We start from the raw sequence: 230,686 nt of genomic DNA, 5'->3' as shown, positions 1-230,686 counted from the left end.
GGTTATATTACTCACAGGATATCCTGAGTTTGAATACGCCCAACAAGCATTAAGAAACGGTGCCCTTGATTACATTTTAAAACCTACGAAAGCTGAGGACATTATAAAAGTGTTAAAGAAGGCAGAATCTCTTTTGATAGAACAGAAGCAAGAAAAACAAGAGAAACAAGATTTACATGATTCATTGAATCATTATAATAAATGGATTACAGAAAAGGCCTTTCGAAATTTATTGTATGGGGGACATATCGGAAATATAGATATTTCACATAAAGATGAGTGGGGTTCAGAGACCGATATTGTTGTGATTACGATCGTTCAAAATAAACCACTATCATTGGGGCAACGTGTGAAAATTTTAGAGGAGTTGACCAAAAACCTTTTCTCGAAGGAGTTAGAAATCATCGTTCTTCCGGATGCGCAAGATGAGATACTATTATTAGTAGTAGGTGAAAAAGAGGAATTCTTGGATTGGGATAGTTTAAAAGAAAAACTCCATGCATTAAGGATTAAATGTGCACAAAATCATCAATTCTTTTGGAAAGCGGGAGTTGGTGGGCAGCTTTCGTTAATGGCAGAGGCCTCTTTATCTTATCATCAAAGTAAAAAGGCCGTTCATTATTCGAAGCCTGATCAATTAATTATTCATTATCATGATATTCTTGATTTTGACAAAGACCCTTCCATTATCCCGTTTGAATTAGAGTTATCCCTGGTGAGTGCGATAAAGTTAGGCCGAAAGGGAGAAGTAAAGAAGTCATTTGATCAGCTCACTGTCTATTTTGAGCATATGATGTTTAAGGAATTAAATAATTATGTTAATAGTTTATTAGTGAAGATTACCAACAGTTTATTAATTAAATATGAGTCAAACTCATTATCTTTTCCAAATCCAAGCGCTGTGCAGGAATGGTTTTATCAACAAGTGATGCAATGCTTTGTAAAAGTGAATGAACGAGAAATAAAAGAGAAAAATTATATCATTGAAAGAGCAAAAAAGATGATTGCAGAGAGATATGATTGTGATCTTACGCTAAAAAATGTAGCGGTCGATTTAAGTATTAATCCAAGCTACCTGAGTGTCCTTTTCAAACAGGAAACAGGTGAAACTTTCAGTGAGTATTTAGTGAGTTATCGATATCAAGTGGCAAAAGAATTATTAGAAAATCCTCGATTAAAAATATATGAAATTGCTGAGCAAGTTGGATATGTAAATGGGAGATACTTCAGTCAAATGTTTAAACGAAATAGTGGATTAACCCCCAAACAATACCGCAATCAGTTGGAAATTACGATAAGTGATTAAAAACCTCTAAAGTGTTTGGAGGTTTTTAATATGAACAAACAAAACCTAATCATCGCTACATTGTCGATATCTCAAAAGTACATTACACTAACCTTGTGATCACAATTTTAACAAAAAGGAGGTTAGCACATGTTTCATTTTAGCAGAAGGGCACGCGAAAATATGTGGGCATATCTTTTTATAGGGCCACAAATGATAGGGCTTACATTATTTATTATCGGTCCTATTATCTTTGCATTCGCTATTAGTTTTACGGATTGGGACATTGGTTCAACACCTACATGGTTAGGTTTAGAAAATTATACAAAGCAGTTATCGGACTCTGTCTTTTGGAAAGTAGTAAGGAATACCTCGGTTTTTGCGTTGATTAATATCCCTTTAACGATGATCGGTTCTCTAATCATAGCTCTGATGCTTAATCAAAACATCAAGGGAAAAGTCATCTTACGAACGGCGTATTTTATGCCTGTTGTCACTTCATCTGTCGCAGTAGCACTAGTTTGGACATGGATGTATAATCCTGATTTTGGTTTGATTAATTCAAGCTTAGGGTTCATTGGGATTGAAGGACCAGGTTGGTTATCTAGTTTAAAATGGGCTCTACCGTCTATTGCTTTCATGACGATATGGCAAGGGATAGGGTATAATATGATCTTATTTCTAGCAGGTTTGCAAGGCATATCCAAGCAACTTTATGAAGCCGCTATCATCGATGGGGCAAATGCTTGGCAAAAATTCTGGAAAATAACCTTTCCGTTATTGTCCCCAACGATATTCTTTGTCCTTGTTATGTTACTGATTAACTCGTTTCAAATATTTAACGAACCTTATATGATGACAAAAGGAGGTCCAGCAGACGCAAGCAATGTCTTTGTATTGCACATCTATGACAAGGCATTTCAATTTTTTCAAATGGGAGAAGCTTCTGCGATAGCCTTTATCCTATTTGTTATCATCTTAGTTTTCACACTGTTACAATTTAAATTTTCAAAGTGGGTGAATTATGATGCCTAGTATGACATTTAATCGTTCCAAAAGGTCTGACACACAAGAAAATGGGAAAAGTATGGGACAATATATGATGAATAGTTTTATCTATATTGTTTTAATTGCAGGTGCACTAGTTATGCTTGTTCCTTTTCTATGGATGATTTCTACCTCATTAAAGGGACAAGGTGCTGTATTTGAATATCCGCCTCGTCTCATTCCAAATCCTTTTGAGTTTGATAATTACAGCAGGGCTTGGTCCGCTTTACCCTTTGGCTTGGCTTACTGGAATAGCTTGAAAATTACGGGATTAGTGACAGCAGGCACTTTAATAAGCTGTTCCATGGCGGGTTATGCATTTGCCAAAATGAATTTCGTTGGGAAGAACTTTCTATTTGTGGTGTTGTTAGCAACGATGATGATACCTGGACAAATAACCCTGATTCCTATGTTTATGTTATTCAAAGAAATTGGCTGGGTGAATACACATCTCCCGCTTATTATACCACCGATTCTAACCAATGCCTTTGGCGTATTTCTGCTTCGGCAATTTATGAGTACATTTCCAACAGAACTAGAAGATGCGGCTAGAATTGATGGATTGAATACATGGAAGATTTATTGGAAGATAGTTCTGCCAAATTGTAAACCAGCCCTTGCTGCTTTAGGTATTTTTACTTTTATGGCAAATTGGAATAATTTCTTGGCACCACTTATTTATTTGGATGATGAGTCGAAGTTTACTATTCCGTTAATTATTGCTTCTTTCCAAGGGCTTTACACCACAGATTGGACAGTATTGATGGCAGCCTCTGCTATATCCCTTATTCCTGTATTAATTATTTATTTATTTGCACAAAGATACTTTATTGAGGGGATTACATTAAGCGGAGTAAAAGGGTAGTTTATTGTAAGTATTCAGAAGTCCGCATGAATAAATAGAAATTTGAAAATGAATAGAAGGAGGGTTAAAATGAAAAGGATTACATTTTTGAATATGTTGATAGTGTCTATTGTTTTGCTAATAGCTGGGTGCTCCAACGATGCCAATTCAGAGGGAGATAATGGGGGTGGCGATAAAGTAGAGTTACGAATGTCCATTGTAGCAGGTACTGAGGAGATGCCAGGGTGGCAAGGGATTGTGGATGCCTTTAATGAATCGCAATCAGATATCCATGTAAAATTAGAACGATTACCAGGGAGCTGGGATGAGTATAATCAAAAAATGACAGCTCAAATAGCTGCTGGAGATCCGCCTGATATTGGAAGAATTGGAGTAGCCTATATGCCAATGTATTCTTCTAAGGGACAATTAGAAGACTTATCACCATTTGTAGAATCGTTAAATAAAGATGATTATTTTGATTCTATTTTTACGAAGTATACAGATGGCAATATATATGGTGCGCCGATTGGTATCTACACTTTGGCTATGTATTATAATAAAACTCTATTTGATGAAGCAGGAATTGATTATCCGCCTGCAAATTGGGAAGAGGCTTGGACATGGGAGGAGTTTAGAGAAGCGGCAGAGCAGATGACTGAAGGGTCCGGGGGGAATAAACAGTATGGTGCTTATGTCGACTTTTTTCCTGAACGCTCTATTCCATATTTATGGTCAAATAATGGAGGGTTGATTAATGAGGACATGACAGACCCCATTGTAGATTCGAATGAATCAAAAGAAGCTTTAACATTCTTACAAAGCTTTATTCAATCAGGTATTTCCCCTACACCGGCAGAAACAGAAACCATGCCAATCGATCAATTATTTAAAACAGGGAGATTGGGTATGATTGTGGATGGTCAATGGACGGTACCTTCTTTTGCAGAGATTGATTCATTTGAATGGGGAGTTGCGCCGATTCCAAGGAGTACAAATGGAGAAGCTGTTACACCTAATTTTATCGACAAATATGTGGTTTATAAAGGTTCTGACCATGTAGAAGAGGCATGGCAAGCTATTGAATTCTTTATGAGCGAAGAAGCTGAAAATATCCTGGTGGATCATGGTCTAGGTGGCATACCAATATTAAAATCAGTAGCTGAGGAACGAGAAAGTGATATGTTTAATCCATTAAATGCAGAAGAAAAAGAAGTATTGTATCAATCCGTAGAGTATTCAAGGGAAGTTCCTTTTACGAATAACTGGCAAGAAGTAATGAATGAATCGATGAAGAAGTTTGATTTAGTGGGGTTAGATGAATTAGAAGCAGATAAGGCAGCTGATGAATTGTCTCCAATATTAGAGGAATTGTTGCAGGAAGCGAATCAATAATGATTGGAGTGTACAGGGCATGCAAATCTCTGTGCACTCTATTGCTAGAGTGCTGAAGGACAAAAGGTGGGATAACAAAATGAAGACAAAACCGATTGCAGAACTAACGTTTCAACCGTTAACGACCAACGAGATAAAACCCAAGGGCTGGCTATTACGCCAGCTTCAGATTCAAGCAGAAGGACTCAGTGGTAATCTTGATAAGTTTTGGCCAGATATTAAAGACAGTAAATGGATTGGTGGAGATAAAGAGGGATGGGAGCGGGTGCCTTATTGGTTAGATGGTTTTATCCCTCTAGCTTATTTATTAGATGATGAAGATATGAAAGCGCGTGCCAAAAAGTATATGGATGCTATTATAGACGGACAAGAAGAAGATGGCTGGATTTGCCCATGTCCTAAAGAAAAGAGAGGCCAATATGATATGTGGGCCTTATTTCTACTATTAAAAGTGTTGGTAGTTTACCATGATTGTAGTAAGGATGAAAGAGTAGAAGAGGTTGTTCATCGAGCGATGGTGAATTTCGACAAGCATATTGATCAATTTACTATCTTTGATTGGGCTTCTACCAGGTGGTTCGAAATGCTAATCCCTCTATATTGGCTCTATGAAAGGAAACAAGAAGAATGGTTGCTTCAGCTAGCCGTTAAATTAAAGGCACAGGGGTTTGACTATGCCTCTTTATATGAAGACTGGCCTTATGAAAAGCCCAATTCCTCTGGACATTGGAGCCAAATGAGTCATGTAGTAAATCAAGCAATGGCAGTGAAATCATTAGCTTTGTTTAGCAGAATAAGTAAACAAGAGACTGATCAGCAATTTGCAGATAAAATGCTTGAGCAATTATTAACTTTCCATGGCACGGCCACGGGTATATTTACAGGAGATGAGTGTCTGTCGGGAAACAGTCCTACCCAAGGAACCGAACTATGTGCAGTAGCAGAGTTTATGTATTCGCTAGAGAATCTTATTCAAGTAACTGGTGATGTAAAGTGGTCAGACCAACTAGAGTATATCGCTTATAATGCTTTGCCTGCAGCAATTAGCCCAGATATGTGGTCTCATCAGTATGATCAGATGGTCAATCAGGTGGAGTGTAGCAGAATTGAAGAAGGAAAACAGCCATTTCGAACGAATAATGGAGAGGCTCATATATTTGGGTTAGAACCTCATTTTGGGTGTTGCACTGCTAATTTTAACCAAGCCTGGCCTAAGTTTGCCTTATCCACTTTTATGAAAACAAAAAAAGGGATCGCTTGTACTGCATTTGCACCTGCAGAGGTAGAAACCACTATCAATGATCAAAAGGTAAAGATCGACCTTGAAACAGACTATCCTTTTCGTAACACTATGCAGTTCACCGTTCAGGTGGAGCGGCCTTGTGCCTTTGATATAGATATTAGGGTCCCGGCCTTTTGTTCAAGTGCAACGATAAATGGAAAGCAGGCAAAGAGTGGGGAATACTATCATATATCTAAGGTATGGACAGATGGAGAAACGATCGATGTGATCTTATACTATGAGTCGGAATTTATAAATAGGCCAGAGGAGATGATCGCAGTTAGAAGAGGGCCACTCTTATTATCGATAGCCATTGAAGAAGAGTGGAACAAAATAGACTATGGTGAGAACGAGACATTACGCGTTTATCCACATTGCGATTATGAAGTGACTCCTGTTTCACCATGGAATTATGCTTATGTGGATAAGGAGATAGACTTTCAATTCCATCAGGTGGCGGATATGCCTTTTAATCCTGCTGAACCACCACTTGAAGCTTCGGCAAAGGTAGTAGAAATTGATTGGCCCCAAAAAGATGGGGTAGTTACTAGAACCCCAGCAGGTAGAAAGCCAATGAGTGAAGTGAAGCAAGTTAAGCTTTTACCTTATGGATGTACCAATTTAAGAATGACGGAGATGCCATTTATTAAGCTTTGAAAAATAGATAAGTTTATTATAGAAGTGACTGGGTTATGTTTGTGAGGCTAACCCAGTTTTTCGTTGACTAGTGAAGGCAGTGCGCCGGTACCAAGACAAATTTCAATCCACGCACCCATAAAGGATGCGACGCAGGCAAGCACACCGACACCATGTGATACCAGTATTTCAATCCACGCACCCATAAAGGATGCGACAGCACACATCAGAAAGCCTTCCCAACCAAGGCAATAGACTACCAAAAGTGCTAACCTAAATATTTCTATTAATAAAATAGTAAAACCAATTGCTAACCTTCGATAAAACCACTATTGTAACAAGGTGCTAACCCCTTGGGTATTACATGTTTGCATAGGGTTAGCACCGCGTTGAAAAATCAGTAGTTGTTTCAAATTGAATGTTTCTCTTGCTCCCAAATATCCCTTTTTGATTTATGCTTAGCAATAAAACGAATTGTAAATCAATTGGGTGTAATACGCAATGTTTGAATATCGATATCTTGCGTATTATTAAGGTGTATTCGCGAACATGAAATTTCATACTCCATCATTCGCCTCACAAACAAAAGATATTAATCCTATCTTAAAGGTTATCATCAAAAAATACAAAGATCTGATCATCGAATGCAGTGGTAAGCTAGAAGATCTGATTTAAATTTCATGGAGCTTCCATTATCGTAAATAGACGATAGCTTCTTTCTCATCATTAAGATTGCCAATAAGCGTTTTAACTAGAATTGAAGAAGCTCATCCATACTATTTTTAATAAAATTAGCTGCTACTATATGTGGAAGAAATATAAGGTTTTTTCTTTAAGGTCTTTACTCTTTCTCCGCATCAATAATAAAACTTAACCTATATATACGACGAGGCCGTCCCTTATGCGTTACCTTTTCTTCTCCTACAATGTCAACCAGTTCGCCGTCCATCCATTTAAGTAGGATACGATGGGCGCTCCGAATAGTTATATCCAGTGTGGAAGCTAATTCCTGGGCGGTGTAATCATATTTATTGTATTTGGCAACGCGTGCCATCAACTTGGTCATATAGGTTGCGGACATACCGGATTTTTCTGCTTTTTCGAGCAGCTCTGCGTCTGTTATGGATAGATCATAGCGTTCGTAGTGCGTATCGGTGGTAATGTCAACAGGGCCAAGCACACTGCGATCCTCACGTACAATGTAACAAACATTTCCACCAAGCTCCTTTGATTGGCGCATGGCAAAGCGAGCATGACTGCCAGCTTCTGCGGCCGTACTGCCAAAACCGACTCCGATGCTTAGGGTGATGCCGATTTCACTTTTGGTTTCGTTCAGCAATGGAATAAACTTATATCCCCTCGTTTCCCGTTCGAAAATACCTCGAGTGGTAATAAAAGAGTACTCTTCACTGCCAATATTAATTAAATGACCGTCGAGCTGTTTGGTGTAATTCAGCAGCATTTGCTGTATTTGTAATTTCAATAATTGCACATCATGCTCGGAAGGGTATCTTTCAATTATTTTTTTAAAGTTATCAATGTCAATTAATCCGAAAACGATTTGTGATTCCTTGTTCCTTCGCGTGGTTGTAGCCAGAAGTGCCCGTTCTAAAGAGACGATCATATCCTGTTGTGTCGGAGTGACCCATTCGTTTGGTATATTCAGTTCTGTCAACCGGATGGAAACTTCTTGGATGCCAGTAATAGCCACGGTGCCGTTCTCTTGATGATTTGTTCTGTGAAAGTCAATGATATCGGTAATTAGCATACTCTTGGAATGGTCATGGAATACCGTTAGCTGATAATCTGTCTCTTCTAATTCAAATAGTATTTGTTCCACATATTTTTTTTCAACCGTATCGACGGACAATTTTTTCAATCCATGGCTGTTTTTTATAAGAAATAATGATCGGTAAAGCCCGGTTCCCATCAGTGGCACAAGGTGTACCGGAATGGAGAAGTCCGTCAATTGTTTGGCTAAGTGATATTGGTGGTATTCCATAAACATCAATACATCTGCGTCTTGTTCTAAATCATTCATTGCCTCAGCCAGAACGGTATCAGGATTAATAATATAAAAAATAGGCTTGAAGTTTGGGAAAGCTTTCAAAGTTTCCTTGATTTGTTCGACAAGGGCATCGGGTGTAATAACTCCAATCGTAATCTCTGGATCCATGGTAACCGCTTTCAAATTCATTGAATTACCCTCCTTAGGTCTTTATCGACACAAGTATGGACATGTCTGTTTTCTTTATTGTCATTATCATACGTTGTAAACATCCATTTGTCAAAACGATTAGGTTACAGAATAATTGATGGTGAATGCACAGCTTCGAGTCATCGTAAATGGCATACTTAAAGACTGTTTAAAGACTTGTCTTTTAAAAGTGGTCTCCATACAATAAAAATATACAGGCATCTGAATTTTATCTCGAAAATCATAATAAGACTTGAAAATAGGAAAAGGAGTGGTCAAATGAAAACGATTGCTGAATTGGATGATTTTCTGACAATACCATCACAGGCACTAATGGATGATTTACGATCTTTGGATGGGGATATTTTAATTCTGGGAGTTGGTGGGAAAATGGGACCGACTTTAGCAAGAATGACCAAAAGGGCTATAGATCACGGCGGATTGAATAAAAGAGTTATCGGTGTGTCGCGATTTTCATCAGGAAACTTAAGGGAAGAGCTAGAGGCACTGGGTGTGGAAACCATTGCGGCCGATTTATTAGATGACATGGAGCTTGCCGCACTTCCCAATGTCAAAAATGTGATTTATATGGCTGGTAATAAGTTTGGAACCGTGGGAAATGAACATTTTACTTGGGCTATGAATACCTATCTTCCAGGAAGAGTAGCAGAGAAATTTAAACATTCACGAATAGTAGCATTTTCTACAGGAAATGTCTATCCGTTTACCAATGTACTGAGTAGTAATTGCTCAGAGGATACCCCGGTGAATCCAGTTGGCGAATATGCTCAATCCTGTTTGGGAAGAGAGCGTGTGCTCACGTATTTTTCACATAAACATCAGACACCTTTGCTCATTTTTCGACTGAATTATGCGATTGATTTGCGTTATGGTGTATTACTGGAGATAGCGAAACAAGTGTATGAAGGCAGAGAGATTGATTTAACGATGGGTAATGTGAATGTTATTTGGCAAGGGGATGCGAATGAGTATGCTATTCGTTCCTTGTTACATACCGATTCCCCGCCAAAGATTTTAAATATTACAGGACCTGAGACATTATCGATCCGCTGGTTAGCCAATGAATTTGGCAAACGGTTTGATAAAGAACCTCAATTCATCCATGTCGAAGATTCAAAAGCGTTATTGAATAATGCTTCCAAAGCCCATGAATTATTTGGCTATCCTAAAGTTTCTATTCAACAAATGATCACGATGATTGCTGACTGGTTAAGCCACGATGGTGTTACACATAATAAACCTACACATTTTCAAGAACGGGAAGGGGCATTTTAAATGCTTGATCATGCCGTGAAACAGCATATTCATGAAGGAACGGTTATTCCTGCCCATCCGCTTGCCTTGACTAGTGATAGAAGGCTGGATGAGAGAAGTCAGCGTGCACTTACCAGATATTATATCGATGCAGGGGCAGGAGGCTTGGCGGTAGGGGTTCATACGACACAATTTGAAATTAGGGATCCAGCTTTTCAATTATTTGAAAAGGTATTAGTGATGGCAATGGAAGAGATGGAGCGAGCCTCCAAGAATTTCATTAAAATCGCGGGTATTTGTGGGCCGGTTGAGCAGGCTGTCCGTGAAGCGGAGTTTAGTAAACATATTGGCTATGATTTAGGTTTATTGAGCATGGGAAGCTTGCAAGATCTTTCAGAAGATGAACTTCTTTATCGAGCGGAAAAGGTTGCAGAAATCATACCGGTCTTCGGATTTTATTTGCAGCCATCGGTCGGAGGCAGGGTCTTTTCCTATGATTTCTGGAAACGCTTTGCTGACATAGACAATGTGCATGCGATTAAAATTGCTCCATTTAATCGATATCAATCCTTTGACGTCGTTCGAGCTGTGTGCAATTCTGCGCGAAATAAAGAGATTGCTTTATATACGGGAAATGATGATAACATCGTGAATGACTTGTTAACTACGTATCAAATAAGGGTGGGGGATAGGCAAGTCACCAAGAAAATCGTCGGTGGGTTACTTGGTCATTGGTCGGTGTGGACCAAGCGTGTGGTGGAAATGTTTGCGGAAATGAAACATGCGCAAAGTAAAGACCATATTCCTAGTGAGCTTTTAACATTGGGGCAGGAGATTACGGATGCGAATGCGGCCTTCTTTGATGCAAGCAATCAATTTAAAGGCTGTATTGCGGGGATAAATGAAGTGTTAACCAGACAAGGGCTGCTTAAGGGCAATTGGTGTTTGCTTGAAAAGGAACAGTTAAGTCCTCACCAGGCAGACGAAATCGATCGTGTGTACCGAAGTTATCCCCATTTGAATGATGATGCCTTTATCCAAGCAAATCTATCGAAATGGCTCGACTAGGGTTTTGGCACTTATTTTCATTACAGAAATAAAAAAGAAAGAGTCTTTCTAGTCCATTGCGGCGTTTTACAATGTCTGCAGTGGACATTTTGTGGTCAAAAGTGAAAGAGCCCTTTCCGAAAGAAAAGAGCTCTGCTTCATGTTATTTAGTACTGAATGTTTCTATTTGAAAGGTGTGTTCTCCGTCCCATGTCTTAAATGGATAGAAGTCCATTTCTGAGGATCCATCACTATGGATGCTGAAACCTGGGTCCATTCCATTGGTTTGAATGATCGTTTGATCGTTTTCTTTCATAATCTCTTTGATTTCGTAACCATGTGTTTTACCGTCTGGGTGTGTGATAACTATATGACTGCCTCGTGTATCCTCTGGTATATTGGTGTCTGTTACAAAGGCGTCATAGCTGTCTTGATTGGCTTGACGCATTACATTGGTCAGCGTCCCCTTGATTGTTTCATTGCCAGTCAATTGTTCGGTACCTTTTTCTAACAGACTGCCGCCAATCAGGTACATGTCGGTAACTTCCCCATTTTGTAAACGAATCATTCCCATCTTTCCTGTCATGGTGGTATCATCCACAACCAGTGGTTCTTCTGGGTGGTGAGGGGAACTGAGAATAATATCGGTTGTCTCCCTGTGAGTAACCGCAACGGCAATATCACCCGGATGAGCATCCTTTATTTCTAATTTCTCTATATGGTCAATTCGTGGTTCCTCGTCATGTTGGTAAGGCTCCATTAACGTAATAAATTGACTGCTTAGGTTTTCTCCGTCTCTTCTTAAAACGAATTTAGGCATATGGTATTTTACTGCTTCATCATTGGTATCCATACTTGTGCCATGTAATCGAGTGGAACGGAGGGACGGTGATTCAGCTAAATACAATTCATTTTCTCCAGATTCCAAGAGACCGGTAATTTTCATTTTTGCTTGTTCTTCTTCATTCTCTTCGGTTGTTAATGTTAATTGATATTGCTCATCTTCCAGTGCGGCTTCCATGACGTTTTGAAGATAAATATAGCCATAATAATGTCCTTCTGCATAACCTGTGTCGTATGCCGTTTCGGGAAGAGTGACTTCTGTTCCTTCAGGCAGGAGGTAATCGCCATATTCGGTTAGTTCCATGTCGGTATCAAAGTGAGCATCGCGGTTGGCATCTCCTTGTAAGGTATATTCGTGACGATTTCCGCCGGAGACACGGAACAAATCCAATACATAGCCATCCTCTCCATCAGGGAATCCGATAAACCAAGGTTCTCTGCTGTATTCATCCGTTCCTGGATACGCCTTTTCCTGATGGGCACGCATCACTTGTAGCTGGTCGCTGATAGGGGCGAAGAGCTCGATATTTCCTCCGTGCTCAGCCTCGCCAGAAGTGGTCATGTCTTTGCTGTCTACCACTACTGTGTTGTGTCCCATGGTTGATGTCGCCCAGCGGCGGTAAAAGGTATAACTATAGCCAATATCCGGCAATAGTTCTTGCCCTTTTGCATAAAGATTTAAATTAAGTGGGTCAAAATGATTATGTCCATACTTTGGATCAAAATTCATGTATAGCTGGGATGGTTGAGCAGGATTGCCTTCTTCGCCGTCATCCTCTTGCTGGGCTTCTTCATTCAAAAGAACTAGCTCTATGACACCCATTTTATAATTGGTTGCTTCATCAGATTTGCCAATCGTTTTAAAGGTAATTTCATGTGTACCTTTCTCTAGCTCTAGTGTTGCCAATGTTTCCATATCACCTGGTCCGGATCCTGTATTAAAGAAATCCAGTTCTGTGATAGTTTTATTGTTCATCAAGATTTCATATAACCCATAACTTGCCGCCTTAAAGGGTTTCAGATCTACACGGTACGTATCCGTTTCGGGGACTTCAAAGACAAAGGTAATCTGATTTCCTTCGCTTTCCGCTTCAAACTGTACGGTTCCGCTATCTGCAAATAATCGATCCTCTGTCGTCTGATCGACAATGTCCAACCCAGGAAATAAATAAGTAATGCCGGTACTTTCTTCCTCTTCATCTGGGGTCCCCCTTTGGAGTCGAGCATATCCAGACGCTGGCAGTAAAAAGGAGCCATCGGTTAAATTAGGATTTCCGGACACCTCGTTTGCCCATGTATCTTGAGTAGGAAGGTATTTCCCGTCTGGATAAATCAGCATCTGTGGAATTTCCTGCGATTTACCCAAGGCAGGGAATGCCTCTCGCATATCTAAATCGTCAAATCGCGTCCCTGAACGAGGTGAAGTATATCCTTGTGGGTCGCTCCATCCCTGAAAGGCATCGATGGCTCGATTGATGCCATTGGTGGACTGGTTATGGTAAGACAAGGTCGTTTCTTTATAAAAGCCATCAAATAAATATTCGTTGGTTGTATAGTCTTCTAATAATTCTACTCCCTCGTGAATATAGGAAGGATCATTAATGGCTTTTGACATGTCACCCAGACCGACCCATTTGGTATAATCCATATTATGATTAATAATCGGGAACGTCCGAGCAAACTCTACGGATGGTTTAAACATCGCTTCTACAATCTTTTGATCAACATCTTCTCCTGCTTCGTCACTTAATAACTCCAATGCATTAGTCTGTTTGACGGTGGCGTAAGCATTGAATAAATTGCGTAGATCCCACAGTTCAGAGGCTGACCAGCGGTTCCATACACCACCCCACCAAGGATAGGGAGGTCCAGATGAGACTTCTACCGGAAAGTTTTGCCATACATGATCACTGACTGGTATATAACCCTCATATACTTCTGCAAAGCGTTGCAATAGTCTTGCGGCTCCCAGCGGATCTTCGGAAGCAATTTTCGACATCTGTCCTAGGGCATAGTTTCGTTGCAGCCACCATTTGTGGGCGCTTAAGAAATATTTCCTGCCATTTTCATCTTCATAATAGGGATATTCAACGGTTTCTCCTTTTTTATTGGTTACGGTAAAGGCTTGATCTTCTGGATATTCTTCATTTGGATACGTCTTATCACTGTGATTGGAGCTGATGATATCTGGTTGATCGATATCCCAGCTGAAATTTCTATCTGGATGCAGTTGTGGCTGATCCGGTAATCCAGTAAATCGAAAACCAACTCGTTCGGGAATGATATCCAAGAGCTGCTGGACTTCTTCTGTCGCAGGTTCCCATTCTACCATGGTCTTTTCCCCATCATATGGGACGTGATCGTATAATGCTTCTCCTGCATCCATCATCTGGTTTCGATCAAAAGCTAGCATGGTGAACATGGCTTCAGGTTTATTGCGCTTCTGATCCAGACTAACAGATAAGTGGTACAATCCATTTTCATGTGGTTCTGGGTGCTCAAAGGATACAACCATGCGGTCTTTTACCTTTTCCATATTCACATCGTCTAGCTCCACTTGTTCGCCAGATGGAGAGCGCCAAGTTAGCGCAATATCATCATGAATAGGGTTGATCCCTGCCCCTTTAAAGGACAATTCTTTCTCGGTAAAGGCTTTATATTCTAGTTTCAACTCCTGTGGATTCCAAATAGAGTTATAGGATTTCGGTGCCCATTGTTCTGGCAATTGATTAAAAAAGATACTGCCCAGCCGTCCTTCTTCGGAAACATCGATGGTGTAGCTAGTGGAAGTGCTTGTATCTGTTTGGTTATAACTGGATGTCCGGATGGGAATCCAGGAACTCATGGGTTCCGTATTGATCTCATGCTGATGGATGATATTGAGTTGCCATTCATCTCCAACGTGCAGCTCGTCCACATTAAGAGAGGAGATGGGGATAGCAACCTCTGCCGTCATGGATCCCTCTTCCGTAATGACCTCGTAATCATAATCAGCTGCCTCTTCACCGCCTGGCCCCCAATCATTTGTAATAGGTAAATTAGGTTCATGGACCGGAATGGTTATCGTGAAAAAGGTTTCTTGATCTGGAGAAGGTCGAATCAAAATCTCGACATTAGCTAATGACTCACTTGCCTCCTCATCTGTGTAGGTCAAACCAACGTAAAGGTTGTCGGAATCATAGCCAAGCAGGGCTTCTGTGTCTTTTTCGACCTTTTCATTATCGAATACGGTGACAAATCCCTCTAACTCGACTGCTTTCTCCCAGATATCCTCTGTTAAATCACCGTCAATAGCGATCTCTGTTTCTACTTCTGGAACGACGGCCCAACGGTTATGGTTATGATCAATAACAGGTTCGGTAGCTGGAGCAGTCTCGGCAGCAGTTATCTGATGATTTGAGACACCAGGCGAGGTTAGTTCAGGCAAAAAGTTAAGTAGTACAAACAATCCGAAACACAAGATCCACGTTTTTCTCCACATGTTATTTTCTCCTCCTTATGGTAATGTTGCTAAAAACATATGCGCTCTAACTGGAAAGTACGACAGCCATAGTAACCGTAATCTTTTCGATCGTTTCGCTGTAGTTGCTAACAATGTCTTGAAATCGGAGTCTATAAAAAGTCTAAAAATAGATTTACTTATATATTAGTAATGGAGATTTCTGTGAAAGGGGGAGGATATTTCTCTTTTCATTTGGAACAAAAAAAGATAATAAGGAGGTCACTATTAACGTCTGATGGCATGTATTGCAAAACAGTCCTTGTTAATAATCGTTTCCTCCTGTAAGTTTTCGGTGCAATGAAGTCATGGTGTTATCTCATCCATTTGAAACTAGTTTGATAAAGTAATCACTTTTCCTTCCTTTGCCCAATCTAGTTGATATTCACTTGGCATACGCGATTCTTCAAAACATTTCATGAGTGTTTCAGATAATCCCTCCACCCAAGTAAGATCTTTTTGCTGGTCATGTTGAATAAGTGTATCAGGGAAATGAATAATCTCAGGCATAGAATGGTGCATGCTATTAATACATAATGTATGGGCGTAGGCGGCCTCTGGACCACAATAAATAACTTGCTTTCCTGATTTAGCGGCTTCGATACATATCGATAATTTGTGCAAGGGGTCTTCGGTTCTTGGATCTTTATAGGTTTTTTTGTTTCCATCATGAAAGTGAGCAACAACGCTATTGGAGCCTTCTTCTTGTGTATAGCTTATGGTGGCATGCTCAAATTCAAATGTGAAATGGGGGCCAAATGTCTCCGGAACAGCGTGTGTCGCATAATACAGTACTTCCACACCCTCATCTATTATTGTCTTGACTGCACACGTATCGAAGTTTTCAATTGGATTCGCTCGATAAAGTTCGGCAGTGACTTGCTGCAAATGTGCACTCTCTTCGGTTGTGGCACCTAAGAGGTAGAACATGTGATGAAGATAATGTGCACAGGCATTGCTGGCTACACTATCTATGATCAGCTCTCCATTATTACCATATTTTCGACCGGCCCATGGTGCGCGCTCAAAATAACTGCCTGTTCGCGGCCAAAGCGCGATCGTTTTCAGTCTTTTGGGTTTTCCGTAAAGACCATTTTGAATATCGTGCTTTAATGCTTGAATCGATGGCTGAAATGACCAATTAAAACCAATCGCTAAAAATTTGTTACTCGCATTTCGGGTAGCAATCATTCTTTCAGCATCTTCCACCGTTGTACACATTGGTTTTTCACAAAGCACATGGCTGCCATGTGTCAACGCATAGCACGTCTGATCGGCATGAAGATGAATCGGTGTAGAGATAATGGCAAGGTCAGCACTCCAATTTTCATAGAATGTCTCTATGGATGAAAAAACAGGAATCTGCCGTTCGATGATCGTTTGGTAGTTCTTGCTTTTTTGCGGGTTTATATCCACTACTCCCACAATAGACGCTTCTGAGGAATCCAGCAGATGGCTGACATAGAGGTCGCCATATCCTCCGATTCCAATTAAAACAATGGATACGTTTGATTTAATGATGCTCTCCTCCTTCATTTTTGTGATGTATCTGGAAAATATATGAACAGTATAATGGGAGGTGCCGGTGATGACAAGTCTTTAAATAGACTATAAGTTCAGTTTAATGTTTTTGATTGGGCGTTAAAAGGGGTTGTTGTATAGAGTTGTTACTTGTTATAAGTTTCGAGTAAATGAAGTGATTGTATGGCTAGTGCTCTCGGTTTCCAAAAAAATAAAATCGCTATCTCCATTAATGGACACTTTAAAGACTTGTCATTTATATAGGATTCGAGTAAATTTATAGTTACCAAATATAGAAATCTGAAATTTGGAAATATATTGGTATTCGAAAGGGGGAGATAACTAGTGTACATAAGGAGCTATTTGAATCAAGTGGCAGGAGAAATCACAGAGCGTCCGTTACCTTCTTTTTCTTCAGACAGCGAATACTTCTTATGGAAAAAAAGTAAACAAAGACAATTTAAGCAAATGCTTGGGATCGATACGTTTTTTAATAAACCGAGGACACCATTAAATGTAACAATAACTGGCACACTGCAAAGTGATACACATCGAATTGAAAAAATATATTATGAAAGTTTACCTGGCTTGTATGTAACGGCTCATTTATATGTGCCCAATGATGTAGAAGTTCCTGCCCCAGCCCTTATATACCTTTGTGGTCACAGTCTTTCACAAAAAATAAATTACCAAGATCATCCGAGGAAATTCGCTCAACTTGGGTTTGTTACGTTGATTATTGATACAATCCAGTTCGGAGAGGTGCAAGGAATGCACCATGGGACCTATGCACACGGTCAATTTCAATGGATTAGCAAAGGTTATACACCTGCGGCAACCGAGGTTTGGAATGCAGTAAGGGGTATCGATTTAATGACAGAACGACAGGAAGTAGACCCGGATAAAATCGGCATCACTGGACATTCTGGTGGGGGAGCTATTAGCTGGTGGACTGCTTGTTGTGATGATCGAATTAAGGCAGCAGCCGCATCGAGTGGTACTGGTACGATTGCTTCACAGGTAAGAGAAAGAACGATAGATACACATTGTGATTGTATTTTTCCAAATAATCCATATGGCTGGTCACTTATTGAATCTTATGCCTTGATGGCTCCGCGTCCGATGTTAATTATATCTCCGGATCGAGACAGAAATTATACCATAGACTCGGTTCAGTTCGTTTATGAAAAATTGAAAGCGCTATATTGTGATTTGGGTTGCAAGGAGAAAATTCAGTTATTTGACTTTCATGCACACCATTCTTATAGTTCCGCCTCTCGAAAGGCCGCTTTCTCATGGTTCCTTCAACATTTAAAAGGGGAGGGACATCATCCAGTTAGTGATATTGATGGGAAAAGGGAGGGCGAGGAAGAGTTGCTTGTCTATCAAGGCAAGCAACCAGCAAATGATGAATCAACATCGGTTCAAGAGTGGTTGATTGCATTAAGCCAACAGCCATCGATTACAACGCCTCAAGAGCTTACAGCGGTTAAAGAAAACGTCATTCAGAAACTAAAGCAAGAGAGTTTTGCTGCATTTCCTAACTATTCTATTCCGCTGGCTATGGAAACTAAGCAAAAATATTTTACGAACGAAGATAGTTGGCACCACACGTTTTCCATTATTTCTGAGTATAGCTGGAGGATTACGGGGTTTTTGCAAGGAGAGGATATGCAGGTTTCTCATTCACCGACTGCTATCTATTTACAGTCACCTGGAGGGGGAGATGGGTTTAAGTTTCATCACATACCGATGATTCATGATTTACCGTCTTCGTGGCTGCAGGCAATGTTGGAGGTAAGAGGAGTTGGTGAAAGTGCCTGGGGCCCCGAAATCAATTGGCATGTACGTAGATCTTTAGCTCTGACAGGAAGAACCGTCGCCTCTTTACGAGTTTGGGATGTATTACGAGGGGTCCAAGCTCTAAGGTCCATGCCTGAAGTGCATCCCGATAAGATTGTTATTGCAGCCGAAAAGGATATGACGGTTCCAGCCCTTTATGCCGCATTGCTTGATCAAAGGATATATGCCGTTATTTTAAAAGATCCTCCCGCTTCACAAGATATACCAAGTAATCCAAATGGCAATGATCACTTAATTGAAATGATTAATGCACTACGACACACAGATTTACCTCAGGTGGCAGGACTTATTTGGCCGACCAAATTAATTTTTCTTGGGAATCGGCCGAAAAGTTATCGTTGGTCGGAAGCGGTTCATAAAAAACTTGGCGAACCAGGTGGGGCATGGCGAGTCCAAGAGTTAGCAGGTTTTAACATCTTATAGATTTCATAAAAAGGAGGATGACGATGGAATTAACCGTAAAATACCAAGAAGAAATCAACCAATTTTTATCAGAAATCCTAAGAACGGAAAAGGAAAATATCTTGAACTCAGCTCAGTGGGTCACAGAACAAATCAAGCAGGATAAGATATTTTATGTGTTTGGCCCAGGCGGACATTCTAATCTTGCCTCACAGGAAATTTTCTATCGAGCAGGAGGGTTAATGCATGCTAACGCGATTCTCGATGAGGGAACATTGCTCAGTAATGGTGCGTTACGGTCATCGGCGATGGAACGAATGCCTGGATATGGAAGAATGGTCATTAATGATAACCATTTAGACGAAGGTGACCTGTTGATTATTATTAATGCTTATGGAATCAACTCCGCAGCAATAGGTGCTGCACTTGAAGCAAAGGAGCGGGGAGTGCGAACTATTGGGATTTGTTCTGTTCAGCACGCGGAACATACACCTGTTGATCATCCTGCAAGACACCCATCTAAATACAACCTATTTGAGCTAACGGATCTCACCATTGATTCCAAAGTAAAGGAAGGAGATGCTGTTATACAAATTGAAGGTCTAGAGCAAAAAGTGGGGGCTATTTCCACATTTGTAAACGCATTCATTATGAATGCGATTTGTATGGAGGCTACCCAGATGTTAGTCCGTGACAATCTACAACCGCCAATCTGGAAAAGCAGTAATATTCCAGGAGGAGATGAATGGAATCAGAAGTATATTCACAAATTTAAAGGAATCATTAAGAAGTTGTAGTGGGAGAGGATAGATATCGACAAATTGATTAAGAAATAGAAATCGATTACTAAAAGGTGAGGAAATAGTGAAAAAACATCCGACAATATATGATATAGCAAAAAAAGCAGATACATCTACCGCAACCGTTTCTCGTGTCTTAAGCAACAATGGTTATCCTGTTAGACCAGAGTTAAGGGACAAAATCAGAAAAGTTGCGGAAGAAGTAAATTATATTCCCAATGTGATTGGCAGACAACTAAAGACTAATAATAGCATGACGATTGGTGTCATTATTCCATCGATAACAAATCCTTTCTACTCCTCTATTATGCTAGGGATTGAGGATGTTGCCAGGAGTAGGGGATATCATGTTTTTCTATGTAACTCTCATCGCAGTCCGCAATTGGAAGAGGAATATTTAAAAACGTTATTTGAAAAACAAGTAAAAGGATTAATTGTTTCATCTATTTCTCCTGATAAGAAACTGCTTGGAGCTTTAATAGATAAGGGTTTAAATATTGTAGCCTTTGATCAAACAATAGATGGTTTGGATAGTAGTCAAATTCACTTTGACTATCAAAAAGGTGGATTTATGGCGACAGAACATTTAATAAAGAGCGGCCATCAAAAAATTGCTTTAATAAGTGCTCCATTGACCCGTCCAAGTCGGAAAAGTGTCTATGAGGGCTATCTCCATGCATTAAATCAGTATGGTCTTGGGGTGGATAAATCATGGATCCAAATTGCTTCAAGAGAATATGAGGAATTTGAAAGAAATTATGAATTTAAAAATGGCATCGAGTTAACACAAAATTTATTAAAAGGGACGGATTTACCAACTGCAATTTTCGTTTGTAATGATATGACAGCATTTGGTGTGATGAATGAATTGATCAAACAAGGCATAAAGATCCCTGAGCAAATTTCTGTTATGGGGTTTGATAACATTGAGTTTTCAGAAATGATTACACCACCGTTAACTACCATTCAACAGCCAGATTACGAAATGGGTAAATTAGCATGTAATATGCTGCTAGATCAATTAGATGAAAAAACAGTGGAAAATGTAGATATTATGTTACAACCGAGAATAGTCGATCGCAGCTCTGTACTCCACTTAGAAGATTCATTATTAAATCGTTGAATGGTCATGGTAATCGGTTACTGCTGCCAATTAATGAAAAAAGGAGGTACCATTGAATGGAGAATTTAGAGCCGTTAGAACAAGAGGGAACGAAAATGGGAACCAAACCAAAAAAGAAGTCTTCCGGTAATAAAACAAACAAAAAGAGTAAAACGTTCCGTAAAAGATTGAACGAAAGCAAATATCTCTTAATATTATTTGCGCCTGTATTAATTTATTACTTGATATTCCATTACGTACCAATGTTTGGGGTTGTTATTGCCTTTAAGGATTACAATTTATTTACAGGTGTGTTAGAAAGCGATTGGGTGGGGTTAAAATATTTTCAAACGTTTTTCAACAATCCAGATTTCTATAATTTATTGCGAAACACATTTTTACTAGGTTTATATAGCTTCCTTTTTGGATTTCCCATTCCTATCATATTTGCGCTTTTATTAAATGAAGTGAAAAATATGTTTTTCAAGCGATTTGTTCAAACGCTCAGTTATTTACCACATTTTATATCAAATGTTGTGGTAGCGAGTATGGTTGTCGTCTTTCTTTCTCCTTCTGGCATTATCAATCGGTTGATTTCGTATATAGGGGTCGAGCCACTTAATTGGATGATTATGCCAGAGATGTTTCGTTCGATATTTATAACATCGGAGATATGGCAGCACATGGGGTGGGATGCCATTATCTATTTAGCCGCTTTAACGTCCATTAGCCCGCAATTGTATGAAGCAGCAGATATTGATGGTGCCGGGCGTTTTAGGAAATTATGGCATATCACGTTACCAGGAATAAGACCAGCCATCTTTATAGTAGGGATTTTAAATATTGGCAAGGTGTTAGAAATTGGCTTTGAAAAGGTGTTCTTGTTATACAATCCAGTAACGTATGAAACGGCCGATATCATCTCTACCTATGTGTATCGAGTTGGACTTGTTCAAGGGAATTACAGTTATGCAACAGCTATTGGGCTATTCTTAGGTGTGATCAGCTTTATCTTCTTATTCGGTGTGAATTATCTTTCTAAACGATTTGGACAAGAAAGTCTATGGTAAGGGGGCGTTGGTTTTGGGAAAAGCAAAAATTACTCCGTTTATAGTGATAAACTCTATTCTTTTGCTAGGTGTTGCATTTGTGACGATTTATCCGTTTCTGCATATGATTGCTGTCTCGTTAAGCGGTGATGTGCATGTGATGAGAGGAGATGTCAATTTAATACCAAAGGAATGGACGTTAAAGAATTATGAACATGTATTGGGGGATCCTCGAATTGGCTCAGGATACCTTAATACGATTATATATGTCAGCTTAGGAACTGCCATTTCGCTTATTGTGACAGCGATGGGAGCCTATGCACTATCTAAGAAAACGTTGATTTTTCGTAAAGGTTTTATGCTGATGATTGTGTTCACGATCTTATTTGGCGGAGGAATGATCCCAACATTCTTAGTTGTTAGATATTTGGGATTATTGGATACCGTTTGGGCTATGGTACTGCCTCAGGCGGTAATTACTTGGAACTTAATTATTATGAGGACCTTTTTTTCCGCGACGATACCAGAAGAATTAGAGGAATCTGCTAAAATCGATGGTTTAAATGATCTGGGTATATTCCTTCGTATTGTTTTACCATTATCGAAACCGGTAATGGCAACGATTGGATTATTCTATGCTGTAGGGATCTGGAACAACTTTATGCTTCCCTTGTTGTATCTAAGGGATGACGCACTGTATCCTTTACAGGTTATTCTGAGAAATCTAGTCCTTGTTGAACAAATGGCTGAGGTATCCGGTGGGGATGCTGTAGTAGTTCAGGAATCGATTCAATATGCAACTATTCTAGTCTCTACACTCCCCATCCTGTTACTTTATCCATTCCTTCAAAAATATTTTGTCAAAGGAGTGATGATCGGGTCCTTAAAAGAATAAAGAAAGCGTTTTAAGAGAGGTTGAAGATTTGACGATAGGAAAGGGCAGGCGTTGAGTATGCAGAAAGTTAGTTCAAAAGTTAAAGGAGCTTAACTGATGAAAAAAGCAATTTCTTTCATGATTATAATGGGTTTTGTATTAGGGTTCATGGCAGCTTGTTCTTCAGATTCTTCTACTACCGATTCAGAGGAAGATTGGCCAACGATCGAATTTTATACCAATGAACACCCGAGTTGGCCGACAAATGAAGAATGGCTGGTATGGGAGTTGATGGAAGAAGGCGGCAAAATGGAGATGGATATTACGATTGCTGCAGATCCTTACGATGAATCATTGAATCTTGTCATTGCTTCTGGAGAGTTACCTGATTTAATTGGGATGCCTAATTATACAATAGGTAATAGATATGGTGCACAGGGAGCTTTAGTCAATCTATTGGATCATATCGATGAAATGCCCCATTTGCAGGAATGGATGGATCAATTTCCAGAGGCAGCTAGAGCCGCGCTTTCTCATGATGGAAAAATGTATGTTTCGCCTAATCATGGTATTGGCGAAACGAATCGAATGCTTTGGTTGTACCGGCAGGATATTTTTGAAGAACATGGTTTAGAGGTGCCTGGTAATTGGGAGGAGCTTCATAGCGTGTTACAAGAGCTAAAAGAAATCTATCCAGAAAGCTATCCACTTGGGTTCCGTAATGGGATAGATAAGATTCGAAATTTCGCTGCAAACTTCGGAACCGATTGGGAGTACTATTATGACGAGCAAAATGAAGAATGGCGCTACGGACCTATCGAAGACAACTACCGCGAACTGGTGGAGTATCTTCATACGTTTTATCAGGAAGATTTAATACCTTCTGATTTCTTATCAACTGACACGGCTCAATGGCAGGAATTAATGTCTACCGACACATCATTTATTACACAAGATTATATTTCCAGGATCGATACGTTTAATGTCGCGAATCGCGAAGAAAATCCAGATTTTACAATAGTTAATATGCCGCCACCAGCTGGTTTACCTGGAGGCGAACAACGAGACTACTCATCACACACGCAACAGAGGGGATATTCTATCGCAGTAGATTCAGATCATATAGATACGACTGTTCAGTTCATTGACTGGACCTTTTCGGAAGAAGGAAGGGATGCATTGAGCTGGGGGATTGAAGGGGAAACCTACACGGAAGAAAATGGGGAGAAGGCTTGGATAGAAGATTATTCTAGTCCGTCGGAGCTTCGTTCAGAAACAGGTCTATCGTTATATGCTACCTATTCTTGGTTTGATTACGATTCCCATATGAGTCTATTCAGTGAAGAGGTAAAAACGGCCTATGAAGAAGATCCTCAATACGATGCACCGATTGTTCCAGTTTTAGCCTTTTCAGAGGATGAACAAGAAGCACTGGCCATTCAAGGAGAAGCGATATCGAAGCACCGAGATGAACAAATCTCTAAATTTATTGTTGGTGATCGAGATTTAAGTGAATGGGACGCTTATGTGGAAGAGATACAAGAGCTTGGTTTGCAAGAAATGCTAGATATACATGAAGCAGCATACCTCAGAATGCAAGAAGCAGAGTTGGAATGAAAATCTACTTGTTTCATGGTTGAAAGGAAATGATTTTCTAATTATTGGAAGGGGAATAACTAATGAAAAAGATGATGTCTCGTTTTACGATGATTGTGTTCGTTTTAATTATTGTGGCGGCATGTTCTAATGAATCGTCAGAATCGTCTTCCTCGGATGGCAATTCCAGTGAGGAAAGGCAAACGATTGAATTCTATACAAACGAACATCCGAGTTGGCCAACGGATGCAGACTGGATGGTATTTGACTTAATGGAGGAAGGGGGCAATATGGATATCGATTTAACGATTGCCGCAGATCCTTATGATGAGTCATTAAATCTTGTTGTTGCCTCTGGAGATCTACCGGATTTAATACGTACAACTTCATCAACAGCCAACAGTTATGGAGAAGATGGGGCTCTAGTCGATCTGCTTGAATATATTGATGATATGCCTCATTTACAAGCATGGATGGAAGAATTTCCTGAAGAGGCAAGGGCTGTTCTTTCTCATGATGGGAAAATGTTCATGACACCAAATGAAGGCATGGGAGAAACGAACCGTATGCTGTATATGTACCGGCAAGACATTTTTGAAGAGAATGGTTTAGAAGTACCGCAGAATTGGGATGAATTATATACGGTTTTACAAGAGCTAAAGTCGATTTATCCTGATAGCTATCCGCTAGGCTTTCGTAATGGTGCAGATAAATTAGAAAGCTTTGCTCCTAATTTTGGCACCAGCTACAGCTATTATTACGATGAAGTGCAAGACGAATGGCGTTATGGTCCTATCGAAGATAATTTCCGCGCATTAGTGGAATATTTTAATAAGTTTTATAGTGAAGGATTAATCCCTTCTGACTTTTTATCAACCGATACCGCTCAGTGGCAGGAATTAATGTCCACGGATACATCCTTTATTACTCACGACTATATCGGGAGGATAGATGAGTTTAACCTGGCTAATCGGGAAACCAATCCAGATTACACATTAATCAATATGCCGCCGCCTGCTGGTTTTCCTGGAGAGGACCAAATAGCGTTCTCTGCACATGAAAACGACTCTGGTTACTCGGTGGCCGTCACTTCTGAACATATTAACACTATTATTCAATACCTTGACTGGACTTTTTCTGAAGAAGGTCGAGATGCATTAAGCTGGGGTGCCGAAGGGGAAACCTATACGGAAGAGAATGGAGAGAAAAACTGGATAGAAGACTATGGAAGTGTTGCAGATCTCCGTAATGACACAGGATTATCTACGTATGCAACTTACTCCTGGTTCGATTACGACGCACATATGGAGTTGTTTAGTGATGAAGTGAAGCAAGCATACGAAGAAAGCCCGCAATATGATGCACCAATCGTTCCTAAACCAGCTTTTACTTCGGAAGAGCAGGAAACCATCGCTATTCAAGGAGAATCCATTATGAAGCATAGAGATGAAGAAATCGCAAAATTTATTATTGGGGACCGTGATTTAGCGGAGTGGGATGATTATGTACAAGAGATGGAAAACTTAGGTGTTCAAGATCTAGTTGACATCCACGCAGAGGCATATCAACGCATGCAGGAAGTAGAGTTGAACTAGAACGTAATTATTTATAAGAAGAGGTGGACCATATGTTTAATAAAAAAAAGATAGCAATTGTAGGGGCTGGAGTGATTTCAGCCTCTCATGCAAAAGCGATAACCGCACATCCAGAGGCAGATCTAGTGGCTATCTGTGATATTGAACAGGAAAAGGCGGAAAAATTAGCTAATGACTTTGATGTAAAAAAAATATATACCGATTATGATAAGATGTTTAAACAAGAAGCGATTGATATCGTATCCATTTGTGTACCGAGCGGCTATCATGCAGATGCAACCATAGCGGCTGCTCAGCATGGCATTCATGTATTGTGTGAGAAACCGTTAGACATTACGAGCAAAAACATGTCGAAAATGATTGAGGCATGCCGGTCTCATCGTGTTAAATTAGGTGCTGTTTATCAGCGGAGGACATTAGATGCAGCTATTAAAACGAAAAAAGCTATCCAAGAAGGGAAGCTTGGGAAAATGGTGCTTGGGGATGCGTATTTAAAATACTACCGTAGTCCAGAATATTATGAGAGTGCTGGCTGGAGAGGCACTTGGGAAATAGACGGCGGTGGAGCGTTAATGAATCAAGGCATCCATGGCGTCGATCTGATTCAATGGATGATGGGCGAGGTGGAATCAGTTTTTGCCTATACTGCTCCTTTAGTTCGAAATATCGAAGTAGAGGATACCGCTGTGATTGCCGTCAAATATAAAAATGGCGCATTTGGTGTTATCCAGGGAACCACTTCGGTGTATCCAGGTCAAGAAACCAGATTTGAACTTCATGGTGAAAATGGTTCGATTATTTTTGCAGATTCCGGTTTTAAACAATGGAAATTTAGTGGAAAAGAGGAAGAAATGCCTCAAGCGAGTAATACAGAAGGGGGAAGCAATGACCCGAAAGCTATCTCGAATAAGGGGCACTATATTTTTGTCGATGACATGATTCAGGCAATCAAAGAAGACCGTGAACCATTAGTATCTGGCGAAGAAGCACGCAAAGCCGTGGACTTGCTTTTGGCGATCTATGAATCGGCTCGAACAGGTAAAGAGGTTCAGCTAAGTACTGTCAATCAATTTCAGCTTTAATTACAGGAGGAATAAATACATGGATTTTATTAGAATTGGCATGGTCGGTTTAGATACATCCCATGTGGTTGCTTTTACCAAATTACTAAATGATACAGCGAATGAATATCATGTGCCGGGAGGAAAGGTCGTCGTTGCCTTTCCTGGAGGCTCACCAGATATGGAATTGAGCTCCTCGCGTGTAGAAAAATTTACGAACGAACTTCGAGACGATTACCATGTTGAAATCGTAAGTTCTCCGGAGCAAGTCGCGGAAAAGTGTGATGCGATCTTCTTGGAATCAGTAGATGGTCGGGTACATCTGCAGCAATTCCGACAAATTGTTTCTTATCAAAAACCTGTATTTATTGATAAGCCGTTTACGACCTCTTTCAAGGAAGCTAAGGAAATTATTCAGTTAGCCGATCAGCATCAGACACCTATTATGAGTTGCTCTGCTGTCCGATTTGCAGAGGATTTATCTGCTGCGCTCGAAAAGTTAGAAGGAAAAACCATCATAGGCATGGACTGTTATGGGCCACTGGCTATTGAACCTAATCATGGTTTGTTCTGGTATGGCATTCATACGGCTGAAATGCTTTATCGTACATTTGGTACAGGGTGTGAAAGAGTTACTGTGACCAAAAATGAAGATCATGATGTGATACTGGGAGAATGGGGAGATGGTCGTATTGGTAGCTTACGTGGGAATCGAAAGGGAAATAATACTTTTGGCGCGGCGATCCATAGTGAGGAAGGAACAGCATTTGTCAACGCCTCATCAGGTGGTAAGCCCTACTATGCCTCTCTTTTAGAGAAAATCATACCATTTGTATTAACCGGGAAATCAGCAATTGATAGCGAAGAAACGCTGGAAATTACTAGATTTCTAGAAGCAGCAAATGAAAGCCGTGCAACAGGTAAAACAGTAGAATTGTAAAGCGAGACTTATCAAGATGACTAACGCAGTGATAGAAACAGGAGGGGAAATCATTGATTTTGGATAGATTGGGTGTCATTACAGATGAAGTATCATCTGATATCACAAAGGCCTTAAATTGGTCGCAAGAAAAAGGACTCAAACATGTAGAAGCACGACGGGTAAATGGTAAAAATATCATTGATTTTTCGGATGATGAAGTCAAACGGCTACTTCAAGAAGTAGAACAGCGAGGATTATTTGTTTCCTGTATATCATCCCCCGTATTCAAGTGTGCGCTTGATCCTTCTAGAACAGTTGCTACAGGGGATACATTTGGGCAAGATGAAGAAAGTGTGGAAGCCCATTTTCAGAAACTAAATCGCGCCTTTGAAATAGCTAAACAGTTAAAAACAGATAAAATTCGCATCTTCTCATTCTGGAGAGAACAAGATCCTGACAAATATGAAGAAGAAATCGTTGGTCATTTAAAACGAGCAGCTAATCTAGCTGAAAAAGAGAACATAATATTATTATTGGAAAATGAAGGGGCCTGCAATGGCGGTTATGCTTCTGAAGTAAGCAGCATGGTACAAAAGGTAAATTCGGTTAACCTCCAAGCTCTTTGGGATCCAGGAAATGAAGAACATGGGGGCAAACCTGCATTTCCCCAGGGATATGAAGCGGTGAAAGGATTAATTGGTCATATCCATTTAAAAGACGCTTACATGAAAACTGATAACGAGCCGAGGTGTGTTCCCATTGGTGAGGGTAATGTCTCTTATGTCGAACAGTTACAAGCTCTTGAAAGAGATGGTTATCAAGGCTTATTCACGATAGAGACGCATTATGTTCCAGAAAACGGAACAAAAATGGATGGCACCCAATTAACGTTAGATGGCTTACATCAGCTACTACAGACTGCAGAAAAGTAAACATCTTCTTAATGATGACTAACAAAACTTGAAGAAGGGAGTATTCTTAAAAATTGAAACTAAAAATACAGCCAAGTAAAGAAGAAAAGGTGGAAAGTTTAACCGTAAGAGTATATGAAAAGCGGAAAGACATGGGATTGGCAGCAGCGGCAGATGTTATCGAAAAAATGAAATCTTTATTAAGAGGGAAGGAAACGATTCGGATGATATTTGCTTCTGCCCCGTCTCAAAATGAATTTTTGGAGACATTAAGGAATGCTTCCGGAATAGATTGGCAGCGGGTGACTGTATTTCATATGGATGAATATATTGGTTTACAGCCTAGGGAAGAACAATCATTCAGTGCGTTTTTGTGTGATCGATTGTTTGACAGCGTCAAGCCGGGAGCGGTTCATTTGATCAATGGCGTCAATGATATAAACAAGGAATGTCGCATTTATAGTGAGCGATTACGAGAAGCTCCCATTGACATCGTCTGTTTAGGGATTGGCGAGAATGGTCACATTGCATTTAACGATCCTCCCGTAGCCGATTTTCATGATCCTGCATTCATAAAAAAGGTGCAGCTGGATGAAGTATCCCGACAACAACAGGTCAATGACAGTTGTTTTCCCAAATTAGAGGATGTCCCCACTCATGCATTGACCTTGACGATTCCAGCGTTGATGTCTGGCTGTCATTTATATTGCATTGTTCCGGGAGCGACGAAGAAGAATGCCGTCCAACAAACATTAAAAGGGCCTATTTCAGAGAAAAACCCGGCTTCCATCTTACGTCGTCATCCTGCTTGTACTCTTTATGTAGATAAGGATGCTTATGATGAATGAATCGCTAGAAGGAATTCATTATGCTACAGGAGAGCAAATTTCCGTAACCATTGAAGGAAGTAAGATTAGAGATATTCAGCCATTATCGAGTCAGAAGGTGAATTTGCCCTATATCGCACCAGGTCTCGTTGATTTACAGATTAATGGTTATCAAGGCTATGATTTTAATACATTGCCAATCACCGAAGAAACCATCAAGCAGGTTACGAACTTACTGTGGAAAGAGGGGGTTACTTCCTTCTTTCCTACCATCATCACCAATCATGATGAAGCTATTGAACATGCCGTGCAGGTGATTGCCAAAGCCTGTGAAAACGATCGTTTCGTCGCAGAATGTGTGGCCGGCATCCATGTAGAAGGACCCTTTATTTCTCCTGAAGATGGTCCCAGGGGTGCTCATAGTACGGCTTATGTAAAGGCTCCTGACTGGTCGCTTTTCCAACGATGGCAAGAAGCGGCACAGGGCAGAATTAAAATCATCACCATTTCGCCTGAATGGCTGGAGTCTGTTTCCTTCATCACGAAATGTGTTGAAAATAATGTTACCGTATCGCTTGGTCATACTGCGGCAACGCCAAAGCAAATACAAGAAGCAGTAGAAGCAGGAGCGACCATGTCCACGCATTTGGGAAATGGAGCACACCTTATGCTGCCGCGTCATCCAAACTATATTTGGGAGCAATTGGCTAATGATCATCTATCAGTCTGTTTGATTGGGGATGGATTCCATCTCCCGGAATCTTTTCTAAGCGTCGCCATACGTGCCAAAAAATCTTCAAGCATGTTAGTCAGCGATGCTGTATATCTCAGTGGCTTAGAGCCAGGCGAGTATGATACCCATATTGGTGGCAAGGTTGTGCTGTCACCCGAAGGTAAACTGCATATGAAAGAAAATCCGAAATTATTGGCTGGTTCTGTAAAAATGTTAAAAGACGGCATCGCGCATCTTGTAAATAGTGAGTTATGTTCGATAGAAGAAGCTTGGGAGATGGCTTCCACGCGTCCTGCTTCGTTTATGAAATTTCCAACGAAGGCCGGCCTTGAGGCAGGAGCGCCTGCCGATCTAGTTACTTTCAAGCGGGAGAATAGTGCAGTCAACATCGTACAAACATATAAATTGGGAAAACAAGTGTATACTGCTTATTAAAATTAGCACGCTGTCTGTTCATGGGAATGTTGAGCAGACAGCTTTTTTTGTAGGATGTCACTTATTCTGTGGTTTGTTGCAGGGCACTTTGCTCATGCAACTTGCTGTTCTTTGTAAAAACGATATGACAAATAGAAAAATTAACAAAGGCTGCAAAGCTGAAAAGAATTAATGACGTTATCGGATAATAATATAATGCAGCAGCTATTAGAGCTAAAAGAATAAGATTTAATATGGTCATAGGGAAGTAAGTCATGGAGATAAAAAAGGAACTTTTAATAATCGTTTTGGTTGAAATATTGTAGTGTGAGATGATCGGAAATACATAGATCGATGTAAAAGCAAATAATAAACCAATAATAAGTAAGGGAATGAATAGAAACGAGCTGAATTCTGATTGTCTCATGAATAGAAAGTCGACATAAAGAATGATGGTAATAACAAACCAAATTATCCCAATCGAAAAACTTTGTTTAAAATTCTCCTTGAAATACTTGATAAATAAGACAAAAACGCCAGTATCATCTTTTAATTTCCAGCATCTAATAACGCTATACATCGCAGAGGTGGCAGGGAAAAAGGTTATAATGGGTAAGCATGCCAATACCCAAAGTATATTAAGAAGAAAATAGTTAGCGAAAATTTCTAAATATCCATAAAATTTGTTATCTATTAGTTTCATAAATTTTCACCCGATTTTTAGTTTTATATCTATAATGTAACATAAAAACGGGGGGATTTATAGAAGGAGTTGCATAGGTACATCGTAAAAAAACACTCCCTAACTTGTTAGATCCATCGTACCAAGCTAAAAAGTGTTTTTCTTTCCGCATTTCTTGCAACATTCTTATGAAAGAGTTGGAAGATAGATGTCAAATACCACTTGATCATCTGAGCTTGACACAGAAATAGTTCCCTGATGGAGTTCCACAATTTCTTTTGCAATAGCAAGTCCCAGGCCAGCTCCACCTGTATTGGTGCCACGTGAGGAATCTAAGCGGTAAAATTGCTCGAAAATTCGGTTTACTTTTTCTTCTGGGATGGTATATCCTTCATTTTCAAAGCGAATGCGAACGCCCTCGCCTTCCTCCTTGATTTCGATGGTGATCGCACTGTCAGGGAAGCTATAGCTAACGGCATTTCGGATAATATTATCAAACACGCGCTCCATTTTGCCCACATCACATTTGATATCAAGCTTATCAGGTGAGATGAGCTGAAAGGATAGGTTTTTTTCAGAAAGCAGCGGTTGGAATTCAAAGGTTATTTGCTCCAACATTCGAATGATATCCACTTGACTTAACTCAAGGCTTTGTTTGCTTAAGTTAAAACGAGTAATTTCGAAAAATTCATTAATTAAATCTTCTAAACGAATAGCTTTATCTAATGAAATGGACGTATATTTTTGGCGTAACTTGTTTGATATCTCTTGTTCATCATGAAGCAAGGTTAAATAACCAATGACGGAAGTAAGTGGTGTTTTTAGATCATGGGCAAGATAGACGATTAGGTCGTTCTTTCTTTGTTCCGCTTCCTTTGCTAATCTGTCATTGCGAATGGCGCTTTGTTTAATTTGGTTCATTTGATCTTCCACCTGCTTCAATTCCCGCGGTAATGTAATGAGGTCCTCATTCGAGGAAGCCAATTGATTACTTGCTGCTATAATGGTATCAAAATAATAAATAATCTTTTTCCAACTGATGAAAACAATGATGATAAATCCGATCATCCAACAAAAAGAAAGGACCAAAATAGGATTATTTTTCGGAAAAAGAAGCAAACGATATAAAGCATTGTCCGCTTGCCAAGTGAACATGGATAGAACAAAGTCCGCAAATAAAAAAGTGAGCACTAAGACGACAGTGAACAAAAGCACCATTAAAAGGAATTTATAAATGATGGCTCTTTTCAAGTCATTTCCTGAATAGCTTGAATATTGATTACTCAATGGTGTAGCCAACTCCCCACACTGTTTTAATAAATTTTGGATTTCTGGCTTTCTCGTTCATTTTTTCTCGTAAACGGCCAATATGAGCCATTACCGTGTTATTGTTATCCAAGTATTTTTCTCCCCAAACGGCTTCGAATAGCTCTTCAGATGAAACAACCTTCCCTTTATTTTCACACAAGTACCATAGGATGGAAAACTCAAGAGGTGTGAGGGACAGTTCTTTACCATACAGGAAACATTTATGATTGTCTTTATTGATATACAATCCGGCGAAATCGTAAAACTCTGGATTAGTTGACTCTATATTTTCATTTTCTTCGGTATGGTTATATCGCTTGTACCTTCTTAATTGAGCTTTTACCCGGGCGGTCAGCTCCAAGGGGTTAAAGGGTTTCGTCATGTAATCGTCCGCACCAAGTGTTAGCCCGGTAATTTTATCGATATCTTCTATTTTTGCAGTAAGCATGATAACAGGGTAATGATAGTTTTCTCTGATGCGTTGGCAGAGCGTAAAACCATCTATTTCTGGCAGCATAATATCCAGTAAAGCTAAATCAAAAGCAGTCGTTTGGATACTTTTTAATGCCTCTTTTCCGTTAGAATACCGATGAACGTTTAAGCCTTCATTCGTCAGGTATACTTCAATTAAATTTGCAATTTCCATTTCATCCTCTACAACTAAAACGTTTGTTGTCATTTTCTCACCCCTTCATTGTTCAATGCAAAACACTTCTCATAGTAGTGTGTGATTTGACATGGGGCCTCGATATCAACCCATACTCTTTCACATTAGCAGTGGAAAAATATCTTTTCAAGCATTTTACATGTTTTGATTTTGTGTTACGCAATTATTATATGTACTTCTTAGAATATCTCCTATAGGATAAACCATACAACTAGTATCGCTTGTGGTATGAAAACAGTGGAGACCTGGGTAAACGAAGCTATTAAATAAATCACCATATTACCAAGTGCTTCGTAGGAATTTCGTAAGAATTTATTCATAAAATCTTATGAGTTTCTTGAAGGAAAACAAATAAACCAAATGCTTTCTTTTAGTATGATGAAAGTACAAGGTTTGATAGCAGCTAGCGATTCAGAACTCATTGGAGATGTGTTGATGGATTAGAAGTGGGATTGCATTCAAGGTCTGGTATGGCCCCATACAAATAATGAAGTGAAGAGGTTAATGAAAGGAAGCGTCGGTAGTATGAGAAAGTTTTTAACGATGATAAAAATAGTGCTGGTCATTACGGTTGTAGTGGTCATCGCATTTAATGTGGGAGCTAAAACAAACTTAGATTTCAAAAAAGATTTTCCTTATTTTAGTAACCAAGAATACGCAAGTCAATATATGTATGTGATCGATAGAGAGACAGGAGATGTGATTCATGAAAAGAATGCTCAGTCTAAGGCATACCCTGCCTCGCTCACAAAAATCATGACAGTGATTCTAGCACTTGAGAATATTAATGATTTATCTGCTCCTGCCCCTATAGACACAGAAACGCAAAGTGAAATGTTTACAAATAATGCTTCGATGGCAGGTTTTTCTGCTGGGGAATCCGTCACCTATCGGGATCTATTATATGGAACTATCTTACCTTCAGGTGCTGAAGCAGCAAACTCTTTAGCTATTCATGTGGCAGGAAGTGTGGATGACTTTGTTCAAATGATGAATGCTAAAGCGGATGAATTAGGATTGAATAACACACATTTTACTAATCCAGAGGGGCTCGATCATAAAGAGCAATATACGACAACTGCTGACATGGCCAAGCTTTTGGATTATGCACTAGATAATGAAGATTTTAAGGCGATTTTTACAAAAGAGACGTATCAGACAACATCGACGACAGCCCATCCTGATGGAATCATGTTAGAATCGACTGTTCTTTCATCCCTTGATAAAGGTGAACAAAACGGTTTTGAAATTATTGGTGGAAAGTCAGGAACAACAGAAGAAGCTGGACAAAACTGGGCAACACTTGGGGTGGTAGATAATCGTGAATATATCATTGTCGTCATGGGAGCTCCCTTCAAAGACATTAGTCATCCAAATAATGATCAAATAGCGGATACGCTGAAGTTGTATAATGAAATTAAATCTAGTGAGTAGTGAAAATAAACATGCGTAACTTTTTATTGGAATTATTAAATATATAAGGTATATAACGGTCCATCACTCATCTGTGAATGATGGACCGTTTTTGCATGTGGAATCGTGATTTTATCGATTTACCAAGCACGAGAATGCGAGGTGTGATTGCCTAACTTAGTAAAAGAAGCTACAACGTTTCATTCGCACATAGGAAGAAAGCGAGATTAGCACACAACAAAATAGAACAAATCTTAGATTTCATCACACATATCTGTAATAATCAAAAGAAAGCGTTCTCATTATGTGTGATATCTTATATAATGATAGCTATATAGGAATTAACTATTTACTTAAGGGGGAGCTGAAATTAACATGAGAAAATTCGTTCCCGCGACTTTGAAAAATAAATTGATTGTATCTTTTTTAGTGTTTATTCTGCTGCCCTTTGTATTATTGAATGTATATAATTTTTGGAACTTTGAAAAGGTTTTAAAGGAAAATGTGATTCAGCAGTCTAATAATCAGGTACATGCGATGAATCAGACACTGGAAGATTTGATGGGGATGACTTTTCGATCACTCACGTTACTAAGACAGGATTCGACGATTACCAATATTTTAAAGAATCCCGAAGAATACTCGATTATTGATCGACATCAAATGATCAATACGAAATTTGAGAGTATCAGCAATAGCTTTTTTCTATCCAGTCCTTCGATTTATTATACCATTTTAGATAATAAAGAAAATGTCTATACTTCCTTTGCACCAAGAATATCGAACAAATTTAATGATTTAGTCAAGGAACCATGGTATAACGAGTTAATGCAACAAGAGGCGAGCTATTACTGGAGTATAACAGATGACAACTATGTGCATAGTGATATATCCAAGAGTGAATATTTCTTAACTTTATTTGCTGAAATATCAGGCAATCAGAGAGAGACTATTGGAGTTGTTCGAATCAGTATTGACTTTTCCGAATGGTTTAATACTTTATTGTCAGGTCTGCCAGAGGATCAAGCGTATTTTATTATGGAAGGTGATGGAGAGATTATTTTGCAATCAGAAGATAATATAGACATCCTGATGGATACCGTTGATACCGTTTTATCCAGATCAAACAAGGAAGATTATTATTTTACAGAGAATGCCCCTTATTTTGTGAGCTATAATTATTTAGACAATATGGATTGGTATATGGTTAGCCTACAACCGTTAGATGTTATGTATAATAATATTCACTCTGTGGAAAGAAATTATTATGTACCATTTACCATTTTTATGGTGATCTTTATCTCCATTACACTCTTGATTTCCACCAAATTTACAGCACCACTAAAACACTTGCAATCAAAAATGGCGACTGTAACGCAGGGAGATTTGTCTACTGAACTAGCAGAAGCGGATTATTCCGGAGAGCTAAAAGAATTAGTGCAGCATTTTAACAAGATGATGAGAGATTTAGAGACATCGACAGAAGAATTAAAAATAGAAGAGAGACAAAAGGAAGCAATGAAGTACAAAATGTTATTATCTCAGGTTAATCCTCATTTTTTGAACAATACATTAAATACCATTAAATGGATTGCATTGAAGGAAGACAGTAAAGACATCGAGGAAATCTGTGTTAGTTTAGGCAAAATATTAGAGAAGAGCCTAGCTAATGAGATTGAATTGATTAAATTATATGAAGAAATAGATTTATTGAACTCTTATATCTATATACAAAATTATCGATATAAAGGAAAATATAAAGTTCACTATTATATAGAAGAAGATGTCCAACATGCGTTAGTGCTAAAATTTAGTTTGCAGCCAATTGTGGAGAATACGATCTATCATGCTTTTCCAGAGGTGAATAAAGGGAATATTTCTATTAATATTTATACATTAGCTAAGCATTTGTTCATAGAAATCAGCGATGATGGTATTGGATTTGAAGAAGCCAAAAAGAATAATTCAAGAGGAACTGGCGTAGGATTGAAGAATTTAGAAGAGCGACTGCGCTTACTGTTTAAAGAGGAAGCAGATCTTACGATAGATTCATCTTCAAAAGGTACGAAAGTGACATTATGTATACCGTTATTAATGACCAAACCTTATCAAGAAGGGAAGGATCACTAATGTGGACCGTTATTTTGGTAGAGGATGAAGTTTTTGTGAGAGAGACATTTAGGGAGCTTATTAAGTGGGAAGATTTAGGATTTACTATTATTGGGGAAGCGAGTAATGGTAAAGAAGCACTCGCATTGATGGAGCAGCAGGAACCAGACTTGGTCATATCTGATATTTTAATGCCAATGATGAATGGCGTGGATTTGCTGCAAGAATCCAGAGAAAGGGGTTTTACTAGTTTATTTGTTATGCTGACCTGCTTGAATGATTTTGAGCATGTGCAAAAGGCAATCGAGCTTGGGGCAGCCAATTATATCCTTAAATTATCCATGAATGTCCCATCGTTAAAAGAGACACTGGGAAAGATAGAAAAAGAGCTGATTCATCAGCATTTAAAAAACAATAAAAAAATGGAAGAAAACCTTGTGAGTTTATGGAATCAAGTCAGAAATTATCAAGTACCATTATCTTTAATCGATACTTTCTCATTATTGGATAGGTTTTATTTGCAGATCATTACCATACATCATGGTGAAGAAAAATTAGAAGATGAGGCATATTTGAAATCCTTATTCCTGCATTCACGACAGCAGGTGCTAACGTATCTAGTTCATGATATTGGCATGACAACGATTTTTTATTGGTCAAGTGATGATAGTAAGTTGGCATTAGGTCATTTGCAAGAGTATATTATATGGAAGTCAGCTGTTGTACGAAATAGTGAAATAGTGCTTGCCTGTAAAGATATGTTGCAACAAATAAACCGACATTGGACCCAGTCCTTTTCTGCCTTGACTACAACAAAAGAGTTGGAACAGTCAGAAAAAGCAGCGATAGAACATGAGGTGATGCATGGTTTTGTGAATTTAAACAGAGATAACTTGGAACAAAGAGTAGAACAGGCTGCTTGTAAAAGGATAAAAGCGGGGATGAGTATGCCTGTAGCGAAAGGTTTAGTGATCAATCTTGATAGCATGGTGGCTAGATTAGCAGGAGAATCAGATCATCGTGAAAGTTATATAAGGTGCAACACACAGGATGAACTATTAGACATTTTCAAGCAGAATATATTAGCTTTTTGGGATAAGCAAGCACAGGATGGATATGCACTATATTCCAATCATCCCATCGTTCAAATGATTCTACAGTATATCCATGATCATTATGCGGAAGAGTTATCTGTACGTTCGTTGGCTGTGAAGGTTTCCATAGATGAGAATTATCTGAGTGCGTTGTTTAAAAAAGAGACAGGGGATTCATTGATACAGTATATTCATACGGTGCGAATTGAGCAAGCAAAGAAATTATTAAAAGAAACAACCATGAGTATTTCAGAGATTGCAGAGCAAGTAGGCTTTTTGAATGACAATTATTTTATTAAAATCTTTAAAAGGATTACAGAGTCTACCCCAAAGAATTTCCGAAAACAAATTCCTTGTCAAAAGACTATAGCTGTAAAGTAAGAAAGCCCAGTGTTCTCAGGTACTGTGGCTTTCTTTTTACGCAATGAAAGCTATTCATAATAAGCGGGGGTTAGCAGTCACTAGAAGAAGTTACTTGATCAGGATCGCCTCGATGAATCCAAAGATATGATTCATTTTTGAACAGATTTGTTCATTAAGAAAATAAATAAGGCGTGCTAAGATAAAGGTGTCATTTATATTAGGGAGGGGTTCAAATGAAGGGGAAAAGCAAGGGGCGTCTGTATGCGAAAGGCATGTATGTATTATTGTTTAGTTTGTGTGTCTTTTTAGTTGGTTGTAATTCTAGTGAGACTGAAAATGGAAGCGCTTCAGAGGATGGAGAGATTGTGCTGCATTTTTGGGGAGGGGTACCGGCTGATGCTGGACCGCAAGCGGTAGTTGATCAGTGGAATGAAGAAAATGAAGATGTCAAAGTGGAGTATACGAGGTTTGTCAATGATGATGATGGAAACTTAAAGTTGAATACAGCATTACAGACAGGGGATAGTGTCGATCTGTTTATGTCTTATGTTCCAAACTATTTACAAGATCGGGTCGAATCAGAGTTTGTCTTAGATCTAAGTCAATTTGATGATTACGATATTGAGGAGAAAATGGGAGAAGAGGCACAACGCTGGCTGGTGAATGATTCTTATTATGCGGTACCAACCAAGCAAAATGCCAATTTCATCTTCCTTAATAAAACGGCGTTAGATGAAGCGGGATTACCAATACCGGAAGAGTGGAGTTGGGAAGAATTAAGGGAATATGCGGCAGAATTAACAACGGATACACGATTAGGATACAGTCAGTTTGATCCGAGTACTCACACGTATGTTGCGAGTGCCTTAATTGATGAAGGATATGTCAATGCCAACGGTCAATCGAATTTTGATCAAGTCAATGTAGCAGAAGGATTAAACATCATGCATGAGATGATGCATAATGATCAATCGATGATGCCGCTAGGGGAACAAATTGCAACGGGAGCCGCCGCTGATCAAATGTTTTTAAATGGAGAAGTGGCTATATTGAGCGCTTTTGAAGGAATTTTGAGAATGTCAAATGATTTAGAGGAGTATCCACGAGACTTTGAAATTGCCTTTGCGCCATTTCCGAATTTTGAAGGTGGTAGTCAAATCGCTCATGGATTGGGAGATGCGATATCGATTGCTTCCCATACAGATTATCCAGAAGAGGCATGGGAATTTATTAAATGGTATGCCGATGAAGGGATGATTCATCAAGCAAGTGGGGGAAGAATACCATCTTCTAAGGACGCACCGATAGATCAGGCTATTGCCGATATGGTGGAAGGGGTAGAAGACACCTATGATATTGCTTCTTTAGAAAGAATGTTTGATCAACCTGGGGTTATAGCAGAGGTATTGCCATTGCAAGTAGATGACTTACTCAATCAAGAATTGGAACGATATTTTATTGATGAACAAGATTTGGATCAGACGATTGAGAATCTAGTGGATCGACATAACCAATATCTAGAGGAATAATTTTCGACTGATCACTAATCAACACAACAAACAAGGAGTGCGTGGTTATGGGATGGATGAAGAGGCAAAGGCTGATTGGTTATCTCTTTATATTACCTAGTGTCATAGGTGTGACGATATTTTTTGCATTTCCTTTGCTATTTTCTGTGGTATTAGCATTTACCAACTGGAGTGGTCCAAGCGGAATCAATACAGAATTTATCGGCATATCTAATTTTATGGACATGCTGGAGGATAGTTTGTTTTTCACTACAATTAAGAATACCGGAATTTATCTGTTGCATGTACCTGTTTCGGTTGGGTTGGCATTTATCGTGGCAGTTATATTAAATCGGATGGTATATATGCGCAATACATTAAGGGCTATGTTCTTTCTACCGTATATTACAAGTAGTATTGCGATAGCTTTTGTCTGGATGTTGCTTATGAATCCTAGCAATGGCCCGATTAATGAAACATTAAGGGCGATAGGAATAAGTAATCCACCAAGTTGGTTAGCGGCTGGAGATACAGCCATGCATGCGATTAATTTAATGTCGGTTTGGTTTATCCTAGGCTTCAATGTGATTATATTTTTGGCAGCGTTACAGAATGTGCCGGCAGAATTAGAGGAAGCGGCCAGAGTGGATGGAGCTAAGTTTTGGCATATCAATTTGTTTATTACCTTTCCATTGGTTAGCCCTATCACTTTCTTTCTATTGATTATTGGTTTTATCAATACCTTTAAGAACTTCGGGCTAATTCATGCCTTAACAGGTGGAGGCCCTGGTGATAGTACGAATGTACTTGCCTTATATGTATATCAGAATGCCTTTCGGTATTATGAACTAGGGTATGCTTCCGCAATTGCCGTTGTATTATTTATCATTATCCTGATTGTGACATTAATTCAATGGTATATCCAAAAGAAATGGGTGTACTATCAGTAAAGGAGTCAAGGAATATGTCGATATCTCGAGCAAAAGCATTAGACCGAACGGAAGTAAGAAGTGGGTTATCTAAAATGAATATCAAAAAAATTGTAACCACTATTATTATGGCTATCTTGGCTATCTTTATGATATTACCCTTTATTTGGATGTTAAGTACATCGTTAAAATCACCATCAGAGGTATTTGTTTTTCCGATTCAATGGATACCAGACAGTCCAAGTTTTGAGCATCATATCAAAGTATGGGTAGATAATAATTTTGCTCACTACTATTTTAATTCGCTTAAGGTAGCTGTAATAGGCACGGGTGGTGCCATTATTATTGGGTCACTAGCTGCTTATGGATTTGCGCGTATTTCCTTTAAAGGAAGAGACCTGTTGTTTTTCTTATATTTATCGATGATGATGGTGCCGCCACAAGTCTTGTTCGTACCAAAGTTTATCATGTTTGACTGGGCAGGGATTTATAATACACATTGGGCTTTAATCTTGCCATCTTTTGTCACGATTTTTGGTGTTTTTTACCTAAGGCAGTTTTTCTTAGGAGTTCCTAAGGAAATATCAGAGTCAGCTTTTATCGATGGGGCAGGTCATTTTCGAATCTTTTTTCAAATATTTCTACCTCTGGCTAAGCCTGCGATTGTGACGTTTGCGATTATTGATTTTTCATGGAACTGGAATAATTATGAGGATGCATTGGTGTTCTTGATCAGTGAGCAGTTATTTACCGTTCCACTCGGCTTACAAAACTTTGTCCATGAATTTTCTATTGACTATAACGGTATGATGGCAGCAGCTTCAGCAGCGATCATACCAATGATTATTATCTTTTTCATTGGGCAGAAGTATATCATTCAAAGTGTAGCTAGTTCTGCAGTGAAAGGATAAAGAGAATAGAGGTGCAAATAAATGAAATACGAAATCGTAAAAAAGGATATTACGGTAGTTGGCGGAGGACTTGCAGGTGTATGTGCAGCCGTGGCAGCAGCTAGACTAGGGAAAAAGGTAGCTCTGATACAGAATCGGCCTGTCTTAGGCGGGAATTCCAGCAGTGAAGTAAGGGTTTGGGTAGTTGGTGCAACAAAGCACGGCGTGAATCGCTATGCCAGAGAAACGGGAATTATGGGGGAGATGTTTGTCGAAAATCAATACCGTAATCCCGATGGTAATCCCTATATGTGGGATCTAATTATTTTAGAAAAGGTGAAAGCAGAATCCAATATTGAATTGTTTCTGAATACCGATGTGCGAGAGATTGAATCAAGTGGAAGAGAAGATAGCCGGACGATTCATTCTGTAACGGGCTGGATGATGGGATCGGAAAGACACATTCGATTTGAAAGTCCGGTTTATCTCGATTGTACAGGGGATGGTTTAATAGGGTTCTTAGCGAGAGCCGCCTATCGTATTGGCAGGGAAGGCAAATCTGAATACAATGAATCATGGGCACCTGATCAAAGTGATGAGATCACGTTGGGGAGTACTATTCTCTTTTACACAAGAGATGAAGGGCATCCCGTGAAATATGTGGCTCCTAGTTTTGCGAAGGACATTACTACCACATCGATCCCAGAGCGAAGAATCATCAGGAGTGGCGATTCTGGCTGTCATTATTGGTGGATTGAATGGGGGGGTGAGTTAGATACGGTTCACGAAGATGCTAGAATTAGAGATGAACTGTGGTCGGTTATTTATGGAATTTGGGATTATATTAAGAATTCCGGTAAATTTGAGGCGGAAAATATGACATTAGAGTGGGTTGGAGCAATCCCTGGTAAACGGGAATACCGGCGTTTCATAGGAGATTATACCCTGACGCAAAATGACATTGTGGAGCAAGTTGAATTTGCTGATCGAGTCGCGTTTGGCGGGTGGTCTATTGATCTGCATCCCCCAGGTGGCATGTATGCAGAAGCTAGCGGTTCCAAGCATTTACAAGCAGATGGTATCTATCATATTCCCTTTCGGTCGCTTTATTCGAAAAATGTGGATAATTTATTATTTGCTGGTCGAAATATTAGCGCCTCTCACGTTGCTTTTGGATCGACGAGAGTAATGGCAACATGTGCGGTAATAGGAGAAGCCGCTGGTACGGGAGCCGCTTATGCAGTGGAGAAGAGGATGACACCTCGTGAAATACACACGCACCATATCAAAGAGCTGCAACAAACGCTATTAAAACAAGATGCTTCTGTAATCGGGATAAAAAATGAGCAAACAGAAGATTTGGCTAGACAAGCAGAAATTACGGCTTCTAGCACGTGTGAGACGATACAGGTAACCCATGCTGCGGAAACATATCAACTAGAGAAAGATGTTGCATTTTTATTTCCTGTTGAATTGCAAATGGAAGGCATCGAACTGAAAGTTACTGCTAAGAAGTCAACTGAATTAACGATTGAGTTATGGGATACTGGTAAGCCGCAAAATTATATCCCACATCATATGATCGACAAGAAGACGATCGAAGTAAAGCCAGGGGAGGCTGAGTGGGTGGCAGTGGATATTCCTTGGCATCCGTCTGAGCGACAAAATGCATTTGTGATTGTAAAAGAAAATCCAGATGTAGCGTTGCATCGTTCAGATCAACCTGTTACAGGAGTATTATCTTTTGAGGATGTTGGTGACGCAAAAACAACGGGACTCTTTGAAAATGAGAAAAGCTCTATTACCAAGTGGTCCATGAAAAATTGTGTGAGGAAGCCATTTTGTTTCCGAGTCCAAGGGAAAACAGCTGCTTATGCGCCTGCTAAAGTAACAAATGGATTGCAACGGCCTTATCGTGGACCAAACCTTTGGAAGTCAGATGTGATGAACAAAACAGAGGAATGGCTGACATTGAAGTGGGATCGTGAGGTATCGATACGTGGAATTCACCTCACTTGGAATGATGATGTAAACGAGGATCTTATTAACTTGCACCATCATCGTACGCCATTCGATATTATCCCTGAACTAGTGAAAAACTATGAGGTTCAAGTGCTGGTAGATCAGAAATGGAGAACGGTAGTTGAGGTAGATCATAATCGTAAACGGAAACAGGTACATTATCTGAATCACACTGATAAGACGTCTCAATGCAGGCTTGTTATTCATGAAACCAATGGAAGTCCGCATGCAGAGGTTGTAGAGGTTCGAGTGTACGGCTAAGTGAGGAGGAGTAACTTGTTATTGGGGTTACTCCTTTTTTTCACAAAGAAAAATAACGGCTTTTGAAAAAAGGAATCAAATTATAATCCAGAACGGGTAGGGGATGATTGGGAAGCTGTGCGTCAGCGTTTGAGAGGAATTGGTTTTCAAGAGATGGTGTTTTTTCGTAATCGGAAGAGGATAGAGGTTTCCATTTAAGTATCTTAATCCAGCATAGAGAACAGACAATCACTATCATGTTTAGTAGCGATTGTCTGTTTGCTTTGCTTTTTAAGGTCTCGCCGGACTTCCATCAAACAACCGGGCTAAAGTCCAATCCGGTATCTTACTATCACAAGGATATTTCTTTGCAAGTTCTTCATTAATATCAATTCCAAGACCCGGCAAATCGTTAGGGTAAACATAACCATTTTTCTCCACAGGGCTACCTGGGAACATTTCATGAATCAAATCATCAAATCCTTGCCATTCCTGAATACCGAAGGCCATGGAACTGACGTCGAGATGAATGTTTGCTGCATGACCAACCGGCGATACGTCATGTGGACCATGCCAAGCTGTACGAACACCAAATGCCTCACTTATAATAGACAGTTTTTTTGCAGGTGTTATCCCTCCAATTTGACTAACATGTACTCTAATAAAATCAATCATACGATTAGAAATAAGGGAGAGCCATTCGTTAGGGTTATTAAATAATTCTCCCATCGCTATTGGAGTGGAGGAGTGTTGCCTGATTTGTTCAAACCAACTAATCTGTTCAGGAGGAAGAGCATCCTCTAAATAGTAAAGTTGATAAGGTTCTAGTCTCTTGGCGAATTGCATGGCTTCAGTCGGTGATAGACGTTCATGAACATCATGGATAAAATCAATATCCCAGCCGAATTTGTTACGTAAGTATTCAAACATATCGACTACATTTCTCATATATGTCTTCGGTTCAAAGTAGGCACCTGGGAGGGCGTTGATTGGCGTATTAATTTTAGATTTCCCGCCACCATATCCTCCTACTTGGCAACGTATGTACTGGTAACCTTGATCCATAAATCGCTGTACATTTTCGGCTACTTCTTCTTTTGAATCACCCTCAGCATGTTTATATACGATGGCAGCTTCCCTACATTTTCCGCCAAGCAGCTGATATACAGGGAGACCTGCTATCTTTCCTTTAATATCCCATAATGCCATATCAACTCCTGACACGGCATTGTTAAATTCAGGCCCATTTCTCCAATAACCGCTAACCATTGCTGTTTGCCATATATCTTCTATTCGTTGTACATCTTTCCCTATTAAAAATGGTTTAAGGTATTTTTCAACTGCTAAGGCAACGGTTAGGTGTCTTTGCGTAAATGTTGCACATCCTAGTCCATATATTTCTGGTTCTGAAGTATAGATTTTCACTACAACGAGATTCACTCCTTGTGGTGCTGTGAGTATTGTTTTGACGTCTTTTATTGTAATATCCATATCTGTAGCTCCTATTCTAATTTTATTGTTTAACGGATCCAGCTGTTAAACTACTGATAAAATATTTTTGCATAAAGATAAACAAGATGAGTAATGGAATACTTGATAGAAAAGAAGCTGCCATTAACTCATTCCACATAATTTTATAGAATCCATTTAATTCAGCTATTCCGACAGGTAGTGTTCGCATAGCGTCAGAATTTGTTAAAATCAAAGCAAACATATATTCATTCCATCCTAATAAAAATGAATAAATAGCTGTAGAAGCTAGTCCTGGTAGGGATAGTGGTAGTATGATTTGTACAAAAGTACGAATGCGTCCACATCCATCAATTCTGGCAGCTTCATCCAATTCTTTCGGAATACTTTGGAAGAATCCCACCATCATCCAGGTACAGAATGGTATACTGAATGAAACATACACAAGAATCAACCCCATATGCGTATCAATCAAATTCAGTGAATTCAATACCTGATAGAAAGGGATTAAAAGCATAATAGAAGGAAACATTTGCGTGATCAATAAAAAAGTAAGAAATGATCCCCTGCCACGAAAACGGAATCTTGAAGCACCATATCCAGCTAATGAAGAAAAAAGTAAAGAGACGAAAGTAGAGACTCCAACAATAATGATGCTATTATAAAAATATTGTGCAAAAGGGTAGTTTTTCCATACATTGATAAAAGCTGATATTGTAATATTATCGGGAATCCACTGAGGAGGAGAGACCATTACTTCTCCTTCAGGTTTTAGAGCCGTTGACAGCATCCACAACGTTGGAATTAATACAGTTAACGAGGCTAGGATAAGCAATAAGTACATACAACTATTAAATAATGTTTTTTTTCTATTAATTGTCATCATCGCCTAAAATCCTCCTATAGGTTAATCCAATAAAGAGACATATAAAAAACACAATGACAGCCATGGCTGATGCCCTTCCAAAATTAAAGAACTCAAAAGCCTGTTTGAAAATATCGATACTAATGATATTGGTTGCAGCCCCCGGTCCGCCTTGAGTAAGAATCCAGATCATGGTGAAGTGCTTGAACCACCAAACAGTATCCAAAATCAGTGATACAAGCAATACGGGCATAAGCCCAGGAATCGTAATATATCGAAAGCTTTGAAACAAGTTTGCACCATCGATTTTTGCAGCTTCATATTGTTCTTGAGAAATAGACTGAAGACCTGCCAGTACCATCATCATAATAAGCGGGTAACCTTTCCAAATACTTACTAGGACAATTGCAGTAAAGGCTGCTGTTTCTTGACCTAGCCAAGAAATGGGTTCAGAGGTAATGTTGAATAGCATTAAGTAATGATTAAATAATCCGTATACAGGATTAAATAACCATTTCCAAAGTAAGGCAACTACTACTTCAGGAAGTAACCAAGGTACAATCAATAATGCTCTAAACAATAAAATGCCTCGTAATTTCATATTCAGAATTAACCCGAATGCGATCCCAACAATAAAATGTCCAGCAATAACTAAAATAGAATAAAGTAGTGTCAGTCCAATACTTCTGATAAATTCCATGTTAGAGAAGATACGAGTATAATTTTCTATACCTATAAAATCCCATTTGTTCACTAAATTTGTATCAAAGAAACTGATATATGTACCATAAAGCAGTGGGTACGTGACCAATAATAATAGAACAACGAGCGATGGAAATGTGAAACCATAGCCACTCCATTGTTCGCCTTGAATGAGGTTTCTAAGGTTATTTTTCCGCATAACATTCACCCTTTACTTGATAAGAAATGATATAAAGGGAGATTGTCTTTTCTGGAAATGGAGAATCTCCCTTTATTAATATAAATCTTCTTTTTATTCAGCCTGATTTATGATTTCATTTGCTCGCGTTTCTGCATTTTCTGTTGCAGTCTCTACATCTTCACCATTAGCAATAATGTTTTGATAGGTTGAGCCAACAATGTCGTAAAATTGATTGTATGAACTGATTCTTGGAATTGGAAAGGCATATTGAATAGCTTCTGCAAACCCTGCCATTTCTTTGGTTTGTAGTTGTTCATGGTCTTCTAATTCTGTTCGAGTAGGTAATCGTCCACTTTCACCATTCCACCACAAGGCTTTTTCTTTAGATACAATAAATTTTAGATAATCAGCTATTTCCTCTTTATGTTCGCTTTGTTCGGATATAGCATAGCCAAATAATCCATTTGTAGATACGTTCTCACCGCTTTCTGATTTAGGTAATGGCACACTATATAGCTTTCCTTCTAGATCAGGGTTTTCTGAATATATGCCACCCAACGCATTAGGACCGGAGATCAGCATTGCTGTTTGATTATTCGCCATCATGCTAGCTGCTTCAGGAAAACCAGTTTCAGTTGGACCAGGAGGGACAACGCCATATTCATTTACTAAATCACCATAAAGCTGAAAGGCTTCTTGAGATTCAGGTGTATTTAAGTCGGTTATCCACTCGCCATTCTCATCTTGTCTTACTTCTTTAGCCCCAAATGATCGAAGTACAGTCACAAATCGGCTGGCACCAGAGCCATTATTTGTTCCAATCATTCCAAAGCCCCATTGGTCGATTTCTCCATCGTCATTAGTGTCTTTCGTGAATGTCTCGGCTGCTTCAATAAATTCATCCCATGTTTTGGGTGCTTCTATCCCTTCTTCCTCAAACCAATCTCCTCGGTAGATTAAAGAAACAGGGTTTGCTACCCAAGGCTGCATCTTCATGTCGCCATCAATAGAAACTTCTTCTCGAATATTTGGTATGAAACCATCCAAATATTCGTCATCATATAATTCTGATAAATTGGCTAGCATTCCCATATCATCCGCAGTATGTAAGAATTCAGGTGTCATACTAAATGCATCTGGTAAATCATTACTAGTAGCCAAAGTAGTTAATTTTGCAAAAAGGTCATTCATAGGGACGGATGTAAATCTTATTTCAATATCAGGATTTTCTTCCATGTATTCTTCCGCTAATGTTAATTCATTCTCACCATCAGGTTGTTCTGTTTGAGAAACAGACATAAATTCCAAAACAGTCTTACCATCATTCTCTTCTGTAGAGTTAGCGCTTTCATTATTTGTATTACAAGCCGATAAGATTAGCGTACAAAGAAATATGATTAAAATACTTGTATTCATTTTAGTAACCTTCATTAAAATAACCTCCTTGAAAGTGCTATAACTTATATGTTGTCTTACAAGTTTAAGCAGTAAAAATCAAATATTAATAATTGAAAAACCGTAATAGGAACAATAAAATTATTTAAATAACATATTCAACAGCCATTATCATCACCCCCTTTAAATAAATAATCAAACTTATAAGTTGTCATACAAGTTATATAAAAAACAAAGCTTACTTAGAAGCTCTGTAATCTCTTAAATTTTGAGCCATGCTTTTTCTAAGTATATTTTTAACCCCTTCAGGATCTCTATTCTTTATACAATTAAGCTGTTCTATATGACCATCAATAGAATCTCCTTCGAGTGTCTTATGATCTACACCAAATACTCTGTTTAACTCTTCGAGATAATAGTAGTAAGCCTTTGTGTTTTTCATAACGGCATATAAAAATTGATTCTTGGAAGCTTTGGCAACCGTTAAATGGAACTCGAAGTCCGCCTGAGTGTATCGCTTATAATCGTCTTTATTATTAAGCATTTTTTCAAGGGCCAATTCTAATTCCTTTATATCTTCATCTGTTGCTCTTTCGGTAGCTAGGTCAATACATTTAAACTCAATAATCTCACGGAATTCGAGAATATCTAACAATTCTTTTTCGCTTATATCCATAGTTGGCATAGCGTTGCTTATCATTTCTGCATGATTGATTCCTGAGACAAAGGACCCTTGTCCTTGTTTAGTCGTAATGATTCCCATTTGTCTCAGTTTTTGCATAGCACTTCTAACACTAATTCGACTAACACTGAACATTTCACATAGCTGGTTTTCGGAAGGTAGTTTATCGCCAACTTGCCATTCACCATTTTGAATTTGTTGTATGATTTGTTGGAACACTTCTTCCACGATGTTTGTTTTTTTAATTGATTTGATATCCATTATTAATCAACTGCACTTTCGCTGTAAGTTGTCATACAAGTTAATTTGTATAGTATCATCGTAAAAGATAGAAGTCAATAGTTTTTTTGCTTGCGTTTTCTTTTATCGCTTCTATTGTTAAAATAGTCTATTTAGTTCTAGTATTTATAATAAATGTCACAGTGTGTAATGAGTATAAGTTTATATCTATAAATTGCCTAAAAAATAGGATAAACGAAATGTCAACAGATGAAGCAAATATATTGCATGAACTTCACCTGTTAACCATTTCAAATGCTTATCCAATAGCCTGAATCGCCCTATACACATTCTTCGTATTATCCCCATCCGTATATTCCACCAATTCAGCATAGTTTTGCACATATTGATCGGGTTGTTCTCGGTGATAATTGGTTAAGATGGCATGATGAAGCTGTTCGTCTACATGGTAGACCACATCACCAAAACAATTCTCTTCTTGCAAGATGTTTGGCGCTCCATATTCCTGCTCGGCTAATGCTTTGTCGCCCCAGAAATAGATAATATTACTGCCGCCAGCGAAGGCATAATAACAAATAGAGGAATAATCGGTAATAACGACCTTAGATCGTAACAGGGCGTCTTTAATATCTCCTTCGTAAATGAATTTCTCAATCGAGGCATAGACATCCGCAAATTGATTTTCAATTAATAACTTGGCCTTCGGGTGTAAGATGAGATTAACAGGAATCTCTTGATAAAAATCATGGGTTTGTATCATTTGAAAAAACTGCAGATAACGATCAATATAAGAATTTTCTTCGATTTTTCCCGTCACATCCCAAGGTCTCCAGGTTAATAAGAAACTGATCTCCTGCTTTTCTTGTTTGCGCTCTTGAACATATAAATCCAAGTTAGGTGTTCCTTTTTGTATCAGTTGGCTCGGTTCATATTTCGGATATTGGATAAAGTAGGAACTTTCCAAGTCGGAATTGGTGACAATATAATCAGGAGCAATGGGAACCTTTCTATTATAGTAGCCTCGTTCAAATACATTGGTTGCAAGAGAGATCCCATGCTGCAAAAAGATTTTTTTATCGCTTTGTAAAATCACTTTTTTTAACTGTCTGCTGTTGTCATATAAATTTCTCAGTATATGGGTAGGCAGATCAGAAGAAATTAGTTTATCCGCATGAAAGATGGCATAGAAAGCTTTCACCGAATTGTGTGCTACTACACTATCTTTGCCATAATGGGATTGTAATGTCTGAAATTGTTCGTGTGATTTGTCTAGTACAAACACTGCTTTGTTGTCATGTTGTGATTTCGCATATTGGAATACCTCAAAGGCAGACTCGCTGGCCCCACTTGCAAATTTCTCAAAATAGATATCTCTGCTTCTTTTTTGGCCGAATACAGAGAGCCATTTTGCTACTTTCTCTTTGATTGGTATCGCCTTGTTTAAGTAATCACTGATCACAAGTACCAACTGCCCTGTGATCGACTTGCGAAGAAAAGATTGTATTTGATGTCTTTCTAATGTATATCTTCTGGAGCTGTATATATAATGATTTTTATCGTATCTATCGTAACCATTGAATTTTAGGGGGTAGTAATAGCTTAAACCATCCAAGGTTAGCGATTTAATATACATAGGATTATTGATTTCACTGCTGTCCTGATATTTTCGCAGAACCTCAGATAATTTAATCCGACAAAAACCTAATTGTGATAAAAGCACCAGTTTATTTGTATTTTCAGCTAATTTTTTTCGGATGAATCGAGGTAGAAAATACTTAAAATCATAGTCTAATGCCTTATCATACCCAATGGCTATGTTGACTTCGGACATATTGGCATAGCGAAAGCGGATGGCACCAATGATAAAAAGATTGGCTAATAAACCACAAGTGAAAACACGGTGAGGCGGTGTTGATTCTGCCTTTTCCAATACCTTTTCATCAGGTAAAGAGCGATGTCTTTTCATGATCATAAAGGAAAGTCTGCCTATGGGATCTAAGTATAGAACCACAAAAGTATTTTTTAATAATGGATTCGGATGTTTCTCGAGAATTTTAATATGGTGATCGACTCGGTTAGGATAGACTACGATCTCATCATGTTGATACACATAAAACTTTTTGAAGGGCATCCGTCGTTTTCCGTTCATCAAGGAAATCTGATTGAAATCACCAAAACCGTCCTTTAAAAATAATTGTTTTCCTCGTTTTTTTACAATGGGTTCCAAGGTGTTAATCTCCTTTGCTACATTGAACTAAGATGCATATGTTAGTTGTATTTCTTCTATAATCTCCCATCATACATAAGAGTATTTTTTCCGACAATGCGTGAAACTATTCATTTATTTCTATCAATTAATGGTATTTATCACAAAATAAAGGTGATTTAACAGGGGATAAGACCCGGGATGGATTTGATTACCATATATAAAAGAAACTTAGAATGTATCTATCTTCACAAAAAGCAATGTAAATGTTAAAAATCATCCTATGGACCTGTATAATACCGCTGTTGTTTTAGGTATGATAAAGCGAGACTATCTATAGCGGTCTTCTTGCGGTTGTTAGTGGCGTGATAGATGGAGAGGGGATGATGTATGTTGAAGACTTATAATATTTTCGGAAGTTGTGTATCAAGGGATATTTTTGGTCTGGTAGAAGACCATAACTATAGTGTGGATTATTATCAAGCGAGATCTTCTGTGCAAAGTATGATGTCTAAACCTTATTCGGTAGACTGGAAATATATATCGACAGGTTCAAATTTTAAAGATCGAGTAGTGTATACCGATATAAACAAGGATTATTTTGAGCAGTTATGGAAGCATCGAGCCCACGATTTAATCATTGATTTCATTGATGAACGATTTGCATTGTATAAAATTGGGTTCTCGTATGTGACGCGCTCCAACTATTTCCTTACTGCTGGTTTGAAAAATCTATTAGGCGGATACGAAGTGAAGAAAACAGAAACGATAGAGGACTGGGATGCTGCTTGTTTGGCTTTTATTGAGAAATTGAAATCATATTATCATGCGGATCAGGTTATTTTACATAAGGCATATTTTGCCGAGGAGTATGTAGACAACGCAGGAAAAGTACAGAAATTTGATGATCGTAAGACCAAAATTTATCAATCTATTAATCAGTTACTCGATCATTATTATCATTTCTTTGAAAGTCACTTTGAGAATATCCATACGATTGGTTTGCCCAAAGGGAGCTATCGAGCTTGGGAAGAACACAAGTGGGGGCTGGGGCCAATGCATTATGAAAGAAATTACTATCAGGAAATGGTAAATCAACTAGAAGACATCAATCGCAAGAAAAAAGATAAGCAGATATAGCAAATAGCAACAGAAAAATGATAGACGGTGCAAATTCATCAAGTCACCGTCTATCTACCTCAGTAGCAGCACATCATTGTATTCGAAAACACCAATAGTCCCAATCTTTGAATACTGACTCCCCCAACGGGAAATTTTCCTATGTTACTTTTGTCGAGTATTTGAACTTCCCTTAAAAAAATGGTTCAAACTGACGTGAATAACGGTAGATCTGTTGACTTTTTAGGACTTATGCATTAGAGTATAGAAAACGCTTTCATTTAGTGGTGTTGTTCTATTTGATTAGGGTTACTCCATATAATAAGTAACCCCTAACACAAATGACAAGAAACAGAGATATTATCACTGAAAGGGGGCATTAGCAAGGGGGGTATACGAATAGCTATTAATAGAGAAATCATTCACTGCTAAGCGCCTTACATTGCTACGTTGTAATGGTCGATAACATCCTGATATGTTTACAGCTCGTTATTATCCGTTTCATTTTACTTTACAAGGAGGGGTTCATGATGAAAAAGCATGTTCTTTGGTTAGCTATGTTGGCATTATTGATGTTCGTATTAGCTGCGTGTGGCAGTGACGATTCAACGGGTGCAGATGCCGATGGAGCCAGTGGTGGTGAGGAAGGGAGCAGTGAGGAAAAGTATAAGATTGGTATTTTAGCTCCAGAGGTAACTCATGGATGGGTCGGCGCTGTTGCTTATCATGCGGAGGACAGGGTGGAAGAGCTATCCGATCAAGTTGATTATCAGATACAAACAAGTGGTAATGCAGAGGAAATGACCTCTCAGCTTGATGACTTGACGACTTGGGGAGCTGATGCGATTGTTGCTTTTCCGCAGTGGGAAGGGATGGATGTACCGATCCAGAATGCGATTGACAATGGTATGACGGTTGTCAACTTTGATATTGTGATCGATGCAGATGGCGTCTATCGTGTATCAGGTGACAATGAGGACATGGGAATTCAAGGGGCCAATTATATTGTAGATAAAATTGGTGAAACCGGGAATGTGGTGGTGCTTGAAGTGCCATCCTCAGGCTCTGTATCGGAGCTGCGTACCAAAGGGTTTGAAGAAACCATCGCGGATATTGCTCCGGATATGAATGTGATGACTTATGCGACGGAATTCACGCGTGAAGCAGGGCTAACCGATTTTGCCGATATTTTAACATCCGTGGATCAAATTGATGCCGTTTATTCGTTGGATGACGAAACGTCTGTCGGGGTGTTACAAGCAATTGAAGAAGCAGGAAGAACGGATATCCAAGTGGTTACTGGCGGAGGTGGCATGCAGGAGTACTTTGAAATGATGCCGGAAAATGAGGATATTTGGATTCAATCGGCTTTATATAGTCCTGCTATGGTAAAAGATGCGGTGGATGTCGCTCTGGATGTACTCAATGGAGAAGAAGTGGAGCAAGAAACGATTATTCCGACAACCGTGGTCGATCGGGATAACTATGAAGAGTTTTTAGATTCGGATTCACCATATTAAGAGATTAGGGGGTGCTGCTTGTTGTGGTACTCCCTCGCATCTATATGTTTCACTGGAGGTGTAACATGCTTGTCGAGTTGAAGAATATTCAGAAATCATTTGGTGCGAATCATGTGCTCAAAGATGTATCACTCACGATTAAGGAGGGAGAGATCTGTGCCCTTCTAGGGGAAAATGGTGCAGGTAAATCAACGCTTATGAATATTTTGGGCGGTGTCCATCAGCCGGATCGTGGAGGTATTTTCCTAGATGGTGAAGAGGTGGTCTTTCATGATCCAGCGCAGCCAATCAACAGGGGGATTTCCTTTATTCATCAGGAGTTAAACCTGATTAATGATCTGCCCATCTATGAGAATATCTTTTTAGAGCGCTATTATAAAAGCAGTTTCCGCAAGGTTCCGCATCAGCAAATGATTCAAGAAACGCAGAAGATCTTTGAGCGAATGCAAGTGAACTTAAATCCACGTACATTGGTAAAACATCTGGATTCATCCTATAAGCAAATCATTGAGATCTGCCGGGCAGTTGTAATGGACGCCTCGGTGATTATCATGGATGAGCCCACTGCGTCGTTAACTGATACCGAGATTGAACGTGTCTTTGCGATGATGAAACGATTAAAGGAACAAAAGGTAGGTATCATTTTTATTTCGCATAAATTGCAAGAAGTAATGGAGATTTGTGACCAGTATTCTGTACTGCGTGATGGTGAAGTGGTTTCTCAAGGGCAAGTAGCAGATGTGACGACAAAAGATCTTGCCCGTTTTATGGTGGGTCATGAAGTGCGGACTGACAAGTTGGTTCGAGATAGAGAGCGGGGAGAAGAGGTACTACGAGCAGTGGAATTAACGTCAGAAGAGCACTTTTCTGATATTTCCTTTTCGCTTCATCAAGGAGAGATTGTTGGTTTTACTGGTCTCTTAGGAGATGGCAGGAGTGAACTGTTTCAAGCGATTTTTGGTGCTTATCCTTTGTCTTCCGGACAGCTGCATCTTTATGGGAAGTCAGTAAAAATTCGTTCAACGATGGCCGCTATTGAACAAGGCATTGCTTACCTGCCAAGAAATCGTAAAGAAAATGCGATTATTAAGGATATGAATATTTTAGAGAATGCCGCTATTGCTTCCTGGAAGAAATATGCTAAATGGGGCATCATTCAACAAGCTGTACATAAAGCGAACTTGGCGGAGCTGCAACAACAATTAAATATCCGTATGGAAGATTACGCTAATAATATTACGAATCTATCAGGTGGAAATCAACAAAAGGTGGTGCTAGCAAAGTGGCTGGCCACAGGTCCCAAGGTATTAATTCTCGATAACCCGACACAGGGAGTGGACGTTGGGGCAAAAGAGGATATTTATGATATTATTTTGCACTTAGCTGATGAGGGAATAGCGATTGTTATTTTATCCAGCGAGGCTAATGAAATTCTGCGTTTATGCAACCGGACATATGTCATGTACCATGGCAATCTGCAAGGGGAATTGCATGGAAAAGAAATGAAGGAACAATCGATTATGGAACTGGCAACTGGTGGAGAGACTACTGTTTCTATTTCACAGTAAGGAAGGGCGTGATTCCTATGGTAGAACAAACGACAAATAGCGTTACCCATTTTCTGCATTGGTTTAAAAAACATTGGAAGAATAATCCTCTGTTTAGTATTTTTATCGCATTAGTGGTGATGGTGATCCTGCAGACGATTGTTTTAGGTTTTGATTATCCCACGTTTGGCGATTGGTTTCAATCTTGGACAAACAATTGGATTAATATACTCCGCAATAATGCCAGTATTGCTATCGTGGCACTAGGGATGACCTTTGTCATTATGACGGGCGGGATTGATTTAGCCGTTGGTGCAACGCTTGTTGCCACCGGGGCGTTTGCTATGACCTTGCTGGATGCAGGAGCCAATGGTCTCTTGAGCAGTATCGGGATAACGGGTTGGCCAGCTATCATACTCACTATTTTGTTGGTAATGGTGTTTGGTTATTTATTGGGATCCCTGATTGGGGTATCGGTAACGCGAGGGATGGTTCCTCCTTTTATTGCCACATTAGGTGCAATGATGGTGTTTCGTAGTGTGACACAGCATGTGATGCAAGGGGCTTCTCCACGAGTACCGAGCGAGTTCTTGCAAATTTCTAATTTCAAGATCGGTGACTTGATGATCATGCCTATCCTTTATTGGATCATCATTGCGGCAATTATGTATTTTATTTCAAAAAAGACAACATTTGGCCGCCAGATTATCGCCGTTGGATCGAACGAAAGGGCGGCAAGGCTATCTGGTATTAATGTGAAAAAAGTGAAATTCCGTGTTTATGCCTTATCGGGAATGTTAGTCGGTATTGCAGCAATCATTCAAGTATCTCGTATTGGCTCCATGGATTTTGCTGGTTCAGGGCGCGGGATGGAGATGGATGCCATTGCTGCAGCAGTTGTCGGTGGAACAAGCATGATGGGAGGAAGAGGGTTTATTTTAGGTACGGTATATGGGATGTTGATTATCGCCGTATTGAATAATTTATTAAATCTCTTCGGCGTCCCACCATTGCTGCGCGATGCCTTTAAAGGTGCAATTGTGATCGGTGCTGTGCTATTGCAAAGGAAGGAACAGTCGGCATGATCGAACGAATATAAAGAAGCCCGCCAAGTATGGTTGGTGATATGCCGACAATGGTATTGGTTTTCACTCATGAAGTGGTCGTCATTTCTAAGATGACGACCATTATTTCAGTATTCGCACATCAAACGGCCGTCATTTCCAAGATGACGGCCATTATTTTAGTATTCGCACATCAAATGGCTGTCATTTCCGAGATGACGGCCATTATTTTAGTTTTCGCGCGTCAAATGGCTGTCATTTCCAAGATGACGGCCATTATTTTAGTTTTCGCCCGTCAAACGGCCGTCATTTCCGAGATGACGCCCATTATTTCAGTATTCGCCCGTCAAACGGCTGTCATTTCCGAGATGACGGCCATTATTTTAGTTTTCGCGCGTCAAATGGCTGTCATTTCCGAGATGACGCCCATTATTTTAGTTTTCGCACATCAAATGGCTGTCATTTCCGAGATGACGCCCATTATTTTAGTTTTCGCACATCAAATGGCTGTCATTTCCGAGATGACACCCATTATTTCGAGTTTCGCACATCAAATGGCCGTCATTTTCGAGATGTCATCCTTAAACCTTCTGTTGTTCTTGCTGCAAGGCGCACATGGCATCTCTTACGGTCATATATGTTCTCATCGATTGTAATTTATCGCTGATTTCTACTGTTTTGATGGCGAGCTCTGTCCGAATTCCGGTTAAGACGAGTTGTGTTCCAATCAAAGCGGTTAAATCATAGAGTTTTAAAATCGAAGCGGCGACAAAAGTATCGACTTCATATAGCCCAGATAAATCTAATATTAGATAATCATCCTTGGAGCTGATCAAGTAGTTGGAGATAGCTTCCGTTAGTTTCTCCATCCTTGTTTCATGAAGTGTTCCAATCAGCGGAAGGACGGCGATGGACTCCGCTACTGGAACAATGGGTGTGGATAATTGGTCCATTTCTTGCAGGGCTGCTTTTAATAAGCGCTCTTGTTCTTTTTCATTTGTCATATCCTGTTGTATCCCGACAAAATAGTATTTTCCTTCCTCTTCTACCCACACGGGGTCAATGGAAAGTTCGTTCCAAAACGGCGTTCCATCTTTTTTGTAGTTATATAATTGTACAGTCACAGACTCTTTGTGTTTAATAGCTAGTCTTATTTTGGACAAGTTGTCAGGGTCAGTTTCCTCTCCTTGAAGGATGCGGCAGTTTTGTCCAATGACTTCCTCTTCTTCGTATCCAGTCATTTCGGTAAAACCATTATTGACAAAAATAATCGGATGATCATCTAATGATGGATCGGTGATAATCAGGCCGACCTTAGTATAATCTAATGCTTTTTCAAATAAAAAATGTTTTTTATCGATATTCGACATCCCGATTTCCCCTTTATTAGTGATAAGAATAGTGTAATCCATTTTTGTAGCATGCGCAACCAGATCAGATGTCTGTAATTCCCTTTCGACATCGTCTAATAAGATCAAAGTTGTCTTGAATAGGAGAAACAGGAAGTAAAGAAGCAGCTCGTGATGAAGAGCTGCTTCTTTACTTCCTTCATTTTGAAAAGATCTTCACTGCCAAAAAGGATAACGACCACAACAATATACCAATAAACATAAAAATAAGCAGGATTTTTAAGGCATCTGTGACAGAACCTACGGTAAACCAACCGCTTAGCAAAAGAATAGGGTAGACCGTTATAAGCATGATGAAAAAGTGTACAAGTGATTGCTTCCATAAGCTCCAATGATCGATATGATAAATAACACTTGCTGCAGCAACAAAGAATGCTATCAATGCAGCCAGCAGTGTACCTTTTGCGTCAGAGTTTTTTCCTTGAGTATAAAGAATGAAAGCAATACCACCCATAATTAGCAAGGGTATACCACCCCTTAATAGTGCTTGGATCATCATCATATGACAGCACCTCCTATTTCAACTCTTCTTTCATTTTGTAAATAATCGCATTGGTAGAAAATAACAATAAGAAGATGATTACTACGGCTTCGCTTGCAACATGGAGAATTGCTTCTAATTGGTTAAAATCATGGCCGTGCGTAATCGTGTTCACTAGCAGGTAAGATGAAAAGTTTGTATGACCGATAAGTGATTCTAGAGCACTTGCCATCATTCCCAGCATATTTAACCCTAGAACGATGCCAATTACGATACTCGGAATAACATGTTTGACAATCAAGGTTGCACATAACATGATCACGAGAAATACCCTATGCAGCAAAAACTGTCCAATCAACAGTTTAGCGAAGTATCCCGATTCACCAATGGGTACAAGAGGGGTCTACCTATGCTTGATTTTGTTTTCTTTGGTGATGGAAAAGGGTATTGCATACATTAATTGATATCTTTGATTTGATTTGTGTTTGAATAAATCTAAAGGAATCATTTTTTATGATAAAAGTAAATCGATTTCTAATATCCTTTATTTGGATTTTGTCGTATGCCAAGGAGATCAATAATAGAGCGATAAGCATTGCTTCACTTTCTCTATAAGCTGTGTTTTTAATTTATTATATAATAAAACGCTTGGTTAATAAAATAAAACGCTTGGTTAATAAAATGAAATTTAAAACCTATAAGAATTTTCATTTTTGCTCTAAATACTAGTTCTTTATTACAAGATAAAAGAATCTTATTTCGAATTAACGCAAAGTCCAAATAGTAACTTAGTATCTCAAATTGATTTGTGGATTGTCTTTTAGCTGCGTCCGATTTTAGACAAAGTCGTTTATTTTTAGCATTGTAACCGTTGTCAAACCTGTTTATACTGAGATCAATCACAAATTAGGAGGTTAGAATATTGAAAAAAATAACGTATTTATTATTTGGAATGATGCTGTTTATTGTATTATCTGCTTGTAACAGTGGGGAAGAGGATGAAAATAAATTAGTCGTTTATTCACCAAATAGTGAGGACATTATTAATACCATTATTCCGATGTTTGAACAAGAGACAGACATTGAGGTGGAACTTGTTTCTGCAGGTACGGGTGAACTACTGAAACGAATTGAAACAGAGGCAGGCAATCCTAACGGTGACATTATGTTTGGTGGAAGTAAAGCACAGATGTTAGGGCAAGCCGGTCTATTTGAAGAGTACACTTCAGCGAATAACGATAAGATGCTTTCTGACCACCAGAATGTTGATGGGTTCTTGACACCTTATGGAGCGGATGGAAGTGTTATTCTCGTCAATGCTGATTTGATAGGAGATATTGAAATTAACGGATATGAAGACTTGCTGAATCCAGAATTAAAAGGAAAAATAGCAGGAGCAGATCCTGCAAGTTCGAGTTCAGCCTTTGCTCAACTTACTAATATGCTAATGGCTATGGGTGGAGATTATTCATCAGATGAAGGATGGAGTTATGTAGAAGAACTAGTAAGGAACATGGATGGAAAGGTCGCAAGTGGATCAGGAGCTGTGCATAAAGGAGTGGCAGATGGAGAGTACACCGTCGGACTTACTTATGAAGATCCTGCTTTAAGTTATGTACGAGATGGTGCTCCTGTTGAAGTCATCTATCCGGAGGAAGGCGCTGTATTCCTAGATGCAGGTGTGGAAATTATTAAGGATGCCAAACATATGGATAATGCGAAGGCCTTTGTTGATTTTATTACATCAGAAAAAGCACAAAATGCCTTTGCTCAAGAATTAACCATTCGATCATTAGGAAAAGATGTCGAGGTAGCAGATTACAAAAAGCCATTCGATGAAATTAATGTGATTCAAGAAGATGAGGAATATGTAGAAGAAAACAGAAATGAAATTGTTGATAAATATAAGGATGTATTTACTGGTGCTCAAGAATAATCGTATACACAAAAAAGACAACAAAGGAGAATGACCGTGAGTGTAACCATCAAATTCAATGATATAATAAAAAAATATGCTGATAAGACCGTTATTTCGGGGCTTTCTCTGGACATCAAGAAGGGTGAGTTTTTCACCCTTCTTGGGCCATCAGGTTGTGGGAAGACTACTCTGTTAAGGATGATAGCTGGTTTTAACAGTATTGAAGGTGGTGAAATATCTTTTGATGATAGAGTGATGAACCGAATAACTCCTCAACATAGAAATATTGGCATGGTATTTCAAAATTATGCTATTTTCCCAAATCTAAATGTGAAAAATAACGTTGCATTTGGATTAAAAAACAGGAAAATAGAGAAAGAAGAGATAGAGCAACGAGTGGACCGAATTTTAGATGTTGTACAAATAAGTCAATTCAAAAAAAGTATGCCAGAAAATCTCTCTGGAGGTCAACAGCAAAGAATAGCCTTGGCACGTGCTATCGTAATGGAACCAAATGTGCTGCTTATGGATGAACCACTTTCTAATTTAGATGCCAAATTACGCATAGACATGCGAGAAGCTATTAAGGAAATTCAGCATAAAGTAGGAATAACGACAGTTTATGTAACGCACGATCAGGAAGAAGCAATGGCAGTTTCCGATCGAATTGCAGTAATGTACAATGGCATCATTCAACAAGTAGGTACGCCAAGAGAAATCTATCAACGTCCATCCAATATTTTTGTTGCGAGTTTTATTGGAAGAACTAATATCCTAGAAAGATCCCTAAAACAAGAGGGTGGTAAACAAGTATTAATAATGGGAGAAGACTATAAATTAGAAATGAATCACATTCCTCAAAAGGAAAAAATAAAGATATCTATTCGTCCAGAAGAGTTCACAATTAGCTCTACACAAGAAGGAATAGCAGGAGAAGTTCAACATAATGTTTTTTTAGGTACAAATGTTCATTACACGGTCAAACTAAATAATGATGAATTTGTTGAGGTAATACAAGAGGCTACTCTAGGCGAACCGATTGAACCTGGTACAAAGATAAAACTATTAATGAATAAGGAAAAAATTAATCTATTCGATTACGAAACAGAGAGGAATGTGCTGGAGGAGGATTCCTATGCAAAATAATACGACCAGCAAAAGAGATATATGGAGTCTCATTACATTAGTTATTATTCTATTATATGCCTTAGTACTCGTATTACCATTGATTACATTATTAAAAGAAAGTATCGTAAAAGACGGAGGTTTTTCGCTTGACTATTTTACGGAGTTTTTCACTAAGAAGTATTATTACAGCACCTTGTTCAACAGTCTGAAAGTAACTGTTGCGGTTACATTAGCTTCTTTAGTTATTGCAACCCCGTTAGCTTATATTATGACGAATTTTAAAATTAAAGGGAAACTATTTTTGCAAATACTCATTCTTATTTCTTCCATGGCACCTCCCTTTATTGGTGCTTATGCATGGATTCTGCTGATGGGGAGAAATGGCGTTGTGACCAATTTTTTAAGTGATGTATTCCACATTACTATGCCAGATATCTATGGTTTCTCGGGGATTTTGATTGTGTTGACGCTACAATTAACACCGTTGATCTATATGTTTATGATGGGGGCGTTTAAAAGTATTGATAATTCATTGATAGAGGCTGCCGAAAGTATGGGTTATACGGGTTTGAAAAAGGTATGGAAGGTGATTATGCCACTAATGATTCCTACTATATTAGCTGGTTCCTTACTTGTTTTCATGCGTGCTTTGGCAGACTTTGGAACCCCGATGCTAATTGGAGAAGGATTTGAGACTTTACCTGTATTGATTTTTAATGAATTCACCAGTGAAATGGGTGGTGACTCTGGTTTTGCCGCAGCAATTAGTGTTATTGTTGTTGTGATAGCATTAACCATTTTCTTGTTACAAAAATACGTTACAAATAAGAAATCTTTCTCTATGAGTGCTTTACATCCCATTAAGGAAAAAAAAGAAACGGGGATTCGTAATGTATTGGCTCATTTGTTTGTATATGGCTATTTAGCATTTGCCATCTTGCCGCAACTGTACGTTGTATATACTGCATTTTTAAAGACATCGGGCAGGATCTTTGTTAAAGGTTATTCGTTAGATAGTTTTAAGACAGCATTCACGCGTTCAGGCGATACAATCGTGCATACTTTTACATTAGGTTTAGTCGCACTGTTTTTTGTCATTTTGATTGCTATCTTAATTGCCTATGTGACGGTTCGACGTCGTAGTGCAGTGACCAATGGATTGGATATTATTTCAATGGTACCATATATAGTACCTGGTTCTGTCCTTGGTGTAGCATTGTTGCTCGGTTTTAACAGCAAACCTTTTCTTCTGAGTGGTACGGCAACGATTATTATCATTGCTTTTGTAATCAGAAGGCTTCCATATACAATTCGCTCTAGCGCAGCGATCATACATCAGATCAATCCAAGCGTAGAAGAAGCTGCGGCAAGTCTTGGGGCTTCTAATTTAAAGACATTTTTTAAAATCACATTGCCAATGATGTTACCAGGTGTAATATCTGGTGCCATTCTTAGTTGGGTTACAATTATTAGTGAGCTTAGTACCTCGATCTTACTGTATACCGTTAATACAAAGACAATGACTATAGGAATATACACTGAGGTGATTCGTGGCAATTATGGTGTAGCTGCTGCTTTATCTACAATATTAATTGCTATTACGGTTATTTCATTATTAATCTTCTTTAAATTAACCGGTAAGAAAGAAGTTTCTTTATAAAGACGAAAGAAATAAGAAATAAACAAAGGAGTGACTCTATATTGAAAAAGAAAAGTTTCAAGGATGCCACGAAAAGTCTTTTTCTAAAATATACAGTCATTCCTATTTTGGCTTTAATTGTATTATTTACAATATTCACGATTGTTATCTTTCACCTAAAGGCTGTATATGATGCTAAACAATCAGGCGTTCACATCGGTGAGAAGATAGAAAATGTATACAAAACCTACCAAGAAGAGATGGAAAGGATGATTTCTTCATCCGTAGTGATGGAAAGTTTGCAAACGCATTCCGATATTAACCTTGTATACGAAGCATTCTATAACTTCAACAACCAGCAGGAGGTAAAAAGTAGTTTTTATTTGGTGGACAATCAACATGTATTTGTGGCATCTACCAATAAATCGAATGAAGAAGTGAACGATGCTATTTTGGACCAAATCGTTCCGCATTTGCGTGAAGAACCAAATAAACTGCTAACTTTAGTAGAGAAAACAAGTTTTTCGCATGGACAGACCTCTTCTATAACCTTAGGAAAAGCAGTGAAACAAAATAATCGAATAATAGGTTACTTAATTTATAAATTATATGAGGAAGATTTTCAACGTTTAATATTTGGCGAAAAGACAGATATTGTGGTTGTCACTGACACGTATAATCATATTGTTGTGACTTCTAATGAAATTGTTCAAGGATTGATGAACAAATTTCAACCAGAAAAAATAACAAACTCAAGAGCACAAATAAAAAATGAAAATTATTATATGAACCAAATAAAAACGGAAGATGGTCTTTTTCGTATTTATACCCTAAACAATACTGGAACAGACCGAGTGGTTCTGATCCTATATATTTTATTTATTGGTATTACAGGTTTATTTTTATTTGTCTTGCTTCGAATATTAGCAGAGAAGATGTCGAGTAAAAATGTGGACTCGATTGATAAACTATTGGTTGCCGTTTCTCAATTAAAGAAGGGTGATTTAACCTCCTATGTGGATATTGATACCGGGGATGAATTTGAAACACTGGCGAATCAATATAACATTATGTTAGATAGCTTAAATGCTCTTGTGAAAAGAAATCAAGAACTGTCAGAAATCAAAAAAGTGAATGAAATGAAGATATTGCAAAGTCAATTCAATCCGCACTTTCTGTTTAATGTATTAGAAACATTGCGTTATACCATGATTAGTAACGTGGATAAAGCACAAGATATTATCTTATCATTGTCTTCCTTGCTACGATATAGTATTAATCAAACCGTCGATTACGTAGTTCTGGAACAAGATTTATATTATACAATTGACTATTTGAAACTGCATCAACTAAGGTTTCGTGATCGTCTGCATTATGAAATAGATATACCGGAGGAGATTCAAGGAGCTTTTGTTCCTAAATTGTTACTACAGCCGATTATAGAGAATGCAATTAAATATGGTTATCAGAGGCAAACTAATTTGAATATATTAATCAAGGCTGTAGTTAAAGGAGAATGTATCGTGTTCACTGTGGAAGATGATGGAGGAGGAATTGCTCCTGAAAAGCTTAATGATATTCAAAGGAAGATTCAAAATGACAGAAATAGTCAAATAGGAATCGGATTATATAATACACACCAGCGCGTGCGTCTTCAATATGGAAATGATTATGGTCTTATCATCCATAGTGTTTTGGGTGAAGGAACAACTGTACAGATAACCATCCCATATTCTAAAGGGGGAGAACTCCATGTATAAACTATTAGTAGTAGAAGATGAAGACATTATTAGAGAAGGTATTAGATATATCCTTGATTGGACAAATCTCCAATGTGTAGTAGTTGGTGAGGCGACCAATGGAGAAGAAGGATTGCAAAAGATTGTCGAATTAAACCCTGATATCATATTACTTGATGTTAATATGCCATTGAAGAATGGAATTGATTTATTGGCAGAATGTGACGATAGCCATATATTTAGCACGATTATTCTTTCAGGGTATGATGATTTTAATTATGCACAAAAGGCCATTCAATACGGTGTCAGAGAGTATTTGCTCAAACCAGTTGATCATCGTGAATTAGAAGCAGCTATTAATCGTGCTAAAAAAGAAGTAGACAATAAGAAGCAATTTCATATTATGGAGGAAAGTATGAAAACACCCGAAACAAAAAACGTGTTAAACGTAGATATCTGGACTGAATGGAAGGATCAATCACAACATGTACAACAGATGGTTACTTATATTCAAGAGTATTACGATGAGAAAATAAGTATCAATGATCTTGTTGATGAGGTAGGGATGGGAACTACTTATTTGAATAAAAAGTTTAAAGAGGGTACAAGTTATACTTTTAATGAGTTTTTGAATCGGTATCGTATTCAGAAGGCAATCGAACGTATTAAAACGGGAGATGATAAAATTACGATGATTGCGACTGAAGTTGGTTTTAGTAATTATCGTTATTTTATAGATGTATTTAAAAAGTATACGGAATTTTTACCGAGTGATTTCATGTCATACTTTGACAATACAAAATAGTTCGGTAAACGGACATCGTTTTTATAATTGTTAGCCAAAATGTAAATGCTTTATAAAAAGAAGCGGGAGGCTCCTAGCTCACCCGCTTCCGAGAAACTTACTTTACTAATCTTCCGTCTGTCCCAACTCTACTTCCTTACTCCCCAAAATATAATAGTTCAATTCCTTTCTTGGGATATCCTTAAAGTCTTTACGTTTAATCAAAAAAAAGATAATCCCTAACACAATCCAAGCCCCAAGCGCGATTCGAGATTCAATACCTAGGAAAGCAGGCGATCCAGGGAATAGTAGTAATATAAGGAAAATAACACTTGCAATCATACCAAGAATGGCGACGATTTTCTTTCCAGGTGCTTCTATATGTCTTTTTTCATTAAAACCGGCGTCCTTTTTCATTTTGAATAAAGAAAAGGCGGCATAACAAGTATAGAAATAGGCAATAGTGACACCTACCGATGACATATCAACCACCCATAATAAGGCTTCCCGGCCAAACCAAGGGGATAACATGGCAATGACGACGGCAAAGATGACGCCCCAGTATGGCGTATGATGCTTAGGGTGAAGGTTTGAAAAGAAGCTCGGGATGATCTTGGCACGTGACATCGCAAACAGTAAACGGCTGGATGAAATAATAAAGCCATTTAGACCAGTGAAGATTCCCATCGTTAAGGCAACCGCAAGAATAGCAAGGCCAAGTGGTCCTAGTAGTTCTTCGATGACAAAGCCTGTTCCCCAAATATGATTAGCACTAACGACCCCTTCCCATGGCTGAACCATAGACGTAGCGAGGATCATCAGGCTGTATAAAGTAGCAGCAGCTAAGATAGCAAATACAATCAGCTTAAAGGCTTTCCTAGACGGAAAATCAAATTCTTCTGCTGTTTGTGGAATATTATCAAATCCAACATAAGCCCAAGGTGCAATGGCTACAATCGAAAGAATAGCGGCAAGCATCGTGGTATCTGTTGGGAATAATGGGGTTATATTCGCTATTCCCGCCCCATCATGGCTACCGACTAACACGGTTAAGACGAGGATCGCACCTACCATTACCATACAGAAAATAAACTGCATTCGGCCAGATAGGCTGGACCCGCGAATGTTAAAGAATCCAAAAACAATTAATAGGATCGATGCGACAATAATTTCCGTTAAATAAATATCCCACCCCGCGATTTGATACAAGGGAATATTTTCAATTACCCTAGGGAAAATAAATTTAATCATCAGTGCAAAAGCGGAGGCATTCAATGCCACAATACATATGTACCCTAATGTTAGGAACCAGCCAGAAATGAAGGCGTGTGTACGACCCAGGCTAACGTAAGCATAGGCAAACTCCCCACCAGAAACCGGAAAACTTTTAATTAAAAATCCGTAGCTGACGGCAATGAGAATCATTAATAAGGCACCAATGAAGAAACCGAGGATGACCCCTAATGGTCCAGCTGTAGACATCCAGTTAACCGGCTGAACAAAGGCACCCCAGCCGATAGCGGAGCCTAATGCGATCGCCCAGACCCAATGTGGCTTTAGTGTTTTCTGTAGCGTTTTTCTCTTTTCCATAACAATAGCTCCTCTTTTCTTTTTTTGAGGTGTGTGTACGATGTTACCATAATTACCTAGATAATAAAGGGGGGGGTTCAAAAAGTATGTTATGCTATACCCGCAAATGACGGTTATCAATCACGATTTTGTTTGTAGAAGGAAGAAGAGACTCTAGCCCGTTAGAATCTCTTCGTTTGGATAACGTATCTTCGCTCGAGTGTTTTTGGCAATAGCAAAGGCGAGGGTAAGTGGTCCTATTTTACCGAATACCATTAATAGGATAATGGTTATTTTTCCAATAAGCGTTAGTGAACCAGTGATGCCCATAGATAACCCCACGGTACCGAAGGCAGAAATCACTTCAAATACCAGAGATAGAAAAGATTGATTCTCCGTTAGTAATAAAGAAAAAATACCAATTGTCAGCAAGGCAATACCCATAATTGTCACGGCTAACGAGCGTAAAATCACGAATTGGCTAATGGATCTCCTGCCAATTACGATTTCCTCTTTTCCTTTGAGGAATGTAATCACAGCGAAGCTAATCACGATAAAAGTGGTTAGTTTAATCCCACCTCCAGTAGATGCACTCCCTGCGCCAATAAACATTAGTAATAATAGTAGGAAGAGCGTGGGTTCTTCCAGCCCGGCGATGTCCATCGTATTGAATCCTGCTGTTCTAGCGGTAATCGCTTGGAAGTAAGAGGCCCAAAGCTTGTCCCCAAAAGAATGCAGCATCGCCAAGGAGTTTGGATTGTTGTACTCAAATAAAAAAATAAGTAGCATGGCGACCATATTAGTGATCAGAGTACCCAATACCATTAGCTTGGAATGGAGGGATAATTTTTTCCAACGTCTGTTTTCCAAAAGGTCAATCAGTACGGTGAAGCCAAGACCACCTGTAATAATTAACAGGCTAATTACTATATTAACGAGAGGATCCACTTCGTAATTCATTAAATTATCAGACCACAAAGCAAACCCAGCATTATTAAAGGCAGATATCGAATGAAAGAAACTGTAATAGATCCCCTTGCCCCAACCTAACGTAGGTATCCAACGTATGGATAGGACCAGCATGGCGATCAATTCAATAATAAGAGAAAAAACGAGTAGTTGTTTGGCTAATCGAATCACCCCACCCATAGCATCTTGGTTTAGGGAATGCTGCAATACCAAGCGTTCTTTTAGACCAATTCTTTTGCCTAACAATAGGATGGTAACCACCGCGAAGGTCATAATACCTAAGCCGCCAAGTTGAATTAATCCTGCTAGCACCATCTCTCCGAATATAGTGTAGGTGCCAGCTGTGTCAACAACGGTAAGACCGGTGACTGTTAACGCAGAAGTGACGGTAAACCACGTATCAATCCAGCTAACCGAATGAGTGGTAGCTATCGGTAATTTTAATAGTAGTGTGCCAATCAGCATCATACAAAGAAAGGCTCCAATAATGATTTGAGGTGGTGACGAATTTCTAAGCTTGCGCATGGCTATTCCTTCTTCCACGAAGTGTAGGGTCTCTTAGTATGGGATGGCTATATCCATTTTTATACTATATGCTTAACTAAAAAATACTCTTTTTCGAAAAAAGTGTCAATAAGGAAATGGAGTCTTTCATGTTCTTGTCGATTCGTGTACAATGTAACAAGATGATTATGATGAAAAGAGGACAACGGTATGAAAGAAAAATTCAAGTCCTATCGATTTCCGTTGATTTTGTTAGGCTCGATTCTATTAGGAACTATTATTGGCTTGGTTTTCGGAGAACAGGCCATGATAATACAGCCGCTTGGCGACCTATTTATTAATTTATTATTTATGATTGTTATCCCACTTGTCTTTTTTACGATTTCCTCAGCGATTGCAGGTATGGACAGCATGAAGCGTCTTGGAAAAATTATGGGGACGATGATGACGGTTTTTGTAGTGACAGGTATTATTTCTTCTGTCTTTATGCTTGTGGCCTCGGTGATTTTTCAACCGGGATCAGGGGTGGATATTGCCTTAGAAACGCCAGAAGAAGTAGAAGAAACGACATTATCTGAACAATTGGTTAATACGTTTACGGTTCCGGATTTTGTTGATTTATTTTCACGTGATAATATGCTGGCGTTGATTATTTTCTCTGTATTAGTTGGTGTAGCTACTGGTTTAACAGGAGAAAAAGGCAAGGCGTTCAGTCGTTTCTTGACGAGTGGTTCAGAAGTATTTATGAAGATTATTCAGGTGGTCATGTACTATGCGCCGATTGGTCTGGGAGCCTATTTTGCTGCGTTGGTTGGTGAATTCGGTGCCGATTTGATCGGTGATTACGCCAAGGCTGTGATGATGTATTATCCGGTATCTGTTTTATATTTTTTGATTGGATTTACGCTTTATGCCTTTTTGGCAGGTGGAAAAACAGGAGTTTCTCGTTTTTGGAAGAATATTCTGTCTCCCGCCGCTACTTCATTAGGAACTGGAAGCAGTGTGGCTGCTTTGCCGGCCAATTTGCAGGCAGCCGAGAAGCTTGGTGTACCAAAGGATATTCGTGAAACGGTAATGCCATTAGGTGCCACGATACATATGGACGGCTCTTGCTTGTCGGCCATGTTGAAGATTGCCTTTATCTTTGGCGTCTTTAATCAAGATTTTATGGGGATGGATACCTTTTTAACGGCTATCGGTATTTGTCTTTTATCTGGTATTGTAATGAGTGGAATTCCAGGTGGTGGTTTTATGGGTGAAATGATGATTATTACACTATATGGTTTCCCAATTGAAGCATTGCCCATCATTACGGCGATTGGCGTAGTAGTGGATCCACCAGCAACAATGGTTAATGTGACAGGTGATACGGTTTCGAGCATGCTAGTCACCAGACGATTAGAAGGAAAAGAATGGATGGATAAAGCAGAAGAATCACTTGCAGAATAGTCCTAGCGTTAGGGCTATTTTTTTGTTTGTGTGCTGGTATGGTGCGATGACGGTTGGAATCAGGGGAAGACGGTCGTCATCTCGGAAATGACGGCCATTTGACGTGCGAAACCCGAAATAATGGCCGTCATCCTGGAAATGACGTCCATTTGACGGGCGAAAATCGAAATAATGACCGTCATCTCGGAAATGACGTCCATTTGACGGGCGAAAATCGCAATAATGGGCGTCATCTCGGAAATGACGTCCATTTGACGGGCGAAAATCGCAATAATGGGCGTCATCTCGGAAATGACGTCCATTTGACGGGCGAAAATCGCAATAATGGCCGTCATCTCGGAAATGACGAGTCAAGTCCATATTATTGTGTAAAATACATTTACATGTTTTTATCCGGTTAGGGTAGGGTGAATGTGTGGAGGAAGGAGGGGGTACCCCCTCCTTCCTCCACACATTTTCGCGCCGACGCTGGCGGGCTTTTAGGTACCTTTCAAGTATATTCGATTGCCTCGGTCTAATTGTTCTTCGATATCCATGAGGACGGCCCCAATTAACCGAAAAGCAGATTGAGTGTTAGGAAATATGCGAATCACTCGTTCTCTTCTTCGGACTTCTCCATTGATTCTTTCCACATTGTTGGTGGTCCGTAACTGCACGTGATAATCAACGGGTTCGTTCATAAATTGAACCGCATCATCAAATCCTTCTTCTAACCATTCTCCTACTTTCGTAAATCTTGGCTGATCTTCATACGCCTTCAAAAACTGATCTTTTAACGCTCGCGCTTCCTCTACACTGCTCGCGTTAAATACACGTTTGATCCATCTCTTGGCCTCCTCTCCCCCTTTTTTCGGCAAGGTATCGAACAGATTCCGTTTGAAATGGACCGTGCAACGCTGCCAACTCGTACCAATGAACCGTTGTTGAATGGCTTGCTTTAACCCTTCATGGGCATCCGAAATAACCAGTTTGGGCGACTGGAGACCTCTCGATTGTAAACTTTCCAAGAAACGGCTCCAGCTTTCCTTCGACTCGGCATGCTGAACTGTCATCCCGATGATTTCCCGTTTCTTTTCTTCGTTGACCCCTACCGCAATATACACCGCTTTAGAGACCACTTTATGATGCTCTCTTACCTTGATATACATGGCATCGGTATAGATATAGGGATAATACTTCACATTCAACGGGCGATTGGCCCATTCCATGACCAGGGGATCCAATTTCTTGGTGATATTCGATACCATGGATTTAGACACCCCTTCTCCACAGAGCGCTTCCATGATATTGGTGACCTTTCGAGTAGATACCCCGTTCACCACCATTTCCAGCATCGATAAGACCAAGGATTGATCGGAGCGTGTATATTTTTCAAACAAGGATGGGGAAAATTCCCCTTTCCTCGTTCGGGGAACATGTAATTTTAAGGTTCCCACAGGTACTTTATAATCGCGCTCATAGTAACCGTTGCGATAGTCCTTACGCCCTTCGGTTCTTTCGTAAGATGCTGCCCCTAGGTAGTCATCCCGTTCTTTCTCCATGAACGAATTCAGCACAACCACTAACGCTGATTTCATCACATCTTCTAAATCCGATCCTAATACTTTTTCTTTTAATTCTTCAACATTCAGTTTAAAATGGATATGGGTCATCGTTCATTTCTCCTTTATAAGTTTTTAGTGGGATAAAAACATTATAACAGGAAATGAACGAGGCCTTTTCCTTTTTACACAATTATATGGGCTTAATCAAATGACGGCCATTTGACGTGGGAAACCCGAAATAATGGCCGTCATCCTGGAAATGACGTCCATTTGACGGGCGAAAATCGCAATAATGGGCGTCATCTCGGAAATGACGGCCATTTGACGTGGGAAACCCGAAATAATGGGCGTCATCTCGGAAATGACGACCATTTGACGCGCAAAAATCAAAATAATGGTCGTCATCTCGAAAATGACGGCCACAAATCGGAGGAAAGCACAAAAAATGGCCGTCATAGTCATAGTCAATTGATGATGTTTGTTTATTGTTGCGTTAAGCTAGAGTGACCTTTATAATTCTTATAGGTAAAAACGAAGGAGGTAAAGTCACTTGGCACAAAGAAGTATGTTATTAGCTTATATTTTATGGTTGTTCCTCGGGCAACTAGGGGTACATCGATTTTACACAGGATATACGGGAGGAGCCATTGCACAATTGATCTTAGGTGTGGTCGGCTGGGCTACTACTTGGATATTGATTGGCTGGATCCCATTAACGATTCTATTTATCTGGTTATTCATTGACCTGTTTTTGATTCCAGGAATGTGTCGAAATCCTAGATAAATAAGATTTATGCCATTCTAAATGCAATATTAGTCCTATCATTTGAAACAAGGGAAAAGCTAAGTTTTTCTAAAAAACGAGGGAACCCAATCTAATTAGTGGATTGGGTTTTTCCATTATATACGAACCGTTTAAAAGACTCTTATTTCAAGATGTCTGAAGATCAAACTATCCTCTCTGTCAATAATTTACTTCCATTCGATTAAATGTATAAGAGAATAATAGCTTATTTTGAAAGGTTTTGTCGAAGATATAGTCGATAAGTAGAAAACAGTATATAATTTTTATATAAAATGTCTTTTCATGGAGGGGTTTTCGTGATCATTCTAGGAATTATAATCGTTGTTTCTTCTTTTATTTATTTGACGTTATCGTATGTGAACGAACAGAAAGAGAAAAAGGCACGTTATAAAAAAATTTTTTATACTGTACTAGCAAGTGGTGTGATTGTGTTCGTCCTTGGTTTTACTATCAGTGGCGATTCTACCAAGTTATCAAAAGAAAATGAAAGATTGCTAAGTGAAAATGAAGCTTTAACCGAAAAAAATGCTGAACTAATGGAACAAGAAGAAGGGTTAGTCAAAGAAATGGAAGATTTGCAAAAAGCACGAGAGGACATACAAGCTGCACTGGATGAAAAGGAGGAAGAATTACTCAGTCAATCGCAAGCCTCTAAGAATTATCAAGAAGAAATAGATGATTTAAATACAGAAGTAGATCATCTTACCGCAACCATTGAAACACAAGAAGCAGAGATAGCTTCATTGCAAACGAATAATATGGAGATAGAAACCACTTCAGTCAATGCAGATAGCTCAACCAATGAATCTAATAGTGACATCATATCGGAAGCACCTTCTGATGCATATTACGAAAATTGTACCGCTGCAAGAGAGGCTGGTGCTGCTCCGGTAAAAGAAGGTGAGCCTGGCTACGCACCACATTTGGATCGCGATGGTGATGGGATTGGTTGTGAATGAACGAAAAAGCTTACACGAAATAAAACGTGTAAGATTTTTACTTATTATGGTCTTTGAAAACCCCTGGCTATGCCGGGGGTTCCATAGAGCTTCAAGCGTGGGGGCAAAAAAGCCTCTCTTCATGATAAGATAAGGTTGGTTTCCCGACCACCAAATCTCATCAAAGAAGGAGGCATGTCCAATGCAGGACAAGAATAGTTTAGCACATACGCAGTGGAGATGTAAGTTCCATATCGTTTTTGCTCCAAAATATAGAAGACAAATTATTTATGGGAAATATAAAAAAAGCATCGGAGAAATAGTAAGAGAGCTTTGTGAAAGGAAAGGGGTTGAGATACACGAGGCAAATGCATGTAAAGATCACATTCATATGTTAGTAAGTATTCCACCAAAACTAAGTGTATCTCAATTCATGGGCTACCTAAAGGGCAAAAGTAGTTTAATGATATTCGATCGACACGCTAATTTAAAGTACAGATATGGTAATCGTAAATTTTGGTGTCGAGGCTACTTTGTAGATACAGTGGGCAGAAATAAAAATCAAATTCAAGAATATATTAGAAATCAGCTTAAAGAGGATTACATGAGTGATCAGTTAACATTATTTGAAGAATTTGATCCGTTCACTGGAGAGAAAAATAAGAAGAAATAAGAGATTCTTTTAGAATCAGTGAGTGAGTGTGGTGCAAAAGGGAAACCATTCAGTGGGCCTTTTAGGCCGAGGCCGGTAACATAGGCTTTCAGCCGCAGAGCAAACCACCAGTTCACACTGGTGGTTTTGATTTATATTCTACCATCAAAATCTTCCTTCATACGTTGAAAGGCGGTGGCGGTAATTCTATGCTTCTGCCTGTAGGTCAAGGTCTGAATGGTAACGATCAAAGCCAGTAAACTGAGCAGATTGAAAAAGGCAAAGAAGCTACTGTTTTCCTGGATCCAGTTCAGCACAACCGGATGTAAAAAGGTGCCAAAGAGTCCAGAGATCTTCTGCAGGAAGAAGGCAAAAAAGATGAGAAATACAGCGCTTAAAAAGTATTCTAACAGGCAAAGCGAATGATACATTTTCTGTGTTGGCAGATCAATATAAGCAGATAATTTTGCCAAGCTTGGCAGCTGAACCTCTTGTTTAGCAGGAAGATGTTGAGGGAATACTCGCTTCAATGTCCAAATAAACAAGATGTTCATCAACTGCAAGAGCACACTGCTGCAGGCAAAAAACCAAGCAAAAATAGCAAACGATTGCAAGGTCATCACCATATCCTGGTTATCAAAAGAAAAGGAGATAAATGTGACTAGATAACAAATCAGCAAGAAACATAGAAACGCAATATGTAATGCCGGGTTATCTCGTTTATGAAGAAACGCCTGGACAAGCAGGCAAATATTAATAAATAACGCGATACTTAAAAGGACCACAGTAAAAGTCCATGTCAGAAAGGAATGACTGAAAAACAAAATAAGCGGGATCACAAAAATGAATACAGCAAAGAACAAGCTAATATCAGACAGCTTACTAATATCCATTAATCGAAAGGTGCTACCTCTATGGCTCTCTCTCATCTATTATTCCCCCTGAAACGTCAACTGATTTAACCCTATTATAGCATTGTTTGAAAAAAGTGGATACCGTAGAAAGCAGAAAGGTAGATTATTTATCTAACCGTATTGCTTTATGCACCATCGCTTATTTGTGATAAACTAGGTTCACTTATCAACTTACCAAGAGGTGAAATGTATGGATATTAAACATATGATCTATTTTATGGAAATCGTTAAAACTGGAAGTATGACGAAGGCGTCAGAGAATCTGTATATTTCACAGCCGACGATCAGTAAGCTGCTGCGTGATTTAGAAGCAGACTTAGGGGTGGAATTATTTGATCGTCATAAACGAAACATGATACTCACAGATGCAGGACGAGCTTTCTACGATCAAGCAAAAGAAATCGTACGTCTTTATAAAAATCTGCCAATGGAGATGGATAATCTATTAGGGGTAAAACGAGGACATATCAAAATTGGGATACCGCCAATCATGAATGTGACGTTTTTTATGCAGATTCTAGGAGAATTTCATGATTGCTATCCGAATATCACTTTCCAATTGGTAGAGAACGGAAGTAAGCGAATTGAAGAAGGTATCGAGAATGATGAAATGGATGTCGGGATTACGGTACTGCCGACAGAGACAGAACGTTTTCATCACTTTTTTATCTTAGAGGAGCAGCTGAAATTAGTGGTCCCCAGAGGGCATGCCCTATCTGGCAGGGAACGGGTAGATTTGGCTGAATTAAAAGAGGAACCATTCCTATTATTTAACGAAGATTTTGTCTTGAACGATCGGATTATTGAATCGTGTAAAATAGCCGGTTTCAATCCACAAATAAGTGGAGAAAGCTCACAATGGAGTTTTATCGAGCAGATGATTGTCGCCAATTTGGGGATAAGCATCCTACCTACAAGTATTATTGCGATGTTAAAAGAAGATGTGGAAAGTATCGCGATCGAGCATCCATCGATATCGTGGCAGCTGGCGATTATTTGGAAAAAGAACAGTTATACGACCTTTGTTACCAAAGAATGGCTGAAATTCACTAAAGAGAAATTAATCTTTGAACAAGGAATAAAGGGAGAATGATGGCGTTCTCATAGATTTCATCTATAGGTATCATGTGAAATAACTATTTTTATTTAGCTTACATTCGATTTATCATAGACATCTGGGAAAAACATTAGGAACAGGAAAGGAACAGATGTGATATGAAAAGTTTTAAACATCCAAACGATAGTAGGGTTGTTAGTACAGATCAGGTACTAGTCAACGATTTAAATAATTATAATACCTTGTTTGGCGGGGTATTAATGAAAAAACTGGATAATAATGCCACGATTTCAGCTCGAAGGCATGCCAGAATCAAGGAATGTGTGACGGCTTCTACGGATTCGATCGATTTTCTTTATCCGATTCGCCAGTCAGACTCACTATGTATTGAATCGTTTGTCACGTATACAGGGAATACATCGATGGAGATTTTCTGTAAGGTGATTGCTGAGGATATGATGACAGGAGAACGAAAAATTGCAGCTACCGCTTTTCTCACATTTGTCGCTTTAGATGAAAATAAAAAAGCGGTCCAAGTGCCAGGGATTATTCCTGAAACAGAAGAGGAAAAATTTTTATATGAATCTGGTGAGAAGCGGGCCAATATGCGCCGGAAGAGAAGAGAGCATAGTAAGGAATTAACCAAAATCATTGGGTTAGAAAAACCATGGGAAAGAAGGGCCATTTATGTTAGCGAATTTAACTAATTTATATGATTTGAAGGAAGAATTGAACGAGTTAGGTCGCAACCATCCAGCGCTTTATGAGAAATTAAAACATGTAGTGAGCTTGACGCGGCAATTACAGATTCCCTATAAATATCTAGGCGAATTAGTGGAAAATGGATATGTAGATACACCACAGCCTGCCTTTATTCGAGAATCTGTCTTGCAGCTTTATCAAACGGAGGTTGAGAAACTTCGGACAGATGAAGATATAGAGCAGCTGTTACGTTTGATGAAGGATAGTGAAGCTACTTCCTATTCTCAACTATTTTTATTAGTGTTAGGAGCTAATCCAGAATTTATTCGGATTAACACGATCATTAAGTAAGAAAAGGCAGTCAGGGGATAAGCCCTGGCTGCTTTTACATACTTCCAACTTGCCTCTGTGTGCGAAAGGCGCGCTTGGAGAGAAAATTTTTCTCGAGACGGTAGGCAAACACCCCGGCAATAACTGCTAGCACGATATCCTTGACGAGTGGAAGTGCTAACCAGTACCATACTAAGGCATACGTGAAACCAGATGGTGCTTCAAACCAGACCTGATAGGCAAGGTACATCCAGTTGGCGCCAATCAGAAAGTTAAGAACTAAGCCTAGCAATGCCATTGTTATATAGGTTGGCAGCGTACGTTTCCGCTCGCTTATTCGTCCAATAATAAAGGCAAGGATAGGATAAGATACAATAAAGCCAAACGTGGGCATCAATATAGATGATGGTCCACCGCCAAACTGTGCAAAAATCGGTGCCCCGACCAATCCAAGCAGCATGTATACAAGCATAGTGAACATCCCTAAGCGACTTCCCAATATTAAACCTGCTAGAATGGCAAAGAATGTTTGCAAGGTGATCGGTACACCGCCGATCACCATAAATGGTGCAATAGAAGTAATATTTGCCCCGATAGCCATTAAAGCGACAAAGATCGCACCAATGGAGAGATCGAGTGCTGTTAATTGTTTTTTCATAGATAGGTAACCTCCTCTTCCATAGAATAAGACAAGTTTTTTTAATTGTCAACTTATTTTTATTTTGGGTTAACAATTAAAATGGATGAGTTGCTGTTCTGTTTGCTTTGGCTTAAACTAGTAGATAAAGAGAGGGAGGTGCTCAGATGACATTTGATTTACATAATCACCATTACCGCTGTGGTCACGCAGAAGGACAGATCGAGGATTACATACAGGCGGCTATACAGCGCGGCTTACAGTATATTGGTATTGCCGATCACTCGCCGTTTTTCTACAGTGAGGAAGATCAGCTGCGTCCTGATATTGCGATGGCCAAAAGCGAGTTTCCTAACTATGTACAGGAAGTGCTGGAGCTTAAGAAAAAATACCAAGGGAAAATCGATGTACTATTGGGCATGGAGAGTGATTACTTTCCGGCACATGAAGAGGTATATCGCCGGCAGTACAAGCAATACCCGTTTGACTATGTGATTGGTTCGGTTCACTTTGTTAATGATGTGAATATTTTTGAAAAAGGGCGTTGGGATGACTTAAATGAAGACGAGCGTGTGCAAGAAAAAGAACGGTATTATCAATTGATTCAGCAATCAGCCAAAAGTGGCATCTTTCAAATCTTAGGTCATATCGATGCCATGAAAGGTTTTTATCCCGATTTTTCTAACATTGAGACACCGATTATCGACGAGACACTTCAAGTAATTGCCCAAGAAGGTGTGGCGATAGAAGTGAATACGTCAGGGAAAACAAAGGATTGTGGCGGCTGGTATCCTTCGCACGATATCTTGGAGCGTGCCTGTTATTACGGTGTGGATATCTCCTTCGGATCCGATGCCCATGTGCCTGAGCGAATTGGCGATGAATGGGATGAAGTGCAGCAAACCTTGCGGGAAATAGGATTTAAAGAGATGGTTTATTATGTGGAGAAGAAAAGGCGTTCATTGCTATTATAATTTATCGCCCCTGTTTGGATGACAAAACAGGGGCGAAGTTGCTTTCAACGTTAAGAAAAGATATGACTAATCTTATTAAATTCGACATCAGAGATCGAAACATCCAACGTGTGTAAGTTGCTTTGCACCTGTGCCCCGTTTTTGGCACCTGGAATGATCACATCAATGGCATCATGAGCGAGGTACCAAGCTAATACTAAATGGGCAACTTGGATCTGTTTTTGATTGGCAATTTCTCGAAGCTGTTCCACTTTGGCCAGATTGTCCCGGAATGCTTGTCCTTGAAAATGCGCTTGATTATTACGTAAGTCTCCTTCTGGAAAGGTAGTGCTTACGTCATATTTTCCTGCTAGCAATCCGGAAACAAGTGGAAAGAAAGGCACAAAAGAAATCTGTTGCTTCTTTGTGTAATCAAAAAATGCTTGTTCCGCTTCTCGTTGAATGAGATTGTATAAACCTTGGTACACATCCACATATCCATCTTTATTTGCTTCTTTCAATTGATCGATTGAAAAATTGGAAACCCCGATCGCACGAATTTTGCCGGCGTCTTTTAGTTCTTTTAATGCACCAACTGCTTCATCTTTAGGAGTATGTTCATCTGGAGAATGTATATAAAACAGATCTATATAGTCGGTTTGTAATCGCTGTAAAGCGTCATCTACCGACTGCTTCAAAAAAGCAGGAGAATTATTCATTTTCACTTCGCCATTGTCGAAGACATGCGCTGCCTTGGTAGCAATCACGACATCGTGGCGTTTACCCATGCCCTTGACCACTTTTCCAACCAACTCTTCTGAATAACGCGGACCGTAGATAAAAGCAGTGTCTAAAAAGTCGACACCATGATTTATCGCGTCGCGTACCATATCCATTCCTTGTTGGTCATCCAAATTAGGATACAGATTATGTCCACCAACCGCATTTGTCCCTAACCCAATCGGATTTACGACTAAATCGGTATTAGCAATTTTTACTTTTTGATTCATATCCAACCTCCTCGAATAATGTGGTTAACAAGGCTTTGGTTGACCGATAATGCCTTGAATCTCTTAGCCATTTTATCATATCTTTCTTTTATCCCGCCAATGGTTCACATTCGTATTTATTGTAAAGGAACATTGACAGTTAAGTGAGCTTTACATTATAATGATAAATAACAGGAGTGAGGCACAAGATGAAAAATCGCATCAAAGAATGCAGGAAAGTACAAGGGATTTCGCAAGAGAAGATGGCACAGACCTTAAAGGTTTCCCGTCAAACGATTATTTCGATTGAAAAAGGGAAATACAATCCTTCCTTGCCACTTGCTATGCAAATCGCTCGGATGTTTGGTCAGACGGTGGAAGAGATATTTATTTTGGAAGAGGAGGATCAAGATTGATGACATCACATGATCGTAAGTTATTTATTATTTTTGGGATTGTATTTTTGCTGATGAGCGCGTTGTTTAATGTGGCAACGATCAGTACAGGGGCATTTCCAGCAGGGCATGATATCATGCTGCTGGCGGTGACATTGTCATGTTTTTGCAATGCTTATTTGGCACCGCAATTTGTCCAAAAAGATGAACGAGTAAAACGAATTAAGGAGCGGGGCGTCTATCTCAGCTATTTTATCGTATTGGCATTTATCATTGTTTTAACGGCTTTGCTCCATTTTGAAGTCTTGCATTTAAGTGGTTATCAAGCGATATCGCTATTGGCAGCGTTTATGATAGCAACAGTGTTTGTTGCATTTGTCGTATTGGCTCGTAAATACTAAGAGAAAGAGGGAAATATGTGAATCCTACTTTAATTATAATCATGTTAATTGCCATGATTTTATTGACTATTATTTCTTATAAAGGTCGTAATCAACAAAAGGAATTAACACGAAAAGCATTCTACTGGACTGTTGCCGTGATGGCCAGCATGTTTATCATTATAGTGGTGACGGTGGTGCTGCAAAATAGTTAATTGGGTTTGTAAATATCAAGAGAAAGAAGGAGACAAGTGAATCCTATTTTGATTATATTAATTGTGATTTCCATGGTTCTATTGGCTATCGTTTCTCACAAAGGGTGTAATCAACAAAAGGAATTAACGAGGAAAGGTTTTTATGGGATCGTTGCCGTGATGGTTATTAATGTTTATCGTGATGGTAGTGGTTATGCAAAATAGTTAACAGAAATCATCTGGTAGTTGCCACCAGGTGATTTCTATTAGGGATAGGTTATAACGGTACCTCATTCAATTCCACTGTTCGGTTCTCCTGCCAGGATATCTTAGCTGCTAGGGCCAATCTTTCTGCCTGCAAACCATCTTCAAACTGTGCCAAAACGGGCTCATTGTTTAAAATCGACTGAGCGAATGTGTTGATTTCATCAATATAACCTTGATTATAACGCTCTAAGAAGAAGTGTTTCGGTTTATCTTCAGTTACCGAAGTGGTGGTGCTTATTTTGACATTGGTTGGTTTTTCATTCTCTACTTGCACCATTCCTTGATTGCCAAACACCTCAATCCGTTGATCATATCCGTAGACTGCTTGACGACTGTTATCGATCACGCCAAGGGAACCATCGGCAAAGGTGACGGTTATGATGGCGGTGTCTACATCATCATTACGGCTGAATGTCTCATCTACTAAAGAGGCAGCCTTGACCGTAATATTTTTGATGGGCTGGCCGGATAAATAGCGGATCATATCAAAGTCATGAATAGTCATGTCGATAAATAAGCCACCAGACCGTTGAATATATGCTTCAGGTGGTGCTTCGGGATCTCGTGATGTAATCTTAATAATATGTGGTGTGCCGATCTCTCCAGACCGAACGACATCATGTGCCTTGCGGAAGTGATGGTCAAAGCGTCGGTTAAAGCCTACTTGAAATTTAATGTTATGTGCTTTTATCGTTTCTAATGCACGTATCGTTTCCTCAATATCGAAGCTGATCGGTTTTTCGCAAAAGATATGTTTGTTGTTTTGCGCCGCCTTCGTAATAAAATCGGTATGCGTGTCGGTACTGGAACAGATAAATATCGCATCTATCTCGGGATCACGGAGCAGTTCATCTGCATGGTTGGTGATATGCGGAACCGCCTGCAAAAAATCGGTTTTCTGCAAGTGATCGGTATAGACGTCAGAGATCGTTTTTAAATGAAAACGATTAGATAATAGCATGTTGTGGGCGTGCAGTTGACCAATGCGTCCTGCCCCAATAATGCCTGCGGTTACTTTTTTGTTCATGATCGTACCTCCAAATATAGATTCTCATTCGTACAGTTGATATGTAGCATTTCCTATTTCAAAAACAGCAAAAACTATCCAGCTTTGTGCGCAGAACCGAACAATTGGATTTTTCTCGTTACTACTTGCTCGATCGCTGCCATACCCGGTCCGAGAATATCTGGAGGGCTGTATAAATCGGGCTTTTCGGTTAACAATGTGCGAATGGTTTGCGCCCAGGCTTGGTTGCATTCTGTATTCACGTTGATTTTCGCATGACCATATCGAATCGCCTTGATGATCTGATAATCGGGAATGCCTGAACCCCCATGTAAGGCGAACGGAACATCCATCAAGTTGTCTGAGATTTCTTTCATTAAATCAAAGGCTAAGTTTGGCTCCCCTTGATAGGGGCCGTGCACAGAACCGAGGGCAGCGGCAAGTGCGTCCACCCTTGTCGCTGCAACTAATTGATAACATTCATTAGGGTCGGCATACTGGATACCTGATGTCACACCATCTTCGGTACCGCCAACGGAACCGATTTCGGCCTCTACCGAAACGTGGTGAGCTTTGGCGTAAGCAACGACCTCGCGTGTTCTCTGAATATTTTCTGGCAAAGGCAGGCTGGAACCATCATACATCACGGAGCTATAACCAGCATCAATCGCCGCTGTACAACGCTCAACCGTAAAGCCATGATCCAAGTGTAGGACAACAGGCACCGTAATGTTCATTTCTTCTATCATTTTTTTGGTGGTGGCAGCAATCACGTTTACTCCGCCCAAATAATCAACAATTCGATCAGTGGAAGCGAGAATAACGGGTGATTGCTGGCGTTCTGCAGCACGTAGGATGGCTTCTACCCATTGAAAGCTGTTGATATTGAATTGGCCGACGGCATAATGATTTTGTTTAGCTTTTGGGAGCAATTCTTTTAATGTAACCAGTGATATAACGATTACCTCCTTTCATTCGTTAGTAAAATGTTGTCGATATATTTGCGAGCGATTAAGGCATACTCCAGTGGATGGGCAAGTGCAGGGTCTTGTTCTGCCTCAACAACAATCCATCCATGATATTTCGTTTCGTTAAGGAATTGATAGATTTCGGTAAAATCAATTACACCATCACCGGGAACGGTAAACATGCCTGCCAGGAAGGCATCGCGAAAGGACAGGCCTTGTGCTTCTGCTGCCGCCATCACATCTTGACGAATATCTTTGAAATGGACATGCTTAATACGATCTCGATGTTTTGTTAAAAGGGGCATGCAGGTATGATCGGAGGCAAAAATATGTCCTGTATCATAAAGAAGATGGACATAATTGGCATCCGTTGTCTCCATTAAACGATCAATTTCTGCTAAAGTTTGGACGCCCGTACCTAGGTGATGATGAAACACCAGTAACAAATCATACTCTGCTGCTATCCGACCTAAGATATTCAGCCCTTTTGCCAAAGTGATCCATTCTGAATCGTTAAAAATCGGTTTCTCGGTAAAAATATTATCGTCTAGCGCTTGAATGCTGTAGCTTTGTTCCGATACAACCGCTACTGCTGCTCCAACATCACGCAAGTATTGACAGTGTTCGTGGAAATCCTTACTTACTTGATCGATGCCATCACGAATGATAAAACTAGAGAACCATTTCCCCGCAATTTCCAAGTTGCGCAAGCGTAATTCTTTGTTTAGTGTTGTAGCATCCGGGAAAAATCCGCCGACCTCTGTTCCATCAAAGCCTGCAACGACAATATCACTGAGTAGATGGGAGAGGGTGTTGTCTTTCCCGATCGAAGGGATGTCGTCGTTGCGCCAACCAATTGGTGCGATTCCCCATTTAATGAATTTAGCTGTCATAAGCTCACCTCATTTGTGATTAATATTGTCGTGCCGATTGTCGCACTTGTTGTTTTTCCTGATAAGCCTGTTGCACGTTCTCATTATTAGATACTTCCGCTACACCGACATTCCACCAAGCTTCATAACCGGCTGTCATCGTTTTAGGGAGTACCTTCATCTCGATCAAAGTGGAGACATTTTGCTGTTTAGCATCTGCAATGGCGGCCTGTAATTCAGTGGGGGTATTGGCACGGTAAACTTTGGCACCGTACCCCTCTGCAACTTTGGCATAATCAATATTTAAAATTTGGTCATCGTTGTTGCGGAACTCGGTGAAGAAACTGTTACTCCCATGCTCCATTTGCAGGTTGTTAATGCAACCAAACCCAGCATTGTCAAACAACATGATATTAATTTTCTTATCGTATTGCAATGCAGTGACTAATTCAGTATGAAGCATAAGAAAACTGCCATCTCCAACCATTGAATAGACTTCTTGATCAGGAGCTGCTATTTTTGCCCCTAATGCACCGGCTATTTCATATCCCATACAGGAATAACCATATTCGACATGGTACGTATTTTCTTTGCTAGGATGCCAGAGGCGCTGCATGTCGCCAGGCAACGAACCGGAGGAAGTCACCACAATAGCATTTGGATCAATAGCCTCATTAATCGTGTATAAGGCGGTTGTTTGAGCGAATTCTGTTTTCAAACTATCTGCATATTCCTGTAAAACAGAGGCTGGCAGATGATCCTTTACTTCAGGAATAAAATCTTTCGCTTGAAACGTAATGGATCCTAAACGTTGACGTTCCTGGTTCCATTCTGCTTTTAGCTCGCTCGTTCTCGCGCCAAATGTGGATTGATAGTTTCCTAATGTTTGTTCTAACTGCTCTAGGGTTGCCCGCGCATCGGCAACAACTTGAAAGGCGTCTAATTTATAGGCTTGAAAGCGACTGACATTAATATTTAAGAACTTGGTATGATCAAAGTCAAACGCCGTCTTAGAAGATGTAGCAAAATCCGTATAGCGTGTACCGATTCCAATAATCAGGTCTGCCTCTTGTGCAGCTTTGTTAGCGGAGAAGGTACCAGTAACTCCGAGTCCACCCAGGTTATTGGGGAATTCTGCGGAGATTGTTGCCTTACCAGCTTGTGTCTCTACTAATGGGATATCGTGTTGTTTGGAAAGGCGTGTCAGTACTGCTTGCGCCTGTGAGTATTTAGCCCCGCCTCCGACAAGGAAAAGTGGTTTTTTGCTCTGTTTGATTAACTGCGTAGCCCCTTGCCATTCTCGTTCTACTGGGGACTTACGATCCAAGTAATGTACCCGTTTTTGAAAAAAGCTTTCCTCATAATCAAAGGCTTCGCCAGCCACATCCTGACCAATTGCAATCGTTACAGGGCCTGCTGTAGCTGGATTTGTCATTACTTCAAAGGCACGAACTAAACTGGACATAAGCTGCTCTGGGCGAGTGATGCGATCCCAATAACGAGAGACGGCACGTAAGGCGTCATTGGTTGACACGTCCGCACTATATTCCTGCTCTACTTGCTGTAAAACAGGGTCAGGCTGCCGGTTGGAGAAGACATCGCCCGGGATAAATAACACTGGAATATTATTGGCTAAAGCGGTTCCAGCTGCGGCCGCAAGATTGGCAGAGCCGGGACCGATGGATGTCGTCACGGCATAGATTTGCTGGCGCAGCTTTTGCTTGCTGAAGGCGATAGCGGCGTGTGCCATGCCTTGCTCATTTTTGCCTTGATAGATGTTTAAACCGTCTCCATATTGTTCTAGGGCTTGACCAATACCTAGCACATTGCCATGACCAAAAATATTGAATACCCCATCCACAAAGCGGAATTCTTCACCGTCTACATGAAGATACTGTTGTTTTAAAAACGTGACTAAGGCTTGCCCGGTTGTTAAACGAATTGTATCACCCATACGATCTAACCTTCTTTCTTCTATATGGTAAGTTATGTTTGCGGTCACCTGTACATTTTTTTGGAACAAGGTGCTTTTTACGAGCGATCGCGAATCAGTTGTTCAATCTCGGCAACGGTCGGCATCGCCTCAGATGAGCTGTGTTTACTGACGACAATAGAAGCAGAGGCGCTGCCAAATTGTAAGGCCGTTTCATAGTCTTTTTCTTTAACCAAAGCATATAGGAAGGCGGAGGCATAGGAGTCACCGGCACCAAATGTTTTTAATACCTTGGTTTGATAGGCGTGGCCGTGATGAACACTACCGTCTGGCTCATAAGCATAGGAACCATCAACGCCATGTTTTATAACCACCAGTTCTGCGCCGTGAGCAAATAAGTGTTGCACCGTCTTATGGTTGTCTCCACCGCTTTCTAGGTTTTCCATCACATCATATTCATCACGTGTCCCAATAATGACATCAGACATTTCAGCGGCTAAGGAATAATAAATTGCTGTTTCATTCTTGGATTTCCAGGTGTATGCCCGGTAATCTAATTCAAAAATAACCTTTACGTCATGCTTTTTCGCTACATGGATTGCCTTAAACACAGCCTCGCGAGAAGGACTGAGGGCGAGGGCCGTACCAGAAACAAGTAAAATCTTTGCTTGTTTAATATAGTCTTCTCTTACTTCTGCTGGTTCGAGGAATAAGTCTGCTACATTGTCACGATACATTAAGATACTACATTCTTCAGGGCTGAGGATTTCTGTGAAGGCTAGCCCTGCTTTGCGGTCTTCGGTATCAAATACCATGTTAGAAGTATCTACCCCTTTTTCACTCATATATTGCTTGATATAATTTCCGTGCTGATCTTTAGGGATTTTACCGATGAACCCGGCTTTTAAGCCAAGCTTCCCGCTTCCAATCGCAATATTCGCTGGAGATCCACCGACATATTTGGTGAAAGTCATGGTTTCTTCCATCGGGCGGTTGTATTCATTGGCGTTTAAATCAATACATGCCCGCCCAATCGCGATAATATCAAATTCTCTATTCTGGTGAAACGTCAGTGCCATTTTTTTCACTCCTTTGGTATCGTTGGTTGATCACCACATGGACTGTTCGTAACGTCCCACTTCATAAAACGGACGTTGATCATCGTCTTACTTTATTCTCGATTAATGATCCATTCGTGATCTTTTTCGTTATGGAATTTCCATACGCGTTTAGGTCCAGCCATCACATTAAGGTAATAAGAGGCATAGCCGTCTGGTACACCTACTGGATGATAGCCTTTTGGTACAAGTACGACATTGCTATTTTCAACAGCCATTGTTTCATCAAGTGAGCGATCCTCGGTATACACACGCTGGAAGACGAACCCTTGGGGCGGGTCGATTTCATGATAGTAGCTCTCTTCTAAGAAGGACTCCTCCGGCAGGTTATCCTGATCATGTTTATGTGGTGGGTAGCTAGACCAATTGGCTGTTTCGGTAAAGACTTCGACGACTAGTAAACTGTTAGCTGCTGGATCTGAATCGGGCAAAATATTGTGTACTTGTCGTTTGTTATGATATTTTCCGCGATGTTCGACGCCGTTATCTGCTGCCTTAATCAGTTTGGTAGGCAGTTCTCGATGAGACGGAGCGTAACAAAGGGCAACCCGTGCCTTGGTATTACCAGTGATTTTAACTGTTTTGTTGTGTGACACGTATACACTGTCGGTTGGTTTTCTGTCAAAGACGCTATTACGTGTTCCGACCCCTTCGAAGGTTTCGTTGCTATCTGATACCGTAATTTGACCAGTCAAGGCAACGATACATAGTTCATGATCGGTGAGTATTTCTTCATATACACCTTGAGGTTCTAAATCAATGATCTTAAAACCAACATATTCAAGTTCTGTGTTGGCTTTGTTGACGTCGTGAATCAATGTTACACCTTTTGCCATGTTTTTCTGGATCGGTTTTTTTAATAATGTAGCCATGCTTTCGTTCCCTCCTGCGTAGAATGTTGTGGAACAGGAAGGAAACTACCCTCATCCTTCCTGTCTATTGGTTGCCTAAGAGAAATCTGGTTCTGGATAACGAGCGGTGACGACTTTTTTACGTGTATAAAAGTCGACGCTGTCTTTTCCATTGGCATGAAGTGTCCCAAAAAAGGAAGATTTCCAACCAGAGAATGGGAAAAAGGCCATGGGTGCTGGCACACCTAAATTAATGCCCAACATGCCTGCATCTATATTCTCACGGAAATAGCGAACCGATAAAGCATTGGTGGTAAAGAGACAAGCCCCGTTAGCAAACTCTGATTGATTGGCATATTTTACAGCTTCTTTGAGATTTTTTACTCGAACAATGGAAAGAACGGGAGCAAAGATTTCCTCCTGCCAAATCGACATATCTTGTGTTACTCCATCAAAAATAGTTGGACCTACGAAATAACCCTCTTCTACTTGTTCGCTACGTCCATCACGCACTAGTTGTGCGCCTTCTTCAAGCCCTTTTTTAATATATCTTAAAGTACGTTCTTTTGCCTCGTCACGGATGACAGGACCTAAGAAAACACCTTCATCTAATCCATTTCCCATTTTGATATCGTCGGTTGCTTCTTTTAGTTTGGTAACGAAGGCATCGGCAATGGATTCCTCTACTGTCACAACTGCACAAGCCATACAACGCTCGCCAGCAGAGCCAAAGGCGGCACTGATAATTTCTTTTGTAGCAAGGTCTAAATCAGCGTCAGCTAATACCGTTGTATGATTTTTGGCACCTGTAAGAGCTTGCACACGTTTTAGGTTTTCGCTGCCACGTTTATAGACATATTCTCCAACTGGCTTAGAACCAACAAAAGATACAGCTTTGACAAGTGGATGATCAAGGATGCCATTTACGACATTATGTGCTCCATGAATAATCGTGAAGACACCCTTTGGCAAGCCAGCTTCATCTAACAACTCTGCTAATCTCTCTGCAAGCAGTGGGGTCTTTTCCGAAGGCTTCAAAATAAAGGAATTTCCCACGGCGATGGCCATTGGGAACATCCAACATGGAACCATCATGGGGAAGTTGAATGGTGCAATACCCCCAACGACACCAACCGGATAGCGATAGTTGGCTGCTTCAATATTTGAAGCGATGGTGGAGAGCGAATCACCCATCATCAATGTTGGGGCACCTGCTGCAAATTCCACGTTCTCTATTCCACGACCTACCTCGCCAAGTGCCTCACTGTAATTTTTTCCATTTTCCTTCGTGATCAGAATGGCAAGTTCTTCTTGATGTGCTTGTAATAGATGTTGATATTGGAAAAGAATACGCGCTCGTTTTGCTACGGATACGTTTTTCCATTTATCTTGAGCGACTTGAGCAGCTTGTACGGCTTCTTCAAAGTCTGCTGTTGTTGAGATAGGTACTTTTGCTAGTACTTCTTTGGTTGCTGGATTATAGACATCTTCATACTGATTGGTTTTACTGACTAGCCATTCACCGTTAATAAAGTTTTTTAGTTTTCTAGACATGGAAAGTTCCTCCTTTAAGATATGTTTGTCGGATCATTTAATATGAATGCGTTTTCGTTTCTGCAATGATTATAACACATGTCTATCAAAAAGTTAACAATAAAATGATGATAAATTGATATATTTTTGGTTAACTTTTATATAACATCCTCATTTGAATTAGCTTATTCTGTTTAAAACAGTTTATGAGGGGAATAACATAAAGAGATTAGTGAAAGAGTAAGTTAAAAAGAGAAATTGTAAAAAAATGATGAACTTTTGATTTTGTTTTGATAGAATGTAAGACAAATAGATAAAAAGGATAAGGAGAATGTCCTATGATGAAAGCACAACGGGTTAACGCTATTCTAGAGTATGTCAAACAAAGGGAGTCGGTTTCCCTGGACGATTTGATGGAAGAGTTTAATGTATCAAAGAATACGATTCGACGAGATGTACAAGAATTAGCAGATAGTGAGAAATTGGTGAAGGTTTATGGTGGTGTTTCGATTGCCAAGCCGCTAACAGTACCATACCAAGATCGAAAGGTGAAGAAATTTCAAGAGAAACAAGCAGTAGCAAGACTTGCCGCACAGTTTGTCGAGGATGGCGATATTATATTTATTGACTCCGGTACCACTACTGGTGAAATGCTTCCTTTTATTACGGATAAAAACATTACCATTGTGACCAATAATTTGGATTTCACGTTGGAGGCTACTGGTTACCCACATTTGCATATTTATTCAACCGGGGGCATGTTTGAGCGTTCGACCAGATCGTATGTGGGCACCGAGAGTGCGAATATGATTAGTAAGTATAATTTTAACAAGGCATTTATGGCCTCAACGGGACTTTCGTTAAGCAAAGGAATCACTAATTCCTCTCCGCTGGAGACACAGATTAAGACGAAGGTGATTGAGAAGAGTGAGCAGGTTTTTGTCATGGTGGACCATAGTAAGTTTGATAGTTATTCCTTAACTACTTATTGCGACTTTAATCAAATCGATTATCTCATTACCGATCAAAAACCAGATGAGGTATACATGCAGAATAGTGCAGAGAATAGTTATAAGGTTATTTATCCAGAATAAGAACAATAAAGTCATTCCCAGGTTGGGGATGGCTTTTATTATTTAACGATTCTATGTATGGAACGTATGCGAGATCCCGGAAACGACAGCTGCAATGATGGGCGGTTCTGGGAAAATAATCGTCAGTCTAGGGATGACGCCCAAAATCAGAGGGGAAGATGGGAAAAAGGTCGTCATCGTAGAAATGACGGCCAAAATCGGAGGGAGAAGCGCGGAAACGGTCGTCATCGTGGAAATGACGGCCAAAATTGGAGGGGAAAGCGCGGAAATGGCCGTCATCATGGAAATGACGGCCAAAATCGGAGAGGAAGCTGAGGAAATGGGCGTCATCATGGAAATGACGGCCAAAATCGGAGAGGAAGCCGAGTAAATGGCCGTCATCATGGAAATGACGGCCAAAATCGGAGGTAGAAGCATGGAAATAGCCGTCACCGTGGAAATGACGGCCAAAATCAGAGAGGAAAGCGCGGAAATGGTCGTCATCATGGAAATGACGGCCAAAATCGGAGAGGAAGCCGAGGAAATTGCCGTCATCATGGAAATGACGGCCAAACACCCATAATCTAGATCAAAATCGAAACTTTGGTTGTTATCATGTAGTGAATACTAATAAGATTCTAGTCAAAGGGTTTCTTTTTTTATATGTTAAAATAAATAGATAAACGAAAATAGGGAGAGGTTGAATATCATGAGTAGCACGGAATCTATTAAACTAACCGCTTTATCCTCTAAAGGAGGGTGTGGCTGTAAGATTGGACCAGCAGATCTACGGGAGGTACTGCAATCTTTTTCACCTGCGACCGATAACGCCAATTTGTTAGTTGGTTTGGATACAAGTGATGATGCAGGAGTTTATCGAATAAATGACGATACCGCAATCGTCCAGACGGTGGATTTTTTTACACCGATTGTCGATGATCCTTATTCTTTTGGTCAAATTGCGGCAGCCAATGCGATTAGTGATGTTTATGCAATGGGTGGGACACCGTTGACCGCCCTTAACATTGTTGCTTTTCCGATCGCTGATTTGGATAAACAGATATTAGGTCGTATTCTGGCAGGTGCGGACAACAAACTAAAAGAGGCAGGTGTCACCTTACTGGGTGGACACTCCATCGACGACCAAGAACCAAAATTCGGTCTGGCGGTGACGGGCACGATTCATCCTGATAAAATTCGGACAAATAGTGGTGCCAAGCCAGGTGATGTACTTATTTTAACCAAACCGATTGGTGTAGGGATCCTGACTACCTCGATTAAGCGTGGCTTATTAACTGAGACAGAGGTTGAACGTGTCACTCAGGTGATGGCTACCTTGAATAAAGAAGCCGCTGAAACAATGGACGACTATCAAGTACATGCCTGTACCGATGTGACTGGATTCGGCTTGCTAGGTCATGCCTCCGAAATGGCCAAAGGAAGTCATGTCGAATTGCAGGTTTTTGCTCACCAAGTACCCGTATTGCCAAGGGTAAAAGAGCTTGCTGAAGCTGGAGCAGTTCCTGGTGGTACGAAGAATAATTTTAATTATCTAAAAGACGACATCTCGTTTGCCGAATCTCTGGATCAGATCGACCAATGGATCTTAGCTGACGCGGTGACCTCAGGCGGTTTATTAGCAGCTGTGCCAGAAGCTGAAGCTGAATGCTTACTTGCTGATTTGCAGAATAAAGATATGGAGGCAGCGATCATTGGAAAAGTGGCAGACGGAAACGGACATATCGTGGTTGAGGAATAATAACGTAAACTTCCTATAAGGGTCTTTGGAGCTTGCTCCATGGGTAGGGTAGTAACATTCCATTAACGATATTCCTGCAAATCAAAGTTTTATCTAATGAGGACGTGAGAACATGTTTCAAGATATTAGTCTAGATGATTTATTAAGAAAACAGAAAGAAGAATCTGTTGCATTAGTGGATGTCCGATCACCAAGAGAATTTGCTGAATTCCATATTCCTGGGAGCATCAATATCCCTGTGTTTGATAATGAGGAAAGGGCGGAGGTAGGGACTATCTATAAAAAGGTTGGTCCAGAAGCTGCTAAGGAAAGAGGATTGGCTATTTTTTCAGCAAAGTTGCCGTCATTTATCGCCGCATTCCAATCGTTAGACAAGGAAAAAATGGTTTACTGCTGGCGTGGCGGCATGCGTAGTAAAACGGCTGCCACGGTATTGGATTTAATGGGAAAAACGGTTGTGCGGCTGGATGGCGGGATTCGCTCTTATCGTCAATGGGTGGTTCATCGCCTGGAAGACCCGTCGTTTTCCTCCAATGTGTATGTGTTAAATGGTTATACGGGTACGGGAAAAACGATCTTGCTGAACCGATTGAAGCAGCAAGGCTATCCTATCCTTGATTTAGAAGGTATGGCCAACCATCGTGGCTCGATATTTGGTCAGATCGGACGAGATCCTCATAATCAAAAGGTGTTTGATTCCTTATTGGTTCAGGAAATAGAACGTTTGGAACAATCACCGTTTATCCTGTTAGAGGGGGAAAGCAAACGGATTGGCAAGGCAACGCTGCCACCCTTTTTGCTTGAAGCGAAAGAAGCAGGCACGCAATTGTTCATTCACCTGCCTGTGGCAAAGCGTATTGAAAACATCTTGTCCGAATACGATCCGGTACAGCATCAAGCAGAGATCATGGAGTCTTTTCAACTGATCAGAAGGCATATCCATACACCCGTTGCCAAAAAAATTGCCGACGCACTACACCAAGAAGATTTTGCTGAGGCGGTGGCGTTATTATTAGAGTACTATTACGACCCGAGGTATCAGCATTCCATGAAGGATTATCCGGATGACCGGCAAATCCATATTCATGCCCAAAACATGGACGAGGCACTGGAGGAAATAATCGATGTCATCCATCAAAAGGAAAATCAGGTGAATGCCAGTCTTTTTTCTTCTTCATATGGTAGAATGAAGAAGGAATAAATAATAGGCAGGTGTAAATATGGAGACAGCAAATCAACAGTTTTTTCGGACATTTAATGAAGCCTTTGTAAGGGCAGACGCAGAAACCATTTTGGCAAGTGTAACCGATGATATTACGTGGCGTATGGTAGGGAATGACACGATAAAAGGGATAGACGACTTGAAGATGGCATTGCAAGGGATGGATCAAGGACATTTTTTTGAACAGGAAACGGAATGCTTGATTACTCATGGAAAACAGGCCGCTATCAATGGCACAATCCATTCAACGGATGCCAATGGAGAGCAACGTCATTACAGCTTTTGTGATATTTATAAGCTGAATAAGCATAAAAATGGTAAGATCAACGAAATTATCAGCTATGTCGTGGAGATTTAACCAGTGAAGCAGCTATGGAGATTTGGGCTGGAACAAGCGAAATCTTGTGTGTTTGCAGTCGTTATTTTTTCCAGCTTGGCAATTACACAGATATTAGCTGTTCCGCATCGGTATGATCTGATTCTGCTCATTTGTGTAGTGACACAGGTGATCATGCTGGCAACAAAGTTGGAAACATGGGATGAATTAAAAGTGATTTGTGTGTTTCATATTATCGGGCTGGCATTGGAGTTATATAAGGTACATATGGGCTCGTGGAGTTATCCTGAAGATGCGTGGACCAAGGTATGGGGAGTGCCGCTCTATAGTGGGTTTATGTATGCCAGTGTCGCCAGTTATCTATGCCAAGCTTGGCGGAGATTAGACGTACAGCTGGTGAAATGGCCGCCGACTTGGGCAGTGGCTCTGTTAAGTTTGGCCATTTATTTTAACTTTTTTACCCATCATTATATCTATGATCTGCGTTGGGTGTTAAAGGTGTCGACCGTTTTGCTGTTTCTTCCTACGGTCGTTTATTATCATGTTAATCGGAAAACGTACCAGATGCCATTGGTTTTATCCTTTGTTCTTATTGGTTTTTTCATTTGGATTGCGGAGAATATTGCGACTTTTTTTGGCGCGTGGCAATATCCGGGACAATCGCAGACGTGGGAACTTGTTCATCTTGGTAAAATCAGTTCGTGGCTGCTATTGGTGATTGTCAGTTTTTTGATCGTGGCGATGTTGAAGCATTTAAAGGAAAAAAAGCCAGCACTTTAGCTTAAGTGCTGGCTTTTCTGTGTTTTATGATTCTACAACAAATTCAAACCCGCCACGTACTTTAATGTCTCTGCCAACTAATACGCCGCCAGTTTCCAAGGTAGCGTTCCAAGTTAAACCATAATCTTCACGGTTGATTTTGCCTTCCACATCAGCCCCTGCAATCATGTTGCCTTGCATTGGGTCTTTAGCAATACCATTATATTCCACTTTAAAAGTCTCGGTTTTGGTTACACCTTTAATCGTAAGATCTCCAGTTACCTCAAACTCATCGTCGTTTACTTTTTTGATGTTCGTGCTTTCGAAGCTGATCGTTGGAAATTTTTCTACCTCAAAGAAATCAGCTGATTTTAAGTGACCGTTACGATCTTCGTTATTTGTTTCAATGGAGGATACATCAATCGTAACCTTCACATTGGCAGCTTCTAAATTTTCGAAGTCTCCATCAAATGTGATATCAAAATCTTGAAATTCACCTTTCGCTTTTGAAACCATCATATGCTTTACTTCAAAATGTAACCCACTGTGTACTTTATCTAAGCTTACGTTTGCCATAATCAAATGACCTCCTAAAAATTATTAACTTACTTTATGTAACTTAGTATATATTTATTAATTCATTACGTCAAGTAATTTATTTATTTTATTTCTGTTGATTTTTTGTTATACTATAGTCAAAGAGGTGAAGGGTATGGCAGATACAGAGATTTGCCCAAAATTTGAAGCAGCATTAAATATATTAAATAAGCGCTGGACGGGTTTGATTATCTTTCAACTGCTGGAAGGACCGCAACGCTTTTCTTCTATTGAATCAGCCATTGGCATTAGTGGACGGGTACTGTCGGAACGGTTAAAGGACTTGGAGAAACAGGGAATTATCAGACGATCGGTATATAATGAAACGCCCGTGCGCATTGAATACGAATTAACAGACAAAGGGATTGCCTTACAGCCTGTCTTGGAAAATATTCAAACATGGGCCGATAACTGGATGGAGAAACAGCCACTTGTGTAAGGTATTCCCAAAATAGCAGAAAACCAAACGGCAAAGTGTTTATTTTGCCGTTTTTGTTATGCCTAAAGAAGAAAAGGAGAGCAATTAACAGACAAGTTTTGCGATTTTGCCTATTTTGCAGAATCCCTTATGTTGTGTATGCTGAGAAGATAAGTTACAAGGGGGGATTGGCATGAATGATAAGTTGCCATTATTTTTAAAGCAATACCGAGTGTTGAACAAATACTTGCCAAGGCAGCATGCAAGTTTTATTTCATTTGATCAAGCATTCAGGCGGTATGAGGCAGGGTATGCCGGAGAAGACAGACTTATCTATTTTGTAGAACAGGCGGCTACCTTTTCTTTTCCTTATATAAGAGGGTTGCGAATGGAAGCACCGTCACCATTTCAAATGGATTGGCTGATTTTAACCGAAGGATTCCGTGTGATTTTTGAAGTGAAGGCACATGCGGGAACGATTTATTTCGATCCGAGATCCCATCAATTGACACGGGAAAACGAGGTGTTTGAAGATCCATTGCTTCAAGTGGATCGCCAATTTGCTCATTTACGTAGGTTTTTCAAGCAACATCAGATTAATCCGTTACCTACTTATCGCTATGTGGTGTTTGTCAGTCCGAATGTAATACTCAAGCTGCAGGATTTTCCGGAATATACTCGGATTATAACCAGTCAGAAGGTGCCCTTTGTATTAGAAGAATTGTTGCGTCAACATCCTGCGCAAATATCTACTGCAGAAAATCAACGTATTATTACCCTTCTCCAAAACGCTCACAAAGAACGATTTCTTCCCATCTTGCGAAAATATAACCTAACGATTAATCAATTAATGAAAGGAATAATGTGTGACCATTGTGACCAAATGATGGAACGCGTGCGGCTAAGTTGGCAATGTCCGGTTTGCGGCAAACGACAACGAGAGGCGCATAAACAAGCCTTATATGACTGGGCGTTGTTAACAGAAAATCGTTTAACGACGTCCATCGTGCGGGATATCTTACGGGTGGATTCACTAGATGCGACGCGTAAACTGATTTACCGCTCCGATTTGATAAAAAGAGGAAGTGGAAAAAACACCTATTATGAACACCCGGATCTAGTTAACATAATACGAAACTGACTGGAAAGGAGCTGCAACTGTCCGTTAAAAGTGGTAAACCGTCCGGAAAGAGCGCAAAACTGATCGGAAAGAAGCTGAAACCGTCCGGAAAACGCTCAAAACCGTCCGGAAGCCACACACCATCATGAATACACATCGCCTCAGCAAATATGTTAAACTAGCAGTAACCATTCTCGGGAGCAAAAGGAGAGGAAAAGATGTCGAAACAGATTTTGCAAAATGACTGGGCAGATAAGCTAGCCTCTGAATTTGAGCAAGATTACTACATACGCTTAAGAGAGTTTTTAAAAAAAGAGTACCAGCAATTTACCGTATATCCGAATATGTATGATATTTATAATGCCCTGCACTACACCCCATTTCAACAGGTGAAGGTGGTTATTTTAGGGCAGGATCCTTATCATGGACCGAATCAGGCGCATGGGCTCAGTTTTTCGGTGAAGCCAGAGGTGGATATCCCACCATCGTTGAAAAATATTTATAAAGAGCTGCACGCTGACATCGGCTGTGCGATTCCCAATCATGGCTATTTGGTCGAATGGGCGAAGCAAGGTGTTCTATTATTAAATAATGTCTTAACCGTTAGACAAGGACAGGCCCATTCGCATCAAGGAAAAGGGTGGGAGCGATTTACGGATCAGGTGATTACCACATTAAATCAGAAGGAGACACCTGTTGTGTATATTTTATGGGGAGCGGCCGCTCAGAAAAAACAGGCGCTGATTGATACATCAAAACATTTTATCATTAAGTCGCCACACCCCAGTCCATTGTCCGCCCATCGCGGCTTTTTTGGCAGTCAACCCTTTTCCAGGGCAAATCAAATCTTGCAGGACAACGGACGGCAGCCGATTAATTGGGCGATTACAGCAAAATAAGGAAACCCGCCATTATGAGCGGGTTTCCCTTATTTTTGCTGGAGCATTTGTTTTATTTCTCGGATTTCTTTCCTTAATTCTTTGATTTCACTAGTATCTGTCTTGATCTCTCCTGTATCTTCTTCCACTTCATCACTGATTTTTTGGGCATTATTGACGATCTCACCGACGATTAAATTAATCATGATGAAAGCGGCAATCACGATAAATGAAATGAAATATAACCAGGCAGAGGGCTCTTGTTCAAAAATCGGTCGAAAAATACCGCTTGCCCAGGATTCTAAGGTGAAAATCTGGAATAAAGTGATAAAGCTTAAGAAAATGTTGCCGAAATATTCTGGGGCTACCTCGCCATAAAAAGATGTACCCAAAACAGCATAGACATAAAAAATAATCAGCATGATCAGAAGGACACTACTAATCGTAGGGATGGCCATAAATAACGCAGCAACGATTCTACGCAGTGTTGGAATAGCAGTAATCGTACGAAAAACACGCAATACTCGGAAAATACGCAATACACTAACAAATGGAGTGCTGTACAAAATCACACTTCCTAATACAATCACAAAATCAAAAATGTTCCATGGATTGGAGAAGTAACTCTTTTTTAATACGGCAATTTTCAAGGCTACTTCGATAGCAAAGATGAGCAATATCACGATATCCAGGATCATCAGCGGGGCGTGGAAGCGTTGATAAATAGCAGGGAAAGTTTCCATTCCAATTAATATCGCATTGACAATAATCAAACCCATGATAAAACGGTTAAAGCGTGTACCCATTACAAACATTCGTAATCGTTTCATTTCATTTCTCCTCATATAGTATCATTCATTACATAAGCAAGTAACACGATATATATTTTAAATGGTAACGAACGGAAACTCAACTGTGACTACCGCCTGAATGATAGATAACGAAATTTAACAAATAAACCGTGATAAATGTAAAGTTATATGATAAACTATCCTCTAGCTGATTTACTTGAAGGAGATATAGCAATGAAGTGGCTAGATAAAATAAAAGAATGGTCCAAACAAGGTTCCGCTATCCAGCATATTGTTGTTTACTATTTGCTGGCGGTCATGCTCGGTATGGCTTTGGTCAGCGTCCCTTTTTTTCATCGGGAAGGGATTGAGTTATCTTGGATTGATGCCCTATTTACTGCAGTCACATCGATCAGTGTCACGGGATTGAGTGTTGTTTCGATACCAGAGGTGTTCAATGAGGGGGGTCAAATTGCGATCGCCGTGATCATGCACCTAGGCGGTATTGGTATCATGTCGATGGGTACGTTTATTTGGGTGCTTTTAGGTAAAAAAGTCGGCATGCGCAGCCGGCAGATGATCAAGGTAGACCAGAATAGTAAGAACTTAGCAGGACTTGTTCATTTAATGATAACTATTTTCAAAATTATTCTTGTTATTGAAAGTATTGGTGCGATCATCCTATCCGTACATTTCTTGAATTATTTTGATACGGTAAGAGAAGCAATTCATCAAGGGATATTTGCTTCCATCAGTGCCACAACCAATGGCGGTTTAGATATTACTGGGAATTCATTAATTCCGTTTGCTGATGATTATTTTATTCAATTTATTCATATGATTTTGATTGTATTAGGAGCGATTGGTTTTCCTGTCTTAGTCGAATTGCAGGAATTGTTGCGAGGAAAACGGAACGATGTCCATGATCGTCATAAGTTTTCCTTGTTTACGAAAATCACCACAGTAACCTTTTTTTGGTTGGTAGTACTAGGTGCGATCGGGATTTTTGTCTTAGAGAAGAATCAATTCTTTTTGGATAAGTCTTGGCATGAAACCTTTTTCTACAGTTTATTTCAGTCGGTCACTAGCCGGAGTGGTGGTGTGACTACTATGGATATGAATGAGTTTTCCATTGGCACCTTGTTCTTTGTCAGTGTCTTAATGTTTATTGGGGCTTCTCCTAGTAGTGTTGGCGGCGGGATTCGTACAACCACTTTTGCGATTATGTTGCTGACGATCTGGAATTATGCCAAAGGGAATTCAAGTGTCAAAGTATTTGGTCGTGAAATTGATCATGAGGATATTTTACGTTCTTTTATTGTTATCAGTACGGCGCTGCTCTTATGTGTAGGTTCGGTGCTTATCCTCATGCAGACCGAATCCTTTTCGATTATGGAGATCATGTTTGAGGTGACTTCTGCCTTCGGAACATGTGGTCTTTCCTTGGGGATTACTCCTGATTTGTCGGGAGTTGGCAAGTTATTAATTATGTTTTTAATGTTTGTTGGGCGTATCGGCATCTTTACCTTCTTGTTCCTGATTCGCGGCGACGAGAAGAAAGATCGATTCCATTATCCAACCGAACGAATTATTATAGGGTAAGAAAAGTGGCGCACAGTCGCCACTTTTTTGTGGAGAAATAGGAATGTGCATATCGGATGGGATTGTCTTATTAACGTTTGTATAAGCATGGATCCATAACAGTCAAAGAACTGTCGGATCGTGAAATGCTGTCTGTAAGAACAGATCTCGCGGACTGAAGAGAGCAAACCGCGATCCACAGTCCGTAAGAACGGATGATCTCGCGGACTGAAGAGAGCAAACCGCGATCCACAGTCCGTAAGAACGAATCTTGCGGACTGAAAAAGAGCAAATCGCGATCCACAGTCCGTAAGAATGAATCTAACGGACAAAAAAAGGCCGACTCGCAAAGTTTTGTCCGTAAGAATGGATCTAACGGACAAAAACCGTCCGCCTCGCGAAGTTTTGTCCGTAAGAAATCTCTAATCCCTCCTCGAACTCACCAATTCTCCTATTATTAATCAGTTAAAGTAATTAGATAGACGGCGGAGTATTAATGGATGGAAAAAAAACCAATAATATTTGTAATAGATAATTCCTCCCACTTCTCAGTTTAATCAGTATACGTAGGCTGCCTGGATATAGTATAGTTAAGGTAGTGAATATTATCAGACATGCTAATGCAGAATGGAGGCGGATATATGGAATACAATAAAGAAATAGCAGCTATTTTAGAAAACATTGAAAAAGTACTAATAGGCAAACAACGAGAGGCCATGTTGAGTTTGGTGGCATTGCTGGCAGATGGGCATGTCTTGCTGGAGGATGTACCTGGTGTGGGGAAAACCATGATGGTGCGGGCCCTTTCCAAATCATTGGATTGTGAATTCAGCCGTATTCAATTTACCCCTGACTTATTACCATCTGATGTGACAGGTGTTTCGATATACAATCCGAAAGATATGGAATTTGAGTTTCGCAGTGGTCCTATTTTTGGCGATATTATTTTGGCGGATGAGATTAATAGAACCTCGCCAAAAACACAATCGGCACTTCTGGAAGCGATGGAAGAGATGAACGTGACGATTGATGGAGTCACCAAGTCACTCAAAAAACCCTTTTTTGTCATGGCGACGCAAAACCCGGTTGACTATGAAGGCACCTACCCGTTGCCAGAGGCACAGCTTGATCGATTCTTAATGAAACTAAGCATGGGGTATCCCAATGAAGCGGATGAAATCGAGATGCTGAACCGAACGGATCAAGTCCATCCTATCGAATCTGTCAAACCAGTTATTCATCGCGAACAACTCTTAGATATGCAAAAACAAATTGAAGGACTTTATGTTGATGGTACCGTCAAGCAATATATTGTACAATTAACAGCTGCAACACGGGATAATCCTTATGTTCATTTAGGTGTCAGTCCACGTGGTTCGATTGCGTTAATGAAAGCCGCTAAGGCATATGCATATGTACAGAATCGAGAGTATGTCATCCCCGACGATGTCATGTATTTAGCCCCATATGTACTGCCCCATCGCATTATGTTAAGACCAGAGGCGAGGTATGAAGGAATTACGCCTGCTAAGCTGCTGCAGAATATCCTTGAGGAAGTGGATATCCCTGTTAGAAGGGAACTGCATGGATGAGACGGCTAGTCAAGGAAGTACAATTTATCCTCTTACTTGTTCTTTTATTTGTGTTTGCTATGTTTCAAGGTGGGTTTGTTAGCTGGTTTTTGTTTTACAGTATGCTGCCCATTCTTCTCTATTTAATGGTCATCCCTTTCTACCCATTGAAGAAATGGAACGTTACCCGGGAATTATCAGACCGTTATTTAGCAACCGGGTCTAAGCTGGAGGTAGCCATTACGATCAAGCGAAAGGTTCCTTTTCCTATTTTTTTCTTAATTGTTGAAGAATCTTATCCGGAAACACTTCAGTATCGAGATATTGGAAAGGGTAAATATCAATATCTAGCCGATTCCAAAACCTTCAAGGAGCGAGAACCGATTAAGAAAGTGCTGCATATTGGATTTCGCAGGCAGGTGACTGTGCGTTATGTCTTAGATCATCTGCCAAGAGGGGAACATCATCTAATCCATACAAACATCACGATTGGTGATGCCTTTGGATTTATCGAAACCTCGTGGCGATTCCAACAGCAGCAGGAATTCTTTGTCTATCCAGCGGTTCATCCGATGAAATGGCGATTGCAACCGGAAAGTCTGGAGGAAGGGAATACCTCTTCCCAAATCATGAATGATAAATTATCCAATATTGTATCTGGTGTGCGTGAATATATACCAGGAGATCGTTTTGCTTGGATTGATTGGAAGACAACCGCACGAAAAGATACGATGATGACCAAAGAGTTTGAGCAGGAGAAGGACGCTAATATCATGGTCTTACTGGATATGAGTCCCGTTGCTCATCAATGGCTGGTGTTTGAAGCGGGTATTCAGTGGGCGATTTCCATCCTGTATATTTTGCGTAAAAAAGATCAGCAGGTGTCTTTCCTGACCTTAGGAGATCGTGATCGTTTCTTCTCCTCCCATCAGTTGCACACACAATTTGCAGCAGTACAGAATTATCTGGCAACCGTCCATCCAGAAAGAATAACGTGGATGGACAGTCTGCAAAGCTCTAATCAAACGTTCGCCAAGGGTAGTGTCTTCTTGTTTGTCGTGCACCAATTAGACCAGGAATCGGTTGATCGCTTGTTAAGCTGGCGTACACAAGAGTTTGTCCTAGTTTGTTATATAACACCACACGAACAATTGAACGAACAGATCCAACAACGGATCCGGCAGCTGCGTCACCGCCATATAAGCGTGCAGATTATTACCGAGAAAGAATTATTACAAAAGGATTGGGAGGTGACTCCAACCCTATGAATATCAAACGAATCTCCATTCCAATCATGTTTTTGGCAGGTTTTCTACTATTTTGGGAATGGCTGCGCCCGCTAGGCGAGGTAACAGATACAGGCAGCATGTACGTCTTTGTGGTATACACGGCCATCTGCTTCCTTGCTTCCTATTTTATCAAAAATGGATTTGCTCGTTTTTTTGTTAAAATAGCTGCGTTGATTCTCGCGCTGGACTATTTATTTTTCGATCCATTATTGCTTTCCAGCAGTTGGGTACAGCAGTTATATTTAGAATTATCACTTAATTTTGAAGTGATTGAGCAGAATAATTGGGTAATGATGACCTCTTTTTTCCGGAGTCTCTTGTTTATGATTGTCTTGTGGTTAATGAGCTATCTCTTGCATTACTGGTTTACAGTAGCGAATAAATTCTTTTTGTTTGTCGTGTTGACCTTTATTTATTTGGCTATTCTAGATACGTTTACGGCTTATGATGCGCAATTTGCTATGGTGAGGACGTTTATTATTTCTTTTGTGATGCTTGGGTTGAGCCGTTATCTTAAGCTGATCGAACGAACAGGACGGTCTGGAACGCGGCGGAATCTGTTTCAATGGCTTGCTCTCGTAGCAGGGATTATTACCTTTGCGACACTTGCAGGCATCTACTTGCCAAAATTGGATCCGCAATGGCCCGATCCCGTGCCTTTTATCCAAAGCAATGCCGATCATATCGGATTTGGTACAGGAGGTACGGTACAGAAAGTTGGTTATGGAGAGGATGATTCCCAGTTAGGTGGGTCCTTTGTTCAGGATGATTCATCGGTATTTGAGGCGATTGCCCATGATGATGTCTATTGGCGTATTGAATCTAAAGATGTTTATACTGGAAGCGGCTGGGAGCGTTCTGCCGATTTAAATTATGAAATGCTTGAAGACGGTGTGATGGATTTTGAAACATTTTCGATGTTCCGAGTTGAAACGGATCCTTACACCGCAACGATACGACCGGATGTGCAGAATGCGTTGCCTAGGATTGTGTATCCTTATGGTGGTGATCAGCTCTCCACCAACAACCCAACCAATTTTTATATGGATAAGCAATTCGGTATTATCGAGGCAGAGACAGGCGAACAGAACCAAAGTACGTCGTATTCGGTTGATTACGAGGCACCTTCCTATTCAATCAATGCCTTGCGTGAAGACCCTGGAAATGATGAGGCTGAGATTCGTGATCAATACTTGCAATTACCAGATGAGCTTCCCGAACGTGTAGGTGAGCTGGCAGAGGAAATAACGGTGGAAGCAGATAATCGTTATGACCGTGCAAAAGCTGTTGAAGGCTATTTTGGCGCAAATGGCTTCCGTTATCAAACGACAGATGTCTCGATACCAGAAGAAGGGGAAGACTATGTCGATCAGTTTTTATTTGAGACACAGGTTGGCTATTGTGATAACTTCTCGACATCAATGGTCGTGTTATTGCGATCATTAGACATCCCAGCAAGGTGGGTAAAAGGGTTCACTGGTGGAACGATGGCAACCGAACAGCCGCCATTGCCAGATGAGTATTCTTTATATGAAATAACCAATAACAATGCCCACTCTTGGGTAGAAGTATATTTCCCTGAAACAGGCTGGGTGGCTTTTGAACCAACGAGCGGTTTCGCTAATCCGACTGATTTCTATTATGAAGCGGCAGATGCTGACAATGATTCAGATGAAGCGCAAGAAACGGAGACAGACCCAACCGAAAATCAGGAAGAACCAGAAGAAGAAACGGAAGAAGAGGAAGAAACGGATGACAATGCAGCTTCAGGTGTAAGTGATAATCAAGATCACTGGAATGGCTGGCCTTATGTCTGGACTGGCTTGGGAGTTGTACTGTTGATCCTTGGCCTGATTGCTTATCTGAAACGTCGGAATATCCAGCATTGGTATGTACAGCGCAAATGGCATCGATTATTAAAGAATCAGGAGGTCGAATCCGCCTATATGTATCTATTAAAAGTGTTGGCGTTCAGAGGATACAAGTTAGGAAAGGGACAGACGTTAAGGCAATATGCTAAGAAAATGGATGAACATTTTGATACTACAGAAATGTCAGAAATTACCGATATCTATGAAGGATATGTGTATTATAAGCAAAACGCCAATCAAGCGGAACTGAAACGATTACAACAGTTATTCAAGCAATTGGGTAGTCGAATATTTACTTGACCCGTGTCAAAACGATTGATAAAATAGATAAAAATCACTGGTATGTCATGAGTTATGTGAAAGCTAATTAGTAAACCTTGGATAAGGATAGATTAGTGGAATGTTAGCTTTTGTTATCCTCACTTAGCTACTAAGCAGTCACTAAGTGGGGGATTTATGGACGATCATTTGCTTAGGCTTACTGCCTTTCTGCATTACGTATAGAAGAAAGGCAGATTTTTATTGTCTTTTCTAGTGAAGAGAAGAGATAAATAGGGTGTTTAGGGAAAAGGAAGGGTGGACAAACGTGGATGTAAATAATGAAATGATTTTAGTATTAGATTTTGGCAGTCAATATAACCAATTAATCACGAGAAGAATTCGTGAATTTGGTGTTTACAGTGAACTGCATTCCCATCGCTTAACCGTTGAAGAGATCAAGGAAATCAATCCAAAAGGAATCATACTATCAGGTGGTCCTCACAGTGTTTATGGTGAGGATAGCTTTCGCTGTGATGAGGGTATCTTTGACCTGGGGATTCCGGTGTTAGGAATTTGTTATGGTATGCAGTTGATGACCCATCACTTTGACGGAGTGGTAGAACGTGCCAATCAACGAGAATACGGCAAAGCTGATATTCATGTAAAAGAAGGTTCCATCCTATTTGAAGGAACACCGCAAGAACAGGTCGTATGGATGAGCCATAGTGATAAGATTATGGAAGCACCAAAAGATTTTGTGATTGAGGCGACCAGTTCTTCTACTCCAGTTGCTGCCATGAGCAATCGTGAGAAGGGGCTATATGGTGTGCAGTTCCACCCTGAGGTACGTAATACGGAGTATGGTAATGATCTGTTGAAGGCTTTTGTCTTCCAAGCTTGTGCATGTACAGGCGATTGGACCATGGCGAATTTCATTGATATGGAAGTGGACAAGATCCGCGAGCAAGTAGGCGATCGTAATGTATTATGCGCCCTAAGCGGTGGTGTCGATTCATCGGTTGTAGCAGCATTGATTCATAAAGCCATTGGTGATCAGCTTACCTGTATTTTTGTTGATCACGGTTTGCTTCGGAAAGACGAAGGTGAAACCGTGATGCGCACCTTTCGTGACCAGTTCCATATGAATATTATTAAAATCGATGCACAGGAGCGCTTTTTATCCAAATTGACTGGTGTATCTGATCCAGAACAGAAGCGTAAAATCATCGGTAATGAGTTTATCTATGTATTTGATGATGAAGCGGCCAAACTGGAAAACATGGACTTCTTGGCACAAGGTACGCTTTACACTGATATTGTAGAGAGTGGTACCGAAACGGCTCAAACGATTAAATCACACCATAATGTAGGCGGCTTGCCGGAAGACATGGAATTCCAATTAATCGAGCCGTTAAACACCTTATTTAAGGATGAAGTACGCGCGCTTGGTACGGAATTAGGTGTGCCTGGTGAGATCGTCTGGCGTCAGCCATTCCCAGGACCAGGCCTTGGTATCCGTGTCTTAGGTGAAATCACACCTGAGAAGGTAGAGATCGTTCGTGAATCAGACGCGATCTTACGCGAAGAAATCAAGCATGCCGGGCTTGAACGTGACATCTGGCAATACTTCACCGTGCTTCCAGACATTCGCAGTGTAGGTGTTATGGGCGATGCTCGTACGTATGATTATGCCATTGGCATCCGTGCGGTGACTTCTATTGATGGGATGACCTCTGACTGGGCAAGAATCCCATGGGATGTGCTGGAGAAGATATCAACGCGGATGGTGAATGAAGTCGATCATATTAATCGTGTACTGTATGATGTGACGAGCAAGCCACCTTCTACCATAGAGTGGGAATAATGGGAAATAATCCCTGAACCTTGTCACACCAACATTCTGAATCAATCATGGTTCTACTTTGGGTTTATTAATTTATTTAACATATTAGCCACTTCATGCTGCTTCGTAGGGTATAGGTGGCTATAAGTGTTTAATGTTGTATCAATGTCATCATCACCTTCGTCAGAATCCTATATGTCTGTTTTTTTAACACTGTATTTAACAATCAATTTTTGTGCCATCATGAATGCGGATTGACTTTCTTCATCAATCATTCCTTTCTTGTATTTAAATAATAATGATTCATTCAACGATGTTTTATAAGTGACCAAGTAATTGATAGATTCCAAAGAACCGCAAGGACAGGACCGTAAGTAGTAGGATACATGTTAATAGAGGATAAATAGCATACATAGCTGCAAAATCCCCATATGAACGGGAATATTTAAGTTTCATAAATCCTTCAGCCAGTAAGTATATGAGTAATATTGTGGTACTTGTCGCTAAGAAAATAAGGCCAATCGCACCTGCATTGAACCATATTAAGCCTAGTAATAGAAGTAATATGGCGATTGACTCTCCTGCTGTTCCTGCTGCAATGAATATCCAGGCAGCGTATGTTTCTTTTCTATATTTTCTAAAGGTGGATATATAGTTTTCTGAATCGGGGCTGAGCCATTCTTTATCGTACAGAGCAACATGAGGAGGATTGCCATCTAGTTGTACTTTTAATTTATTTTTAGGAATATTAAGCATTCTTCCTGCCAAGTAGTGACTATATTCATGGACGACAATCGTAAACCATACTGCAGAAAATAAGCTAACAACAGTACTAACGATTTGAGATAATGGCACGGTTCACACTCCTTTTGAAATGGATATTGGGTTAGTATACCTATTATACGATAGATGGCCTAACAAACTCCATTGGCACAAAAGTAACGAGTTTCTAGGAACACTCCTGATTTATTGTTTTATATTTCAAACAAACAACAGTGGTCTAAGCTGTTTGACCAAGGCTAGTCCCAAGCCTGATAGAATACCATGCAGGTCGTCAGCTAATAGAAAGCATGAACAGTAGGTCTGCTTGTCTTTGCTCTTTTCAGTTTTATTTATCCTTCTTTTTTCTTTTTGTTAACGTTGTTATACTAGCAATAGCTACGCCAAGTACGGATACGAATATAATAATTATAGCTTCCAACTGTATCCCCCCTCATCAAAAAAACAAAAATGGAATGATTTAAAACGATGCAGGATTACTCTTAATCTAGCGTATAACAAGCATTTGTTTATTACAAGTAGTACAACTTACGAATACTGATGAAAAAGAATGTTCATTTTAGCTTTTTAGTCTGTTTAAATTTTGCGATATGGTTATTTGAAAGTTATGGATGAAGTTGATCAGTACAGGAACAGCGTCTTCTGCTGAATATTGATTATCTGACAGCATATTAAACGCTACACTTACTAATTGCTCTTGCATTTCTGAAAGCAATAATTTCTTGTTTAATTCATCAATTAAGGTTTCTTTTCGCTCGTTTCTCTCCATTAAGACCTCTCTTGTTCGGTCGCAGATTTTGATTCAATGTGTTTAACAAGCATTTCTATCGTCACCTGATCGCTCATACTTTTATCGAAAAGCGCATCACCATGTTTATGCTATTTTGTTTGGGGAAGATAGGTTAAATATTGTGGTTTGGACAATCATTATTTATACTCAAACAAGTATATTTATTGATACTTTTCCATTCAGAGAAGGTCTATCTTAATCATGAAAGCTACCCAACATCATAAAATCCACAACAATCCCACTCATTGGATTTTCCGAACCTAATACACTGATGCCTAGAACGGTTACACCACTAATATTTGTGACATTGGCTGAAACATATTTTCCAGTAATGTTCTTCTCACGCATTTGCACTCTTGGTCTTGCATTTATCGTAGAATTTGTTGAATAAACACTTGCCACCGCATAATCAATCGTATCTAATAATGAATTTCCATCTGCTAATCCATTGTCTGTGAAATAAAGGGTAGCTATACCATTTGCATTTGACGTAGCCTGTCCATAAACCATTCGTTTTACTTTTTGTGGGTTTTGCTCTCCTGCCTTAAATAGTTGAATAGCTGTCGGACCCAAGGTAAAGAATTCCATACTCATAACTACTCCCCCTCTGCTTTAAAAGAAATGAAAAGTATGACGAGATAATGTTATTCAAACTTCCAAAAAGTGCGGTCATTGAAACAGACTTTTTCTTAGGTGAGGTGTTTATGGTGAAAATAGTTACATTTCCTTGTGCCCTGCCAGTATCTGGCGGGCACAAAGGTAGCACTTTTATTCTAGGTGTCAAATGTCCCTGAGGATGTTGCTGCAAAATTAACGACTTGCAAGATAACGGTTTGGTTTGCTGGAATGGACTCTCCACCAGCAGGAACAGCAATGTCTAATGAACCAGTCCCTGTAGCACCTGGTGTATATGTTGATATGCCTTGCATTTGCTCAACACCGTTAATTTCCACAGTGAAATAATTATTATCTTCTGCAAGTTCTGGAAGTGTCGTTACCTCTTCACCATCATCCCCCAGGAAACTTGCAGCATCAATAGATAAGGTACTTCCTGCTGCGGTATCTGCTGTTGTGATGTAAAAGAATTTCGAGGAATCAGGATTAACATCGGTGTCAATGGTGCCACTAATAGCGATTTTCATTAACTGAAGTGCCATGTTCATTTTCACCTCCATTTTCTATCAACCACATTTTATTCTATGAAGAGGAGTTGGAAATGCTTGGTCAGGTTAACTAGTAAGTATTGGAAGTTAACAAATGCCCCATTAAAAAAGGCATATATACTAAATAGCAAGGTGATATTATCCTTTAACCGTGACAAACAGAAGAATAATTGGGGCATCCTTTGGAGGAAGGTCACTGGATTCTAAGTGAAGAATACCTTCCTCGACATGGTAAATGGATGGGGGCTGCAACACGCCATTGACAAATAAATGGAGAGTTGAAACATTGTTCGGATCAAGTATATCACTACTTCCATATTGCTTTAAGGCATCGTTGTTCGTATAAACCTTTTTCCCTTCTTCGGCAAGGGTAATGTATTGAAGAGTCTCCACTCCTATGGGGTTTGGTGTGTACCCAGGGGATATATTGATGGTAATGGACGGATTAAATGTAGGATTAAATGTATTTGTATTGGATGTGTTATTTTCATTTCCCTCATGAGTTCTTTTACGCTCTTTATTGCAATGGTGGCAGTGACAATTTGGATAGGAATCCCTACCAAGTAACTCTCTAGATTTATTATTATAGCCATATTTTTTTTCCTTCAACGGTATTTCACTCCCTCCTAAATGACATTTTGATGTGCTTTTCTATATCTTATTTAAAAAGAAGGTGATTTGACTGTGCAACTGGCTGTATTTGGCAAGTAAAAAATGTATGCTACTTGCCGTCCGAACGATTGCTGTATGAATGATTCCTTATAACGGAAACTTTCACCGTTAAAAAAGAGTAAATGTGAATGATAAATAAGCCGGTCCATCACCGCATCTGTTAATATTGGATTTCCGAAAACAGGATTCTATTGCCCAGATGGAAGGTTAGTAATAATCTCTGTAATGATGAATAAAGGATGCATTAATTGAACAAGAAGACCGTCTTTCAAACTACAGAGAGAGAATGGTATCTTTTTTTAGTGCCATGTGTTATATTATAAACAACTTAATTGTTCGTGCTAGCAATACAAGATTTATGTCATAACTTTACAATTTATATCATCGTCTTGAATTATTATCAGAACAACCAAAGTAATAAACGTGTGCATGATGCACAATGGAGGAATTTCATATGAACACAGGTTCAGTCAAATGGTTTAACGCAGACAAAGGTTTTGGATTTATCGAAGTTGAAGGTGGAGACGACGTATTCGTACACTTCTCAGCAATTCAAGGCGAAGGTTTCAAAACATTAGAAGAAGGTCAAGCAGTTACTTTTGACATCGAAGAAGGTAATCGTGGGCCACAAGCAACTAACGTTGTTAAATAATAATTTATAATTGATAAAAATCCTTTCTGTTACAGAAAGGATTTTTTATTTTGCCCCGTTTAAAATTTGGTGTAAGTATTATTTTTGGGGGAATGGTTACAAATGCCTTCACAATCTATCAGAAACAATTACAAGGTGTTTATAAATGTAAGCGGGAAATAATAGACCGCATTCTATTATAACGGAACTACCTCTATACTTGGATTTAACAAGTAACAGGAGGTAGTTTTTTCATGAAGGAAAACCCGATTGTTCCCGTAACGATTCCAGCACCATCTTCCTCTACGCCTGTAAATCCAGTAGCGGAAGTTTCTTGTCATTCTCTACAGCTAACAATCTTTGAAGGTTGTCAGGAATCTTTGGCAGTAGCCTTGATAAAGGAGGTGTGCCGTCATGCTCGTTGACTTCTCCCAGATGAAAAATTGTTATTTAGTCTGTGGCTATACAGATCTTCGCAAAGGCATTGATGGTCTGGCTTCCGTAATCACCAGTCAATTTCAATTAGATATTTTAGATGAATCTGTTTTCTTATTCTGCGGGAGAAGAACGGATCGATTTAAAGCTCTCTGGTTTGATGGAGAAGGTTTTTATTTGCTTTATAAGCGATACGATCAGGGAAAGTTAACTTGGCCGCGTTCGCAAACCGACGTTGAAAAACTGACACCAAAACAAATCGAGTGGCTGTTTGACGGTTTTTCCATCTATCAAAAACAAAAAATTCAACCTGCCAAATTAGGTGTCCTCACTTAATCATGGGGGAGAGAAATTGTTTTTTAAATTTTTTCTTCCCTTTTTGATAAAGTGTGGTACGATAAAAGAAATTATTTGGACACAGGGGGTGAATACGTTGACAGAATTGGAAAAGAAGCTGATGAAACAAATCGAACATTTGACAATTCAAAATGAAAAACAAGCAAAACAAATTGAACAGCTGATTAACCAGCTGACCAATATGAATCGTCGACTATTTGGAACATCATCCGAAAAGAATTCTCAAGGTCAACTCTCCTTCTTCGAAGAAGACAATAATCCCCCTTTTAGCGAGGCAGAGCAACCTGCAGACAAAGCCGTTGAAATAGAGACCATCTCTTATCAGCGAAAAAAATATCAAGGGCAGCGGGCCGATATCACAAGAGACTTGCCTATCGTGGTGGAAGAGCACACTCTTCCGTCCGATAGCCAGGTCTGTTCGTGCTGCGCCAGCCCATTAAAACATCTTGGGAAGCGAGAAGCTCGAACGGAGTTAGAGTTTATCCCAGCTCATTTAGTAAAACATGTACATTATGAACATGCTTATGAATGCTTAGCCTGTAAGAAAACCGGTCAGAATCACATTCTCCGACAAAAAGCACCGGAACCAGCCATAGCTAAAAGTTTAGCTGGACCGAGCGTGTTAGCCTGTAATCTCTATCAAAAGCTGGAGATGAGTATTCCTTATCATCGTCAGGAAAAAGAATGGGCAAGATATGGGTTGAAGGTTTCCCGGCGAACGTTGGCAAACTGGGCGATTCGAAGTTCCGAAGAATGGCTGGAGCCATTGTACCAACAAATGAGAGAAAAATTACTTCTAGAACCTGTGCTCTCCGCTGATGAAACGACCTATCAAATTTTACGCCGGGCAGACGAAAAGTCAGCTACAGCCGATGCGAGGATATGGTTATTTCGAACAGCGGAAGCTGCCAAACATCCCATTATTCTCTACCATTCTTCCGAGACACGCCGGTTTGAAGTAGCAGAAACCTTTCTCAAAGGATTTCAAGGACTTCTTCATTGTGATGGATATTCCGTCTATCAAAAATTAGAAGATGTGCAACTTCAAACGTGCTGGGCGCATGTTCGGAGAAAGTTTTTAGAGACCAATGATTCAAATGGACAAGGCGCCGTCGGCGTCCATTACTGTGACCAGCTTTTCAAGCTGGAAAGGCAATGGAAAGATTTATCTCCAGAGGAACGCCTGCAGCAACGCCAGCTGGAAAGCAAGCCGTTACTGAAGGAGTTTTGGGGATGGCTGGACGCTCTCGTTACAATGAAAGGTCCTTTACAAAAAGCTGTGGATTATACACAAAAGTTAAGGGATTCCCTTCAACGCTTTTTAACAGACGGACGCCTTTTCATTAGTAATAATCTCGCAGAACGTTCCATTCGGCCTGTCACCGTCGGACGTAAAAACTGGTATTTTTCAACCAGCGTAGCTGGAGCTCATGCGAATACCATTGGATACAGTGTTATCCAAACAGCTAAAGAAAATGGAATTGATCCGTTTGAATACTTAACCGTTTTATTTACGGAACTTCCCCAGCTTAATATTTTTCAAGACTCGGAACAATGGGAAAACTATTTTCCATGGAGTCCTTATATCCAAGCCAAGGTGAAGCCACTTTCAAAACATATAAAACGAGCATAATAGCCCTAATGGAGCTTCTTTACAAAAAGTTTACTCCTTTCAGGGCTATTTGTCATGGCGTCATATTATTTCCCGCTTACTTATAAATTATTAAGAATCACTCCAATGCGTTTTACAAATTTTTCAAAAGATACTTCTGCATGAATTGTTGTGTCTACTGTACTTACTCTTCTTTTTGATTTTAACTGATGTATTCTGTTTTTTTTTAGAAATAAATATTTTGCAAATCGTATGACTATTTGTGATCATAGGCACACTTCTATTTTCTTTAACAGAATTTATTCATTGCATTAATTAGTAAGTCCATTTTATGAGGTATCGATCATAACCTAACAGAGAATGGAGAACCCAAGTGAGCAAACTGATGCAGAAGAAGTGAATGAAACAACACAACATTTGATTATGATGGAGGATGATTATGTTTAAAAGTAAGAGAAATGAAAATAAGCGATTTTATATAAAATCAGAGTTGGTAGAAGGTTTAGATATTGGACAAATAACGATTTTAGTTGATCGTGAAACTGGAGTGAATTATCTTCATACTATCTGGCATGCTACAGGTGGTGTTGGTATGACGCCATTGCTTGATGAAAATGGGAAAGTTATTGTAGATAAGTAGGTTTTTAATTCCAGTCCACCTTCATAAGCGGTGAGCTGGATTATTCTTATGACTTCATACTGAACAATTCGTACCGTTGAAAACAAATGGCTGGGAGAAGATAATAGAGATTTAGTTTTTATTCATACTATATTTTGTAAGAATGAAAATGACTTTTAAATCAGACGTAACAGCTAACCCGTTATTGGACTGAAACTGAATGACAAAGGGAAGTTTACGGGAGTATTTATTAAAACACATTACACCACTAGGATGGGAATATATCAATTTTTCAGGGATTACACCTTTGATATGACTAACATAACAAGCTTAAATTCTCTGCGCTCTCTAAACCAATAAAATGAAAGCCGAACGATTCCTTAGCGAAGGGAGACTCGGCTTTTTTTATGTTGGAATTTGCTTAGCGTATGTTTTCCACCAATCATTTCTTATGCTCGTTATTTTTTTCTCCACTGTTTTTCCCGTTTCACCATCAGCAACACATGCGACTAGACAGTATACTTATATGTTAATGATTTAGAGAGAGGAAACAACTAATTGGAGGTAATTAATTTGGGTTACCGAAAATGGCAAAAAAAAAATATAATTCCTCTTGCGCCTACCGCCACGTAGGGTGATACGATAAATCCATCAATCTAGAGAGGGGGATAACCAGTTATGAAAAAAGAAACATTCTCAATCAGTGAATTTGCCAATTCTATAGGTGTTTCTGTAAGGACACTTTATTATTATGATGAGAAAAATATTTTGAAGCCGAGGAGAGATGAAAATACGGGTCATCGTGTTTATGAAAAAGAAGATATGCTTCAGCTGCATAAAATTATGACGATGAAGTTTTTAGGGATGAGCTTAGATAACATTAAGGATTATATGCAACTGGATATTTTCAATTTAAGCTTTATCGATACGTTAAGGATGCAGGAATCAAAGCTGATAAAAGATAAGGAACAGATTGATATGGTATTGGATGTCATTCATCGGACGATATATCTCTTAGAAAATGAAAAAGAAGTGGATCATGATATACTTGTCAGTTTACTGGCAAGTATGCAAAACGAGAAAAAACAGCTGGAGTTGGCGAAAGGGATTATTAAAGATGATGTTATGAAAAAGTTGTTTCCGCAGAGAGCTGAGGAGAAGATGTTCTTTGAAAAGGAATGGCTGACATTTTGTAAACGGGTGAAAGAGAATTGTGGGAGGCCGGCAGATAATTCAGAGGTCAAACAAATGCTGACTGACTTTTATAGCCTCATTCTTGATGAGGTCGATATGGATTCTTCAAAAAAGCTAACGGATATTTTTTCCGTAGATATTAACGTCAAAGAGAATGAAGAACGGGTAGAAGCCTATATTCAAGAAATCGAACGTTTCGTCCCTACACCATTCACAGCAGAGGAAAAAACGTGGCTTGAGCAAATAACAACAGATTACATGAGTTTCTTATGTAATCAGAAAGAGAGGGAGAATTAAATGAAATTATCGAAGCAATCTTTAAGGAGTTTTGCACAATGACGAGTCAACATACCAATGGAAAATATGAATATTTAGCAGAAAATCCAAATTTCAAATCAATGCCTATTATTATCTCATTAATTATCGGTGCGTTTTTTGCAGTTCTGAATGAAACCTTATTAAATATTGCGTTAACGACATTAATGGGGGAATTTCAAATTACACTTCCCACCGTTCAGTGGATGGCAACTGGTTTTATGCTGGTGATGGGAATTATCATTCCGGCGTCAGCAATGCTCATGCAATGGTTCTCAACACGCCAATTATTTATAGGAACGATGATCATTTTTACAGTCGGAACAACAATCTGTGCCATTGCACCGAATTTTTCAATCTTGTTGGTTGGTCGTTTAATTCAAGCGGTTGGAACAGGTCTGTTACTCCCGATTATATCGAATGTGTTTTTATTAATATTTCCTCCTGAACGTCGTGGAAAGGTGATGGGATTTATGGGGCTAGTTCTCCTGTTTGCTCCAGCTATCGGACCGACACTTTCAGGGATTATTGTTGAACACTTAGGCTGGCGGTATTTATTTATCGTTGTCATTCCTTTTGCGTTACTTTCTATTTTTCTTGCATATAAATACGTCGTTAATGTATTTGAAGTGACGAAGCCGAAAATAGATATCATCTCACTTGTTTACTCAACAATTGGATTTGGCGGAACGGTATATGGGTTTAGTTCTGCAGGCGATTTAGAAAATGGATTTCTGGATCCTGCTGCATATATTCCGATTGTGGTTGGGCTAATCGCCCTGTTATTATTCGCTTTGAGGCAGTTTAAACTGGATGAACCAATCATGAACCTAAGAGCATTTGCTTTTCCAATGTTTACGCATGGGATCATCTTAGTTTTGTTTGTTCTTATGGCCATGTTTGCATCTGAAATTATATTGCCGCTATATATGCAGGGGCCTTTAGCATTATCTCCATCAACAGCCGGTCTGGTTTTATTACCAGGAAGCATACTTAGCGGACTCATGTCTCCGGTAATGGGAGCTTTGTTTGATAAATTTGGACCAAAAGTAATGATGATTCCTGCTACACTGATATTGAGCGGAACCATGTTTATGATGAGCAGCAGATTAAGTTTGGATACTCCTGTGTGGTTTGTGATAGCAGGCTTTATATTATTGATGGTATCCGTATCAGCAATTATGATGCCGGCCCAAACGAATGCATTAAATCAATTACCTAAGCAGCTGTATCCCCATGGAACTGCTATTGTGACCACGTTACAGCCTGTTGCAGGTGCAATTGGGGTATCAATATTTGTTAGTATTATGAGCGCAAGACAAGAAAATATATTGAATCAATCAGCAACGCCAACAGATCCAATTTCTATTAACGAAGCCATGATTGATGGGATGGAACTGGTATATTTTATCGCATTTATTATGGCGGGCATTGCGTTTATCATGTCTTTATTTGTTTACCGGGCTCAAACTAGAGAAATGAATGAATAGGAGACAGAACAAAACTTTTTAGAACCAACGTCAAAAGGACTTGTGTTAGTTGAGGCGTATAAGAATTTACTCTAATACTTTGAAGAAAAAATGTTTTGATTAAATAGAAAATCATGAAACTAATCTATAGAAGTGCGCGTTCAAAAAGCCCGATGAAAAGGATCAAGAAGTTCAAGGCGGTGCAGTTTTGAGTACCAGAACGTATGCTTTTCATACGTGAGGAGCGGACTCACGCAGGATGTGTTGACTTCTGCGTTGCCTACAGGACGTGGGCGGTCTTAGTAGAAGTTCCTATATCGCCAACGCAGAAATCCGATGCGTCATTTTTATTGGGCTTTTGGAACAACCTCTAGAATAGACCCACTGTTTATATCTATAGAAAGCATTCCTGTATATAAAAAAATATGAAGGTAAATGGGGCTAGAATCGATTGTACAAAAATAGAGCCCTCTTGGTACGATAGAGAGTGTCATCGCGATGACCTCGAAATTAGATACCAAGGAGGACTCCTACCATGGATTCTACACAAAATAATCGCTTAGAGCAAATCACAGACAAGACACTTATTATCGGAATAGACGTGGCCAAGGACAAACATGTCGCGCGTGCCATAGATGATCGTGGACGCGACCTGGCTAAACGATTGGTGTTTGAAAATAGTCTAACAGGTTTTCAATCATTGTTGGATTGGGCAGAGCATCTTGCTGAGCAACAACAGCGCCCCCATTTTATGTTTGGGATGGAACCAACAGGACATTACTGGCTCAACCTGGCTTATCATTTAAAGGCACAAGGGTTGCACGCTGTGGTTGTTAACCCAACGAAAGTCAAACGCACCAAAGAGTTGGATGATGACTCGCCAACGAAAAACGATACAAAAGATGCGAAAGTAATAGCACAGGTAGTGCGGGCAGGACGCTTTCATGAACCGATTTTACTGGAAGGTCTTTATGCTGAATTGCGGGAAGGGATGAAACTCCATGACATAATGGAGAAAGATTTGACATCTATAAAAGCGCAGGTACAGAATGCGCTAGATCGCTATTTCCCGGAGTTTACAACTGTTTTTAAAGACTGGACGAAGAAAACACCGATCCATTTCTTGAAAAAAGGTTATCTTCCCGTTGATATCGCCTCCTGTTCGGAAGAGGCTTTACTGGCGGAAATCAAAGAAGCGGCGAAGCGTGGCGTTGGAATCAAGCAAGCTCGATCCCTGAAACATGCGGCTGAAACGAGTGTAGGTATGACCGTTGGACTGACCATGGCACGAGAGGAAATCAGCTATTTAATCGATCAATATGTAGCTATAAAGGGACGTATCGAGGCTCATGAAGCACGATTGGAAGAACTTGTTCTCCAGGTGCCCGGTGCCCGTCAAATGATCGCGATAAAAGGGGTTGGTGTCATGACCGTTGCCGGGTTTTTCGCTGAAGTAGGAGATTTATCCAATTATCAAGATCCACGCCAAATCATTAAATTAGCGGGACTTAATCTGCAGCTGAACCAATCGGGCAAATTCAAGGGTCAAACAACGATTACGAAACGTGGTCGCCGTCGATTAAGATCTATATTGTACCTTGCCGCACGCCCTTTATCAGCTAATAACGAAGGTTTCAAACAGCTGCATCATTATTATAGAAATCGCCCGGACCATCCACTGACAGGCAAAGAATCGTTCGTAGCACTTGGCCGAAAGCTTATCAAGATCTTTTATGTCATGGGTACGCGCAACTGTGCATTCGATGGAGAACGCATGATGAGGGATATCCCTTCATTGAGATCCCTGCAGAAAGTAGCTTGATGAGACAGATTGCAGACAGAAACGCGTGAATGCTTGATACAGGCGAATGTAGGATAGCTTGTATAACAGGCTATGCCTCCACCAAAATCAAATAATGCATGATATACAGGAATGTGGCGTGATACAACAGAAAATACGCTGTCTATTTGTTTAAATTCGATGACATCTGAAGCACGGATTAGCCGGTCGGTATCTACTCCGTTAGGGCATAGACCCACTTAGAAAGCATATCCGGCATCCACACATGGTAAGGTTGAACAAAGGAATCTACGCGCACGACGCCGAGAAACATGGGAGGATCCACCGCCATGTTGAATGTGGAGATCCAAAGGTGCAATCATACGGTATATTTTACTTAGTTTTCATAAATATGGATGCTAAGTTCGTGAGGGGCTACTTATTATTTCCATACTTAACCCCCCGGGCGTATACTTTCCTTCACCTTAACCAGATAGCTTCACCAAATGTGGTAGAAAAAGATAGAAAAACAGCGATATTTTAAGGAAATCAAAATAAATTGAGGGAGGTATGAATAGTATCTTTAAAATTATTATGTAGCTAGGTTATAATGTTCACAAAAGTATGGTTAGTATGGAAATCACAGGAGACCTAATGACATCAGCTTCCCTGAATGATGCTTCAGAATTTGAAAATATAGAAGTATCTGAGGGTGAAAATGAGCGAGGTGGAGATAGAATAGCCGCACTGTTCATTAGGGATGTGTTAACCGCTGATGAATCCTACATCAAAAAGAAAAGGCAGCAACGACTTGAAAAAATAATGCGACCACAATCCATCTATCCAAAGAAAGAAGGCTGTTTTATGAAATCTGTATTATTAATTGGACAATCCAATATGGCAGGAAGAGGATTTTTGCAGGATGTACCGCTGATTTATAATGAAAATATAAAAATGTTGCGAAATGGCAGATGGCAAATGATGACGGAACCAGTTCATGTTGACCGCCACATAGCAGGTGTTGGGCCGGCAACTTCTTTTGCTCAAGCGTGGACGGAGGACCACCCCGGTGAATCGATTGGGTTGATCCCATGTGCTGAGGGTGGCAGCTCTATCGATGAGTGGGCAGTAGATAGCGTATTAACTAGACATGCGATTTCTGAAGCAACCTTCGCTATGGAAACAAGTGAAATAGTGGGGATTCTCTGGCATCAAGGGGAAAGTGATAGTTATGGAGCACGTTACCAGGCATATGAAGAGAAGTTAATTTCCTTATTTAACCATTTGAGAGAAGAATTAAATGCACCAGATATTCCAATTATGATCGGTGAGTTGGGCCATTATCTTGGAGAGGACGGATTTGGAAAAAACGCTGTAGAATATAAGCAAATCAACCAGATATTATTCAACGTTGCTCATGCTGAAAATAATGTCTACTTTGTAACAGCCAAAGGTTTTACAGCAAATCCAGATGGCATTCATACCGATGCGATTTCGCAAAGAAAATTTGGATTAAGATATTATGAAGCTTTTTCCAAACAAATGCATGTATTAGACGTTTTGGACATGGAGCATGAATGGATAGATAAAGAAGCAAAACGTGAACTAACGAAGAATGAACGTATCTTTGTTCAAAGTAAGAAATTTGCTTTAGGGCAAATGAGTTTTGAGGAGTTTTCCATTCGTGTTTCCCATATTAATGAAAGTGAGTAAAGCAAGACGCACCCATCAGTGGAGGGAGCAGAGGAAGTTGCAACGTCTGCGTGAGCAAGCTAAAAACCCTCACTGCTGGTCGTTGCACTTCCATTTTGAGCAACTCTCATATAATGAGCCCAATAACCAACGAACTTGCCATAATGATGTGAAATTTCTCCTAAAGTAATCTTTGATGCAACCTGGGAATACAGGGCTTCAAAAGACTTATTTAAGACTTTTTCATTAAAAGGCAATTTCTCCATTTTCCCTAATCCTCTTAACAGTATAAAATCTGCAGACCATTTCCCAATCCCTTTTATGTCTATTAACTGGTTATATGCTTCTTGATAGGATGCTGAGCGTAATGCCATTTCGTCCATATGATAAAAAGCTTGAATCACATGCCAAAGATAGTTTGCTTTTGTTTGATTATGAACAATGTTATTTAATGAATCTTCATTAATAGTTATTAATTTTTGGGGAGACGGAAAAGTAAAATAAGTAGTATTATCTAAATACAGCTTATCCCCATATGTTTGCATGAACGCTTTCTTTAGATTGATGGCGTGTTTCATTGGATTTCTGATGGAAAGAACTGCCCAGCAAGCATTCTCAAAAGGCGTTAAGAACTTGACTTGATGATAACCATAGAGCTGCTTCATGATGGGTGAAAAAATAGTATCCCTTTCACTTCTTGCATAAAACTCGGTTAAGTCATCTTTTAGACTCAAAAAGAATGTGATTCGATCTTCTGCTTCTGCTTGACTAGAACTGCTGATAGGATCATTTGCATACAACTCATATTGTAATATTGGGTTCTGAATGGTGCCTGTTGAATAAACGGAAAAAATAACACGAATAGAAGAAAGTTCGATCGCTTTTGTTAGTCGGTGTCCTTGATAGGTTTGCTCATTATTGGTCGGTTTAAACGATTGTAAAAAAGAAATGCTTTTCTCAAAATCAAAAGGTGCGCTTGGGTATAAAACGCCTGCTACATTATATTTCATTCACGATTACTCCTCAAATAAATGTTTGGTTAGAAAATCCGTTCATCGGGTTGACTAATAATGACTTACCATATTATACTACGATATATAGTTCGGTATCAAACTATATGCTAGCGAATTATTGTGGTTAAGGGAGGGGAAAACCATGAAAAGTGTTGTTGTAGTATGGTAACCAGATGTTCGTTTGTCTCATGTGATAGGCACAAATCGATTGAGCACGCTCGATATTCGAATAAGCAATCCATGATCTGTTTGGAAATACATTTGCGTTTTATTGTTTGGAGCCTTATTATATAGTTACAAACTTTTAAAGGGGTAATCATCATGACCGATTTTTATTTGCAGGATTTACCGAGTAATAAGGTTTTAAGACAATACGCCGAGCAATTTCCAGAAGTAGATGTTTTATCCGTGGAACTGTGTCTGGGTTTTCTTACCACTTCCCGTGCTGTTTCTGATGCTTATCAATCATACTTTGCTAAATACGGATTATCATTAAACAAATTTAACATCCTTATGTTACTGTATCGAGCTCCCAAAAATGAACTATTCCCATCCGAATTAGCCAATAGTGTGGGACTTACTAGGGGAACGGTTACCGGTCTTTTAGATGGATTGGAAAAACAAGAGTGGGTAAAGCGGAAGCATAGTTCCGTTGATCGAAGGAAGTTAACGATTAAGCTGACAGAGAGCGGAAAAGAAAGATTGGTGGATATGTTACCTAACCATTATTATAGAACAAGCGCTCTGTTAGATAACTTAAGTACGGGAGAGAAAGAGTCTTTGAAACATATTTTAGAGAAGATATATACTGGAACATCGGTATTTTATGATTAAGGAGGAACGAACAATGGCAATAACCGCAAATCAATTTTTTGAAGAAAAGGTGCAGGCAACGTTTAGCCCAATGGACTATCTGAACGCAGTAAAGGAATCTCCAGAGGATTATTATCTAGTAGATGTCCGCAATGGTCCGCCACATTTGAAAAAAGAAAAAGTGGAAGGAGCAGTAGAGATACCACAAAGTGAGTTAAAGAAAAGATTTTTTGAATTGCCAAAAGACAAAACGTTAGTATTATATTGCTGGGACGTCTGGTGTAATACAGCGGCAAAAGCAGCATTATTTTTAATAAATGAAGGCTTTGAAGTGAAAGAATTAGCTGGGGGCATAGCAGCTTGGAATACAATGGGGTTTCCTACTGAAAAAGTAGCGGGAATAGAAGTGTAAGGAATTTCACACATTGTTCGATCTTGAATACCGTCCATTAGCAAATGAATTTTAATGGACGGTATTTACATAACCTCACGAGTGTTGATTAGGGAATGATACGGATCTACCTCTTTACAGACTGATATCACGATAAACTATTCCATTTCACTTGGATTCTCCTCTCTTATCCGATTGATTCGATCCAGCATTTTCGTTGGCTGATCCGATCTAAAAACAACACGATTAACCTGTTTCTTCCTCCCATAAGAACCCTTCATTAAAACCGGCTCTTTTAGAATGATCTCATATTGCGGGGAGTCCATTTTCAGCAATGAATAATAAGTATCTTTCGGTAGCTTATCTTCTATTCCGCCTTGTTTTGCGTTTATGATGCTTTCTATATTTCTAATATCTAATTCAATGCTACTCTGGTAGCCTAGTCGTATAATAAGCTTATCTTGTTTGATAACATGAGGCAAAGATCTTGTAGAATGATAAAGCCCAACCAAATAAAATAAAGCGTAAATATTTAATACCGTAAAGATCCATGCAGCAATGTTGCTCCACCATTGAATAACAAAATGGAATAATGCTCCTTCTATTGCAATAATAATCGAAAATACAATGACGATGGTTTTGATCTGTGATGTTTTGTGATAGGTAAAAAACTCATTTCCCTTCATAATTAATGTTTTCAAACCATCCCCATACTGCATAATAGAAAACACTGATTTCTGTCATGACTGCTTCTAAGAAGAAACCTTTTCCCAATTTTGGCTCAAGCAACATTCTTGTCGTTTCCAGAAAAGTATAGCTACCATCCGCATTGATTTTCTTATAACGTATAATTCCTTTGGCTATACTATACACAACATAGATAACGACACTCATTTGCACAACAGGTAAAAGCCAATCCAAAATTTGATTAAAAAAATGTTTCTGAGCAGAAGGAATAATCCAATAAGAAAGCCCTAAGCATACAATAAATGATACATATAGGAGTATTTTCGGCAACGATCTAGGCAGTATTAAAAAGAAAAAAATACTTAATGGGCATAAAATGATTAAAGCTATCGTTAATGATAGGGCAACCAAGCTATGAATATTACTTAACCGAAAAATAATGGAACTTCCGATCATTACAAGGGAAAGAATCATAAGTAAAATAGGGAGTTGCAGACGGTCAGTCTTCATATTCATTGCCTCTTCTTGGTCTATTATTTTGCTTATTTAATATATCTGAGGCTGCTGCGGTGTAATCTTGGAATCCTTTAGATATAAAGGAAAAATGATATAAGGAACTTTCTTCTGTTTTTAACTTTTCGAGTTCTTCTTGATACTTTGGTTCTAAAATGTTGTTTAACATTCTTTCTAGCTGTTTCATTAAATGTTGAACGTCTATATGATGTGGAGGAACTCCACTCTCATAAAGACCTTGTAATTTATGGATAGCTATTAATAGTTCACGATCCCTATTCATTCTTTCTTCTTTAGGTATATGTTCCATAAATATTTGATCAACAATGGGTTTGGGAAGTTGGTTAGATAGCCATTGTTTCTGTTTGTTTTCCATTTGAATGGAATGAATGATAGCGAGTAATAAGTCACTCTCCATCTTTTCATCTTGAATGATTTGTTCTACTGTCGAAAACGTATTGATGATATGATCCAGTTCTTCTCTTTTCTGCTTAAGCAATTCTTTCTGTTTAAACAATGTATCTTGTACACTAGCTTTTGAATTCTTAGACAGGTAATCGATGATCTCTTTCAAAGAATACCCTAAATATTTGAGTGTTAAAATTTTCTGCATTTTAAATATATCGTCATGACTATAGAGGCGATAACCGTTTTGGGTATAGCTCGTTGGAGTCAGGACTCCTTTTCGATCATAATAATGAAGCGTTCGTTCTGTGACACCTGTCAATGTTGCAAATTTTTTACGGTATACATTTTTTCATTCACGTGCGCTCTCTCCTTCCTTATTACATTCTATAGTATGACGTTAGGTCATAGTCAATCTTTTATCAAGTAGCTGAGATTCAAAATATTATAGTGAAATCATTAATGAAAATAATAAGGCTCTAATGGCCGTTGGCAGTATATGATGACCAACCCTAAGTGGCTAATAACGCTTTACAATTATTGATCGTGGTTAATGGACTTTCGATTTAGCATTTTTTTGCGTGCTAATGCGCCAAACGTGTGTTATGATTTTGCTATAAAGTGTTTAGGGAGGAACTACATTGAATCGCCTACTTAACAAATTAACACCTGATTATATAAGTGATGTTTTGGTGAGGTTGGCACACCATTCGAGTGGTTTGGAAGGAAATACCATTTCATTACCTGAAACAGCTACCATCATTATAGACCAAACCTTGCCTAATAACTCTAAAATCACCAAAAGAGAGTATTTTGAAGTCTTAAATCATGAAACAGCTTTTGACTATGTCATTGCTAACGTACAAAATAATGTACCTTTATCCATTTCTGTGGTGAAAGATATACATGAACAATTAACTGATCGCCTGCAACATGACAAAGGGCAATTTAAAACAGACGTCAATTATATTAGAGGTGTGGATTTTCAAACAACCCCCCCTGAAAAAGTAGCTGGGTTGATGGATCAGTTTGTTGGAAACTTAGCATATCGAATAGAGAGTGCTGAAACAGACGAAGAAAGAACAAAGGCGATATTAGAAGGACATATTGCTTTTGAAAAGATACACCCTTTCTCTGATGGGAATGGTCGAACAGGTCGGATGATTATGAATTACTCCTTACTTGAGAATGATTTGTCTCCACTTATTATAAAAAAAGAAGATCGTAATGTGTATACGGAGATATTACATGAAGCCCAAACAAAAGATTTCCCTAGCAAACGTGATATAGAGAAATTCTATGATTTTGCTGCGCCGCTTATGGAAGAAGAACAGCAACGGATTAAAGCTTTTTACAATCAGGCAAAACAAAGGATAGAACTAGAAGATGATCCGCAACATTAAAGTAGACTTGAGTTGTCGAAAAAGGAATGCGCGGGTTAAAAATAAAAAATTTACTAATACAAAAAGCATTCCAACTTAATCTGGAATGCTTTTTTTGCCTTTTAGATTTGAGCATTCTTACGTACCAATAAAAGATAACTTAACAACCCGCCGAGGTTGGCAATGACCATAGTTAACCCCATCGGGACAGCCGTATCTTCTCCTGCAATCCCTACAAAAGGAATAGCTATGCCTCCTAATAGATAAGGCAGAATTCCTAAAAATGCAGAGGCACTTCCTGCATGTTTCTCCTGATTGCTCATGGCTAAAGAAAATGTAAGAGGGGTACTGATACCAATACAAGATACAACGACAAACAAAGGAATAACAATCAATGGCAAAGGCGCTTGTATCCATGTCATAAAAAATAAGATCATGCTAAATAAAGTAGAAATACAAAGTCCAATATAAAGTAATTTATCTTCCTCTATTTTTCTTGTAATCCTTCCAATGATTCTAGTGCCGATGATAATTCCTGCACCGTTTAAAGCAAACAAGAAACTAAACATTTGTGGTGATACTCCATAAATAGACTGATAAACAAATGGTGTACCGGAAACATTCGCAAACACACTTGCCATGATCAAGCCTTGTGTCAGTCCATAGCCTAAGAAGTGTTTATTCTTGATTAACGTTCCAAATGTAATCAGTGTTTCTTTTATATTTCCATCTACCCTGTTAGAAGTGGGGTTTGTTTCTGGTAAAACAATAAAAATAAAGGCTAAAATCGCCAGTGTAAAAAAACCAAGTAGCAGAAAAATGCCTTGCCAATTGGTGAAGTTAAGAACTGCCCCACCAATAATTGGAGCTACTATTGGTCCAACCCCGACAAAAAGGGTGATCAATCCATAGAGTCTTGTCAAATCCTTACCAGAATATATATCTCGAACAATCGCTCTGGAAATGACAACTCCTGCCGATGCAGTCAACCCTTGGAAAAACCTAGCAACAATAAAAAGCCAAATCGAAGCTGCAAAAATGCACAAAACAGAAGCAAACACATAAAGAATCAATGCAGAAATAAGCGGTATTTTTCTTCCTCGCTTATCACTTAATGGCCCAAAGACAATTTGCCCAGCTGCCAACCCTAACAAACAAAAGGTTAAGCTTAATTGGACATTCGAAGCGGTTGTTCCAAATTCATTTGCAATGGTTGGAAAACTAGGCAGATACATATCGACTGTCAGTGAACCAAAAGCCGCCAGGATACCCAATAGTGCACTAATGGCGATTTTTCTGGAATGGGACATTGTATTTAATGATTTCATGTTATTCTATCATCCTATTCATCTTTTCTTCTTTCATCCTTATATATTTCAGATTAACAAAGAACGCAACATGTGTATAATACCTAAAATTTAAGATGTAATGCCTCATAAGCATAATTCTTTTTAGCAAATTAGATAATCAATACAAGATCCATTCAAATGGCTTCCTAAATAGAGCTAAATAAATAACAGAAGTATTGATTTTAACAGGTGGGTCATCTATAATGTAATTAGTAATGAGAATCATTATTAGTTTCATTGGAAGAATAATGACAAGTCACATCTCTATGCTGAGTTATAAATTAGCTTCTTTCTAAAAGAGGATGTTTTATAACTTCATTGCGATGTACAGAATTAAATGGAGGCACATCTTCCATTTAAATATAACATACCATCTATATCCATTTATTTAATACTTAAAGAAAGTAGGGCTATGACATGATTGAACTTAAAGGATTGACCAAGAAGTATGGTAATAAACCTATCGTGAATGATATCTCGGTTGAAATTCAGCCTAATAAGATTACGTCGTTTATCGGACCAAACGGCGCAGGGAAATCAACGCTGCTTTCCATGGCAAGTCGTCTACTTGCTGCAGATACCGGAGAGGTATTATTAGATAAAAACAATATCAAAAGTATGAAATCGAAAGAATTTGCTAAGCGTATTGCTATTTTAAGACAATCGAATTTTTTGAATGTAAAATTAACGATTCGACAGTTGGTATCATTTGGTCGTTATCCTTACTCAAAAGGTCGTTTAAATGCGGAGGATAATCGCATTGTCGATCAATCGATTGAATATTTAAACCTAACCGATATCCAGCATAAATTTTTGGATGAACTGTCTGGTGGTCAAAAGCAACGTGCCTTTATTGCTATGGTTATTGCTCAGGATACAGAATACATTTTACTGGATGAGCCATTGAATAATTTAGATATGAAGCATTCTGTGCAAATTATGAAGATATTACGCAAGCTTGTTGATGAGTTGGATAAAACAGTGGTGATTGTTTTACATGATATTAACTTTGCCTCTGTCTATTCGGATTATATCGTAGCTTTAAAGGATGGGCATCTCATAAAAGATGGACCAACACACGAAATTATTAATTCAGAGGCGTTAAACGAAATTTACGATATGCATATTCCGGTTCATATGCAAAACGGTTGTCGTTTTTGTGTATACTTTGACTCTCATACAGGTTAAAAGCAGAGGGATCTGATGCTTTCTCCATCCATTTCTAGTGGGGAAGCGTCTGCTTTATGTATCATAACTGGATTTAGTACACCTGACTGAAAATGATGAATCTTGACATATGCTTGCTCCTTTTATAAGGAGCAAGCATATTTTATCAACAAGGAAAGTATAAAACCCTTGGTATAATAGGACTTGGAATGATTTGACCTTGAACGAATAGTGGTACCGATAAGATGGATTATGTGAACGGTTTGTGTTTTCCTATGTGGTGAGTTTGACCTATTTTTCTCTGCTAGACAAGTCGCTCCGAGAATAGGTTACGCTTCCTAGCACATAAAAAACGTTCAACATGATCACTTGGAATAGCCTTTTACTTCACATAATCCATCTTATCGGCAGTCCGTATTCTCATCTCGGGTAGCATTAGAGGACTAGACGGATTTCCCCCTGTTTTATCTGACCGCAGTAACGGTCTGTTAGGTTCAACAAATTTTCAGTGATGATTCGTTTCTACAAGGGTGAACAGCAGTCATTTTGTATAAGTACCAAGATTAACAGTGAAAATGTACAAAATACAGTTGACAACTTTTATTAATTTGATATACTTTAAAATAGATTAATTGAGATTGATTATCAATATCAATTTGTTGTAGCTAGGCACTATAGTATATTAGGATTCATTATTTTACATCATGCGCTAAATATACGCAGATATTAAATAGATCACCTCAATAGTCTATTTGTCTATAAAATATACATAAAGAAAGAGGTAGGAGAAATGGAAAAAATACGTTTTTTTAAGTCCGCTTTTATAATTGCGTTATTTGCAATGTTTGTTTTGGTTTTGGCAGCTTGTGGCGATTCCAGTAATGAAGATGAGGGAAATGCTAGTCAAGATAATGATGCTGCTGAGACAGAAGAAACGGATGGTGCTTCTGAAGATGCAACGGTTGAAATTACAGATGCTCATGGAACAGTTACAGTCCCGGTTAATCCACAGAATGTGGTCGCTTTAGATAGTAGAGCTTTTGAAACACTATCTGATTGGGGGATTGAATTAGCTGCTGCCCCTAGAGATTTAATACCTGAAGATATACCATATTCCAGTGATGAATCGATTGAAAATATCGGAAATCACCGTGAACCTAATTTGGAGCTTATTGCAGCTGCAGATCCTGAGCTTGTCATTGTGGGCCAACGATTTGGTGGCTTTTACGAAGATATTAAAGAGATAGTACCAAATGCAGCGGTGATTGATCTAAACATTGACGTTTCTGAAGAAGCTACCACTCCTGGAGAAAATTTAGTAAATGGATTTAAGGATTCGACCACTTCTTTAGGAGACATTTTTGATAAAAAGGAAGAGGCGGAGCAATTGATAGCTGATTTTGATCAATCGATTGAGGATGCTAAGTCTGCATATAATGGAACAGATACCATCATGAGTGTAGTTGTTTCTGGTGGGGATATTAATTTTTCCGCTCCACAGTCCGGTCGTGTTTGGGGACCATTATATGATATCTTTGACTGGACGCCATCATTAGAAATTGACCAAGCTTCATCCGACCACCAAGGTGATGATATTTCGGTGGAAGCTATTGCAGAAACAGATCCTGACTGGATTTTCGTAATGGATCGTGACGCGGCTATCGCATCGGAAGAGGAAGCTTCACCTGCTCAAGATGTTATTGATAATGCGCCTGCTCTTCAAAACACAACGGCTGTTACGGAAGGACAATTAATTTACGCACCAGCAGACACCTATACCAATGAATCAATACAAACATTTACCAATTTATTTGAAGATATTGCAAATACTTTATCTGAGTAGTTTAGAGGAGTATAACTATAGTGCTTAAAAATACCATACAAAAAATGTTTGGGGCTGGGGATTCTCAGTCCCCACATTCTCATTATGAAAAAATATGGACGAAGCCTTTTATTTTAGCAATTATCGTTGTTATTATATTAGGTGTTATTTCCATGTCTATCGGGGTTTACGATATACGAGGTAAAGAAGATGGGATGGAAATGTTTTTCATCACTCGTATTCCAAGAACAGCTGCGCTAATGCTTACAGGAGCCGCAATGGCCATGTCTGGACTCGTCATGCAGCTTATTACACAGAATCGTTTAGTCGAACCTACGACTACAGGAACGATTGAATGGGCAGGTTTAGGCTTGCTTTTTGTTTATTTATTATTCCCCGCACCATCTTTAGTGCTAAGAATGACAGGAGCAATCATTTTTTCCTTTATAGGAACGATGGTTTTCTTTTTGTTTTTAAGAAGAGTGAAGCTTCGTTCTTCTTTAATTGTGCCGATTATAGGGATCATGCTAGGGGCGGTCATTTCTGCATTTTCCACTTTTATGGGACTTGTTTTTCAAATGTCGCAAAATGTGGAAACCTGGTTTGTCGGTTCATTTGCCTCGATTCAAGTTGGTAGATATGAATATTTATGGCTGATTGTTGTGGTTACTTTTCTTATTTTTATCTATGCTAATCGATTGACTTTAGCTGGACTAGGAGAAGATGTTACCACGAGCCTTGGGGTGAGTTATAATAAGATTATTCTTATTGGTACTGGCCTTATTGCTTTTGCCGTTGGAATTGTGGCAGCTGTGATTGGTAACTTACCATTTCTAGGTTTAATTGTTCCCAATATTGTTTCCATGTTTAGAGGCGATAATCTCAGGAGTAACCTGCCATGGGTATGTGTGTCTGGAATTGGGGCTTTGACTATTGCTGATATCATATCACGCACGGTTATCATGCCTTTCGAAGTGCCAGTCTCTTTGATACTTGGAACAGTTGGTGCGATCGTATTTATTGTTATTTTGTTAAGAAGAAGGAGGCTAGGATAACGAATTGGAATATACTAATAAAAAAAATGCAAAAATGGATTCTAGTCTCCTTAATACAGATAGAGCTGATAAAGCTTTTCGTTCTAAAAAGGAGGAAAGACGTTATTGGATATTATTGATAACAATGATTGGATTAGGTCTCCTTTCCTCGTATGGACTGTTAGTTTATAACAATCCCGTTCCAATAGATTCTCCTTCTTTTATACCAGTTGTGGAAAGAAGAATGATAGCTATTGTGTCCATGATTGTTGCTGCTGTTTGTCAGAGCTTGGCGACTGTTGCTTTCCAATCGGTTACGAATAACCGGGTGATAACTCCTTCGCTGTTAGGGTTTGAAGCACTGTATTCCACGATTCATACGAGTACGATGTTTTTCTTCGGTACCACTGTATTTATAGGTTATATGGGTGCTGGCTCCTTCTTATTGCAAGTGGCTGCCATGGTGGCGATGTGTTTGATCCTTTACGGATGGTTGCTTTCCGGGAAGTATGGAAATTTACAGCTGATGCTTTTGGTTGGTATCATTATTGGGACAGGGTTAAGGTCTTTGTCGACGTTTATGAGAAAATTACTTGCGCCTTCTGAATTTGACATTCTACAGGCGAAGTTGTTTGGTTCTGTCAATCATGCGGATGCGGAATATTTTCCAATTGCCATTCCTATCGTAATCATTGTGGCAATTCTTCTACTGGCTTATTCGAAGAGATTAAATGTATTATCGCTCGGGAAAGATATTGCTAGTTCTCTGGGAGTCAATCATCAATATAGTATCATTTATGTGCTTGTATTAGTTTCTATTTTGATGTCCGTCTCTACGGCGTTAGTTGGGCCGCTTACTTTCTTTGGCTTTTTGGTTGCAACATTGAGTTATCAGTTGGCACCAACTTATGATCACAGATATATTTTTCCTATGGCCCTTGCGACTGGATTTCTGATACTAACGGGTGCTTACTTTATTATGAATCATGTATTTAACGCTCAAGGTGTTGTGTCTGTTATTATTGAAATCGTTGGCGGGTTAACCTTTTTAATTATTATCTTAAAGAGAAAGACTTTGTAATTTTTATATCCTTCCATCTGTTAAAAGTCGTGCTGATGACTCTTAACAGATGGAAGGATTTTTTGTAAGTAGACTATAATAGGTGTTTGACTGGTTTTGACAGAGGTATTATCAGGAAATCATGTAAGCAAAGACTTGCTTGTCACATGTTTTTGTTGCATTGATAAGCTCAACTAATATAATACGGCTATAATAAGGGTTCATCACTTATCTCCAGCAAAAAAAATTATGGATTTAAACGAACTTTCATTTAAAATCATCCTATATTCCTTCATTTTGAAGCTTATCTGTTCTGGAGATACGGATTTATTTTGTGTTATACTTTGGTCATATGTTCATAGTTATAGCAAACGAAGGGGGGGTAACGGAATGAGCCAAGACCGTAAGACCGTTACGAAAGAATATGTATCTATCAATGGGTTGAAGCAAGGTTTAATTATTGAAACAATCGATGAGAATCTGCCGGTTTTGTTTGTCGTACATGGAGGACCGGGTTATCCATTATATCCGATCGCTCGCGCGAATAATGTTCTGTTCCATCGCCTGTTCACGGTTTGTTATTGGGATCAGCGCGGCACTGGCATGTCCTATACATCAGACAAAAACAGCTTAACCATTGATCAGCTGGTCCAGGATATTGTAGAAATCAGTCATTATTTGCTCGACAAGTTTTCCCAAGAAAAAGTCTATCTGATGGGACACTCTTGGGGTACGATTATTGGCAGCAAGGCCGCTAGTATTCAGCCAGACCTTTTTCAAGCCTATATTGGTGTGGGGCAAGTGGGATCACAAAGTGCTTCTGAGCAAGAAACCTATGAGGTTATTTCGGAAAAAGTCAAAGCGACAGGAGAAGAAAAAGCAATCGCTGAGATCAACAGTGTTGATTATAGCGACGCCTATTATAAAGATCGAAAATATTTTAGTATCGTTGATAAATACAGAGCCAAATTTGGAGGCGGTTTTTTACGGGAAGGATACCCGAATCGACAAGGGCTGAAGGATGTATTTGGTACACGACAGTATGCGTTCAAAGAAAGAATCAATGTGTTTCGCGGTATCGGAAATGCTTACCAAGCTTTTGGTGAAAAAATGGCCAAAACGGATTTGGCGACGGAAATCAAGGAGATAAATACCGATGTTTATATCCTTCAAGGCAGACATGATTATTTAACGACGCATGCTCAGGCGTTTCGTTTTTATGATCAGTTGAAAGCACCTAAGAAGAGATTCCATACGTTTGAACATTCCGCACATTCCCCTTTTATTGAAGAGCAGTCGGCATTTTTAGAGAAATTAGAGAACGAGGTATTGGCAGTCCGTACATAAATATTCCGCTACTTTCATGAATAAAAGTCAAAAATAGATGATAAAGGTTGGAAGCTAAATGAAGATAAGACCGTACCAGGAAAAGGATAAAGACCAGATCATCAACCTATCCTATCGCTTCACTGACATCCCATTAATGGAATATAGAAATCGAGAGGATTTGAAAGCAAAACAATTAGAGTTGGCGATGAATGCTGTGTCATCAAATAGTTCAGATATTTTTGTGGTGGAAGATCGCGATGTGTTCCAAGGGTACATTGAATTGACTAGCGATCGAGATTATTTCACAAATGAAAGGATAGCATACATCTCAGCGATTGCTGTCACAAGTGGAGGTGAAGGGAAAGGTATCGGGAAATTGCTAATGGCTAAAGCAGAAGAATGGTGTCTGGATAAAGGATGTAAGCAGCTCGCCTTAGATGTATTTAAAGCAAATAAGCATGCCATTTCATTCTACAAACGATTAGGATTTGCAGAAGAAATCGTGAAGATGGTTAAAACACTGGAATAGAGCAGTATTTTCCTTGATGATCCTGACGTGATATTTTGGTCAGGATCACCATTCTTTACACCATCTTCTCTAAGTGCACCGTTTCTAATTCTCCTTCTTCCTCTAACAAAAGTGAGAATCCTTTCTTTTTCCAAAAAGTCAGTCCACCTGGTAAAAAGCGATGGGTGTGCAAATACATGATGGAATAATGGCTTTGTCTGCAAAATGCCAGCGCTTGTTGAAACAGGAGACTGCCAATTCCTTGCTGCCTCCGATCTGATTTAACATAACACTTGATGATTTCACAGGCATTTTTGTCATCATAACGACTGCCGAGTGCTGTGATTCTACCGTCATATGGCCTTATCGCAATCGTACCAACTACTTCTAGATCAGAAAAAGCAGCTATCATAGCTGTGTTGGAAGGTGTAAGGAATAAGGCCTCCATCTCTGTTACATCACGTTTGGAGGCAGCGGTTAATGGAAAAGGATAGACTTCCTCCATTGTTCGCTGTATAAATGTGGATACAGCTTTGCTATCATTTGGTTGTACTTCACGAATTTCCAACATAAAAACCTCCTGAATCTAAGCTTTCTCTGCAATAAAGGTAACTATTGAGCCGTTTTTCGCTTTGCCGTAATCTATTTCATCATCAACGCTGTTGAATCCAGCATTTTCTAACAACATTTTTAACTCATTTAATCCATACCAAAAAAGGGTGAAGTGAGAGATCTCCGTTTGCTGGATAGCTCCTTGATCCAGCAATTCATATTTGTGGATATAGGAAACATGTTGTTCGATCCAATTTATGTCTTCACTTATACTTGTGAATAAGATGCCGGAATTTTTTGTCAAAGCATAGCTGTTTATCTCTGTTTCATTCGCTTTGAAATCTGTTGGAAGCGAGATATCAAAAATGAATTGCCCTCCTTTTTTCAGAGAATGATAGAGATTTTGGAGAAGCAGCTCTATTTGATCTTTAGGTAGAAGACAAAAACTTCCAGTTGGCATAATAATGGTATCATACGTTTGCGGAAGGGAAAGCTGCATTAAATCTTGCTGATAGAGATTGGTATCTACTTGATGCGTCTGCATGTTTTTCTTACATTGATCCAGCATGTCGAAAGAGAGATCCACACCATCAATGGCTATTCCTTTTTTTAAAAAAGGAATCAGCATTCTCCCTGTACCAACTCCTGCCTCTAATATAGGGCCCTGGCGATCGGTTAGTTTTTGCTCATAGTATTCGATATCGCCATCAATGGAATGCCCAATGGGTTTGGTATGTTCGTATAGTTTTGTGCTTAATTCCCCGTATTCTTTAAACATGGTGATCCCTCTCTTATAAACTAGTTATCTGTTTAGTTTAACACGCCAGTCCATCTCCGTCACATGTTCTTTTAGAAAATAATAGTAAATGTGGGAGTGCAAGTGCGGACACAATGAAAAGAGCAGTTTGATAAATGTTTCTTATCGTGCGTGTTCAAAAATGCCGATAAATAGGACCTCGTTGGCTAAAACCTCAGGCGTCCTGGGACTGCGATTACTCGCCCCACCGAACCCATTTGTTGCAACGCCGACACTAGTACGTCCTGTACGTCGAAAGTTCAAGGCGGCGCAGTCTCCCGGTACCGGAACGTATGCTTTTCATACGTGAGGAACGGACTCACGCAGGATGTGTTGACCTCTACGTTGCCTACAGGACGTGGGCGGTCTTAGCAGAAGTTCCTATATCGCCAACGCAGAAATTCGCTGCGTCATTTTTGTTGGTCTTTTTGAACATCCTCTTATCGTGAATAAATAATGTAGTGGAATCATACTAATATTTCTAAAAAATAGTTTTATCCGACACCTTTTTTGGGAATAAGAGCTAATAATAGCACAATGACAATAGACCCATCTGTCAAACGCTAGATTTGTATTTTTGAAGAATACAAATTATAATGTAATTGTGATGTTATTCACAATATTTCTCCAAAAAAGAAAGGAGTAATCAAATTGAAGAATTTCTTAGCAATACTAGGAACGAACTCCGACCATTCCACGAATCGTCTCTTACTGCAGTTTATGCAGCGACATTTTGTCGAACAAGCGAACATTGAAATTTTTGAAATTAAAAACATCCCTGCTTTTAATAAGCCGGAAGTGAAACAAGCACCTCATGAAGTACAAAAATTGACAGATAAAATGAGGGAAGCAGATGGGGTGATTATCAGTTCACCAGAATATAACCATTCTGTACCAGCTATATTAAAAAGTACGTTAGAATGGGTGTCCTACACGAATCAAGCACTAGTTGATAAACCAGTCATGCTGACAGGTGCTTCTTATGGGAAATTAGGTTCCTCTCGGGCACAAAGTCATTTGCGTCAAATCCTTGATTCACCAGAATTGAAAGCGCGTATTATGCCTAGTTCTGAATTCTTAATAGGTTATTCGTTACAGGCCTTTGATGATAATGGCCAGTTAAAAGATCAAGCTAAAATAGAAGAACTCGAGCAAATCTTTAAGGACTTTATCCAATTTGTAGAGATTACCAATCAATTAGTCAATGCGAGTGATTCGCATCAGAAGAAAGCGACAAACTTCTCTTGGGAGACTCATTAATTACTAGGAGGTATTACAGATGAAACTCGTTGGAATCGTTGGATCAAATGCTGAATTTTCTTATAATCGTTTATTATTACAGTTTATCGCAAAACATTTCAAAAAATTAGTGGATGTAGAAGTGTTAGATATTAAAGATGTTCCTATGTTTAATCAATCGGATGACCAAACAGACAGTGAAGTGATTCAACTTTTAAATAGTAAAATTGTTGAAGCAGATGGTGTTATTATTGCTACGCCAGAATACAATCACTCTATTCCATCCGCACTACAAAGTGTCTTGGAATGGTTGTCGTTTAACATACACCCACTTGACGGGAAGCCGGTCATGATTGTCGGTGCTTCTTATGATGTGCAAGGATCTTCCCGGTCTCAATTGCATTTGCGACAAGTATTAGATGCACCTGGCATTAATGCGGTAGTCATGCCGGGTAATGAGTTTCTATTAGGTGAAGTACAACAAGCCTTTGATGAGGACAATAATTTAAAGGATCAGCAAACGACGCAATTTTTAGAAAGCTGTCTGAAGCAATTTATTCGTTTTATCAATGTGGTTAATGTCTTGCAATCACCTGACGGCATGAAAGATGTATCGGATACGGAGGATTTATACGCGACTGGATCCATTGACACCACCATTGAAGGGGTCGACAAGTCAGCTGACGACTGGGTGGAACAGGCTTCTGACAAAACCCAAGCCGTAGAAGGAGATACTTACGTGAAACTCGATCGAGGTATTTTAACCGTTGATCAGATCAATCACTTTTTAAACTCGATGCCGGCAGAATTAACATATGCTGACAGTAACAATCAATTCTTATATTATAACCGCAAGTTTGGTGCGGAAGATATGTTGGCTCCTCGAAGACCGGAACAAGTAGGCAGCCCGTTAGCAGAATGTCACCCGGAAAGAGTATATAGCGGCGTTTCTTGGGTGATTCAACAATTGCGTAATGGAAAAGAGGATGTCGTACGTACCCATGTGCCGACACATGGACCAGATAAGTTTGTTGTCCATAGTTATCAAGCGATACGTGATCAAGGGGATCAATATATTGGTATTAATGAGTATGTACAGGATATTCAACCGATCATTGATTGGTATTTAGAGCAAACTGGCCAACAGCTAACCGGTGGCGGTGTCGATGCCGTTTCAGGAGCGACCACGAAGGTAGATACCGTTTCAGGGGCAACGGTTAAGGATAGTTAAGCAAAAAGAGGTCGGTATGGCCTCTTTTTTCGTAAACATTGTTAAGAGAAGGGGAATGCCTGTGAAAACGCGTGAGGTACATATGATGGGAACAGTTATCCAAGTATCGGTTCAGCATGACTATGCGGATTTTGTACTGGATGAAGTGATTCTTCGCTTAAAAGAATACGAACAGCGATTCAGTGCGAATGATTCTCGTTCAGAATTGATGGAAGTGAACAAGAATGCTGGCATAAGACCGGTCCACGTGAATCCAAGTTTATATGAACTAATCAAAATCGGAAAGAAACATAGTATGGCAACGGACAGTTTTTTAAACATTGCGATTGGTCCCCTTGTTCAGGCGTGGCGGATTGGATTTGAGGATGCCACTGTACCTTCATCGACAACCATTCAATCTTTACTTAGCAGTACCGATGCGGCAGAGATAATACTGGATGATCAGGAGCAGACCGTATTTTTAAAGGATCGTGCGATGTTTATCGATTTAGGAGCAGTAGCCAAAGGATTTATTGCCGATCTTATGGTAGATGATTTACAATCGATGGGAGTATCAGAGGCGCTAATTAATTTAGGTGGGAATGTGATGACCTATGGCACATCTCCCAAACAGGCTGATGGTTATTGGCGTATAGGCATTCAACACCCTTTTCTACCACGTGGGAATTATATCACTGTTTTAAAGGCATTTAACCAATCCATTGTGACCTCCGGTATTTATGAAAGAAGTTTTACAAGGGATAACAGGACCTATCATCATATTCTGAACCCACAAACAGGTTATCCGATAGAATCAGAAATTGCGGGATTAACGATTGTATCCCAAAAATCGGTTGATGGTGAAATATGGACTAGCCGTTTATTCGGGAAATCATCTCGTCAAGTCATGGAGACGATAGAGCCATTAGAAGGTATCGAAGGTCTTGTTGTGACTAAGGATAGGGAGGTGTGGTGTTCAGAATCACTTAAGCCTTATATAAGTGCACCCATCTAAATGATTAAAAAATACCATTGCCAGACAACTCAAAATCTGTGTATGATAATAGCAACCTCTCTACATAAGAGATAAAAAAAGGAGAAGACCATGATAGCAGATGAAATCCTTTCTAGTTTGTTGGTGGTTGGAGGCGTCGTCGGCCTCTTTATCATTATTTTTATTTTGAGCAAAATACCCGGGGCAGGTCTCATCGCACGTCTGATTCGGGGCTTGTTCTTGATTGTATGGCGTATTGTCCTGCTTGCTCTTACCTTTTTCATGTTTTTTATGATTGGCTATATGGTGATCGTATTCTTTACCTTCAACGGAAGTGAAGAGGGGATCCTATACCAAGGGGAGTCGATTAACTTTTTGATCGGTGATGATGCGAAACACGCAGCATACTTCATTATGGTGTACGCAGGATTTTCCCTAGTCTGTCTGTATGTGCTTGCCTTTATATTGGCAATCGTACGAAAAGGAGCGCGTATCGTTGGAAGGTTTCGTGATGAGGCGATTTTGGTTATCATGTTACTTTTGGTGTATACGGTTTTCCCAACGATCGTAGAGACAATCTTGCCGGATTTTGAGGTGGGTCGTTATGGAACTTACGCGCTTGGCGTCTTACCTATTACGATGTACATTCAAGGGCGAATAAGCAAAGTAAGAAAACGAAATGGACGCGGGCGTTATCGGTCTCGCAAGGATGAATTTTATCGGGATTTAGGTGAAAAAAGTTCGTTTTAGGAACTGCGGATTGAACACATGTAAAAACCATATCGGATAATCGTAAGAAAATAGCTTCCTTGTCTAGCATGAAAAAAACATGTGACAAGCCATCGATTTGGCTATGTCACATGTTTTTTATTAAAATTCCATATTTTCAATCCATTGCGAGACCTCTTCTTCTATATCATCTCTCGGACTGTTTGCCATGGATAGTTCTTCCGTGATGGTCGCTTCAGGGAGCAGCTCTCTTAGGTCACTTTGTGGATCTTCTATCGGCTGGCTTCCACTAGTGAAAAATGGGATAATATTCTTATCTGCCAGTTCTGTATCCATCAACCATTTTTGCACGGCTTGGGAAATATATCCATGCCAAGTGGGGGAGCCTACAAAAATCGTGTCATACTCCTCTATATTTAAATCTAAATCTTGTAATTCAGGAAATTCTCCCGCTTCTTGTTGCTCTCTTACTAAACCAGCAACTTCACTATAAGCACGTGGATAAGGTTCAACGGGTTCCAATTTTTCTAAGTCGGCTTCTGTTTGTACTTGGATTTCCTCGGCTACCTCTTCGGTATTTTCTGTTAGGGAGTAGTAGACGATCGCTGCGTTGGTTATTTCCGTGTCTGAATTTGCGTTTTCATTCGTATCATTTGGGGCATTTTCGTCAGCTTCTTCGGTATTATCAGGTTGACTGCCACAGGCTGCTAAAAGCAACAGTAAAAATAAAGCTACAATAACTTTCTTCATTCATCATCGCCCTTCCTTTTTTTTATTATCATTATCGTACGATTTAAAGTGGACTTTAAGTCAAGCAAAATGTGATTTCATTTACGAATGAATTCTAACAAAGAAGCAAGTCCTCCAAATAAAAGTCAACCTATCTTCTAAGTTATCTTTTGAAAAAGCATATGCCTTCTCTCGTGTACGATCTTGAACTTCATCAGAAAACAGATAATTAGGATTGCTCATCCTCTGTGTTTTCTGATTTTTTCATGTATTCCTTCAATCTTTGTTTATTCGGTTTAAGGGTGTATCCTAAATATTTCCTTTCTTTGTTGGCATCCTTATAGAAGGCGATCATCATCAATAAGACAACCAGACTAAATGGCAGTGCGGAAATAATCGCAGCAGATTGTAAGGCATCTAATCCGGTTTCTCCACCGGATAAGAGTAACACAAAAGCAATGGCTGACAACGAGATACCCCAGACGATTTTGACGAAATTTTTAGGATGCAAGGTTCCAAAAGCCGTTTGCATACCTAATACAAAGGTGGCAGAATCGGCTGACGTAACAAAGAAGGACGATACCAATACCAAAGCGGTAATTGTTAATAGGATACTTAAAGGTAGTTCATTGAAAATACCAAATAACTGTGTTTCAGGTGGCATGTCAAATATTTGTGAGGCATTTTGTCCTGTCTCAATTCCTGTTAAACCAAAGGTGCTAAACCAAAGAAAGCTTACAAAGGTTGGTACAAACAATACCGCGAGGACGAACTCGCGGATGGATCGGCCGCGTGAAACCCTTGCAATAAATACTCCGACAAAAGGGCTCCAACTCATCCACCAACCCCAATAGTATAATGTCCAATCCTGCATCCATTCCTGTTTTTGTTCACTTAACGGCGCCGGGTCCAGACTATTAAATATTAATTGGTTCAAATAGTCGCCAGCAGCACTTGGGATCATATTGAGTATCAGCAATGTAGGCCCAAGAATTAACACAGTGATAAACAATAAGCCAGCAAGTATCAGATTCAGATTACTCAAATATTGAATTCCTTTACTTAGACCTGTCCAAGCGCTGATTAAGAATAATATCGTGGCAATAGCAATGATGATTCCTTGGGTAAATATATTGTTTGGAATCTCAAAGAGGTAGTGTAAACCCCCGTTAATTTGCAGCGCCCCCACACCCAAAGAAACAGCTACACCAATAATGGTGGCAAATACCGCTAATACGTCCACGATATTGCCAAGTGGCCCGTCTACTCTATCCCCGAAAATAGGTCGTAGTGTTTTCGACATTAAACCGCGCTCGTCTTTTCTAAACTGAGTATAGGCTAAGGCTAATGCAACCGTACCGTACACCGCCCAAGGATGGAAACCATAGTGCAGAAAGGTAGAGCGCATGGATTCTGCTAAGGCTGCTTTTGTTTCCGGATCGGCAGTAGGGGGAGCTACGTAATGAGAAATAGGCTCTGATGAACCATAGAAAACTAAACCAATCCCCATTCCTGCGCTAAACAACATCGTTAGCCATGATATCGTATGGAATTCTGGTTTGTCGTTTGGTTTCCCTAATTTGAGTTTACCGATAGGGCTGAAGCACAAAAAAATACAAAAGAATAAGATGAGGGTAAATATCACCATATAATACCAACCAAATACCTCAGTGATCCATGTACCGATGGCACCAGAAATGTCGCCAAATGAATCAGGGAAAATGGCACCCAATAGCACTAATATACCAACAATAATAGCTGCATAAGTAAATACACTAGAAAAGTTCTTGTTCGTTCGCTTCATGAAAATCATCCTCCTTACTGCTATTTGAATCAATTTTTTTTTCGCAGTTTGCAGCATAAGCTATATAAAAAAGTTGCGTGTGTACATTGTTCGATGGAATAGCACTGTAATAACTTGTTTTTTGTAAGGTAGTTGATTATAGAGATTACTCCATCCGCCCAGCCTCGATTTCAAGATTCCTGAAGAACAAAGAAAGGGGGCTAACCATCAGTAGAACCTTCGTGTCTGAAAGTTTCACTTGATACGCACTATGGTAAAAGGCTGCATATATCTGTTTTCTTGGATTTATTCTCCCCAACGTTCTATAGATTTCATACATTATTTTTTAAATAGGGATGTGGTAAGTAGATCTGTCAATGAATCTAGACGAATGCAATTCTTTTCATAGGCTGGTTGCATGAGGTTCATCAAAAATTTCACTTCCATTCAAAGTTAGAAATCTTACGAAAAAAAACGGGAACTATTGTACAAATGATAGATCTTGTTTCTGTATTGTTAGGTTTTTGAGGGCTGATTCAGGAAAGAAAACAATGAAGGGTGTCGGAAATTTCCCGGGAAATAATGAATATGACGAATGAACGAGGCGGATGTCGAAAAGTAAGTAAAATCTATAATAAAAGCCTCATTTCTCTTTTTTAAAGAGGAATGAGGCTTTTGGTTTATGATGAAGGAATTTTACTGATTTTCCTCGAAGTCGCCTACTTTTTTCTTGTATTCTTCCATCCGTTTTTTATTCGGCGTTAAGGTATAGCCTAAATATTTTCTTTCTTTGTTCGCATCTTTGTAAAAGGCTATCGTCATTAATAAGACGATGACACTAAACGGTAATGCGGAAATAATCGCAGCAGATTGTAAGGCATCTAAGCCAGTTTCTCCACCGGATAAAAGTAACACAAAGGCAATGGCTGATAGAGATAAACCCCAGACGACTTTGACAAAATTCTTAGGATGTAGGGTTCCAAAGGCAGTCTGCATTCCCAACACAAAGGTGGCGGAGTCGGCTGACGTAACAAAGAAGGACGATATCAACACCAAAGCAATAATAGCTAGTATGATACTTAACGGCAATTCATTGAAAATGCCAAATAATTGTGTTTCTGGTGGCAACTCAAATATTTGCGATGCGCTTTGTCCTGCTTCAATACCTGTTAAACCAAATGCACTAAACCATAAGAAACTCACAATGCTAGGCACGAATAAAACGGCCATAATAAATTCTCGGATAGACCGGCCACGCGAAACTCTGGCAATAAAGATGCCGACAAACGGACTCCAGCTCATCCACCAGCCCCAATAGTATATGGTCCAGTCCTGCATCCAATCATGTTTTTGTTCATTTAATGGCGATGGATCGAGACTGTTATATAGTAAGTGAGATAGGTAGTCACCTGTTGCACTTGGTATCATGTTAAGTATCAATAAGGTTGGCCCTAGAATCAATATCGCAATAAATAACAGGCCAGCTAAGATCATATTCAAGTTACTTAAGTATTGAATCCCTTTACTCAGGCCACTCCAAGCACTTATTAAGAATAGTACCGTTACAATGGCGATGATGATTCCCTGTACCAAGGTGTTATTTGGAACATTGAAAAGATAGTTTAAACCGCCATTAATCTGCATGGCTCCTACACCTAAGGAAACAGCTACCCCGATGATGGTGGCAAATACCGCTAGTACATCGACCACATTTCCGATCGGTCCATCTACTCTATCACCTAAAATCGGCCGCAGTGTTTTCGAGATTAAACCGAGCTCTCCTTTTCTAAATTGTGCATAGGCTAATGCTAGTGCGACAATGCCATATACTGCCCAAGGGTGGAATCCATAATGAAGAAAGGTGGAGCGCATGGATTCGGCTAAGGCGGCTGTTGTTTCTGGATCGGCAGTAGGGGGAGCTAAGTAATGTGAAATGGGCTCCGATGAACCATAGAAGACCAAGCCAATCCCCATACCGGCGCTAAACAGCATAGTCAGCCAGGATATCGTGTTGAATTCTGGTTTTTCGGTAGGCTTACCCAGTCTGAGCTTACCAATTGGACTGAAGCATAAGAAGATACAAAAGAATAAGATAAGCGTGAATATCACCATGTAGTACCATCCGAATACTTCTGAAACCCAATCACCAATCGCACCAGAGATGTCACCAAATTTACTCGGGAAAACAGCGCCCAATATTACTAATACGCCAACGACGATCGCTGCATAAGTAAATACACTAGAAAAATTCTTGTTTTTTTGCTTCATGAATTGATTTATCCTCCTTGATCTGTTTGAACAAACATGTTTTTTATTTTACCATAATTAAATAGTGATTCAAGCAAGAGTTATAAAGTAGTTTACTTCAACGGTTTGATATTAGTCACTATACTTTACATTTGGAAATAATTATAATGAAGTAATAGAGCGATATACCATTATGCTAAGGGACGAGGGGATAGACTTGGAATTAAGAATATTGCGGTATTTCTTAGTGATTGCAGAAGAAGGGAGTATTTCAAGGGCTTCAGAGGTGCTTCATACCACGCAGCCTACTTTAAGTCGGCAAATAAAAGAACTGGAAGAAGAGCTCGGTGCCGGTTTATTTATTCGTGAAAAAAGAAAAATGGTGTTAACTAAGGCTGGCATGTACTTAAAAGATCGTGCGCAGGAAATCCTGTCTTTATCTGATAAAACCACACAGGAATTTTTTAATCAGCGCAAACAACTATTCAGTGGGCATATTTCGATTGGTTGTGTGGAAGCGGATAACTCAGATACACTGTCGATGATCTTGGAAGAGTTTATCGCGGATTATCCCGAGGTAACCTTTAGTATTTTTAGTGGGACTGGTGAAGATATTATCGATAAGTTGGATGGAGGGTTGTTGGATGTTGGTGTATTATTAAAACCAATCTCAACGGAAAAGTATGAATATGTTTCCTTCCCTATGCATGAAAAATGGGGAGTTTTATTAGAAACAAGCTCTTTTTTAGCTCAAAAAAACGACCTTGAACCAAAAGATTTAAAAGGAGTACCATTATTGGCCCCTGTACGTAAAGATGTGCAAAAAATGTTCGCTAATTGGATGGAGCAGGAAGTGAATGGCTTGACGATAACCGGAGACTATAATCTGATTTTTAATGTGTTCTCTTTAGTAGAAAATAAGGTAGCCTCTGCACTGACTATTGAAGGGGCAATTGCTCATCGTCAGACCGAAAATTTACGATTTATTCCGTTGCATCCTCCGCTAGAAACACAATGTGTCTTTGCTTGGCGCAAAAATATAATGTTTTCTCCTGTTGTACAAGAATTGATTAAAAGGATGAATGATGCCTTTCGAGCATGATTTCTTTATCAGATAAAGATACAAACTTTACTATGTTGGGATTGGCACCGATTGTACCTTGAACGAACCGGAATACCGATCAGACCTATCATGTGAAGTTGTCGGTCCATCTACTTTGAGTGAGCAGTATGGACCGAACAGGCTTCAACCTAGGTTATCACTAGATCATCTTATGCATCTCTTGGTAAAACGCGTACAGTCGCACTAATTGGTCCTTCAGCTATCATAGGAGCCAGATAAGGACTGGAGCCGTACTTCTCTTTATAGGCATTATCAATTTTTTCCGTTAAGTCAGGGTCTGCATCGATTGGCTGAAATGTCACATCAAATTCTTGACCAGCTAATTGAATCTTTCCTGCTTGCTGTTCCACTGCCGATTGATACCATCTCGAACGCTTGCCGTTGTATGCTCTGACATATAGATGGTTATCAGAGACTACAGACCAGATCCAAGTTGGCGTTCCAGGTGTTTTTCCATCACTATAGAATGGTGAGATATAGAAGTCATCTACTTTGGCAAATTGATCAAGTTGTGCTTGTGTCCAGTTTGGTTGCATTTGTTTCTACCTCCTATTTGTGTGAAATGTAATAGTTATCAGAACGTTTAACGCCATGATATTTTCATTTTACATCCTAAAGTCGACTTTAAGTCAAGGGAACTGTTTTTTATAGTATATCGGACAGTGAGGAGCAAAGTGCTTATTTGTCCAAGCAAACAAGTAGCAACAGCTATCTAAATTTTCCCAGGCTATTGATTTAGCTACAGCGTACTCTTTTTTTTCGAAAGATGATATAATGATGGTGTGTTCCAGAATCACACACCTCGTTTGTGTATTTTTGAGGGAATAACAGGAAGTTTCATGATGAAATTCGTTTGAACATAAAGAAATGATCAACCATAGAAAAGGACGAAAGGAAGAGCATGAGATGTTACTTACCATCATTATTCTACTTATTTTAGTCGGAGGGTTCTTGATTGGATTAAGGAATGGCTTAGTGAATCAGATTGTCCGCTTAACCGGAATAATTGTAGCACTGGCCGTCGCTTATTTTTTCTTTAGAGATCTTGCTCCCTACCTAGAGTGGATTCCTTCTCCTGGCTCAGAGGGGAGCAATATAGCAAGTATTTTTTATCGATCGATTGCGTTTATCATTTTGTTTATCGGTACCAGGATTTTGTGGAATATTCTTGGTTCAACGCTTGATTATTTGGCAAATTTACCTTTCTTAAGCATCGTGAACCGCTGGCTCGGTGGGGCATTTGGTTTTGTTAAGGTTTATTTGATTGTATTTCTGTTTTTAAACCTGGTTGCCTTTGTTCCCAATGTAGCTGTGCAACAAGCCGTTTCTGATTCGAGCTTAGCACAGACGATGGTTCAGCATACGCCGATTCTGTCTGAAAAAATAGAGCAGTGGTGACGGCACTAAAAGAGAATGATGAATCTTTTTGATAAAATGGATCGTTATTCTATAGCGATAGTGATTATACTATACTTCGGAACCCTTAACATAGCTAGTGTTTTTGGGTTTTTTCTGATGCCTGTACATATTTGGTTGTGAAACATTTGATATTGTATTGGTCATCCTTATTTTTTATGTTATAGTAATGGCTGATTTAAAAGGAAGGAAAGGATCATGAAAAAAGTATTTTATGTTATCCTGTTAGCCATTTGTTTTGTTCTTATTTTAAGTGGTTGTGGTCAGTCGGACGATGAAAGTTCGAGAGCAGCGACAGATGAATCAAATGAAGCTGACCAAAGAGATAATGAATCGCAGAACGAATCGGAAGAAGAGGATGATGTAGACAACGAACAAACATCTTCCGAAGATAACACCAGTAACGAAAGTGAAATGGATAACAATGATGAAACCTCTTCTCATTCATCAGAATCAAAAGATACTACATCAACCAATGAATTCGCTGATGAAAATGAGAATTCAGGTAATCAGGATGATATCAAAATAGCGAACATGGATGAGGCTATTTCCCATCTTAAAGAAGAATTAGATCGTGCAGATGAATTAACTGTGGATGATACAGAATTCATTCCGGATGATTCTACCGATCAGACAGATGGTAACGAAACTGTTTATACCATATCTTTAGTTTCTAAATCCATGAGAGAAAATGGTGGATCGGGTACTGTAGGTACATATAATGTATACGAAAACGGGGAGTATGAACTCGCCTATTAATTTGCAGGTGCATTTTAAAGGAAGGGTTTCCGAAAACTGCTCGTAAACAGCAATTGCCTCGTTAATCTGCTATCTTTTGTCGAAGTAGTTGTTCATTAGAGTGGACATAGCAACATCAGTCTTCTTGGCGTTGTACAGGCTTGGTCAGGGCTTTTCACCGAACAAATGCAGTAAGAGCTGAGCTGAAAGAGCGCTTTTGAAGATGGAAGAATCCATTCTGTTAGTTATTTTGCTATAACAGAATGGGTTCTTTTTCAACTTTCGGCATAAATTTTTAGCAAGACCCATCTTAAAAGTCCGCCGACGGCTAAACCAATTGGTAAAAATAAGATAGGTAGCCAAATCGATCCTACCAAATGACCGAAAATGGTAAATGTAGGTGAAAAAATTAAGCCAACCGTTACAAAATAAGCAGAGAAGGCAAGTGGCAGATAGGCAAAAGGTTTTTCTCCACCACCTGCATGCTTATAAGCATCCCAAATAGCATAAAAGTACAAACAAGGATAAAACATCAGCCACAAATAATTGGTTTCTGCGATAGCTTCTTCCGCTTTAAAGTGGAAGCTCAACATAAGAATGGTATTTAGATTACCCTTGACATTAATTAGTATTTCCAATCCTATCAGCAGAATACCTTTTATATAATGATGATGTAATAATTGGGCAAACCCAGGTAATGCTATGCTCCACAGGACTGCTTCGAGCTTTTCGCTTTTTTTCGATATGTTTGTCCCCATAGACTTCCCTACTTCGATGATGATTTCTGATATATTGCTTTTGAGAGTGATTTCATCGATTGGATGGGAGCGATGAAAACAGCAAAGACTTCCCCGATAAGCTTGACCATCAAAGAAGATTCCACTGAATGGGGGTGTGTGGAGATGTTATGAAACGGCAATGAGTCATTTCTCGAGAATACTGTGCCCATTTTTTTACCCCTTTCCCTTTTGTTTTGCTAACTTTTCCCGATCTTTAATGCCAGGTGGCTGTTCAAACCAATGATGATCAATCATGATATCCGCACCGCTTTTCGCAAGTTCAGCAACCTCTAATGAGAGGCGCTGGTAATTCATTTGTAAATCTGCACGCTGACTGGCCGCTGCGGCGGTGCTATAGTTACCTACTCCTGCTGACATCATCAAGGACATATGAAACATCATTAATGCATCGGAAAAAGTTTGTGTGGTGGAATCACTGACACCTACATCAGGTACTTGTGGAGCTCCGACATCATCTTTTAACATTTCATTCACAAATATTTTTATATGCTTTTGGGCCATGTTTTTACTTTTAATCATAAAATTCTGTACGTCCTTGGAAGGTGAAGTTTGAGCAAAGGCCAGGCACAGTTTTGAACCAATTTCATTTGTCTGAATGTTGGTATATAAATGTGCGATTTCAACGGCGTTTATCGGGCGTTTCTCACTAAATGGATTGAACCCATTGAAATACTTTTTGCTGTTAACATAGTCTATTTCTTTAGGGGGCTCAATATAAGGTTGTCTCGAGTTCACCCCTTTTTCCAGGGCGGTTTGGGTTGCTTGGTTATAAAGCATGATTGTTTCCTGAAGCCCCTGTGTGAAATGATCTCGTATCTCCTTTTTAATACTCATAGAGACAAAGCCGCTATAAACGGACATTCCAATTCTCGCCATGTGTGTGACGTAGGTTAAGCAAAAGACGTCGGTAAAAAGCCATGGTGCCTGCATATTAATGTCCTGTTCAGAGAATCCATTTGGGGTTGCGTAATTCTCCTCTTCAAAAACTTGTTGTAATTGTTCGATACGATGAACGGCAATATCATAGGATTGCTGGATAAGTGGTTTTATCTCGGGATCATTGACATGTTTTAGCATGAAACGCAAGACGGATCTCGTCATCGAATCATTCATATATCCGACCCAGACAGAAGCAATTTCAGCGGCGGTTAGATGTACATTTTTTTTGTTCAAGTGGATACCCCTTTCATGGATTGACTATAGCATTAGATTTTACAACGAATTTGTTTTTATACATAAATTGTCCCTGTTTGGAGAAAGTAGGGGGAGTAACTATTGTAAAGGTTGTTCATATCTTTTTGAAAAACGCACTTTAATAGACATGAGGGGATAACGTTGGCTCGTTTATATCGAAAAAATCATAAGCGGAAAAAAGCAGAAGAGAATTTCTCTCTGGATATAGAAACGAATCTAGCTGGTAACCTGGAAAACATTAAAAATATGCTAGAGGAGCCGAGTGATTTGGTGATACGTGAATTCACCATGAACAATCATCGTACCGCTATTGTTTATATCGACGGCTTAGTGGACAGTAAATACGTGCATGATCACATTATGGATGACTTGAAACAAGCCAGTTCGTTACCTAATGATAAAGAGCAGCTCTTTGACACGATTCATTGGGAAGTGCTGACGGTAACTGGGATTGAACTGGGGCAATCCCTAGACGATGTATCGAATGCCATTCTCAGCGGACGCACCGTGTTTTATTTAGACGGAATGACCCAGGTATTGATCATGGGAACGAGAGGCGGAGAAAATCGTGCTATTGAAGAACCTGCTTCAGAATCCCTTATTCGTGGGGCAAGGGATGGGTTTGTCGAGAATTTAAGGACCAATACATCGTTGATTCGTCGACATATTTCGGATCCTAATCTTCGTTTTAAAAACTATAAGGTAGGTAGACGATCTAAAAAAGATCTGCTCGTTGTTTATGTGGATGGTATTGTCAATCCGGATATAGTGGAAGAGATAAAACGAAGGTTAGAAACGATTGATATGGACGATGCTCCGGAATCTGGCTATATTGAACAATGGATTGAGGATAGTTTTTTGTCTCCTTTTCCACAAGTGTTAAATACAGAACGGCCTGATAAAGCGGCTGATGCTGTACTACAAGGGAAAGTGGTTATTATGCTAGATCGTACCCCTTTTGTACTGATTGCACCGGCAACTTTTGGTAGTTCTTTGCATTCTCCAGAGGATTATTATTGGCGCTGGTCTTTGGCAACGCTGATTAGAGTCTTGCGTTATCTGGCTGCCTTTATTTCTGTCTTTCTTCCAGCTCTATATATTGCATTGGTTTCCTATCATCAAGGGCTGATTCCGTCTGACTTGGCATTTTCAATTGCAGCAACAAGGGATGGAGTTCCCTTTCCGCCATTTATTGAGGCATTAATTATGACGGTAACGATGGAATTGCTAAGGGAAGCTGGATTACGATTGCCCACTGCGATAGGTCAAACGATAGGGATTGTTGGTGGGCTCGTGATTGGGGAGGCTGCGGTGTCGGCTGGAATCGTTAGTCCGATTATGGTTATTGTCGTTGCCTTAAATGCCATTGCTTCCTTTGCACTTCCATCCTATAGTATCGCCATTTCGTTTCGGATTCTACAGTTTGGCCTAATGGTGGGAGCGGCGATATTCGGTCTTTATGGCATCGTGCTCGGCTATATCATGATCAATATTCATATTGTTAATCTGACGAGCTTTGGTGTCCCGTATTCCTCTTCCTTCGCACCAAGCTTTCTGGACGATTGGAAGGATCTCGTCTTACGTGCCCCAATTACTATGAAGACTAGGCGTCCCAGCTATATGAAAACCAATGATGAGAAACGCATGGACAAAGGGGAAAGTACCTAATGAAAAAGCTTAAGTACGAAAACGATAGAATTAGTCCTAGAGACATCTTCGTTGCTATTCCATCTATTGTGACCGGGGTAGGTGTTCTCTCCTTACCAAAAGTGATAGCCTCTGCCACAGAATCAGCCGATGGGTGGATTCCTTTATTCATAGGTGGATTGATTGCGATAGGGTTAACTTGGGCAGTAGCCAAGTTTGCTTCCGGTTTTCGCCATCAATCATTCCTTACCTATGCTACTAAGATTGTAACCAAACCAGTGGCAATGCTGCTGACAAGTTTGTTTGCTGTAATTTTTCTTATGATCACGTCCTATCAAGTGCGTAAAATTAGTAATATTGCACAACAATATTTATTTGATCAGACACCGATCGAAATTATTGCACTCTCCTTCTTGCTGGTCGTTATTTATGCGGTCTCTGGTTCTAGGGTGGGGTTGTTTCGGCTTAATATTATGTTTTTACCGATTATTCTGCTTATCGCGTTTTTTTTGATTATATTTAATTTAGGTTGGTTTGAGCCTGGTCGATTATTGCCGATATTTATAACCCCTTTTACTGATTATGTGAAGGTGCTGAATCAAGGGGTTCTCGCATATATGGGGTTTGGTGTTTTATGGTTTTATCTTGCCTTGGTTGACCAACCCGATAAAGCACCCAAAATGGCTGCGCTGGGAATGTGTATTCCTGTTGGGTTATATATCATTATTTTTTTCGTGTGTATTGCGGTATTTGGTAATGCCGTCACTTCCAATTTACTCTATCCAACCGTTGAACTAGCCAAGGTGGTGGAGATACCGGGTGGTTTTTTTGAACGATTTGAATCTATCTTCTTTGTGATTTGGATTATGGCTATTTTCAATACGACAGCCATGGCGCTGGATGTGAGTGTGTTTGCCTTGAATTCCATTTTTAAAAATACGATGAAATTAAAGCTTATTTTTATGCTTGCCCCTGTCGCTTATATCATGGCGATGCTGCCTCAGGATGTGATTGCGGTGGATTTTTTGGGAGGGCTTATAGGTAATGTCTTAATAATCCTGAACTTGGTGGTGCTAATACTATTGCCAGTGGTTGCTAAAATCAGAGGAGTGAAGCAAAGTGAATAAAAAGTATTTGCTCATAGGCTGCTGTTTGCTTGTTTTCCTGAGTGGGTGCTGGGATGAAATAAATATTGAAGAACGAGGTTTTGTGGTTGGTTTATCGCTTGACTTGGCAGAAGAGCAATCTGGCGATAAACCAATAATCACCGTAACGAATCAATTTGTTGTACCTGCTGGATTAGGTACTCCTAATGAAAACAGCAGCGGTGCGCAAAAACCTTACAGTAATTTATCAACGAGCGGGAGAAGCGTATTCGAGGCGATTCGGAAAATGTCAACGATGAAGGGTGATCCCCCCTTTTTTGAACATTTGAAATTAATCATCATTTCGGAAGAGTTAGCCTCTGATCAACAGTTATTTGCCGGGATGATGGATCTGTTTCTGCGTGATCAGGAAATGCGTCGGTCGGTAAGGATTCTCATTTCCGAAGGCAAGGCGATGGATATACTGGATATCGAACCGGATACAGATCCGCTTCCAGTCATGTATATTAATAACGCTAGTGAAAACACCGATAAAGTGGCCGGATTGATTAAACCACTTAGAGCAGGGGATTTGCATGAATATCTGTTGGAAAATAATAATTATCTTATCCCAAGGATTTATGCCATGGATAGTAAAATTCAATTTGATGGTGCAGGTGTTTTTAATGGAGAAACAAATCATTTAGTCGGGGTTCTTAATGATAAAGAAGTGGTAGGTTTTAACCTGATAATGGGTAAGTTGAAAGGGGGATATATTACCTTTGACATCAATGATCAATTAATGCTTTATGAAATAAAAAAAGCAAAAAGCAATATAACGATCGATACAAATGGAACTGATCAAGTGACCATTGATGTCACGATTGATACAGAAGGCAGTATTGGGGAGATGCACGGGAAACGGACCCTTTTAGAAAAAGGTTACCTTAAGAAAATAGAGGAGCAAATCAATAAGAGGATGGAGCAATTGGCAAACGAGGTCATAAAAAAAGGGCAGGAGGAAATAGAGTTAGACTTTTTTGGTTTTAACAAGATCATGCGGCAAAGACATTATCCAACATGGAAAGAAATCAAGGGTGACTGGGAAGAAGGCGAAAATATTTTTCAAAATGCTACGATCAAAGTAAAGGCCAATTCGATTGTCCGAACAACAGGTGCAACAGATAAGGTAAAGGATTAAGAGAGGGAGCGAAGCATTTATGTGGAAACCGTTATTGGGCGTATTACCTGAATATTTGATTCTGGTCTGCACCATATTAGCCCTTTTGATTCCGTACGTTATTTATAAAATAAATCAACAACTGCATAAATACGGTGACCCACCATGGAAAGCGAAAAGCGATGAAAAGAAGAGTGGAGATGAAAAATAGAAAACATAAAGCTTGTGGGCTGGTGACTGTGAAGAATTGTAAACATGCCTTTAAAGCATACTCCTTTGTTTGAAAGGTATTAGACGAGCAACACATTTCGTTATACCATAGAATTATACGGAAAAAGTTTTAAAGGATGCGTCCTAGAGAAGCATCTTTTACATGGAGGTATGAAAAATGGCAAAACATGAAGAAGTAAAAAATGGTGTGATTTTTCCAATAGGAGAAAAAAATGATGCGTTTGCGCAATACTTTGTCGGACAAAGCTATTTGCAAGGTTTGGTATCAGATCCCGATGTAAATGTTGGCGTAGGGAATGTGACGTTTGAGCCTGGTTGTCGGAACAATTGGCATATCCATCATGATGGCTTTCAGATTTTGTTAGTAACTGGTGGAGAAGGATGGTACCAAGAAGACGGGCAAGAGGCACAATTTTTACAAGCTGGTGATGTCATTGTGACGCATGACGGTATTAAACATTGGCATGGCGCGACAAAAGATAGCTGGTTTGAGCATATCGCAATAACCGCTGGAACCCCAGAATGGCTGGAACCTGTTTCAGACGATATTTATTCCCAGCTAGATGCACAATAATTAAGAGAAAGAGGGATAAACGATGGCAAAAAAACAAACAGCAGGTCGTGACAATCTAGGAGAGTTTGCTCCACAATTTGCAGGCTTGAATGATGATGTCTTATTTGGCGAAGTGTGGTCTAGAGAGTCAGAATTATCTCCTCGTGACCGCAGTATGATTACTTGTGCCAGTTTGATGACGCAAGGTGCTCCTCAATTAGAGGCTCATCTAAACATAGCCAAACAAAATGGTGTAACCAAAGACGAAATCGTCGAATTAATTACCCATTTGGCCTTTTACACCGGTTGGCCTAAAGCATGGTCAGCCTTTACAATGGCGAAAGAGATTTTTGATGAAGAGTAGAGGAAGATAATGATAAGAAAGCCAAGGACCTTTTAAAAACTAAGGTTCTTGGCTTTTTTAATTCGTTGGAGTGGCAACGGTCATCACCTGGGGAATGACGACCACCAAAAGAGCAAACTCCGAAAAAAAAAGGTCATAATCTGAGGAATGACGATCTTTTTCAATCTTCATCATTTCAATAGAGTCATCTTGCTTATGTTACTCTAGGTTTGCATGCTTGGTAAACATGGCGCTTCCCTTCATTTCTTGTTTCTCCATCAATCGCAAAATAAACGCGTCAAATAGGAGTAATAGGGTTTGCTCAAACATGGCGCCCATTGGTTGGATCGATGTAGATTCATTATCGGACTTATCCTTAGTTGAGCCTGGTAATGAAACGGTGATGTCAGCCATTTGTCCAATAGTTGACGCTGGCGAAATGGTTACAAGGGCAACGATCCCTTCCAAGCTTTTTGCCTTTTGAACCATAGAAACTAATCCCTTAGTCTCTCCCGAACCAGATCCGAGAATGAATAAGTCCCCTTTCTCCAAATTAGGGGTTACCGTTTCTCCTACCACGTAAGCTTCAAATCCCATTTGCATTAAGCGCATGGCAAAAGTTTTCATCATAAGTCCAGATCGTCCAGCTCCGGCAACGAAAATCTTCTTAGATGTCAGGATTTGCTGGACAAGTTGTTCCGCTTCTTCATCATTGATTAAATCGGCAGTTGGCGCAAGCTCTTGTAATATATTGGTTAGATGCTTGGTTGTCCCCATTGTGTTTTCCATCCTCTTAAGCAGTCTCTTGTTTGATTAATGCTTCTATTTTTTCAGCTGCCGCTTGTTTATCTTCTTGTCCCGCAATACCACCACCAACAATCACAAGGTCAGGCTGTGCTTGCACTACTTCAGGGAGGGTTTCTAGCTTAATGCCACCCGCAATAGCTGTTTTGGCATTCTTCACAACCCCTTTAATGGTTTGAAGGTCCTCAAATGAATTTTTACCAACTGCTTGCAGATCATAACCAGTGTGTACACAAATGTAGTCAACACCCATGGCATCCACCTCTTGGGCACGTTTGGCAATATCTTTTACGGCAATTAAATCAACAAGAATTTCTTTCCCTTGTTTTTTCGCTTCTTCTACAGCGCCTTTGATCGACTCATCTTCTGCTGCACCTAAAATCGTAACAATGTCGGCACCATTTTCGACTGCTTTTTGTACTTCATAGCTGGCTGCATCCATTGTCTTCATATCCGCTAATACTTCTAACTGCGGGAATGCTTCTTTCATTGCTTTTACTGCTTTTAATCCTTCAATTTTAACAATCGGTGTTCCGATTTCTACAATGTCGATATGGTCTTTTACTTCTTCCACCAATGCTATGGCTTCTTCTGTATTTACGAGGTCTAATGCTAATTGTAATTTCATTTATGCTTCACTCCTATAATAAAATTTGCTACATCTATAGTATATGATGTTTTATCATTTCTAAAAAGTACGCACTTTAATCTCAAATAGTTACTCCTGCATAACTCGGTGTGCAAAAGTATACTAAGTGTTGTTAAAGGAAGGAAGCATAAAAAGGGCATGAATAAAGGCATCGGAAGGCCTATTTTAAGAACAATCCAATACAAAGAAGGAACTATTTAATATAAAAAAGTAGAGGAAGGGGAAAGATTTTGAGTACCGGTATGACTAAAAAACGTGTCTGAAAAATCTCGATTTACGGTCCAGCCATTTTTTATTTTACAGTAGGTATAATCGGATTTAATGGCCAGTGGGAATCACCAAGTTCTATCCATAAAAAACGGCTAGAACTACGCAATAGTTGTCGACTTAGTATTCTCCATCACTTTTTGTATGATCCTGAGAAAGGGTTTATCACTATTACGTCTTATTCTAGCCATTTGACTTATTATTTTGGTGAACTGCTTACTTCTACTTGATCCTCGACTTCGACAACATTCTCTAGGTAATCTTTTCCCCATTTATACATGGATTCCAATATTGGCATTAAGCTTTCCCCATGTTCGGTTAGGGAGTATTCTACTTTTGGTGGCACAACGGGATAAACTTCCCTGTGGACAATCTTATCTTCTTCCAGCTCTCTTAGCTGATTGACCAGCATACGTTGTGTAATTCTTGGCATCAGTGACTTTAATTCACCAAACCGTTTAGTTCCTTCTTTTCCTAAGTGCCATAAGATAAGCATTTTCCACTTGCCACCAATCACAGAAAGAGTCAATTCTTTTTCGCAGTTATAGGTTTTGCCACAAATGTGTCCCACTTACTGTCACCACCATATTTGTAATTATAGTATACTTTTTGCTACTACACGCAAATACTATACGTATATTTAAATATTATACAAGGAATGGCTGTTCTTTGTATAGCAAAGCGAAACATAAGTGTCTTACGTCTTAGTAATTAACAGTATTGACATACCTTTATGGGGTATTATATGATTGGCCTAAGAATAGTGAGTCCTAGCAGTTACTAGGAATGAATTAAAAATCAATTCATGTAACAAGTGTTAGTGTAATTTTAATACTTGACAATACCTACCCGGGGTATGATAGAATGGATGTAGATAAAATAATAGGAGGTCATTCACATGCAAAATATTACCCTTAAGGTACAAGGGATGTCTTGTGGACATTGCGTTTCTTCTATTGAAGGAAATGTAGGAGAAATGACTGGTGTTGAATCAGTTAAGGTGCATTTAGAAGATGGAAAAGTCGATGTAACGTTCGAGGCCGGGCAAGTCAATGAACAAGATATTATCGAAGTAATTGAAGATCAAGGATACGATGTCGCTTAAGAAGAACGGTCGTGCTAAAACAGCACGATCCTCTTTTTGACATATATATACCCTATCGAGGTATGAGAGAGGTGAACAGGGTGGAAGCACAAAAGGAAGTAAGTTTACAGATTCAAGGTATGACCTGTGCCGCGTGTGCGAATAGAATTGAAAAAGGTCTTTATAAAATAGATGGTGTGGAAGAAGCAAATGTTAATTTTGCGATTGAAAAGACGAAAGTGGTTTATGATCCAGAGAAAACTGGAGTATCTGATTTTGAAGAAAAAATTGAAAGGCTAGGTTATCATGTGGCCCATGATAAACAAACTTTTGATATATCTGGCATGACTTGTGCTGCTTGTGCCAATCGAATTGAGAAGAAACTGAATAAGACAGAGGGTGTAGCAGAGGCTAACGTGAATTTTGCTTTAGAAAATGTATCTGTGGAATATGATCAAGACCAGGTAACCATCCAAGATATGATGGAAGCCGTCAAAAAACTCGGGTACACATTAAGCATTCCAACATCCAAAGAAGAAACAGCTACTAATAAAGAGGAAGAAATCCGTCATCAGACTGGGAAGTTTATCTTTTCCGCTATTTTAACATTGCCTTTACTATGGACGATGGTGACACACTTTGAGTTTACTTCCTTTATTTATTCCCCAGATATGTTAATGAATCCATGGGTACAATTAGCCTTGGCGACACCAGTTCAGTTTATTGTTGGGGCACAGTTTTATAGCGGTGCTTATAAGGCGTTGCGGAATAAAAGTGCCTCTATGGATGTGCTGGTAGCTTTGGGTACTTCTGTCGCTTACTTTTATAGTATTTTCCTTGGTGTAGAGTGGCAGTTAAACGGGCAATTTGGTATGCCAGAGCTGTATTTTGAAGCAGCGGCAGTTATCATTACATTAGTCCTGCTTGGAAAGCTCTTTGAAGTTCGTGCGAAAGGAAGAACTGGACAGGCGATTCAGAAATTGCTTGGTATGCAGGCGAAAACGGCTCGTGTGCTGCGAAATGGTGAAGAGCAAGAAATTGCTATAGAAGAAGTCATCGTTGGAGATATGATCATGGTTCGGCCAGGTGAAAAAATACCTGTTGATGGCATGATTATCAAAGGGGAATCAGCCGTTGATGAATCGATGATTACGGGGGAGAGTATTCCTGTTGATAAAAAGATAGGCGATGTAGCGATTGGTTCCACGATCAATAAGAATGGTATTTTAACGATGGAGGCGACCAAGGTAGGTAAGGATACTGCCCTTTCGCAAATTGTCAAGGTAGTAGAGGAAGCACAAGGAAGTAAAGCAGATATTCAACGCGTGGCCGATCGTGTATCGGGTGTGTTCGTTCCAGCGGTTGTCGGCATCGCATTAGTTACATTTCTTGTCTGGTTTTTTATCGTAGAGCCAGGAGAATTACGCACAGCCCTTGTGCCAGCGATTACGGTGTTGGTGATTGCTTGTCCTTGTGCCCTTGGTTTAGCTACACCGACCTCAGTCATGGCTGGATCCGGCAGGGCTGCGGAATTAGGTGTTTTGTTTAAGGGTGGCGAATATCTAGAAAATACCCGTACTTTAGACACGATCGTGTTAGACAAAACGGGTACCGTGACGAAAGGTGAACCGGAATTAACCGATGTTCTCCCAGAAGAAGGATTTACAGAAACAGAGGTATTGGCTTTAGTGGCAGCTGCCGAAAACAGCTCGGAACACCCCCTTGCAGAGGCGATTGTCCGAGGGGCAAAAGCACAAGGAATAACAGTAGAAGCCGTGGATTCCTTTGAGGCGATACCTGGTTATGGTATACGTGCAACATTGCAGCAGCAAACGATATGGGTAGGCACAAGAAAATTGATGCAAGAACAGCAACTAGATATCCGTTCCGTAGAAGAAAACATGGCCAAACTAGAATCAGAAGGAAAGACAGCTATGCTCATCGGTGTGGATCAACAGCTGGCAGGGGTGATTGCCGTTGCAGATACCGTCAAAGAAACATCGAAAGCAGCCATCCGCAGAATGCATAAGCTCGGTTTGGAAGTGATTATGTTAACGGGTGATAACGAACGGACCGCTCAAGCAATTGGAAAACAAGTCGGTATTGATCGCGTAATTGCTGAAGTAGTGCCTGAACAAAAGGCAAATGAAATCAAACAATTACAACAAGAAAATAAAAAAGTAGCGATGGTAGGCGATGGTGTAAATGACGCACCAGCACTCGCCGTAGCTGATATTGGCATGGCAATTGGTACTGGTACGGATGTAGCGATTGAGGCAGCAGATATTACCCTGATGCGAGGCGACTTGAATAGTGTGGCCGACAGCGTCCAAATCAGCGGCAAGACCATGCGTAATATTAAGCAAAACTTATTTTTCGCCTTTTTCTACAATACGGCTTCGATCCCTATTGCTGCGATTGGTCTGCTTGCTCCATGGGTTGCTGGAGCCGCGATGGCCTGTAGTTCGGTATCAGTGGTACTAAATGCCTTGCGATTACAGCGTTTGAAGCTAAAGGGAGGCCAGGAATAAGATGTCAATCAAAACATGGGTTTCTTTAGGTGTTGGATATGTCGTGATTGTTTTTGCCGGGTATGCCTTGATAACGGGGAATAGTCCGTTTTAACGTAAAAGCCTCTCCATTGAAGGCGAATCACCGGATTTAACCAGTGATTCGCTTCATTGTTATGCAGGGTTTTTTGTACGTCGAGTAGAGTCTCGTAGAAAGCAGTATCCCAGCAGAACCATATAAAAATCAGCTAACACATCCAATGGGAAATAGTAGTAGGGTGCTACGTGATTACTTGGAAAGCTCACATTTGTTTTTTTGATGAGCGGTAGGAGGACAGGAAGATCTGTCAGTTGCTGCACGTTATTAGTAAATTTGATTCTACCTTTAATTGGTATGAAAAAAGACAAACCATATACTAAATCCAATCATGGTTTGTCTTTTGAAAGTTTATGCTAGTACTTGCGATTTTCTTATCGATTGAAGAGCAGTTGACCAAGCAACGACATCATCAATTAATTCTTCCAACCGTTTATGATGAACTTCCATTGGTTTGAAGATAGCTATATGTTCGAAATCATTAAATAAACTGAAAGCTCCTTGTGGCTCCACGGCAGCTATTTTTAGGTTTGCTAAAGTGGTGCGCAGTGCAAGGGAAGCTGCAATACCCAAGGTAGAACCATAGCTCACAATACCTGCTGCTTTATGGTGCCATTCCGAGCCCAGATAATCAATATGATCTTTAAGCCCTGAAGGAATATTATTATTGTACTCAGGTGTCACAAAAATAAAACCATCGAGTGCCTCGATTTTCTTTGACCAAGTAGTATGCGGTTCCGTTGTGTATTCTTTGTTTTCGAGAAGCTCGTCGATAAACGATTGGTTATTCATTATCATACCATTCCACAAGCGCATGCAAGACGCGATCAAGCAGCCCTTTTTCTACAGCTGCAGCAATCGTCCCTTCGCTGAATCGTTCTCCACGTACCATATAAGTTGCTGTACGAATGGCGTCTCCAATGGTTAGCTCCTTACCTGAAACGGCGCGGTCAGGCAATCCATGTTCCATCCAGACATATAACGGCGTGACAGCACCAACCTCAGATAATAGGCGGATCACCTCGCTTATCTGTTCACTATAACAGGGATAGCCAATGTGGTATACTCGATTAGAAAGCTGCTTCCCGCCTTTCCAGTTGACTTGGCGATCTGCCCCTGTCCGTTTCTCCGCTATCGCACGTAATCCCTCCCATGCCTCTGTGTTTGTTTGATCAAGCTGGTCTATGAGTTGCCGGTCATTCGAGTTTCCGTTCATGCGTTCCTTCCTTTCCATACTGTTAATGGATATCCTGATCATTCTCGCTCGAATACTGTTTACTCAATTGCTCTAGTCGTTGGGCGATATCATATTCTATTCTTTCGCTTAGAGGCAGTGTTTCCGACGCAAATGGCAAAAGCTGCGGGTTGTCACCGATCATAACGGTGTACATGGCATGCTGAAACATGGTGATATCGTTGGCGTCATTACCGAACGCGAGATAATCTCCAGCCGCTACACCTAACTGCTGTAATCCAGTCCATTTATCAATACCTTGTGGGCTTATGTCCAAAACTCCTTCGTCACCATGGACGTGAACGACTACCTCCATTTTTCTAAGTTTTTTTTCAACTTCCTCCATATGATCCGATGTTAACAGCAACATTTTCACGATCGATGTTAATTGTCCGAGCTCCACTTTTTTAGCGAGACGTTGTGGATCAAGGTTATTTAAAATAGGGTGGGCAGCTGGGCCGGTGTAGGCATAGTCCCAATCACTATCGATTAAATAAGATACATGATACTTCTGTAATAAAGCGATCATCGCTTCCTGCGTTTTTTCTTCAAAGGAAACCGTTGAGAGGATGTTTCCTTGTGAAGAAATGATGGAACCATTACCGCCAATCATTGAATACGTATGAAAACGTTGATGTAAGACAGGAAGCAAATCCCTTATCGGTCTAGCAGAGGCGAAGATGACCTCATGTCCTTGTTTTGTTAAGTTTTCTAATGCAATTAATAGCGGTTTTGAGACTGGTTTTCCTTTGAAACAAATCGTACCATCTATGTCAAATACGAATTTCATTCTGTTCCACTCCTATGTTTTTTGTTATGCTCATTTTATCAGTTTATCGTATCATGAAAAGGACAAATGTCCCAAAGGAGGGATTGGATGAAATATATGCAGGATACTGAATTGCTTGAAAGGAAATTAAAGCAATATGAGCTGGAGAAGATAGTGAATCAAACAAACGGCGTGCCTTGGTCATTGCAGCAATATGAAGCAAATGAAAAAATCTTGTTGGAAGGGGCAAAACTGGAGACACTCTTGTTTTTGGTAGAGGGAAGAGTGAAAATCACCTCTAGTGTCGCAACAGGTAAATCTCTTTTACTGCGATTTGCCCAGCCGTTTTCTATTATAGGTGACATTGAATTAATCCGTGATATTCCTGTTCAATCAGAGGTGGTCGCGGTAGGTTCGTGCTTAATGATTGGCTTACCGATTAATTATATTCAACACCATATCATGCATCATCCTCCTTTTTTGCATATGCTTTTGCAGCATGTCAGTTATAAGCTACAAACCTGTACGACGGCTTCACGCATCAACTTGTTGGCAACGGTGGAAAATAAGTTTGCCAGCTACCTTTTATCTACCTTAACACCAGAACAAGGTAATAACTTTGGCATGGAGCTGAGAACGTCTAACATCAAGGAAATTGCCGAGGTACTTGGAACCACCTATCGTCATTTAAACCGAGTGATCCATTCACTTACGGAAAAGGATGTTATCGAAAAAGATAACCATCTGATCCGGGTACGGAATTGGCAAGAACTAAGAAGATTGTCTAATGGCATACGTTATCAATAATCATAATAGGTTTTTGACGTAATGTTATCTCGTGTTTGGCTTGCTGCTTGTTAGGGAATATTCTTTTTAAATATTCTTTAAGGAGAGGGTAGAATGTTACGCACATGTACCATCCTCATGCTGCTGAGCATTGTGATGGTAATGATGGCATGCAATACCTCAGAGTCAGAAGAAACAAGCAGTGAGGGTAGTGAAGTAAAGGAAAATCAAGAGCAGCAACAAGAAAAAACTGTACCAGAGGATACGATGTCCGATGATGGTCAGCAAAATAGTGCAACGGATGAGAGTGAACAGTCAAGTAACACTACCGATGATGAGGGTAGTGACGATAGGGATATAGCAAAACCCGAGCTTTATGAACCAGAAGAAGTGAGTGGACGCGACAATCCTGAAGAAGGTAGCGGTGATGTATACCCTGAGGCTTTGGAAAATCTAGAACTGCCTTATATCTATGAGAATACATTGGTGTATAGCGGGACGATTAATCCTGAGCAAAGTATTCGATTTGAGATTTCGCAACCAGATAGTGAAGAAGTAGAAAACGTTGATCCAGAAGTGACAGAGCAGGGGCATTTTGCGTTGCCACTTGACGGCATGGAGCTTGAGGCTGGCGATGAGTTGATTGTGTATGTGATGGGAAATATGCCGCACGAACAGCAATTTGTCCTGCCTATCCAGCCAGCCGAAGATGGAATGGAATTAGTAGAAAGCACTTCGGATACAGCAGTTATGAATGACATTAAGGAAGCCACTGATTTACCAGAATTTTATGAAAACACCTCGACTTATTATGGCAAGACATTGCCTGGTGTTTCGGTGGAAGTTTCTGAAGTAGACGCATTCGTAGCAAGCACACAGGATTTGGAAGTAGAGGAAGAGGGTGATTTTCATGGCGATTTTTCTAACTTCCCATATCAAGCAGCTGGCGAAGCAGGATTGCAGGAAGGACAACATTTATTGTTCCGCATGACAGATGAAGATGGAAATCTCGCCTTATTCCTAACCGACATTCTAGCGCCTTCAGATGACCCTAATTATGATGGCCCCATTTCTGAATAAGGTTGTAACACAAGCAGATGTGAAAGGGAATGCTTTCGCATCTGCATAATATTGGAATATTATAAAAAAAGAAAAGGGAACTGCTGGCAAGTACTTGTGGCCAACGATTCTTAGGGACGGGAGAGGGTTAATGGTTCAAGATAGAGTTTCCATTTATGTAGACTATCGATAATCCGGGTTATCTGGAATTGTGTTTTCCGATAAGTGGGGATTTTTAGACAACCTCGATAAGAAAAAGACGATGAATCATTCATCGTCTTTTTTAAAAGATAAGAAAGTATAAAATTCTGAGTATGAAAGGATGTGGACCGATTTTGATCTTGAACGAATGGTGATACCGATAAGATGTATGATGTAAAGTATCTAGTTCCATTATTCCATGTAGTAAAGTTGATTGTTTGTCAATGCTAGGAAACGCTCCGGAAATAGGTTCCGCTTTCCGCGAGACAAGGCTTTAGCCTCCTCGTCAGCAAAGAACGCTTCCTGCGGGGTCTTCACACTGCGCTTTTCTCTGTCTGGCTACAAGCGTCAAAAACTAGACAACTTCCCGACAGCGCCCTACGATAAGTCATCATCGGTTCGTCCCTCACCGTGATTCCTTTATCTCCGTCGCTTCGGTCCAGTTGTTACGTTTTTAACCGACGCTTTCCGCCTTTCTTACAGGAGTCTCCACCTATTTCCTCCGCTGGGTAGTAGCACTACAATCGAATGGTTGCGAAGATGAAGTGTTCTAGACACTATATTTCTGCCAATAAGCAAACCGCATAACCTTTTTCTGAGAACGGTTTGATCCTACGTTATGACTTTTATATTTGTAGCATGATCATTATGCAACCGAAGAATCAGCTGACGATTTTCTCCTTTCGCTACAACACTGTCTAGGTACCTAGAACCCTTCATTCTAGCAGTAACAACCATTGTTGTACTTTTACCTAGCGGAGGGAATATGCGGAGACTTGAAAATGGTTTACAGGCTAAAATCGCAACGTCCTGTTGCAACGCCTGCACTTGCACGTCCTGTGCATCGCAGGACGTGCTGAAGATCCACTAAAAAGTGCTTTTCTTTTTAGTTAGCTGAAGCCGTCCCCATGGAAAGCGCAGCATATTCCCGCAGCGCTCGCCTAGCACAAAAAATCCGGTCAAACTCACCACTAAGGAAAGTGGGCTACTTAACATAATCTATCTTATCGCCAGTTCAGTGGCTGCTTTGAGTGGTCGGCAAAGGACCGGGCGAATTTGGTCCGGTTTTTCTTAATGCCTTTTATGCGATTTTATTAGCAAAGATTCGTTTATAGATCATATAAAAAATAGGAATACCAATCAATAACACAATCAACTCACTAATCCCTGTGGTAAGCCATGTGAAGAAGAAAGGGAGTTCCAATGCAATGTTCAGCATAAAAGCAATAATAAACATATTAAAACTAAAAATCAATGTATTCAAGAATAATAGCACCAGCGTGTTTTTAATATATTTCTTTAAGAAAATAATAATTCCTAATGAAATAGCGGTATGTGCCGTTCCGAATAAAAGATCTAGTCCTCCCGCCATGGAAAACAAATTAGAGACAAATACTCCAATTGTAATCCCAAAAAAGAATCGTTTATCAAAGATTACTAAATGGTTAAACATCTCTGATATCCGGAATTGAATCGCACCGAATGCGACTGGAGAGACTAATAAGGATACGGCAACATATAGCGCTGCAACGATCCCGTTAATCACAAGCGTTTTTATATTCATGTTCTATCTTCCTCCTAGTTTTTTAACGTGGGATGGTTTCGAACCACGTCATGCTTTGCTTATCATACCAGTGTTTAAGCAGGAAAACAATTGATTTGTATGATCTGCCATTTACTTTCTCGCGCACTTTAAAAAGAACGGTTAATTTTATTTGTATTGGTAAAGCTAAAGAAAGAAATCTATAACGAAATGAGGCCCAACCTATGTCTGAAAAAGAGAAATCAACTAATCCAGCGAGTCAGGAGAATGATCAAACCTTAACCACCCGCCAAGGACACCCTGTCACGAACAATCAAAATATTCGTACCGTCAGTAATCGCGGTCCAGCCACGTTGGAGAATTATGATTTTATTGAAAAAATCAGTCACTTTGATCGTGAGAAGGTGCCGGAACGTATTGTGCATGCTCGTGGTGCTGGTGCACATGGTTATTTTGAAACATATGGCACAGCTGGTGAGGAGTCAGTATCTAAATATACTAGAGCGAAAGTTTTTCAGGATAAAGGAAAACAAACACCGGTATTTGTCCGCTTTTCCACGGTCGTTCATGGCAACCATTCCCCAGAAACGGTCCGGGACCCTCGTGGTTTTGCGGTGAAATTTTACACGGAAGACGGCAACTGGGATCTTGTGGGCAATAACATAAAAATCTTCTTTATTCGGGACGCAATGAAGTTTCCCGATATGATTCACGCTTTTCGTCCAGATCCAGTCACGAATATCCAGGATGCCGAGCGCTTCTTTGATTTCTGTGCCAATTCCCCAGAATCTTTCCATATGGTGACATTTATCTATTCACCATGGGGAATCCCTGCCAATTATCGTATGATGCAGGGTTCTGGGGTGAACACGTATAAATGGGTCAATCAGGATGGGGAGGCGGTTCTCGTCAAATATCATTGGGAGCCGAAGCAAGGAATTAAAAATTTAACTGCTAAAGAAGCTGCAGAGATTCAAGGTGAAAATTTCAATCACGCCACACAGGATTTATATGATGCGATCGAAAACGGAGATTATCCAGAATGGGAGCTATTCGTACAAATTATGTCTGATGATGACCATCCGGAACTTGATTTTGATCCATTAGATGATACCAAACTGTGGCCTGAAGATACTTTCCCATGGCTGCCAGTGGGAAAAATGGTATTAAACAAAAATCCAGAGAACTATTTTACCGAAGTAGAACAGGCTGCATTTGGAACCGGGGTTTTGGTAGATGGCCTCGATTTTTCTGATGACAAAATGCTGCAGGGTCGTACCTTTTCTTATTCAGATACCCAGCGTTATCGTGTCGGGGCCAATTACCTGCAAGTTCCTGTCAATGCCGCAAAAAAACGTGTAGCAACCAACCAGGAAGGCGGTCAACTCCGTCAACAAAATGATAAAGCACCGGGACAAAACCCCCATGTAAATTATGAACCATCTGTATTAGGCGGTCTGGAGGAAGCAGAGCAGGTTGGGAAAGAATACACACCTCATGTAGAGGGGAATCTTGTCAGAGAATCAATTGATCGCCACGACAATACCAAACAGGCTGGGCAAACCTTTCGACAGTTTAAAGATTGGGAGAAGGATGAATTATTAGCCAACTTGATCGGTGATTTATCGACTTGTGATCAGCGTATCCAGGATAAAATGATTAGCTTAGCGGAAGAAGCAGATGAAGAATATGGCCGGCGCCTGCGCGAAGGCTTAGCACAAACCATGAAGCAGGGAACCAGTCATAATCCATTAGGTGCAGCAGATGCAGAACAAGCTCCTAAGCATGCGGAAGATTTAGGACATGAAGCGGACCCCTATTGATATTCGAAAACCGTGCCTCCTATATGAAGAGGCACGGTTTTTTTATGTATTCATCCTAACAATTCTTTCATTATTATATATATGAGAAACTATTACTGAGTTATCGTATTTTAAGTATAGGATAAGTTACTTTTCAAATCGTAATGATTACGATATAATGAATTCAGCTTTTGTAGAATTCATTTTGCGCTAAGCTAATAAGGAGGAGAGTGTCATGTTATACGATTGTGCTGTTATTGGAGGAGGTCCGGCAGGTTTAAACGCCTCGCTCGTCTTAGCCAGGGGGAAGAAAACCGTGTTGTTATTGGATGATGGCACCCCACGTAATGCGGTAACACAGGAATCTCATAATTTTATTACAAGGGATGGCATTCAACCGGCTGATTTTAGAAAGGCAGCTCACGCAGATTTAAATAAATATGATGCGATATCTTATCAAAAGAAACGGGTAAACGATATTATCCCATCAGAAGATGTGTTCTCTATTCGAACCAACGATGATCAGGAGTATAGGGTCAAAACCATGATACTCGCAACAGGTTTAAAGGATGTCCTTCCAGATATAGAAGGTATTCATGATGTCTATGGGACCAGCTTGTTTGCCTGTCCTTTCTGTGATGGATGGGAATTAAAGGATACGCCGTTAGTCTATATTGCTGAGCGCGGACCTGTTTTTCATGGAGTCAAAATGTTCTCCAATTGGAACAAAGATATTGTGGTATGCACTAATGGAAAAGAAACCCTCTCTACAGAAGAAAAAGAGATACTAGCACAAAAACAAATCCAAGTGTTGGAAGATGAGATTTTACGTTTGCAAAGTGAAAATGGACAATTAAAGAAAATTCAATTTAAGAACGGCAAGGAGCTGGAACGAGAGGCAGGGTTTGTTTCCTATGATATGCAGCAGGCTGCCCCGTTTGCCGAGCGTCTTGGTTTAGAAATGAATGAAATGGGAGGTATTCAAACAGATAGTTACGGGCGGACAAGTATAAAAGGGATTTATGCGGCTGGCGATAATGCTTCGGGTCCCCCTCAGCTTATTATTGCGGCCAGCGAGGGAAACAAGGCAGCGATAGGTGTGATCAGTGACTTCGTGGAAGATTCATTTTAATTACGCCCACTTGCTGATGGACTACTTCTTTATGTAAAACGAAACAATTACTATTTACATTTGATGAAGAATCAAGTATACTATGTCAATACGTCATTATTTTGAATGAATCAAGCTTGCATGAACAATAGAAGATATGATATCGAAAGGAGTATAAATAACATGGCTAAAAAGTCCAAAATCGCAAAAGAAAAGAAGCGTCAGGAAAAGGTGGCGCAATATGCAGAGTTGAGAAGAGAACTAAAGGAAAAGGGAGATTATGAGGCACTACGCAAGCTGCCACGAGATTCTTCACCTACTCGTCTAAAAAATCGCTGTGAGGTAACCGGCAGACCACGAGGCTATATGAGAAAGTTCAAAATGTCCCGAATTGCCTTTAGAGAATATGCCCACAAAGGACAAATTCCTGGTGTGAAAAAGTCGAGCTGGTAAATGGTTTGTTTCAAACAGAATCTGTCATGTAGTGGAAGGCTGTCGCAATGATGACCGCTGCTCTGTTGCATGCTAATGATCTATGAAAGATTGGGTCTCCTGTTTGGAGTTTTCTTCTGAGGGTTGAGGCAGGAGTTTTTATAACTAAGCAGTGCTGCGACGACCACAACGCCAGCATTAGCATGTCCTGTGCAGCAAAAATCCAACTATATAAGTTGAATTATCCGATAGGTGCTCTTGATCCTACTGCTACCTTTTAGCAGAGCTGAAAGGCGTGTGAATGGTCATTCACACGAATGGATTAAACTAGATTATCAGGAAATAATGTGAGCAAAGATTTACTTATCACAGATATTTGTTACATTTATAAGTTCAACTTATATAGTAACAGTCTCACTTTACCTAAAATAGGCTGAGCAAGGAGGAACAACATTGGTACAAGATACCCACATCCCGGTAACGATTTTAACCGGTTTTTTAGGTGCTGGGAAGACCACATTGTTAAACAATTTGTTACACGATCTATCTGAGCAAAAGACGGCTGTTATTATTAATGAATTCGGCGACACATCAATTGACAGTCAGCTGGTGGTATCCACAAACGAAGAAATTGTGGAAATTAACAGTGGTTGTATTTGCTGTAATGTGCGTGGTGATTTAATTCGGTTATTGGCCGATTTGCAGAAGCAAGAGGATACAATCGATCGTGTTGTGATCGAAACAACTGGAATGGCTAACCCCGCTCCCGTGATTCAAACTTTTCTGATGGATGAGCAAACCGCGGCGTCCTTCGAGATTGACAGTGTGATTACGATGGTAGATGCCAAGCATATTGGACAACATTTAGAGGAAGAAGAGCCGGCTCAACAAATTGCCTTTGCTGATAAATTGCTGGTCAATAAGATCGATCTTATTACGAATGATGAGAAAGAAGCGTTGAAACAACAATTAATTAGCATGAATCCAAATGCCAAAAAGTTTTATACGACAAATGCCAAGGTGGACAGCAGTGAATTAATCGGGACGAAATCTTTTGCTGTTGAAAATGCGTTGAACATGGATCCGGATCTCTTGACAGACACCCATCACCATCATCATAGTCCAGTTACCTCTTTCGTCTTACAGGAAGATCGTCCGTTGGATATCGATAAGGTGAATAAATGGTTTGCCTATTTAGTCCAGATGAAAGGGGAAAGCTTGTATCGTTACAAAGGAGTACTTTATATCAAACAGATGGATAGAAAAGTGGTATTCCAAGGCGTGCATATGCTCTTCGCTGGTACAGAGGGAGACGAATGGGCACCTAATGAAAAACGACAAAGTGAGGTTGTATTTATTGGAAAGCAGCTGGATAATAAGGAGCTGGAAATCGGTTTTCAATATTGCCTTGCTTAACTTTTTAAGATTTAAATCGTAATGATTTCGAATAAGGAGGTTGCTATGGATAATCTATATGATGTCATTATCGTAGGAGCAGGTCCTTCTGGAATAGGTGTAGCCTCTATACTACAACAAATGGAATGTTCGTCCTATTTGGTCTTAGAAAAAGAAGAAGTAGGGGCGTCCTTTTTACGCTGGCCGGAGGAAATGCGGTTTATTACGCCCTCTTTTCCGGCACAGGGATTTGGCCAGACCGATTTGAATGCGATTGTTCCAAAGACTTCACCGGCGTATACTCTTGCTATGGAACATCCTAGCGGCAAGGATTATGCTGGTTATTTACAAGTCATTGCCAATCATTTCTCGATTCCGATTAAACGAGGGGTAGAGGTAAAGCATATTGAAAAAAAGGGCAACCTTTTCACTGTGGAGACGTCATCGGGAGTCTATCAAAGTCGCTTTCTGGTCTGGGCTGCGGGAGAATATCAATATCCAGATATGAACCCATTTCCGGGAGCGGAGTTTGCTATTCACAATAGTCATATTTCTTCTTGGGAGGAGTTGACTGGAGATGATTTTATCGTTATTGGCGGTTATGAAAGTGGCATGGATGCAGCTTATCAACTAGGAAAGCTTGGCAAAAAGGTTACAGTAATTGCCAAGAGCCATTCATGGGAATTAGAAAGTAGTGATCCTAGTATTGCCTTATCCCCTTATACCTATCAGCGAGTTCATCCATTGTTAGATTCTGAATGGTTTACGCTGGCGGGGCATAAGACAGTAGAATGGCTGGAAGCAGATGAGAAAGGCTATTACGTTTTTGCTAGTGACGGAGACGTCTATTTCAGCAGTGAAAAACCGATTCTAGCTACTGGATTTGCGGGCAGTACGACGATTATTGAAAACTTAGTAAAACGTGGAACACATCATAAGGCGCTGCTGAATGAATCAGACGAATCCGTGGAGACGTCAGGATTGTTTCTGACTGGCCCTGAGCTACGGCATAACGACCATATCTTTTGTTATATTTATAAATTCCGCCAGCGGTTTGCGGTTATAGCGGAAGCAATAGGGGAACAGTTAGGTTTAGATTTGTCCGTTATCGAGACGTATCAACAGGAGAATTTCTATTTAAACGACCTTTCCATGTGCGGGGAGAAGTGCCAATGTTAGAGCAAGCAGAGTATGCTGATGTGGCATGGACAGAAGTATTGCTAGTAGGCTGTGAATCAGTAGGGAAATCTGGCTTATTTCGACAATTGACTGGTGAGAATAAAGCATTAGCCAGTAATGTAAAAGGGTCTACCATATCTGCTTTGCAGGCGCCTTGTCATTTAAATGGGAACATCCAATTAACCGATTTACCAGGTCTTCAATTTGAGATGGATAGCCATAACACTCAACTAACGTTAGATCACTTACAAGAAGGAAAGACAATTCTCCTAGTCGTGAAGTCTACGGAATTGAAAGAAGAATTGGAACAACTGCAAACAGAATTAAATTTGAAAGGGAGAAAGATCGCCATCGTGGCAACACATCGAGATAAGTACTCGCCATCCCCAGCGGAGCAAAATAGAGTACAGGAATTATTACAGGTACCCGTTGTCTGGATAAATACACGAAAGATGGATGACTCAGTGCAGGAAGAAGTCATGCGTGCTATCAAACAGGCTCAAGTATGGGGAGCTACTGCAAGTATTATGCGTTTTCTCCCTGCTTCTTCACCAAATGTCCACCAATTACTTCCTATTTTTCGTTTACCAATCGCAGGTCCACTCTTGGCTTGTTTCTTCCTGTTTGCAATGTTTGCTCTTCCGGTTATCGGCGCATACCTATTGGTCTCCTGGCTGGAACCAATTGTGGATCAATATGTGCTTGATCCTCTCATTACAACACTGGATCAGGCACCCTATTTTCTAGCAAATATGTTGATAGGTGATTACGGGTTAATCACGCTAGGTTCTTATTCGTTTCTGTGGGCTTTTCCGGTAGTACTGTTGATCGGGGTAATGACAAGCCTAACCGAAGAGATTGGTATACAAGAGCACATCACGACTACATTGGATCCTTGGCTTCGTAAAATAGGGTTAACAGGAAGGGATTTACTACCGGTAATCACAGGCTTTGGCTGTAATGTCGTTGCCGTTTTTCAAAGCAGAGGATGCAGCAGTTGTACACGCATATCCTGTGTTTCCTTGATTGCTTTTGGTTCGGCATGCAGCTATCAAATAGGAGCGACGTTATCCATTTTTAATGCGGCACAAGTACCATTTCTATTTGTGCCTTATATATTGCTGTTATTTTTGGTTGGTGCGATCCATACAAGAGTTTGGAATCGGCAGTCTGCAGATCAGTTCACACGTATAGCACCGCTCCCTTATATACAAAAGATAGATTGGAAGGCATTCTTTTGGAAGCTTTCAGGAGTGATAAAACAGTTTTTATTGCAGGCGATGCCCATCTTCTTAGTCATTTGTTTGGTGGCATCTGTTTTAGATATAATCGGCATATTATCCATTTTTAGCTGGCTTGCTATGCCATTGCTTGCATTGTTTTCCTTGCCGGCAGAAGCAGCGCCGGGCTTAATCTTCTCTTTTATCAGAAAGGATGGTTTGCTTGTCTTAAATGAAGGACAAGGGAGTCTTTTAATGGATATGTCGATTAGTCAGATATTTATACTGGTTTACTTGGCTTCTACGCTTTCTGCTTGTTTAGTAACCTTATTTACGATTGGCAAAGAGCTAGGCTGGAAGACATCGCTTTCGATTGGCGGTAAACAGATGTTGACCAGTATGGTAAGTGCAGCCCTTTTGGCAGTAGGATTATATTTTTTAACATAGGGTAGTAGATCTGGGTTTTCATTGGTCCAAAGCAGCCCATAAATATAAAGGAGGACGAACAAATGAAGAAAATTCCTGTTACTGTACTAAGTGGATACTTGGGCGCAGGTAAAACAACGTTATTAAATCATGTCTTACATAATCGTGAAGGTTTAAAGGTAGCGGTTATCGTTAATGACATGAGCGAGGTAAACATTGATAGTGAGTTAATCCAAACGCAAGGTGGATTCTCGCGTACAGAAGAAAAGCTGGTAGAAATGTCCAATGGTTGTATTTGTTGTACCTTACGCGAGGACTTATTAGTAGAAGTTGAAAAGCTCGTCCAAAAAGGTGACGTCGATTATATTTTGATTGAATCATCAGGTATTAGTGAACCTGTGCCTGTTGCGCAGACTTTTTCGTATATTGATGATACGATGGGGATTGACTTAACCAAATATTGTGAACTAGATACGATGGTAACAGTGGTTGATGCCAATCGTTTTTGGCATGACTTTGGTTCCGGTGATTCCTTGTTAAGTAGAAAACAAGCAGTAGCCGATGAGGATACGCGGAATATTGCCGATTTATTAATCGATCAGATTGAATTCTGTAATGTGTTGATACTGAATAAAACTGATTTAGTAGCAGAAGAAGACTTGCAGAAACTGGAACAAGTTATTCGCAAACTACAACCAGAAGCGAAAATTATTCGTACTCAACACAGTAACATCGATCCAAAGGAAATACTAAATACCAAGTTGTTTGATTTTGAAAAAGCAAGTGAATCAGCAGGTTGGTTAAAAGAACTAAATGCAGGAGTCGAGAACCATACTCCTGAAACAGAAGAATATGGAATTGGATCCTTTGTTTATACTTCTAGGTTACCATTCCACACCGAACGATTGATGAGCTGGTACCAGAACCTGCCTCAAGAAATAGTTCGAATGAAAGGGGTAATCTGGTGTGCTACTCATAATGATGTCGCCCTATTAATATCTCAAGCTGGTCCTTCTGTGGAATTGGAGCCTTTAGCTTATTGGGTAGCCAGCTTACCAAAAGAAAAACAAAAACAAATTTTAAGTCAAAATCCGGAAGTGAAAGCATTGTGGGATCCAAAATATGGTGATCGTCATACTAAGATCGTGTTTATAGGTATGGATTTGGATGTTGACCAAATAACAAATGATCTGGAGCATTGCCTTTTGAGTGAATCTGAAATGGATGAAGACTGGTCCAAGTTTAGAAACCCATTCCCTTGGCGACTTTCATAATCAGGAGGGAAACCCATTGATTTTATCTGGACAGACGATTGAGCAATTGATACAGGACAAACAAATGACGATTGCCCCTTTTCAGCAATTAAGCATCCAGCCGGCTTCTATTGACTTGCGTCTGGGGGAACATTTCGTCATCGTGGATGATATCTCTACCCCGTTTTTGTCGGTAGACAAGCCAGCGAAGTATAAGGAAATACAAGTATCGGAGGAGGGGTTTATTACAATTCCTCCGCAAACCTTTTTACTGGGCACAACACTGGAGGAAGTGAAGCTGCCTAATCATTTAACCGCCTTTGTAGAAGGCAGAAGTTCAGTCGGCAGATTAGGCGTGTTTATCCAAAATGCTGGCTGGATTGATCCAGGCTTTGCTGGGCAGATTACCTTGGAACTGTTTAATGCGAATCGCGTGCCTGTGCAATTACAGGTGGGCATGCGTATTTGTCAGCTGGTCATCGCACAAGTCGATCAGCCGACAGAAGGATATAGCGGAAAGTATTTGTTTCAAGAAGGAGCGACCCCGAGCCGTGTCTATAAGGATCAGGAAAGAAAGGAAGAATAATTGATGAACAAAAGAATTCCAGTAACCGTTTTGAGTGGGTTTCTAGGCGCGGGCAAGACATCCATGCTTAACCACCTGCTTACCGAACAACATGGACAGAAAATAGCCGTTATTGTCAATGATATGAGCGAAATCAACATCGATGCCAGGTTGGTGAAGGAAGGTAGTTTGATCCGCACCGAGGAAAATATGGTAGAGATGACTAACGGCTGTATCTGCTGTACCTTGCGAGAAGACTTAATCGTCGAATTGGAAAAACTGGCGAAGCAGGATATCGATTATGTCTTGATTGAATCAAGCGGTGTCTCGGAACCAATCCCGGTCGCTCAGAGTTTCGTCTATGCCGATGAAGAATTAGGAATAGATTTACAAGCCCTTTTCCAACTGGATACGATGGTAACATTAGTCAATGGCCAGCAGTTTTGGCAAGATTATCGCTCAGAGGATTTGCTGCTGGACCGGGAATTACATGTATCGGATGATGATGAGCGGGGGATTGTCGATTTACTAGTCGATCAAATCGAATTTGCCAATGTGATTGTGTTAAACAAGGTAGATAAGCTGTCGAGTGAGGAGATGGAAGAATTAAAAGATTTACTTTATAAGCTAAATCCAGAGGCAAAGATTATTCCCACTACATTTGGTCAAATAGATCCTTTACAAGTGCTGCATACCGGTCAATTTGATTTGGAAGAGGCAAGTCACGGGGCTGGCTGGATCAAAGAGTTAAATCAAGAACACGTACCAGAGACCGAAGAGTATGGAATTAGCTCCTTTGTCTATCGAAGTAGAAGGCCATTCCATCCTGGACGATTTCAGGAATGGCTGGAGAATTGGCCAGATGAAATTCTTCGGGCGAAAGGTTTCTTTTGGTTAGTCACCAGAAATGATGTGGCCGGCTTTTTATCACAGGCCGGGTCGATGCTGACTTTAGAAGGTGCTGGAAGATGGCTGGCAAGCTATTCCGAAGAGGAGCAAGCGGCATTAAAGGCAGATGATCCAGGTCTGTTTGATAATTGGGATGAAGCAGCCGGTGACCGCATTACGGAACTTGTTTGTATAGGCCGTGAAATGGATGAAAATCAGATTATTGCTTCATTAAATGATTGCCTAGTGACAGAGGAAGAAGCGGACAAACCTGCCTCTGCTTTTGTGGATTCATTACCTGCATTTGCGATGACATAGAGAATATCTCCCCCCTAACGAATCTATTTTGCACTTAAGTGGTGCAAAATGGATTCGTTTTTTGTTCCGATACAATAGAGAGAGGTGTTGGACATAGGGATATGACGATCAAAAATAAGAGTCAGACTCGAAAAAAAGGCCGTTATTTTCACATGGCAAATGCTTTGAACAATTTAATTAGATGCAAAACAAACATACGTTTGATACAATGGAGTTATCATAAAATTCTCATGCAAAGAGGTGACCCATGATGAAACAGGAGTCTCTTTTCTCAGAAGATAATAAAAAAAGCACTCCGCTTGCTAGCCGAATCCGTCCGAAAGCGTTGGATGAATTTGTCGGGCAGCAGCACTTGCTAGGATCAGGTAAAGTACTGCGGGATATCATTGAAAACGATCAAGTGTCTTCCTTGATTTTCTGGGGACCACCTGGGGTAGGCAAAACAACCTTGGCGGAGATTATTGCGCGAAAGACCGAGTCCACATTTATTAACCTGTCAGCGGTAAATAGTGGAATAAAAGAGATTAAACAAATGATGAAGGAAGCCGAATCCAGACGCGATTTTGGCGAAAAGACGATTATTTTTATCGATGAGATCCATCGGTTTAACAAAGCGCAGCAGGATGCCTTTCTCCCTTATGTCGAGAACGGTAGTATCATTTTAATCGGGGCGACCACGGAAAATCCATCCTTTGAAGTGAATGCCGCCCTGTTGTCTAGGAGTAAGGTGTTTGTCTTAAAACTATTGGAAACCGAAGACATTGTCAATCTTTTGAAAACGGCGATTGCTCATCCTGATGGTTTCGGGGATAAAAAGATCGATATTACGAAACAAGCTTTAACCGCTATTGCGAAATTTGCAAATGGGGATGCAAGAAGTGCCTTAAATACATTAGAAATGGCGGTGTTAAATAGTGAGGAGACAGCAGAGGGAATTGCTATCACTGAAGATCAGTTGCAACAATTAATCACCAGAACCTCCCTTCTTTATGATAAAAATGGAGAGGAACATTATAATATTATTTCTGCCTTGCATAAATCGATGCGAAATAGTGATGTGGACGCGGCGATTTATTGGCTGTCGCGAATGTTGGAATCGGGGGAAGATCCTATCTATATTGCTAGAAGGCTGCTACGTTTTGCCAGTGAGGATATCGGACTTGCCGATGCCCGTGCCTTAAGTATCACAACGGATGTTTTTCAGGCGTGCCGTTTTATTGGTATGCCGGAATGTGATGTTCATTTAACAGAAGCGGTGATTTATTTGTCCTTAGCACCGAAATCTAATGCCGTCTATACTGCACGTTTGCAAGCAAGGAAAGATGTGAAGGAATCGATTAATGAACCAGTGCCATTACAAATCAGGAACGCGCCGACCAATTTAATGAAGGAACTGGACTATGGTAAGGATTATCAGTATTCCCATCAACAAGAAGAGAAATTAACGACGATGAAAACGATGCCGCCTTCCTTAGAGGGACGGGAATATTACCTGCCAACCGATCAAGGACATGAGAAAAAATTCAAAGAAAGACTGGATTATATCAAAGCATGGCATCAAGAGTATGATAATAAAGACAGAGACTAGGAGGATAATATGAAAGTGATTTTTTTAGATATTGATGGTACCTTGGTCAACTATGAAACCCAGATTCCAGTGTCTGCTATGGAAGCAGTACAAGCGACAAGAAAAAAGGGGAATAAGGTTTACCTTAGCACGGGTCGTAGTAAGGCAGAGGTGTACAGCCATCTATGGGATATTGGGTTGGATGGCATGATTGGTGGCAATGGGATGTATATCGAAGACAATGGTGAAGTGCTGCAAGATTTGATGATGGAAAAGCAAGATGTGATCAAAACCGTCGATTGGATGCAGGAGCAAGGGATAGCCTTTTATTTAGAAAGTAAGAATGGCTTGTTTGCCAGTGAGCACTTTTTAGAAAAGACGACGGAGAAGTTATGGGGAGAAGCTTCTAAAGAGAATCAAGAACGGCTTCAAGCCATTTATCCCGACATGATTTACGGAGGAGACTTGTATCGGGATGATGTAGCGAAAATCAGCTTTTGTTTGCATCCTGATAAACTGGCGGAAGCAAAAGCTACGTTTGGTGATCATTTGAAAGTAGACACGTGGTCAGCAACCGGAGAAAAACCGGAATTTGGCGAGTTTGCCATTTTGGGAGCGGATAAGGTACATGCCGTTGACCAATTATTGAATCATTTACAGGTCGGCAAGGAGCATACTTTTGCCTTTGGTGATGCGGCCAGTGATAAGCAAATGATTGAGTATTGCCAAGTAGGGATAGCGATGGGGAATGCTCAACCTAATTTAAAAGCAGCGGCTGATTATGTCACCAATCATGTCGATGCAGATGGGTTATGGAAGGCGTTTGAGAGATATGAATTGGTTTAAAAATGAACTTAACTAAACATAAAAAAGCGAATATTCTTTTTTTGTACAGTCATGTTTATCCATAGAAACCATGAGGAACAACTAAATAGAAGCATATACTAATCAGCTATCAAGGAGGACTGTGTGATGAAACAAGAGCAATTGATATTACGTGATCGACCAAATGGACTGCCAAACGAAGATACCTTTCAATTTCAGACAGTGGAAGTGGGAGAGCCAGGCGAGAACGAGGTATTGGTAAAAACACTATACGTTTCCGTCGATCCTTATATGCGTGGAAGAATGTCAGATGCCCCATCCTATGCGGCATCATTTGAGGTAGGTGAACCGTTGGCAGGTGGGGTCGTTGGACAAGTGACCAAATCCAATAGTGATCAGCTGAAGGTGGGAGATTTGGTCACAGGTGCGCTGGATTTTCAAGAGTACAATGTGGTATCAGGAGATCAGGTTCGTCAAGTCGATACAAAAGGCTTAAGCCCCAGCAGTGCATTAAGTGTACTAGGAATGCCGGCATTGACAGCCTATTTTGGGATGATGCATATCGGTGAACCGAAACAGGGCGAAACCGTTGTTGTCTCAGGAGCCGCTGGAGCCGTTGGACAAATCGCTGGGCAATTGGCCAAAAGAGCTGGAGCGCGGGTGGTTGGCATTGTAGGATCAGAGAAAAAAGCACGCTATATTACGGAGACTTTGGGCTATGATGCAGCCGTGGAATATAAAAAGGGAAATGTAAGCGACCAGTTACAAGAGACTTGTCCAGATGGAATTGATGTCTATTATGAAAACGTCGGCGGTGAGATTTCTGATGCGGTTTGGCCGTTGTTAAATGTGTTCGCACGTGTGCCGGTATGTGGATCTATTTCTTCCTACAACCTAAAGGAAGACGAACAGGATATTGGCTTGCGAGTACAGCGATTTTTGGTGAAGTCTCGGGTGAAAATGCAAGGCTTGCTTGTCGGCGACTTTGCAGCACATTACGATGAGGCTTATCAAGTACTAGGGGAGGCTGTTGCCAAGGGAGAGTTGAAGTTTGAAGAAACGATTCACGAAGGTTTTCGTGACATACCTGATGCCTTTTTAGGGTTATTTACTGGTGAGAATATTGGGAAACAGCTGGTGAAGGTGGCGGATGAAGAATAAATGACCGCAAAAACATATCTTCTGCCTATTTGTAGAAGATATGTTTTTTCTTAAAGAAGTTGATAAGTGAGAAACCATCGCTGAATTTTGATGTGTAAGGTTGGCCGCTAGAGATAAAATGTATTATTTTACAAAAAGGCATCGTCTCTTATTTCTTTCCGTTTAATCTCCTGCGCTCTCTTCTTCTGGTATTTTTGTTGGTGCCTTGGGAACAGAGCGGGAATCGTAATTAATCACATCTGATGAATGCAGAGTGATCACAACCGTTCCTTCATAACGCTTGGAACGAATCAGGATCGGTTGATTATACATGTTTTGAAAACGAAAATCAGGACCGTGCCAGCTTACCGTCGCATCACGTCCAGGTGGAACGTACTTGACACGTCGGCTATGCGCATAGCGTTCAACAATTTCGAGTCCCGCACCGTCAACAGCGTTAAACAAGGTGGATGACACTTGGCAGATTCCTCCGCCAACATCTTCTGCCAGTTCTCCTTTCACAATGACGGTGGAACGCTTGTATCCCCGCTCGACCGTTCGTTCTCCCACTACTTCGTTAAATGAAAATATCTCGTTAGGAAAGATCACATAGTTGTCTACTGCTTCTGCGGAAAGTTGAATATTGTGCGTGCGATTTTGATTATTTGCATTGAAATAAGTGACATACTGGCCAATTTTTTGCATTCGAACATTGGCGAGCAATTCACTGTCCACCTTTGGATAAATCTCCAACACGGGCACTTCCAAAGTGGCAGATTTACTTTCTATAAAATAGGCATAAAACTGTTTTTTAAATGCCTTCTTGTCCAATCCGTACCCCAGTTGTCCTGGATCGATCTCTTCTTGGTCATTAATGGTAGCATTCACTGGTTCCATGTAAATCTGTTGATCCAATTCTTCTACTAATCGATCAAGCTTTTCCATATTTATCAAAGGAGTTCCGGTAAAAGGTAAAGAGAAGTTCTCACGATCGATGGTAGCGATTATTTCTCCTTGATGCGTAATGGTTAAGCGATCAGGTTCCTCCATAGGTTGGGCAATGGGTAACACCAATGCAATAAAATAAGCGATGAAAAATGATGGCTTCATAAATGACATACCTCCCACTATCAGTATGAGCAATAGGTAAGAGGTTTATGTATGTGATTGGGATGGGTTTGGATTGTGTACGTCAACAAGTACCCATCATTTCACACCATAAAATAAGCAACAATCGATAAAACAACTGAGGTAATCCCCATGGCTAACAACGGCTTTAGCGCCCGTGCACGTAAGTCTTTGAGACTGACATTCAAACCTAATCCAACCATGGCGGCGGTTAGAATCCAGGTGGTAGCAGTGGCGGTCGCGCCCATCACATCTGAAGATACCGGAATCGCATGTCCCAGCACGTAACTGCCGAAAATGCTCATTAGGATAAATCCAAGCAAAAACCAAGGGAAAGCAACCTTGTTTCCTGCTTGCTGCCTGTTATTTTTGCGCTTCATGATATAAATCAACAGAAAGCAGAGCGGAACCAGTAAAAACACGCGTCCTAGTTTTGCTAACAAGGCAATCGCCAAGGCATCTTCTCCAGCAGGTTCTGCCGCGATTGCCACATGAGCTAATTCGTGCAAGCTGATACCCGACCAAATCCCATAATCGGCAGGGATTAATGGAAGTAATGGTCGCAAAATGGTATAGACAATCGCGAATATGGTTCCCATTAATGCGATAATACCGACTCCAATGGCTGTATCTTCCTCTTTCGCTTTGACAATCGGTGCAACAGCCGCAATGGCAGCAGCGCCACAAACTCCGGTTCCAACCCCTAATAAAAGGGAAATACTCTTATCTGCCTTAAATACCTTGGCCAGCCACATGGTTAATCCGATCGCTAAGGCAATCACGAACGCATCACGAATCAGCAACCCCCAGCCTTCATGAAATACGGTAGCTATATTCAATTTCAATCCATATAAGATAATCGCCAAACGCAAGAGCTTTTGCGTGGAAAAGGTAATCCCTTTGCGTAAGATATCTGGATAGCCAAAAACTTGTCGGTAGATTACGGCAATAATAATCGCACAGGCTAACTGGCCGACATGATTCAGGCCGGGGAACATAGCCAGTAAGCTGCCGAGTAGTGCAATCAAAAATGTAAAAGCAATCCCTGCAATATATTTTCCGGTAAAAATAAGGGATTGTTTATTGATGGCTAATGAAGTCATCTAAACACCTCCTTTTTTAAGCATAAGCGAAGTTAATGCATAAGAAAAATAATTTATTATAATAACTACGATAAGTAAAATGTTATAATAAAAGGAATAGATATTAAAGGAGGTGGAGTGAGAAATGGATCAACATTTACAAATTTTTATAACAGTTGCCGAGAAACAAAGTTTTTCAAAGGCGGCAGCAGCGCATTATATGACACAGCCAGCAGTTAGCCAATACATCCGTACATTAGAAAATAGTATGGGGGTACGTTTACTGGAGCGGAGTAACAAGTATGTCCGTTTAAATAAGGCAGGGGAGATCGTGTATCATCATGGGAAAGAAATCCTCGGTTTGTATACCACGATGCAACATTTGGTCGACGATCTAATGAACCAAGCAAATGGACCGCTCTCCATCGGTGCGAGTTATACCTTTGGCGAATATGTTCTTCCTCGGATTATTGCCAATATGCAGGAAACCTATCCTGATATTGATCCGACTGTCACGATTGGCAATACCGAACATATTGCCGAGTTGGTGGAGAGTCACCAATTGGATGTTGGGATTGTCGAAGGTCATTTCCCCCAGCAAAAGTTAATCACCGAGGAGTTTGCAGAGGATGATATGGTGATTGTCGTCTCGCCCAGCCATCGATTAGGCAAGCGTTCGAAACCAGTTGGAGTAGAAGAATTGCAACAAGAAAAGTGGATTGTGCGGGAACATGGATCGGGTACGAGGGAAGCAACAGAGACAGTTTTTGAGATGTTAGACATCCAGCCATCCCGCTTGATGCATTATAGCAGTACACAACCGATTAAAGAATCTGTAGCAGCGGGATTGGGAATTAGCTTGCTTTCTCAATGGGCGATTCAAAAGGAGATTCGATATGGCGATTTAGAGATTATTCCTGTCAAAGGGCTACCATTTTCTCGCAAATTTTCGATCATTACACCATCCCCTTTTCAAACGAAGGCATTGGAAACCTTTATCGGATTATTGCATGATAATCGTATTATTGAGACTTTGTCATGAGAAAGGTGTATGTCTTACGGGCTGGAGATCATTCCCATAAGAATCTCGTGGACTGAGGAGAGCAAATCGCGCTCCTGGGTCCATAAGAACGAATCTCGCGGACTGAAGAGAGCAGATCTCGTTCTACAGTCCATAAGAATGGATCTCGCGGACTGAGGAGAGCAAATCATGTTCCAGAGTCCATAAGAACGAACCTTGTGGACTGAGGAGAGCAAATCGTGTTACTGGGTCCATAAGAATCGGCTGGGAGTATGTAACGTGTTCGGCTTCTCTATTGTCATAAGAAAATAATTCTCTGAAACCATTTGAAATGTCATTACGTGTAAGGAATAGCAAGGCATTAGGAGGAGAGGACATTGACAATTAAAATAGAAGGACTGCAAAAAAGTATCGTTCGTTTCAAGCATTGAAGGATATCGACCTGCAGATGGAGGCGGGCTTGTTTGGACTGTTATCAACCAACCGAGCATCTGCATCTTAGATGAACCGTTTGTTGGTTCGGATACAGAGGAGCATCTCTACTTCCAGCGCGTGTTGGAGCGCTTATCTTATCATAGTGTCGTTATTATCAGCACGCATTTATTGGACGAAATGAATCCATCTCAACAAAATCGGTTGCTTTACCTAAAGGAAGGAGCTCTGATTTATGATGAATAATAACTTATAAAATCCGAAAGAAGATGTTTTCCTCTAAGAAGTAGGACAACATCTTCTTCGTTTAATAAGAACAGTAATGATTCAAAAAGAAACTAATATCCATCATAACACCAGTTTAAATCGTTAGCTGCATTATCATCCCAGCTATCCATTAATATCTCATAAGTGACCCCTTCATCCTCGAAATCAAATAAATCTAATAACTGATAGTAGGCCTCGAACCTTTTATTGGCATCAGAATCGATTGCAAATACTTTTTTTTCCTTGCAAAATTTAAGTTCATAGGAATCTTCCTCCGCTCTAATCGAGTTAACTGTTTCAATTAAAAAGGAATCCATAGATCTTAGTGTTGTTTCTATGGAAAGGAGTTGGCTACGTTCTTCTTTAGGAAGCTCTCCATATTGAGATAAAAAATAAATGGATTGTAATAGTATTTCTATATCATCCCATACAAGCTCCCAATAAACAAGGCTATCTTTTGAATAACTTTCTTGATCCGCTAAGGGTTCTATATCCTTAAATAATTGGTGTACATCTCCGGCTAATCGAGTCTGAATAGTAGAGACCAGTTTCTGAGTGCTCTTATAATTATTGTAATATAGCCAGGAACAAGCAATAGTCGTTATCATCAATAGCACTAAGGCTACCATTAGATAATTTTTCTTTTGCATAGTGTTTACTCCAATACCTGATAATTTTCTTTAAAAGATTCATCAATTTCGTGAATTTTATTTGTGTATCCTTCAAATGCATTCTTTTCGTAGATATCAAATGAGCACTTGTTAGAGATTGATTAGCAATAATTGTTTGGGGATCATTACTCGCCCATTTCCATGCTATTGCATTTGTTGGGAGGTTTTCTGAACCTGCTGGCCAATTAATCGTCTCTTTATAAAAAACATCTGTGTCATAAATAATTAACGATTCATTTTCAAACATATAATATGCGCGAGGTATGGTCTCTATTAAATCATCGTTACTATACAAGTCTGGGTTATTGTCCAAAGAATCTCGCGCTTCGTTTTCCGAGTACTATACCTATCCGTTCGAATGAAGATATGGCATAAACCATGATTCCATTGTAGCAATTTGTTCTCTCTTTTCTTCAAACGCTTCTTTGTTCTTAAAATGATCTAAATCCATTTCCTGAGAAAGACTTTTTATTTGATTAACTGAAAATAAGTTCGGTAATTCGTCTTCAAAATACAGTAGTTCACCTGACGTATTATCCACGAGTGCCATTTTGATTACGTTTTTTTCCGTTAACGTATTATAATTAATAGGTAGTAGTAATTCCTTCGGGGCATTTTCTTCTATCTTAACTGATTTAATAGTATATTTATCCGTATCACTAAAGTCTATAAGATAACCACCGGTGATTTGATTAGAAGAAGGATAGACTTTCCCGTTTGTTTGTAAATCATATGTTTCGCCATTGTAAGATAGCTTGGACTCCATATATACTTTATTTTGTTCTGTAGAAAAGCTGTTAACTGCTAGTTCGGCATCTAATTGTTTCTTATTTTCAATCTCGAATATCTTGTCCCCATATACAATGCCTTGAATATCATGATTTGCCTCATTGCTACTTGCTTGAGATGAACACCCACCCAAAAAGATAGCAATGAATAGAATGACTAAACTTATTAATTTCTTCAATCACATCACTCTCCTGTATATTTTTTACAGTTACATATTATACTTTAATAGACTCCTCTCCTCAACCATAAATTTCCCATTAAACCTAAAAATGAAATTTAAGGTTCAAAGAGGTATGCTATTTTCAAGCGTAATGGAAATATGTCATTTTTAATAATATATGGTAAATTGTTAAAGATTGCATATCTTTTAAGTTCTTAAAATGTTTTTAGTTGTGTACATGCGAATAATAGGAAGCGACCTTGACTACTAACAAAAAATCAGGTGCGCACCTTGGTTTTCTATATCAACCAATTATAAACATCATGGGAGCAGAAACTCTGAGCGGGAGAAGCTTCTTGCTATTTGGATATCTCACTTGCCACAAGCAGGCTGTACACTGTATCGAGATAAGGTGTGTGCAGCGCATGTGTTCGGCTTTTCAGATATAAATAGCCTTGAATATAATCGGTTTCCATTGGCTGTTGATGGATGCGGTCATAATACATGCTGGTGCCCATATGGGGCGGATAACCATCATAAATCGTCATAATCTCGTTGACGATCGTTGGCTTAAAATCAATTCCCTCCGCAGCGGCGATAGAGATGCCTTCTTTTAACAATTCCTCACAGATGGTACGTATCTTTCTGTCTTGCAAAATAACTGCCGTGTTTTGACTTAATGCCGTGACGGAATTGATCGCTAAATTGACGAGCAATTTATACCAGATATCATGCAAATAATCACGATGCAGCTGGATATCAAGATTGCTTTTGGATACTGCCTCTTTTAGGCCATAGGTGGCACTGTTTTCAGGCAAAATCAACGTTCGATCACGAAAATGAGTGATTACCTGTCCCTTTTTTTGTCCACTAATATAGACAACGGCTTGATAGGTGTGAGGCAAGGGAAAACGTTCTAGCTGACCATAGCCATTTTGACAAAGAATGCAGATGGTTTGTCGGTGCAAGACTTGGTCGAGATAGGGGAGGATCGTCTCCAACTGAGTGCCTTTTACGGTAATAAATACATAATCAAACGTTGTCGTCGTCTCTGAAAGTGGGGCAACAGGTAGTGTGGTAGAGGTGTTGTCGTTATGATGGACTTGTACCTTCCCAGGCTGTTTTCCTAGTAAGGTAACAGCATACCCAGCTTTTTGAAGGGATTCTCCAATCACTGCACCCACCGCACCCGGACCGATTACGGCAAATCTAGACATTATGGTCGCTCTCCTTTAACTGATTCATTGTTTCTAGCGTTGCAATTATTGGTTAGAAAGTCAAGGATTAATTCTTTTTACGTTTTGAGAAATGATCGCAGGATGACACCAAAGAGAACTAGCTTCTATTTATTCATTAATATTTTCAACGTTATAAATTTACAATAAAATACAAAAGTGATATCATAATAATATAAATAAGATATATAAGGAGGGACGATATGCCTGCAATCTGGATGCTTTCCATTGGCGTTTTTGTCTGGGTCCTATATGCATTTGTTCGGAGCTTGAAAGGGAATGAATAATACAGCGACGGAATCTGTCAATATGGTCGCTATAGTCTATATTTATTAGCTTTTGAGCTGAGCATTTTATATCTTTGACCGGATGATTTTGTTGAGGTATTCTGCTTTATTGTAGGAATCCTCTTTTTGGAAATATACATCCAGATTTTCGAAACAAATAATAGGCAATTCGCATTCCAAGGAGCAAAAAAATCTTTGTACATAGGAGAGGATGTCATGCAAGAACGCAAGGCGTGGAGTATAAACGGTGTATTAGGAATAGGGCTTATTATATTATTACTTGCTGCTGGTGTATTTAGCTTTGTCCAAGAACAAATAGTCTTGGGAATTATTCTGGCAGTAATTGCAGTTATTCTTGCTAGTGGTATTACGTTGGTGCAGCCAAACCAGTCCGTGGTGGTCATTTTTCTCGGGAAGTATATGGGAACGGTAAGACAGGAAGGAATCGTGGTGACGGTGCCATTTTCAGTACGACGAACGATTTCATTACGGGTGCGTAACTTTAATAGTAACCGTCTTAAAGTCAATGATATCAATGGGAACCCTATTGAGATTGCCGCAGTTGTAGTTTTTAAGGTTACGGATGCGGCCAAGGCGGTTTTTGAGGTTGATAATTACAAGCAGTTTGTCGAGATTCAAAGTGAAACAGCTATCCGTGCTGTGGCGACTACGTATCCATATGATTCCTTTTCTGAGAATGAGCGAACCCTGCGTGGAAATGCAGATCTGGTATCGGGGGAGCTAACAACAGAGTTGCAACAACGTCTTGACATTGCTGGAGTCGAAGTCGATGAGGTCCGTCTGACTCATTTGGCTTATTCCACCGAGATTGCCCAAGCCATGCTGCAACGTCAGCAAGCAAGTGCGATTATCTCCGCTCGTAAGCTAATTGTCCAAGGAGCGGTTGGTATGGCACAAGATGCGATTGCCCGTTTGGAGACAGATAATGTAGTAGACTTAGACGAAGAACGCCGGGTGGCGATGATCAATAATCTACTCGTTGCGATCGTTTCGGATCGAGGAACGCAACCTGTGATTAATACAGGAACTCTTTATCAATAAGTAGGTGCCGCAATGGCTAAGAAAAAAAACTTTCCTTTACGTATCGATCCAGAACTCTATGACATTTTACAGCGATGGTCAAAGGATGAATTCCGCAGTGTCAACAGCCATGTCGAGTTTTTACTGAGGGAGTCTGCCAAGCGAGCCGGTAGATTACCGAAAAAACAAGATAAGAAAATTGGAGAAGATTAATGGGATGGGTTCGACTCATCCCATTCTTGTTTTCAAAAATAAAACGCTTTCTATTTGTGAAACATTTCACAAACTTGTAACAAAACGAGGCTCGCAAACCGAAAAAAACGTGTTATGATGAAATCAAGAAATATAAAGGGGTGATCCAATATGATTCTGAATGAGTGGAAAGAATTTAGTACCGATGCCGAATTATACACGCAGGAAAATTTTGAACAGCAAATCGGCGACGTATTCGAGGCCATGTGTTTGGATGAAAACGATGATATACCACATTATATTTGGACCAAAAATTACACGGTGGTGATAAAGCCTAACACACGTGTCATTAAGGATGTATCTTTTGTCAAAGTACCCCGTCACCCAGTCATTGGCTAGCATTTTATTTTTTGAAAGTTTATGCTCATTATTTCACAATCTTTTTTCAAGGAGGAAATACGATGATTACCAAAGAGAAGGAAAAACAGGCAGTAACCGTGGAAGAAAGCATTGACAAACTGGTGAAAAACGCACAGACAGCACTAGCAGGAATGAGGCAGTTAGATCAAGAACAAGTGGACTATATTGTGAAAGAAATGGCGCTTGCAGGATTGGACCAGCACATGCAGCTAGCCAAATTAGCCGTAGAAGAAACAGGACGTGGTGTCTATGAGGACAAAATCATCAAGAATATTTTTGCAACGGAATATGTCTATCACAATATCAAGTATGATAAAACGATTGGAGTGATAAGCGAGAATGAACAAGAAGGTATGGTGGAAATTGCAGAGCCAATAGGGGTAATTGCTGGGGTAACGCCGGTAACCAATCCAACTTCTACCACCTTATTCAAATCATTAATTGCCATTAAAACAGGAAATCCGATTATCTTTGCTTTTCATCCATCCGCACAAAAATGCAGCTCGGAAGCAGCTAGAATCGTGCATGAGGCAGCCGTAAAGGCTGGGGCGCCAAGAAATTGCATTCAGTGGGTGGAGAAGCCATCGATTGATGCGACACAGGGATTAATGAAGCATGACGGCGTAGCAACCATTTTGGCTACAGGCGGTCCTGGCATGGTTAAATCAGCATACAGTTCTGGAAAACCAGCATTAGGAGTGGGTGCAGGTAATGTGCCTTGCTATATCGAAAAATCGGTTAATGTCAAACGGGCCGTGAATGATCTGATTTTATCCAAAACCTTTGATAATGGAATGGTTTGTGCCTCAGAGCAAGCAATGATAGTGGATAAGGCTATCTATCAACAAGTAAAACAGGAAATGATCGATAACAATGTCTATTTCCTAACACCAGAAGAAAAGTCAAAAGTGGAAAAACTGGTGATCAATGTAGACGCTTGTGCCGTTAATCCTTCGATTGTCGGTATGAAGGCAGCAAAAATTGCCGAACTGGCTGGGGTGAAGGTGCCTGAGGATACCAAGATCCTCGTCGCGGAACTAACTGGTGTAGGTCCAGACCATCCGCTTTCTCGTGAGAAATTGAGTCCTGTGTTGGCTGCCTATAAAGTAAACAGTACCGAGGAAGGGCTACAGCGTGCAGAAGAAATGCTGGAATTTGGCGGTTTAGGTCACTCTGCCGTTATCCATTCCGACGATCAAGCCGTTTTGAATGCCTTTGGAAGAAGAATGAAAGCGGGTCGTATCATTGTCAATGCACCATCTTCTCAAGGTGCGATCGGGGATATTTATAATGCTTATATGCCATCTCTTACACTTGGATGTGGTTCTTATGGCGGCAACTCTGTATCTACGAATGTAGGGGCAACTCACTTAATTAACGTAAAAAAAATGGCGAGAAGGAATGTCAATATGCAATGGTTTAAAGTGCCACCGAAAATCTATTTTGAAAAAAATGCCGTGCAATATTTAGCGAAAATGCCTGATATTTCAAAAGCGTTTATTGTCACCGATCCAATGATGGTCCAACTAGGTTATGTAGACAAGGTTCTTTATTACTTGCGTCGACGTCCGGATTACGTACATTGTGAGATTTTCTCTGACGTGGAGGCAGATCCATCAAAGGATACCGTCATGCGAGGGGCAGCAGCCATGGATGCCTTCCAGCCTGATGTGATTATTTCCCTTGGTGGAGGTTCAGCGATGGACGCCGCTAAAGGAATGTGGTTATTCCATGAATACCCAGACACCGATTTTAATGGACTAAAGCAAAAGTTTTTGGATATTCGTAAACGAGTCTATAAATATCCAAAACTAGGTAAGCAAGCGCAATTTGTAGCGATTCCGACAACATCTGGTACGGGTTCTGAAGTGACCTCTTTCTCTGTTATTACAGATAAAGAAAACAATATCAAATATCCATTAGCAGAGTATGAGTTAACACCTGATGTAGCGATTATTGATCCACAATTTGTCATGACCATGCCAAAAACGATCACAGCCGACACAGGAATGGACGTACTAACCCATGCGATTGAGTCTTATGTATCTAATATGGCAAATGATTATACCGATGGACTGGCGATCAAAGCGATTCAACTGGTATTTGAATATTTACCACAAGCTTATCGTGATGGTAACAATGCCTTAGCAAGAGAAAAAATGCACAATGCTTCTGCGATTGCGGGGATGGCGTTTGCCAATGCATTTCTAGGCATTAACCATAGTCTTGCTCATAAATTGGGGGCAGAGTATCATATCGCACACGGACGTGCCAATGCCATTCTCTTGCCGCATGTGATTCGCTATAATGCCAAGAAACCAACGAAATTTGTGTCATTCCCTAAATATGAGCACTTTATCGCAGACAAACGCTATGCAGAGATTGCAAGAGTGTTAGGGTTGCCAGCAGCAACAACGGAACAAGGCGTAGAGAGCTTAGTGCAGGCCATCTACCAGCTAGCTCACGAATTGGATATTCCAATGAGCATTGCCGAAAACGGAGTCGATAAAAAAGAATTCGATAAAAAGGTAGATTATCTTGCGGACCGTGCCTTTGAGGATCAATGTACAACAGCAAATCCTAAGCTGCCGTTAGTAACAGAACTGGCAGAGGTGTATCGTCAAGCTTTTAAAGGGTAACCGTATGGTGGGAGAGTGACGCGAGTGGTCACTCTCCCATTTTATCGTACACTAAAATTCCCTTTTTTCCTTATTTCGATTCCCCTTTAAGGGAATGCCTTGTAAGGTCAGGATAATCACAAGAGAAATCAGATATAGAACGGCTAAAAAGGACATCGCCGCTGTAATTCCGTATTTATCCAAGAAAAAACCGATCGCAATCGGGGATAAACCACCTAATGCCCTGCCGGTATTAAAAATGGTGTTATTGGCGGTACTTCTCACTTCAGCCGCATAAAAGCTGCTAATTAAGGCGCCATAACCTGCATTCATTCCATTGGCGAAAAAACCAACAATCGCCCCGCCAATTAATATTGCAATGGCGCTTTGGGCAAAGACATATAGAAAAACGGAGGCAGCTGATGCAACGAGAAAAATACCGTACGAGGTTTTCGCCCCAAACCTATCTAGTATCTGCCCAAACAACAGCATGCCAGCACACATCCCGATGATGGTACTGATCATCCAAAGGGACGATCCGGAAACACTCAAACCAAGCTGGTCTTGTAAGATAGACGGAAGCCAGTTCATTAAGCCAAAGTAGCCAGCGACTTGTACGGTAGACATAATCGTCAGCGCTATCGTTGTGTACGCTACTTTAGGAGAACTAAATAGTTTGGCAAGAGAGCTCCCTTTCTTTTCCCCTTGTTTAATTTTCGTTTGTGCTTGTTTCCATTCCTCGGTTTCCCCTAAGTTTCTGCGTACATAAAAGATTAAAAGGACCGGTAGTATCCCAACAATAAACAAGGCTCTCCAGCCAAATAGGGGAATGATAATAGCTGCTAAAATGGCAGCGGCCACAGCACCCATTTGCCCGCCGATCGTAACCCATGATGTCATTCGGCCACGTCGCTCTTTAGAAAAAACTTCCGCTACAAGCGCCATACCAATGCCAAATTCGCCGCCACCGCCGACTCCTGCCAAAAAGCGCAGCAGATAGATCATATAAATATTATCTGCAAAGGCCATCAGAGCGGTAGCAATGGAAAATAGGAATATGGTATAAGTGAATATACGGATTCTTCCATATTTATCAGCAAGGATTCCAAAGGTGACCCCACCAACCAGCATACCGATATTGGTGATGGAAGCAATCGATCCACCTGCTGCCGACGAAATCCCAAATTCAGTGATAATAGAGCTTAAAACAAAAGAGAGAAACATGATATCCATGCCTTCTAATCCCAAACCAAGCATGGAAGATGCTAATATCTTTTTTTGGTAGCTTTTTTTATTTGAAACTTGTTCCAACCTTAACACACCTTTACCTTTATTTGATTTTGACACAAGCGTCTAACACTAATTTCGCTGCTTGTTGATGCATTGCTTGATAGTCTTGATCGGAAACCCATTGTTCGTTAAGCCGATTGACATGCACGACGAGACAATTGGCTGCGGGAATTTGATAAAGTGACGCTAATGTAAACAGCACCGCGGATTCCATTTCAGCGTTTAGCACATGCCGCTCTTTCCAATAATCCATCCAGTTTTTATTTGGCTGTGGGCCATTGCTAATGCCGTGCTCGCGAGATTGACCTAAATAATAACTTTGCGTAGTCATGCCAATACCGGTATGGACGCGAAATCCGCTATTTTCTGCCTGTAATTTGATTTGTGCCAACAAGTCTGGGTCAGCTGCAGCTGGATATGTATCACTCACATATTGGTGGAGCATACCTGGATCTCGAACCATGGCATGATTGAAGAGTAAGTCACCTGCTGATAAGCGGTCGTTCCACGCACCACATCCACCTAATCGAACGAGTTTTTTTGCTCCGCTGCGAATCAATTCGATGATCGCTATTTCCGTAGAGCCGACGCCAATCCCGGTGGAACAGATAGAAACCGTTGTGCCTTTCCAAGTCCCTGTAACCAAAATGAATTCTCGATTTTCGGAGACAAGTTGATGCGTATCCCATTGACTAGAAATGAGTTCAACTCGAGCTGGATCACCAACCAAAAGTGTCACTTCTCCCAAGTCTGCTGCTCCTACCTTTTTTAAATGAATATTTTCCATTTGGCCTCCACCTCCTTCGTCTGGTATATTTTTTCCCTGCAACGTATAATCATACTCTTTCCTATAAAAAAATCAATCATAAAATCGATCATGAAAAGTACAGCAATAGTTTCCAGAAGACGATTATATCTTTGCATTTTATTATATAGACAAATATATATATAGATGATAATCTATATATAATGAGAAGTAACATGATGTTCGACTTCTCACTGAGAAAGAGGATATCGCGGATGATTGCACCAAAAATAGCTTTAGAAGCAGGTGACCTTTGATGTACCAACAGCTTTCCGATTATTTGAAAATATTAGCGGATCCAAGTCGATTAGAAATTCTTGATCTATTATCGTGCGATGAATTATGTGCCTGTGATTTATTAGCACACTTCCATTTTTCACAGCCTACTTTGAGTCATCATATGAAAGTGTTAGCCAGATACCAATTAGTCCAATCAAGGAAAAACGGGACAAAAACCATGTACCGATTGAATAAAGAGAGGTTGGAAGAAATAACGAGTCAATTATCCTCGATTGGCGCAGCTACTAGCCCATGCGTGTGTGATCAATTGGAGAAAGGTACGTGTGAAACATGACCCTCCTAGCTATCATTCTCTTTTTGCTCACCTTAATCTTTGTTATTTGGCAGCCAAAAGGATTAGATATAGGCATAACGGCAGCAGTAGGTGCTGTATTAGCCGTTATTACTGGTGTCGTTTCCTTTGCTGATGTGGTAGAAGTGACGGGGATTGTCTGGAATGCCACGCTTACGTTTGTTGCGGTGATCATCATTTCCTTGATATTAGATGAGATTGGTTTTTTTGAATGGTCTGCCCGCCATATGGTTCATATCTCAAAGGGGCATGGCGTGCGAATGTTTATCTATATCTCCTTACTAGGTGCGATCGTGGCGGCTTTTTTTGCTAATGATGGTGCAGCCTTGATCCTGACCCCGATTGTACTGGCGATGGTCCGCAATTTGCAATTTGACCAGCGGGCAATCTTTCCGTTTGTGATTGCTAGTGGTTTTATTGCGGATACGACTTCCTTGCCGCTGATCGTCAGTAATTTGGTTAATATTGTATCAGCCGACTACTTTGGAATTGATTTTCTTTCCTATTTTTTGCGGATGATCATTCCTAATATTTTTTCATTATTAGCTAGTATTGTTGTACTATGGATCTATTTCCGGAAGGCCATCCCCAAGCAATTTGATGAGAAACAGCTGGAATCTCCGGCAATGGCGATTAAGGACCAGCGATTATTTGTTTATGCGTGGGGCGTGTTGGCTATTTTATTGATGGGCTATTTAATGAGTGAGTTTATTGCCATTCCCGTATCGTTTATAGCAGGTGTCGTTGCAATCATCTTTCTGCTATTAGCCAGAAAATCAAATGCCGTTCATACACGAAAAGTAATAAAAGGTGCCCCGTGGAATATTGTGGTGTTTTCACTTGGCATGTATATCGTCGTATTCGGGTTGAAGAATGCGGGAATTACGACGATGTTGGCAGATGTGTTAACGACATTGGGTGAACAAGGATTATTTGCAAGTGTGATAGGGATGGGGTTTATCGCTGCATTTCTAAGTTCGGTAATGAACAACATGCCCACCGTCTTAATTGATGCGATCGCCATCGATCAAGCGGCTGTAACGGCTGCCGTGAAAGAAGGGTTGATTTACGCCAACATTATTGGTTCCGATTTAGGGCCGAAAATTACACCGATTGGTTCCTTAGCAACCTTGCTGTGGCTGCACGTATTGACACAAAAAGGGATGAAAATTTCATGGGGGACGTATTTTAAAACGGGGATTGTGATTACGATACCGGTATTGGTATTTACCTTGTTTGGTTTGTATCTAACGTTATTATTATTTTAGGAGGAGAAGGGAAATGAAGAAGAATATTATCTATTTTATTTGCACCGGAAATGCTTGTCGCAGTCAAATGGCAGAAGGATGGGCTAGACGTATATTGGGAGACGAATGGGAGGTATACTCTGCAGGGATTAGAGCACATGGTGTCAACCCGCTTGCCATTCAAGCTATGCAGGAAGTGGATATTGATATCTCGCAGCATACCTCGGATGTCATCGATGCCGATATCTTGAATCAGGCTACGCTTGTTGTCACTTTATGCAGTGATGCCGATCAGAACTGCCCCCACATACCTGCCCATGTAAAAAAGGAACATTGGGGCTTTGATGATCCGGCAGGACAAGAATGGTCCGTATTCCAAAGGGTTAGGGATCAAATAGGTGCAAGAATAGAGACTTTTGCAGAAACTGGGAAGTAAAAGAGGATGTTTGGCTAGCAAATGTTTGTTATAATATGGATAGTATAAAAGGGATGGAGTGGGGGAAGGGAAATGGGACGTGCAGAATTAGCAATCTTTACGAATATGTGTCTGATCGAGAACGAAAAAGGACAGATTCTCGTGCAAGATCGCGTCAATCCGAATTGGCCAGGCTTAACCTTTCCGGGCGGTCATATTGAAAAAGAAGAATCTTTTCACGATGCCGTTATCCGCGAGGTCGAGGAAGAAACAGGATTGCGGATAAGTCAGCCGGTATTATGTGGCAGTAAACAGTTTCAAACAGAGGCAGATGAGCGATATGTGGTATTGTTTTATCATACGACAAGATTTACTGGGGACGTGACCAGTTCAGACGAAGGGGAAGTATTCTGGATTGATCCCCATGAATTAGAGAATTACATATTGGCAGATGGGTTTCTGGACATGTACAAGATCTTTAAGGATGCGCAGCTTTCTGAATGTTACTATGATCGCAAGGAAATGTATTTGTTCTAGACGACCTCAATGGATAAAGGAAAGAAGGGATAGTGTGAAAATTACTGCTCCAAAAATATCGGAAGCATTAACACCAAGCCATTTTACCGATATTTTCTACGAGGAAGATCCTGAATTAGAAATGGCTTTTGTGACAGATTCCGAGTTTACCAATGAAATATTAGAGAGACCGCGAATCTATCATGCTATTATTAAAAACAGTCAGTTTAATCATACGGACTTTGGCAAAATCCAATTAACGGATGTTCGCTTTGAAAATTGTGATCTATCGAATGCTAATCTGCGCGAATCTTCCATTCATCGCGTCGAGTTTCATAACTGTAAATTACTTGGGACCGACTTTTCCGAATCGTCCATCGGCAATGTGACTTTCAACGATTCGATTGTGAACATGGCGATGTTTGGCAACTCCAAGCTGGAAAAGGTCCTGTTTAAAGAAGCGGTTCTCCAGCAAACTGATTTTTATGATTGTAAGTTTAAAGGTGTTGGGTTTGATTTATGTGATTTGAGTGGGACAAGCTTTGAACAAACGGCCTTAAAAGGGGTCGATATTAGTACATCTCGTTTTGACACATTAACGGTTTCCATTGAAGATTTAAACGGCTGTAAGGTATCAACACACCAGGCGGTGCAGCTTGCTTCATTAATGGGATTGGTGGTAAAGGAGTAAGTCCCTTGATTGCTAGAGAACCTTTGTCCATTTGACAGAGGTTCTTCTTAAGGATAAACAGATAAGAATCAGCCTCTACCACTATTCTTTGTTTTTCCATTTTTTAATCATGCTGTATCCATTCATGAATATTAAGATAGGAAAAAGGATGAATAATGTTCCGCCAAGAAAGTCCATATTTCCTTTCAAAATGGTATGGTCATATAGAATGAAAAATAAACCAAAAAAAGCGATGACAAAAAAGAAGTCTGCCCATTTACTGGTGAGGATTTTTTTAATGCTATTCCATATGCTCTTCACCCCTTTAACCTCCCATCATTTCTAATGAACATATGATCAATTTTTAAGTGACAATTGATCACTTTAAAAATTCCATCTTCCAGCTATAATAATCTTTTTCCTCGTTCTTTTCATAGCTTAAATAGGCATTGAATTTCTTCCCGTTTTTACTGGTTAGCCCCTTCACGAATGCTTTCTTCTCCTTCAATAATGTTTTCACCATGGTCTTTGTTGGCTTCTTGCGCATCGCTGCTAAGTATTTATCATTCTTCCAAATCGCAAAATTACATCCCTTCTTCCAATTGCTGCAGCTAAAGGCTTTATAACCGTCTTTCACCTTGCCACCGCATTGAGGACAGGTACCTAATACCTCATTGGTCGCTCGTTTGGAGGCTGCCTGGTGAATGACTACGTCCTGATCTTGTTTAATTGTCGCCACGGACTCCGTTGTGAACTGAAAGACGAGACGGAGAAATGCTTGTTTGCTTGCTTTCCCTTTTTCGATATCGGATAAGGCTTTTTCAAGGCGTCCGGTAAATGCTAAATCGAATAGGTTTTTGACAGGGAAAGTGTCAACAAGTCGTTTGCCAAGCTCTGTGCACAGTAGATACTTCTTATCCGTTGTGATATAACCGATATCTTTTAGTTTTTTAATCGTTTCGGCTCTAGTTGCCGCCGTCCCAATACTGAATCCATTTAAAATACTCCCCAACAACTCTTCATTTTCATCCTCTTGATAGTCTTTTCCACAGCTTTCCATCACGCGAAGCAAGGTTCTTTCTGTATGATGCTTGGGCGGTTTGGTGACATGGGAAGTAACGTCAGACCCTATGATTTGAACGCGTTCTTCTTTGTTCACAGAAGGCAGGAAGGCATCTTTTGATTGGATGTTCTCTACTTTCTTCCAGCCTTCAACCAACTGCACCTTACCTTTGGAATGAAAACGACCAGGTAGGTCCGTGTCTAGTACTTTGGTAATCAGTTTGGTCTCTTCATATTCTGCTACCGGCATAAATTGCATAATAAATCGATTCTTAATAGCGGTATATACGATGCCTTCATCTGCTGTCAGGCGTTTTGGTTTTAGGTAAGTGGGGATGATGGCGCTATGACTTTCTACTTTTGCATTGTTAAAAACTCGCTTGGTTTTGCTAAAATGAACCTCTTCTTTATAAGGAAGGTCTTCCGAATGTACCTTTAATACATGGGCTGTTTTTCCAACTAGGCTTTCTTCCAATGCCATACTGGATGTACGTGGATAAGTGATCCATTTTTTCTCGTAAAGGGACTGCGCTGTCTTTAAGACTTTATCCGATGTCCAGCCCTTATATTTATTGGTGATATACCCTTGCAGATTAGATAGGTTGAATAAAAAAGGCGGGAATTCCTTTTTCTTCTCGACTTGTTTATCTGTAATAATGGCTGGTTTGTCTGCAATAGCTTCGTTAATCGGCTCTAATAATTCTTTTTTCTTAAACTTCTCCGTTTTGTTTTCGCGATATATTCCTTCATATTCGTGGTTATTCACGGTCTGAAACGTTGCCGCCAGTTTAAAATAATCTTCTGGTTTGAAATTCTCTATCTCTTGATCGCGATCATAAATGATTTTTAAGGTGGGGAGGAGGACCCTGCCGATATTTAACGCACCGGATTTCCCTTGTTGATACTTTAAAGTGGCAACAGATGTCAGATTAATACCAATCACCCAATCGGCCCATTGTCTGCTGATTCCGGCATCGCGGAGTGGCTGCATCGAAGCGTTCGATTGGAGATTTTCCAAACCTCGAAGCACTTCCTTTTCTGTCCATTCATTCAAAAGCAGGCGGTACACGTTTGCTTTTGGTTTTGTTCCACCGCGATAGATAATGCTGTCTGCAATCAGTTGTCCTTCGCGGTCATCATCACATGCGGAAATAATCGCCTCCACATCGCTTCTCCTCATTAAAGACTGGATGATTTTTAATTGTTTGGCAGCACCGCCATCTGTTTTTGCTCGATTTCTTGGATTACTTTTCACTTTATATTTAAAGGCAGCAGGAATAAAAGGAAAGTAATCCATTTTCCAATGGCGCATCTTCCCATCGTAATCTTTGGCATCATAAAGCTCAACAAGATGACCAAATGCCCAAGTGATACAATAGTTCATTCCTTCAAAATAGCCATCTTTTTTTGTTTTAATGTTTAGCGCGTCGGCAATGTTTTTTGCGACGGATGGTTTTTCAGCTAGAATTAATCGAACTGTCATTTTCAATTCATCGCCTTTCTTTAGAACGATATCAGTTGGGAAGTTTCCAATAGAAACATTCGTTCGTTCCTGCTGTTATTATGTCATACATCATTCTTTTTTTCTAGTGTTTTTAGATAATGCATCTACTATATTTTTTTCGATCTCCTAGCAAACATTAAATGTTTTTTAATAATTATCGATTACAGTGTACTTATCCAAATTCATAGGAGGCGTGCATATCATGGAGAAATTACTGATTATGGTGTCGATTCTATCTTTTTTATTGGCGGCATCTTTGTTTATTGTAGAGCTGGTTAGAAATGGATGGAAAGACAGCAACTTTCGACCCGCCTTATGGATGTTTGTGGTTTATATAGTCAGCATTGTGGCATTTTTAATCATTTTTAATGTAGGAGGAAGATAAGGGATGGAATTACGGAATGTGCGTTACCAAACAGGGGAGACCAGGATCCTAAAAGGGATTGATCTTGAATTAGAAAAAGGAAAAATATATGGATTATTAGGCCCAAACGGGGTAGGAAAGACCACGTTATTTAAGGCATTATTAAACACCATTGATTACCAAGGCGATATTTTACCAGAAGTAGATCAGCTGAAAATTGGAAAATTAATTGAATATCCAGCCTTTTATCCTCAGCTTACTTGTGAGGAGAATCTACAACTCCACGCTTCTTATCTGAAGATAACTGCTAGTGAGGCTGGAATCGATGACTTATTAGAAATGGTCGACCTAGTAAATGCCCAAACGAAGAAATTCAAGGAATTATCAATGGGAATGAAACAGCGTCTTGGCGTGGCCAAGGCATTAATGGGGGATCCAGATTTATTGTTATTGGATGAGCCGACTAATGGCTTAGATCCAATGGGAATGAAGGAATTACGGCAGTTGATCGAACAAGAGATTAAAACCGAATCGAGAATTATTCTAATATCGAGTCATCATTTAAATGAAGTCGCTTTGGTTGCGGATACACTCATATTTATGCGACAAGGTGAAAAAATCTTAGAATTGGAAAATAGCGATAAGGAATATATCTATGGTCCGGTTCCATCCCAGTCAAATGCTATCGCAAACGAAATGACCATCTTAGCAGATAAAAAGAACCGTCAATATTTTCTGCTAAATAAAGCTGCGTACCATCGTATGACAGCTAACGATGAAGGTACCTATGAAAATACCGAGAAATTAACCTTGGAAGATGTATATATTCGACTGATGTCATCTGACCTAGTGGAGGTGAATCCAAATGATGAAGCTGATAAAGAATGAATGGATCAAAATGAAAAGTGAAAAAGTAACCTTAGTTATTGTCGCTCTCAGTCTGCTCCCCTTATTGATGAATTTGGCTAATTTTTTCTTCAATAATGGAGATACCAGTCTGCAAAATGGTTTTTACTTTACTTACTACAATCAGTATTTTATGCTATTGCCAATTATTATGAGTGTGCTGATTTCGTATGTGTTTTATATCGAGTACAAAAACAAAACCTATCTTGATTGGATCACGTATCCTGAATCACGAGTTAAACTGCTCTTTTCAAAAATAGCGGTAGCTGGTTTAATGATATTCGCCATTTATTTGCTGCAGTTGGTTATTCTCTTATTATTTTATGCGATAGTAGATGGTGATTGGGGCAATATGTGGTTGCTGACGTCTTCCTATACGGTTTTGAATGTTATTGTTGTGCTCACCATTTTGTTGGGATTTGCCGTGATTATTCAATGGACGCAGCATCTGGTGGCAAGTATCTCAATAGGCATAGGGGTTTCTTTGCTGTCCATGATTTTTATGGCTGCCCCTTTTTCTTATCTGATTCCGCCTGCATTTGGCTACAGGCTGGGCTTGGTGATGATTGATCCTACGTATTATTACGAGAATGTCGTCTCATCCACTATAATAGGGATAGGGCTGTTGATGGTATTAATGATTGGTATGCTGCTGTTAAATGTCAAGTTGGTATATCGAAAGAATTTATAAATAAAGGGCGATTATTTGCTCGTTTAATGATGACAAAAAAGACAGGTGATCCATAGATGGAAGACATACTTAAAAAGCTCGATATTTTTGTGCTGGAAGATGATCTAGATATCTCCCGTTTCTTAGATGTATTTTTAGGTGAGTATTTTCAAAAGGTGGTTGTAAAAACAGATAATCGATTTGATGATGCAATCTTTGATGAGCTCGATATCTTTTTATTGGATATTGAAATTCCATTTGATAGTGGCTACGAGATCTGTAAACGAATCAAAACAATGTATCCTGAGAAGCCGGTTGTTTTTCTTACGGCACATAGCCAAATTGACGATAAAATCAAGGGGCTTGAACTTGGCGATGATTTTATCCCCAAACCTTTTGAACCGCTGGAGCTAATCGCAAGGCTCAAAAATGTATTGCGAGATAGATATGGAAAGATCATGTACTTGGATCAAATAGCAGTGGACACACGCACCCAAACTATTTTTCACTGTGATCCATGGATGGAAATCCCACTAAGCAAAACAGAAAGTAAGCTGTTTTTTTATCTGTGTGACAACATCCACCTTAGCCTATCTAGAGAACAGATTATTCATCATATCTGGGGAACGGATGGAGCTGGCAGTCAAGCAAATAGTCTGAGTGTTTATATGAACAGTTTACGGCAAAAAATAGATGCGGAAGGTCGGCTAATTCAAACGATTTATGGCTATGGGTACAAGATGGTAAATCCAGAGGAACGAGATAGATGAATAAGAAAATTTTGTTTTTCACGTTTCTATCGATCTTATTCTTTCCATTTGCCTTGATGTTGTCTAACTATATCGTGCTGGGAACCCATCTCCTCCAAAATTATTTCAACGGCACGGACACGCCATTTAAGGCGGAAGATAACTATTTTTATGTGTTAATGTTATTTTCCACGATGATATTATTATATGTGTTTTATCTTTCTAGAATTATCGTCAATATATCATCGGAGATTACCCATCTTTCCAATTTGATTCGAGATATTGCCAAGGATCAGAACTATCCAGATCCTGTGAATACGGCAGATCTAAAATATAAGGATATGCAGTATTTAAGTGAATCGATCAATATACTCATTGATCAATTACAGTATAATCAAAGCAAATATGAGGAATCAGAAGAATTTAGAAAAAAATATCTCGATCAACTGTCGCATGATATTAAGACACCATTATCGATTATCAAAATTAATTTATATTACTTACAAACCCAACAGAACAAAGAAGAAGCCATTCAAGAAATTAATAAAAATGCGAATATTATCGCCACGCTTAGTGACCGGATTTATCATAAAAATGATATAAACACGGAGGCGATTATGACTCACTTAACGCTGATTGATTTGGAAGAGTGTATGAATGAAATGGTGGACAAATGGCAGAATGCGCTTAAGCACAAAGGGATAAGCTGGCAGTTGCAGGTAACAGCTGATATGACTTGGGAACTGGATAAGGTATGGTTTGAGCGATTGATTGATAATATTTTGCAAAATGTGCTCTATCATTCTGAAGCCAGTCATTTAACCATCGAAGGAGTAGCGGATGAACAAGAACAGCGATTGATTATTCGTGATGATGGTATCGGTTTTAATCCTGACCAGAAGCTGCAGCAATCGGATCGAAAAGGTTTAAATATCATTCATGAAGTACCGAAATTACTGGGGATTGATCTCTCCATTGATAGTAATTCATCAGGTACGAAGCTGATACTGACTTATGGAATAAAGACGAAAAATTAGCGAGCAGGACCATATCAGAAAGTGCCTATCTAGGAGAGGGATGACGTTTTTAGACACTTTCTGAGATCGTAGATGGGCCAGACTATTCATTCGTTTCATGCACTACCTCATGAAGCGATTTCATAATTATTTGCTGTTCCACATAGAACAATTCGATCAGTTCAATGAGGGTAGAAATGACATCATCAATCACTCTTTCCCTATCCACCATTAGACTAAAAGTGGCATCAACGAGCTTTACCTCCATTTCTGTAAAAAATAACTTTCGGTTTATTTCTATTTCCAACTGCTCCATTCTGCTCCTCCTCTTTTTCTATTGTTTATCGATTACGTCAATCGGTTAAAAGTATGCTGTGATACTATATGAATAACAAACACGTAAAGCTAGAAAAAATTTTGTCAATTAATCGTTAAAGAATGATTTTTAAATCAAAAATAATAGGTTATAATATATATATTAAATCTATAAAGGTTATTTTGGATTCATTTAATCATAATCGCTATAGAGGTAATTGTCAAGGTTGTTTTTGGATTTACTAGTGAATAATAATCCTTGTGCGATTAACATGTGGAGGTGTATAGAAATGAGCTCAAGTTACATAGGTCAGAATTTGAAAAAAATTAGAAAGTATAAAGGCTGGACGCAGCAAGAACTGGCAAACAAAATTGGTATTAATCTACAAAACCTTTCGAAGATAGAACGAGGGGTAAACCATCCTACGTTCCAAACGTTAGAGAAGATTATGCAAACATTAGAAGTCACACCAAATGAGTTATTCGCAGAAAATTTCAAAGTGCGTGGGGTTGTAGAAAATGAACTGATTCAATTTATGGAGCGAGAAAGAGCCTGGAATATTGAAATGGAACGAAAGAAATATGAAGGTGAGTTCACCAAGGAAGAAATGGAGAAATATGAAATAGGGGAATTAAGAAAATATATCAAGGCATATATCGACGCTGATCATCGGCATCCAAGCGATCTTCACCCAATGAAAGAGGTTATTTATGAAAAGAAACTCGCTGAAGTGGTAGGACGGTACGATGAGTATTTGAGCTATGATTTATTTGGCGAAACCCTTGTAACAAAAGATAAACATCTAAACCCCTATAAGAATGAAAACGGGAATGCACAGGCAGGAGGTAACAAAGAGAGCGAGTAGTCCAGATGAAGGTGATGATTGAAGGCGAGTTTTTTAAAGCATTTTCATTAAAGAAAGCCATGTCGAAATAAAAACGTGGAAATCCACATGTTTGTTTTGCATGGCTTTCTTTAAGTGACATCCTTAATAAATAGAAACCAAAATAAGAAACACACACATCACCAAATGAATGTCCAAGTCCTGGCTCATGATTTCTATTCGCGCTTTTCGAGGAAGTTTGAAGTTTAAAAATTTCCATTCAGCAGCTAATTGATTGCTGTCTGACTCTTGTATATGAATAAACTTATTGGCAAATTTCTTTGTGATCACATACTCTTTGTCATTATAGTGAAAATGAAAGATGGGATGACTCTTGACCTTTGTTTTATCCTCTAAAAGAAAAGTCTTTTGATTATAATGGACATCCCACTTGTGTCGTAAGGTGTAATGATGGTGTTCAGCCACGACTTTAGACTCTCCTTGCGTATCTTCGCTGGAGATATGTAAGAACAGGCCATCAATCAAGACGGTGGAGAGTTTTTGGAAGGAACTCTGGTAAAACCGCTGGATCGCTCCAACCGTTTCCCCCTTACTATTGTAATAAAACTTCTTATCACTGAATCTTTTATAAAAGGGTACCTCAAAGGAATAATACATCGTTTTCACCTTTTTCTATAAAATCATTAGGATGTGAAAGTATAAATATTCATATTTTTCTGATAAACGGTATATCGTAATAATACCATTTATTTCAACATATTTTCCAGAAAAATGCCTTGGTTGAGCCTGATTTTATAGAATGATGAAACATCTGCTAACACTTTCCCTCGCTTTCAAGTGCTAATAAAGATTCTTTCAACGCTAAACCGCCACGAAAGCCTGTCAAATCCCCCTTTTTACTCAAAACACGATGACAGGGAATAAAAAACATCAGTGGATTTGCTCCAATTGCCGCACCAACCGCTCGTACGGCTTGAGGATTTCCAATTTGCTCAGCGATATCTGTATAAGTCAACACTTGACCATAGGGGATACGGCTGAGTTCTTTCCAGACGGCCCTTTGAAAAGGTGTGCCCGTGATATCCAGTGGCAGGTTGAAGGATTGCCGTTTCCCATGGATAAATTCGACTAACTGATCGCTGTAAGGCCTGATTTTGTTCTGATCCTCGATTAATGAGGAGTCGGGTTTCTTTTTTTCTACCCAATCCTGCACTTCTCCAATGCCATGATTAGGGATACCGACAAAACATACTCCTTCGTCTGTGGTTGCAAGGTATACCGAACAATGATCGATACATAGATTTCCATAGTAGATTAGTTGTTTATTCATAGGTTGCACCTTCCTTTTGAGTAGCTGATAGATACCTATCTCACTGCCTTGATTAAGGTCATTATACAACGATTATACGAGAAAATGAGAAAAAACGAATGAAAGAGCAGGATATGAAAAGTATGAGAGGGAGATAAAAATGGGAAAGGATCTTAAGCATTTCCAATCCACTGCAAAGTGCGGTGGATTGGGAAACCAACTTGATCCGTTGAGGGGGACCATACGTTAGTCTTTATGTATGATCTGCCAGCCAATCCCGTTTAAAGATGGACATAATATAAGCATCTTTATACGCGCCATTGGTATAAAAGTGTTCTTTTAACGTACCTTCCAAAATAAATCCTTGTTTTTTGTAGATATGAACGGCCTTTTCATTGGTTGTGTCGACAAAGAGAAAGACCTTGTACATGTTTAGGATATGGAAGGCATAATCCACGGCCTGATGAAAGGCGAACTTGGCATAACCTTTGCCGCCAAACTCTGGTTTGATGATGATTTGAATCTCACAATTACGATGAATATGGTTAATCGCTACTAATTCCACGATCCCGACTAAATCCTCACCATCCTCTATCACAAATCTTCTTTCGGATTCATCTAGAAAATGCTTTTGAAAGAGATGCTTTAGTTTAGTGAGGGATTCATATGGCTCTCGAAACCAGTAGGTCATAATCGCGTGTTCGTTGTTCAATTCATGAATAAATGGTAGGTCCTTTTCTTCTAGTGTGCGTAGTTTCATTTTCTCACCTTTCTTATGATTGCTTAATGGCCAAACTTGCTTGAAATGGCGGGAGAGAGGATATACTCTTCCACTTTAACAAAACCCCAGTCTGCAATTGTTCGCGAATCTGGGTTTCCATCGTATGGCTGAATTGTAATCCATCCCTTTCTATCATATCGGCACGTTCTTCTTCTGTAAAGTCTTGCAGAGGGTATAAGGTAATCGATGAACCAGCTGTATATCCTGGATTCCCGAGAAAAACACTATTTTATAACGAGAAATGCTGATACAATAGGATTTTGGGAATTTCAAGCTCGTTATATATTCATTTATATAACGAGAGGATAATGTTGATTTGTCGCCATTTGTAGACTGTCTCGTTATACATTCCGGGAACGCAGGGTATATCTTCTAATCGCTCGGCAGTATCAAAATAAGAGAAGTGCCTAATTACGCTTTTTCTTTTGCTAAAATATCTTCAAGCGCCAAGAGAGCAGTTGGATAGTGAAACGTAAAACCTGCTCTATCCAAGCGCTTAGGCAAGACCTTCTGCACATCTAAAATAATTGTGGCCTGTTCGCCTAATAGGACTCGCAATAAAGAAGCAGGAACCGGTGCGTAATGCGGTCTGGCCATGATTCGTCCGATTAATTTACCGAGATGTCGCTGTCGGATAGGATTAGGACTGGTGATGTTATAGGCCCCTTCTGCTTGCTTGTCTGCTATTAAGTGCACGGTAGCTCGAGTGACATCATCGAGGTGAATCCAAGAAAACCACTGCTTTCCATCGCCAAGCTGACCACCAGCAAATAATTTATAAGGTAAGATAATGCGTGCCAGTGCGCCGCCTTTTTCAGAAAAGACCACACCAAATCGACCAATCACTACTCTGGTGCCGAGTGCCTCAAATTTCTTGGCGGCAGCCTCCCATTGATGAACGATCGTTGATAGGAAGTCATGCGGCTCCTCGTAAACATGGGATTCATCATAAACAGCTGATTTAGAAGGTGGATAATAGCCGATCGCACTCGCATTAAATAATACCGTTGGGGAGTACCCCTCTGTTTGAAAAAAGTTATATAATCGTTCGGTTGTATCGATTCGGCTTTGCAGCATTGCCTTTTTATGCTCTTTTGTCCAGCGCTCACTCAAGCTTGCGCCTGCCAAATTAATGACCACATCAATGTTGGGAATAGCAGTCTCCCAGCCATTTTCTTGCCAATTGACATAACGTAATCCAGGATGTTCAGACGTTCGCTCGCTTCGTGTTAGCACAATCACCTGGTTTCCTTGATGTAAATAGTGAGCTACTAGTTCTGTTCCTACTAAGCCGGTACCACCAGTCATTAATATATTACTCATCTTGTTTACCCCTCTCTTTGAAGACAGAATTGGACATGGTAGAATTTATTTCTCCATTGAACTGCCATTTTCCTGCTTTTTAGATTGAATTTTTGCTTGAAATAAAAAATATAACTGTTGATAATGCCTAATTATTCGGACTATACATAGATAATCAATTAAATATAGATAGGATGTCTAACGTCCTTTTTTGTTCTGGTAATGTATTCCCTTTTTTAAAGAGATTAAAGCTATTTTGTGAAAAGAAAAAGCCATGTCCATCAAGGGCATGACTTTTATTTTTTATGTTTCCTGCTGATCAATAAAATCCATTAATTGGTCAATGAATGCTTCATAGGATTTGGAATTTGCAAGTTTACTCACATTTGAAGGGCTAGAAAGAATTTTAATGTATTCGTCATATATATCCCGATATATATTGCGTTCATTCTTGTTCATAGCAATTAACGAGACAATTCGAATGTTATCTGCTTCCCCCCATTTGATCGGTTTCTTGGTAATTAGTACAGCAATAGTTGTTTGCAAAGCATCCATATGGATAGAATGGGGGACGGCTACAATATTGTTGAACGAGGTAGAGGATAGCTTCTCTCTTTTTATTACGTTATCAATAAAATCGTCTTTCACTAAATGAAGCGTGGCCATTTTCTCTGTGATAAAAGGGATTACTTCAAACTCGTCATTAAATGTCTGATCACTTAACATAAAAAGACGACGGTCAAATAGAGACAGAAGATTTTGTTTTATATGTTGCTGTCGTTTTTCCTTCTTTTTCCTGTTGAGTAGTTTTTGTATATTAAGTACATCATCAGAGGTTAAAAAAGTACTAATAACTACCTGCGAAAGATTCAGATGTAATGGCACTTCTACAGTAGAAATAAGAAAATCTGTTTTTATGTCAGTTAATTCTTTATCCACTCTCGTTATTATTTTTACCACACGTAACTGGTTAGCAAAGTAATGCTCTATTTTCTCCTTTAGTTGAAATTGTAAATTATTATAAGCTGGACAAATTAGTATAACCTCAAGCTGATCATGGTGTTTTTGTTTTAATTCTAAGCAGCTTCCTACATGTAATGCAATATAGGTGATTTCATCTTCATGCAAGTCTATATCTAATTTTTCTGAAATCAAATTACTGATATAGACAGATAAATCATAAATAAGTGGAGAAGACGTTTTAATTGACTGTGTTAAAGGATTTTTGGATGAAAAGTGATTAGAAGTTCTTATCACCAAGTTCTGAACATGCAGAGCAAACTTGGTTTTAAATTCATCATCTTCTAAATTAATGAAGTAATTTTCATTCACTTTTACGATGATCTCATGAATTAGATTCCAAAATGGTGCTTTAACTATATTTCCTTTATCTTTTGATAAATTAGTCGTTTTACTACTAATCAGTGCTTGTAAATAATATAATTCATTTTTGTCCATATGAACATGGAAGTATGATTCAATTAAGTCTTGAATTTCATGGACAATGGTCATGGAAATAAATGTTTCTTTATATGGATAGGCTAGATGATGAACGTATTGATTATCCTGCATGCGTTCAATTGATATAATAATGTGATAAATAATATTACCTAATGTGTACTCGTTAATATCATAGCCATGCTGTTGAACGATTTCCAATAACTCTTCTTTAAAAGTGTGTAGCTCATAACCAAATATTTTTTCTAGATCAATAATGTTATAAAAGGTAGTATTGTATTCCTTATAATAAATAAAGCTCATTATTTTTCGTTTGTCAATTTCTTTTCCATGCAGAAAGAGACGATCTTGAGTGCGATCAATGCTTAAGTTGTAATCTGAGGTCAGTTTCCGGCATTCGATAAGGTCTTTTTCAATAGTCGGTACGCTTACAAACATATACTCACTCAAGTCAAATATATCGAGTCCCTCTTCTACTAAAATCAATTGCTGAAGGATATAGTATACTCTGTTTTTTGGATTCATATCCATCGGTTGAAAGATAACTTGTTCATGGTTTGTTTTTAAACGATATCCAGCACTGGACGATTCTATCGAAAGCGATGGTCGATATTGTTCATTAATATACTGGATATAATTCCTCAATGTACGGGAAGAAATATTTAAGTAATGTAATATTTCATTTGTAGTCAGCCAGTCCTGCTGTTCCTTCAGTATTTGAATCAGTGCTTCGATATTTTTCTCTTTCATGAACCATATCCCTCCTTTTCAACCATTGATTTCATTATAGTTCAATTCAATTCTATCTCGAAAATAAAGTTATTTCCAATGGGTAGGCAAGATAGATATTGGTTAGCATGCCACCTATTTGTCATAATATAAATACACAAAAACAAGGAGGATTTAGAAATGAAAAAAACCATCTTATTAATTTGTAGTGGAGGAGCCTCAAGTGGTTTTCTTGCACAGAATATTCGAAAGGCAGCTAAGAAAAAAAGTTTAGAGGTGGAAGTAATTGCTCGTGGAGAGTCAGAATTAAATGATTATATGGACAAGATTGCGATGGTGTTAATTGCCCCCCATCTAAGCTATATTCAAGACGATATTGCCGATCAGCTTGCTGGTACAAATATCCCGTATCAAATCATTGATCAGATGACATACGGCACATTGAATGGTGAGAAAGGTATGGATATTATTGTAAAAGAATTGGGTTTAGAATAATTCATTAAGGTGGGATAAGCGTGAACAAACTAATTGAGTATATGAATCGGTCATTTGCCCCTAAGATGAACAAAATCACACGAAATGCCTGGGTATCAGCCATCCAAGAGTCTATCATGGGTGTTTTGCCTTTAATACTTGTAGGATCATTAATTACCTTAATTATGATCCTAAACGATGTGATACCTAATATGCCGAATTTACAGCCTATCAGTGATTTTTCGTTTGGTTTAATGAGTTTATTTATCTCATTTTTAGCACCATATTTTATTATGGAAAAGTTGAAGAAGAATGATCGGAAACTAATTGCTGGATTGACTGGTGCAGCGATGTTTTTATTATTACTTTCACCTACCTTTAATGAAGATGGGCAAATTATTTTTTCCTTTGAAAGATTCGGTGCTAATGGCATGTTTGTTGCTATTATCGTTGGTTTATTAGTAGGATTTGTTTTTAATTTATTTAGTAAGATCTCATTTTTTAAAGAATCAAGCTCCTTACCTGATTTTATTATTGTTTGGTTTGATACAATTGTACCGATTACCCTTTTATTAGTAGCTGGATGGCTTGCTACTATTGTTGGGAGTTTCGATCTTTATGCTTCGATTCTTAGTCTATTTGAACCGCTGAATAGTATTGGTCAAAGCTTTGTTGGTTTTGTTATTCTTACTTTTATTTGTGTGTTTTTATATACTTTTGGTATCAGTCCATGGGCCTTGTACCCGGTTGTGTTTCCGATGTGGATTGCAGGAATTGAACAGAATGCAAGTCAAGTGGCACAAGGCTTGAATCCTGCTAATATTCATACGTTTGAAACGTTAATGGCATGGATTTGGATTGGTGGTATGGGAACCACATTGCCATTGGTAATTATCATGCTTGTTATTGCAAAATCGAATCATTTGAAGGCGATTAGTCGAGTGACTATTGTACCATCTATTTTTAACATTAATGAACCTGTGGTATTTGGATCTCCTGTTGCCTTTAATCCAATCTTAATGATCCCGATGTGGTTAAATGGTATTGTGATGCCTGCCATCACTTATCTGGTGCTTTCATTTGGAGTTATTACATTGCCAGCAGAGGTGTTGCAGTTATGGTATTTACCAATTGGGATTTCCACCTATTTAGTGAATACAGACATTAGTGGCTTACTACTTTTACTTGTTAACTTCATTGTATCATTTATTATATGGTATCCATTTGTCAAGGTTTATGACAAACAAAAAGTAGCAGAAGAAGCAGAGGCGTAAGCCTAATTTATCAATTTTGGGAGATGATCCATTTGAGTCAAGATAACAAAGAGGCATTACAGGAAGTCGCGATGCAAATCATATTAGGGGCAGGTAATGCACGTGCAGATATTCAAGCTGCTTTAAAACACATAGAAACATTTGATTTTTCATTAGCTGAAGAATCGTTGGCACAAGCGAAAAAGCATATGTCTCAAGCCCACTCTGTACAGACAGATACAATCCAAAAAGAGGCAAAAGGAGAAGAGATTATTTTCTCAACGTTATTTACTCATGCACAAGATCATTTGATGACGGTTATGAGTGAATGGAATATAGCAAAGAATTTATTGCAAATCTCTCGTTCATTCGATCAAAGAATAAAAAAATTAGAAGAACAGTAATAAACCGATTGGAAGTGATAAAGGTGTCTATGCAAATAAATAAACGATTTCCAGATTCCTTTCTTTGGGGGGCAGCAACCTCTGCTTATCAAATCGAAGGTGAACATCTGACTCATGGGAAAACATTATCGGTTGTCGAAAAGAATATGAACAGTAATTATGCAGATCCTAGTGTTGCTTCTGGTCATTATCAGCACTGGGAAGAAGACATTGAGCTTATGAGAGAGCTTGGGTTAAAGGCCTATCGTTTTTCTATTGCTTGGCCAAGAATTTTACCCAACGGTCGTGGAGAGATAAATCAAGAGGGAATATCATTTTATCGTCATATCTTGGATAAATTAAAAGCATATCAAATAGAACCTATTGTTACTATTTACCATTTTGATTTACCGCAATGCTTACAAGAGGAATATGGTGGGTGGTCTTCTAGGAAAGTAATTGTAGATTTTGAGGAATTTTGTGAGGTGCTTTTTACTCAATTTCCTGATGTGAACTACTGGCTAACTATTAATGAGCAAAGTAATATGTTTCAGTTACCGTATTTAATGGAGTTTGCGCCTGACGTGCCATTAGAGAAACAGAAATATGAAATGAATCATATTATGACTTTAGCGCATGCAAAAGCAGTAAAACTGTGCCGTGAAATGTTGCCAGAAGCAAAGATAGGACCAGCTCTAGGTATCATTCCAAATTATCCAGCAACATCTAAACCAGAAGATGTTTTAGCAGCCAGACATGCAGATGATTTAAGGACATATTTATTTATGGATCTATATATGAAAGGCGAATATAGATCTTTTGTGTGGAATTATCTAGTAGAAAACGGGTTAGAGCCTACCATTGAGAGAGGAGATATGGCTATAATAAAATCTGCGAAACCAGATTTTATTGGAATTAATTATTACCAATCCCGTGTTGTGAAATATATCTCAGCAGAAGCCGAGAAAAAAGAATTAAAGCTTAATTATGATGGTGAAGATGACGATACACAATTTGATAATATACCTGGTATTTTTGAAGGGGCTGCCAATCCATATACAGACAAGACCAGATGGGATTGGGAGATTGATCCAATCGGTTTTCGTTATCTGTTAAATGAACTTTACGATCGATATCATATTCCGATAATGATTACGGAAAATGGTATTGGGACCTTGGATCAAGTAACGGGTGATCAAAAAATTCATGATCAAGAGAGGATAGATTTCTTAAACAAACATCTGCAACAGTTGCAATTAGCAATGAAAGATGGAGTAGAAATATGGGGATATATGGCTTGGTCTTTTATAGATTTACTGAGTACATCTAGTGGTTTTAGAAAACGTTATGGTTTTGTCTACGTGGATCGCGATGATCATGATGTGAAAAAACTAGAAAGGATAAAAAAAGATAGTTTTACTTGGTACCAAGAAGTAATTGCTTCTAATGGACAATATTTAATTGATCGTTAAGATGAAGACATTGTATTTTCATTGATGAACATTGTCTTGATTAAGGCAGGCTCCGGCAAATGCTGGGGCATTTTATTTCATCAAGGTGGCACCTGGATTATTTTTCTAATACTAAAAACTCCAATATCGACAAAAAACATGTCATTAGACCTAAAGGCATCTTTTTCATTCGTTTAGGAACAAAAAGTGATCATTTAGGAATAGGCATAAATATTTTGTAGAAAGTTGTGATAAACTGATAGAAATTTAGTTGATGGAGTGATAGTCTTGCTATCCAAACTTGAAAGAATTGAAGCAATGCCAGAAAGAGCTGCCAACAGGATGTCTTTATGGATAAAAGGGAAAAATAGTATGGAAGAGCTAGACTACCTCAAGATGAAGCTAGGGATAGAGGTTATTCTAACGAATCTAACCAAAGGAATTATCGTATATGGTTTAGCTTTCCTCTTACAGGTTTTTTGGGAAACATTGATCCTCCATGGCGCTTATGTGCTACTACGCAGATATTCTTTCGGGTTACACGCTAAATCAAGTATTGTGTGTACCATAGTAAGTGTTGTACTGTTTGTTGTAATCCCTTACTTTTTAAGGGATGTGGTACTTGGCAATTATGTGATAGGGGCTCTATTTTTGTTAAGTATTCTAAGTATCTATTATTTTGCCCCGGCAGATACAGAAAAGCACCCGTTAATTGGGGAAAAGAAGCGCAAGAAGTTACGTAATAAGTCGGTTCTTACATGTATTATACTAATGATCGTTGCGTTGGTTGTACCAATAGCGATGATAAAAACCATGGTGATAGCTGGAGTGGCTATTCAAGTGATTAGCATACTTCCAGTTTCATATAAAATTTTGCAAAGGAGCTATGATAATTATGAATCTTATGAAGAACAAGTTGGCTGATGGCATGAAGCAAGGTGTGGCAAAGGTTGCAGGAAACGTTGCAATGAGAGTTGGCAAGGATTCGATCGGCTCTCAATGTATTGGTTTTTCCTATGAACCAGAAGTTCCTAAAGAATTATTGCGACAAGATCGTCTAGATAAGTAAATTTTCATAGAAATATGTGCTATACTGTAAGCATAAAACAAGGTGGTGATGTTTATGCTTACTTTTTTTGTGATCTTTTTTCAATTATTAGCTATTGTGTTAGGTATATATATCTTATCTGAAAAACCATTTGGATTACGATTATTATCCTTTATGTTTATCGTTTCTCAAATAGTTGGTTACATATTGTTTACAATCATAGGTATTATGGGTATTTTTCCTCTATTAATATTCTTTATCGCATGTTTGTATTTAAAGATCGGTCAGCCAATTCTTAGTATTTTGATTACTTTTATACCAGTTATTTTATTTGTATTAGGTGATTATATTGCGCAAATGTTTACTTTTTTTGTAGAAAGCATGAATATATTGGACTTGAATGCTGAACAAAGAATTGTTAGTGTCCTTATCATACAATTTCTATTAATAATTGCGTTATCTTTACTACTAAAAAAACTATTCACTAAATTTCAAATATATCGTTTTCTTAAAGGAGTATATGGGAAGTTAATTATTTCCTTTGTTGCTATGACTATCATCATCTTTTATGTAAACATCTTCATGGGTAAACAGCAAGGCTTCAGCCATGAAAATATACAAGCGAATAGCATTTTATTTCTCTTTTATACCATCTTATTATTCAGTATGTTTATCGTCCTCATCCGTACAGCAGCCAATAATTTTCGCATGGAGAATGAAAGAGTGCAAAACGAACAACTTCGAGAGTACACGGAAGCATTAGAATTACAGTATGACGAAATTAGAAAATTCCGCCATGACTATATCAATATTTTATCCACCATGTCTGCATACTTGAGTTTAAACGATTTAGAGAAACTAAAGAAATATTTTTCCGAAAAAATTATCCCCATCGGTCAGAAATTTGAATCCAATAATTATCAATTAGGTGCGATATCGAAAGTAAAGGTTCAGGAGGTAAAAGGCATCGTCTCTAATAAGATCATCAAGGCACAGGATCTTAATATTCCAACGATTGTGGATATTACCGAACCAGTTGACGATTTACATATCGATACCATGAAGTTATGTCGTAGCCTGGGAATTATACTGGATAATGCGATTGAGGCTGCGATGAACGCGGAAGATCCGCGAATCCAGGTCGCCTTTATTGAAAAAGAACATGCTCACCTTATTATTGTGAAGAATAGTTACCGTGATGTACCACCGATTCACCAAATTTATCAAAAGGGATTTTCAACTAAAGGAGAGAACAGGGGGTTAGGATTAAGCAACTTAAGAGAAATACTAGCAGAATGCGAAGGAGTGACATTGGATACCTATACAGCAGAGGATTATTTTGTACAAGAAATTGGAATAGCATATTAGAAAGTACGTGATGATAATGCTGGAAATATTTATCTGTGAAGATGATAATCGCCAGAGAGAAGAGTTGACACGATATATTCAAGCTTTCATTGAAGGTTCCTCACTAGATATGTCTATCGCTATTTCTACGGGAAATCCGAATGATATTATCGATTATGTACAAATGCATGATGTAAGTGGCATGTATTTTTTGGATGTGCAGTTACAGACGAAAACAGAAGGAATCGAATTGGCCGCAAAAATTCGTGAGTACGACGAGAAAGGGGCGATGGTATTTATCACTACACATCCGGAATTAATGGCACTAACCTTTTCCTATAAAGTGGAAGCAATGGACTATATAACAAAAGGAGACTTTCAGCATGTTAAGAAGCGGGTAAGTGAATGTTTGAAGCTTGCCTATCAACGATTGATGACAAAAGATACGAAACAAACTATTCATATCAAAAATAAAAGTAAATTTATTATTGAAGAATATGATAATATCATGTTTTTTGAGACCTCTCCTAATAAACACCGCATCGTTCTTCATGCCAGAAATCGTCAAGTCGAATTCTATGGCAAACTGAACAAGATTGAAACATTACATGAGTGTTTGTATCGCTGTCATCGTGCCTTTGTCGTTAATAAGCAGAATATTGTAGAGGTGGACCGAAGTAGTGGTCAGGTTGTGATGAAGAATAATGAAATCTGCTTTGTATCGCATCGGCTGATGAAGAAGTTACTGAAAGAAATAAAAGAAGACGTATCATCTGTTTCTAATTATTAAAGGGCTGTGGCAAAATGCATGTGTTGCATTGGCTGACAGCTCCTTTTGTTTTTAAGCCGTCTTTAATGAATGGGAATGGCGATATATAAACAGAGATGTTCTTTAAGAGGATGTTCAAAAAGATCAACAAAAATGACGCAGCGAATTTCTGCGTTGGCGATGGCGATATAGGAACTTCTACTAAGACCGCCCACGTCCTGTAGGCAACGCAGAAGTCAACACATCCTGCGTGAGTTCGTTCCTCACGTATTGTTCCGGTACCGGGAGACTGCGCCGCCTTGAACTTTCGACGTACAGGACGTACTAGTGTTGGCGTTGCAACAAATGGGTTCGGTGGGGCGAGTAATCGCAGTCCCAGGACGCCTGAGGTTTTAGCCAACGAGGTCCTATTTATCGGCATTTTTGAACATGCACTTTAAGATGGTGGAATCAATTTGGTGTGTACATGACAATGGAATACTTCACATTAAATGTACATTCCATAAAAAAGACCCATTCAAAGATATTTGCTCAAATACGTTGAATGGATCTTTATGTTCAAGATACCTCTTGTACACTTTTTGTCTTAAGATGATTCCTGCTCTACCATTTGATAGACAGATTTATCTTCAATAAAATGAGTGAGGACGGTTAAGGCTAAACCAAAGGCAATCATACAACCAGCGATCGTAGTGATGGCAACAAAGGAGAAGCCATGATCTAACAGCAGACTTCCAAATGCCGCTCCAATAAAATTAGCCAGATTAAAGATGGAAGCTGCAATGGTACCAGATAATAAAGGGGCCTCCTTAGCCGCTAGGATGATTTTGGCGTTTAACAATGGGGTTGTACCAAATGTCCCAGCGCCAAACAAGAAACTAAAAACAAATGCCAATAGTGAAAAAGAGATAACGTGTGTAAATAGAATCAACACAATGGCCAAAAATCCAAGTGACCCCATTAAATATTCGGTTAGCCGATTTTCACTAATTTTTCCTGACGCAAAGTTGCCGATAACAGCCCCAAGACCAAAGAAGAACATTGCTCCAGTTACACCAGCTACACCAAAGTTAGCAAATTCACGAAGAATTGGTTCCGTAAAGGTATAGGCCGTAAAGACGCCAGAAAATCCAAAGACAATGACTAATATCATCATGATCACATTTCTATTTTTGAACATTTTTAGTTCTTGTTTTAAGTGAGGTGCTTTTACCAATTTTTCTGTAGGTGTTACGATGGTGAGCCCTATCAATGTGACTAAACCTAGTAATGCCATAAACCAGAATACAAGTCTCCAATCTAGCATACCGCCAAGGAAAGAACCGAATGGAACACCAAGCATAATCGAAATGGTTAGACCTCCCTGTACCGCGGCAATTGCTCCTGTACGCTTGTGTGGTGCAGATATATTAACCGCAATCGCCATACATAGTCCAAAGAACGGGGCATGCATCGTTGCCGAAAGCAGTCTGGACAATAATAAGATTTCAAATGTTGGAGCGGTAGCCGCAATGATATTACTGATTACAAATACGCCCATTAATCCTACCAATAATGGTTTAGGGGGATATTTTAAGGTGACAATCCGCAGAATCGGTCCACAGATGGCCACACTAATAGCATAAACACTTAGCAGCAGTCCTGTTGTGGATACAGAGACATCCAGGTCACTGGCAAATTGCGTCAAAAGACCAGTTACCACGTATTCTGTCATACCAACGACAAAGGTGCCAAGCATAAAGACGATAAGGATCATATTTCTTGATGGGTTGAGTTGAGTCATGTTAAATGCTCCTTTCTGCTTTATATAAAATAAATCTAGCCCAGTAGAAGATCCAAGGCTAGGAAGACATAGAATTTGTGTTTTTGACACGAACTATATTATTAAATCACAAAGAAGAATCGCTTGTAAATCATCTTGCTTGAAATGTGAGTGAAAAAATGATAGACATCATTTTCATTATGACGAGAGAAGAAAATCCTGTTCTTCGAAGCTTTATCATCGTTGTGGAAAAGTATCGATTTACAATGAAGTTATGATAGAATAAGTGGGAAGAGGTGAATACATATGAATTTGGAACTACTAAAAGAAATCAATATCATACAAAACAAAAAACTAGTCGTATGGCTGAATATATGGTCGATTATTATTTTCGTCCTCTTGATCGCATTAGGCTTATTCATATTACCAGCTGCGACTATTGCAATCCATATTATTCCGATGCTCCTGTTTTTGTTGGCTATGTTTGTGATGTTTTGTTTTCATGAGCTGATTCATGGCATGTTTTTCAAGATGTTTGCGCCTGGATCAAAGGTAAAGTATGGAATAAAAAGCGGTATGTTTTATGCGGCAAATCCTGGAGTAACCTATTCCAAGCTTCCTTTTGTTGTTATTATTTTAATGCCTTTCTTCATTATTTCCTGTTTATTAGTTATGCTGTCATTATTTCCGATTAATCTGCATGCTTTGTACGTTCTTTTTGCTATACATACAGCGGGCTGTGTTGGGGACTTCTACTATATAGGAGTATTAAATAATCGTTCCCTTTTCCGGGAACAGCTAGTTGTTGAAGATACGGATACGGGAATCAAGATTTATAGAAACGGTACAACACTCGAACAATAATAAGTGATTCTGTTGGAATGTTCGTATGTTATATTGACTTCTTTCAAGCAGACTAGTAATATTAAAATGAAATGAATGATTATAATCTGTCGTATATTATTGGGAATATGGCCCAAGAGTTTCTACAGGAGCACCACAAATGCTCTAACTACGATGTGACGAGATCTGACATAGGCTGTCAAATCTCTCCATGGTGTGGAACACTTTTGGCTGGTATCCAAGGGTGTTTATTTGTATTGGAAAAATAACGACTGATAAAAAAGGAGAGTTACCTAACGTGAAAAAGTATTTTGAATTTGATCGGCTTGGTACGAACTATCGCCGCGAGACCATGGCAGGGGTTACCACCTTCTTGGCTATGGCGTATATTTTGTTCGTCAATCCGGCGATGTTATCGGCAGATGGGGCGACAGGAATGGATCCGAATGCCGTATTTGTGGCTACTGCTTTGGCGGCGGCTATCGGTACGATGATCATGGGAGTATTTGCAAGATATCCAATCGCTCTAGCACCTGGAATGGGCTTAAATGCGTTTTTCGCTTATACCGTTGTGCTTGGTTACGGTATTCCGTGGGAAACGGCATTAGCTGGCGTATTGGTTTCTGGACTTATTTTTATTGTGTTAACTCTTACAGGTATACGTGAAAAGGTTATAAATGCGATCCCGTCGGTATTAAAAATGGCAGTAGGTGCTGGTATTGGTTTATTTATTGCCTTTCTTGGCTTCCAAAATGCCGAAATCATTGTGACCGATCCAGATACAATGGTTGCATTGGGAGATTTGACGAATCCTGTTGCAGCACTGGCTGTTTTTGGAGTGGTGGTAACCGTTGTTTTGATGGTACTAGGTATTAAAGGTGGCGTATTCTATGGTATGATTTTAACGGCGATTGCTGGTATGATCTTTGGTCAAATTGATATTCCAGAGAAAATCGTCTCCTCTGTACCAAGTTTAGCGCCTACATTTGGAGCTGCATTTTCACATTTTGGTGAAGTATTTACCTTGCAAATGCTGGTGGTAATCCTGACGTTCTTATTCGTCGATTTCTTTGATACGGCAGGTACGCTCGTAGCTGTAGCTTCGAAAGCAGGGTTGTTAACAAAAGACGGTAAATTGCCACGTGTTAGCAGGGCGCTGTTTTCTGATTCAGCTGCCACGGTAGTAGGTGCATCTTTAGGAACTTCGACTACTACTTCTTATGTAGAGTCTGCCACGGGTGTTGGGGCTGGCGGTCGTACTGGATTCGCTTCTGTAGTAACAGCCATCCTGTTCCTGTTAGCATTATTCTTTTCACCTTTACTTGCAGTGGTAACCAATTCAGTAACTGCACCAGCATTGATTATCGTTGGGGTGCTAATGGCGTCGACCTTAAAGGATATTCCTTGGGACGAATTTCATGTGGCTGTACCGGCATTTTTAACCGTAGTTACCATGCCGCTTACGTATAGTATTGCGACTGGTATTGCGATCGGTTTTGTATTTTATCCCATCACCATGGTAGCGAAGGGTAAAATAAAAGAAGTCAATCCGATTATGTGGGGATTGTTTGTTATCTTTATTTTGTATCTTATTTTCTTACATTAAATAAAAACAAGCCTCAGCTAATGCCGAGGCTTGTTTTACGTTTTTCTGTAGACCTTTCGCTTAGGGCGGATAACGGTAATAAAAGCTGCGCCGATAACCAATCCGATGCCTAAACCCTGCAAGAGTGTCAGATTGTCTTGAAAGACCAATACGCCAAGTATAATGGCTACAATGGGTTCCATTGCTCCCAGAATAGCCGCTTTACTTGATTCAATATAAGTAAGGCCGTAAGTGTACAGAATATAGGCACCTAATGTAGACAACAGTGCTATTCCGCTAATATGAATCCAAACATCAAGCGATTGAAAGGCTTCTATCTTTTGCCACAGTCCACTGGTTGGAAAAATAAATACACACCCCATCATTAAGGCATAGAAAGTGACCGTCAAATAATGATAGTACTTTCCTACTTCTTTTCCAATAAGACTGTACAATCCACAGAAAAAAGCCGAGCACAGTCCTAAACCGATACTGCTGGCAGAAAGGGACATGTTCCCAATTGGCAGTAACTGAATGGCTAATGCACAGCCAACCAGGGTCATCGCCACAGAGGTTATTTTTCTAGGTGTAATCTGCTCACGAAAAAAGATGCGTGATAAGACGGTCACAAAGATAGGCATCGTATATAGTAAGACAACGGCAATCGATAAGGATGCCTGCTTCATGACAGTGAAATAGCACCAATTAAAAAAGACAATTCCCAGTACACCTAAGCCAACAAAATGGAGAATATGTCTTTTTTCTATTTTGAGCAGGGAGGGTTTCGCGATCCCCAGCACCACAAGTAAGATCACCGCAGCCACGCTTAAGCGAATAGCGACAATTTCCCAAGCACTGAATCCGTGATTGTACAGGCCATCGACAAACAGACCTGTCACTCCCCATAAGCTTGCACCAATGAGAGTAATTACGTACGATACATAGTGTTTCATCATGTTCACCTTCTTTTCTCTCTCTATTTTCAAAGGTTACGATAATGAAGAGCATGCTCATCTTAACATATTTACTGGATATTGCAAGCTTATACCGCTATTCCTCAAACTCGCTAATATCAATGACTCGTTGATCTTCCTGTTTGGAAACCAGGCGATGTAAATGAACGGTGAGCAGTCCTTGCCTTAAAGAGGCAGATATTTGGTCCTTACGCACAGGAAAAGGCAGGTCAATATCACGTGAAAACTCTCCTTGTAGAATTTCTTGTTTGATCAGGCTCCCCCTTTCTTCTATTGGAAATAGACTGCCGCTTAAGCTTAATATGGAGTTGTTTATACGTAGTTGTATCTGATTACGATCTTTAATGCCGGGTAAGCTAGCATAAAGAAATAATTCGTTTTCACTTTGATAGAGATTTACCGCTGGAATAGGTGGTTTAACCATATGTTCAAATTCATTCCAAAACGTATCGCCAAAAAAAGAATCCATGTTATCCTTCCATTCATGCATCTGTTTGAATGGATCCAAGATTGCTCTCCTCCTCTCTATATAAGTTGAACTTATAGATGTAACAAAAACGTGTGACAAGCCATTCTTTGCCCGCATGATTTCCTGATAATACCTCGTTTGAACCATGTTTGATCCATTCGTGTAAGTGACCCATTCACACTGCGTAAATGGATCAAGAGCGTATATCAGATCCATGAGAAATTATTTCATTCAACTTATATAATAAAGCTATGGTAAAATAATTTCGCTATACTATACTATAAGGTATGGAATGGCAATAGATTATGTGCAAATGGGGTGTACGTATGCTGGAAAATGCAATCATTATGGTTGTTATTATTCTGATTATTAACATTGTGTATGTTTCATGTTCCACAGTAAGGGTTATCTTAACATTAAAGGGAAGGCGTTATATTGCTGGAACTATTGGTGTTTTTGAGATTATTCTATATACGATTGGGCTAGGCATCGTTTTGGATAATGTAGGCGAAATTCAGAACTTGATTGCCTACGGATTAGGGTATGGTATTGGTGTTGTCGTCGGTTCCATGATTGAAGAGAAGCTAGCACTTGGGTATATTACAGTGAATGTGATATCGTCAAATCCTGATATTACGTTTACGAAACAATTACGGGAGAAAGGTTTCGGTGTGACAAGCTGGTATGCATATGGAATGGATGGAGACCGTTTATCCATGCAGATTCTTTCTCCGCGTAAATATGAACTGCATCTATATGAAGCTATAAAGGTGATTGACCCAAAGGCTTTTATTATTGCCTACGAGCCCAAGCAAATCCATGGCGGTTTCTGGGTGAAGCAAGTCAAGCGAGGGAGGATAAAGAAAAGTGTCCAAGAAGAACAAGAAGAGCCCAAGCAAGAAGAAGTTTTACGTAGAGAAGAATGAAAGCCTGGACGAGTGTCTAGCTCGTATCCAACAGGAAGGCTATCAACCGGTCAGACGAATGGAAAAGCCGTTATTTATTGAAAAGAATGGGCAGCCTGTTCCAGAAGGTCGAGAAATCATTTTTGAGGCAAAGAAGATAAAAGACGAACATTCAAAATAAAACCCGAATAAAATGTTCGATTTTAATTGACATGTTTCAACAGCTCTTGATATCATATGAATGTAGAAAAAAGAATAAACACCTCATATAATTTGGGAATATGGCTCAAAAGTTTCTACCCGTTACCGTAAATGATGGACTATGAGGGAAGATGATTGATGATTGTGAAGACAAGCATCAGGATAGTTATGTGATTGGAACCTATTCATCTTCTCTCCTGATTAGAGAGTATGAATAGGTTTTTTGTTTGTGATAAGACGATCGCAACAGCACTCATGAAATAAAATGGTTCACTACAATACATAAGAAATGAGGGAAAAACATGACACAAGCAGGCGTGATTATGGGAAGTATCTCAGATTGGGAAACGATGCAGCATACTTGTGCCGCATTAGATGATTTAGGAATTTCTTATGAAAAAGAAGTTATCTCCGCACACAGAACTCCAGAAGATATGTTTGCTTATGCCGAAAATGCCCGTGATAAAGGCTTGAAAGTCATTATTGCCGGGGCCGGTGGGGCGGCACACCTACCAGGGATGGTCGCTGCCAAAACTACTTTACCTGTTATCGGTGTACCAGTAAAAACCAGCACGCTAAGCGGGGTAGACTCCCTCTATTCCATCGTGCAAATGCCAGGCGGTGTTCCCGTTGCAACGGTTGCGATTGGAAAGGCTGGTGCAACGAATGCAGGCATCCTCGCAGCACAAATAATCGGAACAAGTGACCCAAGCACGGCAGAACGATTATTCCAACACCAACAACAACTAAAAGAGAAAGTAGCAGAAATGAGGGAAAACCTTGCAGATAAATAAACAATTATTCGGCTCAACCATTGGCATTATTGGTGGTGGGCAATTGGGAAGAATGATGACAACAGCGGCGAAGCATATGGGTTATCGCGTAGTTGTCTTAGACCCCACACCAGATTGTCCTACGGCGCAGGTAGCGGATCGACAAATTGTAGCAGCCTATGATGATTTAACAGCCATTCAGCAATTGGCAGAGGCAAGTGATGTTGTCACCTATGAGTTTGAAAATGTTGACCTGGAAGCAGCGGAAATTCTTGAAAAAGCAGGTCTTCTTCCGCAAGGCGCTCAGTCTCTACGTATTACACAAGACCGTGAATTAGAAAAACAAGCGATGGTCGACAGTCTTCAGCCGGTAGCAGATTACTCGATTGTGCGGACGAAGCAGGAATTGACAGCATCCGTTCAACGGTTAGAATATCCAGTCGTTGCCAAGACCTGTCGAGGCGGATATGATGGAAAGGGTCAAGTAAAACTGACAAGTGATGCCGACTTGGTCAGTGTAGAAGAGATGTTGGAACAGACTGGGCGCTTAATCATCGAACAATGGGTACCTTTTGATCAAGAGATATCGATTGTCTTTACGAGAAGCGCAACCGGAGAGATTACTTACTTTCCAGTCGCTGAAAATATCCATCGTGATCATATTTTACATGCAACGATTGTTCCAGCTCGTGTGTCAGAAGAAATTACCGAAAAGGCCCATCAAGCAGCCAAGGCAATTGCCGAAACAATCGGGGTCGTTGGAACGTTTGCGATTGAGATGTTTGTATGTGTGTCAGATATTCTTATTAATGAATTGGCGCCTCGCCCGCATAATTCCGGGCATTATACGATTGAGGCTTGTAATGTATCGCAATTTGAACAGCATATACGTGCCATCTGCGGTTTACCGCTGATCCCAATTCATGCACATCAAGCGGCGGTTATGGTCAACCTGCTTGGCAAAGATATCGAGCCATTTTTTGACCAATTAGAGGATAATCCAGACGCACATATTCATATGTACGGTAAGGAAGATGCGAAAGCCTTACGAAAAATGGGGCATGTTACGTTTATTGGAGAGAATGTATCCAGCTTGTACCAACAATTACTAGATAAGAAGATAATCGAAAACTAGGAGGACACAGCAATGATCGAACGTTATACAAGAGAAGAAATGGGAAAGATTTGGACAGATAAAAACCGTTATAATGCCTGGCTGGAGGTTGAATTGCTAGCATGTGAGGCATGGAGTGAGTTAGGTATCATTCCCTCGGAAGATGTTAAGAAGTTAAGAGAGCATGCGGGATTTGATATCGATCGAATTTTGGAAATTGAGCAGGAAACGCGTCATGATGTGGTTGCCTTCACACGTGCTGTTTCTGAAACACTAGGGGAAGAGAAGAAATGGGTGCATTATGGTTTAACGTCAACTGATGTCGTTGATACGGCTCTTTCTTATATATTGAAGCAAGCCAATACGATCATTCGTCGTGATATCGTTCGTTTTATAGATATTTTAAAGGAAAAGGCAGTCGAACATAAACATACGGTGATGATGGGACGTACCCATGGTGTCCATGCAGAACCAACAACGTTCGGTCTAAAAATGGCTCTATGGTATGAGGAAATGAAACGTAACCTGAAACGATTTGATGCCGCTGCTGAGGTGATCGAAACAGGCAAGCTATCAGGAGCAGTCGGTACTTATGCCAATATCGATCCATTTGTCGAGGAATATGTTTGTGAGAAATTGGGACTGCAGGCGGCCCCAGTTTCCACTCAGACCTTACAGCGTGATCGACACGCTCAATATTTATCTACGCTTGCTCTTGTTGCCAGTTCGATTGAAAAATTCGCCACAGAAATCCGTGGTTTACAGAAAACAGAGACCCGTGAGGTAGAAGAGTTTTTTGCTAAAGGTCAGAAAGGTTCCTCTGCTATGCCGCATAAACGGAATCCAATTGGCTCGGAAAATATGACAGGCATGGCTCGTGTGATTCGCGGCTACATGGTGACAGCCTATGAGGATGTGTCTTTATGGCATGAACGTGATATCTCTCATTCCTCCGCTGAACGTGTGATTTTACCAGATGCCACGATCGCCCTAAACTATATGTTGAATCGCTTTAGTAATATCGTGAAGAATTTGACGGTGTTCCCAGAGAATATGAAACGTAATATTGATCGTACCTATGGCGTGATTTTCTCACAACGTGTGTTATTATCCTTGATTGACCAGGGAATGAGCCGGGAAGAGGCTTATGATATGGTACAGCCCAATGCGATGAAAGCTTGGGAGACAGCCACCCCATTCCGTGAATTAATCGAGCAGGAAGAACGAATTACGAATACTTTGTCAAAAGAACAATTGGATGATTGTTTTGACTATACCTATCATCTGAAAAATGTCGATCAAATCTTCCGAAAAATCGGTTTAGCATAAGGAGCGTGCCATAATGAAGGACAAGCTGTTGTATGAAGGAAAAGCGAAAAAGGTATACACGGTTGCTGATGACCCAGAATTGCTGATTTTGTCTTATAAAAATGATGCAACGGCCTTTAATGGAGAGAAAAAAGCAGAATTTCAAGGCAAAGGACGTTACAATAACCTGATTTCTGCCAAGGTGTTTGCTTTTTTACACCAACATGGTATTAGCAGCCATTTTAAAAAAGCTTTAAACGAAACCGAACAATTGGTAGAAAAAACAACGATTATCCCGCTGGAAGTAGTGGTGCGTAATGTCGCCGCCGGAAGCATTGTTCGGCGTACAGGCTTGGCTGAGAAAACCATCTTTCAACCAGCATTAGTAGAACTTTTTTATAAAAAAGATGAGCTTGGTGATCCGTTAATTAACGATGAACATGCCCTATTGCTTACCGATGTGACAGCTGCTGAGCTAAATCAAATCAAAGAGATGGCACGAGATGTGAATCAACAGCTGCAAGCCTTCTTTCAAGAAATCAACTTACAGCTTGTCGATTTTAAATTAGAATTTGGTCGTAATGTACAAGGGGAGATCGTGTTATCGGATGAGGTCAGTCCGGATACCTGCCGTCTGTGGGACATGGCGACAGGGGAGAAAATGGATAAGGATGTCTTCCGCGAAGATTCAGGCGATTTGCTGACTGTATATGACAATATTCTATCACGACTGGAGGAGAAACAATGAAACTAGTAAAAGTTCATGTGACATTAAAAGAAGGCGTATTAGATCCACAAGGGAAGGCCGTCCAAAATTCGTTGAATACATTAGGGTATAACAATGTACAAGAGGTACGTGTCGGTAAATATTTGGAATTAACCGTGCAAGATAACGCTGATATCGAGCAAGAAATAGAAGATATGTGTAACAAACTGCTTGCCAATCCCGTAATTGAAAATTATTCTTATACGGTAGATGAGGAGGTTGCCCAGTGAAATTTGCTGTCGTAGTTTTCCCTGGTTCCAACTGTGACCGCGATATGCATTACGCAGCGCAAGAGGTACTAGGAGAAGAGGCTGATTTAGTCTGGTATAAGGATGCCAATTTGGATGGCTATGATGCTATTCTAATTCCTGGTGGTTTTTCTTATGGTGATTATTTACGTTGTGGTGCGATTGCCTCTACCTCTAGCGTAGTGACACAATTACGTGAGAAGGCAGAAACCGGGGTGCCGATTTTAGGTGTCTGTAATGGTTTTCAGATTTTGCTAGAGGCAGGATTACTTCCAGGTGCTCTATTACGTAATAAAAATCTTAAGTTTATGTGTCATTTTGAAGATTTGATTGTGACAAACAATCAGACACAGTTTACGACAGAATATCAAGAAGGCGAAGTCATCTCGATTCCGATTGCTCATAATGAAGGAAACTATTATTGCGACGAGGAAACACTTTCACGTCTTCAAGCAAATAACCAAATTGTATTTACGTATCAAAACAATCCAAATGGCTCGGTGGCTGATATTGCCGGTATTATCAATGAACAAGGCAATGTTCTTGGGATGATGCCACACCCAGAACGTGCCGTGGAGGCTATTTTGAATAGTGAAGATGGCCGGAAGTTATTTCAATCCATGTTGGTAAATTGGAGGGAACGTTATGTTGCAGGCGTCTGAAATCAGTCCAGAGCAAATTGAACAAGAGAAAGTCTATCAAGAAATGGGTTTAACCGATAAAGAGTATGACATGATTAAGGATATTATGGGACGTCAACCGAACTTTACCGAGATCGGTATTTTCTCGGTGATGTGGTCGGAGCATTGTAGCTATAAAACTTCCAAACCATTACTGAAGAAATTCCCAACCGAAGGACCTCAAGTTGTGCAGGGTCCGGGTGAAGGAGCAGGCATTGTTGATATTGGTGATGGTCAGGGTGTTGTGTTTAAAGTAGAAAGTCATAACCATCCATCTGCGGTAGAGCCGTATCAAGGGGCAGCAACTGGAGTAGGCGGTATTATCCGTGATGTATTCTCGATGGGGGCTCGTCCGATTGCTTCCCTGAATTCCTTGCGTTTTGGTAATTTAACGAATGGTAGAGTCAAATACCTGTTTGAAGAAGTGGTCCACGGTATTGCCGGGTATGGGAATTGTGTCGGTGTCCCAACAGTTGGCGGAGAAGTCCAGTTTGATGATTCCTATCAGGGGAACCCGTTAGTTAACGCTATGTGTGTCGGCTTGATTGATACCAAAGATATTCAAAAAGGAATCGCTGACGGAGAGGGTAACACGATCATGTATGTCGGGTCTAAAACGGGTCGTGACGGTATTCATGGGGCAACCTTTGCTTCAGAAGACTTGACCGAAGATTCCGAGAGTAAACGGTCCAATGTTCAAGTCGGGGACCCTTTTATGGAGAAGTTATTGATCGAAGCCTGTCTTGAAGTGATCCAATCGGATGCGTTGGTTGGTATTCAGGATATGGGCGCCGCCGGTTTAACTTCTTCAGCAAGTGAGATGGCAAGTAAGGCCGGCATGGGAATGGAAATGAACCTTGACTTTATTCCTCAGCGTGAAGAGCAGATGACAGCTTATGAAATGATGTTATCCGAGTCCCAAGAGCGGATGCTCTTATGCGTGAAAAAAGGGGAAGAACAAGAAATCATCGATATTTTCAAAAAATATAATTTGGATGCCGTCGCAGTAGGAAAGGTAACGACAGATAACAAGTTCCGCTTGCTACATAAGGGCGAAGTGGTGGCAGATATTCCTGTTGATCATTTAGCGGAAGACGCGCCAATTTTTTATAAAGATTCCAAGGTACCGGCTTATTTTCAAGAATATCAAGCGATGGCGCCTTATCAGCCGCAAGTAACCGATCATGCGGAAACATTAAAACAGCTATTACAGCAGCCGACAATCGCAAGCAAGGAATATGTCTATGATCAGTACGATTCCATGGTGCAGGCCAATACGGTATTTTCACCAGGATCGGACGCAGCGGTTGTTCGGATTCAGGGTTATGACAAGGCGATTGCGATGACGACGGATTGTAATTCTCGCTATATTTATTTAGATCCAGAGACGGGCGGAAAGATTGCCGTAGCAGAGGCGGCACGTAATATTATCGCATCAGGAGCTAAGCCGCTTGCTTTAACCGATGGATTAAATTTCGGTAATCCAGATAAGCCAGAGAACTTCTGGCAAATGGAAAAAAGTGTCGATGGAATGAGTGCGGCAAGCCTTGAACTGGACACCCCAGTGATTAGCGGAAATGTTTCCTTATATAATGAATCCAACGGACAAGCCATTTTTCCAACACCGATTGTAGGGATGGTTGGTTTACATCAATCACTTGCCGATATTACACCTTCTCATTTTCAACAAGCGGGTGATTTGATCTACGTTATCGGGGAAACCAGCCCAGAATTTGGCGGAAGCGAATTGCAGAATTTATTAGAAGGTCGTTATTTTGGGAAGGCCCCAGCGATTGATTTAGAAGTTGAAAAAACACGTCAGTCACAAGTATTGGCTGCAATTCAAGCAGGATTAGTGGTTTCTGCTCACGATCTATCCGAAGGTGGATTGGGCGTCGCCTTAGCAGAGAGCTTATTTAGTTCTCATGTTTTAGGAGCGGATTTGGAACTACGCGGTGACCTGACTAGTGCTTTATTTAGTGAATCTCAGTCACGCTTTCTAGTGAGTGTCTCTGAACAAAACAGCGAGGCATTTGAAGGACAAGTCGATGCTGCGCAACGGATTGGAAAGGTTACAGATACGAATCAATTGGTTATTCATATAGATAAAACGGAAGCAATCACAGAAGATGTATCAGCATTACAACAGCTGTGGAAAGGAGCTTTACCTTGCTTGCTGAAATCAAAGGCTTAAATGAAGAATGTGGTGTCTTCGCCATCTGGGGACATGAGAAAGCAGCAGAAATGACCTATTATGGACTGCATGCCCTCCAGCATCGTGGACAAGAAGGGGCTGGAATTGTCACCACAGATCGCGAGAAATTACATTTGCATAAAGGAACAGGTTTAGTGAATGAGGTATTTTCAGAGGATAAGTTCTCTGGTTTGCCGGGACATGCAGCGATCGGACATGTGCGTTATGCTACACAGGGAGGAGGCGGTTATGAGAATGTACAGCCGCTTGTCTTCCGATCCCAAACAAATAGTATGGCACTTGCACACAACGGAAATTTGGTG

The 230,686-nt window shown here is 39.8% G+C and carries 226 protein-coding genes, 1 pseudogene and 3 riboswitches (2 of these 230 running past the window's edge); of the genes and pseudogenes, 148 read left to right on the top strand and 79 right to left on the bottom strand.

Going from position 1 to position 230,686, the window contains the following annotated elements; translation table 11 throughout:
• The 6 genes from E0E32_RS18320 to E0E32_RS22710 all read left to right on the top strand — a co-directional run.
• Positions 1-1,306: the 3' portion of a response regulator gene (locus E0E32_RS18320; RefSeq protein WP_130860405.1), read on the top strand. The gene continues 239 nt to the left of window position 1, outside the view; 1,306 of the gene's 1,545 nt are visible here — the last part of the coding sequence; the start codon falls outside the window, past its left edge; its stop codon occupies positions 1,304-1,306.
• Positions 1,307-1,435: 129 nt separating this feature from the next.
• Positions 1,436-2,320 (top strand): carbohydrate ABC transporter permease, encoded by an 885-nt coding sequence (locus E0E32_RS18315; protein WP_130860404.1) that lies wholly within the window; start codon positions 1,436-1,438, stop codon positions 2,318-2,320.
• Positions 2,310-3,197 carry a carbohydrate ABC transporter permease gene (locus tag E0E32_RS18310; protein WP_350308635.1) on the top strand — a complete coding sequence of 296 codons (888 nt, stop codon included), beginning with the start codon at positions 2,310-2,312 and terminating at the stop codon, positions 3,195-3,197. Before E0E32_RS18315 ends, E0E32_RS18310 begins: the two co-directional genes overlap by 11 nt.
• A 69-nt stretch (positions 3,198-3,266) precedes the next feature.
• A complete protein-coding gene (locus tag E0E32_RS18305; protein ID WP_165445074.1) occupies positions 3,267-4,571 on the top strand; it encodes an ABC transporter substrate-binding protein in 1,305 nt (434 codons plus the stop codon).
• Between the two features lie 19 nt (positions 4,572-4,590).
• The gene (locus tag E0E32_RS18300; protein WP_130860402.1) at positions 4,591-6,510 is read left to right on the top strand and encodes a beta-L-arabinofuranosidase domain-containing protein; all 1,920 of its coding nucleotides are present in this window, start codon (positions 4,591-4,593) and stop codon (positions 6,508-6,510) included.
• 528 nt (positions 6,511-7,038) lie between these two features.
• Positions 7,039-7,164, top strand: a complete 126-nt coding sequence (locus E0E32_RS22710) for a hypothetical protein (protein WP_262361292.1) — start codon at positions 7,039-7,041, stop codon at positions 7,162-7,164.
• 166 nt (positions 7,165-7,330) lie between these two features.
• Here E0E32_RS22710 and E0E32_RS18295 read toward each other — a convergent pair whose 3' ends face one another.
• The gene (locus E0E32_RS18295) at positions 7,331-8,686 is read right to left on the bottom strand and encodes a GGDEF domain-containing protein (protein WP_130860401.1); all 1,356 of its coding nucleotides are present in this window, start codon (positions 8,684-8,686) and stop codon (positions 7,331-7,333) included.
• Positions 8,687-8,965: 279 nt separating this feature from the next.
• Between E0E32_RS18295 and E0E32_RS18290 the strand changes: the two genes are divergently transcribed.
• Together E0E32_RS18290 and E0E32_RS18285 are read left to right on the top strand one after the other, a co-directional pair.
• Complete coding sequence (locus E0E32_RS18290) at positions 8,966-9,982, top strand: NAD-dependent epimerase/dehydratase family protein (protein WP_130860400.1); 1,017 nt, start codon at positions 8,966-8,968, stop codon at positions 9,980-9,982.
• Positions 9,983-11,029: a dihydrodipicolinate synthase family protein gene (locus E0E32_RS18285; protein ID WP_130860399.1), complete on the top strand. Its 1,047-nt coding sequence runs from the start codon at positions 9,983-9,985 to the stop codon at positions 11,027-11,029. It begins immediately after the preceding gene.
• A gap of 142 nt (positions 11,030-11,171) precedes the next feature.
• Here the strand turns inward: E0E32_RS18285 and E0E32_RS18280 are convergent, their stop codons facing one another.
• Both E0E32_RS18280 and E0E32_RS18275 read right to left on the bottom strand, forming a co-directional pair.
• On the bottom strand, positions 11,172-15,332 hold the full coding sequence (locus E0E32_RS18280; protein WP_130860398.1) for a heparinase II/III domain-containing protein: 4,161 nt from the start codon (positions 15,330-15,332) through the stop codon (positions 11,172-11,174).
• Positions 15,333-15,683: 351 nt separating this feature from the next.
• Positions 15,684-16,886 carry a Gfo/Idh/MocA family protein gene (locus E0E32_RS18275; protein WP_130860397.1) on the bottom strand — a complete coding sequence of 401 codons (1,203 nt, stop codon included), beginning with the start codon at positions 16,884-16,886 and terminating at the stop codon, positions 15,684-15,686.
• A gap of 330 nt (positions 16,887-17,216) precedes the next feature.
• Between E0E32_RS18275 and E0E32_RS18270 the strand changes: the two genes are divergently transcribed.
• The 12 genes from E0E32_RS18270 (at position 17,217) to E0E32_RS18215 (ending at position 31,041) form a co-directional block, all read left to right on the top strand.
• A complete protein-coding gene (locus tag E0E32_RS18270; protein WP_130860396.1) occupies positions 17,217-19,157 on the top strand; it encodes an alpha/beta hydrolase family protein in 1,941 nt (646 codons plus the stop codon).
• A gap of 23 nt (positions 19,158-19,180) precedes the next feature.
• Positions 19,181-19,933: a sugar isomerase domain-containing protein gene (locus E0E32_RS18265; protein WP_066190951.1), complete on the top strand. Its 753-nt coding sequence runs from the start codon at positions 19,181-19,183 to the stop codon at positions 19,931-19,933.
• A gap of 67 nt (positions 19,934-20,000) precedes the next feature.
• Positions 20,001-21,059, top strand: coding sequence for a LacI family DNA-binding transcriptional regulator (locus E0E32_RS18260; protein WP_066190954.1), 1,059 nt, complete (start codon positions 20,001-20,003; stop codon positions 21,057-21,059).
• A gap of 95 nt (positions 21,060-21,154) precedes the next feature.
• Positions 21,155-22,108, top strand: a complete 954-nt coding sequence (locus E0E32_RS18255) for an ABC transporter permease (RefSeq protein ID WP_066191316.1) — start codon at positions 21,155-21,157, stop codon at positions 22,106-22,108.
• A gap of 13 nt (positions 22,109-22,121) precedes the next feature.
• Positions 22,122-22,982: a carbohydrate ABC transporter permease gene (locus E0E32_RS18250; RefSeq protein WP_066190956.1), complete on the top strand. Its 861-nt coding sequence runs from the start codon at positions 22,122-22,124 to the stop codon at positions 22,980-22,982.
• Positions 22,983-23,078: 96 nt separating this feature from the next.
• Complete coding sequence (locus E0E32_RS18245) at positions 23,079-24,578, top strand: extracellular solute-binding protein (protein ID WP_066190959.1); 1,500 nt, start codon at positions 23,079-23,081, stop codon at positions 24,576-24,578.
• Positions 24,579-24,640: 62 nt separating this feature from the next.
• Positions 24,641-26,152 (top strand): extracellular solute-binding protein, encoded by a 1,512-nt coding sequence (locus E0E32_RS18240; RefSeq protein WP_066190965.1) that lies wholly within the window; start codon positions 24,641-24,643, stop codon positions 26,150-26,152.
• A gap of 32 nt (positions 26,153-26,184) precedes the next feature.
• Positions 26,185-27,234 carry a Gfo/Idh/MocA family protein gene (locus tag E0E32_RS18235; protein ID WP_066190967.1) on the top strand — a complete coding sequence of 350 codons (1,050 nt, stop codon included), beginning with the start codon at positions 26,185-26,187 and terminating at the stop codon, positions 27,232-27,234.
• Positions 27,235-27,253: 19 nt separating this feature from the next.
• Positions 27,254-28,153: a Gfo/Idh/MocA family protein gene (locus tag E0E32_RS18230; protein ID WP_130860395.1), complete on the top strand. Its 900-nt coding sequence runs from the start codon at positions 27,254-27,256 to the stop codon at positions 28,151-28,153.
• Positions 28,154-28,206: 53 nt separating this feature from the next.
• Positions 28,207-29,067, top strand: coding sequence for a sugar phosphate isomerase/epimerase family protein (locus E0E32_RS18225; protein WP_286171997.1), 861 nt, complete (start codon positions 28,207-28,209; stop codon positions 29,065-29,067).
• 53 nt (positions 29,068-29,120) lie between these two features.
• Positions 29,121-29,894: a glucosamine-6-phosphate deaminase gene (locus tag E0E32_RS18220; protein ID WP_066190972.1), complete on the top strand. Its 774-nt coding sequence runs from the start codon at positions 29,121-29,123 to the stop codon at positions 29,892-29,894.
• Positions 29,887-31,041 carry an N-acetylglucosamine-6-phosphate deacetylase gene (locus E0E32_RS18215; RefSeq protein WP_286171996.1) on the top strand — a complete coding sequence of 385 codons (1,155 nt, stop codon included), beginning with the start codon at positions 29,887-29,889 and terminating at the stop codon, positions 31,039-31,041. The genes E0E32_RS18220 and E0E32_RS18215 overlap by 8 nt, the downstream gene beginning before the upstream one ends.
• Before the next feature lie 61 nt (positions 31,042-31,102).
• Here the strand turns inward: E0E32_RS18215 and E0E32_RS18210 are convergent, their stop codons facing one another.
• The 4 genes from E0E32_RS18210 to E0E32_RS22705 all read right to left on the bottom strand — a co-directional run bounded on the left by E0E32_RS18210 (position 31,103) and on the right by E0E32_RS22705 (position 33,997).
• Positions 31,103-31,723 carry a YesL family protein gene (locus E0E32_RS18210; RefSeq protein ID WP_066190977.1) on the bottom strand — a complete coding sequence of 207 codons (621 nt, stop codon included), beginning with the start codon at positions 31,721-31,723 and terminating at the stop codon, positions 31,103-31,105.
• A gap of 165 nt (positions 31,724-31,888) precedes the next feature.
• The gene (locus tag E0E32_RS22895) at positions 31,889-32,989 is read right to left on the bottom strand and encodes a sensor histidine kinase (protein ID WP_066190979.1); all 1,101 of its coding nucleotides are present in this window, start codon (positions 32,987-32,989) and stop codon (positions 31,889-31,891) included.
• Positions 32,982-33,689 (bottom strand): VanR-ABDEGLN family response regulator transcription factor, encoded by a 708-nt coding sequence (vanR, locus tag E0E32_RS18200; protein WP_130860394.1) that lies wholly within the window; start codon positions 33,687-33,689, stop codon positions 32,982-32,984. Before vanR ends, E0E32_RS22895 begins: the two co-directional genes overlap by 8 nt.
• 179 nt (positions 33,690-33,868) lie before the next feature.
• Positions 33,869-33,997 (bottom strand): hypothetical protein, encoded by a 129-nt coding sequence (locus E0E32_RS22705; protein WP_286171995.1) that lies wholly within the window; start codon positions 33,995-33,997, stop codon positions 33,869-33,871.
• Positions 33,998-34,202: 205 nt separating this feature from the next.
• On the opposite strand from E0E32_RS22705, the gene E0E32_RS18195 reads away from it, so the two are divergent.
• The 7 genes from E0E32_RS18195 to E0E32_RS18165 all read left to right on the top strand — a co-directional run bounded on the left by E0E32_RS18195 (position 34,203) and on the right by E0E32_RS18165 (position 44,266).
• Positions 34,203-35,111, top strand: coding sequence for a D-alanyl-D-alanine carboxypeptidase family protein (locus E0E32_RS18195; protein ID WP_066190983.1), 909 nt, complete (start codon positions 34,203-34,205; stop codon positions 35,109-35,111).
• A gap of 354 nt (positions 35,112-35,465) precedes the next feature.
• Positions 35,466-37,220, top strand: coding sequence for a sensor histidine kinase (locus tag E0E32_RS18190; RefSeq protein WP_066190986.1), 1,755 nt, complete (start codon positions 35,466-35,468; stop codon positions 37,218-37,220).
• Positions 37,220-38,674 (top strand): helix-turn-helix domain-containing protein, encoded by a 1,455-nt coding sequence (locus tag E0E32_RS18185; protein WP_066190992.1) that lies wholly within the window; start codon positions 37,220-37,222, stop codon positions 38,672-38,674. Before E0E32_RS18190 ends, E0E32_RS18185 begins: the two co-directional genes overlap by 1 nt.
• Before the next feature lie 215 nt (positions 38,675-38,889).
• Complete coding sequence (locus E0E32_RS18180; RefSeq protein WP_066190995.1) at positions 38,890-40,185, top strand: ABC transporter substrate-binding protein; 1,296 nt, start codon at positions 38,890-38,892, stop codon at positions 40,183-40,185.
• 47 nt (positions 40,186-40,232) lie between these two features.
• Positions 40,233-41,114 carry a carbohydrate ABC transporter permease gene (locus E0E32_RS18175; protein ID WP_066190997.1) on the top strand — a complete coding sequence of 294 codons (882 nt, stop codon included), beginning with the start codon at positions 40,233-40,235 and terminating at the stop codon, positions 41,112-41,114.
• Between the two features lie 14 nt (positions 41,115-41,128).
• On the top strand, positions 41,129-42,004 hold the full coding sequence (locus E0E32_RS18170; protein WP_066191001.1) for a carbohydrate ABC transporter permease: 876 nt from the start codon (positions 41,129-41,131) through the stop codon (positions 42,002-42,004).
• A 21-nt stretch (positions 42,005-42,025) separates the two neighbouring features.
• Positions 42,026-44,266 carry an FAD-dependent oxidoreductase gene (locus E0E32_RS18165; RefSeq protein ID WP_130860392.1) on the top strand — a complete coding sequence of 747 codons (2,241 nt, stop codon included), beginning with the start codon at positions 42,026-42,028 and terminating at the stop codon, positions 44,264-44,266.
• Positions 44,267-44,536: 270 nt separating this feature from the next.
• Here the strand turns inward: E0E32_RS18165 and E0E32_RS18160 are convergent, their stop codons facing one another.
• The 6 genes from E0E32_RS18160 to E0E32_RS18135 form a co-directional block, all read right to left on the bottom strand.
• Positions 44,537-45,736: an enolase C-terminal domain-like protein gene (locus E0E32_RS18160; RefSeq protein WP_130860391.1), complete on the bottom strand. Its 1,200-nt coding sequence runs from the start codon at positions 45,734-45,736 to the stop codon at positions 44,537-44,539.
• Between the two features lie 22 nt (positions 45,737-45,758).
• Complete coding sequence (locus E0E32_RS18155) at positions 45,759-46,601, bottom strand: carbohydrate ABC transporter permease (RefSeq protein WP_205410323.1); 843 nt, start codon at positions 46,599-46,601, stop codon at positions 45,759-45,761.
• On the bottom strand, positions 46,588-47,481 hold the full coding sequence (locus tag E0E32_RS18150) for a carbohydrate ABC transporter permease (RefSeq protein WP_130860390.1): 894 nt from the start codon (positions 47,479-47,481) through the stop codon (positions 46,588-46,590). The genes E0E32_RS18155 and E0E32_RS18150 overlap by 14 nt, the downstream gene beginning before the upstream one ends.
• Positions 47,482-47,574: 93 nt before the next feature.
• Positions 47,575-48,894 carry an ABC transporter substrate-binding protein gene (locus tag E0E32_RS18145; RefSeq protein WP_066191012.1) on the bottom strand — a complete coding sequence of 440 codons (1,320 nt, stop codon included), beginning with the start codon at positions 48,892-48,894 and terminating at the stop codon, positions 47,575-47,577.
• A 202-nt stretch (positions 48,895-49,096) separates the two neighbouring features.
• Positions 49,097-49,801, bottom strand: a complete 705-nt coding sequence (locus tag E0E32_RS18140; RefSeq protein ID WP_066191017.1) for a FadR/GntR family transcriptional regulator — start codon at positions 49,799-49,801, stop codon at positions 49,097-49,099.
• A gap of 277 nt (positions 49,802-50,078) precedes the next feature.
• Positions 50,079-52,007 (bottom strand): CDP-glycerol glycerophosphotransferase family protein, encoded by a 1,929-nt coding sequence (locus tag E0E32_RS18135; RefSeq protein ID WP_286171994.1) that lies wholly within the window; start codon positions 52,005-52,007, stop codon positions 50,079-50,081.
• Positions 52,008-52,376: 369 nt separating this feature from the next.
• Between E0E32_RS18135 and E0E32_RS18130 the strand changes: the two genes are divergently transcribed.
• From E0E32_RS18130 to E0E32_RS18110, 5 genes are all read left to right on the top strand, one after another.
• Positions 52,377-53,126 carry a DUF6270 domain-containing protein gene (locus E0E32_RS18130; RefSeq protein ID WP_130860389.1) on the top strand — a complete coding sequence of 250 codons (750 nt, stop codon included), beginning with the start codon at positions 52,377-52,379 and terminating at the stop codon, positions 53,124-53,126.
• 509 nt (positions 53,127-53,635) lie between these two features.
• Complete coding sequence (locus E0E32_RS18125) at positions 53,636-54,625, top strand: ABC transporter substrate-binding protein (protein ID WP_066191023.1); 990 nt, start codon at positions 53,636-53,638, stop codon at positions 54,623-54,625.
• Positions 54,626-54,690: 65 nt separating this feature from the next.
• Entirely contained in the window at positions 54,691-56,193 is a 1,503-nt protein-coding gene (locus E0E32_RS18120) for a sugar ABC transporter ATP-binding protein (RefSeq protein WP_130860388.1), read from the top strand.
• A 17-nt stretch (positions 56,194-56,210) separates the two neighbouring features.
• Entirely contained in the window at positions 56,211-57,257 is a 1,047-nt protein-coding gene (locus E0E32_RS18115) for an ABC transporter permease (protein ID WP_066191029.1), read from the top strand.
• Between the two features lie 41 nt (positions 57,258-57,298).
• Positions 57,299-57,892 (top strand): hypothetical protein, encoded by a 594-nt coding sequence (locus tag E0E32_RS18110; protein WP_165445072.1) that lies wholly within the window; start codon positions 57,299-57,301, stop codon positions 57,890-57,892.
• Here E0E32_RS18110 and ytvA read toward each other — a convergent pair.
• From ytvA to E0E32_RS18095, 3 genes are all read right to left on the bottom strand, one after another.
• Positions 57,818-58,606, bottom strand: coding sequence for a YtvA family blue-light photoreceptor (ytvA, locus tag E0E32_RS18105; protein ID WP_066191039.1), 789 nt, complete (start codon positions 58,604-58,606; stop codon positions 57,818-57,820). The two genes, E0E32_RS18110 and ytvA, sit on opposite strands and share 75 nt — an antisense overlap.
• Positions 58,607-58,784: 178 nt before the next feature.
• A complete protein-coding gene (locus tag E0E32_RS18100; protein WP_066191044.1) occupies positions 58,785-59,147 on the bottom strand; it encodes a DUF3021 family protein in 363 nt (120 codons plus the stop codon).
• A gap of 13 nt (positions 59,148-59,160) precedes the next feature.
• Positions 59,161-59,448 (bottom strand): hypothetical protein, encoded by a 288-nt coding sequence (locus E0E32_RS18095; protein WP_066191049.1) that lies wholly within the window; start codon positions 59,446-59,448, stop codon positions 59,161-59,163.
• A gap of 600 nt (positions 59,449-60,048) precedes the next feature.
• Between E0E32_RS18095 and E0E32_RS18090 the strand changes: the two genes are divergently transcribed.
• From E0E32_RS18090 to E0E32_RS18070, 5 genes are read left to right on the top strand one after another with little or no spacing between them, the layout of a single operon-like run.
• Positions 60,049-61,062 (top strand): ABC transporter substrate-binding protein, encoded by a 1,014-nt coding sequence (locus E0E32_RS18090; protein WP_130860386.1) that lies wholly within the window; start codon positions 60,049-60,051, stop codon positions 61,060-61,062.
• Positions 61,063-61,098: 36 nt separating this feature from the next.
• Entirely contained in the window at positions 61,099-62,190 is a 1,092-nt protein-coding gene (locus E0E32_RS18085; protein WP_066191055.1) for an ABC transporter ATP-binding protein, read from the top strand.
• The gene (locus E0E32_RS18080; protein WP_066191059.1) at positions 62,180-63,832 is read left to right on the top strand and encodes an ABC transporter permease; all 1,653 of its coding nucleotides are present in this window, start codon (positions 62,180-62,182) and stop codon (positions 63,830-63,832) included. Before E0E32_RS18085 ends, E0E32_RS18080 begins: the two co-directional genes overlap by 11 nt.
• 41 nt (positions 63,833-63,873) lie before the next feature.
• On the top strand, positions 63,874-65,571 hold the full coding sequence (locus E0E32_RS18075; RefSeq protein ID WP_078060050.1) for a sensor histidine kinase: 1,698 nt from the start codon (positions 63,874-63,876) through the stop codon (positions 65,569-65,571).
• Positions 65,564-66,355 (top strand): response regulator transcription factor, encoded by a 792-nt coding sequence (locus E0E32_RS18070; protein WP_066191067.1) that lies wholly within the window; start codon positions 65,564-65,566, stop codon positions 66,353-66,355. The genes E0E32_RS18075 and E0E32_RS18070 overlap by 8 nt, the downstream gene beginning before the upstream one ends.
• A 105-nt stretch (positions 66,356-66,460) precedes the next feature.
• Here the strand turns inward: E0E32_RS18070 and E0E32_RS18065 are convergent, their stop codons facing one another.
• Complete coding sequence (locus E0E32_RS18065; RefSeq protein ID WP_130860385.1) at positions 66,461-67,924, bottom strand: APC family permease; 1,464 nt, start codon at positions 67,922-67,924, stop codon at positions 66,461-66,463.
• Between the two features lie 153 nt (positions 67,925-68,077).
• The gene (locus E0E32_RS18060) at positions 68,078-69,397 is read right to left on the bottom strand and encodes a TrkH family potassium uptake protein (RefSeq protein ID WP_066191329.1); all 1,320 of its coding nucleotides are present in this window, start codon (positions 69,395-69,397) and stop codon (positions 68,078-68,080) included.
• Positions 69,398-69,586: 189 nt separating this feature from the next.
• Between E0E32_RS18060 and E0E32_RS18055 the strand changes: the two genes are divergently transcribed.
• On the top strand, positions 69,587-70,825 hold the full coding sequence (locus E0E32_RS18055) for a dicarboxylate/amino acid:cation symporter (protein WP_130860384.1): 1,239 nt from the start codon (positions 69,587-69,589) through the stop codon (positions 70,823-70,825).
• A gap of 59 nt (positions 70,826-70,884) precedes the next feature.
• Here E0E32_RS18055 and E0E32_RS18050 read toward each other — a convergent pair whose 3' ends face one another.
• The 3 genes from E0E32_RS18050 to E0E32_RS18040 all read right to left on the bottom strand — a co-directional run bounded on the left by E0E32_RS18050 (position 70,885) and on the right by E0E32_RS18040 (position 72,774).
• Positions 70,885-71,160 (bottom strand): hypothetical protein, encoded by a 276-nt coding sequence (locus tag E0E32_RS18050; RefSeq protein ID WP_130860383.1) that lies wholly within the window; start codon positions 71,158-71,160, stop codon positions 70,885-70,887.
• A 144-nt stretch (positions 71,161-71,304) separates the two neighbouring features.
• On the bottom strand, positions 71,305-72,477 hold the full coding sequence (locus E0E32_RS18045) for an IS256 family transposase (RefSeq protein WP_130859205.1): 1,173 nt from the start codon (positions 72,475-72,477) through the stop codon (positions 71,305-71,307).
• A gap of 96 nt (positions 72,478-72,573) precedes the next feature.
• Positions 72,574-72,774 (bottom strand): hypothetical protein, encoded by a 201-nt coding sequence (locus tag E0E32_RS18040; protein ID WP_130860382.1) that lies wholly within the window; start codon positions 72,772-72,774, stop codon positions 72,574-72,576.
• Between the two features lie 145 nt (positions 72,775-72,919).
• Between E0E32_RS18040 and E0E32_RS18035 the strand changes: the two genes are divergently transcribed.
• From E0E32_RS18035 to tnpA, 3 genes are all read left to right on the top strand, one after another.
• Positions 72,920-73,153 (top strand): TM2 domain-containing protein, encoded by a 234-nt coding sequence (locus E0E32_RS18035; RefSeq protein WP_066191073.1) that lies wholly within the window; start codon positions 72,920-72,922, stop codon positions 73,151-73,153.
• 317 nt (positions 73,154-73,470) lie between these two features.
• Positions 73,471-74,133, top strand: coding sequence for an excalibur calcium-binding domain-containing protein (locus E0E32_RS18030; protein ID WP_165445071.1), 663 nt, complete (start codon positions 73,471-73,473; stop codon positions 74,131-74,133).
• 181 nt (positions 74,134-74,314) lie between these two features.
• On the top strand, positions 74,315-74,785 hold the full coding sequence (tnpA, locus tag E0E32_RS18025) for an IS200/IS605 family transposase (RefSeq protein ID WP_036573920.1): 471 nt from the start codon (positions 74,315-74,317) through the stop codon (positions 74,783-74,785).
• Between the two features lie 131 nt (positions 74,786-74,916).
• On the opposite strand, the gene E0E32_RS18020 is transcribed toward tnpA, so the two are convergent.
• Positions 74,917-75,693 (bottom strand): hypothetical protein, encoded by a 777-nt coding sequence (locus tag E0E32_RS18020; RefSeq protein ID WP_130860380.1) that lies wholly within the window; start codon positions 75,691-75,693, stop codon positions 74,917-74,919.
• Between the two features lie 175 nt (positions 75,694-75,868).
• Here E0E32_RS18020 and cidR point away from each other — a divergent pair, with 175 nt between their 5' ends.
• The 3 genes from cidR (at position 75,869) to E0E32_RS18005 (ending at position 77,788) form a co-directional block, all read left to right on the top strand.
• The gene (gene cidR / locus E0E32_RS18015; RefSeq protein WP_130860379.1) at positions 75,869-76,771 is read left to right on the top strand and encodes a cidABC operon transcriptional activator CidR; all 903 of its coding nucleotides are present in this window, start codon (positions 75,869-75,871) and stop codon (positions 76,769-76,771) included.
• 122 nt (positions 76,772-76,893) lie between these two features.
• Positions 76,894-77,442, top strand: a complete 549-nt coding sequence (locus E0E32_RS18010; RefSeq protein ID WP_066191083.1) for an acyl-CoA thioesterase — start codon at positions 76,894-76,896, stop codon at positions 77,440-77,442.
• Positions 77,423-77,788 carry a hypothetical protein gene (locus E0E32_RS18005; RefSeq protein ID WP_066191085.1) on the top strand — a complete coding sequence of 122 codons (366 nt, stop codon included), beginning with the start codon at positions 77,423-77,425 and terminating at the stop codon, positions 77,786-77,788. Before E0E32_RS18010 ends, E0E32_RS18005 begins: the two co-directional genes overlap by 20 nt.
• A gap of 34 nt (positions 77,789-77,822) precedes the next feature.
• Here E0E32_RS18005 and E0E32_RS18000 read toward each other — a convergent pair whose 3' ends face one another.
• Positions 77,823-78,425, bottom strand: coding sequence for a biotin transporter BioY (locus E0E32_RS18000; RefSeq protein ID WP_130860378.1), 603 nt, complete (start codon positions 78,423-78,425; stop codon positions 77,823-77,825).
• Positions 78,426-78,571: 146 nt separating this feature from the next.
• Here E0E32_RS18000 and E0E32_RS17995 point away from each other — a divergent pair, with 146 nt between their 5' ends.
• Positions 78,572-79,378, top strand: a complete 807-nt coding sequence (locus E0E32_RS17995) for a histidinol-phosphatase (protein ID WP_130860377.1) — start codon at positions 78,572-78,574, stop codon at positions 79,376-79,378.
• Between the two features lie 50 nt (positions 79,379-79,428).
• Here the strand turns inward: E0E32_RS17995 and E0E32_RS17990 are convergent, their stop codons facing one another.
• Entirely contained in the window at positions 79,429-80,367 is a 939-nt protein-coding gene (locus E0E32_RS17990; RefSeq protein WP_130860376.1) for an aldo/keto reductase, read from the bottom strand.
• Positions 80,368-80,555: 188 nt separating this feature from the next.
• On the opposite strand from E0E32_RS17990, the gene E0E32_RS17985 reads away from it, so the two are divergent.
• Genes E0E32_RS17985 through E0E32_RS22375 form a run of 4 tightly spaced genes read left to right on the top strand, consistent with a single transcriptional unit; the run spans position 80,556 to position 81,540 of the window.
• The gene (locus tag E0E32_RS17985; protein ID WP_130860375.1) at positions 80,556-80,762 is read left to right on the top strand and encodes a helix-turn-helix transcriptional regulator; all 207 of its coding nucleotides are present in this window, start codon (positions 80,556-80,558) and stop codon (positions 80,760-80,762) included.
• The gene (locus tag E0E32_RS17980) at positions 80,762-81,142 is read left to right on the top strand and encodes a hypothetical protein (RefSeq protein WP_286172027.1); all 381 of its coding nucleotides are present in this window, start codon (positions 80,762-80,764) and stop codon (positions 81,140-81,142) included. The genes E0E32_RS17985 and E0E32_RS17980 overlap by 1 nt, the downstream gene beginning before the upstream one ends.
• Before the next feature lie 17 nt (positions 81,143-81,159).
• Positions 81,160-81,336, top strand: a complete 177-nt coding sequence (locus tag E0E32_RS17975; protein WP_130860373.1) for a hypothetical protein — start codon at positions 81,160-81,162, stop codon at positions 81,334-81,336.
• A gap of 36 nt (positions 81,337-81,372) precedes the next feature.
• Positions 81,373-81,540 (top strand): hypothetical protein, encoded by a 168-nt coding sequence (locus E0E32_RS22375; protein WP_161485696.1) that lies wholly within the window; start codon positions 81,373-81,375, stop codon positions 81,538-81,540.
• Positions 81,541-81,592: 52 nt separating this feature from the next.
• Here E0E32_RS22375 and iolG read toward each other — a convergent pair whose 3' ends face one another.
• The 7 genes from iolG to E0E32_RS17940 form a co-directional block, all read right to left on the bottom strand.
• Complete coding sequence (gene iolG / locus E0E32_RS17970) at positions 81,593-82,609, bottom strand: inositol 2-dehydrogenase (RefSeq protein WP_130860372.1); 1,017 nt, start codon at positions 82,607-82,609, stop codon at positions 81,593-81,595.
• Between the two features lie 74 nt (positions 82,610-82,683).
• Entirely contained in the window at positions 82,684-83,544 is an 861-nt protein-coding gene (gene fba, locus E0E32_RS17965) for a class II fructose-1,6-bisphosphate aldolase (RefSeq protein WP_130860371.1), read from the bottom strand.
• 5 nt (positions 83,545-83,549) lie between these two features.
• Positions 83,550-84,449 carry a myo-inosose-2 dehydratase gene (iolE, locus tag E0E32_RS17960; protein ID WP_130860370.1) on the bottom strand — a complete coding sequence of 300 codons (900 nt, stop codon included), beginning with the start codon at positions 84,447-84,449 and terminating at the stop codon, positions 83,550-83,552.
• Positions 84,450-84,468: 19 nt separating this feature from the next.
• Positions 84,469-86,382: a 3D-(3,5/4)-trihydroxycyclohexane-1,2-dione acylhydrolase (decyclizing) gene (gene iolD, locus E0E32_RS17955; RefSeq protein WP_130860369.1), complete on the bottom strand. Its 1,914-nt coding sequence runs from the start codon at positions 86,380-86,382 to the stop codon at positions 84,469-84,471.
• Positions 86,383-86,459: 77 nt separating this feature from the next.
• Entirely contained in the window at positions 86,460-87,440 is a 981-nt protein-coding gene (gene iolC, locus E0E32_RS17950; RefSeq protein WP_066191119.1) for a 5-dehydro-2-deoxygluconokinase, read from the bottom strand.
• A gap of 92 nt (positions 87,441-87,532) precedes the next feature.
• On the bottom strand, positions 87,533-88,351 hold the full coding sequence (iolB, locus tag E0E32_RS17945; RefSeq protein WP_130860368.1) for a 5-deoxy-glucuronate isomerase: 819 nt from the start codon (positions 88,349-88,351) through the stop codon (positions 87,533-87,535).
• A gap of 75 nt (positions 88,352-88,426) precedes the next feature.
• Positions 88,427-89,884: a CoA-acylating methylmalonate-semialdehyde dehydrogenase gene (locus tag E0E32_RS17940; RefSeq protein ID WP_130860367.1), complete on the bottom strand. Its 1,458-nt coding sequence runs from the start codon at positions 89,882-89,884 to the stop codon at positions 88,427-88,429.
• A 317-nt stretch (positions 89,885-90,201) separates the two neighbouring features.
• Here E0E32_RS17940 and E0E32_RS17935 point away from each other — a divergent pair, with 317 nt between their 5' ends.
• The 7 genes from E0E32_RS17935 (at position 90,202) to E0E32_RS17905 (ending at position 95,034) form a co-directional block, all read left to right on the top strand.
• Positions 90,202-90,957, top strand: coding sequence for a DeoR/GlpR family DNA-binding transcription regulator (locus E0E32_RS17935; RefSeq protein WP_130860366.1), 756 nt, complete (start codon positions 90,202-90,204; stop codon positions 90,955-90,957).
• A gap of 94 nt (positions 90,958-91,051) precedes the next feature.
• Complete coding sequence (locus tag E0E32_RS17930) at positions 91,052-91,327, top strand: hypothetical protein (protein ID WP_130860365.1); 276 nt, start codon at positions 91,052-91,054, stop codon at positions 91,325-91,327.
• Positions 91,328-91,519 (top strand): hypothetical protein, encoded by a 192-nt coding sequence (locus E0E32_RS17925; RefSeq protein ID WP_130860364.1) that lies wholly within the window; start codon positions 91,328-91,330, stop codon positions 91,517-91,519. It abuts the gene before it with no gap.
• Positions 91,520-91,645: 126 nt separating this feature from the next.
• The gene (gene selD, locus E0E32_RS17920) at positions 91,646-92,695 is read left to right on the top strand and encodes a selenide, water dikinase SelD (RefSeq protein ID WP_130860363.1); all 1,050 of its coding nucleotides are present in this window, start codon (positions 91,646-91,648) and stop codon (positions 92,693-92,695) included.
• Between the two features lie 112 nt (positions 92,696-92,807).
• Positions 92,808-93,896 (top strand): tRNA 2-selenouridine(34) synthase MnmH, encoded by a 1,089-nt coding sequence (gene mnmH, locus E0E32_RS17915; protein ID WP_130860362.1) that lies wholly within the window; start codon positions 92,808-92,810, stop codon positions 93,894-93,896.
• A gap of 19 nt (positions 93,897-93,915) precedes the next feature.
• The gene (locus tag E0E32_RS17910; RefSeq protein WP_066191142.1) at positions 93,916-94,275 is read left to right on the top strand and encodes a nuclear transport factor 2 family protein; all 360 of its coding nucleotides are present in this window, start codon (positions 93,916-93,918) and stop codon (positions 94,273-94,275) included.
• 3 nt (positions 94,276-94,278) lie between these two features.
• Positions 94,279-95,034, top strand: coding sequence for a DUF817 domain-containing protein (locus E0E32_RS17905; RefSeq protein ID WP_066191146.1), 756 nt, complete (start codon positions 94,279-94,281; stop codon positions 95,032-95,034).
• A 24-nt stretch (positions 95,035-95,058) separates the two neighbouring features.
• Here E0E32_RS17905 and E0E32_RS17900 read toward each other — a convergent pair whose 3' ends face one another.
• Positions 95,059-95,589 (bottom strand): YceI family protein, encoded by a 531-nt coding sequence (locus E0E32_RS17900; protein ID WP_066191149.1) that lies wholly within the window; start codon positions 95,587-95,589, stop codon positions 95,059-95,061.
• Positions 95,590-95,725: 136 nt separating this feature from the next.
• On the opposite strand from E0E32_RS17900, the gene E0E32_RS17895 reads away from it, so the two are divergent.
• The 3 genes from E0E32_RS17895 (at position 95,726) to E0E32_RS17885 (ending at position 98,047) form a co-directional block, all read left to right on the top strand.
• Positions 95,726-96,049 carry a winged helix-turn-helix transcriptional regulator gene (locus tag E0E32_RS17895; RefSeq protein ID WP_066191152.1) on the top strand — a complete coding sequence of 108 codons (324 nt, stop codon included), beginning with the start codon at positions 95,726-95,728 and terminating at the stop codon, positions 96,047-96,049.
• Between the two features lie 172 nt (positions 96,050-96,221).
• A complete protein-coding gene (locus E0E32_RS17890) occupies positions 96,222-97,169 on the top strand; it encodes an NERD domain-containing protein (protein WP_130860361.1) in 948 nt (315 codons plus the stop codon).
• A gap of 197 nt (positions 97,170-97,366) precedes the next feature.
• A complete protein-coding gene (locus tag E0E32_RS17885; RefSeq protein ID WP_066191158.1) occupies positions 97,367-98,047 on the top strand; it encodes a uracil-DNA glycosylase in 681 nt (226 codons plus the stop codon).
• A 29-nt stretch (positions 98,048-98,076) separates the two neighbouring features.
• Here the strand turns inward: E0E32_RS17885 and E0E32_RS17880 are convergent, their stop codons facing one another.
• Entirely contained in the window at positions 98,077-98,856 is a 780-nt protein-coding gene (locus E0E32_RS17880) for an ion transporter (RefSeq protein WP_130860360.1), read from the bottom strand.
• Between the two features lie 195 nt (positions 98,857-99,051).
• Between E0E32_RS17880 and E0E32_RS17875 the strand changes: the two genes are divergently transcribed.
• From E0E32_RS17875 to guaA, 5 genes are all read left to right on the top strand, one after another.
• On the top strand, positions 99,052-100,419 hold the full coding sequence (locus E0E32_RS17875) for a TrkH family potassium uptake protein (RefSeq protein ID WP_130860359.1): 1,368 nt from the start codon (positions 99,052-99,054) through the stop codon (positions 100,417-100,419).
• A 620-nt stretch (positions 100,420-101,039) separates the two neighbouring features.
• Positions 101,040-101,990: an AAA family ATPase gene (locus E0E32_RS17870; protein WP_130860358.1), complete on the top strand. Its 951-nt coding sequence runs from the start codon at positions 101,040-101,042 to the stop codon at positions 101,988-101,990.
• Positions 101,987-103,237 (top strand): DUF58 domain-containing protein, encoded by a 1,251-nt coding sequence (locus E0E32_RS17865; protein WP_066191171.1) that lies wholly within the window; start codon positions 101,987-101,989, stop codon positions 103,235-103,237. Before E0E32_RS17870 ends, E0E32_RS17865 begins: the two co-directional genes overlap by 4 nt.
• Complete coding sequence (locus tag E0E32_RS17860; RefSeq protein ID WP_130860357.1) at positions 103,234-105,429, top strand: transglutaminase TgpA family protein; 2,196 nt, start codon at positions 103,234-103,236, stop codon at positions 105,427-105,429. The genes E0E32_RS17865 and E0E32_RS17860 overlap by 4 nt, the downstream gene beginning before the upstream one ends.
• 304 nt (positions 105,430-105,733) lie before the next feature.
• On the top strand, positions 105,734-107,254 hold the full coding sequence (gene guaA / locus E0E32_RS17855; RefSeq protein WP_130860895.1) for a glutamine-hydrolyzing GMP synthase: 1,521 nt from the start codon (positions 105,734-105,736) through the stop codon (positions 107,252-107,254).
• 297 nt (positions 107,255-107,551) lie between these two features.
• On the opposite strand, the gene E0E32_RS17850 is transcribed toward guaA, so the two are convergent.
• The 6 genes and pseudogenes from E0E32_RS17850 to E0E32_RS22700 all read right to left on the bottom strand — a co-directional run.
• On the bottom strand, positions 107,552-108,088 hold the full coding sequence (locus E0E32_RS17850) for a hypothetical protein (RefSeq protein WP_130860356.1): 537 nt from the start codon (positions 108,086-108,088) through the stop codon (positions 107,552-107,554).
• A 484-nt stretch (positions 108,089-108,572) separates the two neighbouring features.
• Entirely contained in the window at positions 108,573-108,782 is a 210-nt protein-coding gene (locus tag E0E32_RS17845) for a hypothetical protein (RefSeq protein WP_130860355.1), read from the bottom strand.
• A gap of 216 nt (positions 108,783-108,998) precedes the next feature.
• On the bottom strand, positions 108,999-109,397 hold the full coding sequence (locus tag E0E32_RS17840) for a hypothetical protein (protein ID WP_130860354.1): 399 nt from the start codon (positions 109,395-109,397) through the stop codon (positions 108,999-109,001).
• Positions 109,398-109,576: 179 nt separating this feature from the next.
• Positions 109,577-109,960, bottom strand: coding sequence for a DUF4183 domain-containing protein (locus E0E32_RS17835; protein ID WP_130860353.1), 384 nt, complete (start codon positions 109,958-109,960; stop codon positions 109,577-109,579).
• A 144-nt stretch (positions 109,961-110,104) separates the two neighbouring features.
• Positions 110,105-110,575 (bottom strand): DUF4183 domain-containing protein, encoded by a 471-nt coding sequence (locus E0E32_RS17830; protein ID WP_165445070.1) that lies wholly within the window; start codon positions 110,573-110,575, stop codon positions 110,105-110,107.
• A gap of 53 nt (positions 110,576-110,628) precedes the next feature.
• Positions 110,629-110,808: pseudogene (locus E0E32_RS22700) on the bottom strand (hypothetical protein); the annotation flags it as partial.
• A 284-nt stretch (positions 110,809-111,092) separates the two neighbouring features.
• Here E0E32_RS22700 and E0E32_RS17820 point away from each other — a divergent pair.
• From E0E32_RS17820 to E0E32_RS17785, 9 genes are all read left to right on the top strand, one after another.
• Complete coding sequence (locus tag E0E32_RS17820) at positions 111,093-111,290, top strand: cold-shock protein (protein WP_042532689.1); 198 nt, start codon at positions 111,093-111,095, stop codon at positions 111,288-111,290.
• Between the two features lie 233 nt (positions 111,291-111,523).
• A complete protein-coding gene (locus E0E32_RS22370; RefSeq protein ID WP_165445009.1) occupies positions 111,524-111,694 on the top strand; it encodes a hypothetical protein in 171 nt (56 codons plus the stop codon).
• Positions 111,684-112,040 carry an IS66 family insertion sequence element accessory protein TnpB gene (gene tnpB / locus E0E32_RS17815; RefSeq protein ID WP_042528993.1) on the top strand — a complete coding sequence of 119 codons (357 nt, stop codon included), beginning with the start codon at positions 111,684-111,686 and terminating at the stop codon, positions 112,038-112,040. The genes E0E32_RS22370 and tnpB overlap by 11 nt, the downstream gene beginning before the upstream one ends.
• A gap of 97 nt (positions 112,041-112,137) precedes the next feature.
• A complete protein-coding gene (gene tnpC / locus E0E32_RS17810; RefSeq protein WP_130859703.1) occupies positions 112,138-113,694 on the top strand; it encodes an IS66 family transposase in 1,557 nt (518 codons plus the stop codon).
• Positions 113,695-114,112: 418 nt separating this feature from the next.
• Positions 114,113-114,313, top strand: a complete 201-nt coding sequence (locus tag E0E32_RS17805) for a DUF6440 family protein (RefSeq protein ID WP_207302297.1) — start codon at positions 114,113-114,115, stop codon at positions 114,311-114,313.
• A gap of 657 nt (positions 114,314-114,970) precedes the next feature.
• Complete coding sequence (locus tag E0E32_RS17800) at positions 114,971-115,783, top strand: MerR family transcriptional regulator (RefSeq protein ID WP_130860350.1); 813 nt, start codon at positions 114,971-114,973, stop codon at positions 115,781-115,783.
• A 38-nt stretch (positions 115,784-115,821) separates the two neighbouring features.
• Complete coding sequence (locus E0E32_RS17795; RefSeq protein ID WP_130860349.1) at positions 115,822-117,291, top strand: MDR family MFS transporter; 1,470 nt, start codon at positions 115,822-115,824, stop codon at positions 117,289-117,291.
• Positions 117,292-117,805: 514 nt separating this feature from the next.
• Entirely contained in the window at positions 117,806-119,092 is a 1,287-nt protein-coding gene (locus E0E32_RS17790) for an IS110 family RNA-guided transposase (RefSeq protein WP_130859896.1), read from the top strand.
• An 822-nt stretch (positions 119,093-119,914) separates the two neighbouring features.
• On the top strand, positions 119,915-120,763 hold the full coding sequence (locus E0E32_RS17785; RefSeq protein WP_130860894.1) for a sialate O-acetylesterase: 849 nt from the start codon (positions 119,915-119,917) through the stop codon (positions 120,761-120,763).
• 59 nt (positions 120,764-120,822) lie between these two features.
• On the opposite strand, the gene E0E32_RS17780 is transcribed toward E0E32_RS17785, so the two are convergent.
• Positions 120,823-121,752 (bottom strand): DNA-3-methyladenine glycosylase family protein, encoded by a 930-nt coding sequence (locus tag E0E32_RS17780; RefSeq protein ID WP_130860348.1) that lies wholly within the window; start codon positions 121,750-121,752, stop codon positions 120,823-120,825.
• A 324-nt stretch (positions 121,753-122,076) separates the two neighbouring features.
• Between E0E32_RS17780 and E0E32_RS17775 the strand changes: the two genes are divergently transcribed.
• Together E0E32_RS17775 and E0E32_RS17770 are read left to right on the top strand one after the other, a co-directional pair.
• Complete coding sequence (locus E0E32_RS17775; protein WP_130860347.1) at positions 122,077-122,589, top strand: MarR family winged helix-turn-helix transcriptional regulator; 513 nt, start codon at positions 122,077-122,079, stop codon at positions 122,587-122,589.
• Between the two features lie 13 nt (positions 122,590-122,602).
• On the top strand, positions 122,603-122,980 hold the full coding sequence (locus tag E0E32_RS17770; RefSeq protein ID WP_235817432.1) for a rhodanese-like domain-containing protein: 378 nt from the start codon (positions 122,603-122,605) through the stop codon (positions 122,978-122,980).
• A 137-nt stretch (positions 122,981-123,117) separates the two neighbouring features.
• Here the strand turns inward: E0E32_RS17770 and E0E32_RS22695 are convergent, their stop codons facing one another.
• Genes E0E32_RS22695 through E0E32_RS17760 form a run of 3 tightly spaced genes read right to left on the bottom strand, consistent with a single transcriptional unit; the run spans position 123,118 to position 124,886 of the window.
• Positions 123,118-123,660 carry a hypothetical protein gene (locus E0E32_RS22695; RefSeq protein WP_286171993.1) on the bottom strand — a complete coding sequence of 181 codons (543 nt, stop codon included), beginning with the start codon at positions 123,658-123,660 and terminating at the stop codon, positions 123,118-123,120.
• A complete protein-coding gene (locus E0E32_RS22690) occupies positions 123,632-124,156 on the bottom strand; it encodes a hypothetical protein (RefSeq protein ID WP_286171992.1) in 525 nt (174 codons plus the stop codon). The genes E0E32_RS22695 and E0E32_RS22690 overlap by 29 nt, the downstream gene beginning before the upstream one ends.
• Entirely contained in the window at positions 124,146-124,886 is a 741-nt protein-coding gene (locus tag E0E32_RS17760) for a MerR family transcriptional regulator (protein WP_130860346.1), read from the bottom strand. Before E0E32_RS17760 ends, E0E32_RS22690 begins: the two co-directional genes overlap by 11 nt.
• A gap of 319 nt (positions 124,887-125,205) precedes the next feature.
• Between E0E32_RS17760 and E0E32_RS17755 the strand changes: the two genes are divergently transcribed.
• Positions 125,206-125,967, top strand: a complete 762-nt coding sequence (locus E0E32_RS17755) for a Fic family protein (protein WP_130860345.1) — start codon at positions 125,206-125,208, stop codon at positions 125,965-125,967.
• Between the two features lie 101 nt (positions 125,968-126,068).
• Here the strand turns inward: E0E32_RS17755 and E0E32_RS17750 are convergent, their stop codons facing one another.
• Complete coding sequence (locus tag E0E32_RS17750; protein ID WP_130860344.1) at positions 126,069-127,274, bottom strand: multidrug effflux MFS transporter; 1,206 nt, start codon at positions 127,272-127,274, stop codon at positions 126,069-126,071.
• Between the two features lie 438 nt (positions 127,275-127,712).
• On the opposite strand from E0E32_RS17750, the gene E0E32_RS17745 reads away from it, so the two are divergent.
• The 6 genes from E0E32_RS17745 (at position 127,713) to E0E32_RS17720 (ending at position 134,236) form a co-directional block, all read left to right on the top strand.
• Positions 127,713-128,483: an iron ABC transporter ATP-binding protein gene (locus E0E32_RS17745; protein WP_066186574.1), complete on the top strand. Its 771-nt coding sequence runs from the start codon at positions 127,713-127,715 to the stop codon at positions 128,481-128,483.
• A 769-nt stretch (positions 128,484-129,252) separates the two neighbouring features.
• Positions 129,253-130,305 carry a siderophore ABC transporter substrate-binding protein gene (locus E0E32_RS17740; protein WP_130860343.1) on the top strand — a complete coding sequence of 351 codons (1,053 nt, stop codon included), beginning with the start codon at positions 129,253-129,255 and terminating at the stop codon, positions 130,303-130,305.
• 44 nt (positions 130,306-130,349) lie between these two features.
• The gene (locus E0E32_RS17735; RefSeq protein ID WP_187374469.1) at positions 130,350-131,339 is read left to right on the top strand and encodes an ABC transporter permease; all 990 of its coding nucleotides are present in this window, start codon (positions 130,350-130,352) and stop codon (positions 131,337-131,339) included.
• 34 nt (positions 131,340-131,373) lie between these two features.
• Complete coding sequence (locus E0E32_RS17730; RefSeq protein WP_066186633.1) at positions 131,374-132,399, top strand: iron chelate uptake ABC transporter family permease subunit; 1,026 nt, start codon at positions 131,374-131,376, stop codon at positions 132,397-132,399.
• Positions 132,400-132,768: 369 nt separating this feature from the next.
• On the top strand, positions 132,769-133,725 hold the full coding sequence (locus E0E32_RS17725) for an alpha/beta fold hydrolase (RefSeq protein ID WP_165445069.1): 957 nt from the start codon (positions 132,769-132,771) through the stop codon (positions 133,723-133,725).
• Between the two features lie 58 nt (positions 133,726-133,783).
• Positions 133,784-134,236, top strand: a complete 453-nt coding sequence (locus E0E32_RS17720) for a GNAT family N-acetyltransferase (protein ID WP_130860341.1) — start codon at positions 133,784-133,786, stop codon at positions 134,234-134,236.
• Positions 134,237-134,291: 55 nt separating this feature from the next.
• Here the strand turns inward: E0E32_RS17720 and E0E32_RS17715 are convergent, their stop codons facing one another.
• From E0E32_RS17715 to E0E32_RS22365, 3 genes are all read right to left on the bottom strand, one after another.
• Complete coding sequence (locus E0E32_RS17715) at positions 134,292-134,786, bottom strand: GNAT family N-acetyltransferase (protein WP_130860340.1); 495 nt, start codon at positions 134,784-134,786, stop codon at positions 134,292-134,294.
• Positions 134,787-134,801: 15 nt separating this feature from the next.
• Positions 134,802-135,545, bottom strand: coding sequence for a class I SAM-dependent DNA methyltransferase (locus E0E32_RS17710; protein ID WP_130860339.1), 744 nt, complete (start codon positions 135,543-135,545; stop codon positions 134,802-134,804).
• Positions 135,546-135,686: 141 nt separating this feature from the next.
• On the bottom strand, positions 135,687-135,827 hold the full coding sequence (locus tag E0E32_RS22365; RefSeq protein WP_165445068.1) for a hypothetical protein: 141 nt from the start codon (positions 135,825-135,827) through the stop codon (positions 135,687-135,689).
• 387 nt (positions 135,828-136,214) lie between these two features.
• Between E0E32_RS22365 and E0E32_RS17705 the strand changes: the two genes are divergently transcribed.
• The 4 genes from E0E32_RS17705 (at position 136,215) to E0E32_RS17690 (ending at position 139,756) form a co-directional block, all read left to right on the top strand.
• Positions 136,215-136,823 (top strand): NADPH-dependent FMN reductase, encoded by a 609-nt coding sequence (locus E0E32_RS17705; RefSeq protein ID WP_130860338.1) that lies wholly within the window; start codon positions 136,215-136,217, stop codon positions 136,821-136,823.
• Between the two features lie 19 nt (positions 136,824-136,842).
• Positions 136,843-138,033 (top strand): NAD(P)H-dependent oxidoreductase, encoded by a 1,191-nt coding sequence (locus E0E32_RS17700; RefSeq protein ID WP_066186552.1) that lies wholly within the window; start codon positions 136,843-136,845, stop codon positions 138,031-138,033.
• A gap of 55 nt (positions 138,034-138,088) precedes the next feature.
• Complete coding sequence (locus E0E32_RS17695) at positions 138,089-139,027, top strand: FAD:protein FMN transferase (protein WP_130860337.1); 939 nt, start codon at positions 138,089-138,091, stop codon at positions 139,025-139,027.
• Between the two features lie 90 nt (positions 139,028-139,117).
• Positions 139,118-139,756, top strand: a complete 639-nt coding sequence (locus E0E32_RS17690) for a hypothetical protein (protein ID WP_130860336.1) — start codon at positions 139,118-139,120, stop codon at positions 139,754-139,756.
• Positions 139,757-139,876: 120 nt separating this feature from the next.
• Here E0E32_RS17690 and E0E32_RS17685 read toward each other — a convergent pair whose 3' ends face one another.
• The 3 genes from E0E32_RS17685 to E0E32_RS17675 all read right to left on the bottom strand — a co-directional run bounded on the left by E0E32_RS17685 (position 139,877) and on the right by E0E32_RS17675 (position 144,515).
• Positions 139,877-140,485 carry a flavodoxin gene (locus E0E32_RS17685; protein ID WP_130860335.1) on the bottom strand — a complete coding sequence of 203 codons (609 nt, stop codon included), beginning with the start codon at positions 140,483-140,485 and terminating at the stop codon, positions 139,877-139,879.
• 208 nt (positions 140,486-140,693) lie between these two features.
• The gene (locus E0E32_RS17680) at positions 140,694-142,268 is read right to left on the bottom strand and encodes a BCCT family transporter (protein WP_130860334.1); all 1,575 of its coding nucleotides are present in this window, start codon (positions 142,266-142,268) and stop codon (positions 140,694-140,696) included.
• A gap of 675 nt (positions 142,269-142,943) precedes the next feature.
• Positions 142,944-144,515: a BCCT family transporter gene (locus E0E32_RS17675; RefSeq protein WP_130860333.1), complete on the bottom strand. Its 1,572-nt coding sequence runs from the start codon at positions 144,513-144,515 to the stop codon at positions 142,944-142,946.
• 196 nt (positions 144,516-144,711) lie between these two features.
• Here E0E32_RS17675 and E0E32_RS17670 point away from each other — a divergent pair, with 196 nt between their 5' ends.
• On the top strand, positions 144,712-145,596 hold the full coding sequence (locus tag E0E32_RS17670) for a LysR family transcriptional regulator (protein WP_130860332.1): 885 nt from the start codon (positions 144,712-144,714) through the stop codon (positions 145,594-145,596).
• Between the two features lie 170 nt (positions 145,597-145,766).
• Here the strand turns inward: E0E32_RS17670 and E0E32_RS17665 are convergent, their stop codons facing one another.
• Positions 145,767-146,153 (bottom strand): DUF2255 family protein, encoded by a 387-nt coding sequence (locus E0E32_RS17665; RefSeq protein WP_130860331.1) that lies wholly within the window; start codon positions 146,151-146,153, stop codon positions 145,767-145,769.
• A gap of 370 nt (positions 146,154-146,523) precedes the next feature.
• On the opposite strand from E0E32_RS17665, the gene E0E32_RS17660 reads away from it, so the two are divergent.
• Together E0E32_RS17660 and E0E32_RS17655 are read left to right on the top strand one after the other, a co-directional pair.
• The gene (locus E0E32_RS17660) at positions 146,524-147,015 is read left to right on the top strand and encodes a CvpA family protein (protein WP_066186630.1); all 492 of its coding nucleotides are present in this window, start codon (positions 146,524-146,526) and stop codon (positions 147,013-147,015) included.
• Positions 147,016-147,231: 216 nt separating this feature from the next.
• Positions 147,232-147,792, top strand: a complete 561-nt coding sequence (locus E0E32_RS17655; protein ID WP_130860330.1) for a hypothetical protein — start codon at positions 147,232-147,234, stop codon at positions 147,790-147,792.
• Positions 147,793-148,046: 254 nt separating this feature from the next.
• On the opposite strand, the gene E0E32_RS17650 is transcribed toward E0E32_RS17655, so the two are convergent.
• Positions 148,047-148,529, bottom strand: a complete 483-nt coding sequence (locus E0E32_RS17650) for a hypothetical protein (protein WP_130860329.1) — start codon at positions 148,527-148,529, stop codon at positions 148,047-148,049.
• Positions 148,530-148,724: 195 nt separating this feature from the next.
• Complete coding sequence (locus tag E0E32_RS17645; RefSeq protein ID WP_130860328.1) at positions 148,725-149,744, bottom strand: DUF3231 family protein; 1,020 nt, start codon at positions 149,742-149,744, stop codon at positions 148,725-148,727.
• A gap of 162 nt (positions 149,745-149,906) precedes the next feature.
• Between E0E32_RS17645 and E0E32_RS17640 the strand changes: the two genes are divergently transcribed.
• The 6 genes from E0E32_RS17640 to E0E32_RS17620 all read left to right on the top strand — a co-directional run bounded on the left by E0E32_RS17640 (position 149,907) and on the right by E0E32_RS17620 (position 154,825).
• Positions 149,907-151,433, top strand: coding sequence for a spore germination protein (locus E0E32_RS17640; RefSeq protein WP_066186527.1), 1,527 nt, complete (start codon positions 149,907-149,909; stop codon positions 151,431-151,433).
• Positions 151,433-152,539, top strand: coding sequence for a GerAB/ArcD/ProY family transporter (locus E0E32_RS17635; RefSeq protein WP_130860327.1), 1,107 nt, complete (start codon positions 151,433-151,435; stop codon positions 152,537-152,539). The genes E0E32_RS17640 and E0E32_RS17635 overlap by 1 nt, the downstream gene beginning before the upstream one ends.
• On the top strand, positions 152,532-153,698 hold the full coding sequence (locus E0E32_RS17630) for a Ger(x)C family spore germination protein (protein ID WP_130860326.1): 1,167 nt from the start codon (positions 152,532-152,534) through the stop codon (positions 153,696-153,698). Before E0E32_RS17635 ends, E0E32_RS17630 begins: the two co-directional genes overlap by 8 nt.
• A gap of 19 nt (positions 153,699-153,717) precedes the next feature.
• Positions 153,718-153,888 carry a hypothetical protein gene (locus tag E0E32_RS22360; protein ID WP_162840586.1) on the top strand — a complete coding sequence of 57 codons (171 nt, stop codon included), beginning with the start codon at positions 153,718-153,720 and terminating at the stop codon, positions 153,886-153,888.
• 177 nt (positions 153,889-154,065) lie between these two features.
• Complete coding sequence (locus E0E32_RS17625; protein WP_066186521.1) at positions 154,066-154,482, top strand: cupin domain-containing protein; 417 nt, start codon at positions 154,066-154,068, stop codon at positions 154,480-154,482.
• A gap of 22 nt (positions 154,483-154,504) precedes the next feature.
• Complete coding sequence (locus E0E32_RS17620) at positions 154,505-154,825, top strand: carboxymuconolactone decarboxylase family protein (RefSeq protein WP_066186518.1); 321 nt, start codon at positions 154,505-154,507, stop codon at positions 154,823-154,825.
• Positions 154,826-155,023: 198 nt separating this feature from the next.
• On the opposite strand, the gene hxlB is transcribed toward E0E32_RS17620, so the two are convergent.
• The 3 genes from hxlB to hxlR all read right to left on the bottom strand — a co-directional run bounded on the left by hxlB (position 155,024) and on the right by hxlR (position 157,095).
• Positions 155,024-155,581, bottom strand: coding sequence for a 6-phospho-3-hexuloisomerase (gene hxlB, locus E0E32_RS17615; RefSeq protein ID WP_066186516.1), 558 nt, complete (start codon positions 155,579-155,581; stop codon positions 155,024-155,026).
• A gap of 16 nt (positions 155,582-155,597) precedes the next feature.
• Positions 155,598-156,236, bottom strand: coding sequence for a 3-hexulose-6-phosphate synthase (gene hxlA / locus E0E32_RS17610; protein ID WP_130860325.1), 639 nt, complete (start codon positions 156,234-156,236; stop codon positions 155,598-155,600).
• 487 nt (positions 156,237-156,723) lie between these two features.
• Entirely contained in the window at positions 156,724-157,095 is a 372-nt protein-coding gene (hxlR, locus tag E0E32_RS17605; RefSeq protein ID WP_066186511.1) for a transcriptional activator HxlR, read from the bottom strand.
• A gap of 327 nt (positions 157,096-157,422) precedes the next feature.
• On the opposite strand from hxlR, the gene copZ reads away from it, so the two are divergent.
• Both copZ and E0E32_RS17595 read left to right on the top strand, forming a co-directional pair.
• Positions 157,423-157,629, top strand: a complete 207-nt coding sequence (gene copZ / locus E0E32_RS17600; RefSeq protein ID WP_066186508.1) for a copper chaperone CopZ — start codon at positions 157,423-157,425, stop codon at positions 157,627-157,629.
• 80 nt (positions 157,630-157,709) lie between these two features.
• The gene (locus E0E32_RS17595) at positions 157,710-160,139 is read left to right on the top strand and encodes a heavy metal translocating P-type ATPase (RefSeq protein ID WP_130860324.1); all 2,430 of its coding nucleotides are present in this window, start codon (positions 157,710-157,712) and stop codon (positions 160,137-160,139) included.
• A gap of 427 nt (positions 160,140-160,566) precedes the next feature.
• Here the strand turns inward: E0E32_RS17595 and E0E32_RS17590 are convergent, their stop codons facing one another.
• The 3 genes from E0E32_RS17590 to E0E32_RS17580 are packed head-to-tail and all read right to left on the bottom strand — an operon-like array spanning position 160,567 to position 162,239.
• Positions 160,567-161,013: an NADPH-dependent FMN reductase gene (locus tag E0E32_RS17590; RefSeq protein ID WP_286171991.1), complete on the bottom strand. Its 447-nt coding sequence runs from the start codon at positions 161,011-161,013 to the stop codon at positions 160,567-160,569.
• Positions 161,000-161,431: a DUF6508 domain-containing protein gene (locus E0E32_RS17585; RefSeq protein WP_130860323.1), complete on the bottom strand. Its 432-nt coding sequence runs from the start codon at positions 161,429-161,431 to the stop codon at positions 161,000-161,002. The genes E0E32_RS17590 and E0E32_RS17585 overlap by 14 nt, the downstream gene beginning before the upstream one ends.
• Positions 161,432-161,453: 22 nt before the next feature.
• Positions 161,454-162,239 carry an HAD-IIB family hydrolase gene (locus E0E32_RS17580; protein WP_130860322.1) on the bottom strand — a complete coding sequence of 262 codons (786 nt, stop codon included), beginning with the start codon at positions 162,237-162,239 and terminating at the stop codon, positions 161,454-161,456.
• A gap of 87 nt (positions 162,240-162,326) precedes the next feature.
• Here E0E32_RS17580 and E0E32_RS17575 point away from each other — a divergent pair, with 87 nt between their 5' ends.
• Both E0E32_RS17575 and E0E32_RS17570 read left to right on the top strand, forming a co-directional pair.
• Positions 162,327-163,025 (top strand): Crp/Fnr family transcriptional regulator, encoded by a 699-nt coding sequence (locus E0E32_RS17575; RefSeq protein WP_066186489.1) that lies wholly within the window; start codon positions 162,327-162,329, stop codon positions 163,023-163,025.
• A 93-nt stretch (positions 163,026-163,118) separates the two neighbouring features.
• Complete coding sequence (locus E0E32_RS17570) at positions 163,119-164,084, top strand: hypothetical protein (RefSeq protein WP_130860321.1); 966 nt, start codon at positions 163,119-163,121, stop codon at positions 164,082-164,084.
• Positions 164,085-165,345: 1,261 nt separating this feature from the next.
• On the opposite strand, the gene E0E32_RS17565 is transcribed toward E0E32_RS17570, so the two are convergent.
• Positions 165,346-165,828 carry a QueT transporter family protein gene (locus E0E32_RS17565; protein WP_066186483.1) on the bottom strand — a complete coding sequence of 161 codons (483 nt, stop codon included), beginning with the start codon at positions 165,826-165,828 and terminating at the stop codon, positions 165,346-165,348.
• Positions 165,829-165,836: 8 nt separating this feature from the next.
• Positions 165,837-165,881, bottom strand: a riboswitch (PreQ1 riboswitch).
• 150 nt (positions 165,882-166,031) lie between these two features.
• Between E0E32_RS17565 and E0E32_RS17560 the strand changes: the two genes are divergently transcribed.
• The 12 genes from E0E32_RS17560 to E0E32_RS17505 all read left to right on the top strand — a co-directional run bounded on the left by E0E32_RS17560 (position 166,032) and on the right by E0E32_RS17505 (position 179,949).
• Positions 166,032-167,630: a catalase gene (locus E0E32_RS17560; protein ID WP_066186480.1), complete on the top strand. Its 1,599-nt coding sequence runs from the start codon at positions 166,032-166,034 to the stop codon at positions 167,628-167,630.
• Between the two features lie 214 nt (positions 167,631-167,844).
• A complete protein-coding gene (locus tag E0E32_RS17555; protein ID WP_066186478.1) occupies positions 167,845-168,741 on the top strand; it encodes an NAD(P)/FAD-dependent oxidoreductase in 897 nt (298 codons plus the stop codon).
• 162 nt (positions 168,742-168,903) lie between these two features.
• Positions 168,904-169,173, top strand: a complete 270-nt coding sequence (gene rpsN, locus E0E32_RS17550) for a 30S ribosomal protein S14 (RefSeq protein ID WP_066186476.1) — start codon at positions 168,904-168,906, stop codon at positions 169,171-169,173.
• Positions 169,174-169,605: 432 nt separating this feature from the next.
• Positions 169,606-170,568 (top strand): CobW family GTP-binding protein, encoded by a 963-nt coding sequence (locus E0E32_RS17545; RefSeq protein WP_130860320.1) that lies wholly within the window; start codon positions 169,606-169,608, stop codon positions 170,566-170,568.
• 45 nt (positions 170,569-170,613) lie between these two features.
• Entirely contained in the window at positions 170,614-171,726 is a 1,113-nt protein-coding gene (locus tag E0E32_RS17540; RefSeq protein ID WP_130860319.1) for an NAD(P)/FAD-dependent oxidoreductase, read from the top strand.
• The gene (locus tag E0E32_RS17535) at positions 171,720-173,393 is read left to right on the top strand and encodes a nucleoside recognition domain-containing protein (RefSeq protein ID WP_130860318.1); all 1,674 of its coding nucleotides are present in this window, start codon (positions 171,720-171,722) and stop codon (positions 173,391-173,393) included. Before E0E32_RS17540 ends, E0E32_RS17535 begins: the two co-directional genes overlap by 7 nt.
• A gap of 62 nt (positions 173,394-173,455) precedes the next feature.
• Positions 173,456-174,646 (top strand): GTP-binding protein, encoded by a 1,191-nt coding sequence (locus tag E0E32_RS17530; protein ID WP_130860317.1) that lies wholly within the window; start codon positions 173,456-173,458, stop codon positions 174,644-174,646.
• 16 nt (positions 174,647-174,662) lie between these two features.
• Positions 174,663-175,211 (top strand): dCTP deaminase, encoded by a 549-nt coding sequence (gene dcd / locus E0E32_RS17525; RefSeq protein ID WP_066186465.1) that lies wholly within the window; start codon positions 174,663-174,665, stop codon positions 175,209-175,211.
• Between the two features lie 3 nt (positions 175,212-175,214).
• A complete protein-coding gene (locus tag E0E32_RS17520; RefSeq protein ID WP_130860316.1) occupies positions 175,215-176,396 on the top strand; it encodes a GTP-binding protein in 1,182 nt (393 codons plus the stop codon).
• A 250-nt stretch (positions 176,397-176,646) separates the two neighbouring features.
• Positions 176,647-177,984, top strand: a complete 1,338-nt coding sequence (locus E0E32_RS17515) for a replication-associated recombination protein A (RefSeq protein ID WP_066186625.1) — start codon at positions 176,647-176,649, stop codon at positions 177,982-177,984.
• Positions 177,985-177,993: 9 nt separating this feature from the next.
• Positions 177,994-178,809: a Cof-type HAD-IIB family hydrolase gene (locus E0E32_RS17510; RefSeq protein ID WP_130860315.1), complete on the top strand. Its 816-nt coding sequence runs from the start codon at positions 177,994-177,996 to the stop codon at positions 178,807-178,809.
• Positions 178,810-178,935: 126 nt separating this feature from the next.
• Positions 178,936-179,949: an NADP-dependent oxidoreductase gene (locus E0E32_RS17505; RefSeq protein ID WP_066186453.1), complete on the top strand. Its 1,014-nt coding sequence runs from the start codon at positions 178,936-178,938 to the stop codon at positions 179,947-179,949.
• Between the two features lie 162 nt (positions 179,950-180,111).
• Here the strand turns inward: E0E32_RS17505 and E0E32_RS17500 are convergent, their stop codons facing one another.
• Together E0E32_RS17500 and E0E32_RS17495 are read right to left on the bottom strand one after the other, a co-directional pair.
• A complete protein-coding gene (locus E0E32_RS17500; RefSeq protein ID WP_066186451.1) occupies positions 180,112-181,038 on the bottom strand; it encodes a VanW family protein in 927 nt (308 codons plus the stop codon).
• Positions 181,039-181,139: 101 nt separating this feature from the next.
• Positions 181,140-182,159, bottom strand: a complete 1,020-nt coding sequence (locus tag E0E32_RS17495; RefSeq protein WP_066186445.1) for a YeiH family protein — start codon at positions 182,157-182,159, stop codon at positions 181,140-181,142.
• A gap of 124 nt (positions 182,160-182,283) precedes the next feature.
• Between E0E32_RS17495 and E0E32_RS17490 the strand changes: the two genes are divergently transcribed.
• Entirely contained in the window at positions 182,284-183,180 is an 897-nt protein-coding gene (locus tag E0E32_RS17490) for a LysR family transcriptional regulator (protein WP_066186442.1), read from the top strand.
• Positions 183,181-183,929: 749 nt separating this feature from the next.
• Here the strand turns inward: E0E32_RS17490 and E0E32_RS17485 are convergent.
• From E0E32_RS17485 to E0E32_RS17475, 3 genes are all read right to left on the bottom strand, one after another.
• Positions 183,930-184,508: a hypothetical protein gene (locus E0E32_RS17485; protein ID WP_130860314.1), complete on the bottom strand. Its 579-nt coding sequence runs from the start codon at positions 184,506-184,508 to the stop codon at positions 183,930-183,932.
• A gap of 367 nt (positions 184,509-184,875) precedes the next feature.
• Positions 184,876-185,496 (bottom strand): hypothetical protein, encoded by a 621-nt coding sequence (locus E0E32_RS17480; RefSeq protein ID WP_130860313.1) that lies wholly within the window; start codon positions 185,494-185,496, stop codon positions 184,876-184,878.
• A gap of 341 nt (positions 185,497-185,837) precedes the next feature.
• Positions 185,838-186,695 (bottom strand): oxidoreductase, encoded by an 858-nt coding sequence (locus tag E0E32_RS17475; protein WP_066186424.1) that lies wholly within the window; start codon positions 186,693-186,695, stop codon positions 185,838-185,840.
• Positions 186,696-187,216: 521 nt separating this feature from the next.
• Between E0E32_RS17475 and E0E32_RS17470 the strand changes: the two genes are divergently transcribed.
• From E0E32_RS17470 to adhE, 4 genes are all read left to right on the top strand, one after another.
• Positions 187,217-188,062 (top strand): SPFH domain-containing protein, encoded by an 846-nt coding sequence (locus E0E32_RS17470; protein ID WP_066186422.1) that lies wholly within the window; start codon positions 187,217-187,219, stop codon positions 188,060-188,062.
• Between the two features lie 12 nt (positions 188,063-188,074).
• Positions 188,075-188,254, top strand: a complete 180-nt coding sequence (locus tag E0E32_RS17465; protein ID WP_066186419.1) for a type II toxin-antitoxin system antitoxin — start codon at positions 188,075-188,077, stop codon at positions 188,252-188,254.
• Positions 188,255-188,404: 150 nt separating this feature from the next.
• Positions 188,405-188,632: a hypothetical protein gene (locus E0E32_RS17460; RefSeq protein ID WP_066186417.1), complete on the top strand. Its 228-nt coding sequence runs from the start codon at positions 188,405-188,407 to the stop codon at positions 188,630-188,632.
• Between the two features lie 62 nt (positions 188,633-188,694).
• Positions 188,695-191,292: a bifunctional acetaldehyde-CoA/alcohol dehydrogenase gene (gene adhE / locus E0E32_RS17455; RefSeq protein ID WP_066186415.1), complete on the top strand. Its 2,598-nt coding sequence runs from the start codon at positions 188,695-188,697 to the stop codon at positions 191,290-191,292.
• 51 nt (positions 191,293-191,343) lie between these two features.
• On the opposite strand, the gene E0E32_RS17450 is transcribed toward adhE, so the two are convergent.
• Complete coding sequence (locus E0E32_RS17450; RefSeq protein ID WP_066186622.1) at positions 191,344-192,528, bottom strand: MFS transporter; 1,185 nt, start codon at positions 192,526-192,528, stop codon at positions 191,344-191,346.
• 73 nt (positions 192,529-192,601) lie between these two features.
• Positions 192,602-193,348 (bottom strand): nucleoside phosphorylase, encoded by a 747-nt coding sequence (locus E0E32_RS17445; protein ID WP_130860312.1) that lies wholly within the window; start codon positions 193,346-193,348, stop codon positions 192,602-192,604.
• Positions 193,349-193,619: 271 nt separating this feature from the next.
• Here E0E32_RS17445 and E0E32_RS17440 point away from each other — a divergent pair, with 271 nt between their 5' ends.
• The 5 genes from E0E32_RS17440 to E0E32_RS17420 all read left to right on the top strand — a co-directional run bounded on the left by E0E32_RS17440 (position 193,620) and on the right by E0E32_RS17420 (position 196,827).
• Positions 193,620-193,940 carry an ArsR/SmtB family transcription factor gene (locus E0E32_RS17440; protein ID WP_066186408.1) on the top strand — a complete coding sequence of 107 codons (321 nt, stop codon included), beginning with the start codon at positions 193,620-193,622 and terminating at the stop codon, positions 193,938-193,940.
• A complete protein-coding gene (gene arsB, locus E0E32_RS17435) occupies positions 193,937-195,226 on the top strand; it encodes an arsenite efflux transporter membrane subunit ArsB (protein ID WP_066186405.1) in 1,290 nt (429 codons plus the stop codon). The genes E0E32_RS17440 and arsB overlap by 4 nt, the downstream gene beginning before the upstream one ends.
• A gap of 13 nt (positions 195,227-195,239) precedes the next feature.
• The gene (arsC, locus tag E0E32_RS17430; RefSeq protein WP_066186402.1) at positions 195,240-195,641 is read left to right on the top strand and encodes an arsenate reductase (thioredoxin); all 402 of its coding nucleotides are present in this window, start codon (positions 195,240-195,242) and stop codon (positions 195,639-195,641) included.
• Positions 195,642-195,713: 72 nt separating this feature from the next.
• A complete protein-coding gene (locus E0E32_RS17425) occupies positions 195,714-196,157 on the top strand; it encodes an 8-oxo-dGTP diphosphatase (protein WP_130860311.1) in 444 nt (147 codons plus the stop codon).
• A gap of 34 nt (positions 196,158-196,191) precedes the next feature.
• Positions 196,192-196,827: a pentapeptide repeat-containing protein gene (locus tag E0E32_RS17420; protein ID WP_130860310.1), complete on the top strand. Its 636-nt coding sequence runs from the start codon at positions 196,192-196,194 to the stop codon at positions 196,825-196,827.
• Between the two features lie 81 nt (positions 196,828-196,908).
• On the opposite strand, the gene E0E32_RS17415 is transcribed toward E0E32_RS17420, so the two are convergent.
• Both E0E32_RS17415 and E0E32_RS17410 read right to left on the bottom strand, forming a co-directional pair.
• Positions 196,909-197,127, bottom strand: a complete 219-nt coding sequence (locus E0E32_RS17415; RefSeq protein WP_130860309.1) for a hypothetical protein — start codon at positions 197,125-197,127, stop codon at positions 196,909-196,911.
• Between the two features lie 58 nt (positions 197,128-197,185).
• Positions 197,186-199,351, bottom strand: a complete 2,166-nt coding sequence (locus E0E32_RS17410) for a type IA DNA topoisomerase (RefSeq protein ID WP_130860308.1) — start codon at positions 199,349-199,351, stop codon at positions 197,186-197,188.
• 223 nt (positions 199,352-199,574) lie between these two features.
• Between E0E32_RS17410 and E0E32_RS17405 the strand changes: the two genes are divergently transcribed.
• From E0E32_RS17405 to E0E32_RS17385, 5 genes are read left to right on the top strand one after another with little or no spacing between them, the layout of a single operon-like run.
• The gene (locus tag E0E32_RS17405) at positions 199,575-199,757 is read left to right on the top strand and encodes a hypothetical protein (RefSeq protein ID WP_066186388.1); all 183 of its coding nucleotides are present in this window, start codon (positions 199,575-199,577) and stop codon (positions 199,755-199,757) included.
• 3 nt (positions 199,758-199,760) lie between these two features.
• Entirely contained in the window at positions 199,761-200,624 is an 864-nt protein-coding gene (locus E0E32_RS17400; RefSeq protein ID WP_130860307.1) for an ABC transporter ATP-binding protein, read from the top strand.
• The gene (locus tag E0E32_RS17395) at positions 200,602-201,333 is read left to right on the top strand and encodes an ABC transporter permease (RefSeq protein ID WP_130860306.1); all 732 of its coding nucleotides are present in this window, start codon (positions 200,602-200,604) and stop codon (positions 201,331-201,333) included. The genes E0E32_RS17400 and E0E32_RS17395 overlap by 23 nt, the downstream gene beginning before the upstream one ends.
• Before the next feature lie 56 nt (positions 201,334-201,389).
• Complete coding sequence (locus tag E0E32_RS17390) at positions 201,390-202,082, top strand: response regulator transcription factor (RefSeq protein WP_066186381.1); 693 nt, start codon at positions 201,390-201,392, stop codon at positions 202,080-202,082.
• Positions 202,079-203,098 (top strand): sensor histidine kinase, encoded by a 1,020-nt coding sequence (locus E0E32_RS17385; RefSeq protein WP_130860305.1) that lies wholly within the window; start codon positions 202,079-202,081, stop codon positions 203,096-203,098. Before E0E32_RS17390 ends, E0E32_RS17385 begins: the two co-directional genes overlap by 4 nt.
• Before the next feature lie 82 nt (positions 203,099-203,180).
• Here the strand turns inward: E0E32_RS17385 and E0E32_RS17380 are convergent, their stop codons facing one another.
• Positions 203,181-203,393 carry a hypothetical protein gene (locus E0E32_RS17380; protein WP_066186375.1) on the bottom strand — a complete coding sequence of 71 codons (213 nt, stop codon included), beginning with the start codon at positions 203,391-203,393 and terminating at the stop codon, positions 203,181-203,183.
• A 289-nt stretch (positions 203,394-203,682) separates the two neighbouring features.
• Here E0E32_RS17380 and E0E32_RS17375 point away from each other — a divergent pair, with 289 nt between their 5' ends.
• A complete protein-coding gene (locus E0E32_RS17375) occupies positions 203,683-204,258 on the top strand; it encodes a helix-turn-helix domain-containing protein (protein WP_066186373.1) in 576 nt (191 codons plus the stop codon).
• Between the two features lie 123 nt (positions 204,259-204,381).
• Here E0E32_RS17375 and E0E32_RS17370 read toward each other — a convergent pair whose 3' ends face one another.
• From E0E32_RS17370 to E0E32_RS17350, 6 genes are all read right to left on the bottom strand, one after another.
• A complete protein-coding gene (locus E0E32_RS17370) occupies positions 204,382-204,894 on the bottom strand; it encodes a tubby C-terminal domain-like protein (protein WP_130860303.1) in 513 nt (170 codons plus the stop codon).
• 157 nt (positions 204,895-205,051) lie between these two features.
• Positions 205,052-205,567 (bottom strand): methylated-DNA--[protein]-cysteine S-methyltransferase, encoded by a 516-nt coding sequence (locus E0E32_RS17365; RefSeq protein ID WP_066186367.1) that lies wholly within the window; start codon positions 205,565-205,567, stop codon positions 205,052-205,054.
• A 232-nt stretch (positions 205,568-205,799) separates the two neighbouring features.
• Positions 205,800-206,306, bottom strand: coding sequence for a GNAT family N-acetyltransferase (locus E0E32_RS17360; RefSeq protein WP_066186366.1), 507 nt, complete (start codon positions 206,304-206,306; stop codon positions 205,800-205,802).
• Positions 206,307-206,319: 13 nt separating this feature from the next.
• Positions 206,320-206,463 (bottom strand): hypothetical protein, encoded by a 144-nt coding sequence (locus tag E0E32_RS22355; RefSeq protein WP_161485666.1) that lies wholly within the window; start codon positions 206,461-206,463, stop codon positions 206,320-206,322.
• Positions 206,464-206,738: 275 nt separating this feature from the next.
• Positions 206,739-207,650, bottom strand: a complete 912-nt coding sequence (locus E0E32_RS17355) for a TIGR01777 family oxidoreductase (protein ID WP_130860302.1) — start codon at positions 207,648-207,650, stop codon at positions 206,739-206,741.
• Between the two features lie 282 nt (positions 207,651-207,932).
• On the bottom strand, positions 207,933-209,837 hold the full coding sequence (locus tag E0E32_RS17350; protein ID WP_130860301.1) for a BglG family transcription antiterminator: 1,905 nt from the start codon (positions 209,835-209,837) through the stop codon (positions 207,933-207,935).
• Positions 209,838-209,996: 159 nt separating this feature from the next.
• Between E0E32_RS17350 and E0E32_RS17345 the strand changes: the two genes are divergently transcribed.
• The 9 genes from E0E32_RS17345 (at position 209,997) to E0E32_RS22350 (ending at position 216,981) form a co-directional block, all read left to right on the top strand.
• Positions 209,997-210,311, top strand: a complete 315-nt coding sequence (locus E0E32_RS17345; RefSeq protein ID WP_130860300.1) for a PTS sugar transporter subunit IIB — start codon at positions 209,997-209,999, stop codon at positions 210,309-210,311.
• A gap of 20 nt (positions 210,312-210,331) precedes the next feature.
• Positions 210,332-211,564, top strand: a complete 1,233-nt coding sequence (locus E0E32_RS17340; RefSeq protein WP_066186355.1) for a PTS sugar transporter subunit IIC — start codon at positions 210,332-210,334, stop codon at positions 211,562-211,564.
• Positions 211,565-211,596: 32 nt separating this feature from the next.
• Complete coding sequence (locus E0E32_RS17335; protein WP_434059221.1) at positions 211,597-211,947, top strand: PTS lactose/cellobiose transporter subunit IIA; 351 nt, start codon at positions 211,597-211,599, stop codon at positions 211,945-211,947.
• Positions 211,948-211,976: 29 nt separating this feature from the next.
• Complete coding sequence (locus tag E0E32_RS17330; protein ID WP_130860893.1) at positions 211,977-213,398, top strand: glycoside hydrolase family 1 protein; 1,422 nt, start codon at positions 211,977-211,979, stop codon at positions 213,396-213,398.
• Positions 213,399-213,665: 267 nt separating this feature from the next.
• Positions 213,666-214,301, top strand: coding sequence for an accessory gene regulator B family protein (locus E0E32_RS17325; protein WP_066186351.1), 636 nt, complete (start codon positions 213,666-213,668; stop codon positions 214,299-214,301).
• Positions 214,273-214,446 carry a cyclic lactone autoinducer peptide gene (locus E0E32_RS17320; protein ID WP_165445067.1) on the top strand — a complete coding sequence of 58 codons (174 nt, stop codon included), beginning with the start codon at positions 214,273-214,275 and terminating at the stop codon, positions 214,444-214,446. The genes E0E32_RS17325 and E0E32_RS17320 overlap by 29 nt, the downstream gene beginning before the upstream one ends.
• Before the next feature lie 54 nt (positions 214,447-214,500).
• Entirely contained in the window at positions 214,501-215,793 is a 1,293-nt protein-coding gene (locus E0E32_RS17315; protein ID WP_066186348.1) for a sensor histidine kinase, read from the top strand.
• A 10-nt stretch (positions 215,794-215,803) separates the two neighbouring features.
• Positions 215,804-216,562 (top strand): LytR/AlgR family response regulator transcription factor, encoded by a 759-nt coding sequence (locus E0E32_RS17310; protein ID WP_235817431.1) that lies wholly within the window; start codon positions 215,804-215,806, stop codon positions 216,560-216,562.
• Positions 216,563-216,840: 278 nt separating this feature from the next.
• Entirely contained in the window at positions 216,841-216,981 is a 141-nt protein-coding gene (locus tag E0E32_RS22350; RefSeq protein ID WP_165445066.1) for a hypothetical protein, read from the top strand.
• Between the two features lie 146 nt (positions 216,982-217,127).
• Here E0E32_RS22350 and E0E32_RS17305 read toward each other — a convergent pair whose 3' ends face one another.
• Positions 217,128-218,324, bottom strand: coding sequence for an MFS transporter (locus E0E32_RS17305; protein WP_130860297.1), 1,197 nt, complete (start codon positions 218,322-218,324; stop codon positions 217,128-217,130).
• Positions 218,325-218,609: 285 nt separating this feature from the next.
• Here E0E32_RS17305 and E0E32_RS17300 point away from each other — a divergent pair, with 285 nt between their 5' ends.
• Entirely contained in the window at positions 218,610-219,167 is a 558-nt protein-coding gene (locus E0E32_RS17300; protein ID WP_066186342.1) for a DUF3267 domain-containing protein, read from the top strand.
• Between the two features lie 69 nt (positions 219,168-219,236).
• A riboswitch (purine riboswitch) is annotated at positions 219,237-219,338 on the top strand.
• A gap of 106 nt (positions 219,339-219,444) precedes the next feature.
• Positions 219,445-220,752, top strand: a complete 1,308-nt coding sequence (locus tag E0E32_RS17295) for an NCS2 family permease (protein ID WP_066186615.1) — start codon at positions 219,445-219,447, stop codon at positions 220,750-220,752.
• Positions 220,753-220,787: 35 nt separating this feature from the next.
• Here E0E32_RS17295 and E0E32_RS17290 read toward each other — a convergent pair whose 3' ends face one another.
• Positions 220,788-221,684 carry a DMT family transporter gene (locus tag E0E32_RS17290; RefSeq protein ID WP_066186337.1) on the bottom strand — a complete coding sequence of 299 codons (897 nt, stop codon included), beginning with the start codon at positions 221,682-221,684 and terminating at the stop codon, positions 220,788-220,790.
• A 97-nt stretch (positions 221,685-221,781) separates the two neighbouring features.
• The gene (locus tag E0E32_RS17285; RefSeq protein ID WP_066186334.1) at positions 221,782-222,213 is read right to left on the bottom strand and encodes an Hsp20/alpha crystallin family protein; all 432 of its coding nucleotides are present in this window, start codon (positions 222,211-222,213) and stop codon (positions 221,782-221,784) included.
• Positions 222,214-222,500: 287 nt separating this feature from the next.
• Between E0E32_RS17285 and E0E32_RS17280 the strand changes: the two genes are divergently transcribed.
• From E0E32_RS17280 to purF, 10 genes are all read left to right on the top strand, one after another.
• Positions 222,501-223,100, top strand: a complete 600-nt coding sequence (locus E0E32_RS17280) for a DUF2179 domain-containing protein (RefSeq protein WP_066186331.1) — start codon at positions 222,501-222,503, stop codon at positions 223,098-223,100.
• Positions 223,042-223,260, top strand: coding sequence for an NETI motif-containing protein (locus E0E32_RS17275; RefSeq protein WP_066186329.1), 219 nt, complete (start codon positions 223,042-223,044; stop codon positions 223,258-223,260). The genes E0E32_RS17280 and E0E32_RS17275 overlap by 59 nt, the downstream gene beginning before the upstream one ends.
• Before the next feature lie 63 nt (positions 223,261-223,323).
• Positions 223,324-223,422, top strand: a riboswitch (purine riboswitch).
• Between the two features lie 160 nt (positions 223,423-223,582).
• A complete protein-coding gene (purE, locus tag E0E32_RS17270) occupies positions 223,583-224,074 on the top strand; it encodes a 5-(carboxyamino)imidazole ribonucleotide mutase (protein WP_066186328.1) in 492 nt (163 codons plus the stop codon).
• The gene (gene purK / locus E0E32_RS17265; protein WP_066186323.1) at positions 224,061-225,188 is read left to right on the top strand and encodes a 5-(carboxyamino)imidazole ribonucleotide synthase; all 1,128 of its coding nucleotides are present in this window, start codon (positions 224,061-224,063) and stop codon (positions 225,186-225,188) included. Before purE ends, purK begins: the two co-directional genes overlap by 14 nt.
• 12 nt (positions 225,189-225,200) lie before the next feature.
• Positions 225,201-226,496 (top strand): adenylosuccinate lyase, encoded by a 1,296-nt coding sequence (gene purB, locus E0E32_RS17260; protein ID WP_066186320.1) that lies wholly within the window; start codon positions 225,201-225,203, stop codon positions 226,494-226,496.
• Between the two features lie 13 nt (positions 226,497-226,509).
• Positions 226,510-227,223, top strand: a complete 714-nt coding sequence (gene purC / locus E0E32_RS17255; protein ID WP_066186317.1) for a phosphoribosylaminoimidazolesuccinocarboxamide synthase — start codon at positions 226,510-226,512, stop codon at positions 227,221-227,223.
• Positions 227,220-227,471, top strand: coding sequence for a phosphoribosylformylglycinamidine synthase subunit PurS (purS, locus tag E0E32_RS17250; protein ID WP_066186315.1), 252 nt, complete (start codon positions 227,220-227,222; stop codon positions 227,469-227,471). Before purC ends, purS begins: the two co-directional genes overlap by 4 nt.
• Positions 227,468-228,151, top strand: coding sequence for a phosphoribosylformylglycinamidine synthase subunit PurQ (gene purQ, locus E0E32_RS17245; RefSeq protein ID WP_066186313.1), 684 nt, complete (start codon positions 227,468-227,470; stop codon positions 228,149-228,151). The genes purS and purQ overlap by 4 nt, the downstream gene beginning before the upstream one ends.
• Positions 228,135-230,363 (top strand): phosphoribosylformylglycinamidine synthase subunit PurL, encoded by a 2,229-nt coding sequence (purL, locus tag E0E32_RS17240; protein ID WP_066186311.1) that lies wholly within the window; start codon positions 228,135-228,137, stop codon positions 230,361-230,363. The genes purQ and purL overlap by 17 nt, the downstream gene beginning before the upstream one ends.
• Positions 230,339-230,686, top strand: the start of a protein-coding gene (gene purF, locus E0E32_RS17235) for an amidophosphoribosyltransferase (protein ID WP_066186308.1). The gene runs 1,065 nt beyond the window's last position; 348 of the gene's 1,413 nt are visible here — the first part of the coding sequence; the start codon lies at positions 230,339-230,341; the stop codon falls past the right edge of the window. The genes purL and purF overlap by 25 nt, the downstream gene beginning before the upstream one ends.

It is taken from the genome of Gracilibacillus phocaeensis, assembly GCF_900626275.1.
Classification (GTDB): Bacteria; Bacillota; Bacilli; order Bacillales; family Amphibacillaceae; genus Gracilibacillus; species Gracilibacillus timonensis.
Note: the sequence above shows the minus strand (reverse complement) of the source record. Positions and strands in the feature narration are given on the sequence as shown.

Bases quoted from the DNA above. Each gene is read 5' to 3' on its own strand.
- E0E32_RS17400 (WP_130860307.1), top strand. From the start codon at position 199,761: ATGGAATTACGGAATGTGCGTTACCAAACAGGGGAGACCAGGATCCTA.
- E0E32_RS18080 (WP_066191059.1), top strand. From the start codon at position 62,180: ATGCAAAATAATACGACCAGCAAAAGAGATATATGGAGTCTCATTACA.
- iolG (WP_130860372.1), bottom strand. From the start codon at position 82,609: ATGAACAAAAAAGTAACCGCAGGCATTATTGGGGCAGGACGCATTGGT.
- E0E32_RS17565 (WP_066186483.1), bottom strand. From the start codon at position 165,828: ATGAATATAAAAACGCTTGTGATTAACGGGATCGTTGCAGCGCTATAT.
- E0E32_RS17770 (WP_235817432.1), top strand. From the start codon at position 122,603: ATGGCAATAACCGCAAATCAATTTTTTGAAGAAAAGGTGCAGGCAACG.
- E0E32_RS17910 (WP_066191142.1), top strand. From the start codon at position 93,916: ATGGAGACAGCAAATCAACAGTTTTTTCGGACATTTAATGAAGCCTTT.
- E0E32_RS18300 (WP_130860402.1), top strand. From the start codon at position 4,591: ATGCAAATCTCTGTGCACTCTATTGCTAGAGTGCTGAAGGACAAAAGG.
- E0E32_RS17410 (WP_130860308.1), bottom strand. From the start codon at position 199,351: ATGACAGTTCGATTAATTCTAGCTGAAAAACCATCCGTCGCAAAAAAC.
- E0E32_RS17730 (WP_066186633.1), top strand. From the start codon at position 131,374: ATGGATTCTAGTCTCCTTAATACAGATAGAGCTGATAAAGCTTTTCGT.
- E0E32_RS18155 (WP_205410323.1), bottom strand. From the start codon at position 46,601: ATGATGACAATTAATAGAAAAAAAACATTATTTAATAGTTGTATGTAC.
- E0E32_RS17650 (WP_130860329.1), bottom strand. From the start codon at position 148,529: ATGGGGACAAACATATCGAAAAAAAGCGAAAAGCTCGAAGCAGTCCTG.
- E0E32_RS18310 (WP_350308635.1), top strand. From the start codon at position 2,310: ATGATGCCTAGTATGACATTTAATCGTTCCAAAAGGTCTGACACACAA.
- tnpA (WP_036573920.1), top strand. From the start codon at position 74,315: ATGCAGGACAAGAATAGTTTAGCACATACGCAGTGGAGATGTAAGTTC.
- E0E32_RS17330 (WP_130860893.1), top strand. From the start codon at position 211,977: ATGCAAATAAATAAACGATTTCCAGATTCCTTTCTTTGGGGGGCAGCA.
- E0E32_RS18160 (WP_130860391.1), bottom strand. From the start codon at position 45,736: ATGGATATTACAATAAAAGACGTCAAAACAATACTCACAGCACCACAA.
- E0E32_RS17675 (WP_130860333.1), bottom strand. From the start codon at position 144,515: ATGAAGCAAAAAAACAAGAATTTTTCTAGTGTATTTACTTATGCAGCG.
- E0E32_RS22370 (WP_165445009.1), top strand. From the start codon at position 111,524: ATGAAGGAAAACCCGATTGTTCCCGTAACGATTCCAGCACCATCTTCC.
- E0E32_RS18305 (WP_165445074.1), top strand. From the start codon at position 3,267: ATGAAAAGGATTACATTTTTGAATATGTTGATAGTGTCTATTGTTTTG.
- E0E32_RS18060 (WP_066191329.1), bottom strand. From the start codon at position 69,397: ATGCGCAAGCTTAGAAATTCGTCACCACCTCAAATCATTATTGGAGCC.
- E0E32_RS17555 (WP_066186478.1), top strand. From the start codon at position 167,845: ATGTTATACGATTGTGCTGTTATTGGAGGAGGTCCGGCAGGTTTAAAC.
- E0E32_RS17745 (WP_066186574.1), top strand. From the start codon at position 127,713: ATGATTGAACTTAAAGGATTGACCAAGAAGTATGGTAATAAACCTATC.
- E0E32_RS18010 (WP_066191083.1), top strand. From the start codon at position 76,894: ATGAAAAGTTTTAAACATCCAAACGATAGTAGGGTTGTTAGTACAGAT.
- E0E32_RS17680 (WP_130860334.1), bottom strand. From the start codon at position 142,268: ATGAAGCGAACGAACAAGAACTTTTCTAGTGTATTTACTTATGCAGCT.
- E0E32_RS17395 (WP_130860306.1), top strand. From the start codon at position 200,602: ATGATGAAGCTGATAAAGAATGAATGGATCAAAATGAAAAGTGAAAAA.
- E0E32_RS18100 (WP_066191044.1), bottom strand. From the start codon at position 59,147: ATGATGATGATCCAAGCACTATTAAGGGGTGGTATACCCTTGCTAATT.
- E0E32_RS17385 (WP_130860305.1), top strand. From the start codon at position 202,079: ATGAATAAGAAAATTTTGTTTTTCACGTTTCTATCGATCTTATTCTTT.
- E0E32_RS17470 (WP_066186422.1), top strand. From the start codon at position 187,217: ATGCAAGAACGCAAGGCGTGGAGTATAAACGGTGTATTAGGAATAGGG.
- E0E32_RS17700 (WP_066186552.1), top strand. From the start codon at position 136,843: ATGAAACTCGTTGGAATCGTTGGATCAAATGCTGAATTTTCTTATAAT.
- E0E32_RS17460 (WP_066186417.1), top strand. From the start codon at position 188,405: ATGATTCTGAATGAGTGGAAAGAATTTAGTACCGATGCCGAATTATAC.
- E0E32_RS18240 (WP_066190965.1), top strand. From the start codon at position 24,641: ATGAAAAAGATGATGTCTCGTTTTACGATGATTGTGTTCGTTTTAATT.
- E0E32_RS17725 (WP_165445069.1), top strand. From the start codon at position 132,769: ATGAGCCAAGACCGTAAGACCGTTACGAAAGAATATGTATCTATCAAT.
- E0E32_RS17305 (WP_130860297.1), bottom strand. From the start codon at position 218,324: ATGACTCAACTCAACCCATCAAGAAATATGATCCTTATCGTCTTTATG.
- E0E32_RS17925 (WP_130860364.1), top strand. From the start codon at position 91,328: ATGGCCGTCATCATGGAAATGACGGCCAAAATCGGAGGTAGAAGCATG.
- E0E32_RS17665 (WP_130860331.1), bottom strand. From the start codon at position 146,153: ATGCAACCAAACTGGACACAAGCACAACTTGATCAATTTGCCAAAGTA.
- E0E32_RS17835 (WP_130860353.1), bottom strand. From the start codon at position 109,960: ATGGCACTTCAGTTAATGAAAATCGCTATTAGTGGCACCATTGACACC.
- E0E32_RS17885 (WP_066191158.1), top strand. From the start codon at position 97,367: ATGTCGAAACAGATTTTGCAAAATGACTGGGCAGATAAGCTAGCCTCT.
- E0E32_RS18185 (WP_066190992.1), top strand. From the start codon at position 37,220: ATGTGGACCGTTATTTTGGTAGAGGATGAAGTTTTTGTGAGAGAGACA.
- purC (WP_066186317.1), top strand. From the start codon at position 226,510: ATGAAGGACAAGCTGTTGTATGAAGGAAAAGCGAAAAAGGTATACACG.
- E0E32_RS17475 (WP_066186424.1), bottom strand. From the start codon at position 186,695: ATGTCTAGATTTGCCGTAATCGGTCCGGGTGCGGTGGGTGCAGTGATT.
- E0E32_RS17560 (WP_066186480.1), top strand. From the start codon at position 166,032: ATGTCTGAAAAAGAGAAATCAACTAATCCAGCGAGTCAGGAGAATGAT.
- E0E32_RS18175 (WP_066190997.1), top strand. From the start codon at position 40,233: ATGGGATGGATGAAGAGGCAAAGGCTGATTGGTTATCTCTTTATATTA.
- E0E32_RS17515 (WP_066186625.1), top strand. From the start codon at position 176,647: ATGAAACAGGAGTCTCTTTTCTCAGAAGATAATAAAAAAAGCACTCCG.
- E0E32_RS17750 (WP_130860344.1), bottom strand. From the start codon at position 127,274: ATGAAATCATTAAATACAATGTCCCATTCCAGAAAAATCGCCATTAGT.
- purE (WP_066186328.1), top strand. From the start codon at position 223,583: ATGACACAAGCAGGCGTGATTATGGGAAGTATCTCAGATTGGGAAACG.
- E0E32_RS17655 (WP_130860330.1), top strand. From the start codon at position 147,232: ATGAAAAAAGTATTTTATGTTATCCTGTTAGCCATTTGTTTTGTTCTT.
- E0E32_RS18040 (WP_130860382.1), bottom strand. From the start codon at position 72,774: ATGACGACCATTATTTTGATTTTTGCGCGTCAAATGGTCGTCATTTCC.
- E0E32_RS18130 (WP_130860389.1), top strand. From the start codon at position 52,377: ATGTTGAAGACTTATAATATTTTCGGAAGTTGTGTATCAAGGGATATT.
- E0E32_RS22710 (WP_262361292.1), top strand. From the start codon at position 7,039: ATGAAATTTCATACTCCATCATTCGCCTCACAAACAAAAGATATTAAT.
- E0E32_RS17510 (WP_130860315.1), top strand. From the start codon at position 177,994: ATGAAAGTGATTTTTTTAGATATTGATGGTACCTTGGTCAACTATGAA.
- E0E32_RS17710 (WP_130860339.1), bottom strand. From the start codon at position 135,545: ATGTTTAAAGAATACGGGGAATTAAGCACAAAACTATACGAACATACC.
- E0E32_RS17805 (WP_207302297.1), top strand. From the start codon at position 114,113: ATGTTTAAAAGTAAGAGAAATGAAAATAAGCGATTTTATATAAAATCA.
- E0E32_RS17485 (WP_130860314.1), bottom strand. From the start codon at position 184,508: ATGCAAAAGAAAAATTATCTAATGGTAGCCTTAGTGCTATTGATGATA.
- arsC (WP_066186402.1), top strand. From the start codon at position 195,240: ATGAAGAAGAATATTATCTATTTTATTTGCACCGGAAATGCTTGTCGC.
- mnmH (WP_130860362.1), top strand. From the start codon at position 92,808: ATGTTTCAAGATATTAGTCTAGATGATTTATTAAGAAAACAGAAAGAA.
- E0E32_RS17465 (WP_066186419.1), top strand. From the start codon at position 188,075: ATGGCTAAGAAAAAAAACTTTCCTTTACGTATCGATCCAGAACTCTAT.
- E0E32_RS18290 (WP_130860400.1), top strand. From the start codon at position 8,966: ATGAAAACGATTGCTGAATTGGATGATTTTCTGACAATACCATCACAG.
- E0E32_RS17895 (WP_066191152.1), top strand. From the start codon at position 95,726: ATGGCAGATACAGAGATTTGCCCAAAATTTGAAGCAGCATTAAATATA.
- ytvA (WP_066191039.1), bottom strand. From the start codon at position 58,606: ATGTCGAATATCGATAAAAAACATTTTTTATTTGAAAAAGCATTAGAT.
- E0E32_RS17980 (WP_286172027.1), top strand. From the start codon at position 80,762: ATGACATCACATGATCGTAAGTTATTTATTATTTTTGGGATTGTATTT.
- E0E32_RS17785 (WP_130860894.1), top strand. From the start codon at position 119,915: ATGAAATCTGTATTATTAATTGGACAATCCAATATGGCAGGAAGAGGA.
- iolB (WP_130860368.1), bottom strand. From the start codon at position 88,351: ATGGCTACATTATTAAAAAAACCGATCCAGAAAAACATGGCAAAAGGT.
- E0E32_RS17300 (WP_066186342.1), top strand. From the start codon at position 218,610: ATGAATTTGGAACTACTAAAAGAAATCAATATCATACAAAACAAAAAA.
- E0E32_RS17845 (WP_130860355.1), bottom strand. From the start codon at position 108,782: ATGGAGAGAAACGAGCGAAAAGAAACCTTAATTGATGAATTAAACAAG.
- iolC (WP_066191119.1), bottom strand. From the start codon at position 87,440: ATGGCACTGACGTTTCACCAGAATAGAGAATTTGATATTATCGCGATT.
- E0E32_RS18235 (WP_066190967.1), top strand. From the start codon at position 26,185: ATGTTTAATAAAAAAAAGATAGCAATTGTAGGGGCTGGAGTGATTTCA.
- E0E32_RS18055 (WP_130860384.1), top strand. From the start codon at position 69,587: ATGAAAGAAAAATTCAAGTCCTATCGATTTCCGTTGATTTTGTTAGGC.
- E0E32_RS17580 (WP_130860322.1), bottom strand. From the start codon at position 162,239: ATGAAATTCGTATTTGACATAGATGGTACGATTTGTTTCAAAGGAAAA.
- E0E32_RS17775 (WP_130860347.1), top strand. From the start codon at position 122,077: ATGACCGATTTTTATTTGCAGGATTTACCGAGTAATAAGGTTTTAAGA.
- tnpB (WP_042528993.1), top strand. From the start codon at position 111,684: ATGCTCGTTGACTTCTCCCAGATGAAAAATTGTTATTTAGTCTGTGGC.
- E0E32_RS17535 (WP_130860318.1), top strand. From the start codon at position 171,720: ATGTTAGAGCAAGCAGAGTATGCTGATGTGGCATGGACAGAAGTATTG.
- E0E32_RS18145 (WP_066191012.1), bottom strand. From the start codon at position 48,894: ATGAAGGTTACTAAAATGAATACAAGTATTTTAATCATATTTCTTTGT.
- iolE (WP_130860370.1), bottom strand. From the start codon at position 84,449: ATGACAGCTAAATTCATTAAATGGGGAATCGCACCAATTGGTTGGCGC.
- E0E32_RS17315 (WP_066186348.1), top strand. From the start codon at position 214,501: ATGCTTACTTTTTTTGTGATCTTTTTTCAATTATTAGCTATTGTGTTA.
- E0E32_RS18005 (WP_066191085.1), top strand. From the start codon at position 77,423: ATGTTAGCGAATTTAACTAATTTATATGATTTGAAGGAAGAATTGAAC.
- E0E32_RS17320 (WP_165445067.1), top strand. From the start codon at position 214,273: ATGAATCTTATGAAGAACAAGTTGGCTGATGGCATGAAGCAAGGTGTG.
- E0E32_RS17940 (WP_130860367.1), bottom strand. From the start codon at position 89,884: ATGTCTAGAAAACTAAAAAACTTTATTAACGGTGAATGGCTAGTCAGT.
- purS (WP_066186315.1), top strand. From the start codon at position 227,220: ATGAAACTAGTAAAAGTTCATGTGACATTAAAAGAAGGCGTATTAGAT.
- E0E32_RS17280 (WP_066186331.1), top strand. From the start codon at position 222,501: ATGCTGGAAAATGCAATCATTATGGTTGTTATTATTCTGATTATTAAC.
- E0E32_RS17620 (WP_066186518.1), top strand. From the start codon at position 154,505: ATGGCAAAAAAACAAACAGCAGGTCGTGACAATCTAGGAGAGTTTGCT.
- E0E32_RS18230 (WP_130860395.1), top strand. From the start codon at position 27,254: ATGGATTTTATTAGAATTGGCATGGTCGGTTTAGATACATCCCATGTG.
- E0E32_RS17585 (WP_130860323.1), bottom strand. From the start codon at position 161,431: ATGAACGGAAACTCGAATGACCGGCAACTCATAGACCAGCTTGATCAA.
- E0E32_RS17450 (WP_066186622.1), bottom strand. From the start codon at position 192,528: ATGCTTGGTTTGGGATTAGAAGGCATGGATATCATGTTTCTCTCTTTT.
- E0E32_RS17795 (WP_130860349.1), top strand. From the start codon at position 115,822: ATGACGAGTCAACATACCAATGGAAAATATGAATATTTAGCAGAAAAT.
- E0E32_RS17570 (WP_130860321.1), top strand. From the start codon at position 163,119: ATGTTACGCACATGTACCATCCTCATGCTGCTGAGCATTGTGATGGTA.
- rpsN (WP_066186476.1), top strand. From the start codon at position 168,904: ATGGCTAAAAAGTCCAAAATCGCAAAAGAAAAGAAGCGTCAGGAAAAG.
- E0E32_RS17355 (WP_130860302.1), bottom strand. From the start codon at position 207,650: ATGAGTAATATATTAATGACTGGTGGTACCGGCTTAGTAGGAACAGAA.
- purB (WP_066186320.1), top strand. From the start codon at position 225,201: ATGATCGAACGTTATACAAGAGAAGAAATGGGAAAGATTTGGACAGAT.
- E0E32_RS18125 (WP_066191023.1), top strand. From the start codon at position 53,636: ATGAAAAAGCATGTTCTTTGGTTAGCTATGTTGGCATTATTGATGTTC.
- E0E32_RS17800 (WP_130860350.1), top strand. From the start codon at position 114,971: ATGAAAAAAGAAACATTCTCAATCAGTGAATTTGCCAATTCTATAGGT.
- E0E32_RS18315 (WP_130860404.1), top strand. From the start codon at position 1,436: ATGTTTCATTTTAGCAGAAGGGCACGCGAAAATATGTGGGCATATCTT.
- E0E32_RS17820 (WP_042532689.1), top strand. From the start codon at position 111,093: ATGAACACAGGTTCAGTCAAATGGTTTAACGCAGACAAAGGTTTTGGA.
- E0E32_RS17390 (WP_066186381.1), top strand. From the start codon at position 201,390: ATGGAAGACATACTTAAAAAGCTCGATATTTTTGTGCTGGAAGATGAT.
- E0E32_RS18045 (WP_130859205.1), bottom strand. From the start codon at position 72,477: ATGACCCATATCCATTTTAAACTGAATGTTGAAGAATTAAAAGAAAAA.
- E0E32_RS17695 (WP_130860337.1), top strand. From the start codon at position 138,089: ATGCCTGTGAAAACGCGTGAGGTACATATGATGGGAACAGTTATCCAA.
- E0E32_RS17505 (WP_066186453.1), top strand. From the start codon at position 178,936: ATGAAACAAGAGCAATTGATATTACGTGATCGACCAAATGGACTGCCA.
- E0E32_RS18180 (WP_066190995.1), top strand. From the start codon at position 38,890: ATGAAGGGGAAAAGCAAGGGGCGTCTGTATGCGAAAGGCATGTATGTA.
- E0E32_RS17405 (WP_066186388.1), top strand. From the start codon at position 199,575: ATGGAGAAATTACTGATTATGGTGTCGATTCTATCTTTTTTATTGGCG.
- E0E32_RS17495 (WP_066186445.1), bottom strand. From the start codon at position 182,159: ATGACTTCATTAGCCATCAATAAACAATCCCTTATTTTTACCGGAAAA.
- E0E32_RS18065 (WP_130860385.1), bottom strand. From the start codon at position 67,924: ATGGAAAAGAGAAAAACGCTACAGAAAACACTAAAGCCACATTGGGTC.
- E0E32_RS18210 (WP_066190977.1), bottom strand. From the start codon at position 31,723: ATGAAACTAATAGATAACAAATTTTATGGATATTTAGAAATTTTCGCT.
- arsB (WP_066186405.1), top strand. From the start codon at position 193,937: ATGACCCTCCTAGCTATCATTCTCTTTTTGCTCACCTTAATCTTTGTT.
- E0E32_RS17875 (WP_130860359.1), top strand. From the start codon at position 99,052: ATGAAGTGGCTAGATAAAATAAAAGAATGGTCCAAACAAGGTTCCGCT.
- E0E32_RS18275 (WP_130860397.1), bottom strand. From the start codon at position 16,886: ATGAAGGAGGAGAGCATCATTAAATCAAACGTATCCATTGTTTTAATT.
- selD (WP_130860363.1), top strand. From the start codon at position 91,646: ATGAGTAGCACGGAATCTATTAAACTAACCGCTTTATCCTCTAAAGGA.
- E0E32_RS17360 (WP_066186366.1), bottom strand. From the start codon at position 206,306: ATGAAACTACGCACACTAGAAGAAAAGGACCTACCATTTATTCATGAA.
- E0E32_RS18000 (WP_130860378.1), bottom strand. From the start codon at position 78,425: ATGAAAAAACAATTAACAGCACTCGATCTCTCCATTGGTGCGATCTTT.
- E0E32_RS17865 (WP_066191171.1), top strand. From the start codon at position 101,987: ATGAGACGGCTAGTCAAGGAAGTACAATTTATCCTCTTACTTGTTCTT.
- E0E32_RS18170 (WP_066191001.1), top strand. From the start codon at position 41,129: ATGTCGATATCTCGAGCAAAAGCATTAGACCGAACGGAAGTAAGAAGT.
- E0E32_RS18195 (WP_066190983.1), top strand. From the start codon at position 34,203: ATGAGAAAGTTTTTAACGATGATAAAAATAGTGCTGGTCATTACGGTT.
- E0E32_RS18150 (WP_130860390.1), bottom strand. From the start codon at position 47,481: ATGCGGAAAAATAACCTTAGAAACCTCATTCAAGGCGAACAATGGAGT.
- hxlA (WP_130860325.1), bottom strand. From the start codon at position 156,236: ATGAAATTACAATTAGCATTAGACCTCGTAAATACAGAAGAAGCCATA.
- E0E32_RS17985 (WP_130860375.1), top strand. From the start codon at position 80,556: ATGAAAAATCGCATCAAAGAATGCAGGAAAGTACAAGGGATTTCGCAA.
- E0E32_RS17880 (WP_130860360.1), bottom strand. From the start codon at position 98,856: ATGAAACGATTACGAATGTTTGTAATGGGTACACGCTTTAACCGTTTT.
- E0E32_RS17715 (WP_130860340.1), bottom strand. From the start codon at position 134,786: ATGTTGGAAATTCGTGAAGTACAACCAAATGATAGCAAAGCTGTATCC.
- E0E32_RS18245 (WP_066190959.1), top strand. From the start codon at position 23,079: ATGAAAAAAGCAATTTCTTTCATGATTATAATGGGTTTTGTATTAGGG.
- E0E32_RS17685 (WP_130860335.1), bottom strand. From the start codon at position 140,485: ATGAAGAAAGTTATTGTAGCTTTATTTTTACTGTTGCTTTTAGCAGCC.
- E0E32_RS17930 (WP_130860365.1), top strand. From the start codon at position 91,052: ATGATGGGCGGTTCTGGGAAAATAATCGTCAGTCTAGGGATGACGCCC.
- E0E32_RS17860 (WP_130860357.1), top strand. From the start codon at position 103,234: ATGAATATCAAACGAATCTCCATTCCAATCATGTTTTTGGCAGGTTTT.
- E0E32_RS17425 (WP_130860311.1), top strand. From the start codon at position 195,714: ATGGGACGTGCAGAATTAGCAATCTTTACGAATATGTGTCTGATCGAG.
- purL (WP_066186311.1), top strand. From the start codon at position 228,135: ATGTTGCAGGCGTCTGAAATCAGTCCAGAGCAAATTGAACAAGAGAAA.
- E0E32_RS17380 (WP_066186375.1), bottom strand. From the start codon at position 203,393: ATGGAGCAGTTGGAAATAGAAATAAACCGAAAGTTATTTTTTACAGAA.
- E0E32_RS17635 (WP_130860327.1), top strand. From the start codon at position 151,433: ATGAAAAAGCTTAAGTACGAAAACGATAGAATTAGTCCTAGAGACATC.
- E0E32_RS17990 (WP_130860376.1), bottom strand. From the start codon at position 80,367: ATGAATCAAAAAGTAAAAATTGCTAATACCGATTTAGTCGTAAATCCG.
- E0E32_RS17660 (WP_066186630.1), top strand. From the start codon at position 146,524: ATGTTACTTACCATCATTATTCTACTTATTTTAGTCGGAGGGTTCTTG.
- E0E32_RS17490 (WP_066186442.1), top strand. From the start codon at position 182,284: ATGGATCAACATTTACAAATTTTTATAACAGTTGCCGAGAAACAAAGT.
- adhE (WP_066186415.1), top strand. From the start codon at position 188,695: ATGATTACCAAAGAGAAGGAAAAACAGGCAGTAACCGTGGAAGAAAGC.
- E0E32_RS22690 (WP_286171992.1), bottom strand. From the start codon at position 124,156: ATGAAGACTGACCGTCTGCAACTCCCTATTTTACTTATGATTCTTTCC.
- E0E32_RS17720 (WP_130860341.1), top strand. From the start codon at position 133,784: ATGAAGATAAGACCGTACCAGGAAAAGGATAAAGACCAGATCATCAAC.
- E0E32_RS18295 (WP_130860401.1), bottom strand. From the start codon at position 8,686: ATGAATTTGAAAGCGGTTACCATGGATCCAGAGATTACGATTGGAGTT.
- E0E32_RS18050 (WP_130860383.1), bottom strand. From the start codon at position 71,160: ATGACGGCCATTATTGCGATTTTCGCCCGTCAAATGGACGTCATTTCC.
- hxlB (WP_066186516.1), bottom strand. From the start codon at position 155,581: ATGGGGACAACCAAGCATCTAACCAATATATTACAAGAGCTTGCGCCA.
- E0E32_RS17345 (WP_130860300.1), top strand. From the start codon at position 209,997: ATGAAAAAAACCATCTTATTAATTTGTAGTGGAGGAGCCTCAAGTGGT.
- E0E32_RS17625 (WP_066186521.1), top strand. From the start codon at position 154,066: ATGGCAAAACATGAAGAAGTAAAAAATGGTGTGATTTTTCCAATAGGA.
- E0E32_RS18165 (WP_130860392.1), top strand. From the start codon at position 42,026: ATGAAATACGAAATCGTAAAAAAGGATATTACGGTAGTTGGCGGAGGA.
- E0E32_RS17530 (WP_130860317.1), top strand. From the start codon at position 173,456: ATGAAGAAAATTCCTGTTACTGTACTAAGTGGATACTTGGGCGCAGGT.
- E0E32_RS18285 (WP_130860399.1), top strand. From the start codon at position 9,983: ATGCTTGATCATGCCGTGAAACAGCATATTCATGAAGGAACGGTTATT.
- E0E32_RS17995 (WP_130860377.1), top strand. From the start codon at position 78,572: ATGACATTTGATTTACATAATCACCATTACCGCTGTGGTCACGCAGAA.
- E0E32_RS17370 (WP_130860303.1), bottom strand. From the start codon at position 204,894: ATGTATTATTCCTTTGAGGTACCCTTTTATAAAAGATTCAGTGATAAG.
- E0E32_RS17590 (WP_286171991.1), bottom strand. From the start codon at position 161,013: ATGATAATGAATAACCAATCGTTTATCGACGAGCTTCTCGAAAACAAA.
- E0E32_RS17900 (WP_066191149.1), bottom strand. From the start codon at position 95,589: ATGGCAAACGTAAGCTTAGATAAAGTACACAGTGGGTTACATTTTGAA.
- E0E32_RS17540 (WP_130860319.1), top strand. From the start codon at position 170,614: ATGGATAATCTATATGATGTCATTATCGTAGGAGCAGGTCCTTCTGGA.
- iolD (WP_130860369.1), bottom strand. From the start codon at position 86,382: ATGGGTGATACAATTCGTTTAACAACCGGGCAAGCCTTAGTCACGTTT.
- E0E32_RS18115 (WP_066191029.1), top strand. From the start codon at position 56,211: ATGGTAGAACAAACGACAAATAGCGTTACCCATTTTCTGCATTGGTTT.
- E0E32_RS18265 (WP_066190951.1), top strand. From the start codon at position 19,181: ATGGAATTAACCGTAAAATACCAAGAAGAAATCAACCAATTTTTATCA.
- E0E32_RS17290 (WP_066186337.1), bottom strand. From the start codon at position 221,684: ATGAAACACTATGTATCGTACGTAATTACTCTCATTGGTGCAAGCTTA.
- E0E32_RS18020 (WP_130860380.1), bottom strand. From the start codon at position 75,693: ATGAGAGAGAGCCATAGAGGTAGCACCTTTCGATTAATGGATATTAGT.
- E0E32_RS17375 (WP_066186373.1), top strand. From the start codon at position 203,683: ATGAGCTCAAGTTACATAGGTCAGAATTTGAAAAAAATTAGAAAGTAT.
- E0E32_RS17790 (WP_130859896.1), top strand. From the start codon at position 117,806: ATGGATTCTACACAAAATAATCGCTTAGAGCAAATCACAGACAAGACA.
- E0E32_RS17365 (WP_066186367.1), bottom strand. From the start codon at position 205,567: ATGAATAAACAACTAATCTACTATGGAAATCTATGTATCGATCATTGT.
- E0E32_RS18110 (WP_165445072.1), top strand. From the start codon at position 57,299: ATGCCGACAATGGTATTGGTTTTCACTCATGAAGTGGTCGTCATTTCT.
- E0E32_RS22355 (WP_161485666.1), bottom strand. From the start codon at position 206,463: ATGATAGAAAGGGATGGATTACAATTCAGCCATACGATGGAAACCCAG.
- guaA (WP_130860895.1), top strand. From the start codon at position 105,734: ATGATTTTAGTATTAGATTTTGGCAGTCAATATAACCAATTAATCACG.
- E0E32_RS17870 (WP_130860358.1), top strand. From the start codon at position 101,040: ATGGAATACAATAAAGAAATAGCAGCTATTTTAGAAAACATTGAAAAA.
- E0E32_RS17575 (WP_066186489.1), top strand. From the start codon at position 162,327: ATGAAATATATGCAGGATACTGAATTGCTTGAAAGGAAATTAAAGCAA.
- E0E32_RS18140 (WP_066191017.1), bottom strand. From the start codon at position 49,801: ATGGATATCAAATCAATTAAAAAAACAAACATCGTGGAAGAAGTGTTC.
- E0E32_RS17445 (WP_130860312.1), bottom strand. From the start codon at position 193,348: ATGGAAAATATTCATTTAAAAAAGGTAGGAGCAGCAGACTTGGGAGAA.
- E0E32_RS17840 (WP_130860354.1), bottom strand. From the start codon at position 109,397: ATGAGTATGGAATTCTTTACCTTGGGTCCGACAGCTATTCAACTATTT.
- E0E32_RS18280 (WP_130860398.1), bottom strand. From the start codon at position 15,332: ATGTGGAGAAAAACGTGGATCTTGTGTTTCGGATTGTTTGTACTACTT.
- E0E32_RS17690 (WP_130860336.1), top strand. From the start codon at position 139,118: ATGATAGCAGATGAAATCCTTTCTAGTTTGTTGGTGGTTGGAGGCGTC.
- E0E32_RS18215 (WP_286171996.1), top strand. From the start codon at position 29,887: ATGAATGAATCGCTAGAAGGAATTCATTATGCTACAGGAGAGCAAATT.
- E0E32_RS17780 (WP_130860348.1), bottom strand. From the start codon at position 121,752: ATGAAATATAATGTAGCAGGCGTTTTATACCCAAGCGCACCTTTTGAT.
- E0E32_RS18190 (WP_066190986.1), top strand. From the start codon at position 35,466: ATGAGAAAATTCGTTCCCGCGACTTTGAAAAATAAATTGATTGTATCT.
- E0E32_RS18255 (WP_066191316.1), top strand. From the start codon at position 21,155: ATGGGAACCAAACCAAAAAAGAAGTCTTCCGGTAATAAAACAAACAAA.
- E0E32_RS17310 (WP_235817431.1), top strand. From the start codon at position 215,804: ATGATAATGCTGGAAATATTTATCTGTGAAGATGATAATCGCCAGAGA.
- E0E32_RS17735 (WP_187374469.1), top strand. From the start codon at position 130,350: ATGTTTGGGGCTGGGGATTCTCAGTCCCCACATTCTCATTATGAAAAA.
- E0E32_RS22360 (WP_162840586.1), top strand. From the start codon at position 153,718: ATGTGGAAACCGTTATTGGGCGTATTACCTGAATATTTGATTCTGGTC.
- E0E32_RS18120 (WP_130860388.1), top strand. From the start codon at position 54,691: ATGCTTGTCGAGTTGAAGAATATTCAGAAATCATTTGGTGCGAATCAT.
- E0E32_RS17500 (WP_066186451.1), bottom strand. From the start codon at position 181,038: ATGAAGCCATCATTTTTCATCGCTTATTTTATTGCATTGGTGTTACCC.
- E0E32_RS17350 (WP_130860301.1), bottom strand. From the start codon at position 209,837: ATGAAAGAGAAAAATATCGAAGCACTGATTCAAATACTGAAGGAACAG.
- E0E32_RS17935 (WP_130860366.1), top strand. From the start codon at position 90,202: ATGATGAAAGCACAACGGGTTAACGCTATTCTAGAGTATGTCAAACAA.
- copZ (WP_066186508.1), top strand. From the start codon at position 157,423: ATGCAAAATATTACCCTTAAGGTACAAGGGATGTCTTGTGGACATTGC.
- E0E32_RS22705 (WP_286171995.1), bottom strand. From the start codon at position 33,997: ATGAATAAATTCTTACGAAATTCCTACGAAGCACTTGGTAATATGGTG.
- E0E32_RS18070 (WP_066191067.1), top strand. From the start codon at position 65,564: ATGTATAAACTATTAGTAGTAGAAGATGAAGACATTATTAGAGAAGGT.
- vanR (WP_130860394.1), bottom strand. From the start codon at position 33,689: ATGACAACAAACGTTTTAGTTGTAGAGGATGAAATGGAAATTGCAAAT.
- E0E32_RS17520 (WP_130860316.1), top strand. From the start codon at position 175,215: ATGAACAAAAGAATTCCAGTAACCGTTTTGAGTGGGTTTCTAGGCGCG.
- E0E32_RS17740 (WP_130860343.1), top strand. From the start codon at position 129,253: ATGGAAAAAATACGTTTTTTTAAGTCCGCTTTTATAATTGCGTTATTT.
- E0E32_RS17890 (WP_130860361.1), top strand. From the start codon at position 96,222: ATGAATGATAAGTTGCCATTATTTTTAAAGCAATACCGAGTGTTGAAC.
- cidR (WP_130860379.1), top strand. From the start codon at position 75,869: ATGGATATTAAACATATGATCTATTTTATGGAAATCGTTAAAACTGGA.